The organism is Priestia sp. HNGD-A6, from assembly GCF_045784335.1.
In the GTDB taxonomy this organism is placed as follows: Bacteria; Bacillota; Bacilli; order Bacillales; family Bacillaceae_H; genus Priestia; species Priestia zanthoxyli.
The window spans coordinates 2,530,001-2,727,500 of sequence record NZ_CP138621.1 but is presented as its reverse complement, the minus strand read 5'-3'; the positions used below and the strand labels follow the sequence as shown (position 1 = coordinate 2,727,500).

The window sequence follows — 197,500 nt, the reverse complement described above, 5'->3', positions numbered from 1 at the left end:
TGAGTAATGGGGGGACGCAGTAGGATAGGGTAAGCGCGCTGCTGGATATGCGCGTTCAAGCAGTTAGGCTGATGAGTAGGCAAATCCGCTCATCATGAAAGCTGAGCTGTGATGACGAGGGAATTATAGTACCGAAGTTCCTGATTCCACACTGCCAAGAAAAGCCTCTAGCGAGGCGGGAGGTGCCCGTACCGCAAACCGACACAGGTAGGCGAGGAGAGAATCCTAAGGTGATCGAGAGAACTCTCGTTAAGGAACTCGGCAAAATGACCCCGTAACTTCGGGAGAAGGGGTGCTCTGGTAGGGTGTATAGCCCGAGAGAGCCGCAGTGAATAGGCCCAGGCGACTGTTTAGCAAAAACACAGGTCTCTGCGAAGCCGCAAGGCGAAGTATAGGGGCTGACGCCTGCCCGGTGCTGGAAGGTTAAGAGGAGGGGTTATCCTTTGGGAGAAGCTCTGAATCGAAGCCCCAGTAAACGGCGGCCGTAACTATAACGGTCCTAAGGTAGCGAAATTCCTTGTCGGGTAAGTTCCGACCCGCACGAAAGGCGTAACGATCTGGGCACTGTCTCAACGAGAGACTCGGTGAAATTATAGTACCTGTGAAGATGCAGGTTACCCGCGACAGGACGGAAAGACCCCGTGGAGCTTTACTGTAGCCTGATATTGAATTTTGGTACAGCTTGTACAGGATAGGTAGGAGCCTGAGAAGCCGGAGCGCTAGCTTCGGTGGAGGCGTCGGTGGGATACTACCCTGGCTGTATTGAAATTCTAACCCGCGGCCCTGATCGGGCCGGGAGACAGTGTCAGGTGGGCAGTTTGACTGGGGCGGTCGCCTCCTAAAATGTAACGGAGGCGCCCAAAGGTTCCCTCAGAATGGTTGGAAATCATTCGTAGAGTGTAAAGGCACAAGGGAGCTTGACTGCGAGACCTACAAGTCGAGCAGGGACGAAAGTCGGGCTTAGTGATCCGGTGGTTCCGCATGGAAGGGCCATCGCTCAACGGATAAAAGCTACCCCGGGGATAACAGGCTTATCTCCCCCAAGAGTCCACATCGACGGGGAGGTTTGGCACCTCGATGTCGGCTCATCGCATCCTGGGGCTGTAGTCGGTCCCAAGGGTTGGGCTGTTCGCCCATTAAAGCGGTACGCGAGCTGGGTTCAGAACGTCGTGAGACAGTTCGGTCCCTATCCGTCGTGGGCGTAGGAAATTTGAGAGGAGCTGTCCTTAGTACGAGAGGACCGGGATGGACACACCGCTGGTGTACCAGTTGTCTTGCCAAAGGCATCGCTGGGTAGCTATGTGTGGACGGGATAAGTGCTGAAAGCATCTAAGCATGAAGCCCCCCTCAAGATGAGATTTCCCATAGCGCAAGCTAGTAAGATCCCTGAAAGATGATCAGGTTGATAGGTCAGAGGTGGAAGCGTGGCGACATGTGTAGCTGACTGATACTAATCGATCGAGGACTTAACCAAACTTTTAAAAGCGTAAGCTTTACTCAGCAAACTGTTACCTAGTTTTGAGAGAACAATCTCTTGTCTGGTGGCGATAGCGAAGAGGTCACACCCGTTCCCATACCGAACACGGAAGTTAAGCTCTTTAGCGCCAATGGTAGTTGGGACTTTGTCCCTGTGAGAGTAGGACGTTGCCAGGCACTTGAAAAAAGACTAGCTATTTTAGCTAGTCTTTTTTTATTATTCACAAAGTATAAGCTATCTACATAAAATGGGGTAAATGAACTGCATAAAGAAGTTACATCTTGTCGATACTTATTTAGTGGAGGTGGAGAGTAATGGAAAAACAAATTAAAACATGTTCCGTTTGTCATGAACAGCATACAAAGGGTATTGAAGTGTTTTCCAGCTTTATATGCCAACACTGCGAGGTAGAGATTGTAGAGGTGGATTCATCTCATTTTCGTTATCAATTGTTAGTAAATCAATTAAAGAGAATATCAGGAGCGTTTTCTTACTAAAAGCCCTTTTTTATAAGGGCTTCTTTATATGGCTCAAAAAAATCATCTAAGTTTGTTATAATGAAAGAAAAATGAATTTTGATAGGAAAAATGCTTACATATTCTTTTATCAAGTTAACAATGTTATATTTACAAAAAGTAAGGAATGGATGTATGGATACATATTTACCTTTATATAACCGTTTAGTAAGGCATAGCGAAAAGAGGTCACTCTCTTACCACGTGCCCGGCCATAAAAATGGTCAAATTCTACCTTCACATATTCAGTCTTCTTACGCAGATTTTTTGCAATACGATCTAACGGAAATTAGCGGATTAGATGATTTACATGAAGCAGAATCTGTTATTAAAGAAGCACAAGAGTTAACGGCAAAGTTGTATGGAGTAGATGAAAGCTTTTTTTTAGTTAATGGTTCTACTGTAGGCAACCTCTCAGCAATTTTATCTCTTTGTCAAGAAGGAGATAAAATTGCTGTTCAAAGAGATTCTCATAAATCTATTTTTAATGCTATTACTTTATCAAAGGCATCACCTATTTTTTTAGCTCCTGAAATAGATTCAAAAACACATCTTAGTACAGGTGTATCCATTAAAACAATTAAAGCGGCTTTAGAGCGTTCTGAGGATATAAAAGCATTTGTATTAACAAATCCTACTTACTACGGGGTAGCACGAGATTTAAAGGAGACCATTGACTTTATTCATAGCTACAATATTCCTATAGTTATTGATGAAGCTCATGGAGCCCATTTTATTTTAGGCAATCCTTTTCCGTCGTCAGCTGTTACGTATGGAGCTGACCTTGTCGTTCAGTCAGCACATAAAACGCTACCAGCTATGACAATGGGTTCTTATTTACATATGCAGGGAACATTAGTGAATAAGCAAGCGGTGCGCCATTACCTACAAGTACTTCAGTCAAGCAGTCCTTCATACCCTATTATGGCTTCTCTCGATTTGGCACGGTATTATCTGCAGCAGTTTACACAGCATGATATCGATAGAATGACTGACAATATTCATTCGTTTGTTGAAAAGATTAATAAGATTGATACACTTTCAACTATTAATGTGGAAACAGATCAAACTGCTACCGACCTTTTGAAAATGACATTGACTTGTTCGGCGGCAACAGGATATGATTTGCAAAAGGAACTGGAAAAACAAGATATTTATACAGAACTAGCTGACGTTAACTATGTATTGTTTGTTCTACCGTTAAGCAGCAGTTGGGACTTTAATGATACAATTAAGCGGGTTAGACAAGCAGTAGCAAATATACAGCGTAAGTCGTATGAAAAACCACTAATCAAACCATTTCGTTTTTCAAGGGCAACGGTTCTCCTGTCTATGGAAGAAAGAAAATTAAGGACAAAGCATATGTGTTCGTTTGAAGAAGCGATTGGGTGTGTAAGCGCACAATCTATTATTCCATATCCTCCTGGAATTCCTATTTTAATGGAGGGAGAAACGATTACGAGCAATCATATTGACTATATTTTGCATATTCAAAGGTTAAATGGTCATATTCAAGGCGGCTCTTGTATGGAAGAAGGAAAGATAGAAGTATTTAAATAGAGAAAGGAATTTATACATGTCAGGAACGTTTATTACATTCGAAGGGCCAGAGGGTGCTGGTAAGACGACCATCATCCATATGGTTCAACAAAAATTAATACAAGATGGCTATAACATTGTATTAACAAGAGAGCCTGGAGGCATACGAATTGCTGAACAAATTCGTGAAATCATCTTAAATCCATCTAACACGGAAATGGATGCCAGAACAGAAGCACTTCTTTACGCTGCGGCTAGGAGACAACATCTTGTAGAAAAAGTGATTCCTGAGCTAAATAAAGGGAATATAGTATTATGTGACCGTTTTATTGATAGCTCACTTGCTTATCAAGGAAATGCGCGGGGGATAGGTGTAGAAGATATTTTTGCTATCAATCAATTTGCTATTGAGCAAACGATGCCACAGGCCACTTTATATTTTGATATTGAGCCTGAGGTAGGATTAGAAAGAATTAATAAAGGTCGAAAAGATGAGATTAATCGATTAGATTTAGAATCCTTAGACTTTCATTACAAAGTACGAGATGGATATCTATCTCTTTTGAGTCAATTTCCAGAGCGTATTCGCCGAATTGATGCAAATCAATCCATTGAAAAGGTCTGTGAAGAAGCTTATAAACAGATACAATTGATTTTAAAATAAATACAGATGATTGTTATTCTTGCTATACTATTCTTAACAATAAAGTAAAATGAGGTGTTATTCATGAAATTAGTAATGGCCGTTATTCAAGATTCAGATAGCTCAAAGCTTTTAAATGCACTTGTAGAAAGAGGATTTCGTTCAACCAAATTATCAAGTACGGGCGGATTTTTAAAATCAGGGAATACAACAATTATGATTGGTACAGATGATCATAAAGTAGATGAAGTACTTGATATTATTAAGGGCCAATGTGAAAACCGCAGACAGATGATTTCTCCTGTGGCACCGATGGGTGGTAATGCAGATTCATACATTCCGTATCCTGTTGAAGTTGAAGTGGGCGGAGCTACAGTATTCGTACTACCAGTAGATCAATTTCATCAATTTTAAGAGAGAAGATTTTAAATAGAAAGTGATGATTGAATGGGAAATACATGGGAACAGCTTGAAGCTCTTCAGCCGAACGTATTAAAGATTTTGCAAAACAGCTTACTTAAAGAGCGAGTTGCTCATGCTTATTTATTTGAAGGAAGCAAAGGAACAGGTAAAAAACAAATTAGTTTTTTGTTTGCTAAAGCACTGTTTTGCCAAAATCCAGTTAATCATAGGCCATGCCATGAGTGCAGTAACTGCCGGCGAATTGATTCAGGTAATCATCCAGATATTCACTTGATTGAGCCAGCTGGTTTATCGATTAAAAAAGAGCAAATTCAATTCTTGCAATCAGAATTCACAAAAACCGGTGTTGAATCTAATAAAAAGTTATATATTGTGAATCATGTTGATAAAATGACAGTAAGCGCAGCAAATAGTTTACTGAAATTTTTAGAAGAGCCTGGCAACGGAACTTATGCAATTTTATTAACAGAAAATATACAGCGCTTATTAGATACGATTATCTCACGTTGCCAAGTAATATCATTTCGATCTCTTACACCAGAACAGTTAGCTGAAAAACTAGTAGAAAATGGCCTTTCCGCAGTAGATGCGTCCATCTTGTCTAATTTAACAAACAGCATTGATGAAGCAATTGAATTAAGTAAAGATGAATGGTTTGGACTTGCAATAAAGTTAGTGATACAATTATATGAAGTGTTAACAACGAGACCTCAACAAGCTCTGCTTTTTATTCATGAAAAGTGGGTAACACATTTTAAAGAAAAAGAACAAGCTCATATTGGTTTAACTTTATTGATGCTTCTTTACCGTGATTTGTTGACGCTGCAAGTTGGACAAGAGTCTAAAATCGTCTATCGTCATAAAATAGAAGAATTAAAACAGCAAGCTCTTCAGACAACGCAGGAAAAAGCGATTTATCGCTTAGAGGTTATCTTGAAGGCCAAAAATAAATTAAATTCAAATATGAATCTACAGTTATTAATGGAACAGCTGGTGTTGGATTTGCAGGAGGGATAAAAGCTTGTATGATGTAGTAGGCGTTCGCTTTAAAAAAGCGGGAAAAATATATTATTTTGACCCTGGAGAACTTACAATTCCAGATGGTGAGTTTGTTATTGTAGAAACAGTTCGTGGTGTTGAATTTGGCAGAGTGGTTATTAACAAAAAGCAAGTAAGTGAACATGATGTCGTGCTTCCTTTGAAAAAAGTAATCCGCATTGCTGAACAAAAAGACAGGCTGATTGTGGATGAAAATAAACAAGCTGCTAGAGAAGCGTATGACGTATGCGTGCAAAAAATTCAATCACACGATTTAGATATGAAGTTAGTAGATGTAGAATATACGTTTGATCGTAATAAAGTCATTTTTTATTTTACAGCAGACGGCCGTATTGATTTTAGAGAGCTAGTTAAAGATTTAGCTGCTATTTTCCGTACGCGAATTGAGCTTCGTCAAATTGGTGTACGAGACGAGGCAAAACTGTTGGGTGGGATAGGTCCTTGTGGACGTATGCTATGTTGCTCAACGTTTTTAGGTGATTTTGAGCCGGTTTCTATTAAGATGGCCAAAGACCAAAACCTATCGCTTAATCCAACGAAAATTTCTGGTTTATGCGGACGTTTGATGTGTTGTTTAAAATATGAAAATGATGAGTATGAAACGGCAAAAGAACAGCTTCCTGATATAGGCTCAACAATTAAAACTTCAGATGGTTCAGGACGTGTAGTAGGTTTGAATATTTTGGAAAGAATTATTCAAGTGGAACTGTCAGATCACGAACAAATTTTAGAGTATACTCTGGATGAGATCAATAATGAAGGTGCTGTTTCGTTTCAAGCCACAGATTAACGAGGTGGGCAAAGGTGGATAAAAAAGAGATTTTTGATTCGGTGACAAACATGGAGGAACAAATTGGTCATTTATATAAGCAGTTAGGTGAGTTGAAAGAGCATCTTGCTGAGCTAATTGAAGAAAATCATCATCTGCAAATAGAAAATGATCATTTGCGCCGTCGCCTTGACCAGACAAACTTCGAAACGAAGCTGAAAAATAGACATTCAAAAGCAAGCGCTCAAACAAAAGAGCAAAAACAAATTGATATCGGAGAAGGATATGACAATTTGGCTCGCCTTTACCAAGAGGGTTTTCATATTTGTAACATTCATTATGGAAGTGTGCGTAAAGATGGAGACTGTTTGTTTTGCTTGTCATTTTTAAATAAAAAGTAACAACACCTCTCCCTTTTGGAGAGGTTCTTTTTATGAGTAAAAGATGTAAATAATAGATGTACAAGGAGAAGAACGATTATGGTTGAGTTATATGGAGATGAACGTTTAGATTATCTATTAGCCGATGAGGAAATGCGCATTATTCAAAGTCCATCTGTCTTTTCCTTTTCATTGGATGCTGTGCTTTTATCTCACTTTGCTTATGTCCCAATTCGTAAAGGCAACTTGGTTGATTTATGTTCAGGAAACGGTGTAATCCCACTGTTTTTATCTAAACGAACAAAGGGAAAAATTATTGGTGTAGAAATTCAAGAGCGGCTACATAGTATGGCACAAAGAAGTATTGCGTATAATCAGCTGGATGGGCAGATTAAAATGATACATGGTGATTTAAAAAATGCACCTCAAGAACTGGGTTATGGAAAATATGATGTTGTAACATGTAATCCTCCTTATTTCACCACATCCAATAAAGAAGAAATAAATGAAAACGAACACTTTGCAATCGCTCGCCACGAAATTCATTGTTCGTTGGAAGATGTGATTAGAGCCAGTAGTCAACTAGTTAAGCAAGGCGGAAAAGTAGCATTGGTTCACCGTCCAGGGAGACTATTAGATATCGTTACGTTAATGAGGCAATACCGTTTAGAGCCAAAGAGACTTCAGTTTGTCTATCCTAAAGATGGGAAAGAAGCAAATACACTTTTAATTGAAGGTACGAAGGATGGAAGTCCAGATTTAAAGATTCTTCCTCCGCTGGTGGTCTACCAAGATAATGATGAATACACGGACGAATTAAAAAGGATTTTATATGGAACAGAATAATCATTATTTTTATGTAGTTGAATGCAAGGACTGTACGTATTACGCTGGTTACACGAATAATTTGCAAAAACGTATTTCTGTCCATAATGAAGGGAAAGGGGCAAAATATACGAGAGCAAGAAGGCCTGTTTCATTAATTTGGCATGAGGTGTTTACTTCTAAAACAGAAGCTATGCAAAAAGAGTATTGGTTCAAACAGTTAAGCAGAGTGCAAAAACAGGCTTACATTCGAAGGGAGCAAGAAAAGCAGAATGAAATCACAAAAAAGTTATGATGTATCGAATGAACGAGGCGTTTTATATTTAGTTCCCACTCCTATTGGAAACTTAGAGGATATGACATTTCGTGCGATTCGAATTTTAAAAGAAGTTGATTATATTGCCGCAGAAGATACGAGACAAACGAAAAAACTATGTAACCACTTTGAAATCGATACGCCTATTACAAGTTATCATGAACATAATAAACATACAAAAAGTGAACAGCTGTTAAGCGACTTGGACAGTGAAAAAAATATTGCTTTAGTAAGCGACGCGGGTATGCCCTGTATTTCAGATCCTGGTTATGAGTTAGTGGTAGCTGCCGTTAAAGAAGGATATACGGTTGTTCCGCTGCCGGGGCCTAACGCAGCATTAACAGCTTTAATTGCTTCTGGTCTACCTACAGGGCAGTTTTATTTCTATGGATTTTTAAACAGAAATAAAAAACAGCGTAAAGAACAGCTTCAAGAGCTTCAGTATATTAAAGAAAGCATGATATTTTATGAAGCCCCTCATCGATTAAAAGAAACGCTAAAGAGTATAGAAGAAATTTTAGGGAACCGATCTATTGTGTTATGTAGAGAGTTAACCAAACGCTATGAAGAATTTTTAAGAGGAAGCGTATTAGAAGCAATTGAATGGACAAATGCCACAGATATTAGAGGGGAATTCTGCTTAATTCTTGAAGGGACAAATGAAGAAGCGCCAGATGAAAGTAATCTATGGTGGGAACAGCTCACCATTATCGAGCACGTTGATCACTATGTAGAAGAAGGACTTTCAAACAAAGAAGCGATTAAGCAAGTGGCAAAAGACCGAGATGTATCAAAACGAGACATTTATAGTGAATATCACGTACATTAAAAAAAGCTGTCTATCATAGACAGCTTTTCGTTTTATTTAGAAGCTTGTAAAGAATCTTGAAGTTCTTTCATGATTTGTTCTGCACCTTCACGGCTTAGAATTAATTTGCCGCTAGCAAGTTGAATGTTATCATCAGATACTTCACCTGTTACTTGGCAAGTCATGTTTGGTTTATATTTTTTTAAGATGATGCGCTCTTCATCTACATAGATTTCTAGAGCATCTTTCTCTGCAATTCCTAATGTACGACGTAATTCAATTGGAATTACTACGCGTCCTAATTCATCAACTTTACGAACAATACCTGTAGATTTCATGTTAATCGTTCTCCTCTCAATGATCATTTTTCTATGTTATTACTTTCGTCATTATTCGACAATTTCAACGTACTTTCATAATACCAGCGTTTCCAAAACTAGTCAATCATTTTATATGTAAAAAAATGTAGCTGGGAAAAAATTTTTTCCCCGACTCGTTTAGAAGCTAATTGTGACCGTCAGTCAAGGAATGACAAGGGGTTTCATTGGAAAAAAGATTAATCGCCTAAATAGCTTGATATTAACTATTTTGAAGATAGGGTAAATATAATTCGACATAAAACGACAAAATTAGACCTATTTGTCGTTTTTATCAAAGTGACTTTTTGAATGGGGGTATATTTTATATAAAAATAGGGCGAAGCTGATACAATTAACAGGATTATTTTTTGGGAAAATAACGATTATTTAAAAATGAAGTGAATCCGTCATATTCCCGTGTATATAGGAAGAGAATGTTTTGAAATTATCATGTAAAATAGTATGATAGATAGTAGAATAAGAAGACAGGGTTTATATGATTACATCCATATAAATCAAAATGTTGAAATGGAATGTTGGAGGTTATGAACATGGCAGATGGAAATAATACATTTTACATTACTACGCCGATTTATTATCCGAGTGGTAAATTACATATAGGGCACGCATACACGACGGTAGCGGGAGATGCAATGGCTCGTTATAAACGTTTGAGAGGGTTTGACGTACGTTATTTAACAGGTACGGATGAACATGGTCAAAAAATTCAGCGAAAAGCAGAAGAGAAAAACGTGACACCTCAGCAATACGTAGATGATATTGTCTCTGGAATCAAAGAGCTGTGGGATAAGATGGATATTTCGTATGACGATTTTATCCGTACAACAGAACCAAGACATAAAGAAATCGTGGAAAAGATTTTCGCGCGCCTTTTAGAACAAGGTGATATTTATCTTGATGAGTATGAAGGTTGGTATTCAGTTCCCGATGAGACGTACTATACAGAGCATCAACTAGTAGATCCAATCGTTGAAAATGGAAAAGTTGTAGGTGGGAAAAGCCCGGATAGCGGACACCCTGTAGAGCTCGTTCGAGAAGAGTCCTATTTCTTTAAAATGGGGAAATACGTAGATCGTTTACTAGCTTTTTATGAAGAGAACCCTTCATTTATTCAACCGGAGTCTCGTAAAAACGAAATGATCAATAATTTTATTAAGCCGGGTCTTGAAGACTTAGCTGTTTCTCGTACGACGTTTGATTGGGGGGTAAAAGTTCCAGGTAACCCAAAACACGTTATTTACGTATGGATTGATGCGCTTTCTAACTATATCACCTCTCTTGGGTATGATACTGAGAATGATGAAAACTATCGAAAATACTGGCCGGCTAACGTACATTTAGTAGGAAAAGAAATCGTACGTTTCCATACCATTTATTGGCCAATCATGTTGATGGCACTTGATTTGCCACTTCCTAAGAAAGTATTTGCTCACGGCTGGTTATTAATGAAAGATGGAAAGATGTCGAAGTCAAAAGGGAATGTAGTGGACCCAGTGACATTGATTGACCGCTATGGGTTAGATGCCCTTCGTTACTACTTGCTTCGTGAAGTTCCATTCGGTTCAGACGGTGTATTCACACCAGAAGCGTTTGTTGAACGTATTAACTTTGACTTAGCAAATGACCTTGGCAACCTAGTTAACCGTACAGTGGCGATGATTAATAAGTATTTTGATGGTGTTATTCCGACTTATGAAGGAAATGTAACCGAGTTTGATGCACTTATCGTACAAGCTCAAAAAGATACAGTGAATAAATATGAAGAAGCGATGGAGGATATGGAGTTTTCAGTGGCTCTTGCTTCTATCTGGCAATATGTAAGCCGCACGAATAAATACATTGATGAAACGCAGCCTTGGGCGTTAGCAAAAGATGAGAATAAGCGTGCAGAACTTGCTTCCGTTATGACACATCTAGCTGAATCAATTCGTCACATTGCGGTATTACTACAGCCATTCTTAACACGTACACCTGAGAAAATTTTTGCTCAGATCGGTGTAAAAGAAGATGTGTTAAAAACGTGGGAAAGCACGACGCGCTTTAATATGCTTAAAGAAGGCACAAAAGTAGAAAAAGGTGAGCCAATGTTCCCTCGTCTAGATCGAGAAGAAGAGGTAGCGTTTATTAAAGAGCAGATGCAAGGAAGTGCTCCGAAGGAAGAAAAACCTGTTGTGAAGGAAGAGCCTTCTGAAGAGATTACGATTGATGATTTCATGAAAGTAGAGCTTCGTGTAGCGCAAGTTACGCAAGTAGAACCAGTTAAGAAGGCAGATAAACTATTAAAGCTGCAGCTTGATCTTGGCTATGAAAAACGCCAAGTTGTATCAGGTATTGCCAAGTTTTATAAGCCTGAAGAATTAGTAGGTCGCAAAGTAATTTGTGTAACCAACTTAAAACCTGTAAAATTGCGCGGCGAACTATCACAAGGAATGATTTTAGCTGGTGAAGATGAGAATGGTCTTTCACTAGCAAGCGTAGATCAAAACTTAGCAAACGGCACGAAGATAAAATAAGTATAGGTAAAAGGGGTGTTTCACGTGTAACATGCGAGGACCCCCTTTTATTCATGGAAAGGATCGATTAGATGTTATTTGATACACATGTTCATTTAAACGCAGAACAGTATGAAGACGATTTGCAAGAAGTAATTAATCGCGCGTTAGAAAAAGGTGTTCAAAACATGGTGGTTGTTGGATTTGATGAACCTACCATTAAAAAAGCTATTCAAATAGCTGAAACGTACGACTTTATCTATGCTAGTGTAGGCTGGCATCCAGTAGATGCAATTGATATGACGGATGAGCATTTAGCTTGGATTGAAGAGTTAGCTCAGCATCCGAAAGTTGTGGCTTTAGGAGAGATGGGATTAGACTATCATTGGGATAAATCACCTAAAGAGGTTCAAAAGGACGTATTTCGCCGTCAAATTCGCTTAGCGCGCAAAGTGAATTTACCTATCATTATTCATAATCGTGATGCAACAGAAGACGTGGTAACCATTTTAAAAGAAGAGCACGTAGAAGAAGTAGGCGGGATTATGCATTGCTTCACGGGCAGTATTGAAGTAGCGAAGCAGTGTATGGATATGAATATGTATATTTCTTTTGGTGGACCTGTTACTTTTAAAAATGCAAAAAAACCAAAAGAAGTTGCTGCAGAACTTCCTTTAGATAAACTATTAATTGAAACAGACTGTCCTTATCTAACTCCCCATCCATTCCGCGGCAAGCGCAATGAACCTGGTTATGTGTCATACGTAGCGGAGCAAATTGCAGAGTTAAAAGGCATAACGTATGAAGAGTTGGCTGATATTACAACAGCTAACGCTAAAAAGCTATTTGGCATTAATGATTAAAACTTTTTCTCATATAACAATCATTTTCGTGTTAAAGTAAAGATAGGCGCAGAGGAGAATGTTATCCTCTGCCTTTTTCAGTTAAAATAACAGATAGATGCTTTTTAATTTAGTTGATAATAAGATAAAACGTTGATTTCATAGAAGAAAAATGATGTGAGTAACGAGCATTTCATTTTTACTGAAAAGCAAATGAACAAAACTGAATGTTTTGGAGGAAGAAATGAAGATTAAAGAAATTATTGTAGTAGAAGGTCGGGACGATACCGTAGCGATTAAACGTGCAGTGGATGCGGATACCATCGAGACAAATGGATCAGCTGTAAATGAAGAAACCATTGAAAAAGTAAAATTAGCTCAAAAAACAAGAGGCGTAATTATTTTTACAGATCCAGATTATCCAGGACAGCGAATTCGAAATATTGTTTCAGAACGTGTTCCAGGATGTAAACATGCATTTTTAGATAAAGAAGAGGCTCGCCCTAAAAACGGCAAAGGTATTGGAGTTGAACATGCTTCTATTGCGTCTATTCAAAAAGCACTAAAAGATGTAAAGCAAGAGTGGGTAGAAGCAGATATGGAGATTTCTCAAGAGGATTTAATCGTAGCTCGTTTGGTAGGAGATAGTAAAGCCAAGTCTCGACGTGAAAGAATAGGAAAGTTATTAAAAATAGGCTATGCCAATGGAAAGCAGCTTCATAAACGATTACAGATGTTCCAAATTTCAAAAGAGGAGTTTATCAAAGCTGTTGAGCAGATAAATAAGGAGGAAAAGGAATCGTGTTAAAAGATATTGCAACGCCTAATCGAACCAAGGAAATTTTAAAGAAATACGGTTTTACATTTAAAAAGAGTTTGGGACAAAATTTTTTAATTGATACGAACATTTTACATCGCATTGTTGATCATGCAGAAATAACAGAAGAAACGGGAGCAATTGAAATTGGACCCGGTATCGGAGCGTTAACTGAACAGCTAGCAAAGCGCGCAAAAAAAGTACTGGCATTTGAAATCGACCAGCGTCTGCTTCCGATTTTAGCCGACACTCTTTCTCCTTACCCAAATGCAAAAGTTATTCATCAAGATGTGTTAAAAGCAGATTTAAAAGAGACGCTCGAACAAGAATTCGAAAACATAGAAGATTTAATGGTCGTTGCGAATTTACCGTATTACGTGACGACACCCATTTTGATGAAATTATTAGAAGAGCAAATTCCGGTACGGGGAATCGTTGTTATGCTTCAAAAAGAAGTTGCCGACCGTATAGCAGCTAAACCGGGAACAAAGGAGTACGGTTCACTTTCTATTGCGATTCAATACTATACAGAGGCTGAGACGGTTATGATTGTGCCTAAAACAGTATTTAATCCGCAGCCTAATGTAGATTCAGCTGTTATTCGGCTGCTGAGAAGACCGAAGCCAGCGGTAGAAGTACAAGATGAAGCATTCTTCTTCCAAGTTGTACGAGCAAGTTTTGGACAGCGCCGAAAAACCATTTTAAACAATCTAGTGAACAACTTGCCAAATGGGAAACAGAAAAAAGCGGACATTGAGCAAGCACTTGCAACTGCTGAAATTGATCCGAAACGAAGAGGCGAAACGTTATCTATTCAAGAATTCGGATCGTTAAGTGACCAACTTTTAAAATCATTTCGCTAAATCATCACATTTTTATCATGAAGTCATAGGCTATGAAGAGAATTTATTTTTGAAGTAGCAAAGACGGAGTGAAGCATATGAACATCAAAATTGGTGATATAGTTACACGACCTTCTTATCAAAGAGATTTGCTTTTTCGTGTTATAGCTATTAATGACAGCGAAGCGGGGAAATATGCGACTTTAATAGGAGAAGACGTTCGGTTGATTGCCGACGCTCCTTGTACAGATTTAGAGGTTGTGGATGCTAAAGAACAGGATCAAAGAAAAAAACAAGAAGAAGAACTTTTAGAAAGATCCTTGGAGCTTATTCAACAGGATTATCGGCTCGTTCGAGAGAAAACTGAATATAGCATGACTAATGGATACAGCCATTCACATCGCTTGTTTCAAATTCCTGGAAAGGTCCTGCACGTAGACGGAGACCCTAATTATTTACGTAAATGTTTGTTGGTTTACGAAAAAATTGGTGTTCCTGTTTATGGTGTTCATTGCGTAGAGTCAGAGATGCCGGAGAAAGTTGGAAAGTTAATTGAGGATGTAAGGCCTGATATTCTGGTGCTGACAGGGCATGATGCTTATTCCAAAGGAAAAGGAAATAAGGATGATCTTCTTGCTTATAGACATTCCAAACACTATATTCGAACAGTCCAAGAAGCAAGAAAAAGAGTTGGTAATTTAGATCAGCTGGTGATTTTTGCAGGTGCCTGTCAATCGCATTTTGAATTATTGATTCAAGCTGGAGCAAACTTTGCTAGTTCACCTTCGCGTGTAAATATTCATGCGCTTGACCCCGTGTATGTAGTAGCAAAACTAAGTTTTACTCCTTTCACGGATCGTATTAATGTATGGGACGTCTTACGTAATACATTAACGGGTGCTAAAGGTTTAGGAGGAGTAGAAACAAAAGGGCTGCTTCGCACGGGCATGCCTTATGAAAGCGATGAGTAGAAATAAAAACAACTGGTTACAGCATGTACACGCATGATGTGCAACCAGTTGTTTTTTTGTATGAAGCCAAAGTATACGCTGAATTTCACAAAATCATTTTCAATATTTGCTAAAGATATACATATTTCGTTAAAAAACGAGCATACTAACAGCGAAATGTAGATTCATGTTGAAAATTATTTATTGACACAATTAGAGATAGATTGTTATAATTTTATGTTTTTGACTATTTTTCTAACATGTGTTACACTATACATAGTGAGGTGGACCAATATGGCGAAAACTTTGTCTGATATTAAGCAAGCGCTGGATTTGCACCTAGGCCAACGATTAACTTTAAAAGCAAACGGTGGTCGTAGAAAAACAGTAGAACGTTCAGGTGTATTAACAGAAACGTACCCATCTGTTTTTATCGTTGAATTAGATCAAGAGGAAAACTCTTTGGAGCGCGTTTCGTATAGTTACGCAGATGTGTTAACGGAAACAGTGCAACTAAAATTTTTCTAAGAATGACATAGGCAATATAGCAAGTGGTGATGAGCAGTGGACATTGGTTTACTGCTTTTTTATTGGTCTTTTTTTCAAATTATATATACATTATTTTTTATACATACTATACATATCGTCCTCGCATTTTCATGTATAAAGAGCGAGGAGGTTCAGGTTGAAATTTCATTTTATACGTAAAGGAGCCATGTGCAATGTCAAGGCGTAGAGGGATTATGTCATCGAAGCTGAAAGAAGAACTGGCTAAAGAACTTGGTTTTTACGATACTGTACAAGCAGAAGGTTGGGGCGCTATTCGGGCAAAAGACGCAGGCAATATGGTGAAGCGAGCAGTGGAGCTTGCACAGCAGCAGCTAAGGCAATAGTGAAAATCAATGCTTATGCGATTATTTAAAGTGAAATGAGGAAAACCGAAGTGTATAACCGCTTCGGTTTTTTTGTCCCAAAATGAAAGATAAAACAGAGGATTAAACAAAGATGTTTAAATGAACAGCTATATCTTGTTCATTTTATGATAAAATAGCGTTAAACTCGATAAGATGAAGTAGGTGAAGTAAGTTGAAATTAATGGTGAAAGCACCGGCTAAAATAAATTTGTCACTTGATGTGTTACATAAACGCCCAGATGGTTACCATGAAGTTAAGATGATTATGACAACAATTGATTTAGCGGACAGAATTGAACTTTCTGATCGTGAAGATGGACGAATTGTTATTTATTCTCATAATCGCTTTGTTCCAGATGACCAGCGAAATCTCGCTTATCAGGCAGCGCAGATTTTGAAGCGACGTTATAACATTTCAAAAGGTGTAAATATATTAATTGATAAACATATTCCAGTAGCTGCTGGATTAGCTGGAGGCAGCAGTGACGCGGCTGCTACATTACGCGGTTTAAATACGTTATGGGAATTAGGGTTATCATTAGACACACTTGCAGAAATAGGGGCTGAGATTGGCTCTGACGTATCTTTTTGCGTGTACGGAGGGACAGCTCTTGCTACAGGGCGCGGAGAGATTGTAGAGCATATTGAGGCACCTCCAAGCTGCTGGGTGATTTTGGCTAAGCCTGAAATAGGTGTTTCTACAGCAGATGTATATCGAAACTTAAAAATTGAGGAAATGGATCATCCTAAAGTAGATGAGATGGTTCACGCCATACAATCAGGAAATTATGATCAAATGTGTAGCCTTGTCGGAAATGTATTGGAAGCAGTAACGCTGAAAATGCATCCGGAAGTAGCTCTCATTAAAGAACAAATAAAGCGTTTTGGCGCCGATGCTGTACTCATGAGTGGCAGTGGGCCAACTGTATTTGGACTTGTACAGCATGATTCACGTATGCATCGCATTTATAATGGATTACGTGGCTTTTGTGATAAAGTTTATGCAGTTAGGTTACTAGGTGAACGAATAACGCTTGAATAAATCCGTATGTTAATGTTATATTTACATTACAATATTCGGATTTTCAGGAGGATGTTATGAAGTTTCGACGTAGTGGACGATTAATTGATATGACCAACTATTTCATTCAAAACCCTCAGCGCCTTATCCCTCTTACGTATTTTGCAGATAAATATGATTCCGCAAAATCATCTATTAGCGAAGATATGGCGATTATTAAACAAACTTTTGAACAGCAGGGTATCGGAACTTTGGTTACGCTACCAGGGGCTGCCGGCGGAGTTAAATTCATTCCAAAGATGACGAATGAAGAAGCCGGTCAGCTTGTTCAAGAATTATGTGGGTTGATTGAAAAACCTGAGCGTTTATTGCCAGGTGGATATTTATATTTAACTGATATTTTAGGGAACCCCCGCGTTGTGAATAAAATCGGTCGCTTGTATGCATCGCTTTTTGCTAACCGCAAAATCGATGTGGTGATGACTGTAGCAACAAAAGGTATTCCTATTGCGTATGCGGTTGCTCAGTATTTAGACGTGCCCGTTGTTATTGTGCGCAGAGACAGTAAAGTAACTGAAGGATCGACCGTTAGTATTAACTACGTGTCAGGTTCATCTAAGCGCATTCAAACGATGCTGTTAGCTAAGAGAAGTTTAGCGGTGGGGTCAAATGTACTCATCATTGATGACTTCATGAAAGCCGGCGGTACGGTAAATGGAATGGTTAGTTTGCTTGAAGAGTTTGATGCAACTGTTGCTGGTATTGGAGTTTTAGTAGAATCAGAAGATATTGAAGAACGTTTAGTGGATGAGTATGTGTCTCTTGTACAATTAACAGATGTAAATATTAAAGATAAACAAATTCGTGTACAGGAAGGCAATTACTTAAAATATATTTGATCAAGTAAGGGAGAGGAACATATGTTACAGGTTCAAACAAAAAATGCACCGCAAGCTATTGGTCCATATTCACAGGGAATTGTTGTGAATAACTTGTTTTACAGTTCAGGTCAAATTCCACTTCGTCCAGATGGTACGTTGGTCGAAGGCGATGTTCAAGTACAAGCTACTCAAGTATTTGAAAATCTAAAAGCAGTTCTTGAAGAAGCAGGAGCTTCTCTAAATACAGTTGTAAAGGCAACCGTGTTCATTAAAGATATGAACGACTTCGCAGCATTAAATGAAGTCTATGGTGACTACTTCGGCGACCATAAGCCGGCACGTTCATGTGTAGAAGTAGCGAGACTACCTAAAGATGTACTTGTTGAAATTGAAGTTATTGCGCTTGTTAAAGGGTAATTAAATTAACAAATTTCTAACAAAAAGCAAGTAACTTCCAATTGTTCACTTTTTTTGCGAAAATTTTCTAAAAATTTTTTCTGAATAGCAGGAAAACACAAAATTCTGTGGAATTAAGTATGTAAAGCTTCGCATAGAAAAAGGTGGTGAACAAGATGGAAGTAACTGACGTAAGATTACGCCGCGTGAACACTGAAGGACGTATGAGAGCGATTGCTTCAATCACATTAGATGGTGAATTTGTTGTTCATGATATTCGTGTGATTGATGGTAATAATGGCTTATTTGTAGCCATGCCAAGTAAACGTACACCGGATGGTGAGTTCCGTGATATTGCACATCCAATCAATTCAAATACTCGCGGAAAGATTCAAGATGCTGTTTTAGCAGAATATCATCGTTTAGGTGAGGTAGAAGTTGAATTCGAAGAAGCGGGTGCTTCGTAAACATATGATACATTAAGAGTCTACTGAAAAGTAGGCTCTTTTCTTTTTGATTACCGCTTATATAATTTCACACCTTTGTAAAACTTTAGCATTACCAAAAAATAAAATTCATGACTTATAAATGATTCCTTGAAATGCTGTCATTTTTGATATAATATTCTTAATGGATAAAAAGGTAAAATTGGAGGCCTGTTATGTCAAAAAGATATGCAGTCATATTGGCAGCTGGTCAGGGTACACGTATGAAGTCATCTTTATATAAAGTGTTACACCCTGTGTGTGGCAAACCGATGGTGCAACACGTAATTGATCAGTTATCACGCTTAGATTTAACAAATTTAATTACAGTTGTAGGTCACGGTGCCGAAAAAGTGAAATCACATGTTGGAGATAAAAGCTTATTTGCTTTACAAGAAGAGCAGTTAGGAACAGCTCATGCAGTAATGCAAGCAGAATCTTTACTTGCACATGAAAAAGGTACGACAATTGTTGTATGTGGAGATACTCCGCTTATTACAGCTGAAACAATTGAATCTTTATTAAAGCATCATGAAGCAACAAATGCAATGGCAACTATTTTAACGGCTCATGCAGAAGATCCAACAGGATATGGACGCATCATTCGAAATGAACAAGGCTCTGTTGAAAAGATTGTTGAGCATAAAGATGCCACAGAACAAGAGCGTCTTGTACAGGAAATTAATACTGGTACGTACTGTTTTGATAATGAGAAATTATTTGAGACACTTTCAAAAGTTTCAAATGATAATGTACAGGGAGAGTACTATTTACCTGATGTTATCGAAATTCTAAAAAATGAAGGTCAAATTATTTCTGCATATCAAACATCCGATTTTGCTGAAACATTGGGCGTTAATGATCGATTTGCTCTGTCTCAAGCAGAAGAAACAATGAAAAAGCGTATCAACAAGCAGCATATGTTAAATGGAGTGACGATTGTGGATCCTTCTAACACGTACATTTCAGCAGATGCTGTCATTGGCAGAGATACGGTTATTTATCCTGGTACGGTTATTCAAGGAACAGTTGTAATTGGAGAGAACTGTGAAGTAGGACCTAACAGTGAAATTAAAGACTGCAAAATAGGTAATAATACTTCTATTCGCCATTCTGTTGCTCACGATAGTGAAATTGGTCACGAAGTCACAATTGGCCCATTTGCACATATTCGTCCTCAATCATTAATTGGAGATGAAGTGCGCGTAGGAAACTTTGTAGAAATTAAAAAAGCATCTTTTGGCAAAGGTAGCAAAGCTTCTCATTTAAGTTATATTGGAGACGCAGAGGTCGGAAAAGGTGTAAACTTAGGGTGCGGATCTATTACAGTTAACTACGATGGGAAAAATAAATTTTTAACAAAGATTGAAGATGGGGCATTCGTAGGATGTAACTCAAACTTAATTGCACCTGTAACAATTGGTGAAGGCGCCTATGTTGCAGCTGGTTCAACCGTAACGGATGATGTGCCAGGAAAAGCATTATCAATTGCTCGTGCGAAACAAGTAAATAAAGAAAACTATGCTGAAAAGCTTGATATTAATAAAAAATCCTGACGGAGGTTTCACAATAAAATGTCAAATGTATATGCTGATGAAAATTTAAAGTTATTTACGCTAAATTCAAACAAGGCTTTAGCTGAAGAGATCGCAAAAGTAATTGGTGTGGAATTAGGTAAATGTTCGGTTGATCGTTTCAGTGACGGTGAAATTCAAATTAACATTGAAGAAAGTATCCGTGGTTGTGATGTATTTATCATTCAATCAACAAGTGCTCCAGTTAACGAACACTTAATGGAATTATTAATTATGATTGATGCATTAAAACGTGCATCAGCTAAAACAATTAACATCGTTATGCCTTACTATGGCTATGCTCGTCAGGATCGTAAAGCTCGTGCACGTGAACCAATCACTGCCAAATTAGCAGCAAATATCATTGAAAAAGCGGGAGCTACTCGTATTATCACATTAGATTTACATGCTCCTCAAATTCAAGGTTTCTTCGATATTCCAATTGACCATTTAGTAGGTGTTCCAATTTTAGGTGAATACTTCAAGAGTAAAAACCTTGATGACGTTGTTGTTGTATCTCCGGACCACGGTGGCGTAACGCGTGCTCGCCGTTTAGCGGAACGTCTAAAAGCGCCGATCGCTATCATTGACAAACGTCGCCCACGTCCAAACGTAGCAGAAGTTATGAACATTGTTGGACAAGTGGAAGGGAAAACAGCAATCTTGATTGATGACATGATTGATACAGCTGGTACAATTACAATTGGTGCAAGTGCATTAATTGAAGCAGGTGCAAAAGAAGTATATGCTTGTTGTACACACCCAGTTCTTTCAGGCCCTGCGATTGAGCGTATTCAAAACTCTACAATCAAAGAGCTAGCTGTAACAAACTCTATTGCTTTAACAGAAGATAAGAAAATTGGTAAAGTAACAGAACTTTCAGTAGCTCCGTTAATTGGTGAAGCGATTATTCGTGTTCACGAAGAGCAATCAGTTAGTACGTTATTTGATTGATAAACAGAACCTCTTTCCATTTGGAAAGAGGTTTTTTTGAAAAAAATTAAATGGGCTAATCCTTGGTTTTAAAGGGATTTGAACGGGATGAGCAAAGATATATTGCTGATTGAAACGAGTTTTATGTTTAGCAGCCTTCTAAAAAGGGTACATTTTAAGTAGAAAACATACTGGAAGGTGAATAAAATGAGTATTTCAATTCAAGCAAATAAAAGAACGGATTTCAAAAATTCTACAAATAGAAAAATTCGCGACGAAGGAAACTTCCCAGCGGTTGTTTACGGAAATAAAACAGAATCCACGCCTATTTACTTAAACAGTGCTGATTTTATTAAGACTATTCGTGAAGCAGGACGCAATGGAGTGTTAACATTACAAGTGGACAAGCAAAAATATTCCGTAATGTTACATGATATTCAAACCGATCCATTAAAAAACGAAATTGTCCACGCCGATTTCCAAGTGGTCGACATGAAGAAAGAAATTGATACTGAAGTTTCTTTATCTCTAGTAGGAGAAGCAAAAGGAACAAAAGAAGGCGGCGTATTACAGCAGTCTCTATATGAAATTTCATTAAAAGGCTTGCCGCAAGATATCCCATCATCTATTGATGTAGATGTATCAGATTTGGGAATTAACGATACAATTACAGTAGGGGATATTAAGGTAGATAAAAAGCTAGAAATTACGCATGATGCAGAAGATACAGTTGCTTCTGTACTACCTCCTCAACAGGAAGAAGAGCCGGATAGCGGCGAAGTTCAGGATGCTGAAGGCGACGTTGAAGCAACAAAAGAAAAAGATAGCGAAGAATAATATAAAAAGACGTAACCAAAAGGTTACGTCTTTTTGTGTGAATTGATTATAATAAAAGTGATACTATATAGTAATGTAAAACATTAAAGACATTTACCTATTATGTACAACTTACATAGAGTGGAAAGGAGTATCTATTTTGAAATTAATCGTTGGTTTAGGGAATCCTGGAAAAGAATATGACCGTACTCGTCATAACATAGGATTTATGGCAATTGATAAAATTGCCGAACAGTTTATGATTTCATTAGATAAAACAAAGTTTAACGGAATATATGGAACAGGTATAATAAGAGGAGAAAAAGTCATATTATTAAAGCCTCTAACATATATGAATTTATCAGGAGAAAGTATTCGCCCGTTAATGGACTATTTTGATATAGACGTCGAAGACTTGCTTGTTATTTACGATGACTTAGATTTACCGTGCGGAAAAGTAAGATTGCGTACAAAAGGAAGTCCAGGCGGCCATAACGGAATAAAATCAATTATTCAGCATTTAAAAACCCAAGAGTTTAACCGAATTCGTATTGGGATTGATCGTCCGAAAAACGGTATGAAAGTAGTTGACTATGTACTAGGGCGCTTTACAGAAGATGAAATGGTTCATATGGAAGAAGCGATGAAAACGTCTGTGCACGCGAGTGAAGACTTTTTAGGTCAAACGTTCTTAGAAGTAATGAATCGCTATAATTAAGCAGAATAAAATTTCTCTCAATCGTCCATACTAACACTAAAAGATTTGGGAGGATTTGTATGTCTATTCATTATTTCTGTAGACATTGTGGCGCAAAAGTCGGTATGATAGAAAAGACAGCTCACAATACAGAAGCACTCGGTTTTAATCACCTGACCGCAGATGAACGAAAAGACTTTATTCACTACCATAATAGTGGAGACATCGTGGTTAAAATTATTTGTGAAGACTGTCAAGAAGCGCTAGAACGAAATCCAGACTATCATCAGTACGAAACATTTATACAATAAAAAGCTTTGGTCTCAAACCAAAGCGTTTTTCTGTTTAGTTTAGACATATCATGGGAGGAGGGAATTCCTTTGCGAGGGATTAGACAGCAATTTGAAGAAAATAAAGAAATTGGAGCTGTTGTCAGCAGTTTAGAAGAAGGTTTGAAAGAACAGTTAGTAACGGGAATTTCCGGTTCAGCTCGATCTGTATTAATGGCACTCTTAAATGAGGATAAAAAATACCCCTTATTAGTAGTGACTCATAATTTATATCAAGCCCAAAAAGTGTATGAAGACCTTTTGCACCTTTTACCGGAAAAAGACGTTTTCTTATACCCTGTTAACGATTTAGTTGCTACAGAAGTGGGGATTGCAAGTCCAGAATTAAAGGCTCAGCGAATTGAAGTACTCAATTATTGGAGTCAACATACAGGTGGAGTAGTTGTAACCCCGCTTGCAGGAATTCGAAAGCTGCTGCCTCCTAAAGCAAGATGGGAGCAAACGCAGCTGCCGTTTCAAATGGGAATTGACATCGACGTTGATCATTATTTAAAAAGGTTAGTTGAGTTGGGTTATGAGCGGGCATCGATGGTTTCAGCTCCGGGTGAGTTTAGTGTGCGCGGAGGAATCATTGATATTTATCCGTTAACAGAAGAGCTACCTGTCCGAATTGAACTATTTGATACCGAGATCGATTCCATTCGTACTTTTACAATTGAGGATCAACGCTCTCAAGAACAGTTAAAAGAAATTTCAATCGGCCCTGCTACGGAAATCATTGTGAACCAAAATGAAGTGGCCCAAGGAATTGAAGAACTAGAAGCACAGCTGGCTTCGACGCTGCAGCAAGTGAAAAACGCAGCGCTAAAAGCTACCTTAACAGAAAATATTAAAGGTGAAATTGAACAGCTGCGTCAAGGTCAACTTCTTGAAAATATGTTCAAGTATTTATCATTCTTTTACGAATCGCCTGCTAGTTTACTAGATTATTTACCAGAAGGTGGCCTTGTTATCTTTGATGAAACAACTCGAATTCAAGAGACGTCTGATCAGCTTGAAACAGAGGAAGCTGAATGGATAACAGAATTATTAGGACAGGGGCAAATTGTTCGAGATGTTCAATTATCTCATAAGCTCCCATCTCTTATTCAGCGAGCAAAACATCAGTTTTTATACTTATCGTTATTTTTGAAGCACGTATCGTATACGAGTCCGCAAAATATTATTAATATTTCATGTAAGCAGATGCAGCAGTTTTACGGGCAAATGAACTTATTAAAAAGTGAAATTGAACGTTGGAAAAATGCTAATTATACGGTAGTCCTCTTAGGAGCAGATAAAGAGCGCGTGAAAAAACTCGAAGGTGTGCTAGCAGATTATGATATTGATTCATCTATTTTAGATGGAAATGGTCAGCTTGTGCCAGGTCTTGTTCAAATTATTGAAGGCGATTTACAAATGGGCTTTGAACTGCCGATGCAAAAATTAGCAGTTTTAACCGAGGAAGAATTGTTTAAAAAGCGGATCAAGAAATCAAAGCGTCGTCAAAAGCTTTCCAATGCAGAGCGTATTAAAAGCTATTCAGAGTTAAACGTAGGTGACTATGTCGTTCACGTGAACCACGGTATTGGCCGTTATTTAGGAATGGAAACGTTAGAGATTAACGGTAATCATAAAGATTATATCCATATCAAATATGAAGGCTCTGACAAGCTGTATGTTCCTGTTGAACAGATTGATCAAGTACAAAAATATGTAGGCTCTGAAGGGAAAGAGCCGAAAGTATATAAACTTGGCGGAAATGACTGGAAGAAAGTGAAACGAAAAGTTGAGTCTTCTGTTCAAGACATCGCTGATGACTTAATTAAACTGTATGCAGAGCGCGAAGCAAGTAAAGGTTATGCATTTTCCCCGGATGGCGATTTACAGAGAGAATTTGAAACAGCTTTCCCTTATCAAGAAACCGAAGATCAGCTTCGTTCTGTACAAGAAATTAAAAAGGATATGGAACATGAAAGACCAATGGATCGTCTGCTTTGTGGAGACGTTGGATACGGAAAAACAGAAGTAGCCATTCGTGCTGCGTTTAAAGCTGTGACAGATGGAAAACAAGTGGCTATTTTAGTACCAACCACTATTTTAGCTCAGCAGCATTATGAAACCATCCGTGAGCGTTTTCAAGACTACCCAATTAATATTGGGCTATTGAGCCGCTTTCGCAGCCGTAAACAGCAGCAGGAAACAATTAAAGGGCTAAAAAACGGGACCGTAGATGTAGTGATTGGTACACATCGTTTACTATCTAAAGATGTGATTTATAAGGATTTAGGGTTGTTAGTTATCGATGAAGAGCAACGTTTTGGTGTAACGCACAAGGAAAAAATCAAGCAAATGAAAGCAAACGTTGATGTCCTTACACTTACAGCAACACCTATTCCACGAACATTACATATGTCTATGTTGGGCGTAAGGGATTTGTCTGTTATTGAAACGCCGCCTGAAAATCGTTTTCCGGTTCAAACATATGTAGTGGAGTATAATCCGGTTCTAGTTCGTGAAGCGATTGAGCGTGAGTTAGCGCGTGATGGCCAAGTTTACTTTTTATATAATCGCGTAGAAGATATTGAACGAAAAGCAGAAGAAATTTCGATGCTCGTGCCTGATGCTAGGGTAACGTATGCCCACGGAAAAATGAATGAAACAGAACTCGAAGCGGTTATCTTAAGCTTTTTAGAAGGCGAATATGACGTGATTGTGAGTACAACTATTATCGAAACAGGAGTAGATATTCCAAATGTAAATACGCTCATTGTCAACAATGCTGATAAGATGGGATTATCACAACTGTATCAATTAAGAGGACGCGTAGGTCGTTCAAATCGCGTGGCATATGCGTACTTTACGTATCATAAAGACAAAGTACTGACAGAAGTAGCTGAAAAGCGTCTGCAAGCTATTAAAGAATTCACCGAATTAGGTTCTGGTTTTAAAATTGCTATGCGTGATCTTTCAATACGTGGCGCCGGAAACCTACTGGGTGCTCAGCAGCATGGATTTATCGATTCTGTCGGTTTCGATCTCTACTCACAAATGCTTAAAGAAGCGATAGAAGAAAGACGCGGGTCTGACGGAGAAAGTGTGAAATTTAATGTGGAAATGAATCTGGACTTAGACGCGTATATCCCTGATCAGTACATTACAGACGGCCGCTTGAAAATTGAGATGTATAAGCGCTTTAGAGGAATTGAAGCACTAGAGGATATTCAAGAATTGCAAGATGAAATGATTGATCGTTTTGGGGAGTATCCGGCTGAGGTTGAGTATTTGTTTAAAGTAGCTGAAACAAAAGTATATGCAACGCAGAACTTAGTAGAATCTATTCTTCAGTCAAAACAAGAAATTTCTATTCTGCTTTCTGAAGAAGCGAGCTCAACGATAGACGGCCAAAAATTATTCATGCTAGGTGATCAATTTGGCAGAATGGTCAGCTTAGGTATGGAAGGCAAGAAAGTAAAATTAGTGGTTAACGTAAAAGGACTTGCTCAAAAAGAATGGCTCAATATTGTGTATCAGTTAGTAAAAGGAGTAGCCACTGTTAAAAAAGAACAAGTTACGAATTAAAAAGAAGGCTCATTTTTGAGCCTTCTTTTTATATAGCCGAAATAAAAATGTCCAAATCCCCATGTTTTGACGGTTTTTTGGACATTTTTTTAATAAAAGCACACTTTTTAACAAAAAAAGAGATGGTTGGTGAATAGAAGTTGTAGAGTGAAGAATACTAACCTCAACAAAGGTGAACCTTTTATCATATAGCCATCAGTGATATTCACCAACTATTTTAATCATCATATGAAAGAGAGGCTTCAATGAATGAAAGCAACAGGTATTGTTCGTCGTATTGATGATTTGGGTCGCGTTGTGATTCCAAAAGAAATTAGAAGAACACTTCGCATCCGAGAGGGAGACCCGCTAGAGATTTTCGTCGATCGCGATGGAGAAGTTATTTTAAAGAAATATTCGCCAATTAGTGAATTAGGAGATTTTGCAAAAGAGTATGGCGAAGCGCTATACGATAGCTTAGGTCATCCTGTACTTATTTGTGACCGCGATGTATTTATTGCGGTAGCAGGAAGCTCTAAAAAAGAATACTTAAATAAAAACATTAGTTCTTTAGTAGAATCTGTTATGGAAAGCCGCAGTTCTTCTTTAGTAACTGATGGGAAAAACCTTGAATTTGTCGATGGATACGAAGAAAATATTTCTTCTTACACAATCGGTCCGATTATTGCAAATGGAGATCCGATTGGAGCTGTTGTCATCTTCTCAAAAGAGAAGTCTCTTGGTGAAGTAGAGCATAAAGCAGCCGAAACGGCAGCTAGCTTCTTATCTCGTCAAATGGAGCAGTAAGCGTAATTATCTTTATTTTACATTATTTACTGAAAAGGTAGCAGTTTCTGCTACCTTTTTTCATGCTGTCTTACCTTAGAAATAAAGAGAACATGATATAATGGTACGGTATTTTATTTATTGGAAAGTGCAGGATGTTTTATAAGAACAAAGCGCTATTCTTCTACAGTTAGCGGCTCATAAAAAGCGTTGTTCACATAATTACAAGCTGCAGGTGAAAGGTGTAGGAATGCAGAAACAATCAAAGCTCTATTCTATTTTTAACGGCGCGATTATTTTAACGCTCGCAGGTTTATTTACGAAAATCTTAAGTGCTACTTACCGTATTCCATATCACCATATTGCGGGAGATATAGGGTTTTATATCTATCAGCAAGTTTATCCGCTATATGGAATTGCGCTACAGCTAGGTACATACGGTTTCCCTGTAATTATTTCAAAGTTAGTAGCCGATTATGTGGCAACAAATCGGAGAAAGGAAATCCGAGGAATACTTCAAGTTTCATTTGCTTTTTTGTTTGTAGTAGGCTGCATAATGTTTTCCCTCCAATATATCTTTGCAGAAACGATTGCCGGGTGGATGGGAGATCGTCAGTTAACGCTTCTCATTCAAATTATTTCATTTTCGTTTTTACTTATTCCGTTTATTGCTGTCATTCGTGGTTATTATCAAGGATTATATAATATGTTTCCTACTGCGTTGTCTCAAATCGCAGAACAAATTGTTCGAGTAGGGACTATTTTGTGCCTATCTATTTTCTTTATCCACCATGGGTATGGTCCTTATACTGCAGGAGCAGGAGCTATTTTTGGTTCCATAACAGGCGGTATAACATCTCTTATTATTTTATGTTTATTTGTTTTTAGAACAAAGACAAATTCTAAGGGAGTATTTCAACGCATAAAAAAAGCAGACATCAAAAAAGTAGTGAAAATCCTTATTATTCAAGGTTTATTAATTTGTATCAGCGCTATGGGTCTGCTGTTTATTCAGCTTATTGATTCCTTTACATTATATTCCGGTCTGACGGCGCATGGCATGGCTGAACAGGCAGCAAAAGTTTCAAAAGGTATTTATGACCGTGGACTTCCGTTGATTCAATTAGGTACAGTAGTAGGTACAGCTTTTTCACTTTCACTTGTACCCGTTATTTCTTCAGCCATTGCGAAAAAGAACTTGTCATTTGTGCTTGAAAAAGTTCAGCTGTCTCTCCGACTATCGCTTGTAGTCGGAGTTGGAGCAGCCTTTGGCTTGATTGCGCTGATGAAACCCATTAATATGCTTTTATATAGTAACTCCGACGGAACGGACGTTTTACAAATTTTGAGCTTGTTAGTTATATTTACAACCGTAGCAGCAACTGCTGGAGCTGTGCTTCAGGGGATGGGAGCTGTTTTCGCACCTGTAATAGCCGTCATCGCTGGCATGACGGTTAAACTGATATTGAATCTTTGGCTAATACCAGATTTTCAAACCATAGGAGCAGCCATTGCTTCCTCAGCTGGATTCGCTATTGTTGCAGCAATCAATCTATTTTGTCTGTATAAAAAGCTAGCTGTATCGCTCGTTCCGAAAAAGGCGAGTGGAGGTATTTTTATAACGGGCATAGCAATGGTCATTCTTTTGCAAAGCTATTTATTTTGTTTACATCACTTTGTATGGTCTAATGGTTTAGATACAAGCAAACAAGTGGTTGAAACAGGATCTGGTGTTTTAATAGGCGGTTTGTTTTATTTGTTTATCATTATGAAACAACATATTTTTACCGAAGAGGAATTACGTTTACTTCCAATGGGAAGTGTTTTAGCTAAATACGTATTAAAAAATAAATAAGAAGGTGAAGCAATGACAGGTAAAGTAACAGTTATTGGTTTAGGAGCAGGCGATTTAGAGCAGCTACCCGTAGGCATCTATCGCTTGCTGCAGCAGGAAAAGCATATTTATATGCGCACAAAAGAACATCCTGTAATCAAAGAATTAGAAAGTGAAGGCTTGACGTACGTATCCTATGATGACGTATACGAATCTTATGATGGATTTGAAGAGGTATATGAACATATATCAAATGATTTAATCGATAAAGCTTCAGTAGAAGAAGTGGTGTATGCCGTTCCCGGGCATCCTTTAGTGGCAGAACGTACGGTTCAATTACTTTTACAAAAAGGAAAAGAACGCAGCATTCCTGTTGAAATTAAAGGGGGACAAAGCTTCTTAGATCCAATTTTTGGCGCACTAAAGATCGATCCTATTGAAGGATTTCAGCTGCTAGACGGAACAGACTTAAAGCGAAGCGAAATAGAGTTAACGGGTCATGTTCTAATTGCTCAAGTGTACGATCAGTTCGTTGCTTCAGAGGTAAAACTAACGCTGATGGAACACGTTCCTGATGATTACCTCGTTTACATTGTAACGGCAGCGGGAAGCAGTGAAGAAAAAATCCAGCCGGTCAAGCTGTATGAATTAGATAGAGAAATGTCGCTCAATAACTTAACGACTATTTATGTCCCTCCAGTAGCGGACGAAACGGTTTTATACCATCAATTTGACTCATTCAGAAGGATTATTGCCACGCTCAGAGGGCCAAACGGATGTCCTTGGGATCAAAAACAAACGCATGAATCGCTCAAGCGCTATTTGCTAGAAGAGTCTTATGAGTTATTAGATGCTATTGACCGTCAAGATGACGATAATATGATTGAAGAGCTCGGTGATGTATTGCTGCAGGTATTGCTTCATGCACAAATCGGTGAAGATGAAGGAATGTTTTCAATTGATGACGTCATTCGCAGTGTTTCAGAGAAAATGGTAAGACGCCATCCGCATGTATTTGGGGAAGTGAGCGTGAATGATGCAGATGAGGTCTTAAAAAATTGGGATGAAATCAAAAAAGAAGAAAAAGGAGAGGAGCCTTCTTCTCTGTTAGCTTCTGTACCTGGGGCTATGCCTTCTTTAATGAAAGCGCACGGATACCAAAAACAAGCTGCAAAAGTTGGTTTCGATTGGTCAGAAGTTGAACCTATGTGGGAAAAAGTACAAGAAGAACTTGCTGAATTCCAAGATGAAGTACAGCATGCTGATAAAGAAAAAATGAGCGATGAATTTGGAGATATTTTATTTGCTTTAGTGAATATTGCAAGATTTTATAAAATCGACTCTGAAGCTGCATTAGCTAAAACGAATACAAAATTTTTAAATCGATTTCAATATATTGAAGAAAAAGTGAGAGCTTCTGAAAAACCATTTGAATCTTTTTCGTTAAAAGAGTTAGATGAATTTTGGGAAGAAGCCAAAAAAACAGGTTTGTAAAACAGAAAGGTGAGGGAATTATGAGGTTAGATAAATTTTTAAAAGTATCACGTTTAATTAAGCGCCGTACATTGGCAAAAGAAGTATCAGACAAGGGCCGTATTACGATTAATGGTATCGTTGCAAAAGCAAGCACAAATGTGAAAGTAGGAGATGAATTAGCCATCACATTTGGCACGAAGAAAATTACCGTTAAAATAGAGGCTCTTCAAGAAGCAGCTAAAAAAGAAGAAGCAGCTAATTTGTACTCAATTGTCAAAGAAGAGCGTATTTCATCTGAAGTATAACTGATGAAGGCTTGTTCTAAATCACCTTTCTCATTCATATGTTTTAAACAACAGATAACAAGAGCGAATGCTCTTAATGAATGAGGTGGGGATGAAGATATGAGCCAATTTTATGAAACAAGCAATTCAAACAAAGACCATACTCCAAATCATGATTTAGTGATGAAGGGTCGGCGTCTCTTAGATATCACGGGTGTGAAGCAGGTAGAGAGCTTTGACAATGAGGAATTTTTACTTGAAACAGTGATGGGTTTCTTGTCAGTTAGAGGGCAAAATCTGCAAATGAAAAATTTAGACGTTGATCAAGGAATTGTATCGATAAAAGGAAAAATCTTTGATATAGTTTACTTAGATGAGAACCAATCGGAGAAGGCTAAAGGATTCTTTAGTAAGTTGTTTCGATGAGTTTAAACATTCAGCTCTATACAATGCTTGCGATGGTATCGATGGGAAGCGGTTTAGGTGCTTCTCTCGATACTTATCGTTACTTTGTTAATCGCTCTAAATCACGCCCATGGTTTGTATTTGTAAATGACGTATTGTTTTGGATGGTGCAAGCTCTTCTCATTTTTTATGTGTTGTTTTTAGTGAATGAAGGAGAACTGCGTTTGTATGCGTTTCTTGCTTTGTTTTGCGGCTTTGCCGCGTATCAAAGCTTATTTCAATCACTGTATTTAAAAGTATTAACATTTACTGTCTCGAGCGTATTAAGTTTATATCGAGGTGTTTTAACGCTTAGTAATATTTTTTTGGTCAAGCCTATCCGCTTCTTTATTCATATTCTACTTGTAGTCGCTTTAGGGATCTACCGAGCTGTTCATAAGCTGCTCGTATTCTGTCTAAAGCTTATTTACTTACCGACTAGGTGGGTTCTTTTCGTATTTTGGAGAATGATGCCTAAACCTGTAAAACGATTTTTACATATGGGTTTTCGGTATATAGAAGGAATTTACAATCGTGCAAAGAATATGATAATGAGAGTCGTTGCATGGGTGAACACTTTAAAAAACAAGGGGGACGACTAATTCAATGAGTGCGGTACGAAAAAAAAAGGTCGCGAAGTTAAATACTGATTATAGCCATAAACAAGAACAAATTAAACAAAATACAGATCGAAAGCGTATCGGTTTAATTAGGCGTTTGACTGTTTTCGGAGTGTTGGCCTTAATCATTGGTGGATTGATGGTATCAGCTTTAATTACGCAAACCTCAGCTATTGAGAACAAAAAAGCTGAGAAGGTAAAATTAGAACAGCAGCTGACAAAATTACAAAGCAAGCAAAAACAGTTAAAAGGTGAAATCGTCAAGTTGAATGACGATGATTATATTAAAAAGATTGCCCGGAGAGATTATTTTTTATCAGAAGACGGGGAAATTATCTTTAATGTAAAAAAAGACTAAACGTATGGTTCGTTGACAGTGTATTTTTGCTTTTTGTATAATATAATAAATTGATTTCTTTTATCATTTAAGGAGGAGCATTTTTTTTATGTCAATCGAAGTAGGCAGCAAGTTACAGGGAAAGGTAACAGGTATTACGAACTTTGGAGCTTTTGTTGAGTTACCAGGAGGTTCAACAGGCTTGGTTCATATCAGTGAAGTAGCTGATAATTACGTAAAGGACATTAACGACCATTTAAAAGTGGGCGACGAAGTTGAAGTCAAAGTAATTAACGTTGAGAAAGATGGTAAAATTGGTCTTTCAATTAAGAAAGCGGTAGACAAACCAGAACGTCCAGAAAGACCAGAGCGTCCTGCAAGAGCGCCACGCTCAGACCGTCCACGTGATTCACGCCCACAACGTAATAACAATCGTGGTGGCGGTAATGATTTCCGTACAAAAGAAACATTCGAACAAAAAATGAATCGTTTCTTAAAAGACAGTGAAGAACGTTTATCTTCCCTAAAACGCCATACCGAATCAAAACGCGGTGGACGCGGTGCAAAACGCGGTTAACTTGCTGCTTATATCAAATAGATAGCGAGTTTTTGGAAAGTACCTTTTATCTAAAAGGTGCTTTTTTTATATGTAAAAAAGAGTAGAAAAAAAGCATGTACTTGTTGTACATGCTTTTTGATGACCCGTACGGGATTCGAACCCGTGTTACCGCCGTGAAAGGGCGGTGTCTTAACCGCTTGACCAACGGGCCGTTATTCGAGTAGCGGCGGAGGGGATCGAACCCCCGACCTCACGGGTATGAACCGTACGCTCTAGCCAGCTGAGCTACACCGCCATTATACGTTCTCTAAAAGACATTTATAATAATATAAAAAAGCAGGGTTATTGTCAATAACTTTTTTGTTATTTTTATAGACTTTTATTTGCTTTTAAAAAAGAATGATGAGCATAGGCTTTCTCTGGGGCGAACAGTATCTCTCATATTTTTTAAATCTCCATGTAAGATTGTACATCTTTTTGTATAGTTTTCAATATAATACTAGAAAATAGTCGAACGATTATAGGTATTTTGCTAGTCCGTTTGACAAAATTTCACCTTTCGCCGCGATATAATAACGAATAAGTATAATTAGCGGGTGGTGGGAGAATGCAAAAGACGGAAAGAGATTTTGCAAGTCCAACAACAGAGGCGGTATTTAACCGAACTAGATTAGAAATGTCCCGTGTATTTACAAAGGCGGGTATGAAAACGGAAAAGGTGTTATTTCAATGGGGATTATTGCTGCTAGTCGTAGGTTTCTTATTAGGACGAGCGTTAATTTTAATGAAAATCATGCCATTTGCTTTGCCATTCTTTGCAGCCGTAATGGCTATAAAGAAAGAAAAAGCACCGTTAGCAAGTTTAGCCGTATTGGCAGGGGCATTTAGTGTTTCCATTCAAAATGGAGGTACCGTATTTGCTACACTATTTGTTTTCTTACTAATTCATCGATTTAGCGGCATACTGACAATGGATCCGTTAAAGAAACTGCCGTTCACTGTATTTAGCGCGATGTTACTTACAAAACTAACTATTTTTTATGTGTTTACCAAGGAATTCACCATGTATGATTTTACATTTGTGGCAGTAGAAGCAGGGTTGAGCTTTATCTTAACAATGATTTTCCTACAAAGCGTGCCTTTAATTTCATATCGAAAGCGAAAACAATCATTAAAAACAGAAGAAGTGATTTCTCTTATTATTTTGTTGGCATCTGTTATGACAGGGACAATAGGGTGGATGATTTACGGCCTTTCGGCTGAACATATATTATCTCGTTACTTAGTACTAGTTTTTGCGTTTGTATCTGGCCCTACGATAGGAGCTACGGTCGGGGTCGTAACCGGTTTAATTTTAAGTTTCGCGAATGTTTCTAGTTTGTACGAAATGAGTTTACTCGCTTTTTCTGGCTTGCTTGGAGGACTTTTAAAAGACGGTAAAAAGCTAGGGGCAGCTCTAGGGCTGGTTGTTGGTTCATTGCTAATTGGCCTATATGCTCAGGCAAATCAAGGATTGACGACTAATTTGTATGAATCACTGACGGCCGTTGTCCTATTTTTATTAACCCCATCTTTTGTTTTGAAAAACTTAAGTAAACTAGTACCAGGGACATCTGAAAATATGCTTGAACAACAGCAGTACGTGCGTAAGATCCGAGATGTAACAGCAAATCGCGTAGAACAGTTTTCAAATGTTTTTCAAGCACTTTCCAAAAGCTTTACGCAAAATGGATTTTACGATGAAAAGCCAAGCGCTGATAAAGAAGTTGATTATTTCTTAAGCAGCGTTACCGAAAGGACGTGCCAATTTTGTTTTAAAAAAGAACAATGCTGGGCACAGCAGTTTGATACAACCTATGAATATATGAAGGAAATTATGCTTGAAGTTGATAATGGCACTCTTGAACAAAATCCAAGGCTAATTCGAGAAATGGACAAACATTGCGTGAAATCGAAAAAAGTCATCGATGTGATTGAGCATGAACTTACGTATTTTAAAGCCAATCAGCACTTAAAAGCACAAATTCAAGAAAGTAGAAGGATTGTAGCAGAACAGCTTCACGGTGTCTCTGAAGTCATGGGGAATTTTGCAAAAGAAATTAAGCGAGAGCGCGAAAATTTAAATGTACAAGAAGAACAGATTTTAGAAGCTCTTCGTAACTTTGGGATGGAAATCAATCAAATCGAAATTTATAGCTTAGAACCTGGAAATGTAGATATTGAAATGTGGGTGCCATATTGTCACGGAAGAGGAGAATGCGAGAAAATTATTGCGCCAATGCTTACGGATATTTTAGGTGAAAGTATTGTAGTAAAGAACGAAGAATGTGCTAAATATCCTCAAGGCTATTGCCACGTTTCATTTGGCTGTACGAAAGCATACGTTGTTGATACAGGCGTAGCACATGCTGCTAAAGGCGGAGGGTTTGTATCCGGTGACAGCTATTCCATGATTGAGCTAAACGCCGGTAAATATGCACTAGCTATTAGTGATGGCATGGGAAATGGAGAGCGTGCCCACTATGAAAGCAGCGAAACGCTTCAGCTGTTAAAACAAATTTTACAAACAGGAATAGAAGAGACAATTGCAATTAAATCGATTAACTCTATTTTATCCCTGCGTACAAACGATGAGATCTTTTCGACCTTAGATTTAGCGATGATTGATTTACAAGATGCCAATGTAAACTTCTTGAAAATCGGTTCTACGCCAAGCTTCATCAAACGCGGAGATAAGGTTATTAAAATACAGGCAAGCAATTTGCCAATGGGCATTATTGAAGAATTTGAAGTGGATGTTGTGAATGAACAAATGAAGGCGGAAGACTTGTTAATTATGATGAGTGACGGTGTATTTGAAGGACCGAAACACGTTGAGAACTACGAAATGTGGATGAAGCGAAAAATTGGCGAGCTTCAAACAAACGATCCACAAGAAATTGCAGACTTAATTATGGAAGAAGTTATTCGAACAAAATCAGGTTTAATTGAAGATGATATGACGGTAGTTGTGGCAAAACTTCAGCACAATACCCCGAAATGGTCATCGATTCCTTCTTACGCTTATCGTAAAAAAGCACAATAGTTAGATAGAAGTATATTTTATCTCCTCCTCGTCTATCATGTTAATACTGATAATGAGGAGGGGATTTTTTTATGAAAAAAGGTACATTGAAACAGATGTTGGTCATTACGGACGGTGGTTCGAATACAGGTGAAGATCCGGTAGCAATGGCTGCACTAGCTAAAGAACAAGGAATTAGTGTAAACGTTATTGGTGTGATGGAAGAGGATACAATTGATGAGCAAAGCACGAATGAAATAGAAGGCATTGCCATGTCAGGCGGTGGCGTGAGTCAAATTGTTTACGTAAAACAGCTGTCTCAAACTGTTCAAATGGTTACAAGGCAGGCAATGACGCAAACACTTCAAGGCGTTGTAAATAAAGAACTTCAGCAAATTCTAGGTTCCTCTAATTCAAGATTAGAAGAGTTATCTCCTGAGAAGCGAGGAGAAATCATGGAAGTGGTTGATGAACTTGGGGAAACGGTTGACTTAGAGATTCTTATTTTAGTTGACATGAGCGGAAGTATGAAAAATAAGCTCCCTACTGTAAAGGAGTCGCTGTTAGATTTATCGTTAAGCTTGAATGCTCGCATGGGGCACAATCAATTTTCAATCTTTTTATTTCCTGGGAAAAAGAAAGATGTAGAGAAGCTAATGGACTGGAATCCAAGATTAGAGTCGCTTTCAACGATTTTCCCAAAACTAACAGCAGGAGGTATTACGCCTACTGGACCGGCTATCAAAGAGGCTACTCATTATTTCACCAAAAAGCGCTCATTGAGAGGGTTGTTAAAAAATAATGAACAATACATTGAAGAATCAGGTATGTAACCTATCTCCGGGAACAGAAATTCAAGGGAAATGGCATCACGTCCATTATAAAATTCTTGAGAAATTAGGCGTGGGAGCAACTGGAGTTGTCTACTTAGTCCAATTAGTAAACGGAACGCTAGCGGCGTTAAAAATAAGCTTTTCCAACATGTCCGTTACAGCAGAAGTGAATGTATTAAAAAAGTTGTCTCAAGTCAAAGACAAAGTGCTAGGACCGCGTTTACTTGATGTAGATGATTGGAGCTATGGTTCTCACGCTCTTTCTTTCTATGTAATGGAGTATGTGAAAGGGCAGCCTCTCCTTTCTTTTATCTCAACAAGAGGGACAGAATGGTTGCAAGTGTTTGCAAGTCAGCTCTTAACAGACTTAGAAAACCTTCATGAAGAAGGGTGGGTATTTGGCGATTTAAAACCCGAAAACCTGGTCGTAACATCTAACCCTGTAAAAGTTCGATGGATCGACGTGGGAGGAACAACTCTGCAAGGGCGGTCAATAAAAGAATTTACCGACTTTTATGATCGAGCGCACTGGGGGCTTGGCTCCCGAAAAGCAGAACCGACCTATGATTTGTTTGCCGTATCTATGGTTTTGATTCACGCGGCTTATGGCAAGCGAATTAATAAAACAGACAAACCGGCTGAACAATTAAAACAATTTATATTAACAACAAAGCAGTTGGAACCTTTCGGAGACGTTTTGTATCAAGCGGTTACGGGAAAGTATAAGTCAGCTAAAGAAATGAAAACAGAGGTGTTATCGGTCGAAAAAAGAAGAGGGGCAAAAAGTAGAGGAACAAAGCCTCAAAACGTTCGTCAACCGTCTGCCCCTCGTGTTAAAGTAAAGAAGAAGCGTTCTCACGTGTTAGAGACGCTACTACTTTGTACGTCTGTAATGTTGATTTATATTTTGTATCTATTTATTCAAGTGCTATAAAGTTTGGAGAAATTGTGAAACTTTCCTTATAGTCATTCGTATAAAGTAAATTAATGATACATTATTGCGTGTACATTATAAGGATGAGTCATTCCTATGGAAAAGCAAGTGAACAATTTTATGACAAAACATCAGTTATTATCCGCAGGCTCTACGGTGGTTGTAGGTATTTCTGGTGGTCCTGATTCTTTAGCGCTGCTGCATTTCTTATGGAGTCTGAAAGAGCAAAAATCTCTTACGATTATTGCTGCTCATGTTGATCATATGTTCCGGGGCCAAGAGTCACAGCAAGACATGGAATATGTGCAGAACTACTGCAAACAATTGAATATTAAATGTGAGGCGAAGCAGATTGATGTTACTGCCTATCAGAAGGAAAGAAAGCTATCTTCTCAAGTAGCTGCCAGAGAATGCCGCTATGCATTTTTTACTCATGTTATGAAGAAGCACAAAGCAAACCTTCTTGCATTAGGACATCACGGAGATGATCAGATTGAAACGATGTTAATGCGAATGGTTCGAGGTAGTACGATGAATGGATACGCAGGGATGCAGCCCAAGCGGCCATATGGGCATGGATTTATTATTAGGCCTTTCCTAGCCGTAACGAAAGAAGAAATCAATCGCTACTGTAAGCTACATGGGCTTACACCTCGAATTGATCCGAGTAATGAGAAAGACTCGTACACGAGAAACCGGTTTCGTCATTACGTTTTGCCATTTTTAAAGCAAGAAAACGTCGCTGTACATGAAAAATTTCAACAATTTAGCGAGAACTTGCATGAAGATCAAGCATACTTAGAGGAATTAACGACCGATGTGATGAATAAAGTAATGAGAAAGAAATTGCAAAATGAAATTCTCATTGATAGAGATTGTTTTCTAAGGATACGCAAGCCTTTACAAAGGCGTGGTATTCAACTAATATTAAACTATCTCTATAAAGAAATTCCTCCAACCCTTTCCTCAGCGCATGTTGACACGTTAGTAGGATTTTGTGAAAGTGAAAAACCGTCTGGGACGCTTGACTTTCCAAATGGTTTACGCATTATCCGATCTTACAACGACTGTCTTTTCACCTTTAATGAGGGGAACATCGAGCCATATGAATTTATTGTTCCGATTCCAGGGGTCGTTGAGCTTCCAAATGGTCACCAGCTTATTTGTGAAATACATAATAAAGTCGAAGATATAAAAGGAAACGATGTTTTTCTTTTAGATGAAGCTCACGATTTACAATCATTAAAGGTAAGGACACGAAAAAATGGCGATAAAATGCGAGTAAAGGGCATGAAGGGACATAAAAAAGTAAAGGATATTTTTATCGATGAAAAAATCCCTTTACACTTCAGAGATCATTGGCCGGTAGTGGAAGATAGCCAAGGAACTATTTTGTGGCTACCTGGTTTGAAAAAATCTGCTTATGAACTGCATACACATAAGTCCAGATATGTTATTTTATACTATAAGTAGCGAAAACTTCTAGGAGGCAAGTAAGGAATGAAGCAGGATATTCAAGAAATTTTGATTTCAGAAGAAGAAATACAACAGAAAGTAAAAGAATTGGGTAAGCTATTATCTGAGGAATACGCTGACCGTTTTCCTTTGGTAATCGGTGTACTAAAAGGCGCTATGCCTTTTATGTCTGATCTAATTAAGCGTGTTGATACATATTTAGAAATGGATTTTATGGATGTATCAAGTTATGGCAATGCGATGGTTTCTTCTGGTGAAGTAAAAATCCTAAAAGATTTAGATACATCAGTTGAAGGTCGAGACATTCTTATCTTAGAGGATATTATCGACAGCGGCTTAACACTTAGCTATCTTGTAGAGTTATTCAAGTACCGTAAAGCTAAGTCAATTAAGATTGTCACACTCTTAGACAAACCAACAGGTCGTAAAGCAGCTATTAAAGCAGATTACGTTGGATTTGAAGTACCTGATGCGTTCGTAGTAGGGTATGGATTGGATTATCAAGAAAAATATCGTAACCTGCCGTATATTGGGGTTCTTAAACCGCAAGTATACAGCAATTAAGAAGCACATATCCAAGTGCAATTTATTGGATAGGATAAATGTTCTATGTTAGTATTGAATACAGTATTTGTTTATCGTGGGAGGAGGTAAGAAATGAATCGGATCTTCCGTAATACCATCTTTTATTTACTTATATTTTTAGTCATTATTGGCGTGGTAAGCTTCTTTAGTGGCTCTAATCAAAAAGCAGAACCAATGAGATACGATACATTTGTTCAACACTTAGACAAAGGTGATGTGAAATCACTCTCTATGAAGCCTGAAAGAGGCGTGTATGTTGTGCAAGGAAAGTTAGATTCTTATAAAAAGGATCAAACGTTCCAAACTTACATCGTAGATGGTGACAAAGCACTTGATCGTATTGACGCTGCTTCAGAAAATAATCAAGTAGAAGTTGATTTTAAACCTGCTGATGAAACAAGCGGCTGGGTAACGTTCTTTACGTCAATCATTCCGTTTGTTATTATTTTCATCCTATTCTTCTTCTTACTGAACCAAGCTCAGGGCGGCGGAAGTCGTGTTATGAACTTCGGTAAGAGTAAGGCTAAGCTTTACAGCGAAGAAAAGAAAAAGGTTAAATTTAAAGACGTAGCTGGTGCAGACGAAGAAAAGCAAGAACTTGTGGAAGTTGTTGAGTTCTTAAAAGATCCTCGTAAATTCGCAGAGCTAGGTGCAAGAATTCCGAAGGGTGTCTTACTTGTGGGACCTCCTGGTACTGGTAAAACATTATTAGCAAGAGCTGTTGCTGGTGAAGCAGGCGTTCCTTTCTTCTCTATCAGTGGTTCGGACTTTGTTGAAATGTTTGTTGGGGTCGGTGCTTCTCGTGTTCGTGATTTATTCGAAAATGCGAAGAAGAATGCTCCATGTATTATCTTTATTGATGAAATCGATGCTGTAGGTCGTCAACGTGGCGCAGGTCTTGGTGGTGGACACGATGAGCGTGAACAAACATTGAACCAGTTGCTTGTTGAGATGGATGGTTTTGGTGCTAACGAAGGTATCATTATTATTGCAGCAACAAACCGCCCGGATATTTTAGATCCAGCGTTATTACGTCCAGGCCGCTTCGACCGTCAAATTACGGTAGATCGTCCAGATGTAAATGGCCGTGAAGCAGTGCTTAAAGTACATGCTCGCAATAAGCCTTTAGATGAATCAGTAAACTTAAAAGCAATTGCTATGCGTACGCCAGGTTTCTCAGGTGCAGATTTAGAAAACTTGTTAAACGAAGCTGCCTTAGTAGCTGCTAGACAGGACAAAAAGAAAATTGAAATGGTCGATATTGACGAAGCAACAGACCGCGTAATTGCAGGTCCAGCTAAGAAAAGTCGAGTTATTTCTAAAAAAGAACGCAATATTGTTGCTTATCATGAAGCAGGACATACAATTATCGGTGTCGTATTAGACGAAGCTGATATGGTACATAAAGTAACCATTGTTCCACGTGGGCAAGCTGGTGGATATGCTGTTATGTTACCAAAAGAAGATCGCTACTTTATGACGAAGCCAGAGCTGCTGGATAAAATTGTTGGATTGCTTGGTGGTCGCGTAGCTGAGGAAATTATTTTCGGCGAAGTGAGTACAGGTGCTCACAATGACTTCCAGCGTGCAACAAGCATCGCTCGTAAAATGGTAACAGAATACGGTATGAGTGAAAAGTTAGGACCAATGCAATTCGGTCAATCACAACAAGGCCAAGTATTCTTAGGTCGTGATTTACACAGTGAACAAAACTACAGTGATGCGATTGCTCATGAAATTGATAATGAAATCCAACGTTTCATTAAAGAAAGCTATGAGCGTGCGAAGCAGATCTTAACGGAAAACCGTGACAAGTTAGAGCTTGTAGCTCAAACATTGTTAGAAGTAGAAACGTTAGACGCTGAGCAGATCAACCACTTAGTAGATCATGGAACTCTTCCAGACCGTTCTAGTCACGTAACAGATGAAGATGTTAAAGTAAACATCCAAACAAAGACAGACGATGAAGAGCCAAAAGCATAAGATCAAAAAAGATCAGTGGAGACAGTCTCCACTGATCTTTTTTATTGGGTAGAAGTTAGGTTTGGCAAAAAGTTTTTCATATATAGTGGATAAGTAGGATATCTACTAGAGAATTGTGTCATTATATTCCTATTTTATCTAGAATATACACGTCTATTTACCAGTTATGGTATGATGGTTTCAGTGTGAATACTGAATTTAAATAAAGTGGTGATTGAAATGATTTTTGTATTAGATGTTGGAAATACCAATACGGTATTAGGTGTATACGATGGAGATGAATTAAAGTACCATTGGCGTGTAGAAACAAGCCGTAATAAAACAGAAGACGAGTATGGCATGACAATCAAAGCCTTGCTTGAGCACGTTAGTTTATCTTTTAAAGATATTCATGGTATTATTATTTCCTCTGTTGTTCCTCCTATTATGTTTGCATTGGAGAGAATGTGTCAAAAGTATTTTCATTTAAAGCCGCTTGTTGTTGGTCCTGGAATTAAGACGGGTTTAAATATTAAATATGAAAATCCACGTGAAGTGGGAGCAGACCGTATTGTCAATGCTGTTGCTGGAATTCAGCTGTACGGAAGCCCTTTAATTATCGTTGATTTTGGTACCGCAACCACATATTGCTACATTGATGAAAATAAGCAATATATGGGTGGTGCAATTGCCCCTGGTATTAATATTTCGACAGAAGCTCTTTATTCAAGAGCATCTAAGCTTCCGCGTATTGAAATTGCGCGACCAAATAGCATTGTTGGGAAAAATACAGTATCTGCGATGCAAGCAGGTATTTTATATGGATACGTTGGACAAGTAGAAGGAATTGTAGCAAGAATGAAAGAGCAAGCAACAGTAAATCCTAAAGTTATTGCTACTGGAGGACTCGCAACATTGATTGCTAAAGAGTCGGATATTATTGATATTGTGGATCCATTTTTGACTTTAAAAGGATTACAAATAATCTATACAAAAAATATGGAGTAAGAGGTGTATATTATGGGCGACTATTTAGTAAAAGCACTAGCTTACAATAGTCAAGTTCGCGCTTATGCGGTAAAAACAACGGATACAGTTGGAGAAGCGCAGCGCCGTCACTATACATGGCCTACAGCCTCTGCAGCATTGGGACGTTCAATGACTGCGGGAGTTATGATGGGGGCTATGCTAAAAGGTGAGCAAAAGCTAACAATTAAAATTGAAGGCCGCGGCCCAATTGGTGTTATCTTAGTAGACAGCAATGCCAAGGGTGAAGTGCGTGGATATGTAACGAACCCGCAAACGCACTTCGATTTAAATCAGCATGGAAAATTAGATGTAGCACGTGCTGTAGGTACAGATGGTACGCTGAGTGTTGTAAAAGATATCGGGATGCGTGATCAATTTAATGGACAAGTACCTATCGTATCGGGAGAATTAGGAGAGGATTTCACGTATTATTTTGTGACATCTGAGCAAGTTCCATCTTCAGTAGGTGTAGGTGTACTTGTTAACCCTGATAACACAATCTTAGCTGCGGGTGGATTTATCATTCAGCTTATGCCAGGAACAGATGATCAAACGATTACAGCTATTGAACAACGTTTACAAACGATTGAACCCATTTCAAAACTGATTCAAAAAGGTCTTTCTCCTGAGGAAATCTTAGAAGAAGTTCTGGGAAAAGAAAACGTAAAGTTTCTAGAGACAATGCCTGTAGAGTTCAAATGTCAGTGCTCAGAAGAAAGAATTGCTAATGCCATTATCAGCTTAGGAAAAGAAGAGATTCAATCGATGATTGAGGAAGACGGCCAAGCTGAAGCACAGTGTCATTTTTGTAATGAAACCTATCGTTTTGATAAAAAGCAGCTAGAAGAAATGAAAGAACAAGCAATTTAAATGAAATAAAAGATTCTTTAAAGGCGTCATTTTATAAATGAACGCCTTTTTTTATAAGTGTTAAGTCCTATTTATGTATATATTGATCTAAAAATATAACAAAAATAGGTAAATGGAAAGACAAAATGATTGACAATTTAGAAAACATCTGATAAATTGTATACAAAATCAATAAAATTAGTTGGTATTAGGAGTGGTCATATGGCACGTATTGCAAATTCAATTACAGAGTTAATTGGTCAAACACCAATCGTAAAACTAAACCGTCTAGTTGAAGAAGATATGGCGGATGTATATTTAAAATTAGAATTTATGAACCCAGGAAGCAGCGTAAAAGATCGTATCGCATTAGCAATGATCGAAGATGCTGAAGCAAAAGGTGTATTAAAGCCTGGAGACACCATCATTGAACCAACAAGCGGTAACACAGGAATTGGCTTAGCAATGGTAGCTGCAGCAAAAGGATACCGTGCTATTTTAACAATGCCTGAAACGATGAGTATTGAGCGTCGTAATCTGCTTCGTGCGTACGGTGCAGAGTTAGTGTTAACACCAGGTCCAGAAGGAATGAAAGGTGCGGTTAATAAAGCAACTGAGCTTGCAAAAGAGCACGGCTACTTTATTCCTCAGCAGTTCCAAAATGAAGCTAACCCAGAAGTGCATCGTCAAACAACGGCTAAAGAGATCATCGAGCAGTTTGGCGATCAGCTAGATGGATTTGTGGCAGGTATCGGTACTGGCGGTACTATTACAGGTGCTGGCGAAGTATTAAAAGAAAAGTATCCAAACATCAAAATTTATGCGGTAGAGCCAGCTGATTCTCCGATCTTAAGTGGTGGTCAACCAGGACCTCATAAAATTCAAGGAATCGGTGCAAACTTTGTTCCGGATACGCTTAACACGGAAGTATATGACGAAGTTGTCGCTGTTCAAAACGACCAAGCTTTTGAATATGCACGTAAAGTAGCAAAAACAGAAGGCGTACTAGTAGGTATCTCTTCTGGGGCTGCGATTTATGCTGCGTTAAAAGCTGCAAAACAGCTAGGAAAAGGTAAAAAAGTGTTAGCGATTATTCCAAGTAACGGTGAGCGTTACTTAAGTACTCCATTGTTCCAATTCGAGGAACAAACACAAGCATAAAAACCATAAAAGAACAGCTTCTATATGAAGCTGTTTTTTTTCATCTGAGAATCATGTAAAATGAAAGCAGGTGATTTATTTTTAGGAGAGTGAACAAATGCAGCAAAGAATGACTTGGGGCGAATCTATTTCTATCTCTAAAAACCAATGGTTCAAAAAATATCAAGAGTTGTCAAAAGAGGAACCGAATCATATCCTGCTTGAAAGCGGTCGAGGCGGAAAGTTTCAAATGATGGGATTAAAACCTGTAGCCATTTTGCGAGGCGAACAAAACGAGCTTCATATCAAAACGGATGGCCAAGCTACTGTTCAAAAAGGTAATCCGCTTCATCTTATGCGAGACTGGATGAAGAAGTTTGAAGCAGAGGTGAATCCAGATCTTCCTCCTTTTCAAGGTGGAGCAATTGGCTTTATTAGCTATGATTATATCCGCTATGTAGAAACCATACCTGATCTTGCTGAAGATTCATTGAAAACGCCGGACGTTTATTTCCTTATTTTCGATGACGTATTTGTATATGATCAAGAAAAGGAAAAGCTCTGGATTATCGTTAACGATGAAGCAGATTGTAAAGAGCAGGCACATAAGCGTATTGATCAATACAAAAAGGACTGGATGGAGGCAAGTGCTGAAGGGCTCTCATATGAGCGTATTCATCGTGTTGCCGAAAAGAGTGAGGTTTCAATGTCTGAAGCTGCTTTTTCAGATGCCACAACTCGCGTACATGAGTACATCGGGCAAGGCGATGTGTTTCAAGTGAACTTATCTGTTCGACAGTCTCAACAGCTTCAAACTCATCCTATGCATATCTACGAACAGGTACGAAAAATCAACCCGTCTCCTTATATGTCTTATATGCAGACAGAAGAATTTCACATTGTGAGCTGTTCACCAGAACTATTAGTGAAAAAAGCCGGTGACGAAATCAGTACGAGACCAATTGCGGGAACGCGCTCTCGCGGTAAGGATGATCAAGAAGACCAACAGTTAGCGGATGAGCTTATTCATAACGAAAAAGAGCGTGCAGAGCATGTGATGCTTGTTGATTTGGAGCGTAATGACCTTGGTAGAGTAAGCGACTATGGTACCGTTCATGTTGACGAGTTTATGGTTATTGAAAAGTATTCACATGTGATGCATATTGTGTCTAATGTAAAAGGCAAGCTCGCGCGCAATAAAGATTTTGTAGATATTGTAGATGCGGTTTTTCCTGGAGGAACGATTACTGGAGCGCCTAAAGTTCGTACAATGGAAATCATTGAAGAACTTGAACCTGTAAGGCGAGGAATTTATACAGGATCGATTGGTTGGATTGGGTTTAATGGAGATATGGAATTAAATATTGCGATTCGCACTATGATTATTCAAGACGGCCAAGCTTATGTGCAGGCTGGTGCGGGTGTTGTAATTGATTCAAATCCGAAACACGAATATAAAGAATCACTGAAAAAAGCAATTGCACTATGGAAAGCAAAAGAGCAGAGCGAAAATGAGCTGAGTGAGGGTGAGTAAAGATGATATTAATGATTGATAATTATGATTCTTTTACGTTTAATTTAGTACAGTATTTAGGTGAGCTAGGGCATGAGCTTCTTGTAAAAAGAAATGATGAAATTACACTTTCTGAAATTGAAGTGCTAAATCCAGATTTCTTGATGATTTCCCCGGGACCTTGTAGTCCTAACGAAGCGGGAATCAGTTTAGAAGCCATCGAGTATTTTGCAGGTAAGATTCCAATATTCGGCGTATGCTTAGGGCATCAGTCGATTGGGCAAGCTTTTGGAGGGAATGTGATTCGTGCGGATAAATTAATGCACGGTAAAACATCTGAAATGCATCATGATGGCCGTACTATCTTTAAAGGTCTTGATAATCCGTTCACGGCAACTCGATATCATTCTTTGATTGTAGAAAAAAGTTCACTGCCGGATTGCTTTGAGATTTCAGCGTGGACAGCAGAAGATGAAATTATGGCGATTCGCCATAAATCATTACCTATTGAAGGGGTACAGTTCCACCCTGAATCTATCATGACTTCTTACGGTAAAGAAATGCTGAAGAATTTTATTGAAACTTACGAAAAAAAGCGAGTGTAATGATATGTATATATACGTAAATGGTGAAGTAAAGCCTGCGTCTGAAGCCACTATTTCTCCGTTTGATCACGGATATATGTATGGTCTAGGGCTATTTGAAACGCTACGAGTTTATGATGGTCATCCATTTTTAGTGGAAGACCATCTGGATCGACTGCGTAGCAGCTTACGTGAATTAAATATTGTATGGGACTACTCCACACAGGACGTGTTGGCAATTATTAATAGTCTGTTAATGAAAAACAATGAGAGAAATGCGTATGTTCGATTAAATGTTTCAGCAGGAAATGGCGGAATTGGACTGCAAGTGGAAGAATACGACAAGCCATCTACAATTGTATACATGAAATCAATGCCTCATCCATCGAGCCCCCTTGTAAAAGAGGGGCTTATTCTTGAGACAAAGCGAAATACGCCCGAAGGAACCGTGAGGTTGAAGTCTCATCATTATTTAAACAATGTACTGGCTAAGCGAGAAGTTGGTTCAGACTTAAATAAAGAGGGTATTTTTTTAACAAAAGAAGGGTTCTTAGCCGAAGGTATTGTGTCCAATTTATTTTTTGTAAAAGATGATTGTGTATATACACCGTCTCTTGAAACAGGTATCTTAAATGGAATTACGAGACAGTTTATCTTTACGCTTTTAAAAAAGAAAAACATAGAAGTTGTAGAAGGTTTATTTACGGCGGAACAGCTTTTGGAGAGTGATGAAGCTTTCGTTACAAATTCCATTCAAGAAATCGTACCTCTTCGAAGTATAAAGGATAAGAAGTTTTCAGTCGGAGACCATACGTTAATAGCTCAGTTGCAAAAAGAGTATCGCTCTTACACGATGTCGCTAATGAGTCGACGCGAGCTACATGTATAAAAGCGAAAGGAGAGGCTAAAGATGGATAAAATTTATGTGAATGATATGCGTTTCTATGGATATCATGGTGTATTTCCAGAAGAAAATAAATTAGGGCAGCGTTTTCACGTGGATTTAACTGTAGAACTAGATTTAAAACAAGCTGGTACTACGGACAATTTAGAATACTCGGTGAGCTATGCAGATTTATACCAAACATGCCAGGAAGTTGTAGAGAAGCGCACGTTCAAGTTAGTTGAAACGGTGGCCGAAACGATTGCATCTGAATTGCTTGCTAATTACGAACTCGTGCAGGCTTGTACAGTAAAGGTATATAAGCCTGATCCGCCAATTCCCGGTTATTATCAATCGGTAGCTATTGAAATTAAAAGGAGCCGTTGAATGACAACAGAAGCATATATTGCATTAGGATCAAATATTGAAAATCGAATGGAACATTTGAAGTCGGGAGTTACTGGCTTGATGAAACATTCTGAGGTTAAGGTAGTGGCTGTTTCATCTGTTTATGAAACGGCCCCGGTCGGGTATACGAATCAAGCAAGCTTTTTAAACATGGTAGTAAAAATACAAACAACGTATTCGTCAGAGCAACTTTTAGATTGTTTGCAAGCCATTGAACAAGCGGCAGGTCGAAAAAGAGAGATTGTATGGGGACCTAGAACCCTTGATTTGGATATCTTACTTTATAGTAATGAAATCATTCATACGGATAGGCTGAACGTCCCTCATCCCCGAATGTTTGAACGGGCGTTTGTGATGGTTCCTCTAAACGAACTAGCTCCATCTCTTATTCTCCCTGTAGCAGAAGAAAAAGTTGAAACCATCACAAAACGGTTATCGGATTTAAAAGATGTAAAATTATTTCGAGAGCAAACAACTGATATACTAGATATGTTCGAAAATAATAGGAATGATTTACATAAGTAAAAATGAATCTTATTAGTTGATTCATTTTCATATTGGCGTAAAGTAGAGTTCACAGTGAAAACTTTAAGGTTTGGGTTCGCAGGTTGTTGGTTTATTCGGTAGCTTGTTAGAGAAATCGAAGAAAAAGAGAAGCGAAGCAAGAATAAAGCGATTTGACATAGAGAAACGACTGAACCTATAATAATTTTAAAGAAACGTAGTAGTTGCCAGTAAACATGCTGGCCTTTTTTCTGTTTCGGAAAACTTAATTATACGATGGAGATGAGTAAACGATGAGTCATGAAGAATTAAATGATCAATTTCTCGTTCGTCGCGAAAAAATGAGCAACCTACGAGATCAGGGTATTGATCCGTTTGGTCAACGTTTTGAACGTACACATACATCACAGCAATTAATTAGTGAGTATGACGAGTTAACAAAAGAACAGTTAGAAGAAAATGAAGTGCCTGTGTCACTAGCTGGTCGTATTATGACAAAGCGTGGAAAAGGAAAAGCAGGTTTCGCTCACGTTCAAGATTTAACAGGACAAATTCAGCTTTATGTACGTAAAGATGCAATTGGCGAAGAACAGTACGAAATCTTCAGCAGCGTAGATATCGGTGACTTGGTAGGGGTTGAAGGTGTTTTATTCAAAACAAAAGTTGGCGAACTTTCTATTAAAGTAAAAGATTTCACGTTACTAACAAAAGCGCTTCGTCCACTTCCAGATAAATATCATGGTTTAAAAGATATTGAACAGCGCTACCGTCAACGTTACTTAGATTTAATTACAAACCCAGAAAGTAAACAAACATTTATCTCAAGAAGCCGCATTATTCAATCGATGCGCCGTTACTTAGATAATCATGGATACTTAGAAGTTGAAACACCGATGATGCATTCAATCGCAGGTGGAGCAGCAGCTCGTCCGTTTGTGACACACCACAATGCGCTTGATATGGAACTTTATATGCGTATTGCGATTGAACTTCATTTAAAACGTTTAATCGTAGGTGGATTAGAAAAAGTATATGAAATTGGCCGTGTATTCCGTAATGAAGGTGTATCTACACGTCACAATCCTGAATTTACAATGATCGAATTGTACGAAGCGTATGCGGACTACAAAGATATCATGGCTTTAACGGAGAACTTAATTGCACACATTGCGCAAGAAGTACTTGGCACAACAAAGATTCAGTATGGTGATCAAGAGGTAGACCTAACGCCAGAATGGACAAGACTTCATATGGTCGATGCTATTAAACAATATACGGGCGTAGACTTCTGGGGAGAAACATCTGTTGAAGAAGCTCGTGCTTTAGCAAAAGAACACGGGGTAGAAATTACTGAACATATGCAATATGGACATATTGTAAATGAATTCTTTGAACAAAAAGTAGAAGAGCAGTTAATTCAACCGACGTTCATTTACGGACATCCTGTAGAAATCTCTCCACTTGCTAAGAAAAATGCGGAAGATCCGCGTTTTACTGACCGTTTTGAGCTGTTTATCGTTGCGCGTGAACACGCGAACGCATTTACAGAGCTAAATGATCCAATTGACCAACGTGAGCGCTTTGAAGCTCAGTTGAAAGAGAAAGAACAAGGAAACGATGAAGCACATGAGATGGATGATGACTTCATTGAGGCATTAGAATACGGTATGCCACCTACAGGTGGTCTAGGAATCGGTATTGACCGCCTTGTTATGTTACTAACAAATGCACCGTCAATCCGTGATGTACTATTATTCCCACATATGCGTCAACGCTAAAAAAAGAGATGGCTACGGCCATCTTTTTTTAGGTATTAATATTAGAAAATTTAAACTTTTAATTTACCTCTTGTTTTTATGAAATTGATTTGGTATATTTATATCTGTTGCTAACGCAGACAAGCGAAAACAACAAAAAGAAATAAAAAAGTTGTTGACATTACGTTGATAACTTGATAAGATAGTAAAGTCGCTTAAGAGCGGCGGTTGAACTTTGAAAACTGAACAAAGCGACAAACGTCAACGTTAATTTTTATTTTTTAAATGAGCAAGTCAAACATTTCTTCGGAGAGTTTGATCCTGGCTCAGGATGAACGCTGGCGGCGTGCCTAATACATGCAAGTCGAGCGAACTGATTAGAAGCTTGCTTCTATGACGTTAGCGGCGGACGGGTGAGTAACACGTGGGCAACCTGCCTGTAAGACTGGGATAACTTCGGGAAACCGAAGCTAATACCGGATAGGACCTTCTCCTTCATGGGAGATGATTGAAAGATGGTTTCGGCTATCACTTACAGATGGGCCCGCGGTGCATTAGCTAGTTGGTGAGGTAACGGCTCACCAAGGCAACGATGCATAGCCGACCTGAGAGGGTGATCGGCCACACTGGGACTGAGACACGGCCCAGACTCCTACGGGAGGCAGCAGTAGGGAATCTTCCGCAATGGACGAAAGTCTGACGGAGCAACGCCGCGTGAGTGATGAAGGCTTTCGGGTCGTAAAACTCTGTTGTTAGGGAAGAACAAGTACGAGAGTAACTGCTCGTGCCTTGACGGTACCTAACCAGAAAGCCACGGCTAACTACGTGCCAGCAGCCGCGGTAATACGTAGGTGGCAAGCGTTATCCGGAATTATTGGGCGTAAAGCGCGCGCAGGCGGTTTCTTAAGTCTGATGTGAAAGCCCACGGCTCAACCGTGGAGGGTCATTGGAAACTGGGGAACTTGAGTGCAGAAGAGAAAAGCGGAATTCCACGTGTAGCGGTGAAATGCGTAGAGATGTGGAGGAACACCAGTGGCGAAGGCGGCTTTTTGGTCTGTAACTGACGCTGAGGCGCGAAAGCGTGGGGAGCAAACAGGATTAGATACCCTGGTAGTCCACGCCGTAAACGATGAGTGCTAAGTGTTAGAGGGTTTCCGCCCTTTAGTGCTGCAGCTAACGCATTAAGCACTCCGCCTGGGGAGTACGGTCGCAAGACTGAAACTCAAAGGAATTGACGGGGGCCCGCACAAGCGGTGGAGCATGTGGTTTAATTCGAAGCAACGCGAAGAACCTTACCAGGTCTTGACATCCTCTGACAACTCTAGAGATAGAGCGTTCCCCTTCGGGGGACAGAGTGACAGGTGGTGCATGGTTGTCGTCAGCTCGTGTCGTGAGATGTTGGGTTAAGTCCCGCAACGAGCGCAACCCTTGATCTTAGTTGCCAGCATTTAGTTGGGCACTCTAAGGTGACTGCCGGTGACAAACCGGAGGAAGGTGGGGATGACGTCAAATCATCATGCCCCTTATGACCTGGGCTACACACGTGCTACAATGGATGGTACAAAGGGCTGCAAGACCGCGAGGTCAAGCCAATCCCATAAAACCATTCTCAGTTCGGATTGTAGGCTGCAACTCGCCTACATGAAGCTGGAATCGCTAGTAATCGCGGATCAGCATGCCGCGGTGAATACGTTCCCGGGCCTTGTACACACCGCCCGTCACACCACGAGAGTTTGTAACACCCGAAGTCGGTGGAGTAACCGTAAGGAGCTAGCCGCCTAAGGTGGGACAGATGATTGGGGTGAAGTCGTAACAAGGTAGCCGTATCGGAAGGTGCGGCTGGATCACCTCCTTTCTAAGGATTTTTACATGACGTACGTTTTGACACTTTGTTCAGTTTTGAGAGTTCAATCTCTCAATTATAGAAAGCATACTACTTTCTTCTTATTAGATAAGAAGAATTTTGGTTGCGATTGTTCTTTGAAAACTAGATAACAGTAATTGCTGAGGAAAAGTGAAACTTTTCTTTAATCAAACCAATAAATAACACAACAATATGTTGTACCATTTATTCGCTAATGGTTAAGTTAGAAAGGGCGCACGGTGAATGCCTTGGCACTAGGAGCCGATGAAGGACGGGACTAACACCGATATGCTTCGGGGAGCTGTAAGTGAGCTTTGATCCGGAGATTTCCGAATGGGGAAACCCACTGTTCGTAATGGAACAGTATCTTTATCTGAATACATAGGATATTGAAGGCAGACCCGGGGAACTGAAACATCTAAGTACCCGGAGGAAGAGAAAGCAAATGCGATTTCCTGAGTAGCGGCGAGCGAAACGGAATTAGCCCAAACCAAGAGGCTTGCCTCTTGGGGTTGTAGGACACTCTATACGGAGTTACAAAGGAACGAAGTAAATGAAGCGACCTGGAAAGGTCCGTCGAAGAAGGTAACAACCCTGTAGTTGAAACTTCGTTCCCTCTTGAGTGGATCCTGAGTACGGCGGAACACGTGAAATTCCGTCGGAAGCTGGGAGGACCATCTCCCAAGGCTAAATACTACCTAGTGACCGATAGTGAACCAGTACCGTGAGGGAAAGGTGAAAAGCACCCCGGAAGGGGAGTGAAAGAGATCCTGAAACCGTGTGCCTACAAGTAGTCAGAGCCCGTTAACGGGTGATGGCGTGCCTTTTGTAGAATGAACCGGCGAGTTACGATCCCATGCAAGGTTAAGCTGATAAGGCGGAGCCGTAGCGAAAGCGAGTCTGAATAGGGCGTTTAGTATGTGGTTGTAGACCCGAAACCAGGTGATCTACCCATGTCCAGGGTGAAGTTCAGGTAACACTGAATGGAGGCCCGAACCCACGCACGTTGAAAAGTGCGGGGATGAGGTGTGGGTAGCGGAGAAATTCCAATCGAACCTGGAGATAGCTGGTTCTCTCCGAAATAGCTTTAGGGCTAGCCTCATGTTGTGAGAGTCTTGGAGGTAGAGCACTGATTGGACTAGGGGCCCCCAACGGGTTACCGAATTCAGTCAAACTCCGAATGCCAAAGACTTATCCATGGGAGTCAGACTGCGAGTGATAAGATCCGTAGTCAAAAGGGAAACAGCCCAGACCACCAGCTAAGGTCCCCAAGTATACGTTAAGTGGAAAAGGATGTGGAGTTGCTTAGACAACCAGGATGTTGGCTTAGAAGCAGCCACCATTTAAAGAGTGCGTAATAGCTCACTGGTCGAGTGACTCTGCGCCGAAAATGTACCGGGGCTAAACGTATCACCGAAGCTGTGGATTGACATCTTTGATGTCAGTGGTAGGAGAGCGTTCTAAGTGCTGTGAAGTCAGACCGTAAGGACTGGTGGAGCGCTTAGAAGTGAGAATGCCGGTATGAGTAGCGAAAGACAAGTGAGAATCTTGTCCACCGAATGCCTAAGGTTTCCTGAGGAAGGCTCGTCCGCTCAGGGTTAGTCGGGACCTAAGCCGAGGCTGAAAAGCGTAGGCGATGGCCAACAGGTTGATATTCCTGTACCACCTCCCCGCCGTTTGAGTAATGGGGGGACGCAGTAGGATAGGGTAAGCGCGCTGCTGGATATGCGCGTTCAAGCAGTTAGGCTGATGAGTAGGCAAATCCGCTCATCATGAAAGCTGAGCTGTGATGACGAGGGAATTATAGTACCGAAGTTCCTGATTCCACACTGCCAAGAAAAGCCTCTAGCGAGGCGGGAGGTGCCCGTACCGCAAACCGACACAGGTAGGCGAGGAGAGAATCCTAAGGTGATCGAGAGAACTCTCGTTAAGGAACTCGGCAAAATGACCCCGTAACTTCGGGAGAAGGGGTGCTCTGGTAGGGTGTATAGCCCGAGAGAGCCGCAGTGAATAGGCCCAGGCGACTGTTTAGCAAAAACACAGGTCTCTGCGAAGCCGCAAGGCGAAGTATAGGGGCTGACGCCTGCCCGGTGCTGGAAGGTTAAGAGGAGGGGTTATCCTTTGGGAGAAGCTCTGAATCGAAGCCCCAGTAAACGGCGGCCGTAACTATAACGGTCCTAAGGTAGCGAAATTCCTTGTCGGGTAAGTTCCGACCCGCACGAAAGGCGTAACGATCTGGGCACTGTCTCAACGAGAGACTCGGTGAAATTATAGTACCTGTGAAGATGCAGGTTACCCGCGACAGGACGGAAAGACCCCGTGGAGCTTTACTGTAGCCTGATATTGAATTTTGGTACAGCTTGTACAGGATAGGTAGGAGCCTGAGAAGCCGGAGCGCTAGCTTCGGTGGAGGCGTCGGTGGGATACTACCCTGGCTGTATTGAAATTCTAACCCGCGGCCCTGATCGGGCCGGGAGACAGTGTCAGGTGGGCAGTTTGACTGGGGCGGTCGCCTCCTAAAATGTAACGGAGGCGCCCAAAGGTTCCCTCAGAATGGTTGGAAATCATTCGTAGAGTGTAAAGGCACAAGGGAGCTTGACTGCGAGACCTACAAGTCGAGCAGGGACGAAAGTCGGGCTTAGTGATCCGGTGGTTCCGCATGGAAGGGCCATCGCTCAACGGATAAAAGCTACCCCGGGGATAACAGGCTTATCTCCCCCAAGAGTCCACATCGACGGGGAGGTTTGGCACCTCGATGTCGGCTCATCGCATCCTGGGGCTGTAGTCGGTCCCAAGGGTTGGGCTGTTCGCCCATTAAAGCGGTACGCGAGCTGGGTTCAGAACGTCGTGAGACAGTTCGGTCCCTATCCGTCGTGGGCGTAGGAAATTTGAGAGGAGCTGTCCTTAGTACGAGAGGACCGGGATGGACACACCGCTGGTGTACCAGTTGTCTTGCCAAAGGCATCGCTGGGTAGCTATGTGTGGACGGGATAAGTGCTGAAAGCATCTAAGCATGAAGCCCCCCTCAAGATGAGATTTCCCATAGCGCAAGCTAGTAAGATCCCTGAAAGATGATCAGGTTGATAGGTCAGAGGTGGAAGCGTGGCGACATGTGTAGCTGACTGATACTAATCGATCGAGGACTTAACCAAACTTTTAAAAGCGTAAGCTTTACTCAGCAAACTGTTACCTAGTTTTGAGAGAGCAATCTCTTGTCTGGTGGCGATAGCGAAGAGGTCACACCCGTTCCCATACCGAACACGGAAGTTAAGCTCTTTAGCGCCAATGGTAGTTGGGACTTTGTCCCTGTGAGAGTAGGACGTTGCCAGGCACCTGAAAAAGGACTAGCTATTTTAGCTAGTCCTTTTTTGTTTACAATTTATTTGTTTTATGAAAAAGTATAGTAAGAACAATAAAATTCGCGATTTGCAGGTTTTGAAATAAATTTTAGTGGCAACGATAAAAGTAAAGAATAAACTTTAATAGTACATAGTTGAAAATTTTTTCGTTTCCTTTTATATTTAAATTAAGGTCAAATATAGTCAAAGTCAGAAGGAGGGGGCAGCGTGCCAAATATCTCTGACATTATCGAACAGTATTTAAAACAAGTACTTGAATTAAGTGAAAGAGAAATTGTTGAAATAAGGCGCAGTGAGATTGCTGATAAATTTCAATGCGTTCCGTCGCAAATTAATTACGTTATCAATACCCGCTTTACGGTTGAGAGAGGTTATCTTGTAGAAAGTAAGCGAGGCGGCGGCGGATTTATTCGTATTGCAAAAGTAAAAATGCATGATGCAGCGGATTTGTTTCAGCAAGTGATTGAGATGATTCAAAATGAAATTTCACAAGTAAGTGCTGAAAATGTCATTATTAGGTTAGTTGAAGAAAAAGTCATCACAGAACGAGAAGCAAAAATCATGTTGAGCGTTATCAATCGTTCAGTTATTAATATTGAACTTCCTTATCGTGATGAGCTAAGAGCCAATCTTTTAAAAGCAATGCTTAATTCATTACGCTACCGATAAGCTCATGATCTATTTTATTTAGAACAGGGAGTGATGACAGGATGATTTGTCAGCAATGTGAAACGAGACCTGCAACTCTTCACTTCACAAAAATTATTAATGGTGAAAAGACGGAGATGCACGTATGTGAACAATGCGCTTCAGAAAATGGAGATGCATTTTCTTTTTCAAATCAGCAAGGTTTTTCAATCAATAACTTACTAGCTGGCCTACTTAACCTAGACCCAGCAGTAACTGAAAATTATAAGAAACAAAGTCAGGACGTTCTTTCTTGTCCTACTTGTGGCATGACATATCAAAAATTTGCTAAAATCGGCAGGTTTGGATGTGCAGATTGCTACAAAACATTTGAGCGACCTCTTATTCCTTTCGTGAAGAGGCTGCATGGAGGTAATTATCTACATCATGGAAAAATACCAGCAAGAATTGCAAGTAATCTTCATTTAAAAAAGGAATTACAGGCATTAAGATTGAACTTAAAAGAGTATATCGAAAAAGAGGAGTTTGAGAAAGCAGCCGAACTCCGAGATCACATTCGATTACTAGAAAAGAAGATGAACGAATCGAGAGAGGAGGAAGCGTAATTCATGTCCCAGGATTTGTTCTTTTCCCAGCCTGTTAGCTCTTGGATGCGTCAAGAAGCTTCGAATTCAGATATTGTGCTAAGCAGTCGAATCAGGCTGGCTCGAAATTTAACTCATTATCTTTTTCCAACTCTCTTTTCTAAAGAACAAGCAGTTGAAGTGGTTCGAGTATTTGAGCAAGTTTTTCAAAAAAGTGAGAACACCAATCAGTGGAATTTGCATTTACTAAAGATGAACGAATTACAGCCTCTTCAAAAGCAAGTGTTGGTTGAGAAGCATCTTATCAGTCCTAACTTGGCTGAAGGAGACAACAACGGAGCTTGTTTTTTATCAGAAAAAGAAGATTTGAGTATTATGGTTAATGAAGAAGATCATTTACGCATACAATGTTTATTTCCAGGCCTTCAATTATCTGAAGCTTTAAGCACAGCGAATAAAGTAGATAATTGGATTGAGAAATACGTAGATTATGCGTTTGATGAAAATAGAGGGTATTTAACCAGCTGTCCCACAAATGTGGGTACTGGGCTACGTGCATCTGTGATGATGCATCTGCCGGCTTTAGTGATGACCCGTCAAATTCATCGTATTATTCCCGCTATTAACCAGCTTGGCTTAGTGGTGAGAGGAATTTATGGAGAAGGTAGCGAAGCTTTAGGGAATATCTTTCAAATTTCTAATCAGATAACCTTAGGGAAATCTGAAGAAGATATTGTGGCAGATTTAAATAGTGTCGTACAGCAGTTAATTACACAAGAGCACTCTGCAAGAGACGCACTGTTTAAAACATCTCATGTAGAGTTAGAAGATCGAGTGTATCGTTCATATGGAGTATTGGCCAATAGCCGTATTATTGAGTCCAAAGAAGCTTCACAATGTTTATCAGATGTTCGATTAGGAATCGATTTAGGGTATATAAAAGGACTGAGTCAAAATATATTGAATGAACTTATCATTATGACGCAGCCAGGCTTTTTACAAAAGTATTCGGGAGGGCCCCTAAAGCCTCAGGAACGTGACATTAAAAGAGCCACCTTAATTCGAGAACGTCTCACTATAAATAAAAACACAAATTAAACGTGGAGGGTGACGATTATATGATGTTTGGTAGATTTACAGAGCGCGCACAAAAAGTATTAGCTTTAGCACAGGAAGAAGCACTACGCCTAGGTCACAACAACATTGGAACGGAGCACATTTTATTAGGTATCGTTCGTGAAGGTGAAGGAATTGCAGCAAAAGCTCTTTCTGCTCTAGGCCTAAGCACTGAAAAAATTCAAAAAGAAGTGGAAGCATTAATTGGCAGAGGCCAAGAATTAACGCAGACCATTCATTATACACCTCGAGCGAAAAAAGTCATTGAACTTTCAATGGATGAAGCCCGAAAGCTTGGTCATTCTTACGTAGGAACAGAACATATCTTACTAGGCTTAATTCGTGAAGGTGAAGGCGTTGCAGCACGCGTTTTAAATAATCTAGGTGTCAGCCTAAATAAAGCTCGTCAGCAAGTACTTCATTTATTAGGTAGCAATGAAGCTGCTTCAAGCCATCAAGGCGGAGGTTCTTCAAATGCCAATACACCTACGCTAGACAGCTTAGCACGCGATTTAACAGTTGTAGCGCGCGAAGGAAGCTTAGACCCTGTTATCGGACGTGGGAAAGAAATTCAGCGTGTTATTGAAGTGTTAAGCCGACGTACAAAAAACAATCCTGTATTAATTGGGGAGCCAGGTGTCGGTAAAACGGCAATCGCTGAAGGTTTGGCTCAGCAAATCGTCAACAATGAAGTTCCAGAAATTTTACGTGACAAACGCGTTATGACTTTGGATATGGGAACGGTCGTGGCTGGTACAAAATATCGCGGAGAATTTGAAGATCGCCTGAAGAAAGTAATGGATGAAATTCGTCAAGCAGGTAATATCATTCTCTTTATCGATGAGTTACACACATTAATTGGCGCTGGTGGTGCAGAAGGTGCTATCGATGCTTCTAATATTTTAAAACCGTCTCTTGCTCGTGGAGAACTTCAGTGTATCGGTGCTACGACTTTAGATGAATACAGAAAATATATTGAAAAAGATGCAGCGTTAGAGCGTCGCTTCCAGCCAATTCAAGTGGATGAACCAACGTTGGAAGAGTCTATTCAAATCTTAAAAGGGCTTCGTGACCGTTATGAAGCGCATCACCGAGTATCTATTTCTGATGAGGCAATCGAGCAAGCGGTGAAACTATCAGATCGCTACATTTCAGATCGTTTCTTACCGGATAAAGCAATCGATTTAATTGATGAAGCTGGTTCAAAAGTGCGTTTACGTTCATTTACAACGCCGCCAAATTTAAAGGAATTAGAGCAAAAATTAGAATCAGTACGCAATGAAAAAGATGCGTCTGTTCAAAGTCAAGAATTTGAAAAAGCAGCATCTTTACGCGACACAGAACAACGCCTACGCGAAGAATTAGAAGACACAAAGAAAATTTGGAAAGAGCAGCAAGGTAAAGAAAACTCAGCTGTAACCGTAGAAGATATTGCGATGGTGGTATCTAGCTGGACGGGTGTACCGGTCTCTAAACTGGCACAGGAAGAGACAGAAAGACTGCTAAACATGGAAGAGATTCTTCACTCTCGTGTAATTGGGCAAGAAGAAGCGGTAAAAGCAGTTGCAAAAGCTGTGCGCCGTGCTAGAGCAGGCTTGAAAGATCCAAAACGCCCAATTGGTTCATTCATTTTCTTAGGACCAACAGGGGTTGGTAAAACAGAGCTTGCACGCGCATTAGCGGAGTCAATCTTTGGCGACGAAGACGCAATGATTCGTATCGATATGTCTGAGTACATGGAGAAACATTCTACTTCACGCTTAGTAGGTTCACCTCCAGGATATGTTGGATACGAAGAAGGCGGCCAGTTAACGGAAAAAGTAAGAAGAAAACCTTACTCAGTTGTTCTTTTAGACGAAATTGAAAAAGCACATCCGGATGTATTTAACATTTTATTACAAGTGTTAGAAGATGGACGCTTAACAGATTCAAAAGGCCGTACAGTTGATTTCCGTAATACGATTTTAATTATGACATCAAACGTAGGTGCGGACACATTAAAACGAAGCAAGCACTTAGGGTTCACAGTAGAAGCAGAAGGCCAAGACTACAAAGATATGAAAGGAAAAGTAATGGCGGAAATGAAGCGCGCATTCCGTCCGGAGTTCCTAAACCGTATCGATGAAATTATCGTCTTCCATTCATTGGAGAAACCTCACTTAGCTGAAATCGTTAAATTAATGGCGGACCAGTTAACAAAACGCTTAAAAGAGCAAGAAATTGATCTTGAATTAACAAAAGAAGCAATTGATAAGATTGCAGAGGAAGGTTTTGACCCAGAATACGGCGCTCGTCCACTTCGTAGAGCAATTCAAAAACATATTGAAGACCGTTTATCTGAAGAGCTGCTAAAAGGGGTTGTTCAAAAAGGTCAGAAAGTGACGCTAGATGTAGACAAAGGAGAATTTGTTGTTAAATCCTCCGCTCCAAGCAGCATCAGCTAAATTTACTCAAACCAAGACGAGGCATACGAAAAAACACGTATGCCTCCCTTTTTATTTTAGCTTAGGAAATAGTGTACAATGGAGATAGAAATCGATTGAATGAACGGAGAGATTGATAACATAATGGCGAAACGAAAAACAAAATTTGCATGTCAGCATTGCGGATATGAATCCGCAAAATGGATGGGGAAATGTCCTGGATGCGGAAGCTGGAATTCGATGGTGGAAGAAATGGAAGAAACGAAATCATCACGCCGAGGAGCTTTTTCCGGAGCTACTGCTTCTAAAGTTCAAAAACCTCAGTCAATTACAGCGATTGAATCTACAACAGAACCACGGATTTTTACACCTTCTGCAGAGTTAAACCGTGTATTAGGAGGCGGTATTGTCAGAGGGTCACTCGTTTTAATAGGGGGAGATCCGGGTATCGGAAAGTCTACTTTACTTTTGCAAACCTCCGCGCAGTTAGCAATGAAACAAAATAAAGTACTATATATTTCGGGAGAGGAATCAACCAAACAAACGAAGTTAAGAGCGGACAGGCTAGGTGTAAAAGCTGAAGAGCTTTATGTTCACGCAGAAACAAACTTAGAATTAATACTAGAGGCCATCTCAAGCATGCAGCCTGATTTTGTGGTGATTGATTCAATTCAAACCATTTACCATGCTGATGTGACATCAGCGCCAGGAAGCGTCTCACAGGTGCGAGAGTGTACGGCTGAACTAATGCGTGTTGCTAAAACGAATGGCATTGCCATCTTTATTGTGGGTCATGTAACGAAAGAAGGGGCCATTGCGGGTCCAAGACTTCTTGAACATATGGTAGATACGGTTCTTTATTTTGAAGGAGAGCGCCATCATACGTATCGTATATTAAGAGCGGTTAAGAACCGATTTGGATCTACAAATGAAATGGGCATTTTTGAAATGAAAGAAAGTGGGCTAGAAGAAGTATTGAATCCATCTGAAATCTTTCTAGAAGAACGGTCTCAGGGAGCAGCAGGTTCGGTTGTTGTCGCTTCAATGGAAGGGACAAGACCCGTATTAGTAGAGCTGCAGGCGCTAATCAGTCCAACGAGCTTTGGAAACCCTAGAAGAATGGCGACAGGAGTAGATCATAATCGCGTTTCGCTTATCATGGCTGTCTTAGAAAAGCGTGTAGGAATGCTGCTGCAGAATCAAGATGCTTATTTAAAAGTAGCAGGTGGAGTGAAATTAGATGAACCAGCAATCGATTTAGCTGTAGCCGTTAGCATTGCTTCAAGCTTCCGAGATGCTGCTTCTAGCGCTACAGATGTTATTGTAGGAGAGGTAGGATTAACAGGCGAAGTACGCCGAGTGTCTAGAATTGAACAGCGCGTTCAAGAAGCGGTAAAATTAGGGTTCCAACGAATTATTATTCCGGAGAAAAATTTAGGAGGATGGAAAGTCCCAGATGGTATTGATGTGATTGGGGTATCAACAGTAGCGGAGGCTCTGCAATATACATTAGGAGGATAAGCAGTGGAAGGAGAAAAAACAACAGTTAGTCAAAAACAAATATCAGAAATTCTGCAGTTTGTAGCACCAGGAACCCCTATTCGTGACGGTATCGATAACGTCTTGCGGGCAAAGACGGGCGGCTTAATTGTTATGGGCTACAATGAACAAGTCAAAAAGATGGTAGATGGAGGATTTTCGATTAATTGTGCATTTACACCTGCGCATTTATACGAGTTAGCCAAAATGGATGGAGCGCTTATTTTAAACGACAGCGGAAGCAAGATATTGTTTGCTAATGCTCAGCTCATGCCAGATCCCTCTACCCCTTCTTCACAGACAGGAATGCGTCACCGTACAGCGGAGCGCGTAGCTAAGCAGTCAGGTGTATTGGTGATAGCCATTTCACAAAGACGGAATGTGATTACGCTTTACAAAGGGTCTCTGCAGTATGTATTGAAAGACATTAGCGTTATTTTAGCAAAAGCGAATCAAGCGCTTGGAACCCTTGAAAAGTACAAGGCGGTATTAGATGAATCGATTACAAGTCTCAGTGCATTAGAGTTTGAAGAGCAAGTAACTCATACAGATGTGCTGCAGTCGCTTCATCGTACAGAAATGGTTTTGCGTATTAAAAATGAAATTTTGAGCTATATTAGCGAGTTAGGAACAGAAGGAAGGCTAATTCGTCTCCAAATGAATGAACTGCTTTCTCACTTAGAGGAAGAAGCAACTTTATTAATCAAAGATTATATGTATGACCTCAGCTTTGACCCTTACCGAGTAATTGAACGCATGCAGCAGCCGTCAAATAATGTTCTTCTCGATGACCAAACGCTCCTTCGCTTAATGGGATATCCTATGTATACAAGCTTTGAAGACAGCGTTATTCCTAGAGGGTATCGAATGCTTCATAAAATTCCAAGACTTCCATCGATTATTATTGAAAATCTCATTGATGAATTAGGGGATTTAAAAACGATAGCAGATGCGTCGGTAGAAGAATTGGATGAGGTAGAAGGCATCGGTGAAATTCGAGCACGGAAAATTAGAGAAGGCCTAAAAAGACTAAAAGAGCAGCATCTTACAAACCGTCAGCTATAGGATATTAATTGACATTAAATGTTTGATTCATTAAGATATTGTGAAAATACAAAAAAAGTGACAGTTTGTTTACAAATTCTGTTTTTTGGTTAAATAACAGGTTTCAATCATTGTAAACTGTTTATAATGATAAAGGGAGGTGAAGGCGTGTTAAAACGTTTTGTACAGTTATTTTTTATTATTACAGGTGGTACATTGGGCGTCTTTTTTATACCTGAACTTATTCAATTATTAAATCTGCAAGATGTAGCATTTCTAGAAAAACCTTACGTCGATGCAATACTGGGAGCTATTTTGTTTTTCCTTGTCACGTTTTGGATTGTTGATTATATAGTTGAATTAATTCGCCGAGTGGAAGAGGCGTTGCTGAAGGCGCCTGTAACGGATGTACTTTTTGGTAGCTTAGGATTGATTTTAGGGCTTATTGTAGCCTACTTGGTCGGAGCTTTTTTAGGCAGAATTCAACTTCAAGTAGTAAGTACCATTTTACCAATCTTTCTAAGTATTCTTTTAGGTTACTTAGGGTTTCAAGTCGGGTTTAAAAAACGTGATGAGCTTGTGAACGTGTTTTCCATGCCATCTCGAATTGGGAAGAAAAAAGGGCAAGAAGAAGAAGCAGATAATGAAGAATCACTAAAGTCTCTTAAAATTTTAGATACAAGCGTTATTATTGACGGTCGTATCGCAGATATTTGTCAAACAGGATTTTTAGACGGAACGATTGTTATTCCGCGCTTTGTGCTTGAGGAACTTCAGCATATTGCTGATTCGTCGGATGTTCTAAAACGAAACAGAGGTAGACGAGGTCTAGATATTCTAAACCGTATTCAAAAGGAACTGGCAATGAAGGTAGAAATTTATGAAGGCGATTTCGAAGACATTCAAGAAGTGGACAGTAAGCTGGTCAAATTGGCAAAGCTGACTTCTGGGTTGGTCGTTACAAACGACTTTAATTTAAATAAAGTATGTGAACTTCAAAATGTCGGCGTCTTAAATATTAATGACTTAGCAAATGCCGTTAAGCCAATTGTGCTTCCGGGAGAAGAAATGAATGTGTTGGTTATAAAAGACGGTAAAGAGCATAATCAAGGTATTGCCTATCTTGATGACGGTACAATGATCGTGGTAGAAGAAGGAAGAAATTACATTGGAAAGCAAATTGATGTACTGGTGACGAGCGTACTCCAAACCTCAGCAGGCCGTATGATTTTTGCGAAACCCAAGTTATTAGAAAAAGCACTGTGACGTAACAGGTAAAGGGAGTATACCTATGAAGTATGAAATTATCGTTTTAGCTGCAGGGCAGGGGAAGCGAATGAAAGCGGGGCGGAACAAACAATTTTTAACTATTCAAAACGTTCCGCTTATCATTCATACGCTGCAAAAATTCGAACAAGATCCTTGGTGCAGTGGAATTGTACTAGTTGTAAACGAAAAAGAAGTGGCGATTTTTGAAGAGTTATTAGCTGAATATCCAATTCAAAAGGTTCAATCATTGACAGTTGGAGGCGATGAACGCCAACATAGCGTTTATAACGGCCTTAAAAGTCTAAAGCAGGCTCAGATGGTATTAATTCATGATGGCGCTCGACCATTTGTTCAACAAAACACAATCCATGAGTTAGTAGAAAAAGCTGCTAGTGATAAGGCTGCTGTACTGGCTGTTCCAGTAAAAGACACAATTAAGCGTGTGGAACAGGGGACTGTCATTGAAACAGTTGAGCGCTCTAGCTTGTGGGCTATTCAAACGCCGCAGGCTTTTCTTTTTGATGTAGTAATAGATGCACACGAAAAAGCAAAAACAAATGAATACTTAGGCACCGATGATGCAAGCTTAGTAGAAAAAGCAGGACAAAAAGTATCGATTGTAGAGGGAAATTACGATAATATAAAACTAACAACACCAGAAGATTTGTTATATGCAGAAGCTATATTAACAAAGCTAAACAGGACTGAAGGAGTGGAAAAATGAACATTCGAGTAGGACAAGGTTTCGACGTACATGAATTTGCAGAAGGAAGACCTTTAATCATCGGCGGTTTAGAAATTCCGTATGAAAAAGGATTATTAGGCCACTCAGATGCAGATGTGCTGTTACATACAATCGCAGATGCCTTATTAGGAGCGGCGGCTAAAGGAGATATCGGAAAGCATTTTCCGGATACAGACCCTGAATTTAAAGATGCTGATTCAGCAAAGCTTCTTCAACACGTATGGAAACTACTAAAAGATGAAGGTTATGAATTAAGCAATGTAGATTGCACGATTATCGCGCAAAAACCTAAAATGGCTCCTTACATTGAACCAATGAGAGAGCGTATTGCGCAGCTGTTAGAAGCAAGCATTTCTCAAATTAACGTCAAGGCAACAACAACAGAAAAGTTAGGTTTTACGGGACGTGAAGAAGGAATCGCTGCCCAAGCAGCCGTTTTAGTTTATCAAAAATAAAAACAGTTGACTTTGACAGATACCTATTTGGTGATAAAATTAGAACATGTCTAAAACATATAAATACATACTATAAGTAATATTAAATTGGAGGTCATCTTAGTTATGTCAAGCGAAGTAAGAGTTCGTTATGCCCCGAGTCCAACTGGACATCTTCATATAGGGAATGCAAGAACAGCACTATTTAATTATTTATTTGCACGAAATCAAAACGGTAAATTTATTATCCGTATTGAAGATACAGATCAAAAGCGTAATATCGAAGGCGGCGAAGAAAGTCAGCTGCGCTATTTAAAATGGTTAGGTATTGAATGGGATGAAAGTATCGACGTAGGCGGGGAGTACGGTCCTTACCGCCAGTCTGAACGTACGGAAATCTATCAAAAATATACGGAAGAACTTCTTGAAAAAGGATTAGCTTATCACTGTTACTGTACGTCAGAAGAGCTTGAAAAAGAGCGTGAAGAACAGCAGGCGAACAGTCAAATGCCGCGCTATTCAGGTAAGTGCCGTAACTTAACAGCTGAACAGCGTGCTGAACTAGAAGCAGAAGGCCGTGAGCCGAGCATTCGCTTCCGTGTTCCTAGTAACACAGAAATTAAGTGGAATGATATTGTCAAAGATGAAGTATCGTTTGAGTCTGAAGGCATTGGTGATTTCGTTATTGTGAAAAAAGACGGTACACCAACATATAACTACGCTGTAGCCATTGATGATTATCTAATGAAGATGACACATGTTCTACGCGGAGATGACCATATTTCCAATACACCGAAGCAAATTCTTGTGTATGAAGCTTTAGGCTGGACGCCTCCTGTATTTGGTCATATGACGTTAATCGTAAATGAAAATCGTCGCAAGCTAAGTAAACGTGATGAGTCAATCATTCAGTTTATCGAGCAATATAAAGAATTAGGCTACTTGCCAGAAGCACTATTTAATTTTATTACAATGCTTGGCTGGTCACCTGTGGGGGAAGAAGAAATTTTCTCTAAAGAACAGTTTATTGAAATTTTTGACCCAGCTCGTTTATCAAAATCTCCAGCACTATTTGATACAAGCAAATTACGTTGGATGAACAACCAATACATGAAACAATTGGATTTAGACGAGGTAGTAGCTTTATCAGTTCCTCACTTAGTGAAAGCTGGAAAAGTTGAAGAAACGCGCGATGCAGAAACAGAACAATGGGTACGTGACTTAGTCGCTCTATACCAAGAACAAATGAGCTTTGGCGCTGAGATTGTTGAACTTACTGAAATGTTCTTTAAGAAAGAAATTGATTACAGTGAAGAAGCAAAAGCAGTACTTGCTGAAGAACAAGTACCGGAAGTGTTAAAAGCATTTGCTGAAGAGATTTCTTCCTTAGAAGAATTCAGCGCTGATGAAATTAAGGCAGCAACAAAGGCTGTACAAAAAGCAACAGGTCAAAAAGGTAAAAAACTATTTATGCCAATTCGTGTAGCAACAACAGGCGAAACACACGGTCCCGAGCTTCCAAAAGCTATTTCTCTTTTAGGGAAAGAAACAGTTTTAGCTCGTCTAGAAAGCATTTATAGTTAACAAATTTCTATTTTGCCCATATGATAAAATAATCAAATATGGATATCGTTGAGAAGGAAGAGTAGGCAAGTTCATTGCATATCAGAGAGGGTTATCACCGGCTGAAAGTAACCTATGACAAAACTTGTTGAAGTGCGCCTTTGAGTCTTTTGTTGAATGCTACTAAGTAAGTAGGCAAAAGCGGTTACTTTCACGTTATGAGAGAAGAGTTGGGATTGTTTGTTGATCCAAACAGAGTGGAACCGCGTATATACGTCTCTGTGTCATTTGACATAGGGGCGTTTTTTTATACAATCAATGAGTAGATAGAGGAATAGCGGAATTGGGGTGAGATGATGCTAAAGTTGTTAAAGGAAGACATTGAGGCCATATTTGAACAAGATCCTGCAGCAAGAAGTTATATTGAAGTGATATTAACCTATTCAGGGTTGCATGCTATTTGGGCACATAGATTCGCTCACGGGCTTTTTAAAAGAAAGTGGTTTTTTCTGGCACGTGTAATCTCACAAATTAGCCGATTCTTCACAGGGATTGAAATTCATCCGGGTGCGAAAATTGGCCGCCGCTTTTTTATTGACCACGGAATGGGAATTGTTATTGGGGAAACGTGCGAAATTGGAGATAATGTAACAGTATATCAAGGAGTAACACTCGGAGGAACAGGGAAAGAAAAAGGAAAGCGTCACCCGACGATTGAAGACAATGTCTTAATTGCAACAGGTGCTAAAGTGCTAGGATCGATTACGATTCATGCGCACTCCAAAATTGGAGCAGGCTCAGTTGTGTTAAATGACGTCCCAGAAAACTCAACGGTTGTTGGTATCCCTGGCCGAGTCGTCATTCAAAATGGCGTCCGGATTCCAAAAGATTTGAATCATCAAGATTTGCCAGATCCAGATGCAGAGCGTTTCAAACAGCTAGAGAAAGAAATTTTACACCTGCAAAATCAATTAAAGGAATTAAAAGAAGGGAAGATTCACCATGGCAATTAAGCTATATAACACGTTAACACGTCAAAAAGAGACGTTTGTACCGCTAGAAGAAAACAAAGTCAAAATGTACGTGTGCGGACCGACCGTGTATAACTATATTCATATTGGAAATGCACGTCCTGCGATCGTATTTGATACGGTGCGCCGCTATTTAGAATTTAGAGGCTACGACGTGGAGTATGTCTCAAACTTCACAGATGTGGATGATAAATTAATTAAGGCAGCAAAAGAGTTAGGAGAAGATGTTCCAACGATCGCAAACCGCTTTATCGATGCCTACTTTGAAGATACGTCAGCCCTTGGATGCAAGCATGCCGATGTGCATCCACGCGTAACTGAAAATATGGATATCATTATTGAATTCATTGATGAACTGGTGAAAAAAGGCTGTGCGTATGAGTCAGAGGGCGACGTATACTATCGTACGCGTAAATTTGAAGGATACGGAAAATTATCACATCAGTCCATTGATGAATTGCAATCCGGTGCTCGTATCGAAGTTGGAGAAAAGAAAGAAGATCCATTAGACTTTACTCTTTGGAAAGCAACCAAAGATGGAGAGATTGCATGGGATAGCCCTTGGGGTCAAGGAAGACCAGGCTGGCATATTGAATGCTCGGCGATGGCACGCAAGTATTTAGGTGATACAATTGATATCCACGCAGGCGGCCAGGATTTAGCTTTCCCTCATCACGAAAATGAAATTGCTCAATCAGAAGCGCTCACTGGGAAATCGTTTGCGAAATACTGGCTTCATAACGGATATATCAATATTGATAATGAAAAGATGTCTAAATCACTAGGGAATTTCGTGTTAGTTCATGACATTATTAAAAAGCATGATCCTTCTCTACTTCGATTCTTTATTTTATCTGTTCACTATCGTCACCCAATTAACTATAACGAAGAAATCTTAGAGAATACGCGCAAAGGGTTTGAGCGTCTGCAAACAGCTTACGGCAACTTAACTCACCGTCTAGAGGCAGCAACAAATCTTCAAGAAGATGCTTCAGAATGGTTCGAAAAGCTAAAAGAGCTCCGCGAAACCTTTGTTGAAGAGATGGATGATGATTTTAATACGGCAAATGCCATTTCTGTTCTGTTCGAGCTAGCAAAGCAAGCTAACTTGTATTTATTAGAACAAACAACGTCTACAGATGTAATTGAAGCCTTTATTAAAGAGTTTAAAGAACTAGGTGCTGCAATAGGCATTGCGTTTGGAGAAGCTGAACTTCTAGACGAAGAAATTGATCAATTGATCCAAGATCGTATTCAAGCTCGTAAAGATCGTAATTTCCAATTAGCAGATCAAATTCGAGATGAATTAAAGGCTAAAAATATTATTTTAGAAGATACGGCGCAAGGAACAAGATGGAAAAGAGGATAATAGTGTTATGAGCAGCAGTAAATTAGATGTAAAACAGCTAAATAGCTTAGCTCTTGCTTATATGGGTGATGCGGTGTTTGATTTACATGTTCGCCGCCACCTGCTGGTGTTAGGGACAGTACGCCCTAACCAGCTTCATAATAAAGCTAAAAAATACGTATCAGCAAAAGCACAAGCACAAATCGTATATTATTTTAAAAATGAAAACTTTTTTACTGAAGAAGAAGAAGGTGTACTGCGCCGAGGACGCAATGCAAAGTCTGGTACAGTCCCTAAAAACACAGATGTGCAAACGTATCGCTACAGTACAGCATTTGAAGCGGTCGTAGGCTATTTGTATCTTTTAGGTGAAGAAGAAAGAATGATGGAACTTATTACTAAAGCTATCTCTTTCGTCGATGAAGGAGAGGGAGGAATGAATCATGGAACATGAATTTATCATTGGACGTAATCCGGTCCTAGAAGCCCTAAAGTCTGGGCGTGACATTAACAAACTATGGATTGCCGAAGGATCGCAAGGCGGTTCTATGGGGCAAATCACGCAGTTAGCAAAACGTAATGGTGTATTGGTGCAGTTTGTACCGAAAAAGAAAATTGAGCAAATGGTAGACGGTATTCATCAAGGAGTAGCTGCACAAGTTGCTGCTTATCAGTATGCAGAGTTAGATGATTTATTTAACTTAGCGGAAAAACGTAATGAAAGTCCGTTTTTCCTTCTGTTAGATGAGCTCGAAGATCCCCATAATTTAGGTTCTATTATGCGAACAGCCGATGCCGTTGGCGCACACGGTATCATTATTCCAAAGCGCCGTTCAGTTGGATTAACGGCCACTGTAGCAAAGGCGTCTACAGGAGCGATTGAACATATTCCTGTAGCAAGGGTAACAAACCTATCAAGGACGATTGATGAATTAAAAGATCGAGGCGTATGGATTGTTGGAACGGATGCGAAAGAAAGTGACGATTACCGCAACTTAGATGGAGGTATGCCGCTTACGTTAGTGATTGGAAGTGAAGGAAAAGGCATGAGTCGTTTGATTCGTGAAAAATGCGACTTTCTTGTACAGCTTCCAATGGTTGGGCATGTTACATCGTTAAATGCATCTGTAGCAGCTAGTCTTCTCATGTATGAGGTTTACCGAAAACGCCATCCTCTAGGTGAATAAAAATGGATATTCTACTGGTGGATGGTTATAACATGATAGGTGCGTGGCCCGACCTAAGAAAGCTTAGAGATAATGATTTAGCGGGTGCTCGAGACCTGTTAATTGAAAAGATGGCAGAGTATCAAGCATATATGGGGTATCGTGTCATTATTGTCTTCGATGCTCATATGGTCGAAGGAATTGAAAAGAAGGCAAAAAATCATAAGGTTGACGTTGTATTTACACGAGAAAATGAAACAGCGGATGAGTACATTGAAAAGCTGGCTCAAGAGCTAAACAATGTAAAGACACAGATTCATGTTGCTACATCTGATTTTACGGAGCAGTGGGCAATCTTTGGACAAGGTGCGCTTAGAATTTCTGCTCGAGAATTGTACAACGAAATTGAGCAAATTGAGAAACATATTAATCTTGATGTGAAGTCTATTCAAAATCAAAAGCCAGCGGCACGCATTCAACTTTCCAATCAAGTAGCCGAAATTTTCGAAAAATGGCGCCGGGGACAGCGGTGAGGTTATTGACGGTACGGAATTAGCTACTGTATAATATTTCTATCTACTGTGCGGTCGGGGGGATCGATATGGGCGATACTTATGGGAGAAAACTGCATGCTCATTTCGAACAACAAGAGGATGAAACAGTTGTCGATCTTGTGCATAAAGGCGATATTGACGCATTAGAGTATTTGATTCATAAATACAAAAACTTTGTGCGAGCAAAGGCGCGGTCGTATTTTTTAATTGGGGCAGACCGTGAAGATATTGTACAAGAAGGTATGATAGGGTTATACAAGGCAATTAGAGATTTTAGAGAAGATAAGCTAACTTCGTTTAAAGCTTTTGCTGAACTTTGCATTACCAGGCAAATTATTACCGCTATTAAAACCGCAACAAGGCAAAAACATATTCCATTAAACTCTTATGTATCATTGGACAAGCCAATATATGATGAAGAGTCCGACCGAACCTTAATGGATGTTATTTCGGGGACAAAAGTAGCAAATCCAGAAGAGTTGCTCATTAATCGAGAGAAGTTTGATGATATTGAATTAAAGATGGCTGAACTGTTAAGTGATCTTGAGCGAAAAGTTCTCGTTCTTTATTTAGATGGTCAATCTTATCAAGAGATTTCAGAAGAGTTAAACCGCCACGTCAAATCCATCGATAATGCACTTCAGCGTGTGAAGAGGAAATTAGAGCGCTACCTCGAGATTCGTGAAATCACAATGTAGCCTTCTATCCTCATATTGACATGCTAAGAAAGTCTGTGATACTTTTTTATAGACATTATCACTCTATAGGTGGTTGACATTATGCGTAAAAAAGTTGTACTTGCGTGTGTGCAATGCGCTAGTCGTAACTATACGACTATGAAAAACACACAGCAAAACGAAGAGCGTTTAGAAATGAAGAAGTTTTGCAAAACGTGTAACGCACATACGATTCATCGTGAAACAAAGTAGATCAATAATCTGCACAGACTAATACCCCTTTTAATTTATTGGAGGTTACAAACATGAACCGTGTAGGAAATTTCTTGCGTGATGTTGGGCGTGAGATGAAGAAGGTAAGTTGGCCTAAAAAAAATGAGCTAACTCGTTATACAATTACTGTTATTTCTACAGTTGTATTTATGACACTCTTTTTTGTAGTAGTTGATTACGGAATTTCGTCACTTATTCGTTTAATCCCTTGAATAAATTGACTTAAATCATGGTATAATAAAGCTAAATTATGTTTTTTTCAGAAAAGCCCGGAGACGGGTTTTTTAATTTGCTTTAAGAATGATTGTGCTAGGAGTCAACTATTTTCCTAGTGCGTTGTCTGTGCAATAGATTAGGACATCTTATTTTATAGTGAGCTGGGAGGGAAGGACGTATAGTCCTCAGAAATGGAGAAAAATTGGTATGTAGTCCATACTTATTCTGGATATGAAAATAAAGTAAAAACAAATTTAGAAAAGCGCGTAGAAACAATGGGTATGCAAGATAAAATTTTCCGCGTTGTTGTTCCTGAAGAAGAAGAAAGAGAAATTAAGAACAACAAAGAAAAGATTACAAAGAAAAAAGTATTCCCAGGGTACGTGTTAGTTGAAATCATCATGACAGATGATTCATGGTATGTAGTTCGTAATACACCTGGCGTTACGGGCTTTGTAGGTTCAGCAGGTTCCGGATCAAAGCCAACTGCTCTTCTACCAGAAGAAGTAGAAATGATCTTAAAACAAATGGGCATGGACGAGCATCATGCTGACTTTGACTTTGAACTAAAAGAAACAGTATTGGTTCAAGAAGGTCCGTTTGCAAACTTCGAAGGTACCATTGAAGAAATCGATACAGATAAACGTAAAGTTAAGGTTCATGTCGATATGTTCGGAAGACAAACGCCAGTAGAGCTAGACTTTACACAAATTGAAAAAATATAATCTGTAAGACCTTGCAATTCATGAAGTTTAATGTTAATATTTCATAAGTCAGTATGTCTCAAAACTAGAGACTAAAACAACTATTTCTTTATTTTATATATAAAGAACATTGAGTGGGAGGGCATCGCCCTATTACCACATCACGGACTTAAGGAGGTGTGTCTCGTGGCTAAAAAAGTAATTAAACTTGTTAAGTTACAAATTCCTGCAGGTAAAGCAAATCCAGCGCCACCAGTTGGTCCTGCATTAGGTCAAGCCGGTGTTAACATCATGGGTTTCTGTAAGGAGTTTAACGCTCGCACAGCTGATCAAGCTGGTCTTATCATTCCTGTTGAAATCACGGTATTTGAAGACCGTTCATTTACATTTATTACGAAAACTCCACCTGCTGCTGTACTACTTAAGAAAGCGGCTGGTATTGAGTCTGGTTCTGGTGAACCAAACCGTAATAAAGTTGCAACAGTCAAGCGTGACAAAGTGCGTGAGATTGCTGAAACTAAAATGCCTGACTTAAACGCTGCTAGCGTTGAATCTGCAATGCGCATGGTAGAAGGTACAGCGCGCAGTATGGGAATCGTAGTTGAAGACTAATTCCATTTGATTGGGTGTTAGAAGGTTGCGAGAAATGGAAGTTTTCCTATGCTCGCAACCTTTATTAGTGGGAGGTTATTCCGTTAAAACCACATAAGGAGGAAACAAAAATGGCTAAAAAAGGTAAAAAGTACGTTGAAGCTGCTAAGCTTGTAGACCGTACACAAACTTATTCAGTACAAGAAGCGATTGAATTAGTAAAGAAAACAAACACAACTAAATTTGATGCAACTGTAGAAGTAGCATTCCGTTTAGGAGTTGACCCTAAGAAAGCTGACCAACAAATTCGTGGTGCAGTAGTACTACCAAACGGTACAGGTAAAACTCAACGTGTATTAGTATTCGCTAAAGGCGAAAAAGCTAAAGAAGCTGAAGCTGCAGGCGCTGACTACGTTGGCGATGCTGACTACATCAACAAAATCCAACAAGGTTGGTTCGAGTTCGATGTAATCGTAGCTACTCCAGACATGATGGGTGAAGTTGGTAAACTTGGTCGTGTATTAGGACCTAAAGGTTTAATGCCAAACCCTAAAACTGGTACAGTAACATTTGATGTTCAAAAAGCAGTTAACGAAATCAAAGCTGGTAAAGTAGAATACCGTGTTGATAAAGCTGGTAACATCCACGTACCAATCGGTAAAGTATCTTTCGAAGAGAGCAAGTTAGTTGAAAACTTCACTACAATCTTCGAAACTATGGTAAAAGCTAAGCCGGCAGCAGCAAAAGGCACATACATGAAGAACGTAGCTGTTACTTCAACAATGGGCCCTGGTATCAAAGTTGATACTGCTTCATTCTCTGCTTAATAAATTTGGAAATAAATCGGTGTTGACTTTTTGAAAGTCCCTGATTATAATAGATAATGTTGTTAAAAAGAATAACATTTGTACCGTAGACAGTAGGTGCTGCAAAGCTTAATTTCCTACCGAGGTGTGTGAGATAAATTAGTGAAACGTTATGGTTCGCTTACTACACCTCCATGTCTTTATTGTCATGGAGGTTTTTTATTGCACCTTGTCTGAGTGTACGGAAGGAAATCTACAGGAGGTGTAAAGATGAGCAACGTAATTGAACAAAAGAAACAAGTCGTAGACGAAATTGCTGAAAAACTTCAAGCGAGTAACTCAATAGTTGTCGTTGACTACCGTGGTTTGAATGTTGCTGAAGTTACTGAACTTCGTAAGCAATTACGTGAAGCAGGCATTGAGTTCAAAGTTTACAAAAACACTTTAACTCGCCGTGCTGTAGAAAAACTTGAACTAACAGATCTTAATGATGCGTTAGTAGGTCCAAATGCAATCGCATTTGGTGGAGAAGATGTTGTTGCTCCAGCTAAAATTTTAAACAACTTCGCTAAAGAACACGAAGCGTTAGAAATCAAAGCTGGTGTAATTGAAGGTAATGTTGCATCTGTTGAAGAAATTAAAGCACTTGCAGAACTACCATCTCGCGAAGGCTTACTTTCTATGTTGCTTAGCGTGCTTCAAGCTCCAATTCGCAACCTTGCTCTTGCTACAAAAGCTGTGGCAGATCAAAAAGAAGAACAAGGTGCATAATCTAGTCTGTTATATATAACACAATCACAAGGAGGAAATTAACAATGACTCAAGAACAAATCATTGAAGCAGTTAAAAATATGACTGTTTTAGAACTTAACGATTTAGTAAAAGCAATCGAAGAAGAATTTGGCGTAACTGCTGCTGCTCCTGTAGCTGTAGCTGGCGGTGCTGCTGGTGAAGCTGCTGCTGAGAAAACTGAATTTGACCTAGTACTTGAAAGTGCTGGCGGACAAAAAATCAAAGTTATCAAAGTAGTACGTGAAATCACTGGTCTTGGCTTAAAAGAAGCTAAAGAAATCGTTGATAACGCTCCAAAAGCTCTTAAAGAAGGTATTTCTAAAGAAGAAGCTGAAGAAGCAAAAGCTAAACTTGAAGAAGTTGGCGCTTCTGTAGAAGTTAAGTAATTATTGCTTAACAACTGATATAAAAAAGCTCGCTTGTACAAGCGAGCTTTTTTGCTTCTGTCATCCTTTTCATTTATAGTAAAGAAGAACATATTGATTAGGAGGTTCTATTTTGACAGAACATTATTTTTCTAATACACCATCGTCTGCAAGTAATGAAGAGCGCTTTTCATTTGAATTGAGAGGAACCTCTTTTTCATTTACGAGTGACAGCGGTGTTTTTTCAAAAAAAGAGATCGATTTTGGATCGCGCCTGTTAATTGAAACGTTTCAAATGCCTGAGAGTCCCGGCCCGCTTCTGGATGTTGGGTGCGGATATGGCCCGATTGGGTTGGCTCTTGCAAAAGAGGATAGCCAAAGAAACGTTCATATGGTCGATGTTAATGAACGTGCATTAGCACTAGCTCAAAAAAATGCTGAAGTTAATTCAGTATCAAATGTTTCAATCTATCAAAGCTCTTGCTATGAAAATGTGAAGGAAACGAATTTTGCAGCTATTCTTAGTAATCCGCCGATCCGTGCGGGTAAAAAAGTTGTTCATGAAATTCTAGAAAAGTCATTAGATCACCTTGCTGACCAAGGAGAACTTTGGATTGTGATTCAGAAAAAGCAAGGAGCGCCATCTGCTCTTGCGAAATTAGAATCTCTATTTAATGAAGTAGAAGTAGTAGAAAAGAAAAAAGGGTATTATATCATATGTGCTAAAAAATGTTGACTAATATTTTTTAGTATGTTAGCATTATAAAATGCCAATATATAAATATTCCATATAAGCTCGGGTTATACATAAAATAAAAGGTATAATTTTGAATTATATGGGAAAAACTAATAAAATCAATAGTACGTTTTTATGAAATTGTGGTTTTCTATTTAAAGAGACCATTTTTCTTTTGTTCAATAATAAACATATGGTTTATTATATATTTTGAATAATAACGCTTGATTTGAGGGGTGAATCAGTTGACAGGTCAACTAGTTCAGTATGGACGCCACCGCCAACGCAGAAGTTATGCTCGTATTAGTGAAGTTTTAGAGTTACCGAACTTAATCGAGATTCAAACGGCTTCATACCAATGGTTTTTAGATGAAGGTTTACGAGAAATGTTCCAAGATATTTCTCCAATTGATGATTTTACAGGTAACTTATCACTAGAATTTATTGATTACAGCTTAGGTGAGCCAAAGTATTCAGTAGGAGAGTCTAAAGAACGTGATGTAACTTATGCAGCACCTCTTCGTGTTAAGGTGCGGTTAATTAATAAAGAAACAGGTGAAGTAAAAGACCAAGATGTGTTCATGGGAGATTTCCCATTGATGACCGAAACAGGTACCTTTGTAATTAATGGTGCTGAGCGTGTTATCGTATCACAGTTGGTTCGTTCACCAAGTGTTTACTATAGTGGAAAGCTTGATAAAAACGGTAAAAAAGGATATACAGCAACTGTTATCCCTAACCGTGGTGCATGGCTAGAATATGAAACTGATGCAAAAGATGTAGTATACGTGCGTATTGATCGTACTCGTAAACTGCCAGTAACAGTGCTGTTACGCGCGCTAGGTTTCGGTTCTGACCAAGAGATTATCGATTTAATCGGTGATAATGAATACATCCGTAATACGCTTGAAAAAGATAATACGGAAACAACGGAAAAAGCGCTATTAGAAATCTATGAGCGTTTACGTCCGGGTGAACCACCGACAGTTGAGAATGCGAAGTCTCTATTAGTATCTCGCTTCTTTGATCCAAAACGATATGACTTAGCGAACGTAGGTCGCTATAAAATTAATAAAAAGCTTCATATCAAACATCGCTTATTTAATCAAAAGCTAGCTGAAACATTAGTTGATCCTGAAACAGGTGAAATTATTGCAGAAAAAGGCGCAATGATTGATCGCCGTCTGCTAGATCGCTTGATTCCGATGCTTGAAGGTGGAGTAAACTTCAAAACTTATAGTCCGGTTGGTGGAGTAGTAGAAGACGATGTTACATTACAATCTATTAAGATTTATGCGCCAAATGATCCAGAAGGTGAAAAAGTCATCACCGTATCAGGCAACGCTTATGTAACAGAAGAAGTTAAAAATATCACACCTGCTGATATTTTAGCATCAATCAGTTACTTCTTTAACTTGCTTCATCAAGTAGGAGACACAGATGATATCGACCACTTAGGTAACCGTCGTCTGCGTTCTGTAGGTGAATTGTTACAAAACCAATTCCGTATCGGTTTATCTCGTATGGAACGTGTTGTTCGTGAAAGAATGTCAATTCAAGACACGAATACAATCACACCTCAACAATTAATTAATATTCGTCCAGTTATTGCGGCGATTAAAGAGTTCTTTGGAAGTTCTCAATTATCACAGTTCATGGATCAAACGAATCCATTAGGCGAATTGACGCACAAACGTCGTCTTTCAGCTCTAGGACCTGGTGGTTTAACGCGTGAACGCGCTGGTTTCGAAGTGCGTGACGTTCACTACTCCCACTATGGCCGTATGTGTCCGATTGAAACGCCAGAGGGTCCGAATATCGGGTTAATCAACTCACTTTCTTCTTATGCAAAAGTAAACAAATTCGGTTTCATCGAAACACCTTACCGTCGTATCGATCCTGAAACAGGTAAAGTGACAGAGCGAATTGACTACTTAACAGCTGATGAAGAAGATAACTATGTTGTAGCCCAAGCGAACGCTCGTCTAGGTGATGATGGTTCATTCTTAGATGAAAATGTCGTTGCACGTTTCCGTGGAGAAAACACGGTTATCCGTCGCGATCGTTTAGACTATATGGATGTATCACCAAAACAAGTTGTATCTGCCGCTACAGCATGTATCCCATTCTTAGAGAACGATGATTCTAACCGTGCATTAATGGGTGCGAACATGCAACGTCAAGCAGTACCTTTATTAAATCCTGAAGCACCAATCGTAGGTACAGGTATGGAATATGTATCTGGTAAAGACTCTGGTGCAGCCGTGATTTGTAAATACCCTGGCGTTGTAGAGCGCGTAGAAGCAAAACAAATTTTTGTTCGCCGCTATGAAGAAGTAGACGGACAAAAAGTTAAAGGTAACTTAGATCAATACAAATTATTAAAATTCGTTCGTTCTAACCAAGGTACTTGTTACAACCAGCGTCCAATTGTTTCAGTTGGCGACGAAGTAGTAAAAGGTGAGATCTTAGCCGACGGTCCTTCAATGGAAAAAGGTGAGCTTGCTTTAGGACGAAACGTAATGGTTGGTTTCATGACATGGGATGGTTACAACTATGAGGATGCCATCATCATGAGTGAACGCCTTGTGAAAGACGATGTATATACGTCTGTTCATATTGAAGAATATGAATCTGAGTCTCGTGATACGAAACTTGGACCTGAAGAAATTACGCGTGACATTCCAAACGTAGGTGAAGATGCGCTTCGCAACTTAGATGAGCGTGGAATCATCCGCATTGGTGCAGAAGTAAAAGATGGAGATCTTTTAGTTGGTAAAGTAACGCCAAAAGGTGTAACAGAACTAACAGCTGAAGAACGTCTTCTACACGCTATTTTCGGTGAAAAAGCGCGTGAAGTTCGTGATACTTCTCTTCGTGTACCGCACGGCGGCGGTGGAATTATCCTTGATGTTAAAGTCTTCAACCGTGAAGATGGCGACGAATTACCACCAGGTGTAAACCAATTAGTCCGTGTATACATTGTTCAGAAGCGTAAAATTTCTGAAGGTGACAAAATGGCCGGTCGTCACGGTAACAAAGGTGTAATTTCACGTATTTTACCGGAAGAAGATATGCCTTACCTACCAGACGGTACGCCAATTGACATCATGTTAAACCCATTAGGGGTACCATCTCGTATGAACATCGGTCAGGTGCTAGAGCTTCATTTAGGTATGGCTGCTCGTAAGCTTGGCATTCACGTTGCGTCTCCAGTATTTGATGGTGCGCGTGAGGAAGATGTTTGGGCAACAATCGAAGAAGCTGGCATGTCTCGTGATGCTAAAACAGTTCTATATGATGGTCGAACAGGTGAACCATTCGATAACCGTGTATCAGTAGGAATCATGTACATGATCAAACTTGCTCACATGGTAGACGATAAACTTCACGCTCGTTCTACTGGACCATACTCACTTGTTACACAACAACCACTTGGTGGTAAAGCGCAGTTCGGTGGACAGCGTTTTGGTGAGATGGAAGTATGGGCACTTGAAGCATACGGTGCTGCTTATACATTACAAGAGATCTTAACAGTGAAATCAGACGACGTAGTAGGTCGTGTGAAAACATACGAAGCAATTGTTAAAGGTGAAAACATTCCAGAACCTGGCATACCTGAATCGTTCAAAGTATTAATCAAAGAACTACAAAGTTTAGGTATGGATGTGAAGATGCTTTCTGCTGACGAGCAAGAAATTGATATCATGGACTCAGAAGAGGACCATGAGCAACCAACAGAATCAATTATTGCAGATAACGAAGAAAGCCTTTCTGAAGGACAAAAAGATCCTGTCACAAAAGAGTAAGGAATTACTTTCATATAAACGTTAAGGGAAAAAACCTGTAGATTAAAAGGGAGGTAGGCTCCTTGCTAGATGTAAATAACTTTGAGTATATGAAAATCGGTCTAGCTTCGCCAGATAAAATTCGTTCTTGGTCGTACGGTGAGGTAAAAAAACCTGAAACGATCAACTATCGTACGTTAAAACCTGAAAAAGACGGCTTATTCTGTGAGCGTATTTTTGGTCCACAAAAGGACTGGGAATGTCACTGCGGAAAATATAAGCGCGTTCGTTATAAAGGTGTTGTATGTGATCGTTGTGGCGTAGAAGTTACGCGCGCAAAAGTTCGTCGTGAACGCATGGGTCACATCGAACTAGCTGCACCTGTTTCACATATTTGGTACTTCAAAGGTATTCCTAGCCGCATGGGACTTGTCTTAGACATGTCCCCTCGTGCGCTAGAGGAAATCATTTATTTTGCTTCTTATGTAGTAACAGATGCTGGTGATACACCACTTGAAAAGAAACAGCTTTTATCAGAGAAAGAATACCGTGCGTATCGTGAGAAGTACGGACAAACTTTCCATGCAGCAATGGGTGCTGAAGCTGTTAAAAAATTATTGCATGACATCGATCTTGATAAAGAAGTAGATGCTTTGAAAGAAGAATTGAAAACTGCTCAAGGTCAACGTCGTACACGTGCTATTAAGCGTTTAGAGGTACTAGAGGCTTTCCGTCATTCTGGTAACGAACCTTCTTGGATGATTTTAGACGTTCTACCGGTTATTCCGCCAGAACTTCGTCCAATGGTTCAATTAGATGGTGGACGCTTTGCTACGTCTGATCTAAATGATTTATATCGCCGTGTAATTAACCGTAACAACCGCTTAAAGCGTTTATTAGACCTTGGAGCTCCTAGCATTATCGTTCAAAACGAAAAGCGTATGCTTCAAGAAGCTGTAGATGCATTAATCGATAATGGTCGTCGTGGCCGTCCGGTAACAGGACCAGGTAACCGTCCATTAAAATCTCTTTCTCACATGTTAAAAGGTAAGCAAGGTCGCTTCCGTCAAAACTTATTAGGTAAACGTGTTGACTACTCTGGCCGTTCGGTAATCGTTGTAGGTCCGAACTTAAAGATGTATCAATGTGGTCTTCCAAAAGAAATGGCGTTAGAGCTTTTCAAACCTTTCGTAATGAAAGAGCTTGTTGAACGCGGTTTAGCTCATAACATCAAGAGTGCAAAACGTAAAATTGAACGTGTGCAACCTGAAGTATGGGACGTATTAGAATCGGTTATTAAAGAGCATCCAGTTCTTTTAAACCGTGCACCAACGCTACACAGACTAGGTATTCAAGCATTTGAACCTACGCTTGTAGAAGGTCGCGCTATTCGTCTTCATCCGCTTGTATGTACAGCATATAACGCTGACTTTGACGGTGACCAAATGGCGGTTCACGTTCCATTATCTGCGGAAGCACAAGCAGAAGCACGTATCTTAATGCTTGCTGCTCAAAATATCTTGAACCCTAAAGATGGTAAACCAGTTGTTACACCTTCACAGGATATGGTATTAGGTAACTACTACTTAACGCTTGAGCGTGAAGAGGCAGTTGGAGAAGGCATGGTGTTCAAGGATACAAATGAAGCACTATTAGCGTACCAAAACGGTTATGTGCATCTTCATACACGTGTAGGTGTGTATGCAGGTTCTTTAAACAACGAAACGTTTACAGAAGCACAAAATCAACAGTTGCTTGTTACAACGGTTGGTAAATTAGTTTTCAACGAAATTTTACCAAAATCGTTCCCATACATTAACGAACCAACAAGAGAAAACTTAGAAGTGAAAACTCCTGAGAAGTACTTTGTTGAAAAAGGTGCAGATGTGAAGGAATTCATCAAGAATCAACCGGCTATCGCACCGTTTAAGAAAAAAATCTTAGGTAATATTATCGCTGAAGTATTTAAACGTTTCAAAATTACTGAGACTTCTAAAATGCTTGACCGTATGAAAGACCTAGGTTTCAAATATTCTACTAAAGCTGGTATTACAGTTGGTGTAGCTGATATCGTGGTTTTAGGAGAAAAAGAAGTTATCTTAACAGAAGCGCAAGCTAAAGTAGATAACGTACTAAAACAATTCCGTCGCGGTTTAATTACTGAAGATGAGCGTTATGAGCGTGTTATCTCTGTATGGAGTAGCGCGAAAGACGTTATCCAAGGTAAATTAATGGCGTCATTGGACAAACGCAACCCAATCTTCATGATGAGTGACTCTGGTGCCCGTGGTAACGCATCTAACTTCACTCAGCTTGCAGGTATGCGTGGACTAATGGCCAACCCGTCCGGTCGTATCATTGAGTTACCAATCAAATCTAGTTTCCGTGAAGGTTTAACAGTATTAGAGTACTTTATCTCTACCCATGGTGCACGTAAAGGTCTTGCCGATACGGCTCTTAAAACAGCTGACTCAGGTTACCTTACTCGTCGTCTGGTTGACGTGGCACAAGACGTTATCGTACGTGATGACGACTGTGGTACAGACCGCGGTATTCTGGCTGTTGCAATCAAAGAAGGAACAGAAGAAATTGAGAAACTTGATGAGCGTCTAATTGGACGTTATGCAAGAAAAACACTACTTCACCCAGGAACAAACGAAGTGTTAGTGAAAGAAAACGAATTAATTACAGAAGACCTAGCTGAAACAATTGTGGATGCTGGTGTTGAAGAAGTATGGATTCGTTCTGCATTCACATGTAACACTCGCCACGGTGTATGTAAAAAATGTTACGGTCGTAACCTTGCAACTGGTTCAGAAGTTGAAGTGGGTGAGGCAGTTGGTATCATCGCTGCTCAATCTATCGGTGAGCCAGGTACACAGTTAACGATGCGTACATTCCATACAGGTGGGGTTGCTGGAGACGATATCACTCAAGGTTTACCGCGTATCCAAGAGATCTTCGAAGCGCGTAACCCTAAAGGTCAAGCCGTTATTTCTGAAATTGAAGGTACAATTGCCGGCATTTCTGAAGGACGCGATCGTCAGCACGAAATTACTGTTCAAGGAGAGATTGAAACTCGTTCTTACACAGCTCCGTACAGTGCACGCCTGAAAGTTATTGAAGGACAGCGCATTGCACGTGGTCAAGAATTAACGGAAGGTTCAATTGATCCTAAAGAATTACTAAAAGTAAAAGACATCACGGCTGTACAAGAGTACTTGCTTCGTGAGGTGCAAAAAGTATACCGTATGCAAGGGGTAGAAATTGGAGATAAACACGTAGAGGTAATGGTTCGCCAAATGCTTCGTAAAGTGCGCGTAATGGATTCAGGAGATACAGATGTATTACCAGGTTCATTACTTGATATTCACCAATTCACTGATGCTAATGAAAAAGTATTACTTGAAGGCAATCGTCCAGCGACAGGCCGTCCTGTATTACTTGGTATTACAAAAGCATCTCTTGAAACTGATTCCTTCTTATCTGCTGCATCATTCCAAGAAACAACGCGTGTTCTTACAGATGCTGCAATCAAAGGAAAACGTGATGAGTTGCTTGGACTTAAAGAGAATGTTATCATTGGTAAGCTAGTTCCGGCTGGTACAGGTATGACGAGATATCGTAATGCTGAACCAATCAAAAACCAAGCTGAAGAAACGGTAACAATCGACTAATTATAAAATCATCACTCTAGAATGGATGTTTTTTAAAAAAACTACGAAACGTTAGTTGACATCCATTCTAGGGAATGATACTATATCAAAGGTGCTCCTATAAACTACCTGTTACTTTGGAGGATATGATAATGTCTTATGAAAAAGTATTACAGGCTGATCATATTATTGTAGGAACAAAGCAGACGGTGAAAGCATTAAAAAAAGGTACAGTAAAGGAAGTCATCATTGCTGAAGACGCTGATTTTTATGTCACATCCATTGTGGCAAAAACGGCACAGCAAGAAAACGTTCCGTATACGTATGTCCCTTCTATGCGAAAGCTTGGTCAAGCTTGTAGGATAGAAGTTAACGCTGCAACTGTTGCAATTATTAGTTAACACGTTTTTGAACTTTTAGTTTCAAAGACTTTGTTTTTTGCTAAAAAATGAACCACCTGGATGTGTGGTCTTACAAAAGGCGAAAGGAGGAAAAATTAAATGCCTACTATTAACCAATTAATCCGTAATGGTCGTGTGAGTAAAGGTAAAAAATCTGACTCACCTGCTTTAAACAGAGGTTACAACAGCTTCAAGAAAGCTCAAACTAACCAATCTTCTCCACAAAAACGTGGTGTATGTACACGTGTGGGTACTATGACACCGAAGAAACCGAACTCGGCTCTTCGTAAATATGCTCGTGTACGTTTAACAAACGGTATCGAGGTAACAGCTTATATCCCAGGTATTGGTCACAACTTACAAGAACACAGCGTGGTACTTATCCGCGGTGGACGTGTAAAAGATTTACCAGGGGTACGTTACCATATCGTACGTGGTGCACTTGATACTGCTGGTGTGGATGGCCGTATGCAAGGTCGTTCTAAATATGGTACTAAGCGACCAAAAGCAGCTAAAAAATAATAGCTTAACAATTAATAGATAAACTTTTAAAAGTGAAAGGAGGAAGTAGAATGCCACGTAAGGGACCTGTTGCAAAAAGAGACGTATTACCAGATCCGATTTACAATTCTAAGCTTGTATCTCGCTTAATCAACAAAATGATGCTTGATGGAAAGCGCGGTAAGTCACAAGCTATTCTTTATAGAGCATTCGATTTAGTACAAGAGCGCAGTGGTAAAGAAGCTATGGAAGTATTCGACCAAGCTCTTAAAAACATCATGCCTGTACTAGAAGTTAGAGCACGCCGTGTAGGGGGTTCTAACTACCAAGTTCCTGTAGAAGTACGTCCAGAGCGTCGTACTACTTTAGGTCTTCGTTGGTTAGTAAACTATGCTCGTCTTCGTGGAGAAAAAACGATGGAAGAGCGTTTAGCTAACGAAATCCTTGACGCAGCTAACAACACTGGTGCTGCAGTTAAGAAACGTGAAGATACTCACAAAATGGCAGAAGCTAATAAAGCATTTGCTCATTACCGTTGGTAATCTTTTAACGAAACTTTTAAAAAAACAAATTATAATATGGAAGGAGAAATACCTAAGATGGCAAGAGAGTTCTCCTTAGAAAACACTCGTAATATTGGGATCATGGCTCACATTGATGCTGGTAAAACAACAACAACTGAGCGTGTTCTTTATTATACTGGCCGTATCCATAAAATTGGTGAAACTCATGAAGGAGCTTCACAAATGGACTGGATGGAGCAAGAGCAAGAACGTGGTATCACTATCACGTCTGCTGCGACAACTGCTTCTTGGAAAGGTCACCGCGTTAACATCATCGATACTCCTGGACACGTAGACTTCACTGTTGAAGTTGAGCGTTCATTACGTGTACTTGATGGCGCTGTGGCAGTTCTTGATGCTCAATCTGGTGTTGAGCCTCAAACAGAAACAGTATGGCGTCAGGCGACTACGTACGGTGTTCCCCGTGTCGTATTCGTTAACAAAATGGACAAAATTGGTGCTGACTTCTTGTACTCTGTAAAAACGATCCACGATCGTTTAGGTGCAAATGCTCACCCAATTCAGTTGCCAATCGGTGCTGAAGATGACTTCGAAGCAATCATTGACCTTGTGGAAATGAAAGCATACTTCTACGAAGATGACTTAGGTACTCGTTCAGAATCTCGTGAAATTCCTGAGGAATACAAAGAGCAAGCTGAAGAATACCGTGCAAGCCTAGTAGAAGCTGTTGCAGAACTTGACGAAGAATTAATGATGAAGTACTTAGACGAAGGCGAGCTTACAGTTGAAGAACTAAAAGCTGGTATCCGTAAAGGTACTTGTGACGTTGAATTCTACCCAGTAATCTGTGGTTCAGCATTCAAAAACAAAGGTGTACAATTAATGCTAGATGCGGTAATTGATTACCTACCATCTCCAGTTGATGTACCAGCAATCCAAGGTATCGTACCTGACACAGAAGAAGAAGTTACGCGTGAGTCTAGCGACAACGCTCCTTTCTCAGCATTAGCGTTCAAAGTTATGACGGACCCTTATGTTGGTAAATTAACGTTCTTCCGTGTGTACTCTGGTGTACTAAGCTCTGGTTCATACATCAAAAACTCTACAAAAGGTAAGCGTGAGCGTGTAGGTCGTATCCTACAAATGCATGCTAACTCTCGTGAAGAGATTTCTGAAGTATACGCTGGAGATATCGCGGCAGCTGTAGGATTAAAAGATACTTCTACTGGTGATACTCTATGTGACGAAAAGAGTCTTGTAATTCTTGAGTCTATGGAATTCCCAGAGCCAGTTATCTCTTTATCTGTTGAGCCAAAATCAAAAGCTGACCAAGATAAAATGACGACAGCTCTTCAAAAGTTACAAGAAGAAGATCCAACTTTCCGTGCGGAAACTAATACAGAGACTGGTCAAATCATCATCTCTGGTATGGGTGAGCTTCACCTTGATATCATCGTTGACCGTATGCGTCGCGAATTCAAAGTAGAAGCAAACGTTGGTGCTCCTCAAGTAGCTTACCGTGAAACTTTCCGCGCTGGTGCGAAAGTTGAAGGTAAATTCGCTCGTCAATCTGGTGGTCGTGGACAATTCGGTCACGTTTGGATTGAGTTCGAACCTAACGAAGAAGGAAAAGGCTTTGAATTTGAGAACAAAATCGTTGGTGGTGTAGTTCCACGTGAATACATCCCTGCAGTTCAAGCTGGTCTTGAAGATGCATTACAAAACGGTGTTCTTGCTGGTTATCCATTAATCGATATCAAAGCTGCTTTAGTTGATGGATCTTACCATGACGTTGACTCAAGTGAGATGGCGTTTAAAATTGCCGCTTCTATGGCTCTTAAAAACGCAGTATCAAAATGTAACCCAGCTATCCTTGAACCAATGATGAAGGTTGAAGTTGTTATCCCTGACGAATACTTAGGAGATATCATGGGTGACGTTACGTCTCGTCGTGGACGTGTAGAAGGTATGGAAGCACGCGGTAACGCTCAAGTTGTACGTGCATTCGTTCCACTTTCTGAAATGTTTGGTTATGCAACTGCATTACGTTCAAACACTCAAGGTCGCGGAACATATTCTATGCACTTCGATCACTACGAAGAAGTTCCTAAATCAATTTCAGAAGAAATTATTAAAAAAAATAAAGGTGAATAATTGATTTTCACTCTTTATTGAAGTATAACTACTTATGTACGCTGTGAAAGTGGAGCTCATTCCCTTTCACGGCCTCATAAACCATAAACTACATGAATTTTAAGGAGGATTTTCGAATGGCTAAGGAAAAATTCGACCGTTCAAAAACACATGCCAATATCGGTACAATTGGTCACGTTGACCATGGTAAAACAACTTTAACAGCTGCTATCACTACTGTTCTTGCTAAGAAAAGTGGTAAAGGTGCAGCAATGGCTTACGACATGATCGACGCTGCTCCAGAAGAGCGCGAGCGTGGAATCACAATCTCAACTGCACACGTTGAGTATGAAACTGACACTCGTCACTATGCACACGTTGACTGCCCAGGACATGCTGACTATGTTAAAAACATGATCACTGGTGCTGCTCAAATGGATGGCGGTATCTTAGTAGTATCTGCTGCTGATGGTCCAATGCCACAAACTCGTGAGCACATCCTTCTTTCTCGTCAAGTAGGTGTACCTTACCTAGTTGTATTCTTAAACAAATGTGACATGGTAGACGACGAAGAGCTACTTGAATTAGTAGAAATGGAAGTACGTGACCTTCTTTCTGAATACGACTTCCCTGGTGACGATGTACCAGTAATCAAAGGTTCTGCTCTTAAAGCTCTTGAAGGCGAAGCTGATTGGGAAGCTAAAATCATCGAGCTTATGGACGCTGTTGATGAGTACATCCCAACTCCAGAACGTGACACTGAAAAACCATTCATGATGCCAGTTGAGGACGTATTCTCAATCACTGGTCGTGGTACAGTTGCTACAGGTCGTGTAGAGCGTGGACAAGTTAAAGTTGGTGACGTTATCGACATCATCGGTTTAACTGAAGAGCCAAAATCTACTACTGTAACAGGTGTAGAAATGTTCCGTAAGCTTCTTGACTATGCTGAAGCTGGCGACAACATCGGTGCTTTACTTCGTGGTGTAGCACGTGAAGAAATCCAACGTGGACAAGTATTAGCTAAACCAGGCTCAATCACTCCACACACTAAATTTACTGCTGAAGTATACGTTCTTTCTAAAGACGAAGGTGGACGTCACACTCCATTCTTCACAAACTACCGTCCACAGTTCTACTTCCGTACAACTGATGTAACTGGTATTTGTAACTTACCTGAAGGCGTAGAAATGGTAATGCCTGGCGACAACATCGAAATGACTGTTGAACTTATCGCTCCAATCGCGATTGAAGAAGGTACTAAATTCTCAATCCGTGAAGGTGGACGTACAGTAGGCGCTGGCGTTGTAGCTAAAATCAGCGAGTAATTTCTCGTTTCAGTAAAGGGAGTAGGGTAACCTACTCCTTTTTTATTTGGTGATAAAAGGTAAAGATAGTTTTTACTATTACACTTGCAAAATGATCTCCTTTTATATATAATGAAAAAAGTGTGCGACACATAAAAAAGTTTTTTAACTTTATTGTTGCAATATGAACCCATTTTTAGTATAATAAAAATGTTGGTCTTTGACTGCGATGATGCGGAAGGTTGCCGACACACCCGGCCGCTTTGCCATGGCGAGTGTGGGGAAATTTCCGCGGAGAATGTCTATTGTAAAATAGGCGAAAAAGGAGGGAAAATAATGGCAAAAGAAAAAATTCGCATTCGTTTAAAAGCATATGATCACAGAATTCTTGATCAATCTGCTGAGAAAATCGTAGAAACTGCAAAACGTTCTGGTGCGGCTGTATCTGGTCCGATTCCATTACCGACTGAAAAATCAATTTATACAATTCTACGTGCAGTACACAAATATAAAGATTCTCGTGAGCAGTTCGAAATGCGCACGCATAAACGCTTAATTGATATCGTGAATCCAACACCACAAACTGTTGATTCATTAATGCGTTTAGACTTACCATCTGGTGTAGATATCGAAATTAAACTTTAATTTAAAATAAAGAATGAAAAGATACTTAGGAGGTGTGACTAATGGCCAAAGGAATCTTAGGAAGAAAGATCGGTATGACTCAAGTATTTGCTGAAAATGGTGACTTGATCCCAGTAACAGTAATTGAAGCTTCTGCTAACGTAGTTCTTCAAGTTAAAAACGCTGAGACAGACGGTTACGAAGCAATCCAATTAGGTTTCGAAGATATCCGTGAAAAACTATCTAACAAACCTGCAAAAGGACATGCTACTAAAGCTAATACTGCTCCTAAGCGCTTCATCCGTGAGTTACGCGGTGTGGACGCTTCAGCATATGAAGTTGGTCAAGAAGTCAAGGTTGATATTTTCGCAGAAGGCGATGTAATTGATGTAACAGGAATCTCAAAAGGTAAAGGTTTCCAAGGTGCTATTAAACGCCACGGACAATCTCGCGGACCTATGTCTCATGGTTCTCGCTACCACCGTCGCCCAGGTTCAATGGGTCCTGTAGCTCCAAACCGCGTATTTAAAGGTAAATTATTACCAGGACGCATGGGTGGAGAGCGCATCACTGTGCAAAACTTATCAATCGTTAAAGTTGACGCAGAACGCAATCTTTTATTAGTAAAAGGTAACGTGCCAGGAGCTAGAAAATCTCTAGTTACTGTTAAATCTGCAGTTAAATCTAAATAATAATTCTTCGAGAAAGGAGGAATAACCAATGCCAAAAGTAGCATTGTTTAACCAAAACGGTGAAAACGTTGGAGAGATCGAACTTCAAGATGCCGTTTTCGGTATCGAACCAAACAACAAAGTACTTTTCGACGCGATCGTAATGCAACGCGCATCTCAACGTCAAGGTACTTCTAAAGTTAAAAATCGTTCTGAAGTAAGAGGCGGTGGCCGTAAGCCATGGCGTCAAAAAGGTACTGGTCGTGCTCGTCAAGGATCTATCCGTTCTCCACAATGGCGTGGTGGTGGCGTAGTATTTGGTCCAGTTCCAAGAAGCTATAGCTACAAATTACCTAAAAAAGTTCGTCGTTTAGCAATTAAGTCTGCATTATCAACTAAAGCTCAAGATAACAGCATCGTTGTTCTTGAAGCTCTTTCTTTTGACGCTCCAAAAACAAAAGAAATGGTAGCAGTTCTTAAAAACCTAACAGTAGAACGCAAAGCATTAGTAGTAACTGCTGATCTTAACGAAAATGTTGCACTTTCAGCACGTAATATTCCTGGTGTAACAGTTGTTGCAGCTAATGGTTTAAGCGTATTAGACGTTATGAACCATGATAAGCTTGTAATCACTAAAGACGCAGTTGAAAAAGTAGAGGAGGTGCTTGCATAATGAAAGATCCTCGTGATATTATTAAGCGCCCCGTAATTACAGAACGTTCAACAGACTTAATGGCTGAGAAAAAATATACGTTTGATGTTGATGTAAAAGCTAATAAAACTGAGGTTAAAGATGCTATCGAAAAAATCTTTGACGTAAAAGTTGAAAAAGTAAACATCATGAACTACAAAGGTAAATTCAAGCGTGTAGGTCGCTACAGTGGTCTTACTAACCGTCGTCGTAAAGCGGTAGTAACACTAACTCAAGAGAGCAACGAAATCGAATTCTTCGAAGCTTAAGATTACTAGAGAAGGAGGGAAATTGAGATGGCGATTAAAAAGTATAAACCAACCTCAAATGGTCGTCGTGGTATGTCAGTTTCTGATTTCGCTGAAATTACTACTGACAAACCAGAAAAATCGTTACTTGCACCTGTCAAGAGAAAAGGTGGTCGTAACAACCAAGGTAAATTGACTGTTCGTCACCAAGGTGGTGGGCACAAGCGTCAATACCGTATCATCGATTTTAAACGCGATAAAGATGGAATACCTGGACGCGTTGCTACAATCGAATATGATCCAAACCGTTCAGCTAACATCGCATTAATTCATTATGCTGATGGTGAAAAACGTTACATCCTTGCTCCTAAAAACCTAAAAGTAGGTTTAGAAGTTATGTCAGGTCCTGAAGCTGACATTAAAGTAGGTAACGCGCTTCCTTTAGCTAACATCCCTGTTGGTACAGTAGTACACAACATCGAATTGAAACCTGGTAAAGGTGGACAATTAGTTCGTTCTGCAGGTACATCTGCTCAAGTACTTGGTAAAGAAGGTAAATACGTATTAGTACGTTTAACTTCTGGTGAAGTACGCATGATCCTTGCAACTTGTCGTGCAACTGTAGGTCAAGTTGGTAACGAACAACACGAGTTAATCAACATCGGTAAAGCCGGTCGTTCTCGTTGGTTAGGTATTCGTCCAACTGTACGTGGTTCTGTAATGAACCCTAACGATCACCCACACGGTGGTGGTGAAGGACGTTCTCCAATCGGACGTAAGTCTCCAATGAGTCCATGGGGTAAACCAACACTTGGTTACAAAACTCGTAAGAAGAAAAACAAATCCGATAAATTTATCGTTCGTCGTCGTAAAAAATAACGGGATTGAGCTACGGTTCAAACGAACCGTAGGACAATCACGAAGGGAGGTTCATTTATGGGTCGCAGCTTAAAGAAAGGACCTTTTGTAGATGACCATTTAATCAACAAAATTGAGAAGTTAAACGAAACTGACAGCAAGCAAGTAGTAAAAACTTGGTCTCGTCGTTCAACTATCTTCCCTCAGTTCATTGGTCATACAATTGCTGTATATGACGGTCGTAAACATGTACCAGTTTATGTTACTGAAGACATGGTAGGTCACAAACTTGGTGAATTCGCACCATCTCGTACTTACAAAGGTCACGCAAGTGATGATAAGAAAACAAGACGCTAATATGAGAGGAGGCTTTTAAATGCAAGCTAAAGCTGTCGCGAGAACAGTACGTATTGCTCCTCGTAAAGTTCGTTTAGTTGTAGATTTAATTCGAGGTAAGCAAGTGGGTGAAGCGCTAGCAGTGCTACTTCACACGCCAAAGGCTGCTTCTCCAGTCGTTGAGAAAGTATTAAAATCTGCTATTGCCAATGCAGAACACAATTATGAAATGGACGCTAACAATTTAGTTATTACTGACGCTTTTGTTAACGAAGGTCCAACTTTAAAACGTTTCCGTCCACGCGCTATGGGACGTGCAAGCCAAATTAACAAGCGCACAAGCCACATCACAATCGTGGTATCAGAAAAGAAGGAGGGATAATTCATGGGTCAAAAGGTAAATCCGGTCGGTCTTCGCGTCGGTGTCATCCGTGATTGGGAATCAAGATGGTTCGCTGGCAAAGACTACGCTGACTTATTACATGAAGACTTAAAAGTACGTGAATATATCGCTAAACGTTTAAACGATGCAGCTGTTTCTAAAGTTGAAATCGAACGCGCTGCTAACCGCTTAAACGTAACGATCCACACTGCAAAACCTGGTATGGTAATTGGTAAAGGTGGTACTGAAGTAGAATCACTTCGTAAAGCTCTTAACCAATTAACAGGCAAGCGTGTACACATTAACATCCTTGAAATTAAACGAGCAGATTTAGATGCTAAACTAGTAGCTGAAAACATCGCTCGCCAACTTGAGAACCGTGTATCATTCCGTCGTGCTCAAAAGCAAGCTATCCAACGTAGTATGCGTGCTGGCGCACAAGGTATCAAAACAATGGTATCTGGTCGTTTAGGCGGAGCTGATATTGCTCGTTCTGAATATTACAGTGAAGGTACAGTTCCACTTCATACACTTCGCGCTGATATTGACTATGCTCACGCTGAAGCAGATACTACTTATGGTAAACTTGGTGTGAAAGTATGGATCTATCGTGGAGAGGTTCTTCCTACTAAAAAGAAAACTGAGGAAGGAGGAAAATAATTATGTTATTACCAAAACGCGTTAAATATCGTCGCGAACATCGCGGAAAAATGCGTGGACGCGCTAAAGGTGGTACGGAAGTACATTTCGGTGAATTCGGTTTACAAGCTACTGAAGCTTCTTGGATTACAAACCGTCAAATCGAAGCTGCTCGTATCGCAATGACTCGTTACATGAAACGTGGCGGTAAAGTATGGATTAAAATTTTCCCTTCTAAACCTTATACTGCTAAGCCTCTAGAAGTCCGAATGGGTTCTGGTAAAGGTGCTCCTGAAGGTTGGGTAGCAGTTGTTAAACCTGGAAAAGTAATGTTTGAAATTTCAGGTGTATCTGAAGAGGTTGCACGTGAAGCTTTACGTTTAGCTGCACACAAGCTACCTGTAAAATGTAAGTTTGTAAAACGTGAAGAAATTGGTGGTGATTCTAATGAAAGCTAATGAAATTCGTGACCTTACCACTGCTGAAATTGAACAAAAAGTTAAGGCTTTAAAAGAAGAGTTGTTTAACCTTCGTTTCCAATTAGCGACTGGACAATTAGAGAATACTACTCGTATTCGCGAAGTGCGCAAATCGATCGCTCGTATGAAAACTGTAGTTCGTGAAAGAGAGATTGCTGCTAATAAATAATTAAGTCTGAGAGGAGGCTTTCAGAATGAGTGAACGCAACCAACGTAAAGTTTACACTGGCCGCGTAGTTTCTGACAAAATGGATAAGACTGTTACTGTTCTTGTTGAAACTTACAAAAAGCATTCGCTTTATGGCAAGCGTGTAAAATACTCAAAGAAATTCAAAGCTCACGATGAAAACAATACAGCTCAACTAGGCGATATCGTGAAGATCATGGAAACTCGTCCGTTATCAGCTACTAAACGTTTCCGTCTAGTAGAAGTTGTAGAAAAAGCTGTTATCATCTAATAGTTAAGATAGATCGGATAAGAATGATTCATCCGAAGGGAGGTTTCGTACATGATTCAACAAGAATCTCGTTTAAAAGTTGCAGACAACTCTGGTGCACGTGAGGTACTTACTATTAAAGTACTTGGTGGTTCAGGTCGTAAGACAGCAAACATTGGTGATGTTATCGTTTGTACGGTGAAACAAGCAACACCAGGAGGCGTTGTTAAAAAAGGTGACGTTGTTAAAGCTGTTGTTGTACGTACAAAAAGTGGTGTTCGCCGTACTGACGGTTCTTACATCCGTTTCGACGAAAATGCTTGCGTAATCATCCGTGACGACAAAGGACCACGTGGTACTCGTATCTTCGGACCAGTTGCTCGTGAATTACGTGATAACAACTTCATGAAGATCGTATCATTGGCTCCAGAAGTTATCTAATTGATATATAGAACAAATACAAAATGCCTTTTAAGGAGGTGCGAATAGGATGCATGTTAAAAAGGGCGACAAAGTAGTGGTTATCTCTGGTAAAGACAAAGGTAAGCAAGGTGAAGTACTTGCAGCTTTCCCAAAGAAAGACCGTGTACTTGTTGAAGGCGTGAACGTTGTGAAAAAACACTCTAAACCTTCTCAAGTAAATCCACAAGGTGGAATCGTTAGCCAAGAGGCACCTATCCACGTATCAAACGTAATGCCGTTGGATCCTAAATCTGGTGAGCCAACTCGTGTTGGGTACCAAGTTATCGATGGCAAAAAGGTACGTGTAGCAAAAAAATCTGGTGAAACTTTAGATAAATAATTAATGAAATGTGAAGGGAGGTTTAGTTCACATGAACCGTCTTAAAGAGAAATTTACAAAAGAGATTACTCCTGCTCTAGTTAGCAAGTTTAATTATGAATCTGTAATGCAAGTGCCAAAAATCGACAAGATCGTAATCAACATGGGTATCGGTGATGCTGTTTCTAACTCAAAAGCTTTAGATAACGCTGTTGAAGAACTAGCTGAAATCACTGGTCAAAAACCTGTTGTAACTCGTGCGAAAAAATCTATCGCTGGTTTCCGTCTTCGTGAAGGTATGCCAATCGGTGCGAAAGTTACTTTACGCGGCGAGCGTATGTACGAATTCTTCGATAAATTAGTATCAGTATCACTTCCACGTGTGCGCGATTTCCGTGGTGTATCTAAAAAAGCATTTGATGGTCGTGGAAACTACACGTTAGGTGTTAAAGAACAATTGATCTTCCCAGAGATCGATTATGATAAAGTAACTAAAGTTCGTGGTATGGATATCGTTATTGTTACAACAGCAAACACTGATGAAGAAGCTCGTGAGCTTTTAACTCAGTTCGGTATGCCATTCCAGAAGTAATAACTGCCAACGTTAAGCAGAGGAGGCGAAAATGTGGCTAAAAAATCAATGATTGCGAAGCAAAAACGCCAGCAAAAATTCCAAGTACAAGAGTATACACGTTGCGAACGTTGTGGACGTCCACACTCAGTACTACGTAAATTCAAGCTTTGCCGTATTTGTTTCCGTGAGCTTGCTTATAAAGGTCAAATTCCTGGTGTTAAAAAAGCTAGTTGGTAAAACCCAAGTTTGGGAAGGAGGTAAATTAATATGGTAATGACTGATCCTATTGCAGATTTACTAACTCGTATCCGCAATGCGAACATGGTTCGTCATGAGAAAATTGAAGTTCCTGCTTCTAACATTAAGAAGCAAATTGCAGAAATCCTTAAGCGTGAGGGTTTCGTACGTGATGTAGAATACATCGAAGACAACAAACAAGGTATTATCCGTATCTTCTTAAAATACGGTTCAAATAACGAACGTGTAATTACAGGCTTAAAACGTATCAGTAAACCTGGTCTACGTGTTTATGCAAAAACTAACGAAGTACCACGTGTACTTAACGGTTTAGGTATCGCAATCGTTTCTACTTCTCAAGGTGTTTTAACTGACAAAGAAGCTCGTCAAAAGCAAACTGGTGGAGAAGTATTAGCGTACGTTTGGTAATAAGTTTTAAATGTGAATGGAGGTGTAACTATGTCACGTGTTGGTAAAAAGCCTTTAGAACTTCCAGCAGGTGTTACAGTTACGAACGAGAGCAACACTGTAACTGTAAAAGGACCAAAGGGTGAATTAACTCGTACATTCCACCCTGAAATCGAAATTAAAGTTGAAGACAACGTATTAGTTGTTAATCGTCCTAGTGACAATAAAGAGCACCGCGCTCTTCATGGAACTACTCGTAGCCTTTTAGGTAACATGGTTGAAGGTGTTACTAAAGGATTCGAACGTGGTTTAGAATTAGTCGGTGTAGGTTACCGTGCACAAAAATCTGGTAGCAAATTAGTATTGAGCGTTGGATACTCTCACCCAGTTGAGATTACTCCTGAAACAGGAATCGAAATCGAAGTTCCTTCTCAAACTAAGATCGTTATTAAAGGTATTGATAAAGAACGCGTAGGTGCATTAGCTGCAAATATTCGTGACGTTCGTCCACCAGAGCCTTACAAAGGTAAAGGTATTCGTTACGAAGGCGAATATGTACGTCGTAAAGAAGGTAAAACTGCTAAGAAGTAATGCCGGTTAGGTAAAAGAAAGGAGTGCCCGAAATGATCACGAAGCTTGATAAAAACAAAGTTCGTAAAAAAAGACATGCTCGTGTTCGTGCGAAGTTATCTGGAACTGCAACTCGTCCGCGTTTAAACGTGTTCCGTTCTAATCAACATATTTACGCACAAGTTATCGACGATTTAAATTCAGTAACAATCGCAAGTGCTTCAACGTTAGATAAAGACCTGACTTTAGAAAGCACTGGTAACACTGAAGCTGCTATCAAAGTTGGCGAATTAGTCGCTAAACGCGCAGTAGAAAAAGGTGTAAACGAAGTAGTATTCGACCGTGGCGGTTATTTATATCATGGCCGTGTTAAAGCATTAGCTGACGCTGCTCGTGAAGCTGGATTACAATTCTAATTGTAAAAGGAGGGAAAATCATGCGTCGTATTGATCCAAATAAATTAGAGCTTGAAGAACGTGTTGTTACCGTTAACCGCGTAGCTAAAGTTGTGAAAGGTGGACGTCGTTTCCGCTTCGCTGCATTAGTTGTAGTTGGTGACAAAAACGGTCACGTTGGATTCGGTACTGGTAAAGCACAAGAGGTACCAGATGCAATCCGTAAAGCAATTGAAGATGCGAAGAAAAACTTAATTACTGTACCTATGGTTGGTACAACTATTCCACACGAAATCCTTGGACAATTTGGTGCAGGTCAAATTTTCTTAAAACCTGCTTCTGAAGGTACAGGAGTTATCGCTGGTGGCCCAGTTCGTGCGGTACTAGAATTGGGTGGAGTAAGTGATATTCTATCTAAATCTTTAGGTTCAAACACTCCAATCAACATGGTACGTGCAACTCTTAACGGTTTAGCTAACCTAAAACGTGCTGAAGATGTTGCAAAACTACGTGGCAAGACTGTAGAAGAACTGTTAGGATAAGGGAGGGATATGGAATGGCAAACAAACTAGCAATTACCCTTACTCGTAGCGTAATTGGTCGTCCAGAAGATCAACGTGTAACTGTTCGTACACTTGGCCTACGTAAGTTAAATCAAACTGTCGTTCAAGACGATAATCCTGCAATTCGCGGAATGATTAACAAAGTAGCTCACCTTGTTACAGTAAAAGAGCAATAAGTATAAATTGTCACTCTAAGGAGGTGCTCCGGAATGAAACTTCATGAATTGAAACCAGCTGAAGGTTCACGTAAAGTACGTAACCGTGTAGGTCGTGGTACTGGTTCAGGTAACGGAAAGACTTCAGGTAAAGGTCACAAAGGGCAAAACGCTCGCTCTGGCGGTGGCGTAAGACCTGGCTTCGAAGGTGGTCAAACTCCTTTATTCCGTCGTCTTCCAAAACGTGGGTTCACTAATATCAATCGCAAAGAATACGCGATCGTTAATTTAGAAGCTCTTAACCGTTTTGAAGATGGAACTGAAGTAACACCAGAATTATTAATCGAAACTGGTTTAGTAAGCAAAGCAAAAGCTGGCGTTAAAGTACTAGGAAACGGTACATTAAACTCTAAGCTAACTGTTAAAGCTGCTAAATTCTCTTCAACTGCTAAAGAAGCTATCGAAGCTGCTGGCGGTACAGTTGAGGTGATCTAATGTTTCAAACAATCTCCAATTTAATGCGCGTGCGTGAAATAAGACAAAAAATCTTTTTCACTTTGTTAATGTTAATTGTCTTCCGAATTGGTACATTTATTCCTGTACCAAGTGTTAATACGGATGTACTAAAATTGCAAGATGGGTTAAATGTATTCGGAGTTCTGAATACATTTGGCGGCGGCGCGTTAAAAAACTTTTCCATTCTTGCTATGGGCATTATGCCTTATATTACAGCATCCATCATCGTCCAATTATTGCAGATGGATGTTGTACCTAAGTTTACAGAATGGTCAAAGCAGGGAGATGTTGGGCGCCGTAAATTAGCTCAAGTAACTCGTTATGGAACAATTGTGCTTGGATTTATCCAGGCTTTAGGTATGTCTATAGGATTCAACAATATTTCGGGCGGACAATTGATCGCTAATCCAGGAATTTCTACGTATCTTCTAATTGCTACAGTGTTAACGGCAGGTACTGCCTTCTTAATGTGGTTAGGAGAACAGATTACTGCAAAAGGCGTAGGTAATGGTATTTCTATCATTATCTTTGCTGGGATTGCAGCTGGTATTCCGACAACATTAAATCAAATTTATGCACAGCAATTTGAAGACGTTGGGGATCAATTATTCATTCGTATCGTAACGGTAGTTTTAATTGCGATTGCAGTTTTAGCTATTATTGTTGGGGTTATTTACTTCCAACAAGCGCTACGAAAAATTCCTATTCAATATGCAAAGGGTTCAGCTGGTCGTAATCCTGTTGGAGGTCAATCCACTCATTTACCGTTAAAAGTAAATGCTGCTGGGGTTATTCCTGTTATCTTTGCAGTTTCATTTATTATCACACCACCAACAATTGCATCATTTTTCGGTCCAAATGATGTAACGACGTGGATTCAGAATACATTTGACTATACTAAGCCAATTGGTATGATAGTGTATGTAGCGTTAATCATTGCTTTTTGTTACTTCTATACATTTGTTCAAGTTAACCCTGAACAAGTAGCAGAGAACTTGAAAAAGCAAGGTGGCTACATCCCAGGCATTCGTCCTGGTAAAAGCACACAAGCTTATTTAACGAAAGTGTTATATCGTCTGACATTAATCGGTTCGATATTCCTTGCGTTAATTGCTGTGTTGCCGGTTCTGTTCATCAAAATTGCAAACCTACCCTCATCTGCTCAGATCGGTGGTACTAGTTTGTTAATTGTTGTCGGTGTAGCTCTTGAGACAATGAAACAGCTTGAGAGTCAATTAGTGAAACGCCATTATAAGGGATTTATTAAGTAAAGCTGTTTAGTGGGAGGCAGGCTGCTTTCCCATTAAACGGATAAGATACTGAGGGGGAAGCAAGAAATGAATTTAGTGTTAATGGGCCTTCCTGGTGCTGGGAAAGGTACTCAAGCAGAAAAAATCGTTGAGCATTACGATATCCCTCATATCTCAACAGGAGATATGTTCCGAGCTGCAATTAAAGAAGGAACGCAACTAGGTTTAAAAGCTAAATCATTTATGGACCAAGGTAACCTTGTTCCTGATGAAGTAACAATTGGAATTGTGCGCGAGCGTTTAAACAAACAAGATTGTGAAAACGGCTTTTTACTTGATGGCTTCCCGAGAACAGTAGCCCAAGCAGAAGCTCTTGAAACAATTACAAAAGAACTAAACAAGCAAATTGATTATGTGATTAATATTGATGTAGATCAAAGCATTTTAATGGAGCGTCTTACTGGACGCCGCATTTGTAAAGATTGCGGAGCTACTTACCACTTAGTATTCAATCCTCCTGCGAAAGAAGGAGTTTGTGACAAATGTGGCGGAGAGCTTTATCAACGTGCAGATGACAATGCTGAGACGGTTTCAACTAGACTTTCAGTTAATGTTAAACAATCTCAACCTCTACTTGATTTCTATCAAGAAAAAGGTTATCTACGCAATATTAATGGTAATCAAGATATTAACATTGTGTTTGAGGATGTTCGTCAATTACTTGCTGGGGTTAAGCAATGATCATTTGCAAGACACCAGAGGAAATTGAGGTCATGCGTGAAGCTGGACGAATCGTGGCTTTAACTCATCAAGAGTTGAAAAAACATATCGTTCCAGGTATAACGACTATAGAATTGGATGCAATTGCTGAAAATTTTATTCGTCAACATGATGCAATTCCGTCTTTTAAAGGGTATAATGGTTTTCGCGGCAGTGTATGTGCTTCTGTAAATGAAGAATTAGTTCATGGTATTCCGGGAGAACGCAAGCTTAATGAAGGGGATATCATCAGTTTGGACATCGGAGCTAAATTCGGTGGCTATCACGGTGACTCAGCTTGGACATATGGAGTAGGAAAGATTTCATTAGAAAATCAAGAGCTGCTTGATGTGACTGAGCAATCTCTCTACAAAGGATTAGCAGAAGCGAAGCCGGGTGAGCGTTTGTCGAATATTTCACATGCTATTCAACAGTACGCAGAATCACGTAACTTTTCGATTGTAAGAGAATATGTTGGCCATGGTGTCGGCAAAGACTTACATGAAGATCCGCAAGTACCTCATTATGGTCCACCGAATAAAGGACCGCGTCTACGTCCAGGCATGGTATTGGCAGTTGAGCCAATGGTGAATGCTGGTATGCGATATGTAAAAACATTACCTGATAACTGGACAGTTGTGACAGTGGATGGTAAAATGTGTGCGCACTTCGAACATACTATTGCAATTACTGAGACGGGATATGAAATTCTGACAGCATTGTAATGTTAAAGGATGTTATCTCTATCCATTCCTCGCTAGATGCACTGGACAGTAAACAGTAATTATCTAAATTCACGATGATCGTTTTTCGTCTGAATTGCTGTTAAAATGGTAAAGATGTATATTAGCGTCAATCATCTTGAATTTAATGATTACGATCTCCGGATGTTCAGAACAGGTTCTTTTTAAGTCGTTTAATGATAGCTTGTTACTGTTTCAAAGAAAGGAGAGCACTTTAATGGCAAAAGACGATGTAATTGAAGTTGAAGGTACAGTTGCTGAGACTTTACCTAACGCTATGTTCAAGGTAGAATTAGAAAATGGTCATACAGTACTTGCTCACGTATCAGGAAAAATTCGCATGCATTTCATTCGAATCTTACCTGGTGATAAAGTAACTGTAGAATTGTCACCATACGATTTAACTCGCGGTAGAATTACGTACCGTTTCAAATAAAACCTATGCACTCCGTACTATCAAGGAGGTATGAAACATGAAAGTCAGACCATCAGTTAAACCAATCTGCGAAAAATGTAAAGTTATCCGTAGAAAAGGTAAAGTAATGGTAATTTGTGAAAACCCTAAGCATAAACAAAAACAAGGTTAATCAATAAGGAGGTGCACTATTCATATGGCACGTATTGCTGGTGTTGATATTCCTCGTGACAAGCGTGTAGTAATTTCATTAACATACATTTTCGGTATTGGTCGTCCAACTGCTGAAAAAGTTCTAGCTGAAGCTGGAGTTTCTGAAGATACTCGCGTTCGTGACTTAACAGAAGAAGAATTAGGTAAAATTCGTGATATTTTAGATAGCTATAAAGTAGAAGGCGATCTTCGTCGTGAAGTTTCTTTAAACATCAAACGTTTAATTGAGATTGGTTCATACCGTGGTATCCGCCACCGTCGTAGTTTACCAGTTCGTGGTCAAAACAGTAAAAACAATGCTCGTACACGTAAAGGCCCACGCCGTACTGTAGCGAACAAGAAGAAATAATTAGTAAGGGAGGTCATTAACAGATGGCACGTAAAACTAATACACGTAAACGTCGCGTGAAAAAGAATATTGAAGCTGGTGTAGCTCATATTCGCTCAACGTTTAATAACACTATTGTAACAATTACAGATGTTCACGGTAATGCGATTGCTTGGTCTAGTGCAGGCGCACTTGGCTTCAGAGGTTCTCGTAAATCCACTCCATTTGCTGCGCAAATGGCTGCTGAAGCTGCTGCAAAAGTTTCTATGGATAACGGAATGAAAACTCTTGAAGTTACAGTTAAAGGCCCTGGTGCTGGTCGTGAAGCAGCTATCCGTGCTCTTCAAGCTGCAGGTTTAGAAGTAACAGCTATTAGAGATGTTACTCCTGTACCTCACAACGGATGCCGCCCACCAAAACGTCGTCGTGTATAATTAATATGTATAGATTCTATTTCGTTGTCTATAATGATGATGGTGTAGAATTTATTCATGCAACGAAATGTTTTCCATTTGTTGTGCACATTCGGGAACTGTCTAATAGGGAATTTCGGTTAGGCATTTGAGAAATCAGCCGTCTAGCCGAGGTTTCGACGTTTTGAAGGAGGGTTTATATTGATAGAGATTGAAAAGCCAAAAATCGAAACGGTAGAAATCAGCGATGATAGAAAGTACGGTAAATTCGTCGTCGAACCACTTGAGCGTGGATATGGTACTACTTTGGGTAACTCCTTACGTCGTATCCTATTATCCTCACTCCCTGGTGCAGCTGTAACATCTATTCAAATTGAAGGTGTATTACATGAATTTTCAACAGTTCCTGGAGTTGTTGAAGATGTAACAAACATCATTTTAAACGTTAAAAAGTTAGCGTTAAAGATTTACTCTGATGAAGAGAAAACACTTGAGATCGATGTTAAAGGTCCTGGTACAGTAACGGCTGCTGACATTCAAGCAGACAGTGATATCGAAGTTCTAAATCCGGATCTTCATATTGCAACACTTGAGTCAGATGCTCATTTCCGTATGAGACTTACTGCTCGCACAGGTCGAGGTTATAATCCTGCCGATGCTAACAAGCGTGAAGACCAACCAATTGGTGTACTTCCAATTGACTCAATCTATACGCCTGTTACTCGCGTATCGTATTATGTAGAAAATACTCGTGTTGGTCAAATGACAAATTACGATAAGTTAACGTTGGATGTTTGGACTGACGGTAGCATCGAGCCAGAAAAAGCTGTTGCTTTAGGTGCAAAGATTCTAACGGAACACTTAAATATCTTCGTTAACTTAACAGATGAAGCTCAAAAAGCAGAGATCATGGTAGAAAAAGAAGAAGACCAGAAAGAAAAAGTTCTAGAGATGACGATCGAGGAACTGGATTTATCTGTTCGTTCTTACAACTGCTTAAAACGAGCAGGCATCAATACTGTACAAGAGCTTGCTAATAAAACAGAAGAAGATATGATGAAAGTTCGTAACTTAGGCCGTAAATCTTTAGAAGAAGTTAAAGCTAAACTTGAAGAATTAGGTTTGGGTCTACGTAAGGACGACTGATTATATCTACCTGTTTAACTACTTAACAAAGGAGGGGACCTCACATGTCTTACCGTAAATTAGGTCGTACAAGCGCACAACGCAAGGCGCTTCTTCGTGATTTAACAACTGATTTAATCATCAGTGAACGCATTGAGACAACTGAAGCTCGTGCAAAAGAATTACGTTCAACTGTTGAAAAAATGATTACTTTAGGTAAACGTGGAGATCTACACGCTCGTCGTCAAGCTGCATCTTACATCCGTAATGAAGTAGCTAACGAGGAAGCTGGTCAAAGCGCTTTACAAAAACTATTCAGCGATATCGCTACTCGCTACGAAGATCGCCAAGGCGGTTACACTCGTATCTTAAAAGTTGGACCTCGCCGTGGTGACGGTGCTCCAATGGTTATCATTGAATTAGTTTAATATTTTTAATACAGATAGAAAAGGGCGAGACAGTGTGTAACTAGTCGTTGCCCTTTTTTTATACCTTAAACCGGGTAAATAGCGTAAAAAACCAATGTAGGCAATGCTGCAATAGAAAAAGCTGAGAGGAAGATAGCGTTGAAAGAAATGTCTTTAGAGGTAAAAGATTTATGCTTTCGATACGATCCTGAAGCAGACCTAACATTAGATCACCTTTCTCTCTCTGCTTATAAAGGTGAATGGTTAGCGATAGCTGGACATAATGGATCTGGGAAATCGACGCTGGCACGAATTCTAAACGGCCTTTTGCTACCTGAAAAAGGAACGGTTCGAGTGGGCGATACTCTTTTATCTGAAGAAACAATATGGGATGTGCGCAAGCAGATTGGAATGGTGTTTCAAAACCCAGATAATCAATTTGTTGGCTCAACCGTTCAAGATGATATTGCGTTTGGGCTTGAAAACAACGGGATTCCATTTGAAATTATGGAAAAACGTATACCTGAAGCAATCGAAATGGTCAATATGAGTGCTTTTCTGGATCAAGAGCCTCATCAGCTATCAGGTGGACAAAAACAGCGTGTGGCCATTGCGGGTATAATTGCCGTACAGCCATCTGTTATCATTCTAGATGAAGCAACATCTATGTTAGATCCTATTGGACGAACTGAAGTACTTGAAACTGTTAGAAAATTAAAAGAAGAAAAACAACTGACGGTTATTTCAATTACCCACGATTTAGATGAAGTAGCAATGGCTGACAGAGTCGTTGTGATGAACAAAGGGAAGATCTATGCAACAGGTACTCCACGCGAAGTATTTGCATTAGGTTCCAAGTTAACGGATATTGGACTAGACTTGCCGTTTTCCGTTAAACTAAGCCATCGTTTTGCTTCCGTAGGAATTCCTTTATCAAAAATTCATTTAACAGATGAGGACTTGGTGGACGAACTATGGACATTATATTCAAAGAAGTAGAGCATCGTTATCAAGTTAATACACCATTTGAACGAATTGCTCTGCATGACTTAAATTTAAGCATTCAATCAGGTACATTTTTGGCTGTTATTGGCCATACTGGTTCTGGGAAATCAACAATCATACAGCATCTGAATGCCTTATTGAAGCCAACTGCTGGTGAAATTCAAATCGGTGAGCGCACTATTAAAGCCAATCGAAAAGAAAAGAATTTAAAAGCTATTCGTCAGCAAGTAGGCGTGGTGTTTCAATTTCCAGAACATCAGCTTTTTGAAGAAACGGTGGAAAAAGATATAGCTTTTGGACCAATGAATTATGGCATTTCGGAAGAAGAAGCAAAGCAAAAAGCACGAGAGCTTATCAAGTTAGTGGGGTTGCCAGAAGACATTCTCACCAGATCTCCTTTTGATTTGAGTGGTGGACAAATGCGTCGTGTAGCGATAGCAGGTATTCTAGCGATGAATCCTAATGTGCTAATTTTAGATGAGCCAACTGCTGGATTGGACCCTAGAGGCCGTCAAGAAATTATGAATATGATTTATCGTCTTCATAAAGAAAAAGGCTTGACGACGATTCTCGTGACTCACAGCATGGAAGATGCAGCTATGTACGCTGATGAGCTAATTGTAATGAATAAAGGAACGATTGCGATGAAAGGGTCACCTAGAGAAGTTTTCGGTCAGGATACGCAGCTAAAAGAATATGGATTGGATGTTCCAGAATCGCTTCGCTTTATGCTGAAGCTGCAAGAGAAATTTCAGCTTGAAGCATCGGATACGGTTATTACCTTTTCTGAAGTGGTAGAGAAAGTGCAGCACCTTATGCAGCAAGGTGAACGAATATGATGAACTCAATCATTATTGGTAAGTATGTCCCGGGTCATTCTGTTGTCCATCGAATGGATCCTCGGGCCAAGCTGCTTCTCGTATTTGCGTATGTATTAATTGTGTTTTTAGCAAATAACCCTATCGGCTATTCTTTTTTAGGTGTGTATACCCTTGTGATAGTGGCCATGAGTAAAGTGCCCGTTTCCTTTATTTTAAGAGGGTTAAAGCCCGTTCTATTTATTATTATCATCACGTTTCTTTTGCACATTTTTATGACGAAGGAAGGTCCTCTTTTGTTTGAATGGGGATGGTTTTCTGTCTATAAAGGCGGCCTTATTCAAGGTGTTTTAATTTCCTTGCGCTTCTTGTTCTTAATTTTAATTACGACGATGCTAACGTTAACGACTACGCCCATTGAAGTAACAGATGGAATGGAAAGCTTGTTGAATCCATTTAAAAAGCTCAAGCTTCCTGTTCATGAATTAGCTTTAATGATGTCCATTTCTCTTCGCTTTATTCCTACATTGATGGAAGAGACAGATAAAATTATTAAAGCGCAGACAGCACGAGGAGTGGACTTTAGCAGCGGTCCTGTTACGGATCGGTTGAAAGCTGTCGTTCCTTTGCTTGTTCCTTTATTTATAGGTTCATTTAAGCGTGCTGAAGAGCTAGCTATTGCCATGGAGGCAAGAGGATATAAAGGCGGAGAAGGGCGTACAAAGTATCGTCAATTAAAATGGGGAAGCATAGATACAATTATGCTTTTACTTCTGCTGGCAGTAGCAGTTGTTTTAGTGCTGATTAGAACGTAAAGATTGTTTGGTGAAAAGATGAAACGTTTAAAATGTATAGTTGCATACGACGGCACACACTTTTCAGGTTATCAAGTTCAGCCCAATAAGCGAACAGTTCAACTGGAGATTGAAGCCGTTTTAGAGAAAATGCATAACAAAAAAGTTCCGATTTACGCCTCTGGACGAACGGACACAAATGTTCATGCACAGGGGCAAGTCATTCATTTTGACACAAACCTAAATATTCCATGTGATAAGTGGAAAAAAGCATTGAATTCAATGCTACCAGATGATATTGTAATGAAGAATGTATGTGAAGTTGATGCACATTTTCACGCCCGGTATGACGTTACTTCAAAAGAGTATCGCTATCATATTTTGCGCGGCGAAGATCGAAATCCTTTCACTCGTTCTTATGCATACCATTACCCTTATCCATTAGACTACTCAAAAATGAAAAAAGCCATCACATATTTACTCGGTACACACGACTTTACAAGCTTTTGTTCAGCGAGGACAGAAGTGGAAGATAAGATTCGTACGATTTACAAGATTGATATGTATGAAGAGAATAGTCAGCTTGTGTTTAGATTCGTTGGAAGTGGCTTTCTGTATAATATGGTTCGTATTCTTGTTGGAACGCTTTTAGAAGTAGGACAAGGCCGTATTGAACCAGATGCTATAAAAGATATTCTAGAAAGCAAATCACGTCCTCGTGCAGGGAAAACTGCGCCTTCGCAAGGACTATATTTATGGCGCGTTTTCTATGACAACTAAACCTGGTGTAACATTTTCTTGACATTAGTAGCTTAAAGATATAATATATCATATGGTATGTATTTTAACCCCACGGTTAGCCCCGGAAATTAATCGTGTTGAAATAGAAGGTTGAAATAATTTTATAATTGATGATGAAAATTAGGAGGGAAACTCATGCGTACAACTTTCATGGCGAAAGCAAACGAAGTAGAGCGTAAATGGTATGTTGTCGATGCTGAAGGTAAAACTTTAGGTCGTTTAGCAAGTGAAGTAGCATCAATCTTACGCGGTAAACATAAACCAACTTTTACACCACATGTTGATACTGGTGATCACGTGATCCTTATCAATGCGTCAAAAATCGAATTAACAGGTAAAAAATTAACTGATAAAATTTATTACCGTCACAGCATGCACCCAGGTGGTTTGAAACAACGTACAGCATTAGAAATGCGTACTAACTACTCTGAGAAAATGCTTGAATTAGGAATCAAAGGCATGCTTCCAAAAGGTAGCCTAGGCCGTCAAATGTTCAAAAAATTACATGTGTATGCTGGTGAAACACATCCACATGAAGCACAAAAACCAGAAGTTTACGAACTTCGCGGATAATTAATAAGAGGAGGTTATTATCTTGGCACAGGTACAATATTACGGAACTGGTCGTCGTAAAAGCTCTGTTGCTCGTGTACGTTTAGTACCAGGTAACGGTCGCGTAACAATCAACGGTCGTGAAATCGAAGAATACATTCCATTTGCTGCACTACGTGAAGTAGTAAAACAACCACTTGCTTTAACTGAAACTGTAGGTAACTATGACGTATTTGTAAACGTTAATGGTGGAGGTTATGCAGGTCAAGCTGGCGCTATTCGTCACGGAATCTCTCGTGCTTTATTAGAAGCAGACCCTGAATACCGTGGAACATTAAAACGTGCTGGTCTATTAACTCGTGACGCTCGTGCGAAAGAACGTAAAAAATACGGTCTTAAAGGCGCTCGTCGTGCACCACAATTCTCAAAACGTTAATTTTATATTACGTTTCAAGCCTTGGTCTTTGGACCAAGGCTTTTTTTATTTGTTGTTTGCGTATGAGACGAAGGCTTGTGCAGACAATATGTAAAAAAGGGAGGCGTTATCGTGAACGAGGTTACATATTTAAAAGAAAAACGTTATGAAAAAGAAATGAAATATGAACGCAAAGTCCTAAGGGAACTATCGTTTGATTTGCTTCAAGAGAGGCTGCGCCGTTATTTTCATCCAATGTTTCAGTGGAATATGCTAGGAGACGAACATGTGGAGGAGTACTGTCTTGACATTGCTATCGAATCATTTTTATTAGGTGCCCGGTTGAGTAAACGTGGTAAAGGCTACGAAGATGTTCAGAAGCACAGTAAGCAAGAAGAGTCTCTTTTAATTGATACATTGTACGGAGCCGTCAGCATGTCTGTAACAGATCTTTATCAAGATGGTCTGTATTATTTGTGTCAAGGATATGTGCAAGACTGGTGGAAAGAAGGTTATCGAACCGCAGAAAAAAGACGCCGTTTACGTTTGCATTAAAAAGTACTCATAATTCCCGTTCTTGTCCCATATAGAAATAAATAGGTGAGGCAAGAAGGGAAGGGATAAAATGTCTAAAGTAAAAATAATGAGCACAATTATAGCGCTTCTTGTTCTTTTTGTCATTGTACAATATCAAATAGATCATAGAACATCATCCGGTTCGCTTTCACTTCCTCTTAGCGGGAAAGTTATTGTACTAGATCCTGGACATGGCGGTGTTGATGGAGGAGCGGTAGGAGAGGATGAGGTGCTTGAAAAAGAAATAACTCTTAAAATTTCGTTAATGCTTCGAGACTATCTGCAAGAGCAAGGGGCACTTGTTATTATGACGAGAGAAAAAGACGAAGACCTAGCGGCCAAAGATACAAGAGGATACAGTCGCAGAAAAGTAGAAGACTTAAAAAATCGCTTAACGATGATTAATAAATCCAACGCTGATTTGTACTTAAGTATTCACTTGAATGCTATTCCATCCTCTGCGTGGAGAGGGGCTCAAACTTTCTATTACGGATCCCTAAAAGAAAACGAGCAAGTGGCCAAACTCATTCAACAAGAGCTAAGAAATAATCTGGACAATACGACCCGTGAAGCAAAAGCTATTCAAACTCTTTACCTTCTTAAGCATTCTAAGCCACCCGGTGCTTTGGTTGAAGTAGGATTCTTGTCAAATCCTACAGAACGTAAAATGCTTCAATCGAAACGCTATCAAAAAAAGTTAGCTGAATCCATTTATGAAGGAGTCAGCCGGTATTTTACTGGAGAAAAGCCTAAATAAAAAGCATAGCACCCTTCTATTCAGAAAAATCTAATATGTATGATATACTTGATAGTATAAATAAATAGATTTTAACATGGTGGTGGGAGTATGCTAACGGAAAAGCAAGTAAAAGAAGTAGTAGGGGAAATTACAGATCCATTTTTAAATAAAAAACTATCAGAAACAGATGCGATTAAAGAAATAACAATCAAAGCTGAAAAACAGCATATAAGCCTGAAGATTGCTGTTGCAAAAACAGGTACGAGTGAACAGTTGAGCCTGCAAGGCACAATTGTAGAAGAATTAAAAAAAGCAGGTGTACAGTCGGTTGGACTGCGATTTGTTGAGTTTACGCCTGAGGAACTTCAGCAGTACCGAGCTGAGCAGCCGAATACTGGCAACTTACTAACTAGTCCGAATGCACCTGAATTTATTGCTATTGCCAGCGGTAAAGGAGGCGTTGGTAAATCAACAGTCTCTGTTAACTTAGCCGTTTCTCTAGCTCGTTTAGGAAAAAAAGTTGGTTTAATTGATGCTGACATTTATGGATTCAGCGTCCCAGACATGATGGGAATCACACAACGTCCTGTAGTAGAAGGTGAAAAGATTATTCCAGTTGATCGTTTCGGAGTAAAAGTTATTTCCATGGGCTTCTTTGTAGAAGATAATTCACCTGTTATCTGGCGAGGACCTATGCTCGGAAAAATGTTGACGAGCTTCTTTACAGAAGTTGAATGGGGAGAATTAGATTATCTTTTACTAGACTTACCCCCAGGAACAGGTGATGTCGCATTAGACGTTCACTCCATGCTTCCTGCTTGTAAAGAAGTGATTATTACAACACCACATCCTACAGCGGCATTTGTTGCAGCTAGAGCGGGTGCTATGGCTTTGAAAACCGATCATGAGGTCATTGGAGTTGTAGAAAATATGGCTTACTTTGAAAGCCAGCTAACAGGGGAAAAAGAGTATGTATTTGGTAAAGGCGGGGGTCCAAAACTGGCTGAGGAACTTCAGACAGAGCTGTTAGGACAGCTTCCGTTAAGTCAGCCTGATTGGAATGAAGAAGATTTTGCACCTTCCATTTACGACGAATCGCATCGTTTAGGTCAAATATATGGAGAGATTGCAAGCAAGATTGCATTTATTTGCGAAAATGAAAAAGCAGCAACAGGAAAATAATAAAAAGCACGCGCTGTTCGAGCGCGTGCTTTTTATTATTATACAGAGAGTTCAATCTGCGTCTTTTTTAAATCAAATGCGAGGTTTTGTTTTAAGAGAGCTAAAAATGTTTTTCCAGCTGTACTTACGGTGTGAGACTGGTGCTTTAAAATGCCGATTGCAGGCCCCTCATGTAAGTCATGAATCGTTTTAACCACCACTTGATCCGGCGGAAGAGTTGCGCTTATTTGTGGAACAACGGCTATTCCTAAGTTTTCTTTTACAAAATGCTGAAGTGTGCTAATAGTGCCTAACTGGACTTTAGCAGGCAGCTGTCCTGTTCGTTCAAAGATTAGCTGCTCAATTTTCTTTTGAACGGAAGATTGCCCAGCTGTAATCAGCGTTTCGTGTATTAAATCTTTTGCAAAGATTGTTTTTCTTTTTGTTAGCGCATGATTGAATGGTAGTAGCAGCACAAGTTTTTCCGTTAGCAATGCCTCAAACTCTATATCTCTGAACGATTCTGATACAGTGCCAATCGCGAAATCAATTTCTTGATTGCGTATATGTTGATGAAGGTGCTTTTCGTCTGCAACGAGTAAGCTAATTTCTGTGTTGGGATATCTTTTTTTAAATAATGAGAGAATGGAAGGCAGTCGACTGCTTGCTGTAGGCTCTGCAGCACCTATACGGATCGTGCCAGCTTCGCCTGTTGAATAATCCTTTAAGGTATTATTTAGATATTCATATTCCTTTAGTAAAATATTTGCCCGTTCGTAAAAGATTTTACCTGCTTCAGTAAGTTTAATGCTTTTTCCTCGTTCTAAAAGCTTAAATCCTAGTTCGGATTCTAACTTTTGAATGTGCAGTGTAATGGTAGGCTGAGAGTACTTTAAATATTCAGCGGCTAATTGAAAGCTTCCTAAACGAACAATGGTTTGAAACGTTTTAATAACGCGAAATTCCATCGAATTCCCTCCTTTTGCTATAAAACGATTGTGTTAATTTCTAATATTTTACCATAAAGCTAAGAATTAAAGTTTACAATTCCAATAAAAATACTAAGTATTAAAAAATATAAAGAAGTCATTTAGGTTTTTTAATAAAAATAAATGACATAATTAAATACGCATCTCATGTGAGATGCGTATTTAATCACTGCTGTTGCTGTTCTCCGCCTGAGTCAGATCCAGCGGAAGAAGAACCGCCATCGTCGCTGCTTTGTTTTTGTCCACCTTGTGTTTCTTCAGCGGCTTTCAAAAGAATGTCTTGAATTTTAGATTGATAAAGAGGGCTATCAAACGTTTCGGTCATAATCTTTTGTAAATAAGTGCGATATTCTTTACTCTTTAAAACAGTCAGTACTTCTTTTTCCATAGCCGGATCCTTTAAAACATCTTGAAGCATTCCTTGATATTCAGGATCTTTCATTAGTTGTTTGATGACCGTCTTATTTTCTTTTTCCAAACTTTTAGCAAAGCTTTCAGCAAACTTCGGATCATCCATGGCTTTTTTCCAAAATTCCACGCCCTTATCTGATACTAAGGTTTGAGAAATTGTATCTTTTATCGCGTTTTGATCCATTAAAATATCTTGTCTAACAGAAGGGTCTTTCATAATTGCCTCGACTGCTTTTTTTCCTTCATCTGTTTTTAAAATATCAACAACCATTTTCTTTGTTTGATCATAATCCATACCATTGTTCTCTTCATCTTGCGGTGCACAGGCTGTAGCTAAAAGCATACACATTCCTATATAAATGAGGAGCATGAGTCGCTTTTTCATAGTAATGAGCTCCTTTCCTAATATGCTTACGCTTAATATGAGATAATCAAGGTTTTTTATTCATAAAAGAGCTCTAGATTTTTCAAAACGTGATTGGTACAATTTATGAAAAGGTACAATTTTGTAACTTATGGGGGAGATGGAAGTGAATAGTCGAAATTGGGTTCGTCTATTTCTAACCACGTTAGCTGTTGGGGGTATAAGTACAGCTGTTGTTGGGTTTGCGGTGCGCTGGGGGGAATACGGTCACTTATTTCAACAAGGAAAGATAGGAGAAATTGTTGCTGTTTTAACATGGCTCGTAGGCGTAGGGTTTATTTTTAGTTTAATTAGCCAAATGGGGTTCTTTGCATATTTAACTATTCACCGATTTGGGTTGGGAATTTTTAAATCTGCATCTCTTTGGAAATCGGTTCAAATTGTATTTGTTTTATTTGTATTATTTGACGTTGCTTATTTTCGATATAAGTTCTTTAAACAAGCGGGAGAAGGCATAGGTAAGTATATTTTGTTAAGCGTTTTCTTGTTAGCGGTGGGGTTGTTAGTGGCGTATGCAAAGAAAAAGCAGACGAATAAAGAGGCTTTTGTACCAGCGCTGTTTTTTATGATTGTTGTAACGACAATTGAATGGTTCCCCGCGCTGCGAACGAATGAAGAAAGCTGGCTTTACCTTATGTTGTTTCCACTTCTAATTTGTAATATGTATCAACTTCTTATTTTGCCGAAATTTCTTACGCACGCAAGAATAGCAAAAGCAGACAAATAGTATATTTGTCTGCTTTTGCTTTCCATATACAGTGGGAATAAATCTTAGCGGATATCTTTTACTTGGGTTTTTGAATTTGAAATTAATGTTGAAATACTTACGTTTGAGACTTTTTTATTTTGTAATGAATTCTTGATATATGGAATAGCCTTTGCTGTTTGTTGAGCGGAGTCAGACGCGTGCAGCAATATAATATCTCCCCCGTTTAAAGGCTTTGTAACATTCGAGACAATTTTTTCAACCCCTGGATTTGTCCAGTCTTTAGAATCAATGCTCCAGTGAACAGTAGTATATCCTATATCTGCTGTTAATTTTAAGATGTCTTTATTAAATTGCCCGTTAGGAGGACGAAGAAGGTGAACATCTTTAAGGCCTAGAGAATCAAAGACTTTCTTTGATTTTGCAAGATCCTGTCTAATCTCATTAGGTTTTAGGCTTGTATAAGAAGTATAGTCATAGCCCATTGTGCCAATTTCGTGACCTTCTTTCTTAATGCGCTCTACAATATCTGGGTGACGTTCAGCCCATGAAGCAGATAAAAAGAAAGTAGCATGTTCAATATGCTGTCTTTTTAGTTCATTCAGAATGGGAATAGCTCTTTCATCTCCCCAGCTGATGTTAAAGGTCAGAGCAACTTCCGGATTTTTATCATCCGCCTTATAAACAGCTCTTGGACCGTTATCCGTTGAAAACACGGGAAAGTGAAACGTCTGCTGAGCATAGAGAAAAAAACTTGTAAAAAACGCAGCAACTACGATAAGCATGGTCTGTTTGATTCTTTTGGCTCGAATAGTATAAAACATATTCATTTTGTCACCTCATTTAATAAGTAGTACTTGTCTAATTTGTATGCGTTTTGTCTACAATTAATAACAGGTAAGGAAAAGAACAACTGATTTTATTTTGATGTGTGAGAATCAATGTCGCAAAAAGCAGGTGAATCAATGAAAATTTGTTTATTTAATCAGGTGGAGTGTTTAGAGTTAGAAGCACTACTTAGAGAAGAAATAAAGAGATCAAACGTTGCTTTTCAACAAAGTTTGAATCATGTAGTTCTTGAACGAAACATTCAAGAAAAGTATCAAATCCTTTCAAAGATCTTGCTAAGATTCGGCGAAAGCAGGGAAGTAAATAAGATTTTTTGATAAAACGAAAAAAACTTTTCAAAAAGTGTTGACTTTTATACAGCACAGATGTTAAATTATTAAATGTCGCTGATGAGTGATTGGAAAACAATCGCAATTCATCAGAAATAAAATATTAAAAAGTTGTTGACAAATGAAAGACAACTTGTTAATATAAGAAAGTCGCTCAAGAGCGGCGGTTGAACTTTGAAAACTGAACAAAGCGACAAACGTCAACGTTAATTTTTATTTTTTAAATGAGCAAGTCAAACATTTCTTCGGAGAGTTTGATCCTGGCTCAGGATGAACGCTGGCGGCGTGCCTAATACATGCAAGTCGAGCGAACTGATTAGAAGCTTGCTTCTATGACGTTAGCGGCGGACGGGTGAGTAACACGTGGGCAACCTGCCTGTAAGACTGGGATAACTTCGGGAAACCGAAGCTAATACCGGATAGGATCTTCTCCTTCATGGGAGATGATTGAAAGATGGTTTCGGCTATCACTTACAGATGGGCCCGCGGTGCATTAGCTAGTTGGTGAGGTAACGGCTCACCAAGGCAACGATGCATAGCCGACCTGAGAGGGTGATCGGCCACACTGGGACTGAGACACGGCCCAGACTCCTACGGGAGGCAGCAGTAGGGAATCTTCCGCAATGGACGAAAGTCTGACGGAGCAACGCCGCGTGAGTGATGAAGGCTTTCGGGTCGTAAAACTCTGTTGTTAGGGAAGAACAAGTACGAGAGTAACTGCTCGTACCTTGACGGTACCTAACCAGAAAGCCACGGCTAACTACGTGCCAGCAGCCGCGGTAATACGTAGGTGGCAAGCGTTATCCGGAATTATTGGGCGTAAAGCGCGCGCAGGCGGTTTCTTAAGTCTGATGTGAAAGCCCACGGCTCAACCGTGGAGGGTCATTGGAAACTGGGGAACTTGAGTGCAGAAGAGAAAAGCGGAATTCCACGTGTAGCGGTGAAATGCGTAGAGATGTGGAGGAACACCAGTGGCGAAGGCGGCTTTTTGGTCTGTAACTGACGCTGAGGCGCGAAAGCGTGGGGAGCAAACAGGATTAGATACCCTGGTAGTCCACGCCGTAAACGATGAGTGCTAAGTGTTAGAGGGTTTCCGCCCTTTAGTGCTGCAGCTAACGCATTAAGCACTCCGCCTGGGGAGTACGGTCGCAAGACTGAAACTCAAAGGAATTGACGGGGGCCCGCACAAGCGGTGGAGCATGTGGTTTAATTCGAAGCAACGCGAAGAACCTTACCAGGTCTTGACATCCTCTGACAACTCTAGAGATAGAGCGTTCCCCTTCGGGGGACAGAGTGACAGGTGGTGCATGGTTGTCGTCAGCTCGTGTCGTGAGATGTTGGGTTAAGTCCCGCAACGAGCGCAACCCTTGATCTTAGTTGCCAGCATTTAGTTGGGCACTCTAAGGTGACTGCCGGTGACAAACCGGAGGAAGGTGGGGATGACGTCAAATCATCATGCCCCTTATGACCTGGGCTACACACGTGCTACAATGGATGGTACAAAGGGCTGCAAGACCGCGAGGTCAAGCCAATCCCATAAAACCATTCTCAGTTCGGATTGTAGGCTGCAACTCGCCTACATGAAGCTGGAATCGCTAGTAATCGCGGATCAGCATGCCGCGGTGAATACGTTCCCGGGCCTTGTACACACCGCCCGTCACACCACGAGAGTTTGTAACACCCGAAGTCGGTGGAGTAACCGTAAGGAGCTAGCCGCCTAAGGTGGGACAGATGATTGGGGTGAAGTCGTAACAAGGTAGCCGTATCGGAAGGTGCGGCTGGATCACCTCCTTTCTAAGGATTTTTACATGACGTACGTTTTGACACTTTGTTCAGTTTTGAGAGTTCAATCTCTCAATTATAGAAAGCATACTACTTTCTTCTTACTAGATAAGAAGAATTTTGGTTGCGATTGTTCTTTGAAAACTAGATAACAGTAATTGCTGAGGAAAAGTGAAACTTTTCTTTAATCAAACCAATAAATAACACAACATTATGTTGTACCATTTATTCGCTAATGGTTAAGTTAGAAAGGGCGCACGGTGAATGCCTTGGCACTAGGAGCCGATGAAGGACGGGACTAACACCGATATGCTTCGGGGAGCTGTAAGTGAGCTTTGATCCGGAGATTTCCGAATGGGGAAACCCACTGTTCGTAATGGAACAGTATCTTTATCTGAATACATAGGATATTGAAGGCAGACCCGGGGAACTGAAACATCTAAGTACCCGGAGGAAGAGAAAGCAAATGCGATTTCCTGAGTAGCGGCGAGCGAAACGGAATTAGCCCAAACCAAGAGGCTTGCCTCTTGGGGTTGTAGGACACTCTATACGGAGTTACAAAGGAACGAAGTAAATGAAGCGACCTGGAAAGGTCCGTCGAAGAAGGTAACAACCCTGTAGTTGAAACTTCGTTCCCTCTTGAGTGGATCCTGAGTACGGCGGAACACGTGAAATTCCGTCGGAAGCTGGGAGGACCATCTCCCAAGGCTAAATACTACCTAGTGACCGATAGTGAACCAGTACCGTGAGGGAAAGGTGAAAAGCACCCCGGAAGGGGAGTGAAAGAGATCCTGAAACCGTGTGCCTACAAGTAGTCAGAGCCCGTTAACGGGTGATGGCGTGCCTTTTGTAGAATGAACCGGCGAGTTACGATCCCATGCAAGGTTAAGCTGATAAGGCGGAGCCGTAGCGAAAGCGAGTCTGAATAGGGCGTTTAGTATGTGGTTGTAGACCCGAAACCAGGTGATCTACCCATGTCCAGGGTGAAGTTCAGGTAACACTGAATGGAGGCCCGAACCCACGCACGTTGAAAAGTGCGGGGATGAGGTGTGGGTAGCGGAGAAATTCCAATCGAACCTGGAGATAGCTGGTTCTCTCCGAAATAGCTTTAGGGCTAGCCTCATGTTGTGAGAGTCTTGGAGGTAGAGCACTGATTGGACTAGGGGCCCCCAACGGGTTACCGAATTCAGTCAAACTCCGAATGCCAAAGACTTATCCATGGGAGTCAGACTGCGAGTGATAAGATCCGTAGTCAAAAGGGAAACAGCCCAGACCACCAGCTAAGGTCCCCAAGTATACGTTAAGTGGAAAAGGATGTGGAGTTGCTTAGACAACCAGGATGTTGGCTTAGAAGCAGCCACCATTTAAAGAGTGCGTAATAGCTCACTGGTCGAGTGACTCTGCGCCGAAAATGTACCGGGGCTAAACGTATCACCGAAGCTGTGGATTGACATCTTAGATGTCAGTGGTAGGAGAGCGTTCTAAGTGCTGTGAAGTCAGACCGTAAGGACTGGTGGAGCGCTTAGAAGTGAGAATGCCGGTATGAGTAGCGAAAGACAAGTGAGAATCTTGTCCACCGAATGCCTAAGGTTTCCTGAGGAAGGCTCGTCCGCTCAGGGTTAGTCGGGACCTAAGCCGAGGCTGAAAAGCGTAGGCGATGGCCAACAGGTTGATATTCCTGTACCACCTCCCCGCCGTTTGAGTAATGGGGGGACGCAGTAGGATAGGGTAAGCGCGCTGCTGGATATGCGCGTTCAAGCAGTTAGGCTGATGAGTAGGCAAATCCGCTCATCATAAAGGCTGAGCTGTGATGACGAGGGAATTATAGTACCGAAGTTCCTGATTCCACACTGCCAAGAAAAGCCTCTAGCGAGGCGGGAGGTGCCCGTACCGCAAACCGACACAGGTAGGCGAGGAGAGAATCCTAAGGTGATCGAGAGAACTCTCGTTAAGGAACTCGGCAAAATGACCCCGTAACTTCGGGAGAAGGGGTGCTCTGGTAGGGTGTATAGCCCGAGAGAGCCGCAGTGAATAGGCCCAGGCGACTGTTTAGCAAAAACACAGGTCTCTGCGAAGCCGCAAGGCGAAGTATAGGGGCTGACGCCTGCCCGGTGCTGGAAGGTTAAGAGGAGGGGTTATCCTTTGGGAGAAGCTCTGAATCGAAGCCCCAGTAAACGGCGGCCGTAACTATAACGGTCCTAAGGTAGCGAAATTCCTTGTCGGGTAAGTTCCGACCCGCACGAAAGGCGTAACGATCTGGGCACTGTCTCAACGAGAGACTCGGTGAAATTATAGTACCTGTGAAGATGCAGGTTACCCGCGACAGGACGGAAAGACCCCGTGGAGCTTTACTGTAGCCTGATATTGAATTTTGGTACAGCTTGTACAGGATAGGTAGGAGCCTGAGAAGCCGGAGCGCTAGCTTCGGTGGAGGCGTCGGTGGGATACTACCCTGGCTGTATTGAAATTCTAACCCGCGGCCCTGATCGGGCCGGGAGACAGTGTCAGGTGGGCAGTTTGACTGGGGCGGTCGCCTCCTAAAATGTAACGGAGGCGCCCAAAGGTTCCCTCAGAATGGTTGGAAATCATTCGTAGAGTGTAAAGGCACAAGGGAGCTTGACTGCGAGACCTACAAGTCGAGCAGGGACGAAAGTCGGGCTTAGTGATCCGGTGGTTCCGCATGGAAGGGCCATCGCTCAACGGATAAAAGCTACCCCGGGGATAACAGGCTTATCTCCCCCAAGAGTCCACATCGACGGGGAGGTTTGGCACCTCGATGTCGGCTCATCGCATCCTGGGGCTGTAGTCGGTCCCAAGGGTTGGGCTGTTCGCCCATTAAAGCGGTACGCGAGCTGGGTTCAGAACGTCGTGAGACAGTTCGGTCCCTATCCGTCGTGGGCGTAGGAAATTTGAGAGGAGCTGTCCTTAGTACGAGAGGACCGGGATGGACACACCGCTGGTGTACCAGTTGTCTTGCCAAAGGCATCGCTGGGTAGCTATGTGTGGACGGGATAAGTGCTGAAAGCATCTAAGCATGAAGCCCCCCTCAAGATGAGATTTCCCATAGCGCAAGCTAGTAAGATCCCTGAAAGATGATCAGGTTGATAGGTCAGAGGTGGAAGCGTGGCGACATGTGTAGCTGACTGATACTAATCGATCGAGGACTTAACCAAACTTTAAAAGCGTAAGCTTTACTCAGCAAACAGTTATCTAGTTTTGAGAGAACAAAACTTTTTCAAAAAAGTCTTGCTTTCTTTATCAAATCATGTATAATATAATTTGTCTGGTGGCGATAGCGAAGAGGTCACACCCGTTCCCATACCGAACACGGAAGTTAAGCTCTTTAGCGCCGATGGTAGTTGGGACTTTGTCCCTGTGAGAGTAGGACGTTGCCAGGCTATTATTATTCCACAGTAGCTCAGTGGTAGAGCTATCGGCTGTTAACCGATCGGTCGTAGGTTCGAGTCCTACCTGTGGAGCCAACTGGCCCGTTGGTCAAGCGGTTAAGACACCGCCCTTTCACGGCGGTAACACGGGTTCGAATCCCGTACGGGTCACCATTTATTTTTATCTACATAATAGTGGAGGATTAGCTCAGCTGGGAGAGCACCTGCCTTACAAGCAGGGGGTCGGCGGTTCGATCCCGTCATCCTCCACCACCGTGCCGGTGTAGCTCAACTGGTAGAGCAACTGACTTGTAATCAGTAGGTTGGGGGTTCAAGTCCTCTTGCCGGCACCATTTATATCGGAGGGGTAGCGAAGTGGCTAAACGCGGCGGACTGTAAATCCGCTCCTTCGGGTTCGGCAGTTCGAATCTGCCCCCCTCCACCATTTTTATTGGGCTATCGCCAAGCGGTAAGGCAACGGATTTTGATTCCGTCATGCGTTGGTTCGAATCCAGCTAGCCCAGCCATAGAGAGCCATTAGCTCAGTTGGTAGAGCATCTGACTTTTAATCAGAGGGTCGAAGGTTCGAGTCCTTCATGGCTCATTTTAATAAGCGGAAGTAGTTCAGTGGTAGAACACCACCTTGCCAAGGTGGGGGTCGCGAGTTCGAACCTCGTCTTCCGCTCCATTTCTATATAAAAAAACATATTGGGGCCTTAGCTCAGCTGGGAGAGCGCCTGCCTTGCACGCAGGAGGTCAGCGGTTCGATCCCGCTAGGCTCCACCATACATATAAACGTACAACCTTTAAGCAATTTGCTTAAAGGTTTTTTTGTGTAGTTTCTACAAATTAGAATTGTATATATATTCAAAAAAGTGTCGAGTTGAGCCATCGCTCATTTAGCCGTTACAATAAGAGAGTAGCAACATTTGTGATGGGGGGAAATATTATGAATAAGCTTTCAATTATTGGAGTACCAATGGATTTAGGTCAAACTCGCCGAGGGGTCGATATGGGGCCAAGTGCGATACGATATGCAGGTGTTATGGAACGCATCGAGAATATTGGATATAGTGTAGAAGATAAAGGGAATATTGAAATTGCCTTAGCTGAACGAGTACATAGTGATGAAAATACAAACTTAAAGAATTTAAAAGCTGTAGCGGATGCTAGCGAAAGACTTGCTCAGACCGTAAGTGATGTTATTGCAAATAAAAGGTTTCCTTTAGTGCTAGGGGGAGATCACAGCATCGCTATCGGAACACTAGCAGGAGTAAGTCGTCATTATAAAAATTTAGGCGTAATTTGGTATGATGCACACGGAGATTTAAATACAGCAGATACGTCTCCTTCCGGAAATATTCACGGTATGCCATTGGCGGCAAGTATAGGTATAGGAGACGAAGCATTGACTCGAATTGGTGGCTATGCCCCTAAAGTCAAGCCCGAGAATATTGTGATTATCGGAGCCCGTTCTTTAGATGAAGGAGAAAAAGAGCTAATAAAGGAAAAAGGAATTAAAGTGTATACGATGCATGAGATAGATCGAATGGGTATGACAAAAGTAATGGAAGAAACAATTTTATATTTGCGTGATAAAACAGATGGCGTTCATCTATCACTCGATTTAGATGGACTGGATCCACATGATGCACCTGGAGTAGGAACGCCAGTTATCGGTGGAATAAGCTACAGAGAAAGTCATTTAGCTATGGAGATGTTGGCAGAATCTCAGCTAATCACTTCTGCCGAGTTTGTGGAAGTGAATCCTATTTTAGATGAGCGGAATAAAACAGCTACCGTAGCTGTTGCATTAATGGGCTCACTTTTAGGAGAAAAATTAGTATAAAACATTATTGCCTACCAAAAGGTACATGAAACATATGTGAAGATAAAAAAAAGAAGCTCTTAGTTCAGATTCTAGAGCTTCTTTATATAGAGAAAAACTTTTCATATTCATTTAATAGACCATCTAGCTCTGAGCTTACTCTCACCACTGTTAGTGAGGATAAAGGATTTTCTGCTGCAAGAGTGACCATGTTATTTCTACATTCTTCAATTTGATTCAAAAGGTTTTCTTTTGTATGAGTCAAGCTTTCCACTCCTCTTCTTTTCATCTATACTAATTACATAACCTACGTACGATCTTTTTAAACGTATTTGACAAATTTTTGTTAAAATAATTAAGCATAAGTGAAACTTTATGATAAAGTACACGTATATATACTATCCCGCAATGGGCGGAGGTAACCGTTACATGGATTTATTATTAAAAAGAAAAATAAAAAAAGTAAAAAAAGGTGACCAGGATGCGTTTGCTGACATAGTAGAATATCACAAGGATAAACTTTTTCATCTATGTTATCGAATGCTAGGAAACCGGGAAGAAGCGCAAGACGCTGCACAAGAAGCGTTTATTCGAGCCTATGTAAATATTCATAGCTATGACACGAGTAAAAAGTTTTCCACCTGGCTATATCGAATTGCTACAAATCTTTGTATTGATCGAATTCGTAAAAAAAAGCCAGACTATTATTTAGATGCAGAAGTAGCCGGGACCGACGGGTTAAATATGTACTCTCAAATAGCTGCCGATCAGGCCTTACCAGAGGAAGAGCTAGAGCAAGTAGAATTGCAAGAATTCATTCAGTCGGAAATATTAAAGCTACCTGAGAAATATCGAACTGTCATTGTCCTAAAATATATAGATGAGCTGTCGTTAAAAGAAATCAGCGATATTTTAGACCTGCCTCTTGGTACGGTAAAGACTAGAATTCACAGAGGACGTGAAGCTTTAAGAAATCGACTTCGCCACTTGTAAGGAGTGAACTAAGAATGAAATGTCCAAAAATGTATGTAAACCTCATTCATGAGCATTTAGATGGAGATATTACAAAAGAAAATGAACTGTTATTAAAAGAGCATTTGCACCAATGCAAAGGTTGTCAGCAGCATATGCATCAGTTAAAAAGAACGATTGCATTTGTGCAAAGCACTTCTCATATAGAATTACCTATGAACTTTACAGCAGGTGTTATGGCCGGGTTACCACGTGAGAAGAATCGAATTCGAATGAATAGATGGTTTACAAACCATCCGATTCTTAGTGCAGCTGCTGTATTTGTGCTGTTAATGTCCGGCACGGTGTTTTCAGCTTGGGAAACGGATGAAGACTTTTCTGTTTCAAAGCAGCCGAACCTGGTCATTCACGATAAAACAGTCGTTGTACCAAAAGGTGAGACCGTCAAAGGTGATATTACTGTGAGAAATGGCGATATTAAAATTGAAGGAAAAGTAGATGGAAACGTTACTGTTATACATGGTGATAAGTATCTAGCTTCTGCAGGAGAAGTGACAGGCAATATTGAAGAGTTAGACAAGATTTTTGACTGGGTATGGTATAACGTCAAAACTCATGCCAAGCAAGCTGTTGACTTTTAATAGTTAAACATAAAACCGTCCGCTTATCTTGTTAGAGAGGAACAGTGGACGGTTTTATTTATATAAAAAGAAGGCTACATTATATAGGAACAAGGATTTAAAAATAAGATGTAATTTACAGTGTAATTTTGTTTTATGGTATAATAAAACGGTTATGTTATCTTTATTACATATATAGAGGAAGTGAGAAGATGCCTATTGGAGACCTGCCAATCCTCTCATATTTAGGAAAAATTGTTGATGTTCTCCTGGTATGGTTCGTCATATATAAATTAATTATGGTCATAAGAGGTACAAAAGCAGTACAGCTTTTAAAAGGAATCACGGTAATTTTAGTTGTCCGCTTTATAAGTAACTTCCTTGGACTAAATACGTTGCAATGGTTAATGGACCAAGCGTTAACGTATGGATTTTTAGCTATTATTATTATCTTCCAGCCAGAGCTGCGCCGAGCGCTTGAACAGCTTGGGAGAGGACGTTTGTTTTCACGCAGTAATTTGCCTGAAGAAGATGAACGTACCGTTACGATTGAGGCGATTATAAAAGCAACGCATTATATGGCTAAAAGACGCATAGGTGCATTGATCTCAATTGAAAGAGAGACGGGTATGGGTGATTATATTGAAACAGGTATACCGCTCAACTCTAATATTTCTTCTGAATTATTAATCAACTTATTTATACCGAATACACCACTTCATGATGGAGCGGTTATTTTACAGCGGGATCAAGTAGCCGCTGCAGCATGTTACTTACCTTTATCTGAAAGTCCTTTTATTTCAAAAGAATTAGGTACTCGCCATCGTGCTGCTGTAGGAATAAGTGAAGTAACAGATAGTGTGACTGTCATTGTATCTGAAGAAACTGGAGGCATTTCCGTTACCAAAAACGGTGAATTGTATCGTGAATTGACCATTGATACATTAAGAGAAATGCTAGAAAAAGAATTAGTCACAACTTCTAAAGCAACTTCTTCCACTCGTTGGCAATGGAGGTTGAAGAAGAATGGATAAATTGATGAATCGATCGTGGGTTATGAAAATTATCGCGTTGCTGTTAGCCTTCATGTTATATTTATCTGTTAATTTAGATGATGGTGCCAGTTCATCAAATAAAATTCTGAACCGAAGCAGTTCTGCCAACACTGGAGTAGAAACATTAACAGATGTTCCGGTTCAAGTATCCTACAATGAGAAGAACAGAATTGTAAGAGGTGTTCCGGATACGGTCATTATGACACTGGAAGGTCCTAAAAATATTTTGGCTCAAACAAAGCTACAAAAAGATTATCAAGCTTATATTGACCTTGATAATTTAAGCTTAGGGCAGCATAGAGTCAAGGTTCAGTATCGAAATATCTCTGATAATTTAAACGTAGTGGTTAAGCCTGATATTGTAAATGTAACAATTGAAGAACGCGATTCAAAACAGTTTTCAGTAGAGGCAAGCTATGATAAAAATAAGGTCAAAAATGGGTATGAAGCAGGGGAAGCAACCGTTAGCCCAAGAGCCGTCACGGTAACGGGCGCATCAAGTCAATTAGACCAAGTTGCTTATGTAAAAGCTATTATTGATTTAGATAATGCTTCAAAAACAGTGACGAAACAAGCAACTGTTGTCGCATTAGACAAGAATTTAAATAAATTGAATGTAACAGTTCAACCAGAAACGGTCAATGTAACAATCCCGGTGAAAAATATTAGTAAAAAAGTGCCGATCGATGTGATTCAAGAAGGCACGCCAGGCGACGGTGTCAACATTACGAAGCTAGAGCCTAAAACAGATACCGTGAAAATTATCGGTCCATCTGATTCTTTAGAAAAAATCGATAAAATTGATAATATTCCAGTCGATGTTACCGGTATTACGAAATCTAAAGATATTAAGGTGAATGTCCCTGTTCCAGACGGAATAGATAGTGTAAGTCCTAAACAAATTACCGTTCATGTGGAAGTAGACAAACAAGGTGATGAGAAAGACGCAGAAGAAACGGACGCAAGTGCAGCTGAGACTAAGTCATTTAAGAATTTGCCGGTTTCTTTAACTGGTCAATCCTCAAAGTACACGTATGAACTGCTTTCTCCTACTTCAGTAGATGCGGATGTAAAAGGACCAAAATCTGATTTAGATAAGTTAACGAAAAGTGGCATTAGCTTGTCAGCGAATGTAGGGAATTTATCTGCTGGGGAGCACACGGTTCCTATTATAATAAATAGTCCTGACTCTGTTACATCAACACTATCGACTAAACAGGCAAAAGTTCGTGTAACAGCGAAAAAACAATCAGGGACAAATGATGAGCAAACGGATAAAGAAACAAGTGGAAGCACGAGCGATAAAGAAACAAAGCCAGACACGGGAACTGGATCAGGATCAGGAACAAATCCTGGGACGGGAAATTCAGGTGATTCAACTGATAAACCAAGCGAAGAGACTGATACACCTGAAGACAATACAGATACACCAACAGATAATACAGAAACTGGTGACGATAGTAGTAATCAAAGTGATGAAAATTCTACACCCGTAGATGGACAGACAGATAATACATCAGGAAACTAAATGTTTTGACATGAAGGAGAGAAAATTAATGGGTAAGTATTTTGGAACAGACGGAGTACGAGGAGTTGCCAATAGTGAATTAACTCCTGAGCTTGCTTTTAAAATTGGACGCTTAGGTGGTTACGTTCTAACAAAAGATGCAGAGCGACCAAAGGTATTAATCGGACGCGATACACGCGTTTCTGGTCATATGTTAGAAGGAGCGCTTGTTGCAGGCTTGCTTTCAATTGGTGCAGAAGTTATGCGATTAGGCGTTATTTCAACTCCAGGGGTAGCGTATTTAACAAAAGCACTTGGCGCACAAGCAGGAGTCATGATCTCTGCTTCACATAACCCAGTTCAAGATAACGGAATTAAATTCTTTGGTCCAGATGGATTTAAACTGTCAGATGCACAAGAGAATGAAATTGAAGCGTTAATGGATAGTGAAACAGATCAATTACCAAGACCTGTTGGGGGAGATTTAGGTCAGGTAAATGACTACTTCGAAGGTGGACAAAAATATCTTCAATACTTAAAACAAACGGTTGATGAAGACTTCTCAGGTATTCATGTTGCATTAGACTGTGCGCACGGAGCAACGTCATCGTTAGCAGCACATTTATTTGCAGATTTAGATGCGGATATCTCTACAATGGGGGCATCACCAAACGGATTAAACATCAATGACGGTGTAGGATCTACACATCCGGAAGCATTAAGTGCCTTCTTAAAAGAAAAAGGAGCGGATGTTGGGTTAGCATTTGATGGAGACGGAGATCGTTTAATCGCAATCGATGAAAAAGGCGAGATTGTAGACGGTGATCAAATCATGTTCATTTGTGCAAAGTACTTATATGAACAAGGACGTTTAAAGAAAAATACGCTTGTTTCTACCGTTATGAGTAACTTAGGCTTCTATAAAGCACTAGAAGCTAGCGGAATTGAAAGTGCACAAACTGGTGTAGGCGACCGTTATGTAGTAGAAGAAATGAAAGCTAATCAATATAACCTAGGTGGAGAACAGTCAGGTCATATTATTTTCTTAGATTACAACACAACAGGTGACGGTATGCTTTCAGCTATTCAGCTTGTAAACATTATGCAAGCAACGAAAAAGCCTTTATCAGAATTAGCAGCTGAAATGAAGAAGTATCCTCAGCTTCTTGTAAATGTAAAAGTAACGGATAAGCATCATGTTACAGATAATGAGAAGGTAAAAGTGGTTATTGAAGAAGTGGAAAAAGAAATGAACGGTAATGGCCGAGTACTTGTACGCCCTTCAGGAACAGAGCCGTTAGTACGTGTTATGGTTGAAGCACAAACACAAGAAGAGTGTGAAACTTATGTAACGCGTATCGTAGAAGTAGTAAAAGAAGAAATGGGCTTAGAGTAATTCATTAATTATATGCATAAGCGGTGACGTTTCGAGCTGCTTATGCATATTTTTATATTGTTGAGAAAAATTCTTGGAAATTATCTGATGCTAAAGGCTGTTTTTACAGATAGTAAAGAAGATAATTGACGTTTTCTCACTTCTTATTGTAATATTAAATCTGTTCGTCTCTTAATTTATGTAAAGGAGTGAACAATCTATTTTAAAAGTGAATACAAAGCGCCTGAACTAAGTAAAGGGACGGAAACGACTTAGTTGACGAGGAGGAGGTTTATCGAAGTATCGGCGGATGCCTCCCGGTTGTTGATTATCACGGCCGAAAACTTGATGTGAAAAACAATGAGGTGACTTATTGGACAAAAGCATTGAGATGATAATCATTGATGATGAAAAGAGACTCTCTTTTCATACATGAAGGAGGATTTTATCTATGTGCGGAATTGTAGGATATATTGGAACAGAAGATTCGAAAGAAATTTTATTACGTGGTCTTGAAAAGTTAGAATATCGTGGCTATGACTCAGCAGGTATTGCAGTTGTTAACAATGAAGGCGTACACGTATTCAAAGAAAAAGGTCGTATTGCAGAATTGCGTCAGGCAGTAGATAACAGTGTTGTAGCACCAGCAGGTATCGGTCATACGCGTTGGGCAACTCATGGTGTACCAAGCCAAGAAAATGCTCACCCGCATCAAAGTACATCTGGACGCTTCACGCTTGTGCATAATGGTGTAATTGAAAACTACGCTATTTTAAAACGTGAATATTTACAAGATGTAACGTTCAAAAGCGAAACGGATACAGAAGTAATCGTTCAGTTAATTGAAAAAATCGCAGCAGAAGGCTTAGATGTAGAAGAAGCGTTCCGCAAGACAGTAAGCTTGCTTCACGGTTCTTATGCACTAGCTCTTGTTGATAACGAAGATAAAAATACAATCTACGTAGCTAAAAACAAAAGCCCGCTTCTTGTAGGTGTTGGCGAAGGATTTAACGTTGTAGCAAGCGATGCTATGGCAATGCTTCAAGTAACAGATCAGTACGTAGAATTAATGGATAAAGAAACAGTAATTGTTACAAAAGAAGGCGTAACAATTAAAACGCTTGATGGTGAAGTGGTAGAAAGAGCACCTTACACAGCAGAGCTTGATGCAAGTGATATTGAAAAAGGTACGTACCCTCACTATATGTTAAAAGAAATTGATGAGCAGCCTTTAGTTGTTCGTAAAATCATTCAAGAGTATCAAAATGAAAACAATGAACTGCACATTGATGCAGACATTTTAGGAGCAATGGATGAAGCAGACCGCATCTATATCGTAGCATGTGGAACAAGCTATCATGCAGGCCTAGTAGGTAAACAATTCATTGAAACGTGGGCGAAGGTTCCGGTAGAAGTGCACGTAGCAAGTGAATTCTCTTACAACATGCCGCTTTTATCTGAAAAGCCACTGTTTATCTTTATTTCTCAAAGTGGAGAAACAGCTGACAGCCGTGCAGTATTAGTTCAAATTAAAGAACTAGGTTACAAAGCGTTAACAATCACAAACGTTCCGGGATCAACATTATCTCGTGAATCTGATTATACGTTATTACTTCATGCAGGTCCGGAAATTGCTGTAGCATCAACAAAGGCTTATACAGCTCAATTAGCAGTCCTATCAATTCTAGCGGCTGTAACAGCAAAAACACGCGGCATTGAATTAGAATTTGATTTAGTTCAAGAGTTAGCAATCGTAGCAAACACAATGGAAGTACTTTGCGACGACAAAGAAGAAATGGAAAGCATTGCTCTTCAATTCTTAGCAACAACTCGCAACGCATTCTTTATTGGACGTTCTGTTGATTATTATGTAGGTTTAGAAGGCGCGTTAAAACTAAAAGAAATCTCTTACATTCAAGCAGAAGGATTTGCTGGAGGAGAGCTTAAGCACGGAACAATCGCTTTAATTGAAAACAATACGCCAATTATTGCATTAGCAACACAAGAACATGTAAACTTAAGCATCCGTGGTAACGTAAAAGAAGTAGTAGCACGTGGAGCTAATCCTTGTATCATTTCAATGAAAGGATTAGAAACAGAAGAAGATCGCTACGTGATTCCGAAAGTTCACGAAACACTTTCACCACTAGCAGCGGTTATTCCTTTACAATTAATCTCTTACTACGCTGCATTGCACCGCGATTGCGATGTAGATAAACCACGTAACTTAGCAAAATCAGTTACTGTAGAATAATAAGGTTCTAGACACCCTTCTATTGTAGAAGGGTGTTTTTGTATATAATTCTCATTGAGCTAAAAAATATATTTGCTTGCTTCATTTATTTTATATAATAGAGTAGGTAAATGAATGAAACTTATTTATAAAAAAGGAAGTGAAAAGTATTAGTGGAGTAGCTCAAAGTATAAAGTACGTGTTGCGAGGCATCTTTTTTGTCTTGTATTTTCCCTTTTATTTTGTATTTCAAATTTTGTGTAAGATATGGATATATTTTATCGCTAAGCCCCTCATATGGATAGGAACAAGAATTATTCAACCTGTCATTGATTTCATTTGGAGATACATTATACGTTTTTTATTCGTTTATCCTATTTCTTGGCTATGGAGTGTCCTCATCTATCCTTTTATTCTCTTCGTTTGGAAACGATGTTTTTTGCCTATAACTAGATTTATATGGAAGTATGTTTTATACCCTGTTTTATACATGGTTTGTTACCCTTGTTATCTTCTATGGAAATATGTTGTGCTGCCATTTTACAATGAAATTGTTATTCCCGTGGTTTCATTTTGTCAGCGTATATTCTTCTGTTTTTGGAAAGGAGTTAAGTGGATCATAATTCATATGATCTACTATCCCCTACGGTGGATTTGGGTGAGATGTATATACAAACCGCTGAAAAAGGTATATACAAAAATCATTCAGCCTGTTATCAAATGGTTTTCTCATTTATTTAGTTAACGAAATATACCAAAAGATTGCTTGTCTTTTTTAGGTATTAAACTCGAAAGATAAGAGGGAATTGATGTATAATAAAAACGGATATATCATTGCCTATTTATTTTATTAGATTCAATTTTGAAAGAGAGTGAAACAATATGGGCCGTAAGTGGAACAATATTAAAGAAAAGAAAGCGTCAAAAGATGCTAATACAAGTCGTATATATGCCAAGTTTGGCCGTGAGATTTATGTGGCTGCAAAACAAGGTGAGCCAGATCCAGAATCAAACCAAGCGTTAAAAGTTGTATTAGAACGCGCGAAAACATACAATGTGCCAAAAGCAATTATTGACCGTGCCATTGAAAAAGCAAAGGGCGGTTCAGAAGAAAATTACGATAATCTTCGTTACGAAGGTTTTGGACCAAATGGCTCAATGGTTATCGTAGATGCTCTTACGAATAACGTAAACAGAACAGCTTCAGACGTGCGTGCTGCCTTTGGTAAAAACGGCGGTAATATGGGAGTAAGCGGATCAGTAGCGTATATGTTTGATCCAACAGCTGTTATTGGTGTAGAAGGTAAAGATGAAGAAGAGACGCTAGAACTGTTAATGGAAGCAGACGTAGACGTGCGTGACATTTTAGAAGAAGAAGATTCTGTAATTGTTTATGCTGATCCGGATCAATTCCATGCGGTACAAAAAGCGTTCAATGATGCTGGTATTACGGAATTTACAGTAGCTGAGCAAACGATGCTTGCTCAAAATGATGTAACTCTTCCTGAAGATGCACAAGCTCAGTTTGAAAAAATGATTGATGCATTAGAGGACTTAGAAGATGTGCAGCAAGTATATCACAACGTTGATTTAGGATAATAGTGAAAGAGGCAGACCTATCAAAGAGGTCTGTCTTTTTTTATAGGCCGTGTGAAAAGCATCTATTGACCCTTTCCCTTCGTTTGGAATATGGTAAGATAATGAATTAAGAATAGAAAATAGTAGAATTTTATAAGGAATAAATGGAGGGAAAGCAGTTGAAAAAATTAATGGTGGGGATGGCGTTAACAGCTACGCTTGCAACGGCTGTAACGCCTGGCTTTGGCTCAATTGGGGGAAATCAAGAAAAGGCATATGCAGCAACAGTTACATATAAAGTAACGGCAAGCAAGCTAAATGTGAGAAGCGGAGCGGGAACGAATTACGGGATTATCGGCAGCGTAGTAAAAGATCAAACACTATCCGTGGTGAGCAAAAGCGGAAGCTGGTACAAAATTAACTATAACGGCCGCACAGGCTATGTAAGCAGCGATTATGTACAGTCATCAGGAACAACAGCGCCACCAGCAGAAAGCACAACGTATACAGTAACGGCAAGCACGCTGAATGTAAGAAGCGGAGCGGGCACCAACTACGCATCTATAGGAAGTGTGACAAAAGGCCAGAAGCTGTCTGTGATGAGCAAAAGCGGAAGCTGGTACAAAATTAACTACAACGGCCGCACGGGCTACGTAAGCAGCGATTATGTACAAGCATCGGGAACAACAACGGCCCCAACAATGCCACCAGCAGAAAGCACAACGTACACAGTAACGGCGAGCACGCTGAACGTAAGAAGCGGAGCAGGCACCAACTACGCATCTATAGGAAGTGTGACAAAAGGCCAGAAGCTGTCTGTGGTGAGCAAAAGCGGAAGCTGGTACAAAATTAACTATAACGGCCGCACAGGCTATGTAAGCAGTGACTATGTACAGGCTTCAGCTACAGCGTCTCCAAAGCTCGTAGTCGATTCTTTTAAAACGTTAGGCAACGCTCAGCAAGTCATCTTGGTTACAGCAGATAACTACGATACGAAGTCTGCTAAAATTCAAACATTTGAAAAAGTTGATGGAAAATGGAAGCAAGTTTTAACTGCGAACGGTGTACTTGGACAAAAAGGATTCGCTTTAGCGAAAAAAGAAGGAGATATGGAGTCTCCGACAGGGAAATATACAATTGGCACAGCATTCGGACGCTATGCAAATCCTGGAACTAAGCTTCCATATCGAAAGATTACATCAAATGATGTGTGGGTAGACGATTCAAAAAGCTCTCTGTATAATACGTGGCAGCAAAAGCCAGCGAATGGCCGCTGGACGAGCGCTGAGAACATGGATATCCCGGCTTATGATTATGGGTTTGTCATTAATTATAATGAATCTAGAACCCCAGGAAAGGGAAGTGCAATCTTCTTTCATGTAGGAACAAATTATACAGCAGGATGTACGGCCACTTCTAAAGAACAAGTTGTCTCTATTTTAAAATGGTTAAATCCAGAGAAAAATCCAGTTATTATTCAATCTCCTGTAAGTGAATTAGATAAATATTAAGTTAGAAAGCAGCTGAATTCGTGTAATTCAGCTGCTTTTTTATGTAATTAAAAGCTTTGTCCGTCTGTGGTACGACAAAGTTAGTTTTCCTATTCATTGAATGAAAGCGTTTAATCTCTTACGATTAAAGTATCACCACGTAGAGAAAGGAAGAGAGCAAATGGCTCAATCTAATATAAAAGTAGCTGTACAAAAATTTGGGAACTTTCTAAGTTCAATGGTTATGCCAAATATCGGAGCATTTATTGCATGGGGACTTATTACTGCTTTATTTATTCCAACAGGCTTTTTTCCAAATGAAAGCCTTGCCAAACTAGTGGATCCAATGGTCAAGTATTTGCTTCCGCTGCTAATCGGCTACACAGGAGGAAAGCTTGTACACGATCAGCGCGGAGGCGTTGTAGGTGCTATCGCGACCATGGGCGTCATTGTTGGATCTGATATTCCGATGTTTCTAGGCGCTATGATTATGGGGCCGCTGGGCGGCTATATCATCAAGAAGTTTGACCAGTTTATTGAAGGTAAAGTCAAAACAGGATTTGAGATGTTAATTAATAATTTCTCAGCAGGTATTCTTGGAGGAATTCTAGCGATTCTAGCCTTTTTAGGAGTTAGCCCAGCTGTGGACGGATTTACAGGTGCACTTGTAGTGGGTGTAGATTGGATGGTTGCACATGGCCTTCTTCCTCTTACAAGTATTTTAATTGAACCAGCTAAAATTTTATTTTTAAACAATGCCATTAATCACGGCATTTTATCTCCGATTGGCGCAGAACAAATTCGAACAAACGGACAGTCCATTCTATTGTTACTAGAAACAAATCCTGGTCCGGGATTAGGAATTCTGTTAGCGTATTGCTTCTTTGGAAAAGGAACAGCAAAACAGTCAGCACCGGGAGCGGCCATCATTCATTTTATTGGCGGAATTCACGAAATTTACTTCCCTTACGTTTTAATGCGTCCTCTTCTAATCATTGCGGCTATTTTAGGAGGAATGAGCGGAGTATTTACATTTGTTCTTTTAGGAGGAGGCTTACAAGCCGTTGCTTCACCAGGAAGTATTTTGGCTATTTTAGCTGCTACACCAGGTAATGCAGGCAGCTATGTTGCAAATATCTCAGGTGTTCTTGTTGCAGCCATCGTATCGTTTATTGTAGGTTCGTTAATTTTAAAAACGGGCAAGCAAACAGAAGATTTGGACGAAGCAGCTCGCAAAATGCAAGAGATGAAGGGCAAGAAGAGCTCTGTAGCAGGAAGCTTTACAAAACAGCAAGGCGACGTACCAGCAAGCGTTCAAAAAATTGTTTTTGCCTGTGACGCAGGTATGGGATCGAGTGCAATGGGCGCCTCTCTTCTTCGCAAGAAAGTTAAACAAGCAGATTTAAATATTTCGGTAACAAATACAGCTATCAGTAATATTCCAAGTGATGCTCAAATCGTTATTACACAGGAAGAGCTAACGCCAAGAGCTCAAAACAAAGTTCCAGATGCGTATCATATCTCGGTGGATAACTTTCTATCTAGCCCGGAATATGACAAACTAATTGATCAACTAAAAAATGATCATACTACTTCTAAGGCGGAAGAAGAAAAGAACGTATCTGCAGAAAACTATACAGATAGTAATGATGGTTTATTAAAAGAAGAAAACGTTTTCTTGAATCAGCACTTTTCTTCTAAGGAAGAAGCAATTCGATTTGCAGGAAGTGTGTTAGTAAAAGGCGGATATGTAGAAGAAAACTATGTTGAAGCGATGATTGAGCGAGACAATATGACTTCTACTTATATGGGAAATGACGTAGCGATTCCGCACGGTACGGAAGAAGCGAAAAAGAACGTTTTAAGATCAGGTTTTACAGTAATTCAAGTTCCAGAAGGCGTTGATTTTGATGGTGAGAAAGTTCGTTTGATTTTCGGAATTGCCGGAAAAGACGGCACCCATTTAGAAATTTTATCTGGTATTGCGATTACATGTTCTGATATGAACAATATTGAAAAGATGGTTCATGCCAAATCAGCTAAAGAATTAATGGCTATTATTCAAAGTAACTAACGGGATAGAAAGGCATGAAGATGCCTTTTTATCCTTTGTTTATAAATAAGAAAAGAGTTGATGTTCTTGTTTATTACTTCAAGAGAAAAATCAATCATTGAGTTAATTATTAAAACGGCAGGAAAGCATACAGCACTTACACTTGCTACTTTTTTGAATGTAAGTGTAAGAACCGTTCACCGAGATTTGAAGGCAATTGAATCAATACTTGAAAAATTTGATTTAAAGCTGATTCGTACACAAGATGAAGGACTAATGATTGAAGGTAAAAATGAACAAATTTTTCGTCTTATCCAAGAGCTGATGAAGATTAAAACGACGGATCAGTCTCCACAGGAAAGAAAATTAATTCTTTTAATTCTTCTTCTAGAAGAAGGAGATTCATTTAAATTACAAACGCTGGCTAAAGACTTAGAAGTAAGTATTACTACACTAACTGCTTATCTAGATGAATTAACAGAGTGGTTAACCACATTTGACGTTTTCCTTCATCGAAAGAGAGGGGTCGGAGTAGAGGTTCAAGCTACTGAAGCCAATAAACGGAACGCATTAGCCAATTATTTTCTTGTCCACTTTAATGAAGAGTTAATTGAATGTTTGTTTCTAGTAGAAAATCACCAGCATACGGATGAAACGATTTTGCATTATTTTTATCCGAATTATTTAGCAGAAGTAGACCGAATTGTACATCAAGCGATTAATCAGTATCATTCTAAGCTGGCTGACAGCGATTATATAGGGCTCATTGTTCATATTTGCATTATGATACAGCGAACGAAAAAGCAAATGTATCTAGAAGACGACGGCGGCCAAACGGAAGAGCTGGCGAGTGAACTGTTCTTAATGAAGGATATTTGCCGCGAAATTGAACGGGTATTTTCTCTTTCTTTCACGGAAAAAGATATTCATTTCTTAGCAGTACGGCTGCGTGCAGCTAAGTTCCAAACTACTAGAGACGTATATTACGACAGCGTAGTGGTTGGGCAGATTATTAAGAATATGATTTCTCATGTTTCTGTTCAGCTTAACACCGACTTGACCGGTGACTTTTCCCTTTACCAAGGGCTGCTTGCTCATATGGAACCGGCAATTTTTCGTCTTAAGCAAAAAATGGAGCTTTTTAATCCATTAACGGAAGAGATTAAGAAAAAGTACCCTGTTTTATTTATGGCTGTGAGAAACAGTATCGATCAAGAGCTGCCGGATTTAGTTTTTCCAGATGATGAAGTGGCATATCTTGTTTTGCATTTCGGTTCAACGCTAGTGCTAAAAGAAGAAGTCATGGAAATTCAGGCACTGATTGTCTGTCCAACTGGAATCGGCACTTCGAAAATGTTAGCTAGCCGTATTCGTAAAGAGATTCCGGAGATTAATTCAGTTGTCATTAAATCGGTAAAAGAAATCAAAGAAGCGGCGCTTGAAGGGTATGACGTAGTGATTTCAACAGTAAGACTTCCTTTTTTAAATGTCGATTACATTTTAGTCAATCCACTCTTAACCGAAGAGGATATTCAGTCCGTTCAGAATTTTTTACAGAAAAACATTCAAAAGTTAACCAAAGATAAGGGCTATCGTTCGTTCCAATATAAAAATAAGACCGTCTCTACACAAAAACCGTCTTTTGAGGAAACGATGAAGCAAATTAAAGATGTGCATGGAAGTATCGAATCAATTCTTCAAAACCTTAGAATGTATCGATTTTCGGATGCAGTGAGTCATGATCAAGTGATTTCGCACGTAGTAAAAGCAGCTGAAAAAGACCGTTTAATAACCAATGCCAGCTGCGTTATTGATCAGCTTAAGGAACGAGAAAACAAAGGCGGTTTAGGTATTCCGCAAACGAGTATGGCACTGTTCCATTGCCGTGAACATCACGTAAAAGAGCTGATTTTTCAAGTTTCACATTTAGAACAGCCTTGCACAGTTAAAGGTATGGACGGAACAAACATGCAGGCGCGTAACCTTCTATTAATGCTAGCACCTGAGGAGTTAAGTGAAGTACAGCAAGAAATCTTAAGTTTAATTAGTACAAGTTTAATTGAAGATCATGAAGCAATGATGGTTTTTTCGTCTTCGAACGAAGAGATAATTCGCACAAGGCTAGAGGATACGTTTCATGAGTACCTTCGAAATAATTTGATAAAGGAATGATTTTTGTGAAACAAGCAGTTCATTTTGGAGCAGGTAATATTGGGCGAGGATTTATTGGGGCATTATTTTCTCAAAGCAACTATCACGTTACATTCGTAGATATTGCTGAAAAGATTATTAATCAGTTAAACACAGATGAAGGGTATAACGTAATAACAGCCGCAGAGCACCCAGAGACATTAGCTGTTCAAAACGTATCTGGTTTAAATAATCTGACGCAAGAACAAGCAGTCATTAAAGCGATTAAAGAAGCAACGTACATTACGACAGCCATCGGACCGAACGTTCTGCCTCGCATTGCTCCTTTAATTGCTAAAGGTTTGGCTGAGCGTGTGAAAACAAGCGACGAAAAGGTATATATTATTGCATGTGAAAATCAAATCTCTGCGACAGATTTATTAAAAGGCTATATTTTTGATGCGCTGGATGAAGAGACAAAAGCTCATATGGTAAATAAGGTCTTTTTCTTCAATTCAGCTGTAGATCGTATCGTACCTCTTCAACACAACCAAGGTTCGCTTGATGTTTTAGTAGAATCCTATTATGAATGGGTAGTAGAGGCACCTGAAAATATTCCTTTTGTAGAAGGAATGACGATTGTGCCTGACCTTGCTCCTTTTATTGAAAGAAAGCTATTTACAGTAAATACAGGACATGCGGTGATTGCATATTTTGGTTATTTAAAAGGAAAAGAAACGATTGATCAAACGTTAAGAGATTCAGATATTTACCAACAAGTACAGCAAACGCTACGAGAAACAGGAGACTATCTAATTAAAAGATATGACTTAGATAGAGAGGAACACGAAGCCTACATCGTAAAAATTATTGAGCGCTTTAAGAATCCTCATTTAAATGATTCAGTTAAACGGGTAGGAAGAGCGCCAATTCGCAAGCTTGGACCTCAGGATCGTTTGATTCGTCCAGCGCTAGAAGCAAAAAAAGCGGGCCTTTCTTATACCCACTTAGCGAAGGCCATCGCTGCTGCGCTTCTATTTGACCCGCAAGAAGATAAAGAGGCTATAAAGCTTCAAGCGAATATTCATGATTATGGTATTGAGTATGTGTTAAAAGAGATCAGTGGGTTAGAGGCAAGTAATAATTTAACAAAAGAAATCATTGCTCAATATCATGCTTTAAAATCGTAAATGACTCTAATACGTGTAAACAGTCCATTTTAAATGGGCTGTTTTTCTTTTTGTAGAAAGGGAATGTTTGTGTATAGGAGGATGATAAAATGGTAGCTATTACTCACGTTGGATTAGCTGTACCTGATGTAGAAGAAGCCGTCCAGTGGTATGGGGAAGTTTTAGGTTTTAAGCTGATTGCCGGTCCTTATACGTTTAATGCGGAGGAAGAAAAAGCTGAAAATATGACTCAAGATTTACTAGGGTCTCATATTAAAAAAATGAAAAATGCTCACATGACAGCTGATAACCAGGTAGGCATTGAACTGTTTGAATTTAATAAGCCGCAAATGCCTCTTGTATTAAAAGACAGCGATGAGCAGTATCAAAGTTATTTTCACATGTGTTTAATAGTCGATGACGTGGAAAAATTAGCGGATAAAATCGAACAATCAGGCGGTAAAAAGCGTAGCCAAGTATGGAATACAAGACCTGGAAAACCTTATTACTTAATTTATTGCGAAGATCCGTTTGGGAATATTATTGAGCTATATTCACATAGTACGGAGCTCATGTATGGGAATAAAGAAGAATAAAAGCTTATCCACATTTTTTGGATAAGCTTTTATTTTCCACAGCTGTCCGTAGCCATATACCTTTGCCAGCTCTTCGAAGGTTTTTGATGAATACGTAATAGTTACAGATGTTCCTACTGCTACTTTATCGAATAGTTCTTCCACATCCGCATTGTGCATCCGTACGCAGCCGTGGCTTACATATTTGCCAATGCTAGCTTCTGAGTTATTCCCATGAATACCGTATGTGTCGCCGGTTGTTCCGTTTGCATTAAGCCCTAGCCAGCGAGAGCCAAGAGGATTATTAGGAGCGCCTCCTGCAATGTGCCCTGTATAGTAAGGGCGATTTTTAATTTTGTTAACAATCTTGAAAAAGCCTACCGGCGTATCGCTCCATGTTTTTCCCGTAGCTACTGAATACGTCTTTTCTAACTTTCCGTTATGAAAATAAGCAAGCTGATTTGTTTTTTTATTAATAATAATTAAATCTTTACTTGCTGTGTTTTCACTTGCGTCCGCCGTGCTTGCTGTATAAGAAATACTGATAATAGCTGCGAGACACAAAGCCGCTGCTCGCAGTAGAATTTTTCTCACGTTCTAGCCATCTCCTCTATTGTTCGATTACATATTTGATGAATTACATGCTATTAGTGTATAAAAGAAAAATGGACTGAACATGAACCTTACCTGAATGAAAACTGAAAGTGCGTTTTTACATGCGAATATAAAGTGAAAATATGGGCAGAAATACAACTAAAGGTCTGGTACATATCTCATGAAAAAGAGAAAAATGAAAATGCACCTTGTCTGTTTAATTTAGGATGTATTATCATGAAAGTTTGAAATGAAGGGCAGGAGGTGGAATAAACAGATGCTTAAAGAATTTAAAGAGTTTGCTTTGCGAGGAAATGTATTAGATTTAGCTGTCGGTGTTATTATTGGAGCTGCATTTGGAAAAATTGTCACGTCTCTTGTAAATGATATTATTATGCCGCTGATTGGTTTGTTGTTAGCAGGGATAGACTTTAAAGATTTATCCTTTACGGTTGGAGATGCTACGGTATTATATGGATCTTTTATTCAAACAATTGTTGATTTCTTAATTGTTGCATTCTCGATTTTCTTATTTATTCGTTTCTTTAATCGTTTTAAGAGAAAAGAAGAAGAGAAAGTAGAGGAAGAAGTGGCTGTTCTGTCAAAAGAAGAAGAGATCTTAACAGAAATTCGTGATCTGCTAAAAGCAGAAGCAGTGAAAGAGCGTTCATAACAGCAATTTTTACATACGTATAAAACGGCTAAGAGGCCCGTCTTTTCATCAGAAAAGCGGGATTTTTTTTGTGAAATTTCGCGGGAAATGTTATTGATGTGATTTTGAGAAAATTAGGCGTGAAGGCGAGAGAGATAGGAATGTTAAAATCATATTAAAAGTGTTAAGATATTGTAAATAGGAGGCTTAAGGTTATGTTTAAACATTTGTATCGTTCTTTGCCAATGCTGGTGGCGTATGGGCTGCTTAGCGTTTTTTTATACAGTGTTGTTATGCTTAATATATCAAATGACACAAAGATATTGTTTGACTGGGCCCAAATCCATACAGCTGGGTTCGTCGTATTAATAGGGGGATGCTCACTTGTCTTATGGGCGCTCACTTTCTATTTGCTGCTTCGATTTAATCAGATAGAGAGAATACAAGGTTCGCAGTGGTACGCCATTTTTACGGCAATTGTGTTTTCAATTGCGGTAGCAGCCGTTTCTGCTATGGTTTTTGTTATCTATCATATTGATATACATAATCCAGGCAAAACAATAGAGTGGATGCAAGCATACCCTGAACGCTATCTTTTTACGGTATTTTTACTTTCGCTGTTAACACTAGCGATCATTATGCTAGTAGGGGAAGCTTATTTAGGGGCTGGGATTACCTTTGTTCTGTATTTCATTTTAGCTCTTGTAAACTATTATAAAAAAATCTTTCGAAATGAACCATTGTTCCCGAACGATTTTATTCAGGCGAGTCAGTTAAAAGAAGTTATTCCGATGATTAAAGATTCCATTTCAATTCCTATTGTCATAGGAGTTATTGGATCTATTGTCGTACTGATTGCTCTTTGGTTTTTCTTGCCGAAAATTAAAATTCGATGGTTTCTTCGAATTATTATGATTCTGCCGCTTATCTTTTTAATGAAATCATTTTTATTCTTTGAACACTCGTTTGCTCAAAAATATTATGATCAATATGCTGCGCTGATGCCTTGGAATCAGCAAAATAATTATTACTATAATGGACCGGTTATTGGCATGATTTCAAATGTTAAAACAGATGTGCTGCAAGAGCCGGATGACTACTCACAGGAAGTAATGGCCAAAGTGGCAAAGCGCATTCATTCAAAGGAAGAGAAAACACAAGAAAGCAAGGCTGAAGTCAAACCAAACGTCGTGTTTGTAATGAATGAAACGTTTTGGGACCCAACAAAGCTTAACGTGACGTTCTCTGAAGATCCAATGAAAAATACAAGAGAACTTCAAAAGAAATATCCTTCTGGGTGGTCTTTAAGTCCTTCATTTGGCGGGGAGACAGCTAATGTAGAGTTTGAAGCATTGACGAGCTACTCTTTGTCTTTCTTTAACCCTGGAGGTCTTCCTTATCAGCATGTATTGAGTAAAAAAGAATATCCGTCTTTTGTTTCTTATTTAGAAAAACAAGGCTATGCTACAACAGCTATGCATCCAAACAGCGGTATGCTTTATATGAGGCAAAATGTGTATCCAAATTTGGGATTTGATCAAGTGAAGTTTATTGATGAAATGAAGCATACGCAAAAAGATAACAAAGAATTTGTTTCCGATGAAGCGGTAGTTGATGAAGTGCTCGATACGCTTCGTCAGTCGAAAAAGCCTGCATTTGTGCATGCTGTAACGATTGCAAATCATCTTCCTTATTCTGCGGATAAGTATAATGGTCAGGAAACCATTAAAGTAACCGGTAAAGGGTTATCACCAGAAATGCAAAAGGAAATTGAAATTTATGCTGAAGGAATTAAACGTTCAGATGCTGCTTTAAAACGATTGAGCGATGAAATTCAAAAGCTGGACGAGCCGACCATTGTAGTATTTTGGGGAGATCATTTGCCAGCACTTGGACAAAACCTTCAAGCTTACAAAGAAACGGGTTTTGGAAACGAGAAGACGCAGCAAACATCTCAAAAATTTTATGAGACGCCGCTCTTATTTTTATCTAATTACGATACAAAAATAGATAAAAATCTCGGTACGATGAGTCCTATTTATATTGCTCCGACGCTTGTTCAATCTCTTGGTTACAAAAGTAATCTGTTCTACGATCAGCTGAATCAAATGAAAACAGAAGTGCCGGCTTTTCGTTCAAATATGTATATAGATTCAAAAGGAAAGCTAGTGGATGATCCGGCAGCGCTCTCTAATAAAGCTGCAAAAGACCTTCAAGATTACCATGAAGTTGAGTTTGATACATTATCCGGGAAACAGTACGAAACGCATAGGTTGTATAAATAAAAATAAAAACTCCTTTTAAATAAAAGGAGTTTTTATTTTTTAAGTGTTTAAGGTTGTACTAAAAAATAATTCATGTATAATATTTTAAGGTTAAAAGTAAACTTTAAGTTAAGTAAAACAAAACTTGAGTTTGGAACAGCATGAACAATTATTCATGCTGTTTGCTAATTTTAAATACAGTTGAGGATCGAGAGTATGGAAATAGGAAAGAAAATTAAGAATTTACGATTAAAAAAAGGCTTAACACAAGAAGAGCTAGGAGAACGTACTGATTTAAGCAAAGGCTATATTTCGCAGCTAGAGCGCGATTTAAGTTCGCCGTCTTTAGAAACATTTTTTAGTATTTTGGAAGTGCTGGGGTGCGAACCGAAAGAATTCTTCGAAATTGATACGCATGTTCAAAAGGTTGTATATAAAGAGGAAGACTACACGAGTTATTGCGAAGATGAAAAAGGTTACCATATTCAGTGGCTTGTACATGAATCAAATGAAAAGGAAATGGAGCCAATTCGTCTTATTCTTCATGAAAAAGGTGCATTTAAGAGATTTGAACCTTCTCTTTCAGAAACGTTTGGCTACATTTTGCGCGGGTGTGTGAAGGTGAAGCTTGGAGGCAGAATATATGAGGCTAAACAAGGGGAAACCATCTATTTTCAAGCTTCTGAAGAACATCAGATTTTAAATGCTCATGACGGAATAACAGAGTTAATTATCGTGGCGACAGAGTCTTATTTATAGAACAAAAGAGGTGAAGTGAAATGACATCTACGAATACAATTATTCAATTTGAAAATGTGACCAAGCAATATGATAATGATTCAGTTGTATTGGATCATGTAAGCTTTGAAATTGAAAAAGGGAAGTTTTATACCCTTTTAGGTCCATCGGGATGTGGAAAGACAACGATTTTACGATTAATTGCAGGCTTTACGGAGGCCTCGAGCGGAACGATTTATTTTAATGGAAAAAGAATTAATGATGTCCCGGCTAACAAACGTCAGGTTAATACGGTTTTTCAAGACTACGCGCTTTTCCCGCATTTGAATGTATTTGAAAATGTAGCATTTGGTCTTCGAATCAAGAAGATGAAAAATGCTGATATTGGGATAAAAGTTAAAGAAGCCCTTCGCTTTGTTAACCTAGAAGGATATGAAAAGAGAGAAATAAAGGAAATGTCGGGCGGTCAAAGACAGCGCGTAGCCATTGCACGAGCAATTGTAAATCAGCCCGAAGTCATTCTGCTGGACGAGCCGCTTTCAGCTCTTGATCTAAAATTGCGTACGGAAATGCAATACGAGTTAAGAGAATTACAGCGCCGTCTAGGTATTACGTTCATTTTTGTTACGCACGATCAAGAAGAAGCGCTTGCGATGTCCGATGAAATCTTTGTTTTGAATAAAGGAAGAATTCAGCAGAGCGGGGAACCTACAGATATTTATGATGAGCCAATTAATCGTTTTGTTGCCGATTTTATTGGTGAATCAAATATTGTACCAGGTAAAATGATTGCTGACTTTTTAGTGGAGTTTGGCGGCCAGCAATTTGAATGTGTCGATCAAGGGTTAAACCGAAATGAGCAGGTTGAAATTGTGATTCGCCCTGAAGATTTAGCCATTACAAGCTCCGATCAAGGAAAGCTGCAGGTTCGTGTAGATTCACAGCTGTTTAGAGGAGTCCATTATGAAATTTTAGGCTATGACCATGCAGGGAATGAGTGGCTCGTCCACTCTACAAAAAAGGCAACGGTTGGCGAAGAAATTGGTTTATATTTTGAACCTGAAGCTATTCACGTTATGCGATTTAATGAAACGGAAGAAGAATTCGATAAGCGACTCGAAGGTTATGAAGAGGATTACCATGCAAACTAAATCAAGAAATATTTATTTAGTCCCGTATGTGTTATGGATTTTGCTTTTTGTAGTTGCTCCCATTGTATTAGTTGTCTATTATTCTTTTTTCAGCATTGATAATGAGCTGACGCTTGAAAACTATAAGAAATTTTTTACCCCTGTTTATTTACAGATGACGCTGAGCTCATTTTGGTATGCCTTTTTAATTACGTTATTTTCCTTGGTTTTTTCTTATCCAACAGCTTATTTACTAACGAAGCTTAAGCATAAGCAGCTTTGGCTTCTACTGATTATTTTACCGACGTGGATTAACCTATTATTAAAAGCTTATGCTTTTTTAGGCATATTCGGCACGTACGGTACGGTTAATAAATTTACTGAATTTCTGGGATTTGGTACTCATCAAATTTTATTTACTGACTTTAGTTTTGTATTTGTATCAGTGTATATTTTTATCCCCTTTATGATTTTGCCGATCTTTAACTCTTTAGAAGAACTTAATCCCTCGCTTATCTACGCTTCGCGAGACTTGGGGGCATCTTCATGGGTGACATTTAAGCGCGTGGTATTTCCGCTAACGCTAGAAGGGGTTAAATCAGGTTGTCAGGCTGTTTTTATTCCAGCACTGTCACTCTTTATGATTACGCGTTTAATTGCTGGAAACCGCGTCATTACACTGGGAACGGCGATTGAACAACATTTTTTAGTGACGCAGGATTGGGGCATGGGAGCCACAATTGCTGTCTTTTTAATTATTGCGATGGCCGTTATGATGCTCATAACAGGCACTGGAAAGAGAGGTGTGTAAAATGAAGAGAAAGTGGAAGTTCAGCCACCTTTATTTATTTTTTGTCTTTTTCATTTTATACGCGCCCATTTTTTATTTAATGTATTACTCTTTTAACAGCGGAGGAAACATGCGAGAGTTTGAAGGGTTTACGTTAGATTGGTACAAAGAAGTGTTTCAAGACACACGTTTGCTCATTATTGTCTTGAATACCTTAATTATTGCTCTATTGTCTTCGGTTATTTCAACGATTATTGGCGTGATAGGAGCACTTGCTATCGTATACGTGAAGCGCAGACGTGTTCAAAATACACTGTTAACATTTAATAATGTGTTAATTGTGAGTCCAGATGTTATTATTGGCGCATCTTTTTTAATTCTATTTACCATTATCGGTGTAAAGCTCGGGTTTATATCGGTATTATTAGCGCATATTGCATTCAGTGTACCGATTGTGGTCATCATGGTTCTGCCTAAGCTGCAGGAAATGAGTCCGACACTGCTCGATGCAGCCCGTGATTTGGGAGCAAGTCGCTTTGAAGTACTTTCGAAAGTGGTATTGCCATTTATTCGTCCGGGTATCTTTGCAGGCTTTTTTATGGCTTTAACTTACTCTTTGGATGACTTTGCGGTTACGTTCTTTGTGACCGGGAATGGTTTTTCCACGCTTTCAGTAGAAATTTACTCGTTAGCAAGAAGAGGGGTCTCGCTGAAAATCAATGCTCTTTCTACTCTTATTTTCATGTTTACCGTGCTGATTGTAATTGGTTATTACTTTATCAGTCAGCGATATAGCAATAAAGCGAAAGGGGTGGCGACTGGAAAATGAAGCAATTAGCAAAGCCGTTTATCTTCATCGTCATCCTTTCTTTCGTTCTTATGTATGTGGTTCATCATTTGAACAATGCCGAAGGATACTCTGGAGGAGATACGCTGACCGTCTATAATTGGGGAGATTATATTGATCCTGATTTAGTGAATCAGTTTGAAAAAGAAACCGGAATTAAAGTCATTTATCAGACCTTTGATTCGAATGAAGCAATGATGACAAAAATTGAACAAGGCGGTACGACATTTGATATTGCTGTTCCTTCTGAATACGCGATTAGCAAGATGCGTGAAGAAAATTTACTATTGCCAATTGATCATTCGAAGCTGCCTAATTTAAAATACATTAATCCGCGTTTTTTAGACCTATCTTTTGATCCTGGCAATAAGTACTCTATTCCTTATTTTTGGGGAACTGTGGGTATTGTTTATAACTCTGATATGATTCATGGTAAGAAGATAAAGAGTTGGAATGATTTATGGGATCCTAAGCTAAAAAATCAAATTTTACTTGCAGATGGCGCTAGAGAAGTGATGGGAATGGGGCTAAATAGCTTAAATTATTCATTAAATGATACGAATAAAGCTCATCTTCAAGAAGCAAAAAGAAAGCTTGATACATTAACACCAAACGTAAAAGCCATTGTAGGAGACGAGATTAAGATGCTCCTAGCAAATGAAGAAGCGGCAGTTGGCGTTGTTTGGTCAGGTGATGCTTCTGAAATTATGAGTGAAAACGATAAGCTGAATTACGTTGTTCCAGAAGAAGGTTCGAATTTATGGTTCGATAACATGGTTATTCCAAAAACGGCTAAAAACGTAGAAGGTGCACATAAATTCATGAATTTTATGCTAGATCCTAAACACGCTGCTCAAAATGCAGAATATGTAGGGTATTCTACGCCTAATAAAAAAGCGTTAGATTATTTGCCGAAAGAAGTAGCGAAAGATGAACGTTTTTATCCGGATGAAGAACTAACCAATAAGCTTGAAGTATATAATAACTTAGGCAAACGAATGCTTGCTTATTACAATGAATTATTTTTAGAATTCAAAATGCACCGTAAATAGAAGGTACTTAGTTAGGCCTTTATACTCAAGTTCTTTATTGTTTTTGTAAATTCAGTTGCGTGATAGCAAGAGGAAAGATAAAATACAAACGAGTAAAGCTAATAACATTTATTTTATGTTATTAGCTTTTTTATTTGTAAAACGGGAAAGATAAGAAAAAATTGAATGTTCTATTATTCATCTAGAATGTATATTTCACATTATATAGGAGAGAAAAAGTGAAGCAAAAACAAAAGCAGCATATTCAATCCATTTATTTTTTACGATTATTCGCTATGATGATGGTTGTGCTCGTACATGTAACAGCAGCGTATGCAACGGTACTGCCATTTGCAAGTGAAGCTTATCAGAAATATCATTTCCTTAACCGAATTGTTCGAATTGAAGCAGGGATCTTCATTGTGATCACAGGTTTAGTTTTCTTTTATAGTTACATTAACAAGCCGTTAACAAAGACTTTATGGAAAACGTATTATGCTCGAAGAGTGACATATATTTTAGTCCCCTATGTTATTTGGGCACTTATTTATGAATTTTATTCGTACTATGTGGGAGCAACAGAGTTAAATGCAGCTGATATTGTGAAACGTATTTTACGCGGAGAGTCCTACTATCAGCTTCATTTTATCTTTTTAATTGTACAAGTGTATCTCGTGCTGCCGGTTTTTGTATGGCTAGCACAAAAAGTAACCATTTTTAAAAAATACATGTGGCTGTTTGGTATTATCATTCAGCTTGGTTATTTAATGCTTAACAATACGTATCATATCACTTCATTTAATTTATTTTTAAATACGATGGCTACGTTTTTACTCGGCGGTTGGATTGGTATTTATTATCGCGAACAAGTGGATAAAAAGTACAGTCGTTCAAATATTGTATTATTTCTGATGACGCTCGGATCGGGAATAGCTATTTCACTGTTAAATTATCACTTATACACAATGAAGACGATTCACATTTCAGGCTTTACGTATGAGGCTGTTAATACGCTTTATTTGGTCGTGGGAAGTTATTTCTTCTTCCGAATTGCAGAGATATTAGCTGAAAAGCTTTCTGTGAAGTCCGTGACGGTCGTTAAAAATATTGCCATGTACTCGTTTGGATTTTACTTGATTCATCCAATGGTTTTAAACTTTGTGGCAAAAGCAGTACCAATACAAGGCAACTATATGTTTCACGTGGAAATCTTGGCACGTTATATTTTGACATTAGCGGGCTGTTACCTCATTATTTGGGGATGTCATCGTCTTTTACCGTTTGCTAGCTTTTTGTTTGGTAAACTGCCAAAAGAAGCGGTGTTCATTTACCGACGTCCTGATCATAAATAGCGTTTAGTTAAAAGTTATGCCTGCTTGCAGGCATAACTTTTTTTATAAAGTATAAGAGATGATAACGCGCTAGTTTTAAAATATTTTTAAAAGTGACATGCTAAGATAATGATTATTTAGGTAATCACAAAAGGGGGAATTTGATATGCGTGTACTTGTGGTAGAAGATGATGCTTCATTATTACACGGTATCGTAGAAGGCTTAAAAGAAGAAGGATATGAAGTTGATTGTGCGTCTGATGGAGATGAAGGTTTGTTTTTAGCAGAGCAGAATATTTATGATGCCTTAATTTTAGATATTATGCTGCCGAGTATGACAGGGCTTGACATACTAAAAAAACTAAGAAAACAAAAGGTGTTGACCAAAGTTATTTTTCTTACTGCAAAAGATAGTGTAGAAGATCGAGTGAAAGGACTCGACTATGGAGCCGATGATTATTTGGTTAAGCCTTTTGCCATGGCTGAACTTTTTGCGAGGTTAAGGGTAATGCTTAGGGACTTGCAGGCAGAAGAAGGTATGATTTCATATGGTCCCATTTCTATACGAGAAGCCAATCATGAAGTAGTGATTAATGGAAGTGTCCTCACGTTAACGATTAAAGAATTTCAGCTTTTGGAATATTTTATTCGAAATAAAGAACAAATCCTTATTCGAGATCAAATTTTTAATCGGGTATGGGGTTTTACATCCGATGTAGGAGTGGGCGTAGTTGATGTTTATGTTCACCATTTAAGAAAGAAGCTTCAGCCTTTTAATTGTGACAATTATGTACGTACAGTCAGAGGCGTAGGCTTTATGTTAAAAGGGGAAGAGCATGTTTAAAAAGACGAGAATCAGGCTTGTGTTATTTAACACAATGGTGCTGATGGTTATCTTGAGCATTTTTAGTGTGGTTTTATATTTTTACATGCAGCATCTTATTTTTTTAAACCCGGACAATCGGCTAAGTGAGATGAGCGAGCAGGTTAAAAAAAGAAATTTACATGAAATTCAGGAAAACAATGAGAGAGAAACAGAACGTCGCGTTGCGTTTTTACTTTGGAGCAGTGATAAAAAATTAATCAAAATTACACCTAAAAAAGGGTTATATACAAACGATATTGACGACTTTAAGCCTGCGCTCTCAGAAGGGAAAATCAAAACGTCGCAAGAGGTAAACGGTCATGCTTATCGAGTGATGAATGTGAAAAATGAAGGATATATAAAAGATCGAGACGTTTCAACAATTCAACTTGTCTTAAACGTAGATCCAGAAACTCAAACCTTAGAGCACCTTGCTTTTCTTCTTGTCATTTCAGCTTTTATTGGACTGCTTCTTTCCCTTGTAGCTGGCTTGTTTTTAGCCAATCGAGCGCTTGTACCTATTCAAAAATCTTGGAACAAACAAGTCGAATTTATTGCAGATGCTTCCCATGAGTTAAGGACGCCTCTTTCCGTGATGCAAACGCATCTCGAGCTATTGTTTAGACGACCAAATCATACGATTGAGCAAGAAAGCGAAAACATTTATCAAAGCTTAAACGAAGTAAAGCGGATGACGAAGCTGGTGGGCAACTTACTAACACTCGCTAGATCTGATTCAAGTGCACAGCTGCTAAACAAAACGGTCTTTAATATGGGTGAGCTAGTTGATAAAGTAGCTAATCAGTTTGAGCCTATATTTGAACTAAAGGAGCTGCATTTCACAAGGGAAATTGAATCGTTAATGTTCGGAGGAGATCAAGAACGACTTCATCAGCTATGTATGATTTTGTTAGACAACGCTTTTAAGTACACCCCACCTCGAGAAAGCATTCATATTAGTCTAAAGAAACATCATCACTCTATGACGCTAATTGTCAAAGACACAGGCATTGGAATTGAAGCGAAAGATCTTCCGTATGTGTTTGATCGCTTTTATCGAAGTGATAAGAGTCGGGCGCGTGCCGAAGGAGGATCAGGTTTAGGGCTCGCGATTGCCAAATGGATTGTACAAGCTCATGACGGAGAAATTAAGGTTTTTAGTCAAAAAAACGTGGGTACGGAATTTTATGTGAAAATTCCGCTATGAAAAAAGCTGCCTGTCATTAGGCAGCTTTTTTTGTCACTTTTTTGTTTGCAGTCTTCCATGCTTTCCATGCATTAGCAAGTAACAGGCCGATTAATAAATAGGCAAGGCCGCCAAAAACTAAGTAATCTACGGCGCTAATCGCCCCTGCAAGCATCCCAAATTTTATTTGGTCTTTATACTTCGCAGGAGAAGTTGGCGGATCCGTCACCATAAAGAAGGCTAAAAATAAAGCGGAATTAACAAAAGGAGCTCGTAAAGCATCCGCTACATCACCTACTCCTATTAACGACATAATCGTAAAAATAGCAAAATACACGCCTAAAAACGCAAATACTTGAGGGAATTTATTTACTTTGCTCGTCACAAGGTACCCTGTCACAAACACGAATACAATGAGCCAGACGGGTAGTAAAGATAAGCTTCCCCACCAGCTTTGGCCGCTTGAAAAGACAATAAGTGAAAAGAGAAGACCAAAAGCGGCAGGGTTAAAAATAGGCTTCTTTTTTACTTTTACTAAGTGCTTCGATAAAATAGCAACAGCTACAGTGCAAAATGTGACCCAAGCAGGTGTAGAGGTGCTGAGCACTAAGGCAATAATTAATCCAGTAATAATTCCGCCGTCAGGAAGCTGAATTTTCTTTTTATAAGCAAAAGAAAATCCTAAATCTAAGGCGGCCGCCGAGCATACGGCGAGTAGTAGGTGTCCTAATCCTTGAAAGGCAGAAGAGTTGAATTCACCTAATAAGGTTAAAAGCAGCAGCATAGCCATCACGTATCTTTTAGGTGTTTTAACTAGCTGCCCCCACCGACTTATTTCTTTTGGTTTGTTTTCATCTACAATAATATAACCTTTGGGTGTACTAATATATTTAACACCGCTTCTTCGTTCAGAACGTGTGGTCATCATTCATTAATTCCTCCATATCTGATGTGAAAAAAGGAGTGAAACTAGAATCGAAGAGTACGCCGCGTACGTCGGCATCATTCAATAAATTTACTCCTTTTTCCGCTCCTAAAATAAAAGCTGATGTAGATAATGCATCGGCCAGCATGGCAGAAGGAGCAATAGCTGTACAACTCATTAGACTGCTTCTAGTAGATGGAGATAAGGGATTAACCAAATGATGCATGAATGGTTGCGTCTTATTTTTTCTAGCATAATTTCCTGATGTGCAGACAGCCGTATCTGTTACACGCAAGGTCAGTAATGACTGCGTTTGAATCTGAGGGTGCTGAATCCCGACTTTCCACAAATCTCCGTGTTGATTGAGTCCTTTAACTAGGATGTCTCCTCCGGCATTAATCATAAAATGCTGATAAGGAAGGGAGTGGGCAGCCAAATCAATAGCTAATCCTTTGGCGACCGCTCCAAGATCTATAATCATCGGTTTTTGTAAGAGAACCGTTTTTTTATGTGTATTCAATACGATGTCTTTATAACTTCCAGACTCGACTGCTTCGTTCACTTGTACGGGCTTTCCATCTAAATAATGTTCGTTAAAACCACGTTTTTCTAATTGTTTTCCTACCGTTGGGTCAAAGATTCCATGCGTTTCATCTGCTACTAAGATAGCGAAATGAAGGGCTTCAAATAATAGGGGGCTAACAGCAACAGGTTCTTTGATATGTCTAATTAGCTTCATAACTTCGCTTTTGGCATCAAATCGACTGCATGTCGTTTCGACGGTCTTAAAAATAGTAAATGCCTTTGAGATATGGTGAAGGACATTTGCTTCCTCCGATTGGGGAGCAATTACTTGAATGGACACGGTTGTTCCCATACATAAGACAGAGCGGCTATACGTTTTTATGGACATCATTCGTTTCTCCTTTATGCATTCATTGCTTGCTGAAGGGCGTCATCCACGGCATTTTGAAAATCTTCCGTGCTAAGCGTTGCTCCGCTCACGACGTCGACATCTGAGCTTTGTCTTTGTACGACTTGAGACGGAAGATCCTCAATGTAACTCTCAGAATAGTGAGTATCCGCTTCTGTAATTTCAACTGTATCAATTCGGTCGTTTTTAATGGTCACAGATACGTAAACAGTTCCGATACGGTTGCTTCCTTGACCAGAATACGTTCCATCTTTGTATTTTGTTTTAGGAGCAGAACTTTCGGTACTCGCTGATGAAGGGTGCTTATTAGAAGAAGCGATATCTTCTCCCCAGTTATCATTAACAATCGTTTGATTGTCTGTCTGATCTCTCGTTTTTTTCTGATGATGAGCCGGTGTGACTTGAACAGCTTGCGCGTCAGATAGAGTGTTTATATAACCAGTTGCATAAATACTTCCAATGGCTACGCTGCATGCAGCAATCATCGTTTTTCCCATTTTACTCATATTTGTTGAACCTCCTGATTTATACCAGAACTATAGTTTCGATTATTGATGGTGATCTTTAGCATAAATAAACTTTATAAATAAACTTTTAAAAAAGATTTAAAATCAAAAAAGTTTTTTTAAAAATAAATGATTCAAGTGAAAAGGTCATTTTAAATAATGAAAGGAGAAGCTGGAATTTCTTTCACAAGCCTAGCTATTTTGACATACGTAATAATAGTTAATATTTCTGTTTACTATCTAAACGTGCATGATAAAATAGAAAAGATGAATATGTGTTAGGAGGAACATCAGTGAAAATTAAGCTTGGCCTTTTATACGGAGGAAAATCCGCTGAACATAAAGTATCTTTACAAACAGCTCTAGCAGTTTCAAAAGCAATTAATCACGATAAATATGAAGTGCATCCAATTTACATTACAGAAACAGGAAAATGGATTCGCGGCACACAGCTGACTGGTCCGCTTGAAACAGTTGCTCAATTAGAAATTCAAGATAACGGAACAGCTATTTCACCAGTTTCATTGAATACAGAAATGTTTGCATTAACAGATTCAAAAACAGATGATCAACTAGATGTTATTTTCCCACTTCTTCATGGTCCAAATGGAGAAGATGGTACGGTACAAGGATTATTAGAATTATTGAATATTCCTTATGTTGGAAACGGCGTATTAGCTTCAGCAGCTGGTATGGATAAAGTTGTAATGAAGCAGCTGTTTGCACAGGCAGGTCTGCCTCAAGTGGAGTACGTATCATTTATCCGCCGCGAGTGGGAAGCAGATCGAACGGCTGCTTATGAAAAAGTAGAAACACTTGGATACCCTTGCTTTGTTAAACCAGCAAACTTAGGTTCAAGTGTTGGGATTAGCAAATGTGATAACCGCGAAGAGTTAGAAGCGGCATTTGTTGAAGCCTTCTTATTTGATCGAAAAATCATTGTAGAAGCAGCAGCAGTTGGTCGTGAAGTTGAAATTGGTGTGTTAGGGAATGATGAAGCAGCTTGTTCAGTAGTTGGAGAAATCTTACCTAAAAAAGCGTTTTACGATTACAAAGCAAAATATGAAGACGGCGATACAGGTCTTATTATTCCAGCTGAAATTACAGAAGAACAGCATCAAGAAATGTCAGCACTAGCAATCAAAGCATTTAAAGCAATTGATGGATCTGGTCTTGTACGTGCGGATTTCTTCTTAACACCAGAAGGTAAATTCATTATTAATGAAGTGAATACGATGCCTGGTTTTACACCTTTCAGTATGTTCCCGTTATTGTGGAAACACGCAGGTGTTGAATATCCAGATTTAATTGAAAAACTTGTATCACTAGCAATTGAACGTCATACCGAAAAGCAGCAAATTAAACACACAATGTAACTCACACAACACTATTCATCATGAATAGTGTTTCTGTGTTTAGTTTCAATTAAATAGTATCCATAGTTTACTTTATATCGAGAGGAGCAAAACAACAATGATTAAACGTACGCTTAAACAGCTAGCTGCAATGATTCCAGGAAGTGTATTTCATAGCGGGAACGAAGCAACTGTAATTGAGGGAGTCTCAATTGATACGAGAACTATTCAGCAAGGCAATTTATATATCCCAATTAAAGGGGAACGTTTTAACGGGCATGTATTTGTCGATAAAGCAATTGAAAACGGAGCGGTCGCTACTCTGTGGAACAAAGATGAAGAAAACCCACCGACAGACATTAGCGTTATTTTAGTCGATGATACGCTAGAAGCTCTTCAGCAATTAGCGAAATCCTATCGTCACGAGTTAGATATTAAAGTAGTGGGCATTACAGGAAGTAACGGAAAAACAACGGCAAAAGACATGGTGAAAGCTGTGCTTGATACAACTTACCGTGTTCTGAAAACAGATGGAAACTTTAATAATCATATTGGCATGCCGCTTACTATTTTGCGTTTAGATGAAACTCATGATATTGCCGTTTTAGAAATGGGCATGAGCAGCCGAGGAGAGATTGAGTTTCTTTCTAATTTAGCGGAGCCTGATGTGGCCATTATTACAAATATCGGAGAATCGCACCTTCAAGACTTAGGAAGTCGTGATGGGATTGCGGAGGCAAAATTAGAAATTACAAGCGGCTTAGCACCAACAGGTCAGCTTGTCTATAATGGTGATGAGCCACTTTTAACGTCGCGCGTAGTTAATCCAGCATTTGAAACGGTGACATTTGGCAGCTCAGAACAAAACGATTTGTATCCAAGTGCTATTTCAGCCGAAGAGTTAGGAACAACATTCACTGTTTCACGTGAAACAACATATTCATTCTTTATCCCGGTATTAGGTAAACATAATGTTCACAATGCGCTTTCTGCTATTGCGGTAGGTCATTATTTTGGACTAGACAACGAAACAATCGCTAAGGGATTAAAAGAATTAAAGCTAACAAATATGCGTATGGAGCTTGTAAAACGAACAGATGGCCTGACCTTCATTAACGACGCATATAACGCAAGTCCAACGTCCGTTAAAGCTGCTATCACGTTGATGCATGATTTAGAAGGCTATAAGCAAAAAATTCTTGTTCTCGGGGATATGCTTGAATTAGGCGATCAGGAAAAAGAGTTCCACAAAGAAGTGGGAGAGTTTATTCAAGCAGAAAAAATTGATTATGTTCTAACATACGGTCCTTTATCTGTTGAAATTGAGCAAGGAGCAAAAAATAATTTTGCAGAAGATAAGGTAATACACTTTGAGGAGAAAGATGAGCTTGTTGAAAAATTAACAGCGATTACAACAAGAGAAGATGTGGTTTTAGTGAAAGCATCTCGAGGGATGAAGCTTGAGGAAGTTATCTCAAAAATGATGCATAAATTACCGTGATATTAAAAAGAGTATAAGTAAGCTCTATTGCAAACGGAAAGCCATAGTGTTATGATGTAGTCTGAGTGTCTTGAGGCGCTTATACTCTAAACGTTGAATTTATTGAAGTAGTCGTTTAGAGCATTTTCCGTTTCCTCGGAGAATGCTTTTTTTTGTAAAATATAGATAGTCTAAATATAAAAGGAGTTTGAAAAACTTGGCATTATTTCAAGATTTAGGATTAAGTCAACAGCTTAACAAAGCTGTGAGTAAAATGGGTTTTGAAGAAGCAACACCAATTCAATCAGAAACTATCCCATTAGCACTAGAAGGTCACGATTTGATCGGACAAGCACAAACAGGAACAGGGAAAACAGCGGCATTTGGTATTCCTCTTATTGAAAAAGTTGATGTAAACGTAGATGCAATTCAAGGGTTAATTATTGCTCCTACTCGTGAACTTGCTGTACAGGTATCTGAAGAACTTTACAAAATTGGTCAAACAAAGCGCGTACGCGTGCTATCAATTTATGGTGGTCAAGATATCAGTCGTCAAATTCGTGCATTGAAAAAGCACCCTCATATCATCGTAGGGACACCAGGACGTATGCTAGATCATATTAATCGTCGTACACTTCGTCTACAAGACGTTCATACAGTTATTTTAGATGAAGCAGATGAAATGTTAAACATGGGATTCATCGAAGACATTGAAAAAATCTTATCAAACGTACCTGAGAACCACCAAACACTTTTATTCTCAGCAACAATGCCTACTCCAATCCGTCGCATTGCTGAAAAATTCATGAACGAACCAAAAGTGGTAAAAGTAAAAGCAAAAGAAGTAACGATGCCAAACATTACGCAGTATTATTTAGAAGTACAAGAAAAGCGTAAATTTGATATCCTTACTCGTCTTTTAGATATGCAATCACCTGAACTAGCTATCATTTTTGGTCGTACAAAGCGCCGTGTTGATGAGTTATCAGAAGCATTAAATATGCGTGGTTATTCTGCACAAGGTATCCATGGTGACTTGACACAATCGAAACGTCTATCTGTACTACGTCAATTTAAAGAAGGTTCTATTGATGTATTAGTTGCGACAGACGTAGCTGCACGCGGACTTGATATTTCTGGTGTTACTCATGTATACAACTTTGATATCCCTCAAGATCCGGAGAGCTATGTACACCGTATCGGACGTACAGGACGTGCTGGTAAAATGGGTGCTGCTATGACATTTGTAACGCCAAGAGAAACTGGACAGTTACACAATATTGAGCGTACAACAAAACGTAAAATGGAGCGTATGACTGCTCCAACGCTTGATGAAGCAATGGAAGGTCAACAGCGTATTGCAGCTGACAAATTAACGGAATCTGTGACACAAGGCAACTTATCTTACTACAAACAGTTGGCAGAAGAGTTACTTGAAGAGCACGATTCAGTTTCATTAGTGGCAGCGGCAATCAAATTATTTACAAAAGAACCAAATGAATCACCAATTCAATTAACTGCTGAACCACCGGTAATTGCAAAAGGTGATAAAAACAAACGTGGAAATGGCGGAGGTCGTTCACGTTCTAACTCTAAAAACTACTCACAGCAAAATCGTCGTGGAAACTCAAAGCGTTTTGGTGACAAGCGTCGCGGTGGAAGCAACGGCAGTGATAATAGAAATCGCAATAGCAGCAGTAATCGTAAAGATTCTCGCAGCAAAGCGTAAAATAAAAACGAGCCTTAACAGGCTCGTTTTTTTTATGTGTTAATTGCTATTTTATTGGTGCACACTATGAGTAAAATAAAATGGGGTGTTCACTGATGTCGACCATTGTTCGGTTAGGTTATGTGGCGATGAGCGTTCATTTGGAAAATAGTTCTCCTTCTCAAACAATGACTTTTGCACAATTTCAGCGTGTGAAAGACCATGAAGCGGCCATTCGCAAGCTCGAACGTATTGCAATATCCAACTTAGAAAACTGCTTACGGTTATTAAAACATAATGCGTGGAGTGAAATTGAGTTTTTTCGATTCAGTTCTAAGTTAATTCCATTAGCTAACCATGAGGCACTAAAAGAGTGGAACTACATAGCTCCTTTAAAAGATGCTCTTCAGCGTATTTCTGTATTTTTGAAGGAACATCCAATGCGAGTAGATTTTCACCCGGATCATTTTGTTGTTTTAAACTCAACGGATAAAGAGGTTTTTAAGCATTCTATCCAAACTCTTCGCATGCATCAAAAGTTGCTGAAAGGAATGGATATTCCGCTTCAAAATCGCTGTGTTTTACATGTTGGAGGAGCTTATAATGATAAAGAAAAAGCACTGGAGCAGTTTATTCATAATTGGGGGCTTGTACCTCAATCCCTTCAGCAAATGATTATGTTGGAAAACGACGATACAACCTTTCATATAAAAGACGTCTTGTATTTATGTGAAAAACTAAATGTCCCAATCATTTTTGATCTTCATCATCATCAGGCGAACAACGATGAAACTTCATGGCAAGAGCATTGGGACCGTATCATTAGAACATGGGAACATGAAACACTCCCTCTAAAAATGCATATATCTAGTCCTAAAAGTGATAAAGAATTTAGAGCCCATGCAGATTATATCGATGTTAATGGATTTTACAGCTTTTTAAAAGAAGTAAATGGAACGATACCGCAAATTGATTGCATGATTGAAGCTAAGAAAAAAGATGAAGCGCTCTTTCAGTTAGTAAGAGATTTGAAGACTTATGAAGATGTGGAATTTATTAACTCATCCACTTTTTATATTAAATCCTAAAGCAGGCCTCATATCTGTGGCTTGTTTTTCTGCTTGAACGTAAAAAAAGCGAGAAGAAATCCAGCAATACCTCCAGCGAAATGAGCTGTATTGTTGGTTCCTGGCGTTAGCAGACCTGAAAGTAATCCAATAATTAAAAAGACGACAATGATTTGCTGGTTGCTTTTAGAAAGCATATGCTTTTGTTTTATGACAAGATAGAGGTAAAATCCGAGCAGTCCGAAAATGGCACCGGATGCACCCACATGGCTGTAAAAAGAAGATTGGATTAGAAATGTAACGATATTTCCAAGCAATCCACACGTAAGGTAGAATAGAAGAAACTTATAAGAAGAAAGAATACGCTCAGCGCCTGGTCCTAACAAGAACAATGAAAATGAGTTAAAAAGAAGATGTGAAAAGCTTAGATGTAAAAAGATAGGTGTGAAAAGCCGCCAGTAGTCTCCTTGGGAAATTAAACTATTCACACCAATAAGCTGATGTATAAAAGATTCTGCAAGGTGTGAGGGAAGAGCGGCAAGTAACCATAGCGCAATGTGGATGCAGATAAGCGTGAAGGTAACAGGATAAAAACGTTTAAATTCAGTTACATTTTCTGTGCGTACGAACATATTTGTCACTCCTTTTTATAAAGGCATTTTTATATACTATTCTGTAAGAGAGGATTAAATGAAAATGATTATAGGAACTGGAATTGATATTACAGAGTTAGAGCGGATTGAAAAAATGGTGCAGCGTCAAAGCGCTTTTATTACTCGGATTTTAACAAAAAATGAAAGAGAACGCTATGAAAAGCTATCAAGCCGACGTAAGGTCGAATTTTTAGCAGGAAGATTTGCTGTGAAGGAAGCATATTCGAAAGCTCTTGGAACAGGAATAGGGAAAGATTTTAGCTTCCAAGATATCGAAATCGTGAATGATGAAAGAGGGAAACCCCACATTGTTACAAAACAACCACTGGAAGCGTCTGTACACGTATCTATTTCCCACAGTGCGCACTATGCGATTGCTCAAGTAATTATTGAACGCTTGTCAAGCTAGTCTGCATATTCACTATTTCTTGTTCATATATTCATAGTGTGGATAGGGGAGACAAGATATGTTCTTGCTTCTCCGTTTAGCTGTGAATATACGAAACAAAGGAGTTGGGGAAATGCATAAAAAATGGGTTGGCTTATTTGTTTGCGCCTTTTTTCTCTTAGCCTTATCAGCATGCGGTGAAAAAAGTCAGCAGGATGTAACAGATGCATTGGATGCTAAGGTACAAGAAATGGCGGGGTATAAATCAGATGCTAAGATGACATTGAATACAGGGAAAGATGCTCAAGTATACGATGTAGAGATTTGGCATAGTAAGCCTATGTACTATCGAGTGAATTTGAAAAATACAAAGAAAGATCAAAGCCAAATGATTTTGCGTAATGATGAAGGGGTTTTTGTTTTAACGCCTGCCTTAAATAAAAGCTTTCGTTTTCAAAGTGACTGGCCGCAAAATAGCAGTCAAGCTTATTTGTATGAATCCCTTGTCCAAGATATTGTGAAGGATGAAAAGGCAAGTTTTAAATCAACGGATAAACATTATATTTTTGAAACAAAAACGAACTATCAAAATAGCACAATGCTTCCTAAACAAGAAATTACGCTGAACAAAAGTGACTTAGCGCCTGTGTCGGTTAAAATTATGGATACGGATAATAAAGTGTTAATAAAAGTTGATTTCTCTAAGGTGAAATTCGATTCTAAGTTTGATAAAGGGGCTTTTGATACAAAAAGAAACATGACAAGTGCAAAGATTGACATTCCGACATTAGCTCAGCACAAATCATTTAGCGTTCTTTATCCTAAGGACGTTCCAAAAGGTACAAAGCTTTCCAAGGAAAAGAAAATTGAGACGGAAAATGGTGAGAGAGTCGTTTTAATGTACAAAGGAGAAAAGCCGTTTACGCTTGTACAAGAAAAAGCGCAAGTAGCTAAAACAGCAACATCTACAGTTACTGCCGGAGAGCCATTTGATTTAGGTTTTACTGTGGGAGCTTTAACGGATAAAAGTCTATCTTGGACATATAATGGAGTAGACTTTATGCTGGCTTCTGATCAGCTGACACCAGATGAATTGAGTACAGTTGCTAGATCTGTGCAAAGTCAGATGGGAAAATAAGAGAAGCTTACAAGCCTGCATATATGTAGGCTTGTTCTTGCTTAATTTGAATAAAGATCGAGATGAAGTTTGGCTATAGATGTATTATACTAACAGAGGAAAGTACGTTTAGAATGGTTCTGAAAAAAGGAAGTGTCGTAGTAATGGATGCATTTTATAGAGAAACATGGGCAGAAATTGATGTAGAAGCCATTTTTCAAAATGTGAATCATGTAAGAGAACTGATACCGGGGCATAAAACGTTAATGGCCGTAGTAAAAGCGAATGCGTACGGGCATGGAGATAAAGAAGTAGCAGAGATTGCGCTTCAAGCTGGCGCTGATATGCTAGCTGTAGCTTTTTTGGATGAAGCTATTGCTCTTCGAAAAAAAGGAATAAAGGAATCCATTTTAGTATTAGGAGCCGTGCCTCCCTTACACATTCAAACTGCATTGAAGTGGGATGTAACGGTCACTGCTTATAGCAAAGCTTGGATTGAAGAAGCGGCGTCCATTCTAGGTGCAAACAGTCAGTTGCATATGCATTTAAAAATAGATACAGGCATGGGTCGCTTAGGAATTAGAACAAAAGAAGAATTACACGAAACGATGAATATCATCACTTCTCATTCAGGATTCGCGCTGGATGGAGTGTTTACACACTTTGCAACAGCAGACGAGCTAAATTCGTCTTATTTTGAAAAACAATACACATTCTTTGAAGAAATGGTTCGAATTGTGAAAGAACATAATTTTACACCTCCGATGATTCACTGTGCAAATAGCGCAGCTTTGCTTCGTCGTCCGAGCGATATCTTTAATGGCGTACGCTTAGGTATCTCTATGTATGGCTTGAGTCCTTCAGAGGAATTAAAAGAAGTCTTGCCAATTCCGTTAAAACAAGCTTTTTCGCTGCACAGCCGTATTGTGCATGTTAAAAAAGTCAAAAAGGGGAGTCATATCAGTTACGGAGCTACTTATGAAGCTAAAGAAGATGAATGGATTGCTACTATTCCAGTAGGATACGCAGACGGCTGGATTCGTAAATTAAGTAATTTTGAAGTGTTAGTAGATGGAGTTAAAGTGCCAATTGTTGGTAGGATATGCATGGATCAATTGATGATTAAATTGCCTAAAATGTATAAAATGGGTACAAAAGTAACATTTATTGGAAAACAACAAGGTGCTGAAATTACAATTGATGAAGTAGCAAAGCATCTTGAAACAATTAATTATGAAATCCCTTGCATGATTGCAGCAAGGGTTCCGAGGGTTTATACAAGAGATTCTCAGCACATTCATGTTAATAATTATATCTTGCGCTGAATATACATCTTCCTGAGTCAACATAAAAAGCCTGCGAACAAAAGACAATAAAATAATAACTTCCATGCATAAAAGAGGGTATCAATTGACGATAATAGTGTAGAAATTGACAGAATTAACTTTCCATTAAAGCTAATCAATGTTATGATAAGGAAAGATGAGACTATTGGTGTGTGTATTGATGTTGGAGGTGTATGTTTGTGTCTGAAGCGAGCGCAACTACAGAAATCCTAGTAAGATTACCGAAAAATTTAGTATCGGAGCTCGATCTTATGGTTAAACAAGAAAATGGCAACCGAAGTGATTTTATTCACCAAGCAACAAAATTGTACCTTCGTGAGCGAAAAAAACGCCATATTCGCGAATCAATGAGACGTGGATATATGGAGATGGCAAAGATAAACTTAAATATTGCTTCCGAGGCTTTTCTAGCAGAGTATGAAGCTGATCATACTGTGGATCGTTTAGTAAGCGGGGGGTAATGACTTGGTAGTCAAACGTGGCGACGTTTATTTTGCTGACCTATCTCCTGTTGTTGGCTCAGAACAAGGAGGCGTTCGCCCTGTACTTGTCATTCAAAATGATATAGGCAATCGTTTTAGCCCAACTGTTATTGTAGCTGCGATCACTGCTCAAATTCAAAAGGCAAAGTTACCTACGCATGTTGAAATTGATGCAAAGCGCTATGGATTTGAGCGAGATTCAGTTATTTTACTAGAACAAATTCGTACTATTGATAAACAGAGGCTAACAGACAAGATTACCCATTTAGATGATGAAATGATGGACAGAGTGGATGAAGCCTTGCAAATCAGTGTAGGACTTATCGACTTTTAGAATTATACTTCCATTTATGCTAAGTTGCTCCTTTATGAGCAACTTTTTTAATTTGACTAGGAATAATCAGTAAACGTATATTGTAATAAGAAACGTTTTAAAAATGATAATATATATATAGATATAAATGAGTGTATTGACTCACAAGGAGGACCTCATGAATCAAGATTTATTCAATTATATACAAAATCATAAATCAGAAATTTTTGATCGATGGCTAGTGTTAATGAATGATGTGGAAACAGAGCGGATTAAAAACATTGTATCCGAGCAAGTGTACGTAAATGTAAGCTCTGATTTTGTAAATTTACTTTTGGCAAAAGCATTCCGTGATCAGGAAAATTTTGCAGAGGAACTAGAGGAAGTAGTAGGACGAGTTGTGAGTTTAGGATGGCCTCTTGCTTATTTGACACAGGGTGTACGTAACTTGGGTCATGTAGTGGTTGAAGGGTATGTAAACAGTGAACATGTAAAGGCTGATCAAACTCATTCTGAATTATTCTATCGGTTTGACAAGTGGTTAAGCCCTATTTATAACAAAATAGTAGAACAATACTCCAACTCGTGGGAAAATACAGTTATGTTGCAAAAAGTTGCACTTCAAGAATTGTCTGCTCCATTAATACCGGTATTTGATAAAATTACGGTAATGCCGCTTGTGGGAACAATTGACACCGATCGTGCAAAGAAAATTATGGAAAACTTACTGCAAGGTGTCGTAAAGCACCGATCAGAGGTCGTATTAATAGATATTACCGGAGTACCAGTAGTGGATACGATGGTTGCCCATCATATCATTCAAGCTGCTGAAGCCGTACGTTTGGTTGGAGCCAAGTGTTTGTTAGTAGGAATTCGTCCGGAAATTGCTCAGACTATTGTGAACTTAGGTATTAACTTAAATGAAATTATTACGAAAAACTCATTAAAAAAAGGTGTAGAGTTTGCGTTAGAAATGACTGAGCGGAAAATAGTTGATATAGAATCGGAGGAATAAACGTGAGAATACCCATTTTGAAATTGTACGACTACTTATTGGTATCCATTCAATGGGAGCTGGATGATCAAACGGCTATTCAATTCCAAGAAGATTTGCTAAGTAAAATTCATCAAACTGGAGCAAAAGGAGTGGTAATCGATTTAACTTCAATTGATATGATCGATTCATTCATCGCAAAAGTGTTAGGTGACGTGGTTAGCATGTCTAATTTGATGGGGGCCAGAGTAGTATTAACAGGTATCCAGCCTGCAGTAGCTATTACACTTGTTGAGTTAGGGATTGGCCTAAACGATGTTCTTACTGCACTCGATTTAGAAAAAGGTCTTGAGAAACTCCAATCGGAATTGGGGGATTAGTATATGGAATTCCAATCCAGCGTAAAAATCGTAACAGAATGGGACATCGTAGCGGCACGCCAATTAGGTAGAAATGTGTCGAAAGAGCTAGGGTTTGGAACAGTTGACCAAGCTCGTATTACAACCGCCATTTCTGAATTAGCTCGTAATATTTACCTATATGCGGGTAAGGGTCAAATCTATATTGAGAAATTAAATCGTGGAGGAAAAAACGGTCTTCTTGTCGTAGCAACAGATGAAGGGCCAGGTATCCCCGACGTTCGCAAAGTAATGGAAGATGGATACTCAACATCGGGTGGACTAGGAGCTGGGCTTCCTGGGGTAAAACGATTGATGGATGAGTTTGACATCGAAACAAATGTCGGAGAAGGTACTGAGATTAAAGCAGTTAAGTGGCTCCGGTAGGAGGAAATAGATAATGTCTTTTGATAAAGAGATGAGAGATTTATACAAAGATATTTTGGGGAACTATATCCAAACACAAAATGAACAAATTTTGTATCAAGGACAAAAACTAAGTAGAAAATCTTTAGAGAATGAAATATCGCCAGAAGATATTGTGAGCATTCATAAAGAAGTGATTGAAGAAATTTATTCTGATATTCCAGAAAAAGTGCTGCATTCTCTGGACTTTTTACTTGAGGTAATGATTAGCTACGGTCTTGCTCTTCGTGAGCATCAAACATTAAAAAATAAGCAGCGGGAACTTCGTTCTGAAATCGAAGTTGCCGCTAACGTCCAGCAGACGCTGTTAGGGACAAAGGTTCCGGCTAGTTCAACTTTAGAAATTGGCGCGATTAGCGTACCTGCTAAACAGATGAACGGAGATTATTTTCACTTTGTAGAAGAAGAGCACGGTGGGTTAAGTATTGCCATTGCCGATGTGATTGGAAAAGGAATTCCAGCTGCAATGTGTATGTCTATGATCAAGTATGCAATGGACAGCTTACCGGACTCAAGAAAAAATCCAAGTTACGTATTGGAGAACTTGAATAATATTGTAGAGAGAAACGTAGATCCAAGTATGTTTATTACGATGTTCTACGGAAGTTATAATCCCGAGACAAACTTATTTGATTATGCATCTGCAGGGCATGAGCCAGGCTTTTATTATGATGCCAAAGCTGATTCATTTGAAGATTTGGAAGCAAAAGGACTCGTGCTAGGAGTCGATCGCCATGTGAAATATCTTCAGTACGAGCAGCAGCTTTCAAAAGGCGATATGATTGTTCTGTTAACAGATGGTGTAACAGAATGCAGAACTGAAGAAGGATTTATCGAAAGATTGGACATCATAAAATTAATTCGAAAATACATGCATTTGTCTCCTCAAGAAATTGTAGAATCTGTATATAAAGAGCTGGAAAAATTACAGCATTTTCAATTGAGGGATGACTTTACATTGATTATTTTGAAGAGTTTAGTTTAAGTATTCTAAATAAGGGTACAGAAAAGATAGCACAAAATTAGAGGGGGTCTACTAATACGATGAATTTAAAAATAGATATACAAAAGGACGGTCAAGCATATCGTATTAAGCTGGCTGGAGAGATTGACGCATATACAGCACCTAAGCTAAAAGAAAAGTTCATGGAAATTACTGAACATAACGAACCAGAAATTATAGTTGATTTAACCGATGTATCATACATGGATAGTACAGGACTAGGTGTATTTATTGCATTGTTAAAAGCTAATAAGAAAAATAACGGCTCTTTGAAATTTGTTGGTGTATCAGAGCGCATCAAGCGCTTATTTGATATTACGGGCCTCACAGACATTTTAAACGTGAATTCACAAGTAGAAGGTGGCGTAAAATGAAACAGCCTTATGACTTTGTTGAGATGAAGATTCCTGCTAAGCCAGACTACGTAGCGATTATTCGACTGACGCTGTCTGGTGTAGCGAATCGGATGGGTTTTTCTTATGATGAAATTGAAGATATGAAAATTGCTGTGAGTGAGGCATGTACAAATGCCGTACAGCATGCTTACAAGAATGAAGAAAATGGTGAAGTGAGAGTAGGTTTTGGTTTATTTGATGACCGTTTAGAAATCATGGTGGTCGATAAAGGCGAAAGCTTTAATTTTGAAGAGCTTAAGGAACATATAGGACCTTATGAAACATCAAAAGAAGTTGAATTTCTTCCTGAAGGTGGACTTGGTTTATATTTAATTGAAACACTAATGGACGAAGTGAAAATGGTCAATTCAAAAGGTGTAACGCTAATGATGACTAAGTATGTGCAAAGAGAGCAGGTGGAGAGTGATGAAAACACAGTCTCAACCTATGAAATTAACTAAAGAACAGGTTCAGGAACGAATTGAGCGCTTTCAAAAAACGCAGGATGAAGAAGCACAAAGTGATCTAGTAGTACATTACAAGAACCTTGTTGAATCTATTGCACGTCGTTATTCAAAAGGCAGAAGCTTACATGAAGATATTGTGCAGGTAGGGATGCTAGGACTGTTAGGAGCTATTAGAAGGTATGATGCTTCATTTGGAAGAAGTTTTGAATCGTTTGCTGTTCCTACAATCATTGGAGAGATTAAGCGATTTTTACGCGATAAAACGTGGAGTGTTCACGTACCGCGCCGCATCAAAGAATTAGGTCCTAAAATTAAAGCAGCTGTCGAAGAGCTAACAACCCGTTTACAGCGATCTCCTCAAGTAAAAGAAATTGCTGATCATATCGGAGTGACAGAGGAAGAAATTTTAGAAACGATGGAGATGGGGCAAAGTTATCAAGCGTTGTCTGTTGATCATTCTATTGAAGCAGACTCTGATGGAAGTACTGTTACAATCCTTGATTTAGTAGGTGAACAAGAGTCGGGTTATGAGAAAACTGATCAGCGCTTAGTGTTAGAAAAGATTCTTCATGTATTAAGCGATAGAGAAAAAGAAGTAATTCGCTATACATTTATTGAAAATCTGAGTCAAAAAGATGCCGGTGAGAAATTAGGGATTTCTCAAATGCATGTATCTCGACTGCAAAGAAGAGCGCTTGATAAGCTAAGGACTGCAGCTCGCTCAGATTCTAACGATTCGGAGTATATGTCGTGATGACAGTAGACCCGAATACAAAGTCGATTCAAACTCATATATATCAAGAGCCAAAGCAAGGGAACGTGTGTTGTGGAGATAGTTACTATGTCAAAGAAACGGATGATTATTTTCTATGTGCAGTGGCAGATGGATTAGGAAGCGGTGAACAAGCCAGAGCCGCTTCTGTAGCTGTTACGGATGTAGCGAAAGCTCATCATCATCTAGATGTAGATGAGATTATTTCTAAGTGCAACAAGGCTACTCGACATACAAGAGGCGCAGCAGTAGCTATTTTGAAAATTGATAAAAAACATAACGAATTTCATTACACAAATGTAGGTAATATCCGCTTTTATCTGTATTCTCCGGAGGGGAAATTAACGTACCCTCTGCCAATTCAAGGTTTTTTATCAGGGAAAATTCAAAAGTTCCGCACACAAACCTTCCCATATGACTCCGGTTCTAAATTTTTGATTCATACAGATGGCTTAGAATTAAAAGAGATTAAATCTGTTTTTGCTAACTCGATGAATGTCGATCAATTGTCGACACGCCTACAGGCAGCAATTCGATCTCATAATGACGATATTACGTATATCGCTGGTCATCTTCCAACTGCATAGCCTTTCTTTTTAGCTCACATGTGTTATTGCATGTGAGTTTTGTTACAATAGAGACAAAGTTTCATTTAGGTAGGAGGATAAGCTGTGTCTGTTGCAACGAAATTAGATAATCAAATTGTTCAACGTGTAAGTAAAGAGGTAGAGATTTCACACAAGCAAGTACAAAACGTAATTGCTTTAGTAGAAGATGGTAATACAGTTCCCTTTATTGCTCGATATAGAAAAGAACAAACTGGTGCTTTGGATGAAGTCCAAATCCGGAATATTTTAGATTCCTGGAACTACTTAATGAATTTAGAGGAGCGTAAAGAGGAAGTTCACCGATTAATTGAAGAGCAAGGGAAATTAACTGAGGAACTGGCTGCTCAAATTCATCAAGCGAAGAAATTGCAGCAAGTAGAAGATTTATACCGCCCTTTTAAGCAAAAACGACGTACAAAAGCAACTGTAGCAAAAGAAAAAGGTCTTGAACCATTAGCACAGTGGCTACTAAGTTTCCCGAATTCTGACGTAAACATTGAAGCGCAAACATACATAAATGAAGAAGCAGGAGTTCAATCTTCTGACGAAGCTATTCAGGGAGCCCTAGACATTGTAGCGGAACAAATTTCTGACGAAGCATCTTACCGTCAATGGATTCGTACGACCACTGTAAAAGATGGCATAATTGTTACTTCAGTCAAAGATCCGGAAAAAGATGAAAAAAATATCTATGAAATGTACTATGAATATACAGAAGCGGTAAAGCGAATCGTTCCTCACCGTATTTTAGCTATGAATAGAGGAGAAAAAGACGGTATTTTAAAAGTGAGTATTGACGCGCCTACAGATCGTATTCTTTCATATTTACATAAAGAAGTAATCAAGAAAAGGGATTCTTCAGCTGAAGGTTATATCATCTCAGCTATAGAAGATGCTTATAAACGCTTAATAGAACCATCTATTGAACGCGAAATTCGTAAAGACCTATCAGAAAAAGCGGAAGAAAGAGCCATTCACATCTTTTCTGAAAACTTACGAAAACTTCTTCTCCAACCTCCATTGAAAGGTAAAGTGGTATTAGGAGTAGATCCAGCTTTTCGAACAGGCTGCAAATTAGCTGTAGTCGATGAAACAGGCAAGGTATTAAAAATTGATGTTATTTATCCACATCCTCCTGTGAGAAAAGCAGCTGAAGCACAAAATAAATTAAAGAAAATGTTCGCTGAATACCCTATTGAAGTAGTGGCAATTGGAAATGGAACGGCATCTCGCGAAACGGAGCAATTTGTAGCGGATGTTCTTAAAGAAATTGAAAACCCAGTTTATTATTTGATTGTGAATGAAGCGGGAGCAAGCGTATATTCGGCTTCTGATGTTGCTAGAGAAGAATTCCCTGATTTTCAAGTAGAAGAGCGAAGCGCTGTATCGATTGCCAGAAGGCTGCAAGATCCGCTGGCTGAGCTTGTGAAAATCGATCCTAAGTCGGTAGGGGTAGGGCAATATCAGCATGATGTGTCTCAAAAGCAATTAAATGATTCACTGACTTTTATTGTAGAGACAGTAGTAAACCAAGTAGGAGTGAATGCAAACACGGCTTCTGCTTCGCTTCTACAATACGTTGCTGGTCTAAATAAGACAGTTGCTCAAAACATTGTAAAATATCGGGATGAAAACGGAAAATTCTCTAACCGAAAACAGTTGAAGAAAATTCCGCGTCTAGGGGCTAAAACATATGAGCAGTGTATTGGGTTTTTACGTATTATAGAAGGTGAAGAACCTTTAGACAGAACGGGTATCCATCCTGAAACATATGGAGACGTTAAAAAGCTTTTAAAGAAAGCGGAAGTGAAAGAGACTGAACTTGGAACGGAGAAAGTAAAAGAAGCATTAAAACATATTTCTTTACCCGAAATATCAGAAGAACTAAGTATAGGGGAGCTTACTTTAAAAGACATTATAGAAGCGCTCGTAAGACCGGAAAGAGATCCTCGTGATGAACTGCCAAAACCTTTGCTCCGTCAGGATATTTTGAAGCTAGAGGATCTAGCAAAAGGTATTCAGCTTGAAGGAACGGTGCGAAACGTCGTAGACTTCGGAGCGTTCATCGATATAGGAGTTAAGCAAGACGGTCTAGTCCATATTTCTAAATTAACGAATCGGTACGTTAAGCATCCCCTCGATGTCGTTTCAGTAGGAGATTTGGTGAATGTGTGGGTAGAAGACGTAGATATGAAAAAAGGAAGAGTTGCACTGACGATGATTCCGCCCCATCAATAATAAAATTGCCTTTTCAGATTTTCTGAAAAGGCAATTTTATTTGTAAAAAGAAGTGATTTAAGAAGCGGAATTATTTTTTTGATAAAAAAACCAACATTGGTTGAGCAATTTTATTTGTGCGCGGTCTTTTTCAGAATAAGCGCGCCTCATTTGTTTTTGTAGCCACATTGGCATAAGGACAATCACTCCTTTTCATTTATGATAAGGTGAATAGTGAGTATGTAATGAAGTGTATGCCCAAAGAGCTAGTCAGGTGATTTCATACAGTAGAGGAGTATATAAGATGAATGATAAGGATTTACAAATACTTGTAGAAGAAATTTCATTGAAGCTGTTTCACAAACCATTTCGTCATGAAGCCACTTTTAATTCTCGGTTACGTACGACAGGCGGAAGGTATTTGTTACGTACATCTAATATAGAAGTAAACTACAAATACTTTGAACAATATGGCACACAAGAAATAGTAGAAATTATTAAACATGAGCTCTGTCACTATCATTTGCATATTGAGGGGAAAGGGTATAAGCATGGAGATCAAGACTTTAAAAGGTTAATGAAAGAAGTAGACGCACCTCGATTTTGTCAGGCATTGAAAAAAGAAAGTGATGGAAAGAAAAAAGAGCACATATATGTATGTATGCAGTGTGATCAAAAATATGTTCGAAAAAGAAAAGTGAACACAGTTAAATATGTTTGTGGGAAGTGTAAAGGTAAATTAAAAAAAATGTAGAAGATGCTTGACTAAAATAGATTCATTATGGTAAATTAATAAAGCCGTCTCAAATAAACGGCAAAGAAATTACAAAAACTTATTGACATTACATATAATGTCGATTACAATGTAAGAAGTCTGATAAATATTATTCCACAGTAGCTCAGTGGTAGAGCTATCGGCTGTTAACCGATCGGTCGTAGGTTCGAGTCCTACCTGTGGAGCCATATGGAGAAGTACTCAAGTGGCTGAAGAGGCGCCCCTGCTAAGGGTGTAGGTCGTGTAAGCGGCGCGAGGGTTCAAATCCCTCCTTCTCCGCCATTTTATAATGGCCCGTTGGTCAAGCGGTTAAGACACCGCCCTTTCACGGCGGTAACACGGGTTCGAATCCCGTACGGGTCACCATTGATTTTTATTTACATATCCTGTGGAGGATTAGCTCAGCTGGGAGAGCACCTGCCTTACAAGCAGGGGGTCGGCGGTTCGATCCCGTCATCCTCCACCATTTTGACTGTTTTATACATAATTTTGGATGGTCCCGTGGTGTAGCGGTTAACATGCCTGCCTGTCACGCAGGAGATCGCGGGTTCGATTCCCGTCGGGACCGCCATTTTAAATTATTGGGCTATCGCCAAGCGGTAAGGCAACGGATTTTGATTCCGTCATGCGTTGGTTCGAATCCAGCTAGCCCAGCCATAAAGAGCCATTAGCTCAGTTGGTAGAGCATCTGACTTTTAATCAGAGGGTCGAAGGTTCGAGTCCTTCATGGCTCATTTTCATTTCTTGCGGGTGTGGCGGAATTGGCAGACGCGCTAGACTTAGGATCTAGTGTCTTTACGACGTGGGGGTTCAAGTCCCTTCACCCGCATCTTATTCATTTTATGTATTTAGCGGTCGTGGCGGAATGGCAGACGCGCTAGGTTGAGGGCCTAGTGGGGGCGACCCCGTGGAGGTTCAAGTCCTCTCGGCCGCACCAAAAAAACTTTTTAAAAAAGTGTTGACATAAGAAAATAGAAATGATATTATAATAAAGTCGCCAAAACAACGGCGGTAAATATCATAAGAAGCGCCCGTAGCTCAATTGGATAGAGCGTTTGACTACGGATCAAAAGGTTAGGGGTTCGACTCCTCTCGGGCGCGCCATATTGCGGGTGTAGTTTAGTGGTAAAACCTCAGCCTTCCAAGCTGATGTCGTGAGTTCGATTCTCATCACCCGCTCCAAATATATTGAACTTTGAAAACTGAACAAAGCGACAAACGTCAACGTTAATTTTTATTTTTTAAATGAGCAAGTCAAACATTTCTTCGGAGAGTTTGATCCTGGCTCAGGATGAACGCTGGCGGCGTGCCTAATACATGCAAGTCGAGCGAACTGATTAGAAGCTTGCTTCTATGACGTTAGCGGCGGACGGGTGAGTAACACGTGGGCAACCTGCCTGTAAGACTGGGATAACTTCGGGAAACCGAAGCTAATACCGGATAGGATCTTCTCCTTCATGGGAGATGATTGAAAGATGGTTTCGGCTATCACTTACAGATGGGCCCGCGGTGCATTAGCTAGTTGGTGAGGTAACGGCTCACCAAGGCAACGATGCATAGCCGACCTGAGAGGGTGATCGGCCACACTGGGACTGAGACACGGCCCAGACTCCTACGGGAGGCAGCAGTAGGGAATCTTCCGCAATGGACGAAAGTCTGACGGAGCAACGCCGCGTGAGTGATGAAGGCTTTCGGGTCGTAAAACTCTGTTGTTAGGGAAGAACAAGTACAAGAGTAACTGCTCGTACCTTGACGGTACCTAACCAGAAAGCCACGGCTAACTACGTGCCAGCAGCCGCGGTAATACGTAGGTGGCAAGCGTTATCCGGAATTATTGGGCGTAAAGCGCGCGCAGGCGGTTTCTTAAGTCTGATGTGAAAGCCCACGGCTCAACCGTGGAGGGTCATTGGAAACTGGGCAACTTGAGTGCAGAAGAGAAAAGCGGAATTCCACGTGTAGCGGTGAAATGCGTAGAGATGTGGAGGAACACCAGTGGCGAAGGCGGCTTTTTGGTCTGTAACTGACGCTGAGGCGCGAAAGCGTGGGGAGCAAACAGGATTAGATACCCTGGTAGTCCACGCCGTAAACGATGAGTGCTAAGTGTTAGAGGGTTTCCGCCCTTTAGTGCTGCAGCTAACGCATTAAGCACTCCGCCTGGGGAGTACGGTCGCAAGACTGAAACTCAAAGGAATTGACGGGGGCCCGCACAAGCGGTGGAGCATGTGGTTTAATTCGAAGCAACGCGAAGAACCTTACCAGGTCTTGACATCCTCTGACAACTCTAGAGATAGAGCGTTCCCCTTCGGGGGACAGAGTGACAGGTGGTGCATGGTTGTCGTCAGCTCGTGTCGTGAGATGTTGGGTTAAGTCCCGCAACGAGCGCAACCCTTGATCTTAGTTGCCAGCATTTAGTTGGGCACTCTAAGGTGACTGCCGGTGACAAACCGGAGGAAGGTGGGGATGACGTCAAATCATCATGCCCCTTATGACCTGGGCTACACACGTGCTACAATGGATGGTACAAAGGGCTGCAAGACCGCGAGGTCAAGCCAATCCCATAAAACCATTCTCAGTTCGGATTGTAGGCTGCAACTCGCCTACATGAAGCTGGAATCGCTAGTAATCGCGGATCAGCATGCCGCGGTGAATACGTTCCCGGGCCTTGTACACACCGCCCGTCACACCACGAGAGTTTGTAACACCCGAAGTCGGTGGAGTAACCGTAAGGAGCTAGCCGCCTAAGGTGGGACAGATGATTGGGGTGAAGTCGTAACAAGGTAGCCGTATCGGAAGGTGCGGCTGGATCACCTCCTTTCTAAGGATTTTTACATGACGTACGTTTTGACACTTTGTTCAGTTTTGAGAGTTCAATCTCTCAATTATAGAAAGCATACTACTTTCTTCTTACTAGATAAGAAGAATTTTGGTTGCGATTGTTCTTTGAAAACTAGATAACAGTAATTGCTGAGGAAAAGTGAAACTTTTCTTTAATCAAACCAATAAATAACACAACATTATGTTGTACCATTTATTCGCTAATGGTTAAGTTAGAAAGGGCGCACGGTGAATGCCTTGGCACTAGGAGCCGATGAAGGACGGGACTAACACCGATATGCTTCGGGGAGCTGTAAGTGAGCTTTGATCCGGAGATTTCCGAATGGGGAAACCCACTGTTCGTAATGGAACAGTATCTTTATCTGAATACATAGGATATTGAAGGCAGACCCGGGGAACTGAAACATCTAAGTACCCGGAGGAAGAGAAAGCAAATGCGATTTCCTGAGTAGCGGCGAGCGAAACGGAATTAGCCCAAACCAAGAGGCTTGCCTCTTGGGGTTGTAGGACACTCTATACGGAGTTACAAAGGAACGAAGTAAATGAAGCGACCTGGAAAGGTCCGTCGAAGAAGGTAACAACCCTGTAGTTGAAACTTCGTTCCCTCTTGAGTGGATCCTGAGTACGGCGGAACACGTGAAATTCCGTCGGAAGCTGGGAGGACCATCTCCCAAGGCTAAATACTACCTAGTGACCGATAGTGAACCAGTACCGTGAGGGAAAGGTGAAAAGCACCCCGGAAGGGGAGTGAAAGAGATCCTGAAACCGTGTGCCTACAAGTAGTCAGAGCCCGTTAACGGGTGATGGCGTGCCTTTTGTAGAATGAACCGGCGAGTTACGATCCCATGCAAGGTTAAGCTGATAAGGCGGAGCCGTAGCGAAAGCGAGTCTGAATAGGGCGTTTAGTATGTGGTTGTAGACCCGAAACCAGGTGATCTACCCATGTCCAGGGTGAAGTTCAGGTAACACTGAATGGAGGCCCGAACCCACGCACGTTGAAAAGTGCGGGGATGAGGTGTGGGTAGCGGAGAAATTCCAATCGAACCTGGAGATAGCTGGTTCTCTCCGAAATAGCTTTAGGGCTAGCCTCATGTTGTGAGAGTCTTGGAGGTAGAGCACTGATTGGACTAGGGGCCCCCAACGGGTTACCGAATTCAGTCAAACTCCGAATGCCAAAGACTTATCCATGGGAGTCAGACTGCGAGTGATAAGATCCGTAGTCAAAAGGGAAACAGCCCAGACCACCAGCTAAGGTCCCCAAGTATACGTTAAGTGGAAAAGGATGTGGAGTTGCTTAGACAACCAGGATGTTGGCTTAGAAGCAGCCACCATTTAAAGAGTGCGTAATAGCTCACTGGTCGAGTGACTCTGCGCCGAAAATGTACCGGGGCTAAACGTATCACCGAAGCTGTGGATTGACATCTTAGATGTCAGTGGTAGGAGAGCGTTCTAAGTGCTGTGAAGTCAGACCGTAAGGACTGGTGGAGCGCTTAGAAGTGAGAATGCCGGTATGAGTAGCGAAAGACAAGTGAGAATCTTGTCCACCGAATGCCTAAGGTTTCCTGAGGAAGGCTCGTCCGCTCAGGGTTAGTCGGGACCTAAGCCGAGGCTGAAAAGCGTAGGCGATGGCCAACAGGTTGATATTCCTGTACCACCTCCCCGCCGTTTGAGTAATGGGGGGACGCAGTAGGATAGGGTAAGCGCGCTGCTGGATATGCGCGTTCAAGCAGTTAGGCTGATGAGTAGGCAAATCCGCTCATCATAAAGGCTGAGCTGTGATGACGAGGGAATTATAGTACCGAAGTTCCTGATTCCACACTGCCAAGAAAAGCCTCTAGCGAGGCGGGAGGTGCCCGTACCGCAAACCGACACAGGTAGGCGAGGAGAGAATCCTAAGGTGATCGAGAGAACTCTCGTTAAGGAACTCGGCAAAATGACCCCGTAACTTCGGGAGAAGGGGTGCTCTGGTAGGGTGTATAGCCCGAGAGAGCCGCAGTGAATAGGCCCAGGCGACTGTTTAGCAAAAACACAGGTCTCTGCGAAGCCGCAAGGCGAAGTATAGGGGCTGACGCCTGCCCGGTGCTGGAAGGTTAAGAGGAGGGGTTATCCTTTGGGAGAAGCTCTGAATCGAAGCCCCAGTAAACGGCGGCCGTAACTATAACGGTCCTAAGGTAGCGAAATTCCTTGTCGGGTAAGTTCCGACCCGCACGAAAGGCGTAACGATCTGGGCACTGTCTCAACGAGAGACTCGGTGAAATTATAGTACCTGTGAAGATGCAGGTTACCCGCGACAGGACGGAAAGACCCCGTGGAGCTTTACTGTAGCCTGATATTGAATTTTGGTACAGCTTGTACAGGATAGGTAGGAGCCTGAGAAGCCGGAGCGCTAGCTTCGGTGGAGGCGTCGGTGGGATACTACCCTGGCTGTATTGAAATTCTAACCCGCGGCCCTGATCGGGCCGGGAGACAGTGTCAGGTGGGCAGTTTGACTGGGGCGGTCGCCTCCTAAAATGTAACGGAGGCGCCCAAAGGTTCCCTCAGAATGGTTGGAAATCATTCGTAGAGTGTAAAGGCACAAGGGAGCTTGACTGCGAGACCTACAAGTCGAGCAGGGACGAAAGTCGGGCTTAGTGATCCGGTGGTTCCGCATGGAAGGGCCATCGCTCAACGGATAAAAGCTACCCCGGGGATAACAGGCTTATCTCCCCCAAGAGTCCACATCGACGGGGAGGTTTGGCACCTCGATGTCGGCTCATCGCATCCTGGGGCTGTAGTCGGTCCCAAGGGTTGGGCTGTTCGCCCATTAAAGCGGTACGCGAGCTGGGTTCAGAACGTCGTGAGACAGTTCGGTCCCTATCCGTCGTGGGCGTAGGAAATTTGAGAGGAGCTGTCCTTAGTACGAGAGGACCGGGATGGACACACCGCTGGTGTACCAGTTGTCTTGCCAAAGGCATCGCTGGGTAGCTATGTGTGGACGGGATAAGTGCTGAAAGCATCTAAGCATGAAGCCCCCCTCAAGATGAGATTTCCCATAGCGCAAGCTAGTAAGATCCCTGAAAGATGATCAGGTTGATAGGTCAGAGGTGGAAGCGTGGCGACATGTGTAGCTGACTGATACTAATCGATCGAGGACTTAACCAAACTTTAAAAGCGTAAGCTTTACTCAGCAATCTGTTACCTAGTTTTGAGAGAATAATCTCATATAAATGTCTAGTGATAATGGCAAAGAGGTCACACCCGTTCCCATACCGAACACGGAAGTTAAGCTCTTTAGCGCCGATGGTAGTTGGGACTTTGTCCCTGTGAGAGTAGGACATCGCTAGGCATTTTTATTTTGCTTTTTTATCATCGCGGGGTGGAGCAGTTCGGTAGCTCGTCGGGCTCATAACCCGAAGGTCGCAGGTTCAAATCCTGTCCCCGCAACCAACATGGTCCCGTGGTGTAGCGGTTAACATGCCTGCCTGTCACGCAGGAGATCGCGGGTTCGATTCCCGTCGGGACCGCCATGTTTTAGAAACGAAACAATGTGTTTCGTCTTTTTTATTGTTTGAACCATTTTTATATAAAACTTTACCGTCCTTAGGAGCAATCCTAAGGAATTTTTTATATACAAAGAAATTTCTTTGTAGAATTGCGATGTTAAAGATTGTTGGATTTCTTACTGGATATGTATAGTCCACAACGTTTACAATATATATATACAGATTGAAATGAGGTTCTGAATGAATGACAGAGATTAATGAATTTACGTTTATGTCTACGTCTCCTGATGAAACTAATCAGCTGGCTGCTCGTCTAGCAACTTTATTAGAAGCTGGTGACGTGCTGCTGCTTGAAGGTGATTTGGGAGCTGGAAAGACAACATTCACAAAAAGTTTAGCTAAAGGCTTAGGAATTGAACGCAATGTGAATAGCCCGACATTTACTATCATTAAAGAATACAAAAGCGGTCGCCTTCCTCTTTACCATATGGATGTGTACCGTCTAGGGGATGAATTTGAAGACCTAGGGTTCGATGAGTATTTTGAAGGAGATGGCGTGACGGTCGTGGAGTGGGCTCACCTGATTGAAGAGCAGCTTCCTAATGAATATATTCAAATCAATATTTACCATGAAAACGAAACGACTCGTAAAATCCTTGTAAAAGCGATAGGCAGTCGGTACGTTGAAATATGTAAGGAGCTTTTTAAAAGATGAAAATGTTAGCCATTGATACATCCAATTTTGTCATGGGTGTTGCTGTCGTTGAAGAAAACAAAGTAATTGGAGAAATTATTACGAATCTAAAAAAGAATCACTCTGTTCGTGTGATGAACGCTGTGGAATCTTTGTTAAAAGATTGTGATATTGCGCCAAGCGAGCTAGACCGTATTGTAGTGGCACACGGTCCCGGGTCCTATACCGGTGTACGCATTGGTGTTACCATTGCCAAGACACTTGCTTGGACTTTAAATATTCCTTTAATAGGTGTATCTAGCCTTGAGGCACTAGCAGCAAACGGTCGTTATTTTGATGGATATATTGCTCCGTTATTTGATGCGCGCCGTCAGCAGCTTTATACAGGACTATATGAATGGAATAACGAACGAGGTCTTGTAGAAGTTGAAAGTGATCGACTTGTTATTAATAAGGACTGGGCGGAACATTTAAAGTCATACAACAAACCTATTTTATTCATAGGCAATGATCTTTCCATGCATGAAGAGGCGTTAAAAGAAGTGTTGAGTGAACAAGCTGTATTTGCCCATGTTCAGCAGTTTAACCCAAGACCAAGTGAATTGGCTTTCTTAGGAATGAAGAAAGAGCCGCAGTCTGTGCATACTTTTGTTCCGAACTACATTCGTTTAGCTGAAGCAGAAGCCAACTGGCTTGCTTCACAGCAAAAAGGATAAAAGAAGGTATAACATGAAACTAACAATTAAGTTTCGTTTAATGGAAGTTAAAGATATTGATCAAGTAGTGAAAATCGAAGAGAAGTCTTTTACGACACCTTGGAGTGCAGAAGCATTTCAAAATGAGTTAACCAATAATCAATTTTCAACCTACATTGTGATGGAAGAAGGGGAAAATATTATTGGTTATTGCGGAACGTGGATTGTTATTGACGAAGCACATGTAACCAACATTGCGCTATTGCCAGACTACCGAGGCAAGGGACTCGGTGAATTGCTGCTGCGCAACGTGATGGACGTTCTTCGAAAACTAGGTGCTACGTCAATGACATTAGAAGTTAGGGTATCTAATCATATTGCACAATCATTGTATCAAAAGCTAGGTTTTAAACCTGGAGGTATTCGTAAGAATTATTATTCTGATAACAATGAGGATGCATTAGTTATGTGGGTGAATTTATGAATGAAAATCAATTAATTTTAGCATTAGAAACAAGCTGTGATGAGACAGCAGCAGCTGTGATTCGAAACGGTCATGAAATTGTAGCCAATGTGGTGGCCTCTCAAATAGAAAGCCATAAACGATTTGGCGGTGTCGTACCGGAAATTGCATCTCGTCATCATGTAGAACAAATTACAGTAGTAGTTGAAGAAACTTTAAATCAAGCGAACTTGACGTTTGCAGATATAGATGCAATAGCTGTAACGGAAGGACCAGGGCTTGTGGGAGCACTTCTTATTGGCGTAAATGCAGCCAAAGCGCTAGCATTTGCACATCAAAAGCCATTAATTGGTGTTCATCATATTGCAGGACATATTTATGCAAATCAGCTAATCAAAAAACTAGAATTCCCGCTCTTATCGCTAGTTGTATCTGGCGGGCATACGGAGCTTGTATACATGGAAAGTCACGGTCATTTTAAAGTAATCGGTGAAACAAGAGATGATGCAGCAGGAGAAGCCTACGATAAAGTAGCCCGCACGTTAAACCTTCCATATCCAGGCGGACCTCATATTGACCGCCTTGCACATGAAGGAGAGCCATTAATTGATTTGCCGCGTGCTTGGCTAGAAGAAGGATCCTATGATTTTAGTTTCAGTGGATTAAAATCAGCAGTTATTAACACTGTCCACAATGCGAAGCAAAAAGGTGAAGAGATTCTTCCACAAACACTTGCTGCTAGCTTTCAAGCGAGTGTCATTGATGTGTTAGTAACTAAAACGATTAAAGCTGCAAAGGAATATAACGTTAAGCAAGTTTTATTAGCAGGAGGAGTTGCTGCTAATAAAGGGCTTAGAGCAGCGCTAGAAGAGGCATTTGAACCCCTATCAAATATTGAGCTTATTATCCCGCCGCTATCTCTATGTACGGATAATGCCGCAATGATTGGAGCAGCAGCAAGCGTACGATTTGCTCAAGGAAAACGTTCAGATATGTCATTAAATGCAAACCCCGGTTTGGACTTGGAAGAGTAAGTGACGAATGAGATTTATTTCTCATTCGTCTTTTTTTGTGGATAAAAATGATTTATCAACAATATTCAATAAATTTAGAATTGACTGTGGATAATTATGTGGAAAAGTCCGTGCACTCAGTACACGGACCTGTTATCAACAAGTTTTAATTATGAAAATCAGACAGATATCCACTATTTATTCACAGAGTGGATAAAGCTTGCTCTTAAGCGCATGAACAAGTAAATAGGATGAATAGATACGCAAAAATATAGGCTACTCTTCTAGAAGCAGCTGCAATTCTTCCCACTCTTCCATTAATGTGGATAACTGTGAAGAAATTTTTTCATTTTCACCGTTTAATCTTGATACTTCTTCGTGATTTTGATAAATTTCAGGGTCACAAAGAAGTTCTTCATTCGCCGCTTGGGCGGCTTCTAATTTGTTTACTTCAGTTTCAATTTCTTCAATGCGGCGCGTTCGCTGTCTCATCAATTTCTTTTGTTCTTTATCTTGTTTATAGGACTGTTTATCTACTTTTACCGTACGTTCTTCGTTTGCTTTTATATTTTCTAATTCTTTGATTTCCTCTATTTCTGCTTTCTTTTCTACATAATAGTCATAATCTCCAAGAAATTCTTCTACTCCTTCAGGAGATAGCTCTGCTATTTTATTGGCAATACGATTAATAAAATAACGGTCATGTGAAACAAATAATAGAGTCCCTGGGTAATCAATTAACGCATTCTCGAGTACTTGTTTGCTATCTAAATCAAGATGGTTAGTAGGTTCATCCAAAATTAAGAAGTTAGCTTTTTGAAGCATAAGCTTCGCAAGAGCCAAACGTGCTTTTTCACCACCGCTGAGCGTGGAAACGATTTTCAGTACATCATCACCTGAAAACAGAAAATTTCCAAGCGCTGTACGGATTTCTTTTTCAGGTTTGGCTGGGTAGTCATCCCAAAGTTCATTTAAAACGGTTTTATTAGACGTTAAATTGGCTTGCTCTTGGTCGTAATAACCAACCATTACATTTGAGCCAAAGGAAATGGTTCCAGTCTTGAAGCTGAGTTTATCCACAATGCCTTTTAATAAAGTTGATTTCCCCACGCCATTAGGACCAACCAACGCAAGGCTTTCCCCTTTTTTAATGCGAAGGTTTGCCTCTTGGACGACATAGTTGTGTTCATCATATCCGATAGACACATCTTCCAGATTTAAGACTTCATTTCCGCTTTGACGTTCAATTTCAAACGAAAAACTAGCTGATTTTTCGCCTTCGTTAGGTCGATTTATTAACTCCATTCGATCGAGCTGTTTACGTCTGCTTTGCGCACGTTTTGTAGTCGATGCGCGGGCGATGTTTCGCTGAATAAAATCATTCAGCTTTGCGACTTCATCTTGCTGCTTTTCGTACTGACGCAACTCTTTTTCATATCGCTCTGCTTTTTGTACAAGGTATTTAGAGTAGTTGCCCGTGTACTTCACCGTTGTTTTTTGTACGACTTCATACACTTGATTTACGACTTTATCAAGGAAGTAACGATCATGTGAAACGATTAAAATAGCTCCTTCATACCCTTGCAGAAACTGTTCCAGCCATGCTAAAGTTTCAATATCTAAGTGGTTGGTAGGCTCATCCAGAATAAGCAAATCAGGCTTTGTTAAAAGCAGTTTTGCAAGAGCCAGGCGCGTTTTTTGTCCACCGCTTAAGGAGGAAATAGGGGTGCTGTAGTCAAAGTTTGAAAAACGGAAACCGTGAAGAATAGATCGTGTATCCGCTTCATATTGATAGCCGCCTAAATCTTTAAACGTTACTTGAAGCTGATCATACTCTTTGGTTAGTTTTTCGTATTGAACTGAATCATTAAAAATGTCTGGATCACCCATCTTCGTTTCAAGCGTACGTAATTCTTTTTCCATCTTCTTTAATGGAGCAAAGACAGTCATCATTTCTTCCCATATGGAGAGTGTTGACTCAAGAACTGTATCTTGTCCCATATAATCAATGGAAACACCCTTAGGTTTAATAATTTCTCCGCTGTCATAGGAAAGCTGCTCAGCAATAATTTTTAATAAAGTTGATTTACCAGCACCGTTTCGTCCCACTAGGGCAATGCGGTCTTTTGATTGTACTTCTAACTTTATATTCGATAAAATGGGTTCTGCCCCATAGTATTTTGTAATACCGTTCAATTGTAGAATAATCATTTTTTCACCTCTAGTAGTATATCCATAGTGTATTTTAACATATTTTTAACTACAAGTTCTTCCTACAAGCGTTTGTAATTTGTAGAGGGACAAGGACAAATGATGAAGCGAATGTTTTGATTCATGAAATAAAATGATTTTACCTGCACATTTTATACAGGATACTATGTTAAAATAAGAGATAAGTGCATCTCTGAACTTATCTATGATGGATGTGAAAAAATCCGTCATGACTAACAAACCGATCCTTTGAAGGGCTAATTGCTTCGTTCTACATACCGACTTTAAGGAGTGCTGAATAGACAAAAGCCGTCGAGGTGTGAAGCGGAGTATATATAAAGCAAGAGAAAAGAGAGAGAATTGGAAGCGCTACCTCAAAGCGGTTGATGCTTTGTGAAAGGTAATGCAATATGACTTGAAAATGTTAGTAATGACATACATGAACTGAGGGGGTACAACGTGAACACTGAACAATTAAAAATACCACAAGCAACGGCTAAGCGATTGCCGCTTTATTATCGTTTTTTGAAAAATTTGCATGCTTCTGGTAAACAGCGTGTGTCGTCAGCGGAGTTAAGTGAGGCAGTGAAAGTGGATTCTGCTACTATTCGTCGGGACTTTTCTTACTTTGGTGCATTAGGAAAAAAGGGATACGGCTACAATGTGAATTATTTACTTACATTTTTCCGTAAAACGTTAGACCAAGATGAAGTAACGAAAGTAGCACTGATTGGCGTAGGGAATCTAGGAACGGCCTTTTTAAATTATAATTTTATTAAAAATAATAACACCAAAATTGAGTGCGCTTTTGATGTGATAGAAGATAAAGTAGGTACGAAAGTAGGCGACGTGCCGGTCTATCATCTTGACCAATTGGAAGATTATATGAGTGATGACATCTCAGTAGCGATTTTAACCGTTCCTGCCACTGTTGCTCAGCAAATTACTGATCGTTTAGTGAGTTGCGGAATTAAAGGAATTTTAAACTTTACTCCTGCACGCTTAAACGTACCGGATGAGATTCGACTCCATCATATTGATCTTGCTGTAGAATTACAGTCGCTCGTCTACTTTTTGAAAAATTATCCTGTTGAATAAGGCGGACTGTGTTACGATTTCCTTAAGTCTAAATTAATAAGGAGAGTGGGAATATGGGGATTGGAGCAGGCAGTTGGATTATTATTGCGATTGTAGCACTGCTTATTTTTGGACCGAAACGGTTACCGGAGCTAGGAAGATCAGTGGGCCAAACGCTTAGAGAGTTTAAGCATGCCGCTAGCGGTGCATCAGAAGATCGTGAAAAAGATAAACAGCGTCAAGTAGATGACAAAGAGTAAAAGGGTGATCATAGTATGACCGAACAAGAAATGTCAATATATGATCATATAGGAGAGCTGCGAAAACGCATTTTAATTGTTTTATTTTTCTTTGTGATTGCCACAATTGGCGGCTTTTTTATAGCGGATAAGGTTATTGTCTATTTACAGCATGCTGATGAGGCAAAGAATTTAACGATGAATGCATTTCGGTTAACAGATCCAGTTAAGATTTATATGCAATTTGCTGTTATTATCGGCTGTGTACTTGCAGCTCCTGTTGCACTGTATCAACTTTGGGCATTTATTAGTCCTGGTTTATATGAAAAAGAGCGTAAGGTAACGCTTGGATATATTCCTGTTTCCATTTTTCTCTTTATCGGCGGTGTCTCTTTTTCTTATTTTGTGTTGTTTCCATTTGTCGTTGATTTTATGACGCGCGTTTCTGATGAGCTGAATGTAAACCAAGTGATTGGCATTAATGAATACTTTTCTTTTTTAATGCAGCTCACACTGCCTTTTGGCTTGTTGTTTCAGCTTCCTGTCGTCGTTATGTTTTTGACGCGTTTAGGAATTATAACGCCTATGTTTTTATCTCAAATTCGAAAATATGCCTATTTCGTACTGCTAGTTATTGCCGCACTTATTACACCACCGGAATTGCTCTCGCACATGATGGTGACAGTGCCGCTCTTAATTTTGTATGAAATCAGCATCATTATTTCCCGCATTTCGTATCGCAAAGTGTTAAAGGCAAGGGCAGAGCAAGAAAGAGAAGATGTTAGTATGTAAAAAAAACCACTGAAACAGTGGTTTTTTTATTTGGATGAATCATCTTGATTTTTATATTGCTGCTGCAATTTTTTAATTTTGTAGTGCAAGATAAAGATGCGAACCGCAAACCTGAAATCGAATGCGGCTACGAGTGCAAATAAGATTGTGGGGAAATTCCAGACGGTTTCCTGGGCATTTTGAATTGCCAAGTAGGTGAATAAAATCCCCATAATAATATAAATAAACCCTCGTGTTAAAGGGATATTCTTCATAAAAACATGCCTCCAAAAATGAACTGCATTTGTTCTGCTTGTTTTTGCATTTCTATAATTTTATCTGCAAAAATAGTTTGAGATAAAATAACGATTGTATTCATCAAAACATGAGCAATAATAGGTACAACAATTAGTCTCGTCCTTGCATAAAGGAATGCAAATACAAATCCCATAGCTGTATACACAAGTAAATGTTTAAAATCCCAGTGTACCGCAGCGAAAATAAGGGAACTAATAAATGCAGAGATAAAGAAATTGTATCGTTTGTGAAGAGAACCAAAAATAATCTTTCGGAAAATAATCTCTTCTAGTATTGGTCCAATAACAGACGTAACGACAATAAGGAACGGCGTTGCTTTAACAAGATTAACAATATTTTGTGTGTTTTCAGATACTTGGGTAATGCCAAGAGCGTGCTCAATCATACCTGCTACAGCTTGACCAGCCATAGCGAGAAACACCCCAAGGACTGACCAGACAACAGCAATCGTTTTTCCAGCATGTTCTATACGCATGGACATGTCACGGCGCAGCAGCAGTAAGACAATAAGTAAACCAAGGATAAAGCTAATGATAGTCCAATAAGTCAAAAGCATGACATTCGCTGTTCGAACTGGATAGTCATCAAACATTCCTGTTAATTTTAACAGCGGTATACCAACAACTCCTGAAAACTGCATAAGGATGTAAGTGAGGATAACATACCAATAACGTTTTTCCAATCTTCTATACTCCTTTAAAAGGTTTTTATGTATATATGTCGAAGAAGTACTGTAAAGTTAGTAATTTCTTCTTGCTCGTATTGTAACATACATATTATTGAACAGAGAAAAGAATGCTTTATTTCTCAAAATCGTCGAAATCTAAGACTATTATATGTAGTTGTCGTAAATTTTAAATTTTTTTTGTTTAATACTTGCAAAAAAAACCCACTTTGTTTTAATATAATAATTGTGTTAGCACTCGTTGAGGTTGAGTGCTAATAAAAATGCAAACATATTATTTGAGGAGGTTGTTTCACTTGTTAAAGCCATTAGGTGATCGCGTAGTGATTGAACTTGTAAAATCTGAGGAAAAAACAGCAAGCGGTATCGTGTTACCGGACAGTGCAAAAGAAAAGCCACAAGAGGGTAAAATTGTTGCTGTAGGTACAGGCCGAGTATTAGAAAGCGGTGAGCGTGTAGCTTTAGAAGTAGCTGCGGGCGATCGTATCATCTTCTCAAAATATGCGGGTACTGAAGTAAAATACGAAGGTACTGAATACTTAATTTTACGCGAAAGCGATATTTTAGCTGTAATCGGCTAATTTTAACCACAAACTTATCATACGTAAAAAATAGATTATTAAGAACATCTTGAGGAGGTCAAAGAACATGGCAAAAGACATTAAATTTAGCGAAGAAGCACGTCGCGCAATGCTACGTGGTGTAGATACATTAGCAAATGCTGTAAAAGTAACGCTTGGACCAAAAGGTCGTAACGTTGTATTGGAAAAGAAATTCGGTTCACCGCTTATTACAAATGACGGTGTAACAATTGCAAAAGAAATCGAATTAGAAGACGCATTTGAAAATATGGGTGCTAAATTAGTAGCCGAAGTTGCTAGCAAAACAAACGACGTTGCTGGTGACGGTACAACTACTGCAACAGTTTTAGCGCAAGCAATGATCAGAGAAGGTCTTAAAAACGTAACGGCTGGTGCTAACCCAATGGGTATCCGTAAAGGTATGGAAAAAGCAGTAGCTGTAGCGGTTGAAGAACTAAAAGCAATCTCTAAACCAATTCAAGGTAAAGATTCAATTGCTCAAGTAGCGGCTATCTCAGCAGCTGACGAAGAAGTAGGTCAATTAATTGCTGAAGCAATGGAGCGCGTTGGTAACGACGGCGTTATCACACTTGAAGAATCAAAAGGTTTCACAACTGAATTAGAAGTGGTAGAAGGTATGCAGTTTGACCGTGGATATGCATCTCCTTACATGGTAACTGATTCAGATAAAATGGAAGCTGTATTAGATGATCCATACATCTTAATCACAGACAAAAAAATCGGTAACATTCAAGAAATCTTACCGGTATTAGAGCAAGTTGTTCAACAAGGCAAGCCGCTATTAATCATCGCTGAAGACGTAGAAGGCGAAGCTTTAGCAACATTAGTTGTGAACAAACTTCGTGGTACATTTACAGCTGTAGCTGTTAAAGCTCCTGGTTTTGGTGATCGTCGTAAAGCAATGCTACAAGACGTTGCGATCCTAACAGGCGGAGAAGTAATCACTGAAGAGCTTGGTCTTGACTTAAAAACAGCAGGCATCGATCAATTAGGTCGCGCTTCTAAAATTGTTGTAACAAAAGAAAATACAACAGTTGTAAACGGTGCAGGAAACGCAGAAGATATCCTAGCACGCGTAAACCAAATCAAAGCTCAGCTTGAAGAAACAACTTCAGAGTTTGACCGTGAAAAATTACAAGAGCGCTTAGCAAAACTTGCTGGTGGCGTAGCTGTAATCAAAGTTGGTGCGGCAACTGAAACTGAGTTAAAAGAACGTAAATTACGTATTGAAGATGCATTAAACTCTACGCGTGCTGCGGTTGAAGAAGGTATCGTAGCTGGTGGTGGTACTGCATTAGTAAATATCTATAATAAAGTAGCAAGCATCGAAGCTGACGGTGACACTGCTACAGGTATCAACATCGTATTGCGTGCGATTGAAGAGCCTGTACGTCAAATCGCTCACAACGCTGGTTTAGAAGGATCAGTAATCGTTGAGCGTCTAAAAGGCGAAGCAGTTGGAACTGGATTCAACGCTGCAACTGGCGAGTGGGTAAATATGCTAGACACTGGTATCGTTGACCCAACAAAAGTAACGCGTTCAGCTCTTCAAAATGCTTCTTCTGTAGCGGCTATGTTCTTAACAACTGAAGCAGTTGTTGCTGACAAGCCAGAAGAAGGCGGAGCTCCTGCAATGCCTGACATGGGCGGCATGGGTGGAATGGGCGGCATGATGTAATCACTGCCCTACTTAAAAAAGCGACCAAGTACTCACTTGGTCGCTTTTTTGTGTGCGTTAATATTTTCAGATTTTTTTAAAATTTGTTAAGATAGTACTATGTTTATTGGAAAACTTACTAAACTCAAGGCTTAACTGAGTTTTAAGGGGGAGCGTCGTTGATTCAGCTGGATCATATTAATAATAAATTAAACCAAGTATTAGAAAACATCGATCAAATTGTGATTGGAAAACGTCAGGTATCTGAGCTTAGTTTGGTTGCTTTACTTGCAGGAGGACATGTTTTGCTTGAAGATGTTCCGGGTGTGGGGAAAACGATGCTTGTGAAGGCACTGGCCAAATCGATTGATGCAGAATTTAAACGAATTCAATTCACGCCTGATTTGCTGCCGTCCGACGTAACAGGTGTTTCTATTTACAGTCCAAAAGACATGGAATTTCATTTTCGTCCAGGTCCTATCATGAGCCACATAGTACTCGCTGATGAGATTAACAGGACTTCTCCTAAAACACAATCGGCGCTTTTAGAAGCAATGGCTGAGCATCATGTAACAACCGATGGTATCACCCGGGAAATTCCGGCGCCTTTTTTTGTGATGGCTACTCAAAATCCCGTTGATTTTGATGGGACCTATCATTTGCCGGAAGCGCAGCTGGATCGTTTTTTATTCAAACTAAGCATGGGGTATCCTACGCAAGAAGAGGAGCTTCAAATTTTAAATGGCGTATCGACTCAAGTTAATCTTGAAGATGTCAAACCTGTTATGAGCGTTCCAGAATTAGTACAGGCTCAAAAAGCTGTAAGCAGTATTTATGTAGATGATACGATCAAGAACTATATCATTGAAATTATTCGCAAAACTCGCTCTCATCCACATGTTTCATTAGGTATTAGTCCTCGTGGCACGGTTTCCTTTATGAAGGCTATTCAAGCATATGCGTTAGTAAAGGGAAGAGATTACTCTCTTCCTGATGATGTTCAAGAGCTTGCTTCGTATGTGTGTGCACATCGCTTAACGCTAAGACCTGATACTCAGTACAGCGGTTTAACAGCGAGTGATGTGATGAAGCAAATTATGGCTGATACGAAAGTACCTGTTAAAAGGTAAGAGGATAATTTATGAAACAGTATATAAAAGTGATATGGAACAAAGGTAGAGACTGGTTCGTTTTATTCTGCATCTTTACCGCTACGTTTTCTTACGCCATGTTTCAAGGAGGCTTTGTCAGCTGGTTTTTATTTTATAGCTTCTTACCTTTTGGATTATATGCGGTAGCCGTGTTGCTCTATCCGTTGAAGAAGTGGAATGTTGCTCGTGATGTGAAGCTACAGCCTCGATTCGCTGGAGATCATCTTTCTTATGACATTCACATTACACGCTCCTCGGCTTTTCCTGTTTATATGGCAGCGGTGAAAGAGGAGAGTAACCTTTTAGATCAAGAAGAAAGAACAATTTATCCGCTTTTTCAACGAAACGCTGTTATTCCGTATGAAAGATCGTTTGTAGAAAGAGGAGAATATGAATTTTTTACGATTTCAATTGAAATTAGTGATTTATTAGGCATCGTAAAAAAGAAGGCATATTTTCTACTGCAGCAGCGATTTATCGTTTATCCTCAGATTCATAAGATAGATATCCCGTTTCTTTTAGCGGGAATAGAAGAAGGGAAAAATGAAGTTTCTACGGGAAATCAATCTACTACGTTAGTGACAGGCATTAGAGAATATCAGCCGGGTGACCGATTAGGATCTATCGATTGGAAGGCGACCGCTCGTAAAGCTACGTTGATTTCTAAAGAGTTTGGTCATTATCATGAACGGAGTATAATTATCATTGCAGATGTTATGGGCCCTCTATACTTTGAAGAGCGAATGAGCTTTCTGGCATCCATGCTCATTCATGAAGAAACCAAGCGTAAAAAAGTCGATTTTCTTTTAGCTGGAGATGCCCTTTTTTCGCAGAAAACCTCTGAACAAAGGGAGGCTGATAACCTGTTGCATCACTTAGCACGTGCACAGCCTATTAGCAATCGAGCATTCGAAACAGAATTTCAGAATATTGCTATTCAAAAGCAGCATTCTTTTATGGTCATTGTCAGTCAAGTTACAGGGACTCTTATTGGCCAGATTCAATCCAAGCTGAGCCCTCATGCTAAGGCTTCACTCATTGTCGTTAAAAATGAAGGAGCGGGGCTTAGTGAGGAAGAGACAGTTATTGTAAATGGCATACAATCTTCTGCTTTAACAATTGAAGTCGTTCATATTGATCTTCCTCTATCACTAAAGGAAGTGAGGGCGGAAATAAGTGAATAAATCAGCTTGGTATGTAAAAAACGTCTTATTATACGCGGGAGCTTTCTTTTTATTAGTGGAATGGCTTCTCCCTTTAAATGAAGTCACTGATACGAATCAAATTCAATACTTTATCCTGTTTGTCGCTTACTGTTTTTTGAGCTTAACGTTTCGATTGCCGTTTATTGTGATGACGTTAGGGAGCATGTTGTTTATTTTGTTTTCACTTCACAGTCTCTATTTCCAAGGTGCCTTCTTTTCTTCAGAATGGCTTCCAAGACTTTTGGAAATTCTTCAGTCAGATGTACAAAGTATCATGGAGTGGAATATAGCGAATTTATCCTTTGAAATGAGGAGCACTTTATTTTTTATCCTGCTTTGGATTATGGCTTATTTAATTCGATATTGGATCTTTTATCAAAAAAGAATTTTCTTCTTTTTCTTCTTAACCATTTTGTATATTACCGTATTGGATACCTTTTCTACTTACGATGCCGGAGCTGCTATTATTCGCGTGACGATTATCGGATTTTTATTAGTAGCCATGCTTCGCATCAATCCTGAACGTATAAAAGGTGCTAGCACCGAGCGTTTAGAAAATAGAAAACGATCGTTTCTTTTTCTAGGCAGTTTTTTAGCCATTGTCATTGTGCTGGCTTATCTCGCCCCTAAACCAGGTCCGCAGTGGCCAGATCCGGTCCCTTTTATTGCAGCTCACACAACACATCAAGGACAGGGAGAATCTGCAAGCGGTCAACGAATTGGCTATGATATGGACGATTCTAAATTGGGGGGATCCTTTGTCAATGATGATACGGTTGTGTTTACAGCTAAAGTAGAGGATGAGCACTATTGGCGTATTGAAACGAAGGATGTGTATACAGGTAAGGGCTGGGAGCTGTCTAAAGAGGAAGAAAAAGTGCCTTTCAAAGGAAATGAAAACTTACTCCCTCAATATGATTCAAGTGTTGCAGGAGAAGTAAGAAAAGCAGAAGTTACCTATTCGCAGCCTTCTGTTCATCTTATGCATGTTCCTCAACTGCTGTCTCTAACCTTAAAAAATGGCATTCAAACCGATGTTACACCGACAAATGAAAAATTATATCCTTATCAAAATGACAAACTTGTTACTGTTCAATCGTATGAGCTAACGTATAAATATCCTGTGTTTGATACCGGGCTTCTTCAGCAAGCAGAGGAGAAAAAGTCAGAGAGTCTAGAGAATAATAATGAATTTATAGCAAGGTATACACAGCTTCCTGCTAATTTGCCAAAACGAGTAAAGGATTTAGCTCGTACGATAACAAAAAATAAAAACAATCGCTATGAAAAAGCGAAAGCCGTTGAAGAATACTTCCGATCCAATCCATATGTATATGATACTGAAAATGTTTCAATTCCTACGAAGAATAAAGATTATGTGGATCAATTTTTATTTGATACAAAAAGAGGATACTGTGATAACTTCTCTACTTCTATGGTCGTGCTGCTTCGTTCATTAGATATTCCTGCTCGGTGGGTAAAGGGCTATACAGAAGGTGATGCCACCGTTATTTCAGGAAGTAGTAAGTGGACAACCTATGAAATTACACAAAATAATGCTCATTCTTGGGTCGAAGTCTATTTTCCAGGAGCGGGCTGGGTACCTTTTGAACCAACAAAAAGTTTTTCTAATCCTTATGATTTTGTAGATAGCCAACCTAACAACTCTAGTGAAAATAGTCAAAGGGAAGAAGAGAAACAAGAAACGCAAGTCAAGGAGCAGCCTAAGAAGAAAGAGCTTCCGGCACAAGAGAAAAGAGAGAAAGAAAAAACAGCTTCTCTTCAAAATGCTAAGTTGTCTATGAAATGGAAAGTGCTTTTCTACGGACTGATTGTAGTTATGTTAATAGTAATATATCTCAATCGATTTAAATGGTTTTTACCTTTTTATATCTCTTTTTATAAAAAGAAAGAGAGTGTGGAAACCTTTGAATCAGCGTATGCTTTTTTACTTAAAAGACTCGCTGCAAATGGACTAAAACGGCAAGAAAATCAAACGCTGCGCGACTTTGCAGGAGAAGTAGACGAAAAATTAAATACGGTAAATATGCTAAAATTAACGGAAAAATACGAGCGGGTTTTATATCGAAATGCAGATTCCATAAAAGAATGGAAAGAGTCGATTGAATTGTGGGAAAATTTAATCAAAAAAACGAGTTCTTGACCATTGTTTCGCGGATTGATAGAATATTCTCGAACTTACTATAAATGTTTCGTATACCTTCATATATCCTCGATAATATGGTTCGAGAGTCTCTACCGGGTCACCTTAAACGATCTGACTATGAAGGCAGAACAGTCTATTTGACGATAAACGTCGTGCTCAACTAGACTTCTGCCTTTGTTTTTTGAGGGAGAAGTCTAGTTTTTTTTATATTTTAGGGCATAATAACAAGTGATTATTTACACATTCGGAGAGGTGAACAAGATGGAAGGCATGATTGTTGTATTAGATTTTGGTAGTCAATATAACCAACTGATTACGCGTCGCATTCGCGAGTTCGGAGTATATAGTGAATTGCATCCGCACACAATTACAGCAGAAGAGATTAAAGCATTAAATCCAAAGGGAATTATTTTCTCTGGAGGCCCAAACAGTGTGTACGGTGAAAACGCATTTCACTGCGATGAAAACATTTTTGAATTAGGTATTCCTGTTTTAGGTATTTGTTATGGAATGCAATTAATGACTCATCATTTTGGCGGGAAGGTAGAAGGTGCTAGCCATCGTGAATATGGTAAAGCAGCGATTAACGTACAAAACGATTCATTAATGTACCATGAGTTGCCAAAAGAACAAGTTGTTTGGATGAGTCACGGTGATTTAGTTGTAGAAACACCAGCTGGTTTTGAAGTGGACGCAACTAGCCCATCTTGTCCAATTGCCGCAATGAGTAACAAAGAAAAGAATATGTACGGAGTGCAGTTCCATCCAGAAGTTCGCCATTCAGTGCACGGTAACCATATCTTAAAGAACTTCGTGTTTGAAGTATGTCATGCTGAAGCAAACTGGTCAATTGAGAACTTCATTGAAGTTGAAATGGATAAAATCCGTGAAACAGTTGGAGATAGAAAAGTACTTTGCGCACTTAGCGGCGGAGTAGACTCTTCGGTAGTAGCTGTATTAATTCACAAAGCAATTGGTGATCAGTTAACATGTATGTTCGTAGATCACGGTTTATTACGTAAAGGTGAAGCTGAAAGCGTAATGGAAACATTTAGCGAAGGCTTTAATATGAACGTAATTAAAATCGATGCAAAAGATCGCTTCTTAGAAAAATTAAGCGGTGTATCAGATCCTGAACAAAAGCGTAAAATCATCGGTAATGAATTTATTTATGTATTCGATGACGAAGCTGCTAAATTAAAAGGGTTTGATTTCCTAGCTCAAGGTACGCTATACACAGATATTATCGAGAGTGGGACAGCTACAGCTCAAACGATTAAATCTCACCATAATGTAGGTGGATTACCGGAAGATATGCAGTTCAAACTAATCGAACCGTTAAACACGCTATTCAAAGATGAAGTACGTGCATTAGGTTCTGAATTAGGTATTCCTGATAACATCGTTTGGCGTCAGCCTTTCCCAGGGCCAGGTCTAGGTATTCGTGTACTTGGTGCAATTACGGAAGAGAAGTTAGAAATTGTACGTGAGTCGGATGCTATTTTACGTGAAGAGATTGCAAAAGCAGACTTAGAGCGCGATATCTGGCAATACTTTACGGTTCTTCCTGACATCCGCAGTGTAGGTGTAATGGGAGATGCTCGTACGTATGATTACACAATCGGTATTCGTGCTGTTACATCGATTGATGGTATGACTTCTGACTGGGCGCGTATTCCTTGGGATGTGCTTGAAGTTATCTCAACGCGTATTGTAAACGAAGTTAAGCATATTAACCGCGTAGTGTATGATATTACAAGTAAGCCACCTGCAACAATTGAATGGGAATAATATGTAAGAAAACCGAACAAACGAACATTCTTTTATAAGAATGTTCGTTTTTTGTTGACTTTTTTAAAAAGTTAATGGTAGGATAGTAACATAAAACAGCGAGATATAGCTTTAATGTCGTATAATCTTGGGGATAAGGCCCAAAAGTTTCTACCGAGCTACCGTAAATGGCTTGACTACGAGAAAGTAATACATGTATGTATAAAAATCTTTTGTTTTTTGCTCATACATTTCTCTTTTAGTCGATTTTATGCCTTTACGCGCCATAGCGTAGAGGCATTTTTTTATGGCCTGTCTAAGTGCATGCGGCTTCTATAAAGGGAGGAAAAAACGTGAAGAAGTATTTTCGTTTTGAAGAGCTGGGTACTAGCTACCGAAAAGAGTTTATAGCTGGCCTTACAACTTTTCTATCTATGGCTTACATTTTATTTGTTAATCCATCTGTGCTATCACTAAGTGATGTAAAGGATCTACCTGACAGTATGAGAATGGACCAAGGGGCTGTATTTACAGCTACTGCTTTAGCGGCAGCTTTGGGATCAATTGTTATGGGAGTGCTTGGTAGATATCCAATTTCATTAGCTCCAGGTATGGGATTAAACGCATTTTTTGCTTATACAGTTGTTCTGACGATGGGAATTCCATGGCAGACGGCTTTAACGGGTGTTATGATATCAGGTGTTATTTTTATTCTTTTAACATTAACAAGCCTGCGAGAAAAAATTATTAATTCTATTCCTATTGAATTAAAAATGGCTGTTGGAGCAGGTATTGGTTTATTTATTAGTTTTATTGGTATGAAAGGTGCGGGAATCATCGTCAAAGATGATGCCACATTCGTTGGACTGGGTGATTTGACGAACCCAACAACATTACTTGCGGTTTTTGGTATTGTCATTACTATTGTATTAATGGTGCTTCGAGTAAATGCAGCTGTATTTATCGGTATGATTGTAACGGCTGTAGCAGGTATGGCTTTTGGATTAATTGATACACCTAAAGCAGTGGTTTCATCGGTTCCTAGTCTTGACCCAACGTTTGGGGCAGCTTTCCAAAATATCGGTGATATCTTTACTGTAAAGATGCTAGTCGTCATTTTAACTTTCTTATTCGTTGATTTCTTCGATACAGCAGGTACGATGGTTGCTGTAGCGAGTCAAGCTGGGCTTATGAAAGATAATAAGCTTCCGCGAGCGGGCAGAGCGTTATTGGCAGATTCTAGTGCGATTGTAGTTGGTGCTGTTCTTGGTACCTCATCAACAACAGCTTACGTAGAGTCTACGGCTGGAGTAGCAGCGGGCGGACGTTCAGGATTTACTGCAATTGTAACGGCGGCGTTTTTCTTAGTTGCACTGTTCTTTTCTCCGTTGTTAGCGGTCGTAACACCAGCTGTTACTGCGCCAGCTTTAATTACGGTAGGAGCTCTGATGGTGTCAAACTTAGGAGAAATCAATTGGAAAGAGTTCGAAGTGGCAGTTCCGGCATTTTTCACGGTGATCATGATGCCATTAACGTACAGTATTGCAACAGGCATTGCGGTTGGCTTTATCTTTTATCCTATTACAATGTTATGCAGCAAGCGTGGAAAAGAAGTGCATCCCATTATGTATGCTCTCTGTATCATCTTCATACTCTATTTCGCGTTCTTAGCAGAATAGTTTAAATAAAAAAGCTCAGTTTAATGACTGGGCTTTTTTTTTATGGTAAGATAAGAAAACTGCATAGCGGCTAGATTGCTATTGTAATAGAGGTTAATTGGTTACTTTACTGAAGGTTTACTTCATTAACTTTTTTATTTATAAAGTTTTTTAGAAAAACGATTGACTCTATATATTATATATGGTAAATTATTAAATGTCGCTGATGAACAGCGCAGTTGAGAGAAACATCTTAAAAAAGATGTTGACATCAAAATAATAGAATGTTATACTAATAAAGTTGCTTCAGAGCAACGGTTGAACTTTGAAAACTGAACAAAGCGACAAACGTCAACGTTAATTTTTATTTTTTAAATGAGCAAGTCAAACATTTCTTCGGAGAGTTTGATCCTGGCTCAGGATGAACGCTGGCGGCGTGCCTAATACATGCAAGTCGAGCGAACTGATTAGAAGCTTGCTTCTATGACGTTAGCGGCGGACGGGTGAGTAACACGTGGGCAACCTGCCTGTAAGACTGGGATAACTTCGGGAAACCGAAGCTAATACCGGATAGGATCTTCTCCTTCATGGGAGATGATTGAAAGATGGTTTCGGCTATCACTTACAGATGGGCCCGCGGTGCATTAGCTAGTTGGTGAGGTAACGGCTCACCAAGGCAACGATGCATAGCCGACCTGAGAGGGTGATCGGCCACACTGGGACTGAGACACGGCCCAGACTCCTACGGGAGGCAGCAGTAGGGAATCTTCCGCAATGGACGAAAGTCTGACGGAGCAACGCCGCGTGAGTGATGAAGGCTTTCGGGTCGTAAAACTCTGTTGTTAGGGAAGAACAAGTACAAGAGTAACTGCTTGTACCTTGACGGTACCTAACCAGAAAGCCACGGCTAACTACGTGCCAGCAGCCGCGGTAATACGTAGGTGGCAAGCGTTATCCGGAATTATTGGGCGTAAAGCGCGCGCAGGCGGTTTCTTAAGTCTGATGTGAAAGCCCACGGCTCAACCGTGGAGGGTCATTGGAAACTGGGGAACTTGAGTGCAGAAGAGAAAAGCGGAATTCCACGTGTAGCGGTGAAATGCGTAGAGATGTGGAGGAACACCAGTGGCGAAGGCGGCTTTTTGGTCTGTAACTGACGCTGAGGCGCGAAAGCGTGGGGAGCAAACAGGATTAGATACCCTGGTAGTCCACGCCGTAAACGATGAGTGCTAAGTGTTAGAGGGTTTCCGCCCTTTAGTGCTGCAGCTAACGCATTAAGCACTCCGCCTGGGCAGTACGGTCGCAAGACTGAAACTCAAAGGAATTGACGGGGGCCCGCACAAGCGGTGGAGCATGTGGTTTAATTCGAAGCAACGCGAAGAACCTTACCAGGTCTTGACATCCTCTGACAACTCTAGAGATAGAGCGTTCCCCTTCGGGGGACAGAGTGACAGGTGGTGCATGGTTGTCGTCAGCTCGTGTCGTGAGATGTTGGGTTAAGTCCCGCAACGAGCGCAACCCTTGATCTTAGTTGCCAGCATTTAGTTGGGCACTCTAAGGTGACTGCCGGTGACAAACCGGAGGAAGGTGGGGATGACGTCAAATCATCATGCCCCTTATGACCTGGGCTACACACGTGCTACAATGGATGGTACAAAGGGCTGCAAGACCGCGAGGTCAAGCCAATCCCATAAAACCATTCTCAGTTCGGATTGTAGGCTGCAACTCGCCTACATGAAGCTGGAATCGCTAGTAATCGCGGATCAGCATGCCGCGGTGAATACGTTCCCGGGCCTTGTACACACCGCCCGTCACACCACGAGAGTTTGTAACACCCGAAGTCGGTGGAGTAACCGTAAGGAGCTAGCCGCCTAAGGTGGGACAGATGATTGGGGTGAAGTCGTAACAAGGTAGCCGTATCGGAAGGTGCGGCTGGATCACCTCCTTTCTAAGGATTTTTACATGACGTACGTTTTGACACTTTGTTCAGTTTTGAGAGTTCAATCTCTCAATTATAGAAAGCATACTACTTTCTTCTTATCTAATAAGAAGAATTTTGGTTGCGATTGTTCTTTGAAAACTAGATAACAGTAATTGCTGAGGAAAAGTGAAACTTTTCTTTAATCAAACCAATAAATAACACAACTTTATGTTGTACCATTTATTCGCTAATGGTTAAGTTAGAAAGGGCGCACGGTGAATGCCTTGGCACTAGGAGCCGATGAAGGACGGGACTAACACCGATATGCTTCGGGGAGCTGTAAGTGAGCTTTGATCCGGAGATTTCCGAATGGGGAAACCCACTGTTCGTAATGGAACAGTATCTTTATCTGAATACATAGGATATTGAAGGCAGACCCGGGGAACTGAAACATCTAAGTACCCGGAGGAAGAGAAAGCAAATGCGATTTCCTGAGTAGCGGCGAGCGAAACGGAATTAGCCCAAACCAAGAGGCTTGCCTCTTGGGGTTGTAGGACACTCTATACGGAGTTACAAAGGAACGAAGTAAATGAAGCGACCTGGAAAGGTCCGTCGAAGAAGGTAACAACCCTGTAGTTGAAACTTCGTTCCCTCTTGAGTGGATCCTGAGTACGGCGGAACACGTGAAATTCCGTCGGAAGCTGGGAGGACCATCTCCCAAGGCTAAATACTACCTAGTGACCGATAGTGAACCAGTACCGTGAGGGAAAGGTGAAAAGCACCCCGGAAGGGGAGTGAAAGAGATCCTGAAACCGTGTGCCTACAAGTAGTCAGAGCCCGTTAACGGGTGATGGCGTGCCTTTTGTAGAATGAACCGGCGAGTTACGATCC

192 protein-coding genes, 24 tRNA genes, 13 rRNA genes, 2 riboswitches and 2 other annotated features (2 of these 233 cut by a window edge) are annotated in these 197,500 nt (G+C 39.8%); of the genes, 213 read left to right on the top strand and 16 right to left on the bottom strand.

The annotated features are described in order from the left end of the window. From SCI76_RS13850 to rsmI, 12 genes are all read left to right on the top strand, one after another. Positions 1–1,474: ribosomal RNA gene (locus SCI76_RS13850) — 23S ribosomal RNA — on the top strand; it begins 1,462 nt to the left of the window's first position. 63 nt (positions 1,475–1,537) lie between these two features. Beyond that, positions 1,538–1,653 (top strand): 5S ribosomal RNA (gene rrf, locus SCI76_RS13845). Positions 1,654–1,791: 138 nt separating this feature from the next. Continuing rightward, on the top strand, positions 1,792–1,974 hold the full coding sequence (locus SCI76_RS13840; RefSeq protein WP_013081329.1) for a sigma factor G inhibitor Gin: 183 nt from the start codon (positions 1,792–1,794) through the stop codon (positions 1,972–1,974). A 153-nt stretch (positions 1,975–2,127) separates the two neighbouring features. Then, positions 2,128–3,552 carry an aminotransferase class I/II-fold pyridoxal phosphate-dependent enzyme gene (locus SCI76_RS13835; protein ID WP_028412631.1) on the top strand — a complete coding sequence of 475 codons (1,425 nt, stop codon included), beginning with the start codon at positions 2,128–2,130 and terminating at the stop codon, positions 3,550–3,552. Between the two features lie 16 nt (positions 3,553–3,568). Next, a complete protein-coding gene (tmk, locus tag SCI76_RS13830; protein ID WP_028412632.1) occupies positions 3,569–4,195 on the top strand; it encodes a dTMP kinase in 627 nt (208 codons plus the stop codon). A gap of 63 nt (positions 4,196–4,258) precedes the next feature. Then, positions 4,259–4,588 (top strand): cyclic-di-AMP receptor, encoded by a 330-nt coding sequence (locus SCI76_RS13825; RefSeq protein WP_013054845.1) that lies wholly within the window; start codon positions 4,259–4,261, stop codon positions 4,586–4,588. 33 nt (positions 4,589–4,621) lie between these two features. After that, on the top strand, positions 4,622–5,614 hold the full coding sequence (holB, locus tag SCI76_RS13820) for a DNA polymerase III subunit delta' (RefSeq protein WP_013054846.1): 993 nt from the start codon (positions 4,622–4,624) through the stop codon (positions 5,612–5,614). 4 nt (positions 5,615–5,618) lie between these two features. After that, a complete protein-coding gene (locus tag SCI76_RS13815) occupies positions 5,619–6,446 on the top strand; it encodes a stage 0 sporulation family protein (RefSeq protein WP_013054847.1) in 828 nt (275 codons plus the stop codon). A gap of 14 nt (positions 6,447–6,460) precedes the next feature. Beyond that, positions 6,461–6,826 carry a DNA replication initiation control protein YabA gene (gene yabA / locus SCI76_RS13810; RefSeq protein WP_013054848.1) on the top strand — a complete coding sequence of 122 codons (366 nt, stop codon included), beginning with the start codon at positions 6,461–6,463 and terminating at the stop codon, positions 6,824–6,826. Between the two features lie 78 nt (positions 6,827–6,904). Beyond that, entirely contained in the window at positions 6,905–7,651 is a 747-nt protein-coding gene (locus SCI76_RS13805; RefSeq protein WP_028412633.1) for a tRNA1(Val) (adenine(37)-N6)-methyltransferase, read from the top strand. Beyond that, on the top strand, positions 7,638–7,925 hold the full coding sequence (locus SCI76_RS13800; protein WP_013054850.1) for a GIY-YIG nuclease family protein: 288 nt from the start codon (positions 7,638–7,640) through the stop codon (positions 7,923–7,925). Before SCI76_RS13805 ends, SCI76_RS13800 begins: the two co-directional genes overlap by 14 nt. Then, positions 7,903–8,775, top strand: coding sequence for a 16S rRNA (cytidine(1402)-2'-O)-methyltransferase (gene rsmI / locus SCI76_RS13795; protein ID WP_016762698.1), 873 nt, complete (start codon positions 7,903–7,905; stop codon positions 8,773–8,775). Before SCI76_RS13800 ends, rsmI begins: the two co-directional genes overlap by 23 nt. A gap of 32 nt (positions 8,776–8,807) precedes the next feature. On the opposite strand, the gene SCI76_RS13790 is transcribed toward rsmI, so the two are convergent. Continuing rightward, the gene (locus SCI76_RS13790) at positions 8,808–9,098 is read right to left on the bottom strand and encodes an AbrB/MazE/SpoVT family DNA-binding domain-containing protein (RefSeq protein ID WP_170836841.1); all 291 of its coding nucleotides are present in this window, start codon (positions 9,096–9,098) and stop codon (positions 8,808–8,810) included. 566 nt (positions 9,099–9,664) lie between these two features. On the opposite strand from SCI76_RS13790, the gene metG reads away from it, so the two are divergent. From metG to SCI76_RS13665, 25 genes are all read left to right on the top strand, one after another. Continuing rightward, positions 9,665–11,647 (top strand): methionine--tRNA ligase, encoded by a 1,983-nt coding sequence (metG, locus tag SCI76_RS13785; protein ID WP_028412634.1) that lies wholly within the window; start codon positions 9,665–9,667, stop codon positions 11,645–11,647. Between the two features lie 71 nt (positions 11,648–11,718). Beyond that, a complete protein-coding gene (locus tag SCI76_RS13780; RefSeq protein WP_028412635.1) occupies positions 11,719–12,489 on the top strand; it encodes a TatD family hydrolase in 771 nt (256 codons plus the stop codon). Positions 12,490–12,712: 223 nt separating this feature from the next. Next, positions 12,713–13,276: a ribonuclease M5 gene (gene rnmV, locus SCI76_RS13775; RefSeq protein ID WP_028412636.1), complete on the top strand. Its 564-nt coding sequence runs from the start codon at positions 12,713–12,715 to the stop codon at positions 13,274–13,276. Next, positions 13,270–14,148: a 16S rRNA (adenine(1518)-N(6)/adenine(1519)-N(6))-dimethyltransferase RsmA gene (gene rsmA / locus SCI76_RS13770; protein WP_048021893.1), complete on the top strand. Its 879-nt coding sequence runs from the start codon at positions 13,270–13,272 to the stop codon at positions 14,146–14,148. Before rnmV ends, rsmA begins: the two co-directional genes overlap by 7 nt. Before the next feature lie 77 nt (positions 14,149–14,225). Next, positions 14,226–15,098 carry a sporulation peptidase YabG gene (yabG, locus tag SCI76_RS13765; protein ID WP_028412638.1) on the top strand — a complete coding sequence of 291 codons (873 nt, stop codon included), beginning with the start codon at positions 14,226–14,228 and terminating at the stop codon, positions 15,096–15,098. 273 nt (positions 15,099–15,371) lie between these two features. After that, the gene (gene veg, locus SCI76_RS13760; protein WP_013054859.1) at positions 15,372–15,605 is read left to right on the top strand and encodes a biofilm formation stimulator Veg; all 234 of its coding nucleotides are present in this window, start codon (positions 15,372–15,374) and stop codon (positions 15,603–15,605) included. A 194-nt stretch (positions 15,606–15,799) separates the two neighbouring features. Then, positions 15,800–15,970 (top strand): small, acid-soluble spore protein, alpha/beta type, encoded by a 171-nt coding sequence (locus tag SCI76_RS13755; RefSeq protein WP_016762700.1) that lies wholly within the window; start codon positions 15,800–15,802, stop codon positions 15,968–15,970. A 193-nt stretch (positions 15,971–16,163) separates the two neighbouring features. Beyond that, a complete protein-coding gene (ispE, locus tag SCI76_RS13750; RefSeq protein ID WP_013054861.1) occupies positions 16,164–17,033 on the top strand; it encodes a 4-(cytidine 5'-diphospho)-2-C-methyl-D-erythritol kinase in 870 nt (289 codons plus the stop codon). 56 nt (positions 17,034–17,089) lie between these two features. Further along, positions 17,090–17,911: a pur operon repressor gene (gene purR, locus SCI76_RS13745; RefSeq protein WP_013054862.1), complete on the top strand. Its 822-nt coding sequence runs from the start codon at positions 17,090–17,092 to the stop codon at positions 17,909–17,911. Positions 17,912–17,932: 21 nt separating this feature from the next. Next, on the top strand, positions 17,933–18,310 hold the full coding sequence (locus SCI76_RS13740) for a RidA family protein (protein ID WP_013054863.1): 378 nt from the start codon (positions 17,933–17,935) through the stop codon (positions 18,308–18,310). 155 nt (positions 18,311–18,465) lie between these two features. Continuing rightward, positions 18,466–18,756 (top strand): septation regulator SpoVG, encoded by a 291-nt coding sequence (gene spoVG, locus SCI76_RS13735; protein WP_013054864.1) that lies wholly within the window; start codon positions 18,466–18,468, stop codon positions 18,754–18,756. A gap of 194 nt (positions 18,757–18,950) precedes the next feature. After that, the gene (glmU, locus tag SCI76_RS13730) at positions 18,951–20,330 is read left to right on the top strand and encodes a bifunctional UDP-N-acetylglucosamine diphosphorylase/glucosamine-1-phosphate N-acetyltransferase GlmU (RefSeq protein WP_014462060.1); all 1,380 of its coding nucleotides are present in this window, start codon (positions 18,951–18,953) and stop codon (positions 20,328–20,330) included. A gap of 18 nt (positions 20,331–20,348) precedes the next feature. After that, positions 20,349–21,302, top strand: a complete 954-nt coding sequence (locus SCI76_RS13725; RefSeq protein WP_014462059.1) for a ribose-phosphate diphosphokinase — start codon at positions 20,349–20,351, stop codon at positions 21,300–21,302. Positions 21,303–21,488: 186 nt separating this feature from the next. Next, positions 21,489–22,118, top strand: coding sequence for a 50S ribosomal protein L25/general stress protein Ctc (locus tag SCI76_RS13720; protein ID WP_028412640.1), 630 nt, complete (start codon positions 21,489–21,491; stop codon positions 22,116–22,118). Positions 22,119–22,257: 139 nt separating this feature from the next. Continuing rightward, the gene (gene pth, locus SCI76_RS13715) at positions 22,258–22,815 is read left to right on the top strand and encodes an aminoacyl-tRNA hydrolase (RefSeq protein ID WP_028412641.1); all 558 of its coding nucleotides are present in this window, start codon (positions 22,258–22,260) and stop codon (positions 22,813–22,815) included. 59 nt (positions 22,816–22,874) lie between these two features. Then, positions 22,875–23,105, top strand: coding sequence for an anti-sigma-F factor Fin family protein (locus tag SCI76_RS13710; RefSeq protein ID WP_013054869.1), 231 nt, complete (start codon positions 22,875–22,877; stop codon positions 23,103–23,105). 69 nt (positions 23,106–23,174) lie between these two features. Further along, positions 23,175–26,705 (top strand): transcription-repair coupling factor, encoded by a 3,531-nt coding sequence (mfd, locus tag SCI76_RS13705; RefSeq protein WP_048021886.1) that lies wholly within the window; start codon positions 23,175–23,177, stop codon positions 26,703–26,705. Positions 26,706–26,954: 249 nt separating this feature from the next. Next, positions 26,955–27,491 carry a stage V sporulation protein T gene (gene spoVT, locus SCI76_RS13700; protein WP_028412643.1) on the top strand — a complete coding sequence of 179 codons (537 nt, stop codon included), beginning with the start codon at positions 26,955–26,957 and terminating at the stop codon, positions 27,489–27,491. A 229-nt stretch (positions 27,492–27,720) separates the two neighbouring features. Further along, positions 27,721–29,325 (top strand): polysaccharide biosynthesis protein, encoded by a 1,605-nt coding sequence (locus SCI76_RS13695; RefSeq protein WP_048021885.1) that lies wholly within the window; start codon positions 27,721–27,723, stop codon positions 29,323–29,325. Positions 29,326–29,337: 12 nt separating this feature from the next. Then, positions 29,338–30,798: a nucleoside triphosphate pyrophosphohydrolase gene (gene mazG, locus SCI76_RS13690; protein ID WP_028412645.1), complete on the top strand. Its 1,461-nt coding sequence runs from the start codon at positions 29,338–29,340 to the stop codon at positions 30,796–30,798. 20 nt (positions 30,799–30,818) lie between these two features. After that, on the top strand, positions 30,819–31,085 hold the full coding sequence (locus SCI76_RS13685) for an RNA-binding S4 domain-containing protein (protein ID WP_013054875.1): 267 nt from the start codon (positions 30,819–30,821) through the stop codon (positions 31,083–31,085). Positions 31,086–31,184: 99 nt separating this feature from the next. Continuing rightward, positions 31,185–31,490, top strand: coding sequence for a sporulation protein YabP (yabP, locus tag SCI76_RS13680; protein ID WP_013054876.1), 306 nt, complete (start codon positions 31,185–31,187; stop codon positions 31,488–31,490). After that, on the top strand, positions 31,487–32,110 hold the full coding sequence (yabQ, locus tag SCI76_RS13675) for a spore cortex biosynthesis protein YabQ (protein WP_028412646.1): 624 nt from the start codon (positions 31,487–31,489) through the stop codon (positions 32,108–32,110). The genes yabP and yabQ overlap by 4 nt, the downstream gene beginning before the upstream one ends. Before the next feature lie 4 nt (positions 32,111–32,114). Next, positions 32,115–32,486: a septum formation initiator family protein gene (locus tag SCI76_RS13670; RefSeq protein WP_013054878.1), complete on the top strand. Its 372-nt coding sequence runs from the start codon at positions 32,115–32,117 to the stop codon at positions 32,484–32,486. Positions 32,487–32,574: 88 nt separating this feature from the next. Continuing rightward, on the top strand, positions 32,575–33,042 hold the full coding sequence (locus SCI76_RS13665; protein WP_013054879.1) for a S1 domain-containing RNA-binding protein: 468 nt from the start codon (positions 32,575–32,577) through the stop codon (positions 33,040–33,042). 121 nt (positions 33,043–33,163) lie between these two features. Here the strand turns inward: SCI76_RS13665 and SCI76_RS13660 are convergent. Next, positions 33,164–33,235: transfer RNA gene (locus SCI76_RS13660), tRNA-Glu, on the bottom strand. A 10-nt stretch (positions 33,236–33,245) separates the two neighbouring features. Beyond that, positions 33,246–33,319: transfer RNA gene (locus tag SCI76_RS13655), tRNA-Met, on the bottom strand. A 312-nt stretch (positions 33,320–33,631) separates the two neighbouring features. Between SCI76_RS13655 and spoIIE the strand changes: the two genes are divergently transcribed. The 88 genes from spoIIE to SCI76_RS13215 all read left to right on the top strand — a co-directional run bounded on the left by spoIIE (position 33,632) and on the right by SCI76_RS13215 (position 110,801). After that, on the top strand, positions 33,632–36,109 hold the full coding sequence (spoIIE, locus tag SCI76_RS13650) for a stage II sporulation protein E (RefSeq protein WP_328180176.1): 2,478 nt from the start codon (positions 33,632–33,634) through the stop codon (positions 36,107–36,109). Positions 36,110–36,180: 71 nt separating this feature from the next. Continuing rightward, a complete protein-coding gene (locus SCI76_RS13645; RefSeq protein WP_013054881.1) occupies positions 36,181–36,921 on the top strand; it encodes a VWA domain-containing protein in 741 nt (246 codons plus the stop codon). After that, entirely contained in the window at positions 36,890–37,855 is a 966-nt protein-coding gene (locus tag SCI76_RS13640) for a protein kinase domain-containing protein (RefSeq protein WP_034263697.1), read from the top strand. Before SCI76_RS13645 ends, SCI76_RS13640 begins: the two co-directional genes overlap by 32 nt. Before the next feature lie 96 nt (positions 37,856–37,951). Further along, a complete protein-coding gene (tilS, locus tag SCI76_RS13635; RefSeq protein WP_028412648.1) occupies positions 37,952–39,328 on the top strand; it encodes a tRNA lysidine(34) synthetase TilS in 1,377 nt (458 codons plus the stop codon). Positions 39,329–39,355: 27 nt separating this feature from the next. Next, positions 39,356–39,895 (top strand): hypoxanthine phosphoribosyltransferase, encoded by a 540-nt coding sequence (hpt, locus tag SCI76_RS13630; RefSeq protein ID WP_028412649.1) that lies wholly within the window; start codon positions 39,356–39,358, stop codon positions 39,893–39,895. 93 nt (positions 39,896–39,988) lie between these two features. Continuing rightward, the gene (ftsH, locus tag SCI76_RS13625) at positions 39,989–41,899 is read left to right on the top strand and encodes an ATP-dependent zinc metalloprotease FtsH (protein WP_013054885.1); all 1,911 of its coding nucleotides are present in this window, start codon (positions 39,989–39,991) and stop codon (positions 41,897–41,899) included. A 219-nt stretch (positions 41,900–42,118) separates the two neighbouring features. Next, the gene (locus SCI76_RS13620; protein WP_013054886.1) at positions 42,119–42,886 is read left to right on the top strand and encodes a type III pantothenate kinase; all 768 of its coding nucleotides are present in this window, start codon (positions 42,119–42,121) and stop codon (positions 42,884–42,886) included. A 12-nt stretch (positions 42,887–42,898) separates the two neighbouring features. Continuing rightward, on the top strand, positions 42,899–43,777 hold the full coding sequence (gene hslO, locus SCI76_RS13615; RefSeq protein ID WP_028412650.1) for an Hsp33 family molecular chaperone HslO: 879 nt from the start codon (positions 42,899–42,901) through the stop codon (positions 43,775–43,777). Between the two features lie 201 nt (positions 43,778–43,978). Then, the gene (gene cysK / locus SCI76_RS13610) at positions 43,979–44,917 is read left to right on the top strand and encodes a cysteine synthase A (RefSeq protein WP_013054888.1); all 939 of its coding nucleotides are present in this window, start codon (positions 43,979–43,981) and stop codon (positions 44,915–44,917) included. A gap of 97 nt (positions 44,918–45,014) precedes the next feature. Next, complete coding sequence (gene pabB, locus SCI76_RS13605) at positions 45,015–46,430, top strand: aminodeoxychorismate synthase component I (RefSeq protein ID WP_028412651.1); 1,416 nt, start codon at positions 45,015–45,017, stop codon at positions 46,428–46,430. Between the two features lie 2 nt (positions 46,431–46,432). Then, positions 46,433–47,014, top strand: coding sequence for an aminodeoxychorismate/anthranilate synthase component II (pabA, locus tag SCI76_RS13600; protein ID WP_013054890.1), 582 nt, complete (start codon positions 46,433–46,435; stop codon positions 47,012–47,014). 4 nt (positions 47,015–47,018) lie between these two features. Further along, complete coding sequence (pabC, locus tag SCI76_RS13595; RefSeq protein ID WP_063248169.1) at positions 47,019–47,882, top strand: aminodeoxychorismate lyase; 864 nt, start codon at positions 47,019–47,021, stop codon at positions 47,880–47,882. A 21-nt stretch (positions 47,883–47,903) separates the two neighbouring features. Further along, entirely contained in the window at positions 47,904–48,263 is a 360-nt protein-coding gene (folB, locus tag SCI76_RS13590) for a dihydroneopterin aldolase (protein WP_028412654.1), read from the top strand. Beyond that, positions 48,264–48,809: a 2-amino-4-hydroxy-6-hydroxymethyldihydropteridine diphosphokinase gene (gene folK, locus SCI76_RS13585; RefSeq protein WP_033580815.1), complete on the top strand. Its 546-nt coding sequence runs from the start codon at positions 48,264–48,266 to the stop codon at positions 48,807–48,809. Between the two features lie 272 nt (positions 48,810–49,081). After that, on the top strand, positions 49,082–50,566 hold the full coding sequence (lysS, locus tag SCI76_RS13580) for a lysine--tRNA ligase (RefSeq protein ID WP_013054894.1): 1,485 nt from the start codon (positions 49,082–49,084) through the stop codon (positions 50,564–50,566). A gap of 282 nt (positions 50,567–50,848) precedes the next feature. Then, positions 50,849–52,400 (top strand): 16S ribosomal RNA (locus SCI76_RS13575). Positions 52,401–52,625: 225 nt separating this feature from the next. Continuing rightward, positions 52,626–55,561: ribosomal RNA gene (locus SCI76_RS13570) — 23S ribosomal RNA — on the top strand. A gap of 63 nt (positions 55,562–55,624) precedes the next feature. Continuing rightward, positions 55,625–55,740 (top strand): 5S ribosomal RNA (gene rrf / locus SCI76_RS13565). Together the 16S, 23S and 5S rRNA genes form the textbook arrangement of a ribosomal RNA operon. Positions 55,741–55,975: 235 nt before the next feature. Next, positions 55,976–56,437, top strand: coding sequence for a CtsR family transcriptional regulator (locus SCI76_RS13560; RefSeq protein ID WP_013054895.1), 462 nt, complete (start codon positions 55,976–55,978; stop codon positions 56,435–56,437). Between the two features lie 41 nt (positions 56,438–56,478). Continuing rightward, positions 56,479–57,021 (top strand): UvrB/UvrC motif-containing protein, encoded by a 543-nt coding sequence (locus SCI76_RS13555; RefSeq protein WP_168761667.1) that lies wholly within the window; start codon positions 56,479–56,481, stop codon positions 57,019–57,021. 3 nt (positions 57,022–57,024) lie between these two features. Next, positions 57,025–58,098 carry a protein arginine kinase gene (locus tag SCI76_RS13550; protein ID WP_013054897.1) on the top strand — a complete coding sequence of 358 codons (1,074 nt, stop codon included), beginning with the start codon at positions 57,025–57,027 and terminating at the stop codon, positions 58,096–58,098. Positions 58,099–58,118: 20 nt separating this feature from the next. After that, positions 58,119–60,560, top strand: coding sequence for an ATP-dependent protease ATP-binding subunit ClpC (gene clpC / locus SCI76_RS13545; protein WP_014462041.1), 2,442 nt, complete (start codon positions 58,119–58,121; stop codon positions 60,558–60,560). A gap of 123 nt (positions 60,561–60,683) precedes the next feature. After that, positions 60,684–62,060: a DNA repair protein RadA gene (gene radA / locus SCI76_RS13540; protein ID WP_013054899.1), complete on the top strand. Its 1,377-nt coding sequence runs from the start codon at positions 60,684–60,686 to the stop codon at positions 62,058–62,060. Positions 62,061–62,063: 3 nt separating this feature from the next. After that, positions 62,064–63,143 (top strand): DNA integrity scanning diadenylate cyclase DisA, encoded by a 1,080-nt coding sequence (gene disA, locus SCI76_RS13535; protein WP_013054900.1) that lies wholly within the window; start codon positions 62,064–62,066, stop codon positions 63,141–63,143. Between the two features lie 147 nt (positions 63,144–63,290). Continuing rightward, on the top strand, positions 63,291–64,388 hold the full coding sequence (locus SCI76_RS13530; protein ID WP_014462040.1) for a PIN/TRAM domain-containing protein: 1,098 nt from the start codon (positions 63,291–63,293) through the stop codon (positions 64,386–64,388). Between the two features lie 25 nt (positions 64,389–64,413). Then, positions 64,414–65,115, top strand: coding sequence for a 2-C-methyl-D-erythritol 4-phosphate cytidylyltransferase (gene ispD / locus SCI76_RS13525; protein WP_063248112.1), 702 nt, complete (start codon positions 64,414–64,416; stop codon positions 65,113–65,115). Further along, the gene (ispF, locus tag SCI76_RS13520; RefSeq protein ID WP_013054903.1) at positions 65,112–65,591 is read left to right on the top strand and encodes a 2-C-methyl-D-erythritol 2,4-cyclodiphosphate synthase; all 480 of its coding nucleotides are present in this window, start codon (positions 65,112–65,114) and stop codon (positions 65,589–65,591) included. The genes ispD and ispF overlap by 4 nt, the downstream gene beginning before the upstream one ends. Before the next feature lie 105 nt (positions 65,592–65,696). Beyond that, positions 65,697–67,154, top strand: coding sequence for a glutamate--tRNA ligase (gene gltX / locus SCI76_RS13515; RefSeq protein ID WP_028412658.1), 1,458 nt, complete (start codon positions 65,697–65,699; stop codon positions 67,152–67,154). A 39-nt stretch (positions 67,155–67,193) separates the two neighbouring features. Further along, positions 67,194–67,417: a binding site (T-box leader), on the top strand. Positions 67,418–67,489: 72 nt separating this feature from the next. After that, positions 67,490–68,146, top strand: coding sequence for a serine O-acetyltransferase (gene cysE, locus SCI76_RS13510; RefSeq protein ID WP_025753192.1), 657 nt, complete (start codon positions 67,490–67,492; stop codon positions 68,144–68,146). Further along, positions 68,136–69,533 carry a cysteine--tRNA ligase gene (gene cysS / locus SCI76_RS13505; RefSeq protein WP_048022300.1) on the top strand — a complete coding sequence of 466 codons (1,398 nt, stop codon included), beginning with the start codon at positions 68,136–68,138 and terminating at the stop codon, positions 69,531–69,533. Before cysE ends, cysS begins: the two co-directional genes overlap by 11 nt. A 7-nt stretch (positions 69,534–69,540) precedes the next feature. Beyond that, positions 69,541–69,966 carry a Mini-ribonuclease 3 gene (locus SCI76_RS13500; RefSeq protein ID WP_013054907.1) on the top strand — a complete coding sequence of 142 codons (426 nt, stop codon included), beginning with the start codon at positions 69,541–69,543 and terminating at the stop codon, positions 69,964–69,966. Beyond that, on the top strand, positions 69,956–70,699 hold the full coding sequence (gene rlmB, locus SCI76_RS13495) for a 23S rRNA (guanosine(2251)-2'-O)-methyltransferase RlmB (RefSeq protein ID WP_014462034.1): 744 nt from the start codon (positions 69,956–69,958) through the stop codon (positions 70,697–70,699). The genes SCI76_RS13500 and rlmB overlap by 11 nt, the downstream gene beginning before the upstream one ends. A gap of 2 nt (positions 70,700–70,701) precedes the next feature. Further along, positions 70,702–71,211, top strand: a complete 510-nt coding sequence (locus SCI76_RS13490; protein ID WP_013081364.1) for an NYN domain-containing protein — start codon at positions 70,702–70,704, stop codon at positions 71,209–71,211. Positions 71,212–71,279: 68 nt separating this feature from the next. Further along, positions 71,280–71,930, top strand: a complete 651-nt coding sequence (gene sigH, locus SCI76_RS13485; RefSeq protein WP_028412660.1) for an RNA polymerase sporulation sigma factor SigH — start codon at positions 71,280–71,282, stop codon at positions 71,928–71,930. 81 nt (positions 71,931–72,011) lie between these two features. Further along, positions 72,012–72,161, top strand: coding sequence for a 50S ribosomal protein L33 (gene rpmG / locus SCI76_RS13480; RefSeq protein ID WP_013081365.1), 150 nt, complete (start codon positions 72,012–72,014; stop codon positions 72,159–72,161). A gap of 53 nt (positions 72,162–72,214) precedes the next feature. Beyond that, positions 72,215–72,394, top strand: coding sequence for a preprotein translocase subunit SecE (gene secE / locus SCI76_RS13475; RefSeq protein WP_013054912.1), 180 nt, complete (start codon positions 72,215–72,217; stop codon positions 72,392–72,394). A 195-nt stretch (positions 72,395–72,589) separates the two neighbouring features. Then, complete coding sequence (gene nusG / locus SCI76_RS13470; protein ID WP_048022297.1) at positions 72,590–73,123, top strand: transcription termination/antitermination protein NusG; 534 nt, start codon at positions 72,590–72,592, stop codon at positions 73,121–73,123. A gap of 165 nt (positions 73,124–73,288) precedes the next feature. After that, a complete protein-coding gene (rplK, locus tag SCI76_RS13465) occupies positions 73,289–73,714 on the top strand; it encodes a 50S ribosomal protein L11 (protein WP_013054914.1) in 426 nt (141 codons plus the stop codon). A 110-nt stretch (positions 73,715–73,824) separates the two neighbouring features. Then, a complete protein-coding gene (gene rplA, locus SCI76_RS13460) occupies positions 73,825–74,520 on the top strand; it encodes a 50S ribosomal protein L1 (protein WP_013054915.1) in 696 nt (231 codons plus the stop codon). A 65-nt stretch (positions 74,521–74,585) separates the two neighbouring features. Then, positions 74,586–74,729, top strand: a sequence feature (ribosomal protein L10 leader region). Positions 74,730–74,769: 40 nt separating this feature from the next. Next, positions 74,770–75,270 carry a 50S ribosomal protein L10 gene (gene rplJ, locus SCI76_RS13455; RefSeq protein WP_013054916.1) on the top strand — a complete coding sequence of 167 codons (501 nt, stop codon included), beginning with the start codon at positions 74,770–74,772 and terminating at the stop codon, positions 75,268–75,270. A gap of 44 nt (positions 75,271–75,314) precedes the next feature. Further along, the gene (rplL, locus tag SCI76_RS13450) at positions 75,315–75,677 is read left to right on the top strand and encodes a 50S ribosomal protein L7/L12 (protein ID WP_013054917.1); all 363 of its coding nucleotides are present in this window, start codon (positions 75,315–75,317) and stop codon (positions 75,675–75,677) included. Between the two features lie 112 nt (positions 75,678–75,789). Continuing rightward, positions 75,790–76,392: a class I SAM-dependent methyltransferase gene (locus SCI76_RS13445; RefSeq protein ID WP_034263652.1), complete on the top strand. Its 603-nt coding sequence runs from the start codon at positions 75,790–75,792 to the stop codon at positions 76,390–76,392. A 245-nt stretch (positions 76,393–76,637) separates the two neighbouring features. Further along, a complete protein-coding gene (gene rpoB, locus SCI76_RS13440; protein WP_028412662.1) occupies positions 76,638–80,201 on the top strand; it encodes a DNA-directed RNA polymerase subunit beta in 3,564 nt (1,187 codons plus the stop codon). Positions 80,202–80,263: 62 nt separating this feature from the next. Then, on the top strand, positions 80,264–83,857 hold the full coding sequence (gene rpoC / locus SCI76_RS13435; protein WP_013081369.1) for a DNA-directed RNA polymerase subunit beta': 3,594 nt from the start codon (positions 80,264–80,266) through the stop codon (positions 83,855–83,857). A gap of 131 nt (positions 83,858–83,988) precedes the next feature. After that, positions 83,989–84,237 (top strand): 50S ribosomal protein L7ae-like protein, encoded by a 249-nt coding sequence (locus SCI76_RS13430; protein ID WP_013054921.1) that lies wholly within the window; start codon positions 83,989–83,991, stop codon positions 84,235–84,237. Between the two features lie 99 nt (positions 84,238–84,336). Further along, positions 84,337–84,759 (top strand): 30S ribosomal protein S12, encoded by a 423-nt coding sequence (rpsL, locus tag SCI76_RS13425; protein ID WP_013054922.1) that lies wholly within the window; start codon positions 84,337–84,339, stop codon positions 84,757–84,759. Positions 84,760–84,809: 50 nt separating this feature from the next. Beyond that, the gene (gene rpsG, locus SCI76_RS13420; RefSeq protein ID WP_013054923.1) at positions 84,810–85,280 is read left to right on the top strand and encodes a 30S ribosomal protein S7; all 471 of its coding nucleotides are present in this window, start codon (positions 84,810–84,812) and stop codon (positions 85,278–85,280) included. A gap of 57 nt (positions 85,281–85,337) precedes the next feature. Continuing rightward, the gene (fusA, locus tag SCI76_RS13415) at positions 85,338–87,416 is read left to right on the top strand and encodes an elongation factor G (protein WP_028412663.1); all 2,079 of its coding nucleotides are present in this window, start codon (positions 85,338–85,340) and stop codon (positions 87,414–87,416) included. 116 nt (positions 87,417–87,532) lie between these two features. After that, complete coding sequence (gene tuf, locus SCI76_RS13410) at positions 87,533–88,723, top strand: elongation factor Tu (RefSeq protein WP_013081371.1); 1,191 nt, start codon at positions 87,533–87,535, stop codon at positions 88,721–88,723. 315 nt (positions 88,724–89,038) lie between these two features. Continuing rightward, positions 89,039–89,347 carry a 30S ribosomal protein S10 gene (gene rpsJ / locus SCI76_RS13405; RefSeq protein ID WP_013054926.1) on the top strand — a complete coding sequence of 103 codons (309 nt, stop codon included), beginning with the start codon at positions 89,039–89,041 and terminating at the stop codon, positions 89,345–89,347. 41 nt (positions 89,348–89,388) lie between these two features. Then, positions 89,389–90,018, top strand: coding sequence for a 50S ribosomal protein L3 (gene rplC / locus SCI76_RS13400; RefSeq protein ID WP_013054927.1), 630 nt, complete (start codon positions 89,389–89,391; stop codon positions 90,016–90,018). Between the two features lie 28 nt (positions 90,019–90,046). Continuing rightward, positions 90,047–90,670 carry a 50S ribosomal protein L4 gene (gene rplD, locus SCI76_RS13395; RefSeq protein WP_013081372.1) on the top strand — a complete coding sequence of 208 codons (624 nt, stop codon included), beginning with the start codon at positions 90,047–90,049 and terminating at the stop codon, positions 90,668–90,670. Next, positions 90,670–90,957 (top strand): 50S ribosomal protein L23, encoded by a 288-nt coding sequence (gene rplW, locus SCI76_RS13390; RefSeq protein WP_028412664.1) that lies wholly within the window; start codon positions 90,670–90,672, stop codon positions 90,955–90,957. Before rplD ends, rplW begins: the two co-directional genes overlap by 1 nt. A gap of 27 nt (positions 90,958–90,984) precedes the next feature. Then, positions 90,985–91,815, top strand: a complete 831-nt coding sequence (rplB, locus tag SCI76_RS13385; RefSeq protein WP_013081374.1) for a 50S ribosomal protein L2 — start codon at positions 90,985–90,987, stop codon at positions 91,813–91,815. 57 nt (positions 91,816–91,872) lie between these two features. Beyond that, entirely contained in the window at positions 91,873–92,151 is a 279-nt protein-coding gene (gene rpsS, locus SCI76_RS13380) for a 30S ribosomal protein S19 (RefSeq protein ID WP_013054931.1), read from the top strand. 19 nt (positions 92,152–92,170) lie between these two features. Beyond that, positions 92,171–92,512, top strand: coding sequence for a 50S ribosomal protein L22 (gene rplV, locus SCI76_RS13375; protein WP_013054932.1), 342 nt, complete (start codon positions 92,171–92,173; stop codon positions 92,510–92,512). A 3-nt stretch (positions 92,513–92,515) separates the two neighbouring features. Beyond that, positions 92,516–93,172 (top strand): 30S ribosomal protein S3, encoded by a 657-nt coding sequence (gene rpsC / locus SCI76_RS13370; protein WP_013054933.1) that lies wholly within the window; start codon positions 92,516–92,518, stop codon positions 93,170–93,172. Positions 93,173–93,174: 2 nt separating this feature from the next. After that, positions 93,175–93,609 (top strand): 50S ribosomal protein L16, encoded by a 435-nt coding sequence (gene rplP, locus SCI76_RS13365; protein WP_013054934.1) that lies wholly within the window; start codon positions 93,175–93,177, stop codon positions 93,607–93,609. After that, a complete protein-coding gene (gene rpmC, locus SCI76_RS13360; RefSeq protein ID WP_013054935.1) occupies positions 93,599–93,799 on the top strand; it encodes a 50S ribosomal protein L29 in 201 nt (66 codons plus the stop codon). The genes rplP and rpmC overlap by 11 nt, the downstream gene beginning before the upstream one ends. Positions 93,800–93,824: 25 nt before the next feature. Then, complete coding sequence (gene rpsQ / locus SCI76_RS13355; RefSeq protein ID WP_013054936.1) at positions 93,825–94,088, top strand: 30S ribosomal protein S17; 264 nt, start codon at positions 93,825–93,827, stop codon at positions 94,086–94,088. 51 nt (positions 94,089–94,139) lie between these two features. Then, on the top strand, positions 94,140–94,508 hold the full coding sequence (rplN, locus tag SCI76_RS13350) for a 50S ribosomal protein L14 (RefSeq protein ID WP_013054937.1): 369 nt from the start codon (positions 94,140–94,142) through the stop codon (positions 94,506–94,508). A 49-nt stretch (positions 94,509–94,557) separates the two neighbouring features. After that, positions 94,558–94,869: a 50S ribosomal protein L24 gene (gene rplX, locus SCI76_RS13345; protein WP_013054938.1), complete on the top strand. Its 312-nt coding sequence runs from the start codon at positions 94,558–94,560 to the stop codon at positions 94,867–94,869. Between the two features lie 31 nt (positions 94,870–94,900). Beyond that, positions 94,901–95,440 carry a 50S ribosomal protein L5 gene (rplE, locus tag SCI76_RS13340; protein WP_013054939.1) on the top strand — a complete coding sequence of 180 codons (540 nt, stop codon included), beginning with the start codon at positions 94,901–94,903 and terminating at the stop codon, positions 95,438–95,440. 33 nt (positions 95,441–95,473) lie between these two features. Continuing rightward, entirely contained in the window at positions 95,474–95,659 is a 186-nt protein-coding gene (locus SCI76_RS13335) for a type Z 30S ribosomal protein S14 (protein WP_013054940.1), read from the top strand. 30 nt (positions 95,660–95,689) lie between these two features. Further along, positions 95,690–96,088 (top strand): 30S ribosomal protein S8, encoded by a 399-nt coding sequence (gene rpsH, locus SCI76_RS13330; protein ID WP_013054941.1) that lies wholly within the window; start codon positions 95,690–95,692, stop codon positions 96,086–96,088. 30 nt (positions 96,089–96,118) lie between these two features. Next, on the top strand, positions 96,119–96,658 hold the full coding sequence (gene rplF / locus SCI76_RS13325; protein WP_013054942.1) for a 50S ribosomal protein L6: 540 nt from the start codon (positions 96,119–96,121) through the stop codon (positions 96,656–96,658). Positions 96,659–96,690: 32 nt separating this feature from the next. Beyond that, the gene (gene rplR / locus SCI76_RS13320; protein ID WP_013054943.1) at positions 96,691–97,053 is read left to right on the top strand and encodes a 50S ribosomal protein L18; all 363 of its coding nucleotides are present in this window, start codon (positions 96,691–96,693) and stop codon (positions 97,051–97,053) included. 20 nt (positions 97,054–97,073) lie between these two features. Then, positions 97,074–97,574, top strand: coding sequence for a 30S ribosomal protein S5 (gene rpsE / locus SCI76_RS13315; RefSeq protein WP_013054944.1), 501 nt, complete (start codon positions 97,074–97,076; stop codon positions 97,572–97,574). Between the two features lie 14 nt (positions 97,575–97,588). Then, positions 97,589–97,771: a 50S ribosomal protein L30 gene (gene rpmD, locus SCI76_RS13310; protein ID WP_013054945.1), complete on the top strand. Its 183-nt coding sequence runs from the start codon at positions 97,589–97,591 to the stop codon at positions 97,769–97,771. A 33-nt stretch (positions 97,772–97,804) separates the two neighbouring features. After that, on the top strand, positions 97,805–98,245 hold the full coding sequence (gene rplO / locus SCI76_RS13305; protein ID WP_013054946.1) for a 50S ribosomal protein L15: 441 nt from the start codon (positions 97,805–97,807) through the stop codon (positions 98,243–98,245). Next, a complete protein-coding gene (secY, locus tag SCI76_RS13300; RefSeq protein ID WP_013054947.1) occupies positions 98,245–99,537 on the top strand; it encodes a preprotein translocase subunit SecY in 1,293 nt (430 codons plus the stop codon). The genes rplO and secY overlap by 1 nt, the downstream gene beginning before the upstream one ends. Positions 99,538–99,603: 66 nt before the next feature. Then, positions 99,604–100,257: an adenylate kinase gene (locus SCI76_RS13295; protein WP_013054948.1), complete on the top strand. Its 654-nt coding sequence runs from the start codon at positions 99,604–99,606 to the stop codon at positions 100,255–100,257. Continuing rightward, positions 100,254–101,000 (top strand): type I methionyl aminopeptidase, encoded by a 747-nt coding sequence (gene map, locus SCI76_RS13290; RefSeq protein WP_028412665.1) that lies wholly within the window; start codon positions 100,254–100,256, stop codon positions 100,998–101,000. The genes SCI76_RS13295 and map overlap by 4 nt, the downstream gene beginning before the upstream one ends. Before the next feature lie 235 nt (positions 101,001–101,235). Beyond that, positions 101,236–101,454, top strand: coding sequence for a translation initiation factor IF-1 (gene infA, locus SCI76_RS13285; protein ID WP_010285101.1), 219 nt, complete (start codon positions 101,236–101,238; stop codon positions 101,452–101,454). Positions 101,455–101,491: 37 nt separating this feature from the next. Continuing rightward, positions 101,492–101,605, top strand: coding sequence for a 50S ribosomal protein L36 (rpmJ, locus tag SCI76_RS13280; RefSeq protein WP_003156543.1), 114 nt, complete (start codon positions 101,492–101,494; stop codon positions 101,603–101,605). A gap of 24 nt (positions 101,606–101,629) precedes the next feature. After that, positions 101,630–101,995, top strand: coding sequence for a 30S ribosomal protein S13 (rpsM, locus tag SCI76_RS13275; RefSeq protein ID WP_013054950.1), 366 nt, complete (start codon positions 101,630–101,632; stop codon positions 101,993–101,995). A gap of 23 nt (positions 101,996–102,018) precedes the next feature. After that, positions 102,019–102,408 carry a 30S ribosomal protein S11 gene (gene rpsK / locus SCI76_RS13270; protein WP_028412666.1) on the top strand — a complete coding sequence of 130 codons (390 nt, stop codon included), beginning with the start codon at positions 102,019–102,021 and terminating at the stop codon, positions 102,406–102,408. A 180-nt stretch (positions 102,409–102,588) separates the two neighbouring features. Next, positions 102,589–103,533: a DNA-directed RNA polymerase subunit alpha gene (locus tag SCI76_RS13265; RefSeq protein ID WP_013054952.1), complete on the top strand. Its 945-nt coding sequence runs from the start codon at positions 102,589–102,591 to the stop codon at positions 103,531–103,533. A 44-nt stretch (positions 103,534–103,577) separates the two neighbouring features. Next, a complete protein-coding gene (rplQ, locus tag SCI76_RS13260) occupies positions 103,578–103,940 on the top strand; it encodes a 50S ribosomal protein L17 (protein WP_013054953.1) in 363 nt (120 codons plus the stop codon). A gap of 138 nt (positions 103,941–104,078) precedes the next feature. After that, on the top strand, positions 104,079–104,918 hold the full coding sequence (locus SCI76_RS13255) for an energy-coupling factor ABC transporter ATP-binding protein (protein ID WP_013054954.1): 840 nt from the start codon (positions 104,079–104,081) through the stop codon (positions 104,916–104,918). After that, positions 104,894–105,763 carry an energy-coupling factor ABC transporter ATP-binding protein gene (locus SCI76_RS13250; protein ID WP_407544026.1) on the top strand — a complete coding sequence of 290 codons (870 nt, stop codon included), beginning with the start codon at positions 104,894–104,896 and terminating at the stop codon, positions 105,761–105,763. Before SCI76_RS13255 ends, SCI76_RS13250 begins: the two co-directional genes overlap by 25 nt. Continuing rightward, entirely contained in the window at positions 105,760–106,557 is a 798-nt protein-coding gene (locus SCI76_RS13245; protein WP_063248115.1) for an energy-coupling factor transporter transmembrane protein EcfT, read from the top strand. The genes SCI76_RS13250 and SCI76_RS13245 overlap by 4 nt, the downstream gene beginning before the upstream one ends. Before the next feature lie 18 nt (positions 106,558–106,575). Beyond that, positions 106,576–107,316 (top strand): tRNA pseudouridine(38-40) synthase TruA, encoded by a 741-nt coding sequence (gene truA, locus SCI76_RS13240; RefSeq protein ID WP_013054957.1) that lies wholly within the window; start codon positions 106,576–106,578, stop codon positions 107,314–107,316. A gap of 156 nt (positions 107,317–107,472) precedes the next feature. Further along, entirely contained in the window at positions 107,473–107,910 is a 438-nt protein-coding gene (gene rplM, locus SCI76_RS13235) for a 50S ribosomal protein L13 (protein WP_013054958.1), read from the top strand. Between the two features lie 22 nt (positions 107,911–107,932). After that, complete coding sequence (gene rpsI, locus SCI76_RS13230) at positions 107,933–108,325, top strand: 30S ribosomal protein S9 (protein ID WP_013054959.1); 393 nt, start codon at positions 107,933–107,935, stop codon at positions 108,323–108,325. 111 nt (positions 108,326–108,436) lie between these two features. After that, positions 108,437–108,859 (top strand): DUF2521 family protein, encoded by a 423-nt coding sequence (locus tag SCI76_RS13225; protein WP_049162662.1) that lies wholly within the window; start codon positions 108,437–108,439, stop codon positions 108,857–108,859. A 70-nt stretch (positions 108,860–108,929) separates the two neighbouring features. Continuing rightward, on the top strand, positions 108,930–109,637 hold the full coding sequence (gene cwlD / locus SCI76_RS13220) for an N-acetylmuramoyl-L-alanine amidase CwlD (protein ID WP_014462005.1): 708 nt from the start codon (positions 108,930–108,932) through the stop codon (positions 109,635–109,637). A 90-nt stretch (positions 109,638–109,727) separates the two neighbouring features. After that, positions 109,728–110,801, top strand: a complete 1,074-nt coding sequence (locus tag SCI76_RS13215) for an Mrp/NBP35 family ATP-binding protein (RefSeq protein ID WP_014462004.1) — start codon at positions 109,728–109,730, stop codon at positions 110,799–110,801. A gap of 38 nt (positions 110,802–110,839) precedes the next feature. Here SCI76_RS13215 and SCI76_RS13210 read toward each other — a convergent pair whose 3' ends face one another. Beyond that, positions 110,840–111,748, bottom strand: a complete 909-nt coding sequence (locus SCI76_RS13210) for a LysR family transcriptional regulator (RefSeq protein WP_014462003.1) — start codon at positions 111,746–111,748, stop codon at positions 110,840–110,842. Positions 111,749–111,935: 187 nt separating this feature from the next. Next, positions 111,936–112,565 (bottom strand): spore germination lipoprotein GerD, encoded by a 630-nt coding sequence (gerD, locus tag SCI76_RS13205; RefSeq protein WP_033580786.1) that lies wholly within the window; start codon positions 112,563–112,565, stop codon positions 111,936–111,938. 145 nt (positions 112,566–112,710) lie between these two features. Here gerD and SCI76_RS13200 point away from each other — a divergent pair, with 145 nt between their 5' ends. Continuing rightward, positions 112,711–113,331, top strand: coding sequence for a KinB-signaling pathway activation protein (locus SCI76_RS13200; protein WP_328175586.1), 621 nt, complete (start codon positions 112,711–112,713; stop codon positions 113,329–113,331). Positions 113,332–113,375: 44 nt separating this feature from the next. Here the strand turns inward: SCI76_RS13200 and pdaB are convergent, their stop codons facing one another. Next, complete coding sequence (gene pdaB, locus SCI76_RS13195) at positions 113,376–114,140, bottom strand: polysaccharide deacetylase family sporulation protein PdaB (RefSeq protein ID WP_168761643.1); 765 nt, start codon at positions 114,138–114,140, stop codon at positions 113,376–113,378. 111 nt (positions 114,141–114,251) lie between these two features. Here pdaB and SCI76_RS13190 point away from each other — a divergent pair, with 111 nt between their 5' ends. The 14 genes from SCI76_RS13190 (at position 114,252) to rocF (ending at position 121,505) form a co-directional block, all read left to right on the top strand. Beyond that, on the top strand, positions 114,252–114,476 hold the full coding sequence (locus SCI76_RS13190) for a hypothetical protein (RefSeq protein WP_230683562.1): 225 nt from the start codon (positions 114,252–114,254) through the stop codon (positions 114,474–114,476). Between the two features lie 254 nt (positions 114,477–114,730). Continuing rightward, positions 114,731–116,282 (top strand): 16S ribosomal RNA (locus tag SCI76_RS13185). Positions 116,283–116,507: 225 nt separating this feature from the next. Beyond that, positions 116,508–119,443: ribosomal RNA gene (locus SCI76_RS13180) — 23S ribosomal RNA — on the top strand. 109 nt (positions 119,444–119,552) lie between these two features. Beyond that, a 5S ribosomal RNA gene (gene rrf, locus SCI76_RS13175) occupies positions 119,553–119,668 on the top strand. 9 nt (positions 119,669–119,677) lie between these two features. Continuing rightward, positions 119,678–119,752 (top strand) — tRNA-Asn (locus SCI76_RS13170). Positions 119,753–119,755: 3 nt separating this feature from the next. Continuing rightward, a tRNA-Glu gene (locus SCI76_RS13165) sits at positions 119,756–119,830 on the top strand. A 23-nt stretch (positions 119,831–119,853) separates the two neighbouring features. After that, positions 119,854–119,929 (top strand) — tRNA-Val (locus SCI76_RS13160). A gap of 4 nt (positions 119,930–119,933) precedes the next feature. Then, positions 119,934–120,009, top strand: a tRNA-Thr gene (locus SCI76_RS13155). Positions 120,010–120,017: 8 nt separating this feature from the next. Next, positions 120,018–120,101: transfer RNA gene (locus tag SCI76_RS13150), tRNA-Tyr, on the top strand. A gap of 7 nt (positions 120,102–120,108) precedes the next feature. Continuing rightward, positions 120,109–120,183: transfer RNA gene (locus SCI76_RS13145), tRNA-Gln, on the top strand. A gap of 4 nt (positions 120,184–120,187) precedes the next feature. Then, a tRNA-Lys gene (locus SCI76_RS13140) sits at positions 120,188–120,260 on the top strand. A gap of 9 nt (positions 120,261–120,269) precedes the next feature. After that, a tRNA-Gly gene (locus tag SCI76_RS13135) sits at positions 120,270–120,344 on the top strand. A gap of 22 nt (positions 120,345–120,366) precedes the next feature. Continuing rightward, a tRNA-Ala gene (locus SCI76_RS13130) sits at positions 120,367–120,442 on the top strand. A 163-nt stretch (positions 120,443–120,605) separates the two neighbouring features. Beyond that, positions 120,606–121,505, top strand: a complete 900-nt coding sequence (gene rocF, locus SCI76_RS13125) for an arginase (protein ID WP_048022388.1) — start codon at positions 120,606–120,608, stop codon at positions 121,503–121,505. A gap of 82 nt (positions 121,506–121,587) precedes the next feature. On the opposite strand, the gene SCI76_RS13120 is transcribed toward rocF, so the two are convergent. Continuing rightward, positions 121,588–121,758, bottom strand: coding sequence for an aspartyl-phosphate phosphatase Spo0E family protein (locus SCI76_RS13120; protein ID WP_223260213.1), 171 nt, complete (start codon positions 121,756–121,758; stop codon positions 121,588–121,590). A 155-nt stretch (positions 121,759–121,913) separates the two neighbouring features. Here SCI76_RS13120 and sigW point away from each other — a divergent pair, with 155 nt between their 5' ends. From sigW to SCI76_RS13060, 12 genes are all read left to right on the top strand, one after another. Further along, a complete protein-coding gene (gene sigW / locus SCI76_RS13115) occupies positions 121,914–122,477 on the top strand; it encodes an RNA polymerase sigma factor SigW (RefSeq protein WP_013054969.1) in 564 nt (187 codons plus the stop codon). 14 nt (positions 122,478–122,491) lie between these two features. After that, positions 122,492–123,097 carry an anti-sigma factor gene (locus SCI76_RS13110; RefSeq protein ID WP_013081391.1) on the top strand — a complete coding sequence of 202 codons (606 nt, stop codon included), beginning with the start codon at positions 122,492–122,494 and terminating at the stop codon, positions 123,095–123,097. 191 nt (positions 123,098–123,288) lie between these two features. Further along, positions 123,289–124,110 (top strand): diadenylate cyclase CdaA, encoded by an 822-nt coding sequence (gene cdaA, locus SCI76_RS13105; protein ID WP_013054971.1) that lies wholly within the window; start codon positions 123,289–123,291, stop codon positions 124,108–124,110. Further along, positions 124,103–125,659 (top strand): CdaR family protein, encoded by a 1,557-nt coding sequence (locus SCI76_RS13100; protein WP_028411906.1) that lies wholly within the window; start codon positions 124,103–124,105, stop codon positions 125,657–125,659. The genes cdaA and SCI76_RS13100 overlap by 8 nt, the downstream gene beginning before the upstream one ends. Before the next feature lie 28 nt (positions 125,660–125,687). Then, the gene (glmM, locus tag SCI76_RS13095) at positions 125,688–127,034 is read left to right on the top strand and encodes a phosphoglucosamine mutase (RefSeq protein ID WP_028411905.1); all 1,347 of its coding nucleotides are present in this window, start codon (positions 125,688–125,690) and stop codon (positions 127,032–127,034) included. A gap of 430 nt (positions 127,035–127,464) precedes the next feature. Next, a complete protein-coding gene (glmS, locus tag SCI76_RS13090; RefSeq protein ID WP_014461996.1) occupies positions 127,465–129,267 on the top strand; it encodes a glutamine--fructose-6-phosphate transaminase (isomerizing) in 1,803 nt (600 codons plus the stop codon). Between the two features lie 861 nt (positions 129,268–130,128). Then, positions 130,129–130,845: a YebC/PmpR family DNA-binding transcriptional regulator gene (locus SCI76_RS13085; RefSeq protein WP_013054976.1), complete on the top strand. Its 717-nt coding sequence runs from the start codon at positions 130,129–130,131 to the stop codon at positions 130,843–130,845. Between the two features lie 143 nt (positions 130,846–130,988). Then, complete coding sequence (locus tag SCI76_RS13080) at positions 130,989–132,335, top strand: SH3 domain-containing protein (RefSeq protein ID WP_048022381.1); 1,347 nt, start codon at positions 130,989–130,991, stop codon at positions 132,333–132,335. Positions 132,336–132,495: 160 nt separating this feature from the next. After that, positions 132,496–134,388: a PTS mannitol transporter subunit IICBA gene (locus tag SCI76_RS13075; RefSeq protein WP_048022379.1), complete on the top strand. Its 1,893-nt coding sequence runs from the start codon at positions 132,496–132,498 to the stop codon at positions 134,386–134,388. A gap of 60 nt (positions 134,389–134,448) precedes the next feature. Further along, a complete protein-coding gene (locus SCI76_RS13070; RefSeq protein WP_168761588.1) occupies positions 134,449–136,539 on the top strand; it encodes a BglG family transcription antiterminator in 2,091 nt (696 codons plus the stop codon). Between the two features lie 5 nt (positions 136,540–136,544). Further along, the gene (locus SCI76_RS13065) at positions 136,545–137,687 is read left to right on the top strand and encodes a mannitol-1-phosphate 5-dehydrogenase (RefSeq protein ID WP_168761587.1); all 1,143 of its coding nucleotides are present in this window, start codon (positions 136,545–136,547) and stop codon (positions 137,685–137,687) included. Between the two features lie 89 nt (positions 137,688–137,776). Next, entirely contained in the window at positions 137,777–138,262 is a 486-nt protein-coding gene (locus tag SCI76_RS13060) for a VOC family protein (protein WP_048022368.1), read from the top strand. On the opposite strand, the gene SCI76_RS13055 is transcribed toward SCI76_RS13060, so the two are convergent. Further along, positions 138,221–138,835 (bottom strand): L,D-transpeptidase, encoded by a 615-nt coding sequence (locus SCI76_RS13055; protein WP_328180172.1) that lies wholly within the window; start codon positions 138,833–138,835, stop codon positions 138,221–138,223. The genes SCI76_RS13060 and SCI76_RS13055 overlap by 42 nt on opposite strands. Positions 138,836–139,112: 277 nt before the next feature. Here SCI76_RS13055 and mscL point away from each other — a divergent pair, with 277 nt between their 5' ends. The 10 genes from mscL to SCI76_RS13005 all read left to right on the top strand — a co-directional run bounded on the left by mscL (position 139,113) and on the right by SCI76_RS13005 (position 149,690). Next, entirely contained in the window at positions 139,113–139,508 is a 396-nt protein-coding gene (gene mscL, locus SCI76_RS13050; RefSeq protein WP_028411898.1) for a large conductance mechanosensitive channel protein MscL, read from the top strand. A 194-nt stretch (positions 139,509–139,702) separates the two neighbouring features. Continuing rightward, on the top strand, positions 139,703–141,772 hold the full coding sequence (locus SCI76_RS13045; protein WP_063248160.1) for an LTA synthase family protein: 2,070 nt from the start codon (positions 139,703–139,705) through the stop codon (positions 141,770–141,772). Between the two features lie 195 nt (positions 141,773–141,967). Beyond that, positions 141,968–142,510 carry a helix-turn-helix domain-containing protein gene (locus SCI76_RS13040; RefSeq protein ID WP_028411896.1) on the top strand — a complete coding sequence of 181 codons (543 nt, stop codon included), beginning with the start codon at positions 141,968–141,970 and terminating at the stop codon, positions 142,508–142,510. A gap of 20 nt (positions 142,511–142,530) precedes the next feature. Further along, positions 142,531–143,640 (top strand): ABC transporter ATP-binding protein, encoded by a 1,110-nt coding sequence (locus SCI76_RS13035; RefSeq protein WP_028411895.1) that lies wholly within the window; start codon positions 142,531–142,533, stop codon positions 143,638–143,640. Beyond that, positions 143,630–144,430, top strand: a complete 801-nt coding sequence (locus SCI76_RS13030; protein ID WP_028411894.1) for an ABC transporter permease — start codon at positions 143,630–143,632, stop codon at positions 144,428–144,430. The genes SCI76_RS13035 and SCI76_RS13030 overlap by 11 nt, the downstream gene beginning before the upstream one ends. Position 144,431: 1 nt before the next feature. Continuing rightward, the gene (locus SCI76_RS13025) at positions 144,432–145,238 is read left to right on the top strand and encodes an ABC transporter permease (protein ID WP_028411893.1); all 807 of its coding nucleotides are present in this window, start codon (positions 144,432–144,434) and stop codon (positions 145,236–145,238) included. Then, the gene (locus SCI76_RS13020; protein WP_028411892.1) at positions 145,235–146,308 is read left to right on the top strand and encodes a PotD/PotF family extracellular solute-binding protein; all 1,074 of its coding nucleotides are present in this window, start codon (positions 145,235–145,237) and stop codon (positions 146,306–146,308) included. Before SCI76_RS13025 ends, SCI76_RS13020 begins: the two co-directional genes overlap by 4 nt. A gap of 218 nt (positions 146,309–146,526) precedes the next feature. Then, a complete protein-coding gene (locus SCI76_RS13015; RefSeq protein ID WP_168761582.1) occupies positions 146,527–147,639 on the top strand; it encodes an acyltransferase in 1,113 nt (370 codons plus the stop codon). Between the two features lie 145 nt (positions 147,640–147,784). Further along, positions 147,785–148,462, top strand: coding sequence for a response regulator transcription factor (locus tag SCI76_RS13010; RefSeq protein WP_048022362.1), 678 nt, complete (start codon positions 147,785–147,787; stop codon positions 148,460–148,462). Further along, the gene (locus tag SCI76_RS13005; RefSeq protein WP_407544025.1) at positions 148,455–149,690 is read left to right on the top strand and encodes a sensor histidine kinase; all 1,236 of its coding nucleotides are present in this window, start codon (positions 148,455–148,457) and stop codon (positions 149,688–149,690) included. Before SCI76_RS13010 ends, SCI76_RS13005 begins: the two co-directional genes overlap by 8 nt. Positions 149,691–149,706: 16 nt before the next feature. Here SCI76_RS13005 and SCI76_RS13000 read toward each other — a convergent pair whose 3' ends face one another. The 3 genes from SCI76_RS13000 to SCI76_RS12990 are packed head-to-tail and all read right to left on the bottom strand — an operon-like array spanning position 149,707 to position 152,034. After that, complete coding sequence (locus SCI76_RS13000; RefSeq protein WP_228123023.1) at positions 149,707–150,597, bottom strand: RnfABCDGE type electron transport complex subunit D; 891 nt, start codon at positions 150,595–150,597, stop codon at positions 149,707–149,709. Then, positions 150,578–151,510: an FAD:protein FMN transferase gene (locus SCI76_RS12995; protein ID WP_048022358.1), complete on the bottom strand. Its 933-nt coding sequence runs from the start codon at positions 151,508–151,510 to the stop codon at positions 150,578–150,580. Before SCI76_RS12995 ends, SCI76_RS13000 begins: the two co-directional genes overlap by 20 nt. 11 nt (positions 151,511–151,521) lie before the next feature. Next, positions 151,522–152,034, bottom strand: coding sequence for an FMN-binding protein (locus SCI76_RS12990; RefSeq protein WP_033580799.1), 513 nt, complete (start codon positions 152,032–152,034; stop codon positions 151,522–151,524). A 293-nt stretch (positions 152,035–152,327) separates the two neighbouring features. Here SCI76_RS12990 and SCI76_RS12985 point away from each other — a divergent pair, with 293 nt between their 5' ends. The 4 genes from SCI76_RS12985 to uvsE all read left to right on the top strand — a co-directional run bounded on the left by SCI76_RS12985 (position 152,328) and on the right by uvsE (position 157,665). Then, complete coding sequence (locus SCI76_RS12985) at positions 152,328–153,410, top strand: D-alanine--D-alanine ligase (protein ID WP_048022356.1); 1,083 nt, start codon at positions 152,328–152,330, stop codon at positions 153,408–153,410. 97 nt (positions 153,411–153,507) lie between these two features. Next, positions 153,508–154,890, top strand: a complete 1,383-nt coding sequence (gene murF / locus SCI76_RS12980) for a UDP-N-acetylmuramoyl-tripeptide--D-alanyl-D-alanine ligase (protein WP_033580800.1) — start codon at positions 153,508–153,510, stop codon at positions 154,888–154,890. A 196-nt stretch (positions 154,891–155,086) separates the two neighbouring features. Continuing rightward, entirely contained in the window at positions 155,087–156,598 is a 1,512-nt protein-coding gene (locus tag SCI76_RS12975) for a DEAD/DEAH box helicase (RefSeq protein ID WP_028411884.1), read from the top strand. 95 nt (positions 156,599–156,693) lie between these two features. Next, on the top strand, positions 156,694–157,665 hold the full coding sequence (gene uvsE, locus SCI76_RS12970; RefSeq protein ID WP_033580801.1) for a UV DNA damage repair endonuclease UvsE: 972 nt from the start codon (positions 156,694–156,696) through the stop codon (positions 157,663–157,665). An 8-nt stretch (positions 157,666–157,673) separates the two neighbouring features. Here uvsE and SCI76_RS12965 read toward each other — a convergent pair whose 3' ends face one another. Then, complete coding sequence (locus SCI76_RS12965; protein ID WP_407544024.1) at positions 157,674–158,276, bottom strand: rhomboid family intramembrane serine protease; 603 nt, start codon at positions 158,274–158,276, stop codon at positions 157,674–157,676. A 64-nt stretch (positions 158,277–158,340) separates the two neighbouring features. Between SCI76_RS12965 and acpS the strand changes: the two genes are divergently transcribed. The 14 genes from acpS to SCI76_RS12895 all read left to right on the top strand — a co-directional run bounded on the left by acpS (position 158,341) and on the right by SCI76_RS12895 (position 169,244). Further along, a complete protein-coding gene (gene acpS, locus SCI76_RS12960) occupies positions 158,341–158,706 on the top strand; it encodes a holo-ACP synthase (protein ID WP_028411881.1) in 366 nt (121 codons plus the stop codon). A gap of 58 nt (positions 158,707–158,764) precedes the next feature. After that, a complete protein-coding gene (locus SCI76_RS12955) occupies positions 158,765–159,823 on the top strand; it encodes an outer membrane lipoprotein carrier protein LolA (protein ID WP_048022353.1) in 1,059 nt (352 codons plus the stop codon). A gap of 113 nt (positions 159,824–159,936) precedes the next feature. Beyond that, positions 159,937–161,127: an alanine racemase gene (gene alr, locus SCI76_RS12950; RefSeq protein ID WP_154990948.1), complete on the top strand. Its 1,191-nt coding sequence runs from the start codon at positions 159,937–159,939 to the stop codon at positions 161,125–161,127. A gap of 200 nt (positions 161,128–161,327) precedes the next feature. Continuing rightward, a complete protein-coding gene (locus tag SCI76_RS12945; RefSeq protein WP_013055003.1) occupies positions 161,328–161,609 on the top strand; it encodes a CopG family ribbon-helix-helix protein in 282 nt (93 codons plus the stop codon). A 4-nt stretch (positions 161,610–161,613) separates the two neighbouring features. Continuing rightward, a complete protein-coding gene (gene ndoA / locus SCI76_RS12940; RefSeq protein WP_013055004.1) occupies positions 161,614–161,964 on the top strand; it encodes a type II toxin-antitoxin system endoribonuclease NdoA in 351 nt (116 codons plus the stop codon). 157 nt (positions 161,965–162,121) lie between these two features. Beyond that, a complete protein-coding gene (locus SCI76_RS12935; protein ID WP_013055005.1) occupies positions 162,122–162,958 on the top strand; it encodes an RsbT co-antagonist protein RsbRA in 837 nt (278 codons plus the stop codon). 2 nt (positions 162,959–162,960) lie between these two features. Next, positions 162,961–163,317, top strand: coding sequence for an STAS domain-containing protein (locus SCI76_RS12930; protein WP_013055006.1), 357 nt, complete (start codon positions 162,961–162,963; stop codon positions 163,315–163,317). A 3-nt stretch (positions 163,318–163,320) separates the two neighbouring features. After that, a complete protein-coding gene (locus SCI76_RS12925) occupies positions 163,321–163,722 on the top strand; it encodes an anti-sigma regulatory factor (RefSeq protein WP_013055007.1) in 402 nt (133 codons plus the stop codon). 13 nt (positions 163,723–163,735) lie between these two features. Beyond that, entirely contained in the window at positions 163,736–164,746 is a 1,011-nt protein-coding gene (locus SCI76_RS12920) for a PP2C family protein-serine/threonine phosphatase (RefSeq protein WP_013055008.1), read from the top strand. Between the two features lie 59 nt (positions 164,747–164,805). Then, complete coding sequence (locus tag SCI76_RS12915) at positions 164,806–165,138, top strand: anti-sigma factor antagonist (RefSeq protein ID WP_047751770.1); 333 nt, start codon at positions 164,806–164,808, stop codon at positions 165,136–165,138. After that, positions 165,135–165,620 carry an anti-sigma B factor RsbW gene (rsbW, locus tag SCI76_RS12910; protein ID WP_013055010.1) on the top strand — a complete coding sequence of 162 codons (486 nt, stop codon included), beginning with the start codon at positions 165,135–165,137 and terminating at the stop codon, positions 165,618–165,620. Before SCI76_RS12915 ends, rsbW begins: the two co-directional genes overlap by 4 nt. After that, the gene (sigB, locus tag SCI76_RS12905; protein WP_013055011.1) at positions 165,586–166,380 is read left to right on the top strand and encodes an RNA polymerase sigma factor SigB; all 795 of its coding nucleotides are present in this window, start codon (positions 165,586–165,588) and stop codon (positions 166,378–166,380) included. Before rsbW ends, sigB begins: the two co-directional genes overlap by 35 nt. After that, entirely contained in the window at positions 166,380–166,985 is a 606-nt protein-coding gene (locus tag SCI76_RS12900; RefSeq protein ID WP_033580804.1) for a PP2C family serine/threonine-protein phosphatase, read from the top strand. The genes sigB and SCI76_RS12900 overlap by 1 nt, the downstream gene beginning before the upstream one ends. An 84-nt stretch (positions 166,986–167,069) precedes the next feature. Continuing rightward, entirely contained in the window at positions 167,070–169,244 is a 2,175-nt protein-coding gene (locus SCI76_RS12895) for a Tex family protein (protein ID WP_048022347.1), read from the top strand. A 57-nt stretch (positions 169,245–169,301) separates the two neighbouring features. Here SCI76_RS12895 and cmpA read toward each other — a convergent pair whose 3' ends face one another. Beyond that, positions 169,302–169,418 (bottom strand): cortex morphogenetic protein CmpA, encoded by a 117-nt coding sequence (gene cmpA / locus SCI76_RS12890; protein ID WP_013055014.1) that lies wholly within the window; start codon positions 169,416–169,418, stop codon positions 169,302–169,304. 109 nt (positions 169,419–169,527) lie between these two features. On the opposite strand from cmpA, the gene SCI76_RS12885 reads away from it, so the two are divergent. From SCI76_RS12885 to tsaD, 21 genes are all read left to right on the top strand, one after another. Further along, positions 169,528–169,977, top strand: a complete 450-nt coding sequence (locus tag SCI76_RS12885) for a SprT family protein (protein WP_028411875.1) — start codon at positions 169,528–169,530, stop codon at positions 169,975–169,977. A gap of 134 nt (positions 169,978–170,111) precedes the next feature. Next, positions 170,112–170,186, top strand: a tRNA-Asn gene (locus tag SCI76_RS12880). 3 nt (positions 170,187–170,189) lie between these two features. Then, positions 170,190–170,280 (top strand) — tRNA-Ser (locus SCI76_RS12875). Between the two features lie 9 nt (positions 170,281–170,289). Continuing rightward, a tRNA-Glu gene (locus SCI76_RS12870) sits at positions 170,290–170,364 on the top strand. Positions 170,365–170,388: 24 nt separating this feature from the next. Further along, positions 170,389–170,464: transfer RNA gene (locus SCI76_RS12865), tRNA-Val, on the top strand. 29 nt (positions 170,465–170,493) lie between these two features. After that, positions 170,494–170,569, top strand: a tRNA-Asp gene (locus SCI76_RS12860). An 11-nt stretch (positions 170,570–170,580) separates the two neighbouring features. After that, positions 170,581–170,655 (top strand) — tRNA-Gln (locus SCI76_RS12855). A 4-nt stretch (positions 170,656–170,659) separates the two neighbouring features. Beyond that, positions 170,660–170,732 (top strand) — tRNA-Lys (locus SCI76_RS12850). A gap of 12 nt (positions 170,733–170,744) precedes the next feature. Continuing rightward, positions 170,745–170,827 (top strand) — tRNA-Leu (locus tag SCI76_RS12845). A 22-nt stretch (positions 170,828–170,849) separates the two neighbouring features. After that, a tRNA-Leu gene (locus SCI76_RS12840) sits at positions 170,850–170,935 on the top strand. A gap of 90 nt (positions 170,936–171,025) precedes the next feature. Then, a tRNA-Arg gene (locus SCI76_RS12835) sits at positions 171,026–171,102 on the top strand. 4 nt (positions 171,103–171,106) lie between these two features. Next, positions 171,107–171,180, top strand: a tRNA-Gly gene (locus SCI76_RS12830). A gap of 81 nt (positions 171,181–171,261) precedes the next feature. Further along, positions 171,262–172,813: ribosomal RNA gene (locus SCI76_RS12825) — 16S ribosomal RNA — on the top strand. 225 nt (positions 172,814–173,038) lie between these two features. After that, positions 173,039–175,974 (top strand): 23S ribosomal RNA (locus tag SCI76_RS12820). Between the two features lie 68 nt (positions 175,975–176,042). Then, a 5S ribosomal RNA gene (rrf, locus tag SCI76_RS12815) occupies positions 176,043–176,158 on the top strand. A gap of 24 nt (positions 176,159–176,182) precedes the next feature. Beyond that, positions 176,183–176,259: transfer RNA gene (locus SCI76_RS12810), tRNA-Met, on the top strand. A 4-nt stretch (positions 176,260–176,263) separates the two neighbouring features. Then, positions 176,264–176,339 (top strand) — tRNA-Asp (locus SCI76_RS12805). Positions 176,340–176,559: 220 nt separating this feature from the next. Then, positions 176,560–177,030 (top strand): tRNA (adenosine(37)-N6)-threonylcarbamoyltransferase complex ATPase subunit type 1 TsaE, encoded by a 471-nt coding sequence (tsaE, locus tag SCI76_RS12800; protein ID WP_013081426.1) that lies wholly within the window; start codon positions 176,560–176,562, stop codon positions 177,028–177,030. After that, positions 177,027–177,725 (top strand): tRNA (adenosine(37)-N6)-threonylcarbamoyltransferase complex dimerization subunit type 1 TsaB, encoded by a 699-nt coding sequence (gene tsaB / locus SCI76_RS12795; protein ID WP_028412695.1) that lies wholly within the window; start codon positions 177,027–177,029, stop codon positions 177,723–177,725. Before tsaE ends, tsaB begins: the two co-directional genes overlap by 4 nt. Before the next feature lie 13 nt (positions 177,726–177,738). Then, positions 177,739–178,188, top strand: a complete 450-nt coding sequence (gene rimI / locus SCI76_RS12790) for a ribosomal protein S18-alanine N-acetyltransferase (RefSeq protein ID WP_028412696.1) — start codon at positions 177,739–177,741, stop codon at positions 178,186–178,188. After that, a complete protein-coding gene (gene tsaD / locus SCI76_RS12785) occupies positions 178,185–179,201 on the top strand; it encodes a tRNA (adenosine(37)-N6)-threonylcarbamoyltransferase complex transferase subunit TsaD (RefSeq protein WP_080754517.1) in 1,017 nt (338 codons plus the stop codon). The genes rimI and tsaD overlap by 4 nt, the downstream gene beginning before the upstream one ends. 255 nt (positions 179,202–179,456) lie before the next feature. Here tsaD and SCI76_RS12780 read toward each other — a convergent pair whose 3' ends face one another. Next, positions 179,457–181,391, bottom strand: coding sequence for an ABC-F family ATP-binding cassette domain-containing protein (locus SCI76_RS12780; RefSeq protein WP_033580896.1), 1,935 nt, complete (start codon positions 181,389–181,391; stop codon positions 179,457–179,459). A gap of 459 nt (positions 181,392–181,850) precedes the next feature. Between SCI76_RS12780 and SCI76_RS12775 the strand changes: the two genes are divergently transcribed. Genes SCI76_RS12775 through tatC form a run of 3 tightly spaced genes read left to right on the top strand, consistent with a single transcriptional unit; the run spans position 181,851 to position 183,499 of the window. Next, on the top strand, positions 181,851–182,489 hold the full coding sequence (locus SCI76_RS12775) for a redox-sensing transcriptional repressor Rex (RefSeq protein ID WP_028410376.1): 639 nt from the start codon (positions 181,851–181,853) through the stop codon (positions 182,487–182,489). Positions 182,490–182,542: 53 nt separating this feature from the next. Next, positions 182,543–182,728 (top strand): twin-arginine translocase TatA/TatE family subunit, encoded by a 186-nt coding sequence (gene tatA, locus SCI76_RS12770; RefSeq protein WP_013055022.1) that lies wholly within the window; start codon positions 182,543–182,545, stop codon positions 182,726–182,728. A 15-nt stretch (positions 182,729–182,743) separates the two neighbouring features. After that, the gene (gene tatC, locus SCI76_RS12765; protein ID WP_013055023.1) at positions 182,744–183,499 is read left to right on the top strand and encodes a twin-arginine translocase subunit TatC; all 756 of its coding nucleotides are present in this window, start codon (positions 182,744–182,746) and stop codon (positions 183,497–183,499) included. A 26-nt stretch (positions 183,500–183,525) separates the two neighbouring features. On the opposite strand, the gene SCI76_RS12760 is transcribed toward tatC, so the two are convergent. Both SCI76_RS12760 and SCI76_RS12755 read right to left on the bottom strand, forming a co-directional pair. Continuing rightward, entirely contained in the window at positions 183,526–183,753 is a 228-nt protein-coding gene (locus tag SCI76_RS12760; protein ID WP_013055024.1) for a YdiK family protein, read from the bottom strand. Next, the gene (locus SCI76_RS12755; protein WP_028412699.1) at positions 183,750–184,478 is read right to left on the bottom strand and encodes a CPBP family intramembrane glutamic endopeptidase; all 729 of its coding nucleotides are present in this window, start codon (positions 184,476–184,478) and stop codon (positions 183,750–183,752) included. Before SCI76_RS12755 ends, SCI76_RS12760 begins: the two co-directional genes overlap by 4 nt. 299 nt (positions 184,479–184,777) lie before the next feature. On the opposite strand from SCI76_RS12755, the gene groES reads away from it, so the two are divergent. The 9 genes from groES to SCI76_RS12710 all read left to right on the top strand — a co-directional run. Next, on the top strand, positions 184,778–185,062 hold the full coding sequence (gene groES, locus SCI76_RS12750; RefSeq protein ID WP_013055026.1) for a co-chaperone GroES: 285 nt from the start codon (positions 184,778–184,780) through the stop codon (positions 185,060–185,062). Positions 185,063–185,129: 67 nt separating this feature from the next. Continuing rightward, positions 185,130–186,761: a chaperonin GroEL gene (groL, locus tag SCI76_RS12745; protein ID WP_028412700.1), complete on the top strand. Its 1,632-nt coding sequence runs from the start codon at positions 185,130–185,132 to the stop codon at positions 186,759–186,761. A 158-nt stretch (positions 186,762–186,919) separates the two neighbouring features. Beyond that, complete coding sequence (locus SCI76_RS12740; protein WP_048022395.1) at positions 186,920–187,870, top strand: MoxR family ATPase; 951 nt, start codon at positions 186,920–186,922, stop codon at positions 187,868–187,870. A gap of 11 nt (positions 187,871–187,881) precedes the next feature. Next, positions 187,882–189,075, top strand: coding sequence for a DUF58 domain-containing protein (locus tag SCI76_RS12735; protein WP_230624709.1), 1,194 nt, complete (start codon positions 187,882–187,884; stop codon positions 189,073–189,075). Beyond that, positions 189,068–191,260: a DUF3488 and DUF4129 domain-containing transglutaminase family protein gene (locus SCI76_RS12730; protein ID WP_048022394.1), complete on the top strand. Its 2,193-nt coding sequence runs from the start codon at positions 189,068–189,070 to the stop codon at positions 191,258–191,260. Before SCI76_RS12735 ends, SCI76_RS12730 begins: the two co-directional genes overlap by 8 nt. Before the next feature lie 39 nt (positions 191,261–191,299). After that, a riboswitch (purine riboswitch) is annotated at positions 191,300–191,401 on the top strand. Between the two features lie 123 nt (positions 191,402–191,524). Beyond that, positions 191,525–193,054: a glutamine-hydrolyzing GMP synthase gene (gene guaA / locus SCI76_RS12725; RefSeq protein ID WP_028412703.1), complete on the top strand. Its 1,530-nt coding sequence runs from the start codon at positions 191,525–191,527 to the stop codon at positions 193,052–193,054. Positions 193,055–193,151: 97 nt separating this feature from the next. Continuing rightward, positions 193,152–193,253, top strand: a riboswitch (purine riboswitch). A 133-nt stretch (positions 193,254–193,386) separates the two neighbouring features. After that, positions 193,387–194,712, top strand: coding sequence for an NCS2 family permease (locus SCI76_RS12720; protein ID WP_013055032.1), 1,326 nt, complete (start codon positions 193,387–193,389; stop codon positions 194,710–194,712). Positions 194,713–195,084: 372 nt separating this feature from the next. Beyond that, positions 195,085–196,636 (top strand): 16S ribosomal RNA (locus SCI76_RS12715). 225 nt (positions 196,637–196,861) lie between these two features. Further along, positions 196,862–197,500, top strand: a 23S ribosomal RNA gene (locus SCI76_RS12710); it runs 2,297 nt beyond the window's last position.

What these genes read in the sequence shown, in the direction of transcription:
- SCI76_RS13840 (WP_013081329.1), top strand. Translation starts at nt 1,792, where the DNA reads ATGGAAAAACAAATTAAAACATGTTCCGTTTGTCATGAACAGCATACA.
- SCI76_RS13835 (WP_028412631.1), top strand. Translation starts at nt 2,128, where the DNA reads ATGGATACATATTTACCTTTATATAACCGTTTAGTAAGGCATAGCGAA.
- tmk (WP_028412632.1), top strand. Translation starts at nt 3,569, where the DNA reads ATGTCAGGAACGTTTATTACATTCGAAGGGCCAGAGGGTGCTGGTAAG.
- SCI76_RS13825 (WP_013054845.1), top strand. Translation starts at nt 4,259, where the DNA reads ATGAAATTAGTAATGGCCGTTATTCAAGATTCAGATAGCTCAAAGCTT.
- holB (WP_013054846.1), top strand. Translation starts at nt 4,622, where the DNA reads ATGGGAAATACATGGGAACAGCTTGAAGCTCTTCAGCCGAACGTATTA.
- SCI76_RS13805 (WP_028412633.1), top strand. Translation starts at nt 6,905, where the DNA reads ATGGTTGAGTTATATGGAGATGAACGTTTAGATTATCTATTAGCCGAT.
- SCI76_RS13800 (WP_013054850.1), top strand. Translation starts at nt 7,638, where the DNA reads ATGGAACAGAATAATCATTATTTTTATGTAGTTGAATGCAAGGACTGT.
- rsmI (WP_016762698.1), top strand. Translation starts at nt 7,903, where the DNA reads ATGAAATCACAAAAAAGTTATGATGTATCGAATGAACGAGGCGTTTTA.
- metG (WP_028412634.1), top strand. Translation starts at nt 9,665, where the DNA reads ATGGCAGATGGAAATAATACATTTTACATTACTACGCCGATTTATTAT.
- SCI76_RS13780 (WP_028412635.1), top strand. Translation starts at nt 11,719, where the DNA reads ATGTTATTTGATACACATGTTCATTTAAACGCAGAACAGTATGAAGAC.
- rnmV (WP_028412636.1), top strand. Translation starts at nt 12,713, where the DNA reads ATGAAGATTAAAGAAATTATTGTAGTAGAAGGTCGGGACGATACCGTA.
- yabG (WP_028412638.1), top strand. Translation starts at nt 14,226, where the DNA reads ATGAACATCAAAATTGGTGATATAGTTACACGACCTTCTTATCAAAGA.
- veg (WP_013054859.1), top strand. Translation starts at nt 15,372, where the DNA reads ATGGCGAAAACTTTGTCTGATATTAAGCAAGCGCTGGATTTGCACCTA.
- SCI76_RS13755 (WP_016762700.1), top strand. Translation starts at nt 15,800, where the DNA reads ATGTCAAGGCGTAGAGGGATTATGTCATCGAAGCTGAAAGAAGAACTG.
- purR (WP_013054862.1), top strand. Translation starts at nt 17,090, where the DNA reads ATGAAGTTTCGACGTAGTGGACGATTAATTGATATGACCAACTATTTC.
- SCI76_RS13740 (WP_013054863.1), top strand. Translation starts at nt 17,933, where the DNA reads ATGTTACAGGTTCAAACAAAAAATGCACCGCAAGCTATTGGTCCATAT.
- spoVG (WP_013054864.1), top strand. Translation starts at nt 18,466, where the DNA reads ATGGAAGTAACTGACGTAAGATTACGCCGCGTGAACACTGAAGGACGT.
- glmU (WP_014462060.1), top strand. Translation starts at nt 18,951, where the DNA reads ATGTCAAAAAGATATGCAGTCATATTGGCAGCTGGTCAGGGTACACGT.
- SCI76_RS13725 (WP_014462059.1), top strand. Translation starts at nt 20,349, where the DNA reads ATGTCAAATGTATATGCTGATGAAAATTTAAAGTTATTTACGCTAAAT.
- SCI76_RS13720 (WP_028412640.1), top strand. Translation starts at nt 21,489, where the DNA reads ATGAGTATTTCAATTCAAGCAAATAAAAGAACGGATTTCAAAAATTCT.
- SCI76_RS13710 (WP_013054869.1), top strand. Translation starts at nt 22,875, where the DNA reads ATGTCTATTCATTATTTCTGTAGACATTGTGGCGCAAAAGTCGGTATG.
- spoVT (WP_028412643.1), top strand. Translation starts at nt 26,955, where the DNA reads ATGAAAGCAACAGGTATTGTTCGTCGTATTGATGATTTGGGTCGCGTT.
- SCI76_RS13695 (WP_048021885.1), top strand. Translation starts at nt 27,721, where the DNA reads ATGCAGAAACAATCAAAGCTCTATTCTATTTTTAACGGCGCGATTATT.
- mazG (WP_028412645.1), top strand. Translation starts at nt 29,338, where the DNA reads ATGACAGGTAAAGTAACAGTTATTGGTTTAGGAGCAGGCGATTTAGAG.
- SCI76_RS13685 (WP_013054875.1), top strand. Translation starts at nt 30,819, where the DNA reads ATGAGGTTAGATAAATTTTTAAAAGTATCACGTTTAATTAAGCGCCGT.
- yabP (WP_013054876.1), top strand. Translation starts at nt 31,185, where the DNA reads ATGAGCCAATTTTATGAAACAAGCAATTCAAACAAAGACCATACTCCA.
- yabQ (WP_028412646.1), top strand. Translation starts at nt 31,487, where the DNA reads ATGAGTTTAAACATTCAGCTCTATACAATGCTTGCGATGGTATCGATG.
- SCI76_RS13670 (WP_013054878.1), top strand. Translation starts at nt 32,115, where the DNA reads ATGAGTGCGGTACGAAAAAAAAAGGTCGCGAAGTTAAATACTGATTAT.
- SCI76_RS13665 (WP_013054879.1), top strand. Translation starts at nt 32,575, where the DNA reads ATGTCAATCGAAGTAGGCAGCAAGTTACAGGGAAAGGTAACAGGTATT.
- spoIIE (WP_328180176.1), top strand. Translation starts at nt 33,632, where the DNA reads ATGCAAAAGACGGAAAGAGATTTTGCAAGTCCAACAACAGAGGCGGTA.
- SCI76_RS13645 (WP_013054881.1), top strand. Translation starts at nt 36,181, where the DNA reads ATGAAAAAAGGTACATTGAAACAGATGTTGGTCATTACGGACGGTGGT.
- SCI76_RS13640 (WP_034263697.1), top strand. Translation starts at nt 36,890, where the DNA reads ATGAACAATACATTGAAGAATCAGGTATGTAACCTATCTCCGGGAACA.
- tilS (WP_028412648.1), top strand. Translation starts at nt 37,952, where the DNA reads ATGGAAAAGCAAGTGAACAATTTTATGACAAAACATCAGTTATTATCC.
- hpt (WP_028412649.1), top strand. Translation starts at nt 39,356, where the DNA reads ATGAAGCAGGATATTCAAGAAATTTTGATTTCAGAAGAAGAAATACAA.
- ftsH (WP_013054885.1), top strand. Translation starts at nt 39,989, where the DNA reads ATGAATCGGATCTTCCGTAATACCATCTTTTATTTACTTATATTTTTA.
- SCI76_RS13620 (WP_013054886.1), top strand. Translation starts at nt 42,119, where the DNA reads ATGATTTTTGTATTAGATGTTGGAAATACCAATACGGTATTAGGTGTA.
- hslO (WP_028412650.1), top strand. Translation starts at nt 42,899, where the DNA reads ATGGGCGACTATTTAGTAAAAGCACTAGCTTACAATAGTCAAGTTCGC.
- cysK (WP_013054888.1), top strand. Translation starts at nt 43,979, where the DNA reads ATGGCACGTATTGCAAATTCAATTACAGAGTTAATTGGTCAAACACCA.
- pabB (WP_028412651.1), top strand. Translation starts at nt 45,015, where the DNA reads ATGCAGCAAAGAATGACTTGGGGCGAATCTATTTCTATCTCTAAAAAC.
- pabA (WP_013054890.1), top strand. Translation starts at nt 46,433, where the DNA reads ATGATATTAATGATTGATAATTATGATTCTTTTACGTTTAATTTAGTA.
- pabC (WP_063248169.1), top strand. Translation starts at nt 47,019, where the DNA reads ATGTATATATACGTAAATGGTGAAGTAAAGCCTGCGTCTGAAGCCACT.
- folB (WP_028412654.1), top strand. Translation starts at nt 47,904, where the DNA reads ATGGATAAAATTTATGTGAATGATATGCGTTTCTATGGATATCATGGT.
- folK (WP_033580815.1), top strand. Translation starts at nt 48,264, where the DNA reads ATGACAACAGAAGCATATATTGCATTAGGATCAAATATTGAAAATCGA.
- lysS (WP_013054894.1), top strand. Translation starts at nt 49,082, where the DNA reads ATGAGTCATGAAGAATTAAATGATCAATTTCTCGTTCGTCGCGAAAAA.
- SCI76_RS13555 (WP_168761667.1), top strand. Translation starts at nt 56,479, where the DNA reads ATGATTTGTCAGCAATGTGAAACGAGACCTGCAACTCTTCACTTCACA.
- SCI76_RS13550 (WP_013054897.1), top strand. Translation starts at nt 57,025, where the DNA reads ATGTCCCAGGATTTGTTCTTTTCCCAGCCTGTTAGCTCTTGGATGCGT.
- clpC (WP_014462041.1), top strand. Translation starts at nt 58,119, where the DNA reads ATGATGTTTGGTAGATTTACAGAGCGCGCACAAAAAGTATTAGCTTTA.
- radA (WP_013054899.1), top strand. Translation starts at nt 60,684, where the DNA reads ATGGCGAAACGAAAAACAAAATTTGCATGTCAGCATTGCGGATATGAA.
- ispD (WP_063248112.1), top strand. Translation starts at nt 64,414, where the DNA reads ATGAAGTATGAAATTATCGTTTTAGCTGCAGGGCAGGGGAAGCGAATG.
- ispF (WP_013054903.1), top strand. Translation starts at nt 65,112, where the DNA reads ATGAACATTCGAGTAGGACAAGGTTTCGACGTACATGAATTTGCAGAA.
- gltX (WP_028412658.1), top strand. Translation starts at nt 65,697, where the DNA reads ATGTCAAGCGAAGTAAGAGTTCGTTATGCCCCGAGTCCAACTGGACAT.
- cysE (WP_025753192.1), top strand. Translation starts at nt 67,490, where the DNA reads ATGCTAAAGTTGTTAAAGGAAGACATTGAGGCCATATTTGAACAAGAT.
- cysS (WP_048022300.1), top strand. Translation starts at nt 68,136, where the DNA reads ATGGCAATTAAGCTATATAACACGTTAACACGTCAAAAAGAGACGTTT.
- SCI76_RS13500 (WP_013054907.1), top strand. Translation starts at nt 69,541, where the DNA reads ATGAGCAGCAGTAAATTAGATGTAAAACAGCTAAATAGCTTAGCTCTT.
- rlmB (WP_014462034.1), top strand. Translation starts at nt 69,956, where the DNA reads ATGGAACATGAATTTATCATTGGACGTAATCCGGTCCTAGAAGCCCTA.
- SCI76_RS13490 (WP_013081364.1), top strand. Translation starts at nt 70,702, where the DNA reads ATGGATATTCTACTGGTGGATGGTTATAACATGATAGGTGCGTGGCCC.
- sigH (WP_028412660.1), top strand. Translation starts at nt 71,280, where the DNA reads ATGGGCGATACTTATGGGAGAAAACTGCATGCTCATTTCGAACAACAA.
- rpmG (WP_013081365.1), top strand. Translation starts at nt 72,012, where the DNA reads ATGCGTAAAAAAGTTGTACTTGCGTGTGTGCAATGCGCTAGTCGTAAC.
- secE (WP_013054912.1), top strand. Translation starts at nt 72,215, where the DNA reads ATGAACCGTGTAGGAAATTTCTTGCGTGATGTTGGGCGTGAGATGAAG.
- nusG (WP_048022297.1), top strand. Translation starts at nt 72,590, where the DNA reads ATGGAGAAAAATTGGTATGTAGTCCATACTTATTCTGGATATGAAAAT.
- rplA (WP_013054915.1), top strand. Translation starts at nt 73,825, where the DNA reads ATGGCTAAAAAAGGTAAAAAGTACGTTGAAGCTGCTAAGCTTGTAGAC.
- rplJ (WP_013054916.1), top strand. Translation starts at nt 74,770, where the DNA reads ATGAGCAACGTAATTGAACAAAAGAAACAAGTCGTAGACGAAATTGCT.
- rplL (WP_013054917.1), top strand. Translation starts at nt 75,315, where the DNA reads ATGACTCAAGAACAAATCATTGAAGCAGTTAAAAATATGACTGTTTTA.
- SCI76_RS13430 (WP_013054921.1), top strand. Translation starts at nt 83,989, where the DNA reads ATGTCTTATGAAAAAGTATTACAGGCTGATCATATTATTGTAGGAACA.
- rpsL (WP_013054922.1), top strand. Translation starts at nt 84,337, where the DNA reads ATGCCTACTATTAACCAATTAATCCGTAATGGTCGTGTGAGTAAAGGT.
- rpsG (WP_013054923.1), top strand. Translation starts at nt 84,810, where the DNA reads ATGCCACGTAAGGGACCTGTTGCAAAAAGAGACGTATTACCAGATCCG.
- fusA (WP_028412663.1), top strand. Translation starts at nt 85,338, where the DNA reads ATGGCAAGAGAGTTCTCCTTAGAAAACACTCGTAATATTGGGATCATG.
- tuf (WP_013081371.1), top strand. Translation starts at nt 87,533, where the DNA reads ATGGCTAAGGAAAAATTCGACCGTTCAAAAACACATGCCAATATCGGT.
- rpsJ (WP_013054926.1), top strand. Translation starts at nt 89,039, where the DNA reads ATGGCAAAAGAAAAAATTCGCATTCGTTTAAAAGCATATGATCACAGA.
- rplC (WP_013054927.1), top strand. Translation starts at nt 89,389, where the DNA reads ATGGCCAAAGGAATCTTAGGAAGAAAGATCGGTATGACTCAAGTATTT.
- rplD (WP_013081372.1), top strand. Translation starts at nt 90,047, where the DNA reads ATGCCAAAAGTAGCATTGTTTAACCAAAACGGTGAAAACGTTGGAGAG.
- rplW (WP_028412664.1), top strand. Translation starts at nt 90,670, where the DNA reads ATGAAAGATCCTCGTGATATTATTAAGCGCCCCGTAATTACAGAACGT.
- rplB (WP_013081374.1), top strand. Translation starts at nt 90,985, where the DNA reads ATGGCGATTAAAAAGTATAAACCAACCTCAAATGGTCGTCGTGGTATG.
- rpsS (WP_013054931.1), top strand. Translation starts at nt 91,873, where the DNA reads ATGGGTCGCAGCTTAAAGAAAGGACCTTTTGTAGATGACCATTTAATC.
- rplV (WP_013054932.1), top strand. Translation starts at nt 92,171, where the DNA reads ATGCAAGCTAAAGCTGTCGCGAGAACAGTACGTATTGCTCCTCGTAAA.
- rpsC (WP_013054933.1), top strand. Translation starts at nt 92,516, where the DNA reads ATGGGTCAAAAGGTAAATCCGGTCGGTCTTCGCGTCGGTGTCATCCGT.
- rplP (WP_013054934.1), top strand. Translation starts at nt 93,175, where the DNA reads ATGTTATTACCAAAACGCGTTAAATATCGTCGCGAACATCGCGGAAAA.
- rpmC (WP_013054935.1), top strand. Translation starts at nt 93,599, where the DNA reads ATGAAAGCTAATGAAATTCGTGACCTTACCACTGCTGAAATTGAACAA.
- rpsQ (WP_013054936.1), top strand. Translation starts at nt 93,825, where the DNA reads ATGAGTGAACGCAACCAACGTAAAGTTTACACTGGCCGCGTAGTTTCT.
- rplN (WP_013054937.1), top strand. Translation starts at nt 94,140, where the DNA reads ATGATTCAACAAGAATCTCGTTTAAAAGTTGCAGACAACTCTGGTGCA.
- rplX (WP_013054938.1), top strand. Translation starts at nt 94,558, where the DNA reads ATGCATGTTAAAAAGGGCGACAAAGTAGTGGTTATCTCTGGTAAAGAC.
- rplE (WP_013054939.1), top strand. Translation starts at nt 94,901, where the DNA reads ATGAACCGTCTTAAAGAGAAATTTACAAAAGAGATTACTCCTGCTCTA.
- rpsH (WP_013054941.1), top strand. Translation starts at nt 95,690, where the DNA reads ATGGTAATGACTGATCCTATTGCAGATTTACTAACTCGTATCCGCAAT.
- rplF (WP_013054942.1), top strand. Translation starts at nt 96,119, where the DNA reads ATGTCACGTGTTGGTAAAAAGCCTTTAGAACTTCCAGCAGGTGTTACA.
- rplR (WP_013054943.1), top strand. Translation starts at nt 96,691, where the DNA reads ATGATCACGAAGCTTGATAAAAACAAAGTTCGTAAAAAAAGACATGCT.
- rpsE (WP_013054944.1), top strand. Translation starts at nt 97,074, where the DNA reads ATGCGTCGTATTGATCCAAATAAATTAGAGCTTGAAGAACGTGTTGTT.
- rpmD (WP_013054945.1), top strand. Translation starts at nt 97,589, where the DNA reads ATGGCAAACAAACTAGCAATTACCCTTACTCGTAGCGTAATTGGTCGT.
- rplO (WP_013054946.1), top strand. Translation starts at nt 97,805, where the DNA reads ATGAAACTTCATGAATTGAAACCAGCTGAAGGTTCACGTAAAGTACGT.
- secY (WP_013054947.1), top strand. Translation starts at nt 98,245, where the DNA reads ATGTTTCAAACAATCTCCAATTTAATGCGCGTGCGTGAAATAAGACAA.
- SCI76_RS13295 (WP_013054948.1), top strand. Translation starts at nt 99,604, where the DNA reads ATGAATTTAGTGTTAATGGGCCTTCCTGGTGCTGGGAAAGGTACTCAA.
- map (WP_028412665.1), top strand. Translation starts at nt 100,254, where the DNA reads ATGATCATTTGCAAGACACCAGAGGAAATTGAGGTCATGCGTGAAGCT.
- infA (WP_010285101.1), top strand. Translation starts at nt 101,236, where the DNA reads ATGGCAAAAGACGATGTAATTGAAGTTGAAGGTACAGTTGCTGAGACT.
- rpmJ (WP_003156543.1), top strand. Translation starts at nt 101,492, where the DNA reads ATGAAAGTCAGACCATCAGTTAAACCAATCTGCGAAAAATGTAAAGTT.
- rpsM (WP_013054950.1), top strand. Translation starts at nt 101,630, where the DNA reads ATGGCACGTATTGCTGGTGTTGATATTCCTCGTGACAAGCGTGTAGTA.
- rpsK (WP_028412666.1), top strand. Translation starts at nt 102,019, where the DNA reads ATGGCACGTAAAACTAATACACGTAAACGTCGCGTGAAAAAGAATATT.
- rplQ (WP_013054953.1), top strand. Translation starts at nt 103,578, where the DNA reads ATGTCTTACCGTAAATTAGGTCGTACAAGCGCACAACGCAAGGCGCTT.
- SCI76_RS13250 (WP_407544026.1), top strand. Translation starts at nt 104,894, where the DNA reads ATGGACATTATATTCAAAGAAGTAGAGCATCGTTATCAAGTTAATACA.
- SCI76_RS13245 (WP_063248115.1), top strand. Translation starts at nt 105,760, where the DNA reads ATGATGAACTCAATCATTATTGGTAAGTATGTCCCGGGTCATTCTGTT.
- truA (WP_013054957.1), top strand. Translation starts at nt 106,576, where the DNA reads ATGAAACGTTTAAAATGTATAGTTGCATACGACGGCACACACTTTTCA.
- rplM (WP_013054958.1), top strand. Translation starts at nt 107,473, where the DNA reads ATGCGTACAACTTTCATGGCGAAAGCAAACGAAGTAGAGCGTAAATGG.
- cwlD (WP_014462005.1), top strand. Translation starts at nt 108,930, where the DNA reads ATGTCTAAAGTAAAAATAATGAGCACAATTATAGCGCTTCTTGTTCTT.
- SCI76_RS13215 (WP_014462004.1), top strand. Translation starts at nt 109,728, where the DNA reads ATGCTAACGGAAAAGCAAGTAAAAGAAGTAGTAGGGGAAATTACAGAT.
- SCI76_RS13210 (WP_014462003.1), bottom strand. Translation starts at nt 111,748, where the DNA reads ATGGAATTTCGCGTTATTAAAACGTTTCAAACCATTGTTCGTTTAGGA.
- gerD (WP_033580786.1), bottom strand. Translation starts at nt 112,565, where the DNA reads ATGAAAAAGCGACTCATGCTCCTCATTTATATAGGAATGTGTATGCTT.
- pdaB (WP_168761643.1), bottom strand. Translation starts at nt 114,140, where the DNA reads ATGAATATGTTTTATACTATTCGAGCCAAAAGAATCAAACAGACCATG.
- SCI76_RS13190 (WP_230683562.1), top strand. Translation starts at nt 114,252, where the DNA reads ATGTCGCAAAAAGCAGGTGAATCAATGAAAATTTGTTTATTTAATCAG.
- rocF (WP_048022388.1), top strand. Translation starts at nt 120,606, where the DNA reads ATGAATAAGCTTTCAATTATTGGAGTACCAATGGATTTAGGTCAAACT.
- sigW (WP_013054969.1), top strand. Translation starts at nt 121,914, where the DNA reads ATGGATTTATTATTAAAAAGAAAAATAAAAAAAGTAAAAAAAGGTGAC.
- SCI76_RS13110 (WP_013081391.1), top strand. Translation starts at nt 122,492, where the DNA reads ATGAAATGTCCAAAAATGTATGTAAACCTCATTCATGAGCATTTAGAT.
- cdaA (WP_013054971.1), top strand. Translation starts at nt 123,289, where the DNA reads ATGCCTATTGGAGACCTGCCAATCCTCTCATATTTAGGAAAAATTGTT.
- SCI76_RS13100 (WP_028411906.1), top strand. Translation starts at nt 124,103, where the DNA reads ATGGATAAATTGATGAATCGATCGTGGGTTATGAAAATTATCGCGTTG.
- glmM (WP_028411905.1), top strand. Translation starts at nt 125,688, where the DNA reads ATGGGTAAGTATTTTGGAACAGACGGAGTACGAGGAGTTGCCAATAGT.
- glmS (WP_014461996.1), top strand. Translation starts at nt 127,465, where the DNA reads ATGTGCGGAATTGTAGGATATATTGGAACAGAAGATTCGAAAGAAATT.
- SCI76_RS13085 (WP_013054976.1), top strand. Translation starts at nt 130,129, where the DNA reads ATGGGCCGTAAGTGGAACAATATTAAAGAAAAGAAAGCGTCAAAAGAT.
- SCI76_RS13080 (WP_048022381.1), top strand. Translation starts at nt 130,989, where the DNA reads ATGGAGGGAAAGCAGTTGAAAAAATTAATGGTGGGGATGGCGTTAACA.
- SCI76_RS13075 (WP_048022379.1), top strand. Translation starts at nt 132,496, where the DNA reads ATGGCTCAATCTAATATAAAAGTAGCTGTACAAAAATTTGGGAACTTT.
- SCI76_RS13070 (WP_168761588.1), top strand. Translation starts at nt 134,449, where the DNA reads ATGTTCTTGTTTATTACTTCAAGAGAAAAATCAATCATTGAGTTAATT.
- SCI76_RS13060 (WP_048022368.1), top strand. Translation starts at nt 137,777, where the DNA reads ATGGTAGCTATTACTCACGTTGGATTAGCTGTACCTGATGTAGAAGAA.
- mscL (WP_028411898.1), top strand. Translation starts at nt 139,113, where the DNA reads ATGCTTAAAGAATTTAAAGAGTTTGCTTTGCGAGGAAATGTATTAGAT.
- SCI76_RS13045 (WP_063248160.1), top strand. Translation starts at nt 139,703, where the DNA reads ATGTTTAAACATTTGTATCGTTCTTTGCCAATGCTGGTGGCGTATGGG.
- SCI76_RS13040 (WP_028411896.1), top strand. Translation starts at nt 141,968, where the DNA reads ATGGAAATAGGAAAGAAAATTAAGAATTTACGATTAAAAAAAGGCTTA.
- SCI76_RS13035 (WP_028411895.1), top strand. Translation starts at nt 142,531, where the DNA reads ATGACATCTACGAATACAATTATTCAATTTGAAAATGTGACCAAGCAA.
- SCI76_RS13030 (WP_028411894.1), top strand. Translation starts at nt 143,630, where the DNA reads ATGCAAACTAAATCAAGAAATATTTATTTAGTCCCGTATGTGTTATGG.
- SCI76_RS13025 (WP_028411893.1), top strand. Translation starts at nt 144,432, where the DNA reads ATGAAGAGAAAGTGGAAGTTCAGCCACCTTTATTTATTTTTTGTCTTT.
- SCI76_RS13020 (WP_028411892.1), top strand. Translation starts at nt 145,235, where the DNA reads ATGAAGCAATTAGCAAAGCCGTTTATCTTCATCGTCATCCTTTCTTTC.
- SCI76_RS13010 (WP_048022362.1), top strand. Translation starts at nt 147,785, where the DNA reads ATGCGTGTACTTGTGGTAGAAGATGATGCTTCATTATTACACGGTATC.
- SCI76_RS13005 (WP_407544025.1), top strand. Translation starts at nt 148,455, where the DNA reads ATGTTTAAAAAGACGAGAATCAGGCTTGTGTTATTTAACACAATGGTG.
- SCI76_RS13000 (WP_228123023.1), bottom strand. Translation starts at nt 150,597, where the DNA reads ATGATGACCACACGTTCTGAACGAAGAAGCGGTGTTAAATATATTAGT.
- SCI76_RS12995 (WP_048022358.1), bottom strand. Translation starts at nt 151,510, where the DNA reads ATGATGTCCATAAAAACGTATAGCCGCTCTGTCTTATGTATGGGAACA.
- SCI76_RS12990 (WP_033580799.1), bottom strand. Translation starts at nt 152,034, where the DNA reads ATGAGTAAAATGGGAAAAACGATGATTGCTGCATGCAGCGTAGCCATT.
- murF (WP_033580800.1), top strand. Translation starts at nt 153,508, where the DNA reads ATGATTAAACGTACGCTTAAACAGCTAGCTGCAATGATTCCAGGAAGT.
- uvsE (WP_033580801.1), top strand. Translation starts at nt 156,694, where the DNA reads ATGTCGACCATTGTTCGGTTAGGTTATGTGGCGATGAGCGTTCATTTG.
- SCI76_RS12965 (WP_407544024.1), bottom strand. Translation starts at nt 158,276, where the DNA reads ATGTTCGTACGCACAGAAAATGTAACTGAATTTAAACGTTTTTATCCT.
- acpS (WP_028411881.1), top strand. Translation starts at nt 158,341, where the DNA reads ATGATTATAGGAACTGGAATTGATATTACAGAGTTAGAGCGGATTGAA.
- SCI76_RS12955 (WP_048022353.1), top strand. Translation starts at nt 158,765, where the DNA reads ATGTTCTTGCTTCTCCGTTTAGCTGTGAATATACGAAACAAAGGAGTT.
- alr (WP_154990948.1), top strand. Translation starts at nt 159,937, where the DNA reads ATGGTTCTGAAAAAAGGAAGTGTCGTAGTAATGGATGCATTTTATAGA.
- SCI76_RS12935 (WP_013055005.1), top strand. Translation starts at nt 162,122, where the DNA reads ATGAATCAAGATTTATTCAATTATATACAAAATCATAAATCAGAAATT.
- SCI76_RS12925 (WP_013055007.1), top strand. Translation starts at nt 163,321, where the DNA reads ATGGAATTCCAATCCAGCGTAAAAATCGTAACAGAATGGGACATCGTA.
- SCI76_RS12920 (WP_013055008.1), top strand. Translation starts at nt 163,736, where the DNA reads ATGTCTTTTGATAAAGAGATGAGAGATTTATACAAAGATATTTTGGGG.
- SCI76_RS12915 (WP_047751770.1), top strand. Translation starts at nt 164,806, where the DNA reads ATGAATTTAAAAATAGATATACAAAAGGACGGTCAAGCATATCGTATT.
- rsbW (WP_013055010.1), top strand. Translation starts at nt 165,135, where the DNA reads ATGAAACAGCCTTATGACTTTGTTGAGATGAAGATTCCTGCTAAGCCA.
- sigB (WP_013055011.1), top strand. Translation starts at nt 165,586, where the DNA reads ATGAAAACACAGTCTCAACCTATGAAATTAACTAAAGAACAGGTTCAG.
- SCI76_RS12900 (WP_033580804.1), top strand. Translation starts at nt 166,380, where the DNA reads ATGACAGTAGACCCGAATACAAAGTCGATTCAAACTCATATATATCAA.
- cmpA (WP_013055014.1), bottom strand. Translation starts at nt 169,418, where the DNA reads ATGCCAATGTGGCTACAAAAACAAATGAGGCGCGCTTATTCTGAAAAA.
- SCI76_RS12885 (WP_028411875.1), top strand. Translation starts at nt 169,528, where the DNA reads ATGAATGATAAGGATTTACAAATACTTGTAGAAGAAATTTCATTGAAG.
- tsaE (WP_013081426.1), top strand. Translation starts at nt 176,560, where the DNA reads ATGACAGAGATTAATGAATTTACGTTTATGTCTACGTCTCCTGATGAA.
- tsaB (WP_028412695.1), top strand. Translation starts at nt 177,027, where the DNA reads ATGAAAATGTTAGCCATTGATACATCCAATTTTGTCATGGGTGTTGCT.
- rimI (WP_028412696.1), top strand. Translation starts at nt 177,739, where the DNA reads ATGAAACTAACAATTAAGTTTCGTTTAATGGAAGTTAAAGATATTGAT.
- tsaD (WP_080754517.1), top strand. Translation starts at nt 178,185, where the DNA reads ATGAATGAAAATCAATTAATTTTAGCATTAGAAACAAGCTGTGATGAG.
- SCI76_RS12780 (WP_033580896.1), bottom strand. Translation starts at nt 181,391, where the DNA reads ATGATTATTCTACAATTGAACGGTATTACAAAATACTATGGGGCAGAA.
- tatA (WP_013055022.1), top strand. Translation starts at nt 182,543, where the DNA reads ATGGGGATTGGAGCAGGCAGTTGGATTATTATTGCGATTGTAGCACTG.
- tatC (WP_013055023.1), top strand. Translation starts at nt 182,744, where the DNA reads ATGACCGAACAAGAAATGTCAATATATGATCATATAGGAGAGCTGCGA.
- SCI76_RS12760 (WP_013055024.1), bottom strand. Translation starts at nt 183,753, where the DNA reads ATGAAGAATATCCCTTTAACACGAGGGTTTATTTATATTATTATGGGG.
- groL (WP_028412700.1), top strand. Translation starts at nt 185,130, where the DNA reads ATGGCAAAAGACATTAAATTTAGCGAAGAAGCACGTCGCGCAATGCTA.
- SCI76_RS12735 (WP_230624709.1), top strand. Translation starts at nt 187,882, where the DNA reads ATGAAACAGTATATAAAAGTGATATGGAACAAAGGTAGAGACTGGTTC.
- guaA (WP_028412703.1), top strand. Translation starts at nt 191,525, where the DNA reads ATGGAAGGCATGATTGTTGTATTAGATTTTGGTAGTCAATATAACCAA.